A 230,686-nucleotide genomic window follows, 5' to 3' on the forward strand; every position below is an offset into this window, starting at 1 on the left:
CAATACGTTGTTTATACCTAGAAATAAGGTTTACTCGCTACCTTTTATCGTCAATATAACACCTGAATATTTCTCGTGGTCTTTACCGATATAGAGCAGATCGACTTTTTTTGTCGCAGCATCCTCGAGCTGTTTTTTCAATAGATTTAAATCCATTTTTTCCGTTTTTTCCTGCCATTCATCGGTCGATTGGGGCCTGAACGAAGCAATGTTCTTCATGTCAAAAAGTGCCGAATTTGTGTCGAGCTGCTTTGAACGATGTATAAAAATAGTGTCGCCCAGTATTTTATCTATTTTTATCCAACCTGCAGGAAGTCCATTTATACTGTTACCGTCCTGATCGGTAAAAAAAGTAGCGCCATAAAGTTGACCTGCCTTTAGTTGCTTCAAATTATCAACCATCTGAGCAACTTCTTTTTCCCGTTGTTGATTGCCCAATTTATTCTTTACCCCATAAATGACTGCCCAGATAAGGATTGCCGCAGTGACAATTAGAAATCCTTTCCATAACTGAAAATAGGGGATGCTATACTGACTTTTGAACGCTTTGATCTCTGCTTTTAATTCATCTGAATAATTCCGCGCGTGAATCAATTTTCCTTGTTCGTCGTAAAGTCTGGAAAGTTTAACAAATCCACCGCCAAAAGGTAGGCCTATAAACCGACGGGCTGGCGTAATAATCTGTAAGGTGAAATTTCGTGGCGCGTTTTCTTTTTTTAAGGTTGCGGTTACCGTTTTTTCTGCTAATACAAAGTCGTAGATACTGAAAATAAAAAACATAGTCTGTCGTGATTTTTTAATGAAGAACTGAGGGAAGGATTCCGGATCAGTTCGACTTCATGAGAAATGAAGCATAAAAGCAAAATTAAAAGAAATAAATAAAAATCAATAAAAACACCCGGGCATTGCAAGAAAATTTCGATTTTTGAAGGGTACATTTTTGAAAAGCAATAAGATCAAATTGATTTAATACGCTGTGCCTTTCAGTAGGCTGACAATATAAACCGAAATGTGCGGTATAAAATATGATAAACCTAAAACTGAGTTTTATTTTGATCTGTGTAACAAGTGCTGTTATGGGACAAAAAATGGATAAATCAAAATTGGATAGCACCATTGCAGGCTATTACAAGGACCCGGCAGCTCCGGGGATTAGTTGTGCAGTTAGCCAAAATGGTCGTCTTATTTATCGTTATGCAATTGGACGTGCAGATTTGAAGGAAAAACGTGCAATCACATCCAGCTCACATTTTCGCCTGGCATCGGTAAGCAAACAGGTGACTGCACAGGCGATATATACCTTAGTGATTCAAAAGCGTTTAAAACTAGACGACCCATTGTCCCTTTTTTTTAAAGATCTGCCAGTCGCGCTGAAAGGTATTACTGTAGCACAGCTTCTGCAACATACATCCGGAATCTGGGACTATGAAGAGCTTATACCGAAAGAAAGGAAAGATCAGGTATCGGATAAGGATGTGCTGAAGTATATCCGGCAGACTGATCGTTTATATTTCCCTTCGGGAAGTCAATTTCGCTATAGCAATACAGGCTATTGTCTTTTATCGCTGATTGTCGAGCATGTTGCAAAAAAATCCTTTGCTTCCTTTGTCAAAAATCACTTGTTTGAACCCATAGGCATTAGCAAGGGATTGGTATATGAACCGGGCACGACGGTTGATGAACGAGTCTACGGTTATCATCCGACAGAAGGCTCCTACCTGTTTGCCGATCAGAGTGTGACAAGTGCGACACAGGGGGATGGGGGTGTTTATCTATCTGCGGATGAATATCATACATGGGCCAATTTTTTGGTAAAAGATCGGTTAATACAGCCGGGACTGGAGCAATTGTTCGATCAAATGGCCTACCCGGTAAAGGATGGAATAGCGTATCATTTCGGATGGTTTATTCAAAAAAATGCAGGCCATAAAATCCTGTTTCATTCAGGTGAATCTACCGGGTTTCATCATATCGTATATATCGATGTACAGAAAGACCTTGTGGTTTCACTTTTTAGCAATCGTGATGATTTGATGATCGGTGAAGCATTTGATGCCATCCTTAAAACAATGGGTATCAGCAAACCGGTATTGAATGGACAGCATCGTTCAACTTTTGCATGGTTGAACGGAGTATATGCGAATGAGTGAAAGAAGGAAGCGGATTGAAATAAGCATAAACACTAAATCGTCACCGCTCCACCTGCGACGATTTAGTGTTTATGAAGAGACCTACTTTAAAAAGTCGGGCGATTGATAGGCCGGATTGGGATAGGTATAGAACCCTTCCCCAGTAGCGACGCCCAATTTGTTTTTGTCTATAAAATGCTCTTTGAGATAGGCCACTGTTTTGATCTTTAAGGGATCATTTGTTGCATCGGCGCTCATTTTATTGATATTATAAGCTGTTGTGATGCCAACGATATCGAGTATGCCGAAGGGGCCTGTTGGCGCCCCAGTGGCAACCATCCAGGTTTTGTCGATCGTTTGGGCATCCGCCACTTCGTTGACCAAAAGATCTGTTGCCGCCGAAAGTAATGGGACAAGTAAGGAGTTTACAATATAGCCAGGCTGCTCCTTGTGCAGCGGGAGGGCAACCATGCCAATGGATTTTGCAAAGTTTACAACCTGCTCAAATACAGTTTTGTCTGTACCCGGATGGCCCATAATTTCTGCTGTATTGTGCTTCCAGATTTCATTGGCAAAATGTAGCGCCAGGAACTTCTCTGGACGGCCGGTTTCTTGGGCAAATTGACTTGGTAGCAAGGTTGAGGAGTTTGTGGCAAAAATGGTTTTCTCCGGAGCCACTTTCGCTAACTCCTGATAGAAGCCAATTTTAATGGCTGGGTTTTCGGGAACGGCTTCGATAAGAAGATCTGCGTTTGCTACCGCCGCGGCCAGATCTGAACTATAGCTGAGCCTGTCAAAGGTTGAAGCCAGTTGTTCTTTACTCGCATGAAGATCTTTCTCGAATGCCTGCGCCAAAATATCAAATTTTGCTGCTGCTTTTTTTAATACATCGTCGTTGATGTCGTATACAGTGACATGATAGCCATGAAATGCTGTTTGGAAAGCGATTTGATAGCCTAAAACCCCACTGCCAGCTATCGTTATATTTTTAAAGTCCATGATGTTATTGTTTTTTCAATTCGTAAAAATCTGCGCCACGGAATCATGGCGCAGGTTGTGATCCCTATCCTTTAATTCCTTTTAACCAATCTTTGAATTTGGTGATCTGCTCTGTCAGGAAAGATTCATGGTCTTCTTGTTCCTCAGAACCGATAGGCAGGATATGTTCAAAATAAGTGCCTTTTAGCATTTTACGTAGTAAGCCTTCGCCCACAAATGGTTTGTCATCATTTAATGTTTTGGCTGCTTTCAAAAGATGGCGGATGTCGTATTGTAGGGGATTAATATCCGGAACCTGCTTGTTTAAGTTCAGCAGTTCGTATACCGCAATACGTGCGGTACGTACCGAGCTTTCCATGGTAAAGACAACGTCATTGTTGGTTTCGACAAACTGACCGATCAAGCCCAGGTTTTTACATCCTTCAGGTACGACTCTCGGACGGTCGCCTTTTGCTCTTGGCATAAACATCGAGGTGATGTAAGGCATAAATGTCGTACGTACAATCGTATTTTTGATAACATCGTCCAGTTGATCAATAATGCCCAAATGGTGACATAGTTCGGCTAAAATTTCATCTCCAGTACATTGTGGCATTGGCTTTTTGATGTAATTTCCTTCTTTATCCATAAATAAGGCATATACCCATAAGACAAGAACATCATCCGGTTGGCCAGGGAAATGTGGCTGTCTATTACAGGTGAAACTCATCAGCCAATCAGAATCGGTAATGGTAATAATACCGCCAGTGACTGTTTTGCCGGAATAAGGGTCATTGACAGAATATTCTTTTAGTTTTTCGACTAAAGCCGAAGGTTTACATGTCAGGGTCGCAGACTCCCATGCTGATTTTTCGATGTTACTGCAGAACTTTTCGGGTTTACCAAAGATGGCGGATTTGGCAGCCAGATTTTTCCAGAGTTTCCAGCCTGCACTTTGACCGCTGCTGCTGTTGTCGATAGCGATGATCGGTGCATTTTTGTTGTCGCCGTAGAAGGTATCTTCTGTCATTGATCCAGTTGTCACAATGACGAAGTCGTCTTTTCCGATTGGAATTTTTACCTCTTTACCGTCTTGTTCTGTAATCAGGGCCTCCACAACTTTTCCATCGGTATTGCTTTGGATATCCAAGTCTTTGACCAATACATTGAATCGGATGTTTACACCTTTGCTTTGAAGTACTTTACGCAAAGGGGTCACAAAGGTGTCGTATTGATTGTATTTCGGGAATACGAGTGATGAAAGATCATTCAATCCGTCTATCGCATGTAAAAAGCGGTGCATGTACAATTTCAGCTCAAGTAAACTATGCCAGTTTTCGAAAGCGAACATGGTACGCCAGAAGGTCCAGAAATTGCTGGATAAAAATGACTCGCTGAAGTAGTCTTCGATGGTTAAGTCATCTAAATCTTCTTTATTTTTGAGGAGCAATCGAATGATGGCCAGCTGATCCATTTTGCCCAATCCAAACTTGCTGAAGTCTTTTATCTCACCAAGTTTATGAATAAGCCTTGCTTTGGAGTAGTTGGAGTCGTTGTCATTGATCAAACGGTACTCGTCCAGAACACTGTAGGGGGCAGGCATTTCCAATGCAGGAATGTCCTGAAACATATCCCAAAGATTTTCGTAGGTCATATCCATTTCCCTACCACCGCGGATGACATAGCCGTCGGTTGCATTACCGGCGCCATCTAACGAGCCGCCTTCCACATGGAGCTGTTCAAGGAATGTGATGTTTTCAGCAGGAACATGACCATCTCGGATAAAATAGTAGGCTGCAGACATCCCTGCTATACCGCTTCCGACGATGTAAATTTTACTGTCTTTATATGATTTTGGTGGAATACCTTTATTGCGTTGATAATTTCCGATCTGATCAGAAAAGGGCATCGATTTTTTCGGTGTGTTACGTTGTTGTTCTTTGCTTGAATCGGGTTCATGATTTACATTTCCATATTCAGCAGATGCATTTAATACTTTGTCGAATTTTGAGGTGATTTCTTTCATGATTCTTATGTTTTTTTAATTGTTGAGTAAAGTTACAAAGACCACCTTAATCATTTGTGCCCTCAAATTCGCTATTGTTCTACCGAATTTCCTCTTTCTACATATTTTGTCGCTTTCGGTACTCTGATGGCGATAAGGTGGAGTATTTTTTGAAAAAACGACCAAATGCTGAGATGGAATTAAATCCGATTTCATAAGAAATTTCTGAGATAGTCTTTTCGGGATTCCCGAGCAGCACATAGGCTTCTTTAAGCACACGCTCATCAATAATTTCATGTGGTGTTTTACCTGATGCTCTTTTAACAATCTGAATGAGGTATTTGTTTGAAATAAATAACTGGTCGGCGTAATATTGTACTTCTTTGTATTGATTGCTATGTCGCTGAACCAGGTCTGTAAACTTATAGAACAGGTTGTTGGTCTCTTGTACACTTTCCGTTGTATTATGGTCTTTAGAGACCAATTCGTCGGCGATCTCTAACAGGAGATTAAAGATGATCGTGCGGATGATATCTGCTGTAAAATGTGTTGTTCTTAAGGTAACTTCTTTGAAGTAGTCCATTAATTTTAACAGCTTGTCAATTTGTTTATCTTGGGAGCTGACAATGGTAAAGGTCGAATTTTTAAAAAGCCCCAGTTGTTCGATAAAGAATGGATTGACAATATGTTTAAGCAGGAATGCTTTGTCAAAAAAGAGTAGCTTCATTCTAAAGTCGGCGCTGACCTGCGAAAACCGGATAATTGTTGTTGGGGCGGATATGAGGATATGGTTTGTCGAGATATGGTATTCCTGATTGTCTACCTGAATATTTATATCGCCCGCTGTACAGATACAGATGGCATAATAATCAATACGAAAAGCATTGCTTGGGTATTCAAAAATCGGATTTCCAGAAGAAATATAATAGGGGCGGTGGCAATTTACGCCAAAGAATGATAAGGTATCTTGAAGACTTTCGTGTGTATTATAAGTTGTTTTTACCTTAAACTTCATTGACTTTTTGTTCGGCTTGGGCATATACAGTTCCTATTGTTTTTAATATTCGAATGGGCTTTGTTTATTCGGATGCTGTCCGTTTGAGCATCAGTTTTTCTGTGGCAATATCGTCTTCTATCCCAACGAAGAAACTTTTGAATCCGAATTTGCTCAGTAGTCGTCTCGATGCGGTGTTATCGGGATCAATAATACCAATCACATCTTTACCTGGATTTAATGTTGTGGCAAGGGTTAGCATCGACTCGCAAATCTGTGTTCCCAGCCCCTTTCCCCAATGTTCTTTGCGCAGCAAATAACCAATTTCGAATACACTTGGATCTTTTTTATAATTAACAAGCTTACAGTCCCCCAAAAGCTTTAGCGTATCCGCTTCGATTACTTTAAAATAACCTAAATCAGGATCCTGGTTGATCTCGAGAATCGAATCGAACTTTTTCCGGGCCTGTTCTTTGGACAATCCTTTACCAGTAATGTATTTCATGACATCATCCCCTTTAACCAAGTCGTGGAAAGCGTCAAAATCTTCCGGGAGATATTTTTTAAATAGAAGTGTGTTGTACATGGCTAATGCGTTTATTTACAAGATAAGGTTGTTTTCTCTGAAATCAAATTATCGGAACCTAAATCATCATCTTTCTGTCTTATTTAACTTTTTCATGATTTTAGTTCTCCAATTTAACTTACATTGCCTTTCTGTAAAGCGGAAGGGAAGCTTTTATAAGAATGCCATTCCGTAGCGATACGGTGTAAATAAGAATTTTTAGAGGGAGATAATCGTTATGGAAATAAGAGCGGCAAGTGAAGCCGACTATGCGGCAATCCTGCGCATTTGGGAAAATTCGGTTCGGGCAACACATGATTTTTTGAAAGAGGAGGATCTTCAGTTATATAAGAGACTGATCCCAACCGAGTATTTACCACAATTAAAGGTATATGTCATCGATGATGAGGGACAGCCTACTGCTTTTTTCGCTGTCTCCGATGATAATCTAGAAATGTTATTTGTGGATTCAGCCTACAGGGGAAAAGGTATTGGGACTGTGGCACTACAGTATGTACTGGATAAGCTCCAGGTGTATAAAGTTGATGTCAATGAGCAAAATCAGCAGGCTGTTGATTTTTATCTGAAAAAAGGATATCAGCTTATCGGACGCTCAGCTGTAGATGGTATGGGCAAATCCTATCCGATCTTGCATTTACATCACGAGCGCGCTATCAATGGATTGAAATAATTTTAAAATGAAATAACTTATGATACAAGGTTTATACGAAACGCATATTCAGGTGCGTGATTTAGCTAAATCGGTCGCATTTTATACGGAGGTATTGGGATTACGTGTGGCACATCGCGATCCGACACGTCCTATTGTTTTTTTATGGATTGGAACCGGCAAAGACTATATGTTGGGCCTGTGGCAGGAAGAAACAAACTTTCAACCGAGACATTTTGCTTTTAGAGCGGATAAAGAGGATATCTTGAACTATGCCGTGGACTATCTGAAAACACGTGACCTGACACCTTATAATTTTTTAAAGGATGGGATCGAAGCACCGATGGTCTTTGCATGGATGCCGGCATTGGCCATTTACTTTAATGATCCGGATGGCAACCAATTGGAGTTTATCGCAGTTTTGGAAGGGGAGGGCAGGCCCGAACTGGGCGTGCTGTCTTATGCCGATTGGATCAATCGTACGACACAATAAGTCGCGAAGAGACGACTTATTGTGTTGAATCCCATTCTTCGGCAAGGATTGCAAAGACCACATCATCTTCCCATTGACCGTTATGGAAATAGCTTTTTACAAAATGAGCTTCCTTTCGGAATCCCAAACTTGTTAAAAGCTGCATGGATGCCTTGTTTTCCGGAGCTACCGAGGCCATGATCCGATGTTTATGATACTGACGGAACAGGGCCTCTATAACTGTTTTCAGTCCTTCTTTGGCATAACCCTGTTGCTGGAATTCTTTTTTTATCGTACAGCCCAATTCCACCTGCAGGTGTTCAGCACCAAAAAAATGAACGCCAATATCGCCGATTACAGCCTTTGCTATTTTGTCGGTCATAACGAGCTGAAACCAGGACTCTGGAAGATTGAATATGCTCGGATTCTTTGCAATAAATGCATCGACTTCTGCCAAAGAACCTGGAATCCAACCTTGGTATTTATTCGTTTCTTTATCTGAACGATACCCGAATATTGCCCGACTGTCTTCCGGCATGATGGGCCGAATCGCTAATCTTTCTGAATCAATGCGCATGGTTTAACGTTTTGAAAACCTGGCTATCGCTTCTTCACGCGTACCTACAAAATTGATTTTTTTTGATTTATTGCTTTCGTAGATAAAATCGTTTAAACTTTTGCTGTTGTATTTGGAGAAATCGCCAACGATGGCAATGTCAAAGCCATACTGCGTATATTTTTGAAGTATTTCACCGGCAAGTTTTGTTTTAAGTTCGAAGAAATCGTCTGTGATGTTCTCTTGATAAATAATTGCTTTGTATGCTTCTTGCGCGCCACAGTCGACCATAATCTGTAGACCATCATCGAGATTATGGATAAAGACGCCTGAACCTTTAACTTCAGCAATGTTTTCGTCACCTAGCTGAATAATAGTGATTTCCATTTTTTTTGTTGTGTAGTTTTAAAAATAAATTTGTGGGACCATATTCCATGACGAAGTGCACTTCGTTGGGATATCCTGTTGGAAATGATCCGAGATAGTGGGTATACGGCTTTTAACCTGCAAATTCTTTCAGCATATTGATTGTTGGGCAGAAGAACAGGGAGCCGGTATGGGCCGTACTAAAGTCCAGTATTCTATCATAATTCCCCTCGGGTTCACCAATAAACATTCTGTTCAGCATCAATTGTACGGTACTGAATGTGCTGGCGTAAGCGATAAAGTAGGTTCCCATTTCATTTGTTGCGATTTGCCCAAAAGGCATATTGTCGCGAACAATTTTCAAATCGTCACCGACATTGGCTAGGGCCGAATGTGAATTAGTCGGTTTTTCATCGTCGCCCATCTCAATATCGTTTGCTTTGCTTCTGCCGATGACCTTCTCCTGTTCAGCGACGGGTAAAGAACGCCAGGCGTTCATGTCGTGAATATATTTTTGTACAAATAAATAGCTTCCACCCGTATAGGCTGCATCCTCATCACCAACGATACCAAAGAAAGCACGATCCTCACCAAGGGGATTTTCCGTTCCGTCGACAAAACCCAAGATACTTCGGCCATCCCAATATCTGAACCCATGAATTTCCTCCTTGCAATCGGCAACGGGACTTAATAAGGCTGCTATTTCGGTCGCCATGTCAATGCAATAGCTTTTCTCATAAGCGCGAATATGGAAATGTAAATCTCCAGGTGTAGCCACAGCCACATGTTTTTGACCAATGATAGGTTCGAAAGGAACCAATTCCTTTGGCATAGGTTCGTTGAGTTCCAGCTTTTTCCAGGCATGGTGGCTTATGCCCAATACCACGCTGGCTTTTACAAGATTTGAACGTACCTGCGCCGAATTATTGAGATTGACAACCAATGCGCATAAGCGTTGGAAGACATCTTTAATGACCACATTTTCGTGGAAATTCCATACCATAAACACCGTATTGTTGCTCGGTGTATCGATGACATTTTGGGCCTGATGATCCATAAGATAAGTTGTTGTGTGTTGTACAGCCTTGCTAAGCTACAAATAAAATCGGTTGTACGGATAGACTTTTTGATTACTCGAATGCGGTTTTTTGATATAATTTGACGATTTCATCCATGACCAGATCCGGTTCGTCATAAAAAACATGATGCTCCGCATTTTGAGCCAAAAGATAACGTCTATTGTTTTTTTGATCTGCAAATTTTTTAAGGGCAGCAATAAATAAACTGCGATCGGGTTCTTCAAAAGGCGATTTTCCTGAACCAATGACAGTCATGGGGACATTGATTTTTCCAGCAACCTCATGTAAAACAGCCGTTGATGCTTCGTAGTTTAAAACGAGATGATAGAACCCTAAGCTTTCTTTTTTGATGTTATCAAGCTCACTGGCATATTCGCTCTTCAATGATTTGGATCGCTCCATGGTCATAAAATAAGGGGATACAATATCGATCATTACTGTGCCAACAACCTGAGCGGGATTGGAACCATCATTTCCCGCTCCAGATTCAAAGACAATGGGGATACCTTTTCCTTCCATTACAGTAAAATGAAGGCTATGGTTGCCTACATTGATCATGGTATCCCTGAGCTGTGCTTTTACGGCCAGCCCGGGGAGTATCAGTAGGAGGAAAACGGATAAAAGGAGATTATACTTTAGCCCGTACATCGTTCATTTTAAGTGTCATGCTTGTCGCTTCTGTCTCGATCCATTGGCTGTATTCTGCGATAGCCTGTAAGCGAAGTTCGTCGGAGATATACCCTTCCGTAACCATTTGTCGCGATTGGGCGACTTTGTTCCAGATGGCCAGATTGGTATCAAAGTTAGCTTCTCCTTTTTTATAGGTCTGATCGGCATGGATAACCTGAACCGAATGGAAGCCTGCTTCCTGGAGCAGTGCAGCGACCTCATCAGCAACACAATTGTTCATACCTGCATCTGCTCTCCATTTCAGAAAAGTATGGTAAAATGTGAGCATGCTTTCCGGAGGGGCGGGGTTTCATTCAATGGAGGTGTGATTGTAGTCTAAAATAGAGATTTGTCCTCCGGGCTTTAACCAGGATTTAAATAAGCCCAATGCCCTGGGAATATCACTTAACCATTGCATGGTGCGCGCCGTTATAATCAGGTCGAACGGATGTGGAGGCTGATAATCAAAAATATTGTTGCAGACAAGGTTCAGATTTTGGGTGCTACCATAGTGCTCATTGCCACTGTCGATAAAAGACGGTGTATTATCGAGCCCGGTTATCGTTCCGTCGCCAATATAAGTTGCTACCTCATTCGTGAGCGTTCCGGTACCGCAGCCCACGTCCAAGATTTCCATGCCAGGAGATAGTAGGGGGATAATCGTTCTATAATCGGAGGATAATGTCCTTCTTTCAAATATCTTATTGGCTTGTTGATCTTTTCTGTCGATAGATTTCTCTTTCATTGGATTTGGTTTAGTTGACTGTAAATATAGCTTTTGCTTTCCGGTTAAAAAAACTTCTATTCGTTTAACCGTTTTTGTTACGCTAATCAGACCAACAGTTGAGTTTATTCCTTGATTTGTTTATGGTTACTATCAGTCGAATATCCTATTCTCCATTAAGAAGGATATCGTAGTCTTTTTACAAGGTATTAACAGGGGGTTAACTGGGAAGCTACCCCTGCTAACCCCCTGTTATCCCCCTGTTAACCCCTTGCAATATCCCTGTTATTAGGGAAACTGGTGTAAAGCAATTTAAAACCTGTAACGGGCGATAAAAGAGGGGCATTTACTGCTTTATGGCGATCATGTACTATTTTGATAGAAACAGCGATACTTTGCGATTAATACGCTAATTAGAAAATTATTTCAGGTCGTTTCGCTGTTTTTTTAATAATAGTTTTTTATATTGTTATCAATAGTACTTGTGCCGTTGCAATTACACTAAGATATCCTGATATTATGCGAAAAGTATTTAAAATTCACATGCTAATGTATTGTGCTGTTTTTCTTTCAGCCTGTTCTTCCAACTATCTCATGACATTCAATGGGGAGAATGTAAAAAAAGATGAAGACAAGGGAACGTTTTCATTTAATAATGATACAGTACAAATTGATTATTCCTTTGCCGACAGGGATGGTCGAATTTACCTTCGAATAGAAAATAAAATCGATAAACCGATCTTATGGGATCTTAAAAATTCGGCCATGGTTATTAATGGTAAAACGCAAGGCTATTCTGCTGAACAAGCTGCTTTTAATGGAAAGATGAATGTTTCGGTTTCCGATATAAACGCTAGTAAATCCACTATATTCAATGATGCTTGGGTGAACGGTTCTATCACAGGATCGGTAAGTTTGCCTAAAGATGTGGTACTTATCCCACCACATGCCTATGTAGATGGGCATTATTTTGATTTTAAAAACGATGTTAAATCCATTGTACGATCATCCCAAAAAGAAAAAGTGTATATGTATGATATGAGTGGCGAGAGTTTTGCGGTAAAACTTGCTCGATTTGAAGGCGCCGATTCACCTTACAGTTTACGTAGTTATTTAAGTTATTCGATTTTAGAAGATGGTAAAGCTATTGTTAAAACTACGGAACAAAAATTTTATGCGGCACAGCTCTGGCAGACCGGTTCAGTAGCCCTTAATAATATTATTGAACTGTATAATAAGCGCGGAGACGTGCTGGCTGTTAAGGAAAAAAAGGGGCAGGGGGCAATGCTTGTAGGAGGTGCCTTGGCGTTAACTGCGGCGGCAGCAGCGATAGACCCAAAAGCGGCTGAATAATGCTTGTCAAAAAGGCAATTTAAATACGCTGTTAAAGGCTGTCCAACCCTTTAAATTTAGGGGCATTTAAATTAGAAAGACCGACCCCATTACAACTGGGGTCGGTCTTTCTTTTGTTTAGGAATTAGTAGAAGTCCTATTTGACTGATGTTCCGTCTATAATCTCTTCATCCGCTTTGCTGACCAATTTAGTATCTTGTTTTACGTCACCAAATATTTCAATCTGACCATCGATGCTGCGCCCTTTCTGTACGGGGATGCGTTGGATTTTGCCAGCAACGACAGCAATCACAAAGCTTCCTTCGCCCGAAGTAAATACCGCTGATTTTGGCACAACGAAAGTACTGTCTTGCGATGTTAAAGGTAATTCGACCTCTGCGACCATGCCGGGCAATAGCTTGTTGTCGATATTGTTAATATCAATTTCTACCCGTTCGGATCTTAATCTACTGTCCAAGGCACCCGATTTACGTGCGATCTTACCCGAGAAGGTTTGCTCAGGCAATGATTTGACAGTAAATTGTAAGGGCTGGTTTTCGGTGAGGCAACTCGAATATTGTTCAGGAACAGCAACGGCTAACCTCAGTTTGCGTTGTTGTTGAATGGTCATGATGGGCATTTCCGAGCCACGGCCAGCAGGACCAACATAGGCGCCCTGATTGACATTTCTTGTTGCGATTACACCGTCGAAGGGTGCCCTGATTTCCAAATAATTCAACAGGTTTTGTACCTCTGCGTAGGCCGATTTAGCGGCTTGGTACTGTGCAAAATCCGCATTCTTTTTTGACTCAGCAACCTCAAGATCCAATCTAGCCACCGTTCCCTCGACCTTGCTGGTTTCAAAGAGTCTGTCGTAAGTGCTTTTTGTAGCCATATAGACCGCCTCCTGTGATTTGAGCCGCGATTTGGCTGCTGACAGCTGTGAACTCAATTCGGGAGCTTCCAAGACAGCCAACAACTGGCCTGCATGCACTTTACTGCCGATGTCCACATTGAGGCTTTTGACATAGCTACTGACCTTGGCGTAAATTTCGACCTGCTGGAATCCCGTGATTTCCCCGGGGATCTGCATTTTATTGGTTAATTTCTGTTTGGAAGGTACAAATGTCTCCATTGCCGGAGCTGCAGCTTCGGGACTTTCTTTTTTGACATTTTCCTCGGCAGCCGAATGGCATCCTGTTAAGGATGCGATCAGGCCGGCGATTGCTAATATTTTGAACAAATTATTTTTCATGTTTTATAGATTATACTGCTTTTACGATAAAGGTTTTAATGCGGCAATATAGTGTTTACTTTCTTTGTCTTCAGGATCTAATGAGATCGATTGTGTACTGCTTTTTTCTTGCGCCCAAGCAAATATGAGCGGTAAGATGACGAGTACGGCAAATGTTGAAAATAGTAATCCGCCAATGACGGCTCTACCGAGTGGTGAAACTTGTTCACCACCTTCACCATGGCCAATGGCCATAGGGAGCATGCCTACAATCATGGCTAAACTGGTCATGATAATGGGTCTAAGCCGTAAGGATGCTGCCTCACGAGCGGCAGCCAGCGCATCTCCATGATGCCGACGGATATGTTCGGCATTGGTGATGAGGAGAACAGCGTTCGCAATGGATACACCCACCGACATGATAATCCCCATGTAGGATTGTAAGTTGAGGGTAGATCCGGTTAACAACAATAGAAGTAATGACCCCAGCACCACCGCAGGAACTGTGGTGAGTACAACCATAGAAACTTTGAACGATTGGAAATTGGCTGATAGCATCAGGAATATAACGATAATGGCAACAGCCAAACCAGATTCAAGGCTGCTCATGGTTTCTTCCAATACTTTTCCGAGGCCTATTTGCTCCATGGATAATCCACGCGGGAGTTCACCAAGGGCTTTGATACTACGTTTTACATCTTTGGAGGCTGTTTTCAAATCGGTATGATCGATATTTGCTGTAACTGATACATAAGGCATTGCACCTAAATTGTCGTTTTCGCCATAGGTGAAGGACGGTGTGATCGTTGCAACGTCGCTCAGTATTGGTCGCGCTGAATTTTTTAATAAGGGGATTTCACCGATTTCTTTCTCATCTTTCATTTTATCGATGGGAACCTGAACTTGGACGTTGTATGAAAGTCCAGCTTTTTCATCGATCCAGGTGTTTTTTTCGGTATAACGCGAAGAAGAGGTGGAAGCGATCAGCGATCGTGTTACTTCGCTGAGATCGATACCCAGTTGTGCAGCTCTGATGCGGTCTATCTTAATATCGTACGAAGGGTATTTAATGGATTGTGCTAATTGCACATCTCTAAAATAAGGGATGGCTTTTAGTTCCTCAATCAATTTACCGGCGTACTTCTCGTTGTTCTTTTTGTTTTTTCCTGCTATCCGAACTTCAATGGGAGTGGGCGATCCCTGACTTAATACTTTATCTGTAAGTTCGATCGGTTCAAAGGATACCTGTACATCTGGAACTGCCGCTTTCAGGCGTTTTCGGTATTCATCACGGAAACTGTCCATATCGTGATGGTAGTCTTTCAGTGCAATTTGGAAAACAGCTTCATGTGGACCAGCCATGAAAAGATAGATCGGCGATACTGAAAACTGTCCGGGGTGTTGACCGATATAGACAGAAGATATGCTAATATGTTCTTTGCCAACCAGTTTTTCCAGTTCGGCCAGCGCCAGTTTTGCTTTTTCTTCGGTGCGTTCGATACGTGTACCTTCAGCTGCACGAAGGCGCATTTGGAACTGACTGGAGTTAACTTTCGGAAATACATCCTGTCCGATTGTGGAAAGTAAAATGACAACAAGACTTATTGCTCCAAGGAGATAAACTACCGTGATGGTTTTCTTCCTTTTGAACAAATGGTCGATCATTTTCATGAATCTGTTTCTGAACCGTTCAAAAATACTGATCTTTCCATCGTTGTTAAAGTCTTCCCGTTCCACCAATAGTTTCTTCTGATTCAAGGTATCCTGTTCGGATTCTACGGTCAGTCCAGATGCTGCAAACTGGGCTTCATCTGCATTTAAACCCTCGGATTTGGTCGCATGTGGAGCCTTATGGGCATGATCTTTCATAAACCAGTTTGCCATGATGGGAACGAATGTCTGCGAAAGAAGAAAGGATACGATCATCGAAAATCCAATGGACAGGGCCAAGGGAAGAAATAGCGAGCCCGGAATTCCCGTCATGGTAAATGCAGGTGCAAATACGGCTAATATACAGAGCAGGATCAATAATTTTGGTAAGGCGATCTCCTTACAGGCATCCCAGATAGCCAAGGCTTTGGGTTTACCCATATCCAGATGCTGGTGTATATTCTCGATCGTTACCGTACTTTCGTCGACCAGGATACCAATAGCTAAGGCTAGTCCACTGAGGGACATGAGGTTGATGGTCTGCCCGAAGAGTTTCAGAAAGAGCACTCCGGATATCACGGATATCGGTATGGTCAGGATAACGATCAGCGCGGCTCTTCGATCACCTAAAAATAGGAGCACCATAAGTCCGGTCAGGATAGCACCGATTGCACCTTCGGTAATCAAACTCTTTACGGAATTGATGACATAGACGGACTGGTCAAATTCATAAGATAACTTGACGTCGTCGGGTAAATTCTCCTGAATTTTTGGTAAGGCTGCTTTTAAATTCTGGACAACCTCCCAGGTTGAGGCATCGCCGGCTTTGGCGATACTGACGTACACGGAACGTTTGCCGTTGACCAAAGCATAGCCTGCGGTAACGTCGGCACCATCTTTTACGGTAGCAATATCGCCAAGGTAAAGATTTTGTACTCCACCTTTAAATAGCGGGATTTTTTCAAAATCTTTGACATCCTTGATGGTGTTGTTCGTTGGTGTAATGTAGTTTTTATCCTGAATGCGTACGTTTCCTGCAGGGGCGGTTTGATTGTTCAGTCTTAGCGCTTCTACAACCTGATCGGGCGTCATATTGTGGCTCCGCATTAAATCGGGATCAACGTTGACCTCAATTGTACGTGGACTTCCCCCAAAAGGAGGGGGCGACAGTAGACCAGGGATTGTCGTAAACGATGCCCGGACATAGACGTTGGCCAGATCTTGCAGTTCATTATTGGACCGTTTGCTACTACTCAATACCAGTTGACCCACAGGAAGGGAGGAGGCATCAAAACGAATGATGAACGGTGGTTGTGAGCCTGGAGGAAAGGAGGCCTGGATCCGATTGGCCAGGGCACTTAGCTCGGCTGCAGCCTGGGCCATGTTGGTGTCTTCGTAATACGATACTTTCATTAAGGTCAGACCTTGAATATTCTTGGTCTCAATGGACTTGACCCCATTGGCAAAAAGAAGGATATTAACGTAGTTTTTGGCAAAGTAAGATTCCATTTGATCCGGCGAATAGCCACCAAATGGATGGGCAATATAAATAACCGGAAGGTTCATTTTTGGCAGGATATCCACCTTGATCGATCGAACGGCACCTATGCCAAAGACAATAAGTCCCAATACGAGTACGAGGATGGATATCGGCTTGCGTAAGGCAAAACGTATTAAATTCATGTAATGTTATTTATAGTTCTTTGTTGAAAATATCAAAATCTCCCGCAGCGGCGGCTTTTAGTAAAAGCGACTGCCAAAGATTGATGTGGACGATCTCTCGATCGGTTTCGGCTCTATTTAATGTGTAAAAGGTCTGCGTCACGTCGACAAGTGTCGCTAGGCCGTTTTTATACATCGTCATTTTTTGATTGTAAGCTTGCTGAGCTGCCGACACTTGTCGGGGAGCTTCTAGATCACTTTTTCGGGCCAATTGAATTTTAACATCAGCAGCATCCAGCTGTGCTGCCAATTGGGCTTCGGCGGTTTGGTATTCTTCTCTTAGGGCATCATTCGTAAAGCGCTGTGCACTGATTTTTTTATTAATGCGTGCAATAGAAGTCAGATTCCAGTTTATGCCCAATCCCAAGAGATAATTTTGCCTACTGGGACGAACTCCTTGCCAATAATTTGTGCTATAAGCTTGTAGATCCGTAATGTAGTCGCTCTTAAAACCTGATCCTCTTGTCTGAAAAACACCAAAGGCGCTTACAGTGGGAAAATATTCTTTGGTTGATAATTTTAATTGTTGTTCACCCAATTCAATTTTACTTTTATAAAATTGCAGAATAGGATTACTTTCAATCAAGTTGTCTGAAAGGGGAGTTAGCTGTACTGGTGTTTTCTGGACGAGCAAGGTATCTATTTGCAGGTTTTTTGCTGGTATTCCCATCAGTACTGTTAATTTGTTGTTTTGCTCTTTAACATTTTCGCTGGCTTGGTTGAGGCTGATCTTTGCGCGTGAGACTTCGGCAGAAGCTAGCGTTGAATCTACGCCGGGCAATATGCCGTTTTTTACTTTCGTGGCAGCGATATTTAAAAATACCAGTGCACGGTCGAGGTTCATCTGTTGATTTTTTTCCAAGCGCTGACTCGCCAATAAATTGAGGTAAGCTGCAGCAATCTTGACTTTATGCTGGAACTGTTCCTGGCCGAGATCGGCCTGTAGTCGTTTGGTATCAGATTTGGCCAATTCGATCCGTTCTTTTTTTCGTCCAAAGGTGTAAATGTCCCAATTGACGTTGGCTAAGTAAAGCGCACCAAATGCGGCATTCCAATTTTGTTCGGGAAGAGCGGCTCCTGAAGAAGCTACCCCTAGTCCGCCGAATCCATACAGTGGACCATTTTGTCCGTTGACTGTTCCAAAGTCCTGTTGGGCTACGATGTTCAGATTGGGCCAAAAGTCGCGTTTGACTTGTTCATTGGTCTGCAGGGAGGACTGGAGATAATATTCCTTTGCCTTGATATTTCCATAATTTGCAATACCCTGTTCTACGGCATCGCGAAGCGTAAGCTTCTGAGCGAAGGAAGAGGAGGTCGCAAGTGATACAGCCAATGACAGCACTAAATTCAATTTCAGCATAGGTTATCTATCATTTTATGGACACGAAGATAGCGATGAGATGAATTGCGATGTCCCTTTAAAATGATCTATAGCGTTTAAAAGTGACCAATTTAATTCGTCATTTATTTTTCTACTGTTATAAACTTAAAACTTTTACTTTGTAACAGATTTTTAACAAAAATAGGATTATGAGAAAGGTTTTGGAGAACAAGGTGATACAGGAGATCGTGCTATTGATCTTTTCGTTTATCCTCTTTACTTTGAACGATTGGATTTTGATCCTGAGCTGGAAGGGATTTTTGATGGGGGTGCTCTATTTCTTGATCCTTTATGCGCATGCGCAATTGAATCGCTTTTTCCTGTTGCCATTGCTACTGAAGAAGAATAAAACGCTGTTGTATATTTTGGCGTCGGTGGCAACACTACTGGTTTTTGCACTCATATTAAAAGAGCTAACGGATAACGTGATCTACAAGAATTGTTTTCTTTACAAGAATCTTGTTCAGAAAACGTTCCATTATCAATTTGGTGTATTATTGGGATCCTTGATCTGTATATTGGGTAGTATCCAATTTATAGAGTTTTATCGCTTCCAACGGGTGAAGACCCGACGTGAACTGCTTTCCAATCAGACGCAATTATCGCATTTAAAAAAACAGCTCAATCCACATTTTTTATTCAATACATTGAATACCATTTATGGTATTAATTTAAAATACCCAGAACGTACGTCCGAATTGATCATCAAAGTTTCTCAGCTTCTCCGTTATCAGATGGAATGCAGCGATCGGGAATTTGTCGGTATGGATGATGAGATCGATTTTATCTCAAGTTATATCGAACTGGAGCGCGAACGATTAGGCTATCGCACGAAAATTGAATTTGATTATCAAAAAGAAGAAGATATCAATTATCAGATAGCGCCGATGCTTTTGATTACTTTCGTAGAAAATGCTTTTAAACACGGAACCTGCAGTATTGAAGATTGTTTTGTACATATTTCGATCAAGATTGAAAAAGGGAACTTATATTTGCATGTACGGAATTCTGTTCCCGTTAAGAAAAGGAATGTTTTTTCGGCGAAAATAGGTCTGGAAAATACAATAGCGCGGTTAAAGCTTTTGTATCCTAATCGGTATACATTAACGACAAATTCCCAAAAAGAGGAGTATGAGGTGTCATTGGTTATAAATCTTTAAACAATGAATAAAAATAGCTGTATCGTGGTTGATGACGAACCTGCGGCGCATTATGTACTGGTAAATTATATTGAAAGAAGTACTGATCTGCAGTTGGTCGCTCAGTGTTATAATGCTTTTGAGGCATTGGAGTTTATTCGGGAGAACAAAGTAGATTTAATCTTCCTGGATATTGAAATGCCCGAAATTAATGGGATGGAGTTTCTGAAGATGCTGGATAACCCACCCAAAACGATTTTGACAACAGCATATTCTGAATACGCATTGGAGAGTTATGATTACGGCGTTGTTGATTATCTGTTAAAACCTATTTCATTTCCTCGTTTTTTTAAGGCTGTTCAACGTTTTTTATCCTATAACATGGCTGTTTCGCCCCAGGAAGAAGAACCCAAATCAATTAGTATACGCATGGATGGCCGTATTATTGACGTTAAATTATCGCAGATCGATTTTATCCAGAGCTTTGGCAATTACGTGAAAATTGTCACTCCTAGTCAGACATTTTTGACCGCAAGCACCACCCAGCAAATTCTCACACAGGTGCCGGCATCAAAGTTTATCCGTATCCACAAATCTTACATTGCTTCGATCAATAAGGTGATCAAATATGAGCATGGAATGGTGCAGATCAATAATACGTCCCTACCGGTCGGTATTACTTTCCGTCGGGAGTTACAGGAGCGGCTAGCCAATAAATAGCGCTAAGCTATGTCGTAATTCGATTAGGTATCACCGTTCTTGTCAATTCACAGCATATCATGTGACAGCATATCATGTGAAGAAGAAAGTTCATTCATTTAGCTGGATGTGCTGATGCTGACGTTGGGTTTATGCAAGACCGGAAAGTTTACTGAATTGGCAATAAAACAATATTCACTTGCTTTTTGGTGTAATTCAATGGCTTGTGCAATCATCGTAGAATCTTTTACCCGGACTGAAGGATTTAGCGTAACTTCTTTAAAATAGCCCTTTCCACTTTCTTCTTCAAGCATGATCGCCGTTGCGTGGTCTACATATTCTTCTACAATAATTTTATTGACCGAGCAGAAATGCAGGTACCATAACATATGGCAGGAGGACAGGGAGGCAAGCATAGCTCTTCGGGATTGTATTTGTTGGGGTCTCCCAGGAACGCTGGATCCGAAGAACCTTCAATCTCAGCTTTGCCGTCAATGCTAATGCGATGGCTTCTTTCGTAGTTTTTATAATGATCGGTTCCGCTGCCGCGATTTCCTGTCTACGTAATTGTGGCGATGTAATTATGCTGTTTCATTTGAAAATAATCGTTTGACGCTGTTGGTGCTAATCTGGAAGCAAGTTAAAAAATATCCCTTTATCCTAAACATAAGCACAATCTCTTCTGCGTAGAATTGACTTTCATATTATTTTTTTTGATCTATTTTTTTATTAATAATATACCTATTGGTATTTTATTTGTAGGTTTGCGCTGATTTTAATGAAATTAAATATTTATGAATAATACGGTGTATTCTATTTTTTTAAATATACCTTTTGGTATTTTATTTTTTATTATGATTGCCGTATGTATTGAAATTTTTATCGTAGCCTTTTGGATGGTAGCTATGCGGGGGGTACTTGTAAGACCTGTTCTGGTTGTGAATAATTCTGTTAACTAAAAATAGTTCGTATATGGAACAATATGATTTGGTTGTCATTGGGTCTGGCCCAGGCGGCTATGTTGCGGCGATTCGCAGTGCCCAATTGGGGTATAAAACCGCACTTGTAGAGAAATATGATACATTGGGTGGTACCTGTACCAATGTGGGCTGTATTCCCACAAAGGCAATTTTGGATAGTACGCATCACTATCATGAAGCACAGCATCATTTTGCTGCACACGGGATTCAGGTATCGGGGCTATCGGTGGACTTTGATCGGTTGTATGCGCGTAAAGATAAAGTGGTGTTGCAAAAAACGTATTTCTTTTAGAAGAGTTAAGCGTATTCCCTTCGTAGAAAAGGCGCTGCTTGTCTATTTTTTTGGATACAAACATCAATTTATCTATGTTTGTTCTATATCATCCTTTAATTTATGGACAAACAGCTATTGTTGGACAGTATTCAGAAAGAGATCGACCTCACGGAAGATGAAATCGTACGCCTATTGGCTGTTGTGAAATCCAAAAAAGTGAAGAAGAAACAATATTTGCTGTTGGAGGGCGATCTGAGCAGGTATGCTCTTTTTGTCGCTTCGGGTTGTCTACGAAGTTATTGCGTGGATGAAAACGGCTTTCAGTATATTCAACAGTTTGCTCCCGAAGGCTGGTGGATCGGCGATATGTATAGTTTGGTAACCGGAAAACCGGGCAACTTATACATTGATGCGGTATTTGAATCTGAGGTATGGATGATTTCCAAAGTAGACCTGCATCGGCTCTATCAGGAGATTCCGAGACTGAATGTCTATTTTCGGATACTTGCCGAAAATGCATTGGTTTATTATCAAAGTCGATCGATGGAGAATCTCCGTCTAGCTGCCAAAGAACGTTACGAAAAGTTCTGTACACGTTATCCTACATTGATCGACTGTCTTCCGCAGAAACAAGTTGCGGCATATATTGGCGTTACGCCCGAATTTTTAAGTAAAATGCTGCATCAATAGCGGAAATCGGACTATCGGCAAGAAATTGCCCGGTGATCTACCATTTCTCTTTTAACAGCGTTTCCAATTGACCGATTTCTTCCTGATACATGGTTTTCTTTCTCGTTCCAAAGTAAAGTATATTCTCCACGGGAGAAGTCCCTTCCCAGATTAGTTTTATTTTTCCGGATGCAAGTGCTTCGGCACAAAGAAAGTCGGGAACAATGGAAAAACCAGTATTGTTGCTCAAGCAGCGTATGATTGAGCTGATATTTGGGACGATATAATTGGGACTGAAGTCTGGATGTTCGCCAAAGTGTGTCGACCAATAGTTTTTTAAATGATCCATATCGGCAGCCGTGCTATACCACAATTGTTTTTTCAGGAGTTGAGCTGCTTCCTTAATTTTATTGTCGCTCAGTAGTGACTCGAGTGTGGATGTGTCGGTCTGACAACCTGCAATCAAGACAATGCGCTCTTTTGAGAAAGCTTCATATTGTAGATTCTGCTGGTTTCCTTTTTGAGGTGTAATAATAAGATCCAATAAACCATTATCAAGATCCTGCTGCATCTGAGGATATTCTCCAAATTTGATAATTAAATTAAAGGGGAGCTGCGCGATATGTTCTTCCAGCGTGTATTGAAAGGTCTCAAAACACATTCCGATACTGATTGTGACACGTTCGTCCAATGCACGCTTGTGAAAATGCTGTTCACCGGTTTCTAGTTTTTTAAGCGGGTCAATAACATAGTTGTACAAGATTTTCCCCTTTTCAGTCGGCACCATTCTTCGCGCAGATCGATCAAAAAGCTTGTGCCCGGTAAAGGCTTCCAGGGAATTCAGATGTAGACTGACACCAGGTTGAGAAATAAACAATTCCTGTGCAGCTGCAGATAATGTTCCGGTTTCATAGATTGCCTTAAATGTACGAAGCCATTCTAAGTTCCATTTCATAGTTATTATTTTTATGATACAAATATACAATTTAAATTATTTGTATGATTTAAAAATATGATAGAAATTTGTGTTATCAATAAGAAAAATTATAGAAATGAAAATATTTATTATCAATGGCGGACAGAAATTCGCACACTCGGGAGGTTCTTTTAATACTACGATAACAAATTGGACCGTTGAAACATTGGCTGAAAATGGATTTGAAACAAGGGTTACCAATATCAATGATGATTTTGATCCAATGGTTGAAGTTGAAAATTTTAAATGGGCAGACATTATCGTTTACCATTTTCCTGTATGGTGGTTTCAGGTTCCGAATCGTCTGAAACTTTATATCGATGAAGTCTTTACGGCCGGTCACAACAACGGTATCTATAAAAATGATGGTCGATCGCGTAAGAATCCGGCAATTAATTACGGCACCGGAGGTTTGATGCAAGGTAAAAAATACATGGTGACTTCGAGCTGGAATGCCCCTGAGACAGCATTTACAATGGAAAATGAGTTTTTTGATCAGCATTCAGTTGATGCCGGTGTTTTATTCGGTTTTCATAAGATGAATCAGTTTGCAGGATTGGAACACCTGGGAAGTTTCCATTTTCATGATATGGAAAAGGGGGCATCTCAAGAACGTGTCGACAATTACGAAAAGGAATATAAACAATATTTGGAAGAGGTCTTCCATTTAGAAACTACGTTGAACTAAAAATTTATTGATCGATAAATCGCTTTATCCATGGCGTTATTGCGATGAAAAGAGTAAATTACCAAAATAAAATCAATAACATGAAGGTATATTTAACCGCAATTTTAAAGGCAGTTCCCGCACATCGGGAAGAAGTATTGGCATTATTGTTAGAAATGGTCGAAGCAAGTAGAAAGGAAGCAGCCTGTATACAGTATGATCTGCACCAGGTAAACAGTGATGAAAATCAATTTATATTTTATGAAATCTGGGAAGATCAAGCGGGCTTGGATGCGCATAATCAACAACCTTATATTGTGGCATTTGGAAAAGTGGCTGGTGAAAAATTACAGGAAACGCCTCAAATTATAGCAATGAATAAGATTGCTTAATTTACCATGTGGTCTGTCCGGACCTTATTGAGAAGATGATTTGTGTGGGCCTAGGATATGAACTATAATTGAAGTAACTATAATTGAAGTATTGGTGGTGCCAAAATCATTTGTGTTGCCTAGATAGAGCGTGCTCTATTCTGATTTGGTGACGCGAATGATTTTGTTGGTACCTTGCTGAACAGCGACGTCGACTTTATTTCGTTGCGTGTAGCTCTGTTGCAGGAGATTCAATTTTTTGGCCAGTTGACCATCCTGATTGTCCAGCCAGAAGGTCGCAGCCATAATACCAATTTGAACTCTATAACTGGAATCAGTTTCCGGAACAAGCTGCTCGATAACCTGATGTTGATACCAAGTCAGATTTTTGTTTTCTTTTTGGGAAACACAGGCGTGTAGGAAAATTGCCAGAAGGGCTAGATAGCCCATTTTTAAAAGTTGACTGCGTCTTAGGTTCATCAATAGTTTTTTTGTGTTACACCAAATCTACTATTTTTTATCCAACGAATGAATTACCTTTGTAAATTTTTACACTCCCGTTTAGACAGATACCCTTCATTTACTTATTAGACTTCTCGTGTATGCACATTCAAGTAAATCTAAAAATGTATGAAGTTTGCTGTTCATTTCGCTGTAATCATAAGCCTGAATTTCGTCAGGTGATTGGACAAATTGGAACGATTGGCTTTGAAGAAAGAGATCTTCTTCTGCAGCTATCAAAAGCCGGACGACTTCAGGTGTGAGTTCCATATGGCATTGAAATCCGTAGACGAGATTTGTATAGCGAACAATTTGTCGAGGGCAACCGACGCTGCTTGCTAAGATTTTACTTTCTGGGGTAAGTCCAGGCATATCGTTGTGCCAATGTCCGACCGGTAATGGGCTGCCAAAATGTGCTATTTTGCTGTCGTTTATTCCTTCTTCTGTGAGCGTGATGGGGAGAACTCCAATTTCTTTTTGCGGACTATGTCTGTACGTTGCCGACAGCGCTTCGCCAATCAATTGTGCGCCCAGACATATACCAACAACCGCCTTGCCAGCATCAATACATCGGCGGATAAAAGCGATTTCGGCCTTAGCGTCAAAATAAGGGTATTCTGACGGGGATGAATCTGGACTTTGAGGTCCGCCCATAATGATCAATACATCGATGGAATCGATTTCTTCCGGCAGACGGTCCTGTTGATAGACCTGGGAAAAGGTGAGCTCATGCTGTTGTTTTTCCGCCCAGGTTAAATAGGCCCCGGGTGCTTCAAAAACTTCGTGTTGTATAAAATGTATCCGCATTGGTTTTTATGTTATAGGTTCTCATTCCAGTAATAACTATCTGGTGTAGGACGTTGTCCAAAAATTGCCGTGCCTACCCTGACAATCGTAGCGCCCTCTGCTATCGCTATCGCTAGATCTCCGCTCATGCCCATCGACAATTCTTGCATCGATACACCGGGAATAGCTAGGGCTAGAATCTGTTGTTGAATTTGTTTGAGCAATTTAAAACAGGCACGTACCTGTTCGGCCTCGGTACTCAATATACCAATAGTCATCAGTCCTTTAATCTTTAATGTGCTTAGTGTTGCTATTTGCTGAACCAGGCCGATCACTTCCCCTGGAGCAGCGCCGTACTTACTCTCTTCGAAGGAAGTATTTACCTGGATGAGTACTTCCATGGTTTTGTCTTCTTTTAAAAGTCGCTGATGCAATTTTTCGGCGAGATCTATACGATCGATCGAATGGATGCAGGATACGTTGCATTTGAGCAGATCCTTGATCTTATTGGTTTGAAGATGACCAATAAAATGATTGACATGGGGAACAGCGTTTAAATACTCAAATTTGTCTTTCAGTTCCTGCACTTTATTTTCAGCAATTAGGGTTTGACCAGCTTGCAGCGCGATTTCTATACGTTCGGCAGGTACGGTTTTAGTGGCCAGCAATAATTTTACCTCGCGGGGATCGCGACGATTTGTTTTGCAGGCTTCGTCTATACGTTGTTGTATGACCTGTATATTTTCTGCTATAAACTCACGCATGGTGCGGTTGTACTGTTTTTTTCATCATGATATCTATTTGTTTATCGTCACCCAGTTGAAAAATATGCTGGTCGAATGCGACAAAACCATTTTTCTGATAGAAATTGATTGCCCGCAAGTTTTTTTCCCAAACACCAAGCCAGATAAATGAAGCTGCTTTTATTTGAGCTAAGGCTAATGCTTTTTCAAACAATAACTGTCCCACTTTTCTACCCTGAAATTCCTGTAATACATATATGCGCTCGATTTCTAATGCCTGCGGGCACTGTTGTTCGGTCTGGGCCTGGCCGGTATTTACTTTTAGGTAGCCAATAACATCATTTTTCAAGACAGCGAAGTAAAATTCAGATTCGTTATCGCAGAGCTCGGACAATAATTTTTCCTTTGAAAACCCTTCGGCCAGATAGGTCTTCATATTTTCTTCGGTATTCGTGTCTGAAAAGGTCTGAATAAATGTTGCTTTTCCTATTTGCTGCAGCAGGTCAATATCTGTTAGTTTTACCTGTGTGATTGCTATGTCAGTGTGTGTGTTCATTTTTTTTTGTTACTTATTGATCCATTTTTCATTGCTGCGGCAATATTTCTTTCGAGCTCATTGTCGCTATTTTTTAGAAAATCACGGATACGCTGTTTTTCTGTTTCACTTTTATTTTGACTTAATTTTTTTTGGCCCTGTAAATCTGTAACGACAAGTTCGAAAGCGACGATACCCTGCATCATACCACTTTTAAAACGATCGGAAAGGCTTTCCCATTGTGTTAAATAGGTTTCTTCGTAACTCAGGATCATCTGTTCTAAGGCTTTACTTTTTGCTTTTTCGTCTGTAAGGATGGATGCAAGGCCATAGGCATGTACAGCGATGTAATCCCAGGTTGGCACACTTTCTTCCTTGTCATAGTGTTGTGGTGAGATATAAGCATGTGGTTCGGAGAAAATAACCAATGACGGCGTATTTTCGATATAATTGGCTTGTTCGTTTGCGCGAGCGAAGTGTGATGTTAAAAGCAGCTGATCTTTATCTGTACGGATGTGGAAGGGGAGCTGTGTGGCTATTGGAATCCCCTCTTTAATCGATACAATGGTCGCAAAACTATATTGTTGCATAAATTCGACCTTTTCTGCGTAATCTTCGAACTGGAAATGTTTGGGTACATACATGCAAATAGCTATTTCTTGATTTTATCCAAAATTACAGCCAATAGATGCAAATGAGCTAGTCCAATTTGAATAATGTCGCTGGTCCAGTGTTCATTTATTGCGCGGGCTGACTGGTGTTCACGCAATCCAGGGATGTCGTTTGGCCTGACAGAGTCGAAGCCGAAGAGCTAATCTATGTTTTACATCTTTAGTTAACAAGCTCACAACAGTGGATGAATTCAACAGGATATGCATACCGGGTCAAAACGCCTCACATATTCTTTGCAGTAATCAGCTAAAAATTGTGCTTTCAGATCAGTTATTGTACGAGCTGTTGGGCATTTTTGGATTATATTGTTGTACATGGTCAACGTTAGCAAATATGTGTGGGCCATTCATTTCAATTCCTGCGGCTAGAAAGTCATCTAAGATCGATTGAAAAATTTCAGACTTTGCCAGTTCAATTTCACCAGATTTAGCGATGTATACATTCAGTTCATAGAGGACATAGAAGTCGTCTAATTTTTTTTGTAAGACGAATGGCGCGGGGTTAAGGTTGACTCTTTTTATTCGGGGTGGGATGTTCAGGAGCAATTCGTGTATACGTTGCCAAGGTTCTTCATAACCGACTGTCAATTCCACCTGAAAGCAGATTCCATCTTCTGAGAAGGTTGAATAATTGACGGTATTTCCGGAAAGTACCGAGGAATTGGGGATGGTAATTTCTTCATTTTTTATCGTTCGAAGCCTTGTTACCAGTGGTGATTTTTCGATAACGACGCCTGTTTTGTCGGCGATGGTAATACGGTCTCCAATGCGGAAAGGACGCATATAGGTGATTACAAGTCCCGCTATGATATTGGAAATTGCAGAAGATGATCCTAAAGAAAATAGGACACCTATAAATACGGATATTCCTTTAAAGATATCTGAATTTGCACCGGGTAAATACGGGAATATGAGCACCAGTGTGAAGGCTTGGAGCAGAAAGCGAACAATCGTAAAGGTACACGTTCCGTTGTGATTGAATCCTGAATTCTTTTTAGGTAGTTTGCCGCAATCTCTTCTTTGCTTTTTCCTTCAAGAAGAGCATCGAGTTCTGTGACGGAAGTTATGACGAGATCTTTATAAACGATGTCAGCACTGATTTCGTTGTTTTCGATTTTAAAGGAATCTACTTTCACAAAATCGTCTTCATATAGATTACGGATTCTGCTGACCACATTGTAAGCTCGGTCTTTGGCTAATGATGATCCAAGTTTATTATAGATATAGAAGAGGGTATCCTGAAATGGCGCGACTGCATATCTTTTGGTGTTTTTTTTGATGGAGTCTACTTTAACTTTCAGCTGCTGCTTCCGAAGGTTATTTTCTTCGTCAAACTCATTCAGCTGCTGTTTTAAATTTTCCTTTTTGGGGCTATTTTGACTTTTAAGATCGGCAATTTCATGCTGAAGCTTTACCCGTTCAAGAGAATCATTAATTTGCTGTTGTCTAATTCCGTTCAGTAAGGAACTCAGATCCAATTCTTTTTTATTGACCGAATCTGTTTCTTGTGCATAAAGCTGTGTGCTCGTTGAAAAAAGACAAGATATGGTCATTAAGAAATAAACGTAAATACTTCTCATCGTGTTGTTGGTAAAATTGAATGCCGATGTTTATTAGGTCATTTTGCACATAACGATCGGACGGGTTCTCAAAGATAATAATTATCTTGATTAGATGGCAGCATGTCAAATATGATATAAATTGAAGGTAAAATGATACGATGCGACAGCTGAATTTAAATTATTCCAACTTTCTTTGTTAAAACGATTGGGCATAAGTCCAATGCGGAAAACTATGTAGCTAATTTATCCAAAAAATATGATTAAACCTTTTCAAAAATCTATTTATGCAATGAACAAACTCGGGAAGATAGGTCTCTGTTTTGTTTTGACCTATGCTTCTACTGTTTTAGATGGACAAGCCCAAGAACGCAAAGCTCCGGCTTATCCATTGATTACGCACAACCCCAATTTTAGTATATGGTCCATGACGGATCAGCTTCATGCGTCGACAACGAAACACTGGACAGACGCTGATCATTCGCTGTTGGGCTTAATTGATGTTGATGGTAATATTTATCGTTTTCTTGGCAAAGAAGAGCCTAGTTATGCGGTTATTCTACCGACTTCGGAAGATAAATCGTATACGGTACAATATACTGAATCAAAACCTCAAGGCAGCTGGGAGTCTTCCGCTTATAATACGAATACGTGGAAATCAGGACTTGCACCCATCGGTGATGATGCGCAACAGGTAAAGACGCTTTGGAAATCGGACGATATCTGGGTGAGACGTGAGTTTTCCGTAACGGATCCGAAGAGCATCAATGAGCTGTTTTTAAAACTCAATCATGATGATAATATAGACGTATTTTTGAATGGGAAAAAGGTTTACGAAAAGGTAGGTTGGACTAACAGCTTTCACTATTTACCGATTGACAAGGCGAATTTGAAGGCCGGGCAAAATCATATTGCCATCCATTTGAAGAATAGTGCTGGCGGTCGTTACCTGGATTTTGGCTTGGTCGACAGGCTTAAAGAGCGTGGACCGAAAATTCAGGAAGTCGTGCAAAAAGATGTCGAAATAACAGCGACGCGCACGGTCTATAATTTTCAGGCCGGTAAGGTGGATCTGAAACTAAGCTTTACGTCGCCTTTGCTTATGGATGATCTGAATTTATTGGCTCGACCGGTAAGCTATATCACGTATAACGTAAAAGCAAACGATGGCAAGCAGCATGCGGTTAAGGTTTTTCTAAGTGCATCCACAAATATTGCGGTGTATAAGCCTTCACAGGAAGTAACCGCCGATAAATATGAAACGGCAAAATTGTCGGTACTAAAAGCGGGAACGGTCGAACAGCCTATTTTGCAGAAAGGTGCCGATGATATGCGGATAGACTGGGGGTATTTTTATGTTGCTTCGCCAAAGCAGGATAAAACGCAACAGTTTATTAGTCCGAGGGGCGCAGCCGTCGACGCCTTTAGAAAGGGAACAGCGACCGCTCCAAAAAAAACTGTTAAGGGTACCTCACTTGCGCTGAACACGGTCATTCCGTTTGGTAATGTGGGGGCGAAAGCGGAGGAGCGTTTTGTTGAGGTAGGCTACGATGAAATTTATGCGATTCAGTATTTCAAAAATAACCTGCGACCATGGTGGAACAATTCTGGCAAAGAAACGATGGAAAATCAGCTGACTTTGGCTGCAGATGAGTATCGTAATGTGCTCGATAAGTGCGTGGCATTCGACAAAGCGGTTTATGCGGATGCGCTAAAATCGGGTGGAAAAGAATATGCACATCTTAGTGTACTAGCTTATCGCCAAAGTATAGCAGCGCATACCTTGGTGAAAAGTCCACAAAATGAACTGCTATGGCTTTCCAAAGAAAATAATAGTGGTGGTTTTATCAATACGGTGGATGTTACTTATCCTTCAGCACCATTGTATTTGATCTATAATCCGGAGTTGTTGAAAGGGATGTTAACTGGAATATTTTATTTTAGCGAGAGCGGTAAATACCCGTATCCTTGGGCGGCTCACGATTTGGGTACGTATCCATTGGCCAATGGTCAAACCTATGGCGAGCCTATGCCTGTGGAGGAATCGGGCAATATGATTATTTTAACTGCAGCAATCGCGAAAGTGCAAGGGAATGGGGACTATGCGAGGAAGCATTGGAAAACATTGACAACTTGGGTAGATTATCTCGTTAAAGATGGCTTTGACCCTAAAACGCAGCTCTGCACAGACGATTTTGCTGGTCATCTTGCACGAAATGCCAATTTATCTGTTAAAGCTATTGTGGGTATTGCCTGTTATGCGCAGCTAGCGGAGGCCATTGGTGAAACTGCAATCGCAAAAAAATACCGTGTAATTGCCGAGGAAATGGTCCCGAAATGGATGGAAATGGCAGATGCGGGCGACCATTACGCGCTGACATTTGACGATAAAAATACCTGGAGTCAAAAATATAATTTGATCTGGGACAAAGTGTTGGGATTGAATCTGTTTCCGCAAAAAGTGTATGATACGGAAATTAAGTATTACCTGACCAAGCAAAATAGATTCGGCATACCATTGGATAGCCGTAAGGCCTACACCAAAAATGACTGGATTCTTTGGACAGCATCATTTGCTCCGTCAAAAGAAGCATTTGAAGCTTTGGTGAAACCGGTCTATAATCATGCGATTCAAACGGAATCCCGTGTCCCATTAAATGATTTTTATGATTCGACTACGGGGATCCGTGAAAACTTTAAGGCGCGTAGTGTTGTTGGAGGTTTTTACATGAAACTTTTAGTGGATATAATGAAACAAAAATAAATAATGTCAATGAGCAGGGGGAGAACCTGAAATGAAATTTAGTTTGTGTTTAGTTAATAAGACGGCGGGCAATTATAGGATTGCTCGCCGTTTGTTTATCGGGTTATGCGTTTCAATGCTTCGCATGATATTTTCACAATATCCTCATGTTTGATGCGATGTTTTTTTTCTAGAAATTTTCCATGTACAGTAATTGCCTGCATAGTGATGAGTCGGTCAAGCTGCTTGGATGATAGTTTTAAACAGTTACGAATGACGGTGGATAGTTTGAGCTGAAAGCTGGATGCATAGATGACTTTGAAGAATAAGGTGTCTTCGTTTGTGCTGTGCAAATTTTCAATGAACAGCTGTTCATACTGTATTTCATATTTGATGGTATCGAAATCTGCTTCAACATTGTTCTTTTTTCTGATTTCTGTTGAAAAAGCGTATTGTCATGCTAGCTCCCTGTTGTTTTCCTGAAATCTATGAAACAGTTCCTTATTGATGGATTCGGGGCTTGTATTTTTTTCTGTGCATTCATTCTGAACTTTTCACTGCAGTAGAACCTATCACTATCACAATGGCTGCAGGATCTTTTGAGAAGGGGAGTGTTGTGTGCTTCGATCTCCCAGATATATTCTTTTCGCATGAGTTGTAGTCGCGCTTAATATTCTTTATTTGATTTTTGATGTTATCGACGATATTGGAAAGGATGGGATACGGTATTTTAAATACTGAAATAGCATAAAAATACTCTCCTGAGCTAACAATACCGAGAATAATAGGGTGAAATGAAAACCTGTTCGGATAGGAGTTACCCGAATAAAAGAATAATTAGCCTGTGGTTTGTGAGGCTAAATTATGCGACTATAAATTTGAAAATTGTGTTCAAAACGCTATTTCGTTGGTTTATAAACGAATTTAATTAATTTAATTGATTTTCCATGGATAACGAATGAAATTGCGCTACAATTTATATCCTATCTTGATATTAGATGACAAGTTGAATGCGCTGCAGTTTGTTTAAATAATATAAATCGTTAATAGGTAATTGGAATAAGAAGTGTGACCTTAGTGCCAGCAGTTGGGTCTTTGGTGGTCTGAACACTCGCTTTTTTTCCTAACAATTGCATACGTTCGCGACTGATTGTTCCAGAGAGTGAACGATGTGTAATTTCAGGAATGTCTGGATTGACTTTACCGCTATCTTTAATCGTCACCCGTAGGATATCTGCAGACAACGCAAACTGGATGTCAATACTACCATCGCCCGTTTCGAGGTTTATACCGTGCAGAATTGCATTTTCAACATAGGGTTGTATCAGCATTGGCGGTAGCATGACTGCACTTAAATCTTGATCTTCAGGTTGTGTGATGTGGTAATGAAAAGCATCTTCAAAACGCATTTGCTGTAAGATCAAATAGTTTTCTAGGGTTTCAAGTTCCTCATTTAATGGAACGAGGTTTTCACGGCTTAATTCGAGATTGCTACGTAATAGTCGGCTGAAACGGTTCAAATATTTGATGGCATTTTCTTTTTTATCCAGGCGCATGAAGCTCTGTACAGCGGAAAGGGTATTGAAAATAAAGTGCGGTTCCATCTGTGTGCGCAACAACTGCTGCTGCAATAAAACCTTTTCTTTCTCTTGCCTGGAGCGTCGCTGGCGAAAACTGTAATATAGGAAGAAAAGTATGATGATCAATAGAATAACCGCCAAGGAGGAAATGATCAGTCCTAAACGATTTTGTTGTAGCTGAAGTTTATTGATCTTGATATTTTCGTTCAGTATACGAATAGACTGATCTTTCGCCTGGAGTTGATATAGGGCATTCATTTCTGCGATCGCTTGTGTATTCTCCGATTGGTAAATACCCCTTTGTAATTGCACAAGGTGATTTAGTACGTCTATAGCTGCTTTATCTTTTCCTTGCAGGCGATAGACGGCTGCGAGACTGTTTTGAAATGTAATTTCGTTGTTGGGAAAGATCAATTTGGGAAACTGCGCTTTAAGTTTGCTGGCTTTTTGGATGAATTTTTCTCCCAATGCCGGTTTATTTAATGAAACATAGATTGCGGCTACATTACTGTAATCTACAAATAAATTGTTCATCAGTATAGAGGACGCTGTCTGTTGGTGCAAGCGTTCATCTATTGCTATTTTTAGCAACTCGTAATGTAAAATGGAATCTGGTTTCTTAGCCGTTTCATAGTATTGGATCTTCGAATCGTAAAGAAAACTAATGTTGTATTTGTCTGGATTTTTAGTGTGTAATTCTTCGAGTTGATGAAGGAAGGGGGCAATATCTTCTGCTGGCCGTTGTAAGGTGTTCAGCGTCTGTATCATTTGTACCAATACGCGTTGTCGGTTAATATGTCCTTCCGGTAGTGAATCAATTAGGGGGAGTACCGAACGATTCATTTTTTCGGCAAGGTTATACTGGAAGGAGCTCAAGTTGTTTTGGGCAGCGGACAATAATATCGCTGATTTTGCTTCGGTTGACAGTCCTGCAGCGGTATCCGACAAAACAATCGTGGCGGCTTTGTTATAATAATAGCCCGCTTCGCGTTGTTTTGCTTCTATGCTACGGATGTTTCCTATGCCATTGTAAATAAGTGCTTTGTATTTTGCGTTTCCAGTGGTGGGTTCTATGAGTTCAAGCGCCTGTTGAACAAAAAAAAGAGCCGAATCTTGACCGCTCATAGCATAGAGTCGTGCCAGGTAATATTTTACACGGGCAGCGAGTACCGTGTCTTTTTTTACGATGGAATTTTGGTCTAAAGTTAACCAGGCCTGTTTGATGGAATCTCCATTTGCTGCAGTTAATTTTTGGTCTTCGAGCGTTTTAATCTGTGCAGCAATAGCATCATGGTCGGGCAATAATCCGTCTTTCTTTCGAGCGCAAGCGATAAAAAACAAAGGCAGTAGTAGCCAAGGGAAAATGCGGTTCAGTGCGCTCATTTTTCTGGGAAAAGCTGATTTAAGATCGAATTTTTTCTGCGTGATGAAATTGGAATTTCCTCTTTGTTCTTTAAGACAATATACTCGGAACGATTGACACCAGAAATATGCGACCTGTTGACAAGATAAGATTGATGGGTGCGTAAGAAATAAGGCTGTGGCAATAACTCTTCATAATATTTGAGGGGTTTAGAGATTAACTCTTTGGTACCATCATTTAAAAAGAAAAAAGTATAGGGACCGTCTCCTTTGCAGTATACGATGTTGTGAACAGGGACGATACGTACATGCTGTATGGAAGACAAAGCAATGCTTTCGGGAAGTTCGTTGGCATGTAAAGCTTCTTGTGCCATTGATAAACGTCGCATCCATTGGGGATTGTTTTCGCTTTTACGCCGGTAACGTTCTAAGGCTTCGTTTAGTTCGGTTTGATCGACCGGTTTCAAGAGATAATCCAAAGCACCGTATTTGATGGCTTTGATTGCAAAATGATTGTAGGCCGTAATGAAAATAATATTCTGTGGAATAACGGTTAGCTTTTTTAGGATGTCAAATGCTGTACCATCACGGAGCTGAATATCCATGAGTATAACGTCTGGTTGTTTCTCTTCAATCAATTTTACAGCATTTGTCACCGTATCGCTCCAGCCAACAAGTTCAACGTCAGTTTCCTGTTGGACCAAATAGCTGATTTCTTTGCGTACGGCGGGTTCATCCTCGATAATGGCTACTTTGATCATTTATCAATACTTTATAGTCTATAAAAATAATAATTGTAAGTAAGGAAACTGAATCCATTTACAATTCGTTGCAATTATTTACAATCTGGACTCCGGGTTCGAACAACGGTGAATTGGATTTGATCATTTAAAATTCCAAATAGCAGTTGAAATTTTTATATTTAGTATTGTATAGACCACTCGTAATATGGAAGCTCAAAAGTCATTAAAATCGGTTTTTGCTGGTAGCATTGGTTTGATTACCTTGTTTGCAGTCGTTGGGCAATTTGTATTAAGTGCTCTTGTCTCGAAGCTCGGTCGCGTGGAATATATAGTTCAGTTTTTTAGTTATTTTACAATTCTAGGTAATGTAATGGTTCTGCTATGCTGTTTTTTTACTGTTTTCTGGTCAAAAAGTCGAATAGGCCTATTTTTTACTAAACCCGAAAGCATTACTGCCGTAACATTATACATTCTTATTGTCGGCATTATCTATAATACCCTTCTCCGCTTTCTGTCGCATCCACAGGGTTTGTCAATGGTGGTTGACGAGTTATTACATGTGGTCACTCCTTTGAGTTTTTTCCTCTTTTGGTGGCGTTTTTTGAGCAAGGAAACAATCCGTTGGAGTCATCTTTTTTATTGGTTGATCTTTCCATTAACCTATCTTTTTTATACGTTGTGGCATGGTTCGTTTTCTGGATTTTATCCGTATCCTTTTGTCAATGTTTCCGAATTGGGGATGGACAGGGTTATTTTGAACAGCTTTGGAGTAACCTTGGTTTTTGTCGTCATTGGTGCATTATTGATTATTTTGGGCAAGTGGCAAAACAGGCAGAGGTCTAAACGGATTAAAAAATAAGAAAACTCAAAGCTCTTCGATATTGTTATATCACAAAACGGCGTTTATTTTTTACTTTAAATGAATTGAAATGGTTATACGATTTTCTATCTGTGTCTCTTTGGTATTATGTACGATATGTTGTTTTGGTCAAGTTGATGTTGATAAAATGCGAGCCGAGTACGCTACTGCTGTTAAAAACAAGAAACTCTGTGAAGCGAATCTGAAACTACTGGAAAGAGCTGCCAATTCAGCAACGGAGAAGGGATACCTCGCTGCTTATGAAATATTATGGGCGAAACATATGGGCAATCCCTTTACAAAATTAGGTCAATTCAAGAAAGGGAAAAAGCTTCTGGAGGAAATGATCATGAAATATCCCGATAATATCGATTTACGTTTTATTCGTTGGAGTGTACAGACACATGCGCCCTCTTTTTTAAGCTATGGTAAAGATCGATTGCGGGACAAGGAATATTTGGTGCGCAACTTACATAAATTGCCCAATCCTAAGGGGCGAGAGGTGATCTATACGTATTTAAAAGAAGCAAATAGTTATCTCAAAGGCGAGCATGTCTTTTCACAAGCCGAATTGAATGAGCTCGCTAAGTAACAAGCGATCCATATAATGAGCGATCCATATAAGGTATGGTCATTCCGTTGCTTATTCATTGATGCTGCATAAAAATCTTCGCATAGGTCAAGTTTTTTTTGGATGAAAATTTTCAACTTTGCATGATCAATAGCAATTAAACTTTAAAATGATGAAACAGATATTTATTAATCTCGTCGTAGCCGATGTGAATAAGTCAATGGATTTTTATACACAATTGGGCTTTACGAATAATCCTCAGTTTTCCGACGAACAAGGCAAATGTATGGTTTGGAGTGAGCATATTTTTGTGATGCTTTTATCTCCGGATAAATTTAAAACATTTACAGAAAAACCGCTTGCAGATACAAAAAAACAGATTGCAGCACTACTTTCACTTTCTGTTTCTGGTTTGGATCGTGTGAACGAAATTGTTGATAATGGATTGAAAGCCGGAGGCATTGAACCAACGCCAATGAAAGACTACGGTTTTATGCAACAGCGAAGTATTGAAGATTTTGACGGTCATACCTGGGAGATATTTTATATGGATATGAGCAAATTTCCAGCGGCATAGAAATCATATCGGAATAATCGGTTATCGTAAAATCCCTTGAAGTCATGTAAGGGACTTTTTATTTTGTTGTTAAGGGTAGCGAAGTAGCTGAATGCCGACCATTGCTGATGCCGATTTTTTTAGCGGTGCCACGAATATTAAACCATCGGATGCGAATTATAGTTGTGCCTTGCGAAAAGCTGGGCTAGGGCTTACATTTGACAACATATCCGTTTGCTGTTTAGATAAACGGATTGAAATGATAAAACGGACTCTGACATAGCGTAATTAATGCTGTCTTAATGATTATTTCTAATACTATAATGCGAAATTATGTATTATTATTTATACTTCAAATGTGGTATTGCATTCATTCCAAATTGCTGATTCCCGATGACTATGACGCGACAACTATGACGATACATGCCTGCAATTGAGTAAGCCACAATTGTATTAAAGCAACACATGATCCTATTCATTTCAATGTGGCCTTATGCGCAAGTAGGGTATCAAAATATAAGTTTCGCGAGTAGCATTTCCGTAATGGTGCTTAAAATATAAGAATAGAACTACAGTAGTTCAGCTATTCTATTTTCTAAATCTTCTAGATCAAAAGGCTTGGCGAGATAGCTGTCTGCTCCAGCTTGTTGGGCTAGTGTTTCGATATCGGTGTTTGCGGAGAGGTAGATAACAGGGATGTCTCGATATAAAGGATGTTTTTTGAGCAGACGAGTGGCCTCTACACCACCTATTTTTGGAATCCAATTGTCCATCAAGATTAAATCTGGACGTACCTCTTCAACCTTTTCGATGATATCGTGAGAGGTTTCTGAAACGGCCATATTATAGCCGTTTGTTTCAAGGATTATTGTGCATATTTCAAGGACATGTTTATCATCGTCCAACATCAGTATTGTTTTATTTGGCATGTTTTCGTTTAAAAAAAAGGTGGAGCTAAATTAACTAAAAAGCCTTAGGGGAAGCATGGGTAAAATACCGATTCTAATAAGTAGAAATCCCCATTTTTAGGCTCAATGGAAGATAGTTTTGTGATGAGACGAATCGTCCGAGTTTGAACTTTCAAAATTAATATTATCTTTATGGTATAATCAATAACCAATTCATCTTATTGCTCATGAAAAAGAATGCCTTTAACCTATATAGACCTTTCATCTTAGTTTTATTGCTTGTCGCTGTAGGAAGTTATGCCGCTGCATTTGAAAAAGTAAATCAGGACTATTTTCAATTGAAAGTATATCATTATGAGACTGATGAGCAGGAGAAAGTCATTGACCAGTATCTTGAGTCGGCTTATTTACCGGCATTGCATAAATTGGGATTTAAAGAAATCGGCGTATTTAAACCCTTAGAAAATGCAGTTGGCCAAGATAGATTGGTTTACGTGTTCATCAGTGCTGCTGATCTCAGTTTGCTGGTTAATTTGGATCAGCGGCTGGCCAAAGATCAAAAATACCTGGAGGCTGGAAAGATTTATATTGGGGCAGATTATAGTAATCCTCCTTTCAAAAGGTTGGAGACAATATGGATGAAAGCATTTGAAGGAATGCCCAAATCAGCGCTTCCTAAATTATCTGCTGAAAAAAATAAACGCATTTATGAACTACGCAGTTATGAGGCCGCAACTGACCAACTGTCTACGAATAAGATAGACATGTTTAACAACGGTGAAATCGACATTTTTAAAAAACTGAATTTTAATGCTGTTTTCTATGGACAAGTAATTGCCGGTAGCACGATGCCCAACTTGATGTATCTTACAGCATTTGAAAGCATGGAAGATCGGAATATACATTGGAAAGATTTTGGACCCTTATACAAACCAATGCAGGATTTACCGCAATACCAGAATAACGTATCTAAAAGTATAAAGGTGCTACTGTTTCCTACGACATATTCCGATATTTAGAATTCGATTTAATTTATTTTTTTCTAACAAATAAATTGAATCTTTTGCACCAGTCAAAGAAGGTTGACAAAGCCTGTGTATCTAATTTTTCAAAATTGTAAATCTTATGCGGATAAGGCAGAGCATTGGTATAGATGCCTGTATTTGCTAAAACAAGCATGGGGCCATCGCTGTCAATTTGGTCAAAATATTTGCTGATGATTTTATAATGTGTATTAAAAAGTGATTCTACAGCTTCATTGTTCGGAACGAGGGAGATGGTATAGTCGTAATCTGCATGTTGCATCTTTTGGCAATTGCAGATAATATTTTCGCCAAGGGAAACCTCATTTCCACTATCCCAAAGAAAATTGGCGACTTCAAAAAATAAATCGTTTTTAACTTGCCCGACAGGCTCGGCGATGAAATATCTCATTAGCTTTCTCTTTTATTAGCTTTACCTTTTAGAATTCAGTTGATTACAATAGTTTTATTCCAGCGAAAATCTGCAATTCCTCAAAAAGGATTTTTGTGCCTTTTGATATTGATGAATTAAGGAACGGGGTTCACTCTATTTTATATTACAAAGAAATATCAATTCAGTGGGGTTTAAAAGAGATAAAAGGTGGTAAGTATTGGACTATTCGAGGTTTCTCTTTCGAAAGGTAAGAGCCAACAATTGCATGTCTCAAAAAGATAGTGCTTGTTAAATAATTGTTATTGCTAAAAAGCTTCCTCTCTGTCAACGCCGATAAGTTGATTGGAAAGCATCGTCAAATTTAAACATTTGTCAAGATAGTGAGTATGTTTTTCCTATATTCGGGGTCTTTTTCCCGGAGTTCTAAGATCTTGTTTTTTAAATCCACATTGACATACCATTCGGCGTAAAGGTTCTTTTCATTTGCATCGTCGAAGAAAACTTTAGCTTTAATATAATCTTCATCAAAATGCTCTGGTCGTCCGCTGACAATAAATGCGGTGGAACCGACGCTATCTTGCATGTTACCTAGCGTACCATCTATTTGAAATAGGCTATGTAAGGCCTTGGTAAAATTGTCGCTTACTTTACCTATCGAATAGAAGTTAACTCCCTCACGGTAAAATCTTTTTTTATCAACCTCAGTGTCTACAATTCCCAATTTCATATCGGGGCGAAAGGCAATTGCTAGGCCTACTGTCTCTCTACCCCAAAGCCCCTTTGCCTGAACGATATGATGCTCGTCGTCGTCCTTCCAATATTTTGTTACTGTCAATTGTAAATCCACAAAATCATCGTCTTCGCTAACATCAATTTGCTTCAGATTACCCTGTCCCTTCAAAAAATTCAAAAATCGCATAAATATCCTATTAATATGGTGTTAAGCTCCCTGTAGTCGCTATGGTGCTGACGGTATATGACGAGCATGACGAAGATGAAAGCTTTGGCTAAGTATATTAAAGATAATAAATATTTCAGATAAAAGAAGCGCCCAGTTAACCTTAAAAGCGTAAAAAATAACTAACTTATAAAGGAAGATTTTTTTCTCTTTTTTCTGATTCTACTTCATTTGAGACTCGTTCATTGATATTAATTTTAGCATTGATAAAAGAGAAGATCGTTGTTCCATGTTCCCGGGCATAGCTATTTGTAATGGAGTCTGCTGCCATTGATCGTGTAAAGAAGGGACTGGTTGTTTTTAGTTCAGTTTCACGCTCCCAACGGTTCTTGACACGGATCAAATTGCGGTATTTTTTACTCAGATCAAACCAATTGATATAATCGGCATTGAAAGAAACAGCCCTAATCCCCAGTTTGGAATAGTAATTTATAGCACCTGCCTGTCCATAATTGTCGCAAAGAACGAGTGTATTTTGAGGTTGGGGGATCTGACGATACGCTATCTACTTTGTGGGCAAGTTCTTTCCAACCTAACATATCGGCAAAGTCTTGTGGAAGTGGGTGTTCTTCACCATCTTCCCAAGTTAACATGCCATATTTACGGTATTTTTCAGGATGTTCTACAAAGTACGATGGATTGTGATTGGGAAAGGCAATGTTGTAGATCGGTAGAAACAAGATGCCTGTTAAAACGATGAAGATAGGCTTAAGAATTTTACCAGTTTTGTTTTCCAGTAGTGATGCAATATAAACCGCTCCGAAGGCAAAATAAATGGGATAAATACCTATCGCATAATAATCCTTGGCTCTTAACAATAAGAAAATACCAATGGTAATAAAAAATGACCAGAAGAATAGGCGATAAGGTTTAAATGGGGGATATTTCAACAAGGCATATAAACCGAAAATTATAACAGGAAAAGTCCCGAAGAAAAACAAAAACTGAGAACGGAAAAAGCTCCACCGATTGACGTGGACGAGTTGCGTTGCCTGAAGCTCTTTAAAATGAGAGAATACCGGAAAATTATTTTGATACTGCCATATTAAATTCGGCAAGATGATAAGTATGGCGATGAGTAAACTACCATATAATTTTCGTTCTGTAAACACCTTCCGTTCGGGCACGATTGCAAGCGCAGGAACTAAACCCAAGATCAAAAAGATGACGTTATATTTATTCAAAAAACCGATAGCAAATACAACAGCAATATAAATTAGCCACTTCGATTGTTGGCTGTTCAAATATCGTATAATGAGGTAGTATATGGAAGTCCAGCACAATACATCCAAAGAATTTGGCTGATATAAGCCATTCAGACGGAAGAGAACGGAAAACATGATGCAGCAACTGCCAAATACAAGTGCAAAAAGGTTTCCTTTCAACGCTTCTATAGTTTTCCAGACAATTAGAATTGTTAAGGCTCCGTACAATGCGGGGAAAAATTTGATCCAGAATTCGGAATTTCCGGTTATTTTGATCAGATAGGAGGTCCAGGAGGTCAGAGGGGGAACCGAGAGGTAGCCCCAGGCCAAATGATTCGCCTGATCGAGATGTAGAAATTCGTCACGCTGCAATTCGTAAATCGGACTAATCAACTGAAATTGAATGATGAATTTTAGCAGGATGAGACCAATTAGGATAAATCGATGTTTAAGTGCCATCTTAATCTTTATTTAGGGATGTCAAGTAACAATTTACGATAAAAATAAATTCAAATTAAGTTATTTTAATAATCATCTATTGCTGCGGATCTATGGGGATCGGAGATTTCTGTGAAGAAATCAAATGCTGGCCCATTCTAAAATGTTATTTTCGTATAAAAAAGAGATTATGAGCATAGCTTTGCTGCTGAATACTGCTAGGGCAGAAGAATGGAAGGTCGAGATCACTAAACATTTACCTGATGTTAAGGTGGAGATATATCCTGAAATAGAAAATTATGATGCGGTAGAATTTGCACTTTGTTGGAAGCCTGATGCTAATTACTTTACTCATTTTCCTAATTTAAAAGTTATTCAGTCGGGAGGAGCGGGGATAGATCATTTATTCCCAAATAAGATTCCTTCAACGCTCCATATCTGTAGGATAATAGATCCAATGCTGAAAAGCGATATGTTTGAGCATATTTTGACCTGTTTGATGCATGCAATGAAGAATTTTTCGATGTATGCTACAGCGAAGGAACAACAGCATTGGCAACCACTAGTATATAAATCCATTGGTGAAACCAGTGTAACAATTTTAGGCTTAGGTGAGATTGGAGGCTAAGTTGCCGAGAGGCTGGTTCAGTTGGGGTTTCTAGTAAAAGGATGGTCCAATTCCCCTAAAGCGCTTCCAGGGGTAGTTTCTTTCTCGGGACAGGAAGGACTTAGGGCGGCTGTGGAAAATAGTGATTTTGTTGTCAATATTTTACCCCTGACCGATGCCACAAGAGGAATTCTGGATCGTAATCTTTTTGAATTGTGTACGAATGAAACTGTCCTCATAAACGTTGGCAGAGGTGGGCATCTCGTTGAAAATGAGCTACTGGAGGCTATTGACAAAGGGCAGATTGCCCAAGCTTACCTCGATGTCTTTCACCTGGAACCGCTGCCAAAAGATCATCCATTTTGGTCCTGTTCTTCTATTTTTATAACACCGCATGTCGCAAGTCGAACCAATATCAGTTCGTCGGTTTTACAGGTAGTAGACAATTATAAACGAATGATTCGGGGGGAGGCTTTACTGAATGAAGTTTCTTTGGAAAAAGGTTATTAATGATAATATCCCCTTTAAGGGGCTAATGATAATGTACTTTGATGTGTAAATTGGGTATGTTTTTTTGTTTTTGATTTTTTGTAAACTTATAGGCAAATGGATTTTATTTTTTAGATTTATATAGTCAATTATCCTTGCTTTATTAACGGTTTATGAACGTACAAGTATCTACAAACTTTAGAAAACACGCGCGTAAAACAATTTTATCTATTGTTGTTTTTGCGGTTACTTATGTTATTCTGCTACTCTTGGCAATAGGTATTACTGTTGGTTTTACTTTATTGGGACTATTGATGTTCACTGCCAAGCCCATGTTTTTAACCGCAGTATTATGTTTGGGCCTACTCGCTACAGGTCTGACTATACTATTCTTTTTATTAAAATTTGTTTTTGCGTCAACAAAAGTTGATACGGGGCATCTTACACAGATATATGAGAGCGACGAACCACAGTTATTCGCACTTATTCATGAGGTGGTAAAGGAAGTTGACACAAGCTTTCCAAAGAAAATTTTTCTATCGCATGATGTCAATGCATCTGTATTCTATGACTCTAGTTTTTGGAGCATGTTTTTACCCATTAAGAAAAATCTTCAGATTGGTGTGGGGATGGTGAATGCAGGTACTCAACAGGAACTAAAGGCTATTCTTGCACACGAGTTTGGCCACTTCTCACAAAAAAGCATGAAAGTGGGTAGCTATGTTTACCATGTTAATCAGATTATCTACAATATGCTGTATAAGAATGAATCGCTGGATAATATGTTTGGTAAATGGGGTAACATCAGTGGGTACTCTGCTATTTTTATTGGTATATCGATGTTTATTATTCAACAGATTCAGCATATTTTGAAGCATCTTTATGAATATGTAAATCTCAATTATTTGGCGTTATCAAGAGAGATGGAATTTCATGCGGATGAAATTGCGGCACATGTTGCTGGTTCCCAGGCTTTGGCTGACTCGCTCTTACGTTTGGGGTTTGCAAACCATGCACTAAATAATGTACTTACTTTCTATGATAACAAATTTTCTTAAAATATCCGTAGTCGTAATATTTATCCAGAGCATCCTTGTGTCATGCTCTTGTTTGCGGAACGCAATAGATATCAAGTGCGAAATGGCTTTCCCCAGATCGAATTGGCGACTTTAAAAAAATATGATAAATCGAAGTTAAATCTTGAAGATCAATGGTCGTCTCATCCATCGGATGAAGATCGGGTAAAAGCATTACAGAAACTTAATATTGTCAAGCAAGAAGCCAACAACGCACCTGCTATTGAATTACTAGCTAATCGTGCTGCCGTAGCAAACCAAATTTCGGATAAGTTGTTTGCGCAGGTACAGTATCAACAGCCCCCATCACTGTTAGAAATAACGTCTTTCAGTGATGATTTTGAAAGTCGAATGAACAAGTATGCTGTTGATCAAAGATTCAATGATTTCTATGACTACAATCATCCTGTGCGAAAAGGTGAAACTCCAATTTTTCAGGGACAGTCAAAGCCGACTTTTGATGAGTTGTTTGCCGATAGTAGAGTTGATACACTGTATGAACTTAATAGTCTAAAAAATGACAAATATGTCGTTGAAGCAATCAGCAAAGGAGAATTAAAATTAAAGTCCTTTGACTATGACGGTATAAAATATCGAGCTGCAGACGCTATCGAATTACTAAAAAAAATTGAAGACACTATTGCAACTACGGAGCATAAAATTACCGACTACAACCAGCAGATCCATTATTATTTTGCACACTTGGCTGATACGCAGGGGATGTGTGAAGAGTTTGAACGAAGATATGATGATTTTGCTTTTTTCGACAAGAATTATGAGGAGGCACAAGAACTTTATGCTCACATGACGGAGAATACCCGGTTTATATTTCAGACTTTGCCCTTCGCTGATATTGAGGCAAGGTTGCAAGACGTCAAACGTAGGGAAGGAGAATTAAAAAAGAAACTGGCAACGCTTTTGGCACTTCCCGGAAGCAAGGATGAATTGGATGATACGTTGCTTACTTCATTGGACACGTATATCAACAGGGATTTAATATATTTTAATGTAGATCATTATAACGAGGATAATCTTCAAATCCTTTTTAATGCGATATCGGCCTATAAAAAGTTATTGGATGACCAGCATTTCGCGAAGAAAAAGCACTATTTGAATTTTATGCTTACCCTTGAGGAAGGTAAAGGACAGAAAAAAGAACTGTCGTAAATGCCCTTGTATATTGACGGTTTGTCCCCGCTGTACGTCGATTGAAATGGTTTATTTTTGATAGACAGTAACCCAGTTTTGAATTGGATTTGTTTTATTAAATATTAAACTTTTTGTTATGCGGAAATTAATAATGAAAATGTCTGTTTCCATCGATGGATTTGTTGCGGGCATCCACGGTGAACTTGATTGGATGTTTAAAAGCGGCGATGATCATTCTAGCGCATGGGTTTTAAATATTTAAGACCGTTGCAAAAGTATTTGGTTTTTATTTTATTGATATTCAATTTTTTAATTTGTTTCTTGTTGATTTTCGTTATATTTAAGGTATGGAAAAGACAGAAAAAGTTAGCTTTGTTGATTACATGGTTCAAAGACGGAAAATCAAGCAGGAATTCTTCGATCAGATCAATACATTGGTAAATTGGCGTCCGATTTCAAATATTATCAACAAGCATTACCACAAAGGGGAAAGCAAAATGGGACGCCCTAGTTATTCTGGTCTTGTCCTCTTCAAAATGACACTTCTACAGACCTGGTATGGTCTGAGTGACTACGAAGTAGAAGACCGTATAAACGACAGTATCTCCTTTAGTCGCTTTGTTGGCATCAGTTTGGACGATTCGGTTCCCGATCACAGTGTTATTAGCCGTTTTCGCAGCTCGCTGACAGAAAAGGGTGTTTATGAGAATCTATTCAAGGAGCTGAACAAGCAGTTGAATAAACATAAAATATTGGTAAAACGTGGAGCTATCGTTGATGCCAGTATTGTTGATTCTCCGCTAAAACCAAAAGGCAAAGTTATTTACGAGATCGAAAGTGACCGTAGTGAACATCCTCGCGAAGATTCTGAGCTGGATAAAGAGAATAGTGAACAGTTATTGATCCAACAAGAGAGCCCGGGTGTGACCATGAAGCTCGTTGGATAAAGAAGGCTGGGAAAACACGTTATGGCTATAAAAAGCATTATGTCACCGATACAGAAGGCCTGGTTCTGGGCGTGGTAACCACTCCAGCAAATGTAAATGAAATTGCCAATCTTCAACAGGTAATATCTTCGGCTGACCTTCCAAAGGGCATCCATATCTATGCTGACAAGGGATATCGTTCCTCTAAAAATGAGGAATTGATCAAATCAGGAAAGCTAAAAAGCAGGATCTTGCATAAGGCAAAGAAAGGAACAGCGTTAACCGAAAGAGAGAAGTTAAGAAACAAACTGATCGGCAAGATCAGGTTCAAAGTTGAACGGACCTTCGGGAGCATCCGGCGATGGTTCAACTCAAGCTGTGCAAGGTATAAGGGGATCGCCAAAATGCATACACAAAATCTAATGGAAGCCATGGCGTACAATCTTTACAGATCACCTGGGATACTTGTGTCCAATGCAATAAAAAACACAAATTAAGCAGTTGAAAAGGCCTCAAAAAGAGGATTTTTCAAGAAAACGCAACTAGATTTCCGAATCCAAATCGGAAAAAACTGCAAAAAAAAAGCAAAAATAACCGATCAGAAAATATCAACATTATTTTGCAACGGTCTTGTATCTATAAAAATTACCAAAAGCAAAAAAGCTGGGATGGCAATCCTTTGCGGATTGATCTGTATGATTTTACGCCAAAGTTAGATTTTCAGGAGAGGGTATGGACCCTGGAGGATATCAAGGCAAACGTAGAACGTACTTTCCAAGAGACGATGCAAAATAGCACGGGACTTGCGCAATTTGCTACGGTGAAGAAAGGAAAAAAAGACGCTATTTTTAAATTGAATTTAACTCTGGGCAGTGATGTTGCACAGAAAGGCATTCGACCTGCATTGATCTTTATTGAACCGACGAATGTCGAGGAGAGAATGTATTTTCGGCTGTTTTACGGTGGTCATCGAAGTTTTGGAGATCTTCCGGTCGGCGATGTTACTTTGCATATTGTAAAGGATGATTCGACTTCTTTTAGTTTGCCAATTAAATTCAAAGCCAATGGGATGAATTATCTCAGACTGGATTCTATTCAATGGAGCAATGCATCCCAAGCGGCAAGATTGGCTTACAAACTTGTACGCGATGAAATTATTGTGCGTACCGTGGAAAATCCATTGCGGGATTCTATAAGACATGGGCAAGAGATTGATCCGCAGCTCAAAAAAATAGACCGAGAAGATTTTAGAGCGAAAAGAAAGAATAATAAGGTCGCAAGGATTTTGGTTTACGATGGTGATACGCCATTAATTGGGGCTAAGGTGAGTGTTTCGGATACCAAAAAACGATATTTCACAAGCTTTGACGGTAGTGTGGAACTTGAGCTCTCCGATGACAAAAATGCGGTACTTGAGATTGTTGCTTTAGGGTACAATACAGCTACAGTCAAAGTCTCCAGTGGCAAAGATTATTTCGTGGAGTTAAAGCCAAGCGAAAATCAATTGGATGAAGTGGTTGTTGTGGGGTATGGCGTCCAAAAAAGGCAATCATTGACTGCGGCAGTGAAATCGATCAATGCTAGGATGGATGGGGTGACTACGGCTATGCTGCAGGGGGCTGTAGCAGGGATTCGCATTCGTGGCGCTGCTAGTCCGGCCCCAAATGAAAAACCATTGATTTTAGTAGACGGAGTCCCCTTTGAAGGTGATATTTCAAGTCTTGATCCATCGACTATCGCGTCATTGAATGTGATTAAAGATCAATCTATGCTTGGATTGTATGGTGCTCGGGCCGCCAACGGCGTAGTGATGGTTCAGATGAAAGCTGGAGCATCTGCGGCATCGACAGGTGCTGTGGATATGCCCTATTTGGAATCTGGAAATACGATGCGTGTGCACTTCCGTGATGATGCATTCTGGCAGCCAAAGCTAACTACCGATGCTCAGGGAAAAGCTAATTTTGAAGCGACATATCCGGATGATATTACCAATTGGCGAACATTCTTTATTGCTAAAGGAAGTAAAAATTTCGCCGACATAAAAGAGCTAAATATCAAATCTTTTAAAGCTGTTTCGGCACATTTGGCGACTCCCCGATTTGCCATCAGAGGTGATCAGTTTACAGCCATGGGACGGGTAGTCAATTATCTTAGCGATAGCTTACAGCTCTTGCGTACCATCAACAATGGGCTGACAACGCAGGAGGCAACGTTGAAAATTGCAAAGTCCTATCGGGATCCTATATCGGTTATTGCCGATAAGGGGGACAGCATCCAACTTGCTTATTCGATCGGATTGTCAAATGGATATTTTGATGGTGAAAAACGTAGCATTCCGATTTTTGAAAAGGGGCTTGAACAACATGAAGGAGATTTTAAAGTGCTCAACAGTACCGCAGAGTATTTGCTAAAAACTTCTCCTGCGCTAGGCGAAATCACCTTGCATGCCGAAGCAAATTCGCTGGAATTTTTACAACGGGAAATCGAGTCGATCGATCGTTACAAATTTCTATGCAATGAACAGATGGCTTCCAAATTGAGCGCATTACTTTCTAAAAAAGAGCTGACAAAATTGATCGGAAAACCCTTTACAGAGGATAAGAAAATAAGGGATCTCTTGAAAGAGTTACAGAAAAACAAAAATTCCAATCAGGGCTGGGGATGGTGGAACAAGAGTGAAACTGTGAGCTGGATCAGTAACTATGTGATCGGGGTACTGTTGGATGCCCGAGAAGCCGGCTACCAGGTTGAGATCGATACGGAGATTTATGCAGAACGTGAAAAGACCATGTTGAAAAGCAGCTTGGCTTCGCTGGATGTTCTATTGGATAAAGATAAGCTTCACGGGGCCAAGGAGAATTTATTTAGCTCCTTGATATATCTACTCCGGTTGGATCCTAAAGCTGATTACAAAGATTATTTCTTCGAAATCGACACAAAACTGAAAAGTAAAACCATCAAGGATAAACTGTTGAAATATCTGTTGATTTCAAAACTGGGTCTTAAGGATTTACATGCTGCAGATACCGTTCTTAAATACGCGTCAAAGGCTGTCTTAGGTGGGCTCTATTGGACTTCTGGAACTACAACAGATCAGAAAGGCGGATTTTTTATGCGCCCAACGGAAACCAATACCGAGAATACATTGTTGGCTTATGGTGTCTTAAAATCAATTGGTGGTCATGATTCAGATTTAGAAAATATCCGTAATTACTTTTTCGCGCAGCGGCAGCAAAACCAATGGTATAATATCTACGAATCTTCCCGTATCATACGAAGTATTCTTCCTGATGTACTGAAAGAGGGTGAATCTTTCCAGGCACTGGTAATGGTCATCAATGGCAAACGCGTCACTGCATTTCCGTATACGCAAAGCTTTAAGTCGGATGAGCAGATTAAAGTGAGGAAAGAAGGGACGGGGCCGGCTTTTGTGACGGCTTATCAAAATTTTTGGAATCCCAATCCAGCTGTAGAAAAAGAAAAGGGCCTTGCCGTGGCAACGCGATTTAAGGACAATGGTGCTACGGTAGCGGCGCTAAAGGAAGGGAAGCCTGTAAAACTTGAAGCAAGCGTAACGTTAACTGGTGAAGCTGAGTATGTGCAGATCGAAGTTCCGATACCGGCGGGATGTTCTTATGAAACCAAAACCAATGGATACTATAGAATCGAGGCGCACCGAGAGCATTTCAAAGATCGTGTCGTCATTTTTTGCAACAAACTGGGGAAAGGTACACATACCTTTGAGATCGAACTTTTACCTCGTTATACCGGGACTTATACTGTCAACCCCGCGAAGGCTGAATTAATGTATTTCCCGACATACTATGGAAACGAGAAAATGAAAGAAATCGTGGTGGAGTAAATATGCTTTTACAAAAAAAGGGACTTATCACATGATAAGTCCCCAACATATAAAAACTAAAATTAAATTGTGTTATTGATGATCCCATCCACCACCTAGGGATCTGTATATCGCTACGCTTGCTTTGAGTTGGTTGACCTTTTTCTCAACGAGCTCAAATTTGGATTCCAGGGCATCGCGTTGTGTCAGCAGAACCTCCATATAATCTGCGCGGGCGTATTTAAAGAGGTCGTTGGAAATACCGATAGACTCATTTAGTGCATCGACTTCCTTGGTCTTAATTTGTAGGCCATTCTCCAGATTTTTAATTTTGGAGAGCTGGTTTGCAACTTCAATATAAGCAGCCAATATAGTCTGTTCATAATGGTAAACAGCCTGAACCTGTCGTGCATTTGCACTATAATACGCGGCTTTAATTGCCCGTTTGTTGATCAAAGGGGCGGTGAGTTCACCAACGAGGGAAGAGAGAAAGGCTTCCGGTTTGATGAGGTAAGTCGGATCAAAAGCTTGAAAACCTACTCCCGCCGCAATGTCCAAAGAAGGGTAAAAGCGGGCTTTGGCCGATTTGATGTCCAGTTTGGACGCTGCAAGTTCATATTCAGCCTGCTTTATATCAGGTCTATTTTCCAGGAGGTCGGCCGGGATGCCGGCATAAACGGTTTGCGGAACAAGCTTATCAAATGATTGTTGATCCCTTTGAACCGGCTGCGGGAATCTTCCAACAAGATAGTTTATTCTATTTTCTGTTTCTGTGATCTTCTGCTTGATATCATATTGCATACCTTGGGTTTTCAATATCTGGGCTTCAAATCTTTTGACGGCAAGTTTATTGGATCGCGCATTTTTCTTCAAATCATTTACCACGACCAGTGCATCGTTTTGAATCTTTACATTCTCATTGATAACCAGAAGTTCGTTGTCCAGTGCCAGGAGTTCATAATAAGAATCTGCAATTTCAGCGATCAGGTGAGTTACCATAAAGTTTTTGCCTTCCACGCTGGCAAAATACCGTTGCAGCTGCGCTTTGGTCGCATTGTGGAGTTTACCCCAGATATCTGTTTCCCATTGTGCCTGTATACCAACTCCAAAATCAAATAGCGGCTCGGGCATTTCGCGTCCGGGTTCGATTTCTGTATTCTTTTCCATCGCTCCAATGTTTGTATAGCGACTAACTTTGTCGACCCCCGCGCCAACTTTTACACCTACGGAAGGTAGATACTCACCTTTTTTGGCGCTTACCTCATTTTTGGCTATTTCAATTTCCTGAAGCATAATATGTAGCTCCTGGTTGTTTGCTAGTGCCTGACCGATCAGTCCTTGTAGATTGGGATCGCTGAAATAGCTGTTCCATTTGATTTTTCCTGTATTCGCGGTGTCGCTGTCGGCATCGCTATATTTTCCGGGAACGGTTCTATTTTCGGCACGTTGTTTTATTTCCAGTGGTTTGCAGGCTGCAAGACTAAGCAAGAAAAGTGCGAAACCTGTATAGTGATATAATCTGTTCTTATTCATAATGTATCATGTCTTCGCTTAATGGTGATTCGTCTTCGGCTTGGATCATTTTTCTTCCGTCAGCCAATTTTGCAAAAATGTAGTAGAGTCCGGGAATGACAATAACGCCAAAGATAGTTCCGACGAGCATACCTCCCAGCGCTGAGGCACCTATGGTATGGTTACCGATAGCTCCGGCACCACTGGCAAAGACAAGTGGTACAAGTCCAGCGATAAATGCAAATGAGGTCATGAGGATAGGTCTGAAACGTGCTCGTGAGCCCTCAATAGCTGCTTCTAATATGCTATCGCCAGCTTGGCGCCTTTTCACGGCAAATTCTACGATAAGCACCGCATTTTTCCCCAATAAACCAATAATCATGATCAGTCCGACCTGTGCATAGATGTCATTTTCCAGTCCCATAGCTTTTAATAGGAAGAATGATCCAAATACACCAACTGGTAGCGACAACAATACCGCAAACGGAATGATAAAGCTTTCGTACTGTGCAGCAAGTACAAGATATACGAAGACTAAGACGACTAAAAAGACATAAACGGCTTCGTTTCCACGTTGGGCCTCATCATAGGACAAGCCCTCCCAGGCAACTTTATAGCCGTGTGGTAATGTTTGAAGTGCAGTTTCGTTGATTGCCTGAATAGCGTCAGCCGTTGTATACCCATTTGCCGGAAGTCCACGGATGGCGGCCGAATTGTACATGTTGTAGCGCGTGATTTCGTTTGGTCCCTGTGTTTTTTTTAAGGTCATAAAGGCCGAATAAGGAACCATTTGGTCATGATCGTTTTTGACGTAAAGGTTCATGATATCGGAAGGTAGCCTTCTAAATTCTGGTGAAGATTGTACATAGACTTTGAAGAACTGACCGAAACGGATAAAACCCTGCTCATAGGTACTACCGATAAGGATATTGAGGTTGTCCATGGCTTTACCAATGGAAACGCCTTTTTGCATGGCGGCGTTATTGTCAAATACCAATTCGTATTGTGGGTAATTGGCGGCAAAGAATGTAAAGACTCCGGTGAGTTCCTTACGTTTCTTTAGATTAGCGATAAATGCTTTATTTACTTTATCGAAATCTTGGTAATCGGTGGTCCTATTGAGGTCCAGCAGGCGCATGGAGAAACCTCCTGAAGAACCAAACCCTGGAACAGCGGGAGGTTCGAAGAATTCAACCGTTGCACCTAGATTTTTTGATTTTTCTTCAAGTTCTTCCATGATCTCTTTAACGGAGTGTTCACGTTCACCCCAGGTTTTGAGGTTGATAAGACAGGTTCCGGCATTCGATCCACGGCCTTCGGTCATGATTTCATAACCCGCCAGTGATGAGACAGATTCTACGCCATCTACCCCTTGACAGATCTTTTGGAGCTCTCTGGAAAGCTTATTGGTCTGTTCCAATGTTGATCCCGGAGGAGTCTGAATAATGGCATATATTGTACCTTGGTCCTCGCTCGGTATAAAACCTCCTGGAAGCGTTTTGTTAATGACGAAAATTCCGACACAGAATGCTATTAAGATACCCCATGTAATTACTCTTCGGCTGGCAATTTTACGAAGTAAGGAGGCATATTTGCCCGTTATTTTATCAAAAGTACGGTTAAAAAGGTCGAGCGATTTAATGAATACATTTGATTTTTTTGGTTTACCATGGTTATTTTTCAGGAGCATCGCGGCAAGCACAGGAGTAAGGGTTAATGCGACTACTGCAGATATCACGATGGAACTCGCCATGGTAATTGAAAACTGACGATAAAATGTTCCGACAGGGCCTGTCATAAATGAAATGGGGATAAAAACGGCCACCATAACAGCTGTAATAGCGATAATAGCACCTGCGATTTCGCCCATGACTTCTTTTACAGCGCTGTATGGCGATATGGCACTTTCTTCCATTTTGGCATGTACTGCTTCAATGACCACAATGGCATTGTCCACGACAATCCCGATAGCAAGCACCAATGCAAACAAGGTCACTAAGTTGATCGACATACCGAACCATTGGATGACGAAGAATGTACCTATCAGCGAAACGGGCACGGCGATGATCGGAATCAAAGTCGAACGCCAATCGCCCAGGAAAATAAACACAACAATAGCCACTAAAATAAAAGCATCGCGTAGGGTATGCATCACCTGCTCGATAGAAGCATCCAAGAATTGGGATACGTCATAACTGATTTTATAGTCTATACCTGGAGGAAAGTTACCTTTCATCTCAGCAAGTTTTGCCTTCACATCTTTAATAACGTCATTGGCATTACTACCATAATTCTGTTTCAACACAATTGAAGCCGAGGGATGCCCGTCTAAATTGGAATAGATGTCAAAGAATTCACTTCCTAGTTCGACTTTAGCTACGTCTTTTAACTTGATGTTTTCACCGTCGCCGTTTGCGCGAACGATAATATTGTCGTATTCTTCAGGTGTATTGTATTGCCCTTTATAAGTTAGGACATATTCGAGGGATTGCGCTGCAATACCCGAGCTTTGTCCCAGTCGACCGGGACGGCCGATGATACTTTGTTCTCCTATCGCTTTCATCACTTCATCAACTGACAAGCTATAGGCGCGCATACGATCGGGATTTAACCAGACGCGCATGGCATATCTACGGCTACCTAAGATTTGTGATTTGGCTATCCCATGAATACGATTGATTTCAGGAATGATATTTACCGTTGCATAGTTGTACAAGAACTTTTCATCCATGCTTTTATTTGTACTGTAAAGATTCACGTACATCAGCATACTGGGCTGAATTGGATTGACGACGACTCCTTCCTTTTGAACAAGTTCAGGCAATAGTGGCATGACTTGATCCACCCGGGTTTTGACCAGTACTACGGCATCGTTAGGATCTGTTCCAGGATCAAATACGACGTTTACGGTTGCTTCACCGGCACTGGTCGCATCGGTTGCGATATAGCGCATTCCCTGTACACCGTTGATTGCATTCTCCAGTGTAATCAATGAGGATTTTACAAGTACATCGGCACTTGCACCAGGATAGGCAATGGAGACCGCCACTGTAGTCGGCGCGATTTTTGGAAATTGCTCAGTAGGAAGTTGCTTTATGGCCAAACCTCCGATAAATAGGATTACAACCGATATGACAATAGCAAATACCGGTCGATGTATTACTTTTTTAAACATAATGCTGCTTTTTTAATTACTCTGCATATAAATCTAAGTTTGACATGACTTTCTCCGGAGTCTGATATTTGGATTCAATAGTCTGGTTTTCCTGTACCATGCGAAGTCCATTCAGCAGAATCTTTTCGTCCTTGCCCAATCCGGAAGAAACAACATAGATATGCGGCAGTTCGGCAGCAACTTTTATTTCTCTTGCTTTTACTTTATTATCTTTTGTAATAACGTAAACATATTTTTTTTCAAGCTCCTCGAATGTAGCTTTCTGAGGTATCATAAGCGCGTTATTATAGGGCGATGTAATGACGATATTGCCTGTCTCGCCATAACGCAATAATCCCTTTGGATTTGGAAAAGTCGCTCTGTAGGCAATATTTCCAGTTTCATTATTGAAGTCTGATTCAATTGTTTCAACAATACCCTCATGACCGAATTCTTTTCCATTGGCCATGTTTAACCGTACATGCAGCGGGTTATTGTCTTGTTTTGCGTCCATTTGATTGAGGTATTCAACTTCGGGTACATTGAAGTAAACCCACATTTTACTGTTATCAGACAGCTCTGTGATCAACTCACCTTCATCGACAAGACTTCCTTTACGGACATGAAGCTTACCAACGATTCCTGAAAACGGTGCTACGATATCAGTAAATTTGAGATGGGTATTCATAGCGGCTAACTCAGCTTTGGCTTTTTCATATTTCGCTTTTGCCATTTCAGTTTCCTGCGGAGCGACAATATCTTTTTCGGACAGATTTTTGGTGTTCTGATATTCGATTTCAGCATATTTTACCTCTGCTTTAGCACGATTAACATCGGACTCATAGAGGTTGGGCATGATTTTAAAGAGGGGTTGTCCTTTTTGTACAAATTGACCTTCATCGACAAATATCGATTGAATGTAGCCTTTTTCCTGTGCGCGCAATTCAATATGGTTGATCGAACGGATTTGGGCGACATAATCTTTATTGACAATTGTATCTTTGACCAAAGGAGTAGTGACATTGAAAACTGCAGCTTCTTTTTTGTCTTTTTTTTCTGACTGACAGCTTGTCGATAGAATAATAAGGCACAGGCTTATATACATAAAGCTTCTCATGACCATGATAATAGTTTTTTAATTATTTTCGAAAAATTGAACAATAGTGTGACCTGCTTCCAAATGGTTTTGAAAGCTATTTTGATGTTTTTTTAAGAAATTATTAAAAAATCACAGCCTGAATACACTGTAATGGATATATAGGGCGTTTTTTCGTGAAGTAAGCTGGTTGGAATTTGCAAGCGAAACTGCTGTGCGTGTATTGTGAAATTCGGGATGGATATAAGAGACTAGATTTCCAAAACCATCTCCTTTAAGTGCGAATAAGTTAGGGCTATTGGAATCGCTTCCCGTGTCGTCGTTTTCATTATCATTTTCTGAAAAATAAGCCCTTAATTTTTCATGTCGAGGACGTTTAGTTTTGCGAATAACTTTGGTGTCATAATCTTCGCTTTTTACTTGCTTGTTGAAGTGATTGACAGCGTGAAGATTGCAGGAGGGAATATTATTTGGTGTTGGCACATGATACCAGCCAAAACTGATAAGTATTGCGCAAACTACGCCGAACAGATATTGATGGAATTTTCCTTGCATCCTTGAAAGCAAATGTAATTAAACTTTAAAAATGATACAAGTGATTTAGGTATGGAAATTTTAAAGTTTATGTAATATTGTTACAAAGTGTTTAAACTGACGGTGTTTTAGTGGTTAATTGTGTAAAAATTACTCAAATTCCGTTTTTGAAATTGCGTCTAGGAGATATTTTTAAAAAATATGACCTAAATAGCTTTAGTTTTCTTTAATTGGTTGTGTTTTTAGGTGTTTTTCGGGTTGATTTTTGTTGTTTTTTTTAGTTTGGCTTAATCTATTCTTCCAATTGAGTAAGAATGGCTTGCAGTATTTTTTGATAAGTAACCACCTTAATATCCAATTGGGCTATTCTAAACGGTTTTTAACGTTTTCTGATTATTTCGTAGCATTTGTATTGCTTTTTCAGCTCTTGTTTTTCGGGTTTGTTCCTGTTTTGCTGATCCAACCCAATCACAATAGCCTTGTTTGTATGATTTGGAAAGTGTTTCAAAAAAAGCATTGGCTTTTTCGTCCGTATCCAACAATTGTTGGAGTTCCATAGGAACGCCTTCAATATGTTCACCTTTTTTTTAGCATGTATTTTTATCATTTGATTCCCGATAAAAATACATAAATATCTTCGAGTTGCCGGCCTTTATTGCATGAATACTTTTGACTTGCCCGTTAGGTAATACGATCAGGGGATTGCAATACTTTTTCTTGGAATAAGACTTACATGTTGCCGCTGTCTTCATATGCGTTGAAACATATATCGTTCTTATTTGTAGTTCTATTAGTCAACAAAAAATTTTCAATATGAAAGCAGTACGTTTTTTCGGGCATAAAGATGTCCGCGTTGTGAATGATCTTGTGAAGCCCGTTCCTAAGGGCGATGAAGTATTACTAAAAATTGGTGGTGCAGGTGTTTGTCATTCTGATCTTCACATTATAGATGAGGGGACCGTTGTAGGTACGGTGTTTACCTTGGGACACGAAAATGCGGGCTGGATTGAAGAAGTTGGATCTGATGTAAAAGACTATAAAAAAGGTGATGCGGTATTGGTCTATGGTCCTTGGGGCTGTGGGCACTGTAAACCCTGTCAGCAATCAAAAGAAAATTATTGTGATCACCAGTCTGAAATGGCTTATGGTGGTGGGCTAGGCCTAGATGGCGGGATGGCGGAATATATGCTTGTCCCTTCTTCGCGCTTACTGGTCCCAATTTATGACTTAGATCCAGTCATTGCTGCGCCATTAACGGATGCGGCACTTACTCCTTATTCGGCGATAAAACGTTCGATAGGCAAATTGACAGCAGATGAGTATGTGGTTGTGATCGGAGTTGGAGGTTTGGGCCATGTTGCCTTACAAATACTAAATGAAGTAAGCGCGAGTTCAATTATCGCCTGTGATGTCACCGAAGAAAAACTAGCCTTTGCTAAAGAACTCGGCGCAGCCTATGTGGTTAATTCGAAAGATGCAAATGCAGCCGAACAAATAAATAAGATTACGGGCATAAAAAAAGCTAAAGTAGTGATTGATTTTGTCGGCGCAACATCGACTATAGATCTAGGAACAAAGGTTGTTGGTTTGGATGGTGACCTGACAATTGTTGGATTAGGTGGGGGACACTACCAGTACAATATGTCGGGGCTTCCTTTTGGTGTGAGTATGACAAACCCATATTGGGGCTCGCGGGTTGAGCTTATGGAAGTTGTAGGTTTGGCTAGGCAAAGGAAGATTCATATTGAAATTGAGCAGTTTAAGCTTGATCAGGCTAACGAAGTTTATGATCGAATGCGCAACGGTAAGATCAAAGGAAGGGCTGTACTGATTCCTTCGTAAAAAAAAAGTCTATCTTTTTAGTAGTTTATTTTGGTTTTTATCTTTTTGATGCTTATCTTTGTTGTATCATAATTTAGGTTTATAATTGGTTATTTAAGGTTTTCATTCTCCCCGTTTGAAAACCTTTTTTTTAAGTTTCTCTTTTGATTGATTATTAAAAACCTTCTGTCTTCTTTACTGTTGTAATACTAATAATCCGCGCTGATTTATCTGCAAAATATTTATGGACAAAACAATTCTCGTACTCACCGATTTTTCTGAAAACTCATGGACTGCTGTTCAATATGCGGCGAATCTGGCTAAAAAATTTAATTGGACAGTAGAACTTCTGCATACTTATACCATCCCAATAAAAGACAGTGTCCATGCGAAAATGGAGAATATGTTTTTGAAGCCTCAGAAGGAAGAGGCTGAAAGCATGCTCAAGGACTGGCAGATACGTATCGACGATGAATTTTCTGATCTCCGCTGTAAAACCGTAAGTTTGGCCGGCGACTTGGAAAAAACGGTACTAAACTTACTACAAGAAAAGGAATACCATTTTATCGTCATGGGAGCTAAAGGTAAAGGTATGATACAAAAAGCTGTCTTGGGAAGCAATACCTTCGCCCTGATAAAAAAGAGTCCAGTCGGTGTCTTGGCAGTACCCATCACTTTCCAAAAATTTAGGTTAAAAAATATCGGATTACTGAGCAATTTTAAAGCGTCCGAATATGATCTACTCGACAGTTTCATCTTACGTGTACCGGAGAAATTTAATCTCAGCCTGTTGCACGTAACACAAAAGTATATCTCTCCAAAACAAGAAGATATTGAAAACTGGAAACAAAAGCTATCCGCCCAATTTTCGTTTAATAAAATTGATTATGTGGAAAAAAATGCGGTCAATCGTTTAGATTACAATATGCCTATACCACGTTGTATCGACTACATGGTGGAAATCGAAGCTATTGATCTTTTACTTGTGTCGTACAGTCCTAAAAGTTTTTTCAAAAGTATATTTTCCCGAAATCTTACGAAAGCAATTTATCGCAACCTGACGGTACCTACTTTTTTTAAGCGTAATTTATATTAATTGCGGGTAATCTCCTCCTGTTTATCACTTTCCATTGGTTGATCGTACACGGTTTAGTAAAGGGAAAATGATTAAACTAAAGTTAGTAGCCGCGATTTTATGATTACTAACTGAGCTTTAAATTGCGTCTCCGATGTGAGGTAATCTATTCATATTTTTCATTAGCTTTATCAATAATTGTATAAAATATAAACATAATGAGCCTTTGGATACTTTCTTTGATCGCAATACTTTCTGCAAGTCCCGATAGTACACATGTAGGAGAATATAAGTTTGCTGAAATGCCCAGTTGGAGTGATGAGTTTGATTACAATGGTCTTCCGGACGCAAAAAAATGGGGATATGATGTAGGCTCCTTGCATAATGGTTGGGGAAATCATGAACTTCAATACTATACAGATGCAAACAGGAAAAATGCAAGTGTGGCAAATGGTGTTTTACGTATTACTGCAATAAAAGAACAATATGAGGGGTTGAACTATACTTCTGCCAGGCTGGTGAGTAAAAACAAGGGCGATTTTCTATATGGTCGATTTGTAGTCCGAGCCAAGGTGCCGAAAGGGAAAGGTACGTGGGCAGCTGCTTGGATGTTGCCGACAGATTGGGGTTACGGAGGATGGCCACATTCGGGAGAAATAGATATCATGGAGCATGTCGGTTATGACGAGAATGCAATACATATTACCGTTCATACAAAGGATTATAATCATTCTATCGGAACTCAAAAAGGAGTGATGAAACGAATTGATCAGGCAACATCGGAGTTTCATAATTATCGGATAGACTGGACCCCTGAGTATATTCGTGGTTTCGTGGATGATGTACAGATCTACAGTTTTCCAAATGAAGGAAAAGGCAATGGCGTGTGGCCATTTGATAAAAGATTTCATTTACTATTGAATCTGGCCGTTGGTGGAGATTGGGGCGGTATGCAAGGCGTCGATAGTAGCGCATTTCCTGCAGAGATGGAGGTGGATTATGTCAGGGTATATGATTTACTGAAACCTTAAATGAATCTTGTTTTCATCTATTTTCTCTAATTTATAAAGATTAATTCAAATGTTTAGGCATCAAGGGAGAGGAAGGAATTATATTCATAATTTAAAGTTAGCCTCTATTTTATCTTGTGTTGCGGGTTTGGTCAATATTACAGGTGTTCTTGCCGTTAGCACTTTAACAACGAATGTCACAGGTCACTTCGCATTTTTTTCAGAACAGTTGATTTTAATGAATTACAAGATGGCTTTGATTTATCTGTTATACATTGCTTTCTTTTTAATGGGAGCGTCTGTTTCAGGTTTTATCGTAGAATTAGCCTCAAAAAAGAAATCACATAACGCCTATATTATTCCAATTTGTATCGAGTCTATTATCTTAATTAACGTTGGATTGTTTCCAGCTTTCGTTAATGCAGAACCAATGTTTCCAGCAATAATTTCATTTGCCCTTCTTTTTGCTATGGGACTTCAGAATGCCCTGGTAACGAAGGTGTCACAATCAGTTGTCAGAACGACGCATTTGACCGGATTGTTTACTGATCTTGGTATTGAAATTTCACAGTTGCTTTTTTATAGAGAAATTGCTGAGAAAGTGAAATTACACAAAAGTATTTTTCTTAAGTTGATGATTATTGGTGGTTTTTTTTTCGGGGGAATTATAGGCGGTTTTATGTTTCAATATTTTAAACTGAAAACATTATTGTTACCCGCTACTATGCTTTTGTTTGCCTTATGGTATGACCATATTCTGCTTAAGTTTTATCATTTGAAGCGAAGCTTAAGACCGGATGAATAGGTTCGATTAAATTCATATATTAGCTTAATAACATGAACTATTCCCATATCCTGTTTGAAAAATTAGTATTATCTGCCGGTAGATTCAACATTAGTGAACCATTGTACTGCATTCTTTTATTTGAGAAAGCGACGAGTTTTTCGGTTGATTTGGTGACATACCATGCGGATCCTAAAAGTGTTGTGTTTTTGTCTCCCTATCAGTTGTTTACGATGGATGTGGTGCTGAAAAGTACTTTTAGTGTGCTAAAATTTCACGGCGATTTTTATTGTATAGAATATCATAAAGATGAAGTTGCCTGTAATGGAATTCTATTCAACAACATCTACCAGCAACCTCATGTGTTGCTCTCAGCAGCTATTTATCATGAGATATCAACTATCATGGAAAAAATAGATCAGCTCAAAATGTCGTCGGAATCCTATGATCAGTCATTGAGCAGAACCTATTTACAGCTGATTTTAGCGCTAGCGAGTAGACAAAAGCTACTTTTTAACGACGTACAAAAACCGTCTTGGGCTCATAGAGATATTATTGATGACTTTGAGCAGTTTTTGGAAAAGAATTATAAAGCGCATAAAGAAGTTACCTTTTATGCAGCGAACTACGGTTTAAGTCCAGCCGTTTTTACGAAAAAAATAAAATTGAAATGGGGAAAATCCCCATCAAAGTTGATCCAGGAACGCCTCGTATTGGAAAGTAAAAGACAGCTCCATTTGACGGCCAAAAGTATTAAAGAAATAGCAGCCAATTTGCAGTACAAAGATGAGTTTTATTTCAGTAGATTTTTTAAGAAGATGGTAGGCGTATCTCCTAAGGTATTTCGGAAGCGGGTGGGTTTATCAATTGTTGCCGAAAAGTCTATGTTATAGATCTATTTGTCCATGTTGTGGATTTAAGCCATTGTTTAGTTTTGCATGGTATTAAACAAACTACGTTATGGAGAAAATAATAAAGCTATTGGCAAAGTCACAATATATCTTTACAAACTTTGCTAGAATTTCAATTTTTATTGTGATGGCATGGATTGGAGGATTAAAAGCATTTCAATATGAAGCTGATGGTATAGTTCCTTTTGTTATTAATAGTCCGGCAATGTGTTTTTTTTATCATAATACGGAAAAACGGGTGTTGGATAAAAACGGAGAGCTAATACCGGAATACCAGTTGTTTAAAAACCCGGAGGGTCGTGTCGTAAAGAAAAATATTGCATGGCACCAAGAAAATGGAACTTATATTTTTTCTTATATACTTGGCTTTGTAATTGTTTCAATTGGTCTGATGATATTTTTAGGTATCTGGTATCCTAAAATCGGAATTTTTGGAGCATTGTGTACAGTGCTTATGTCATTGGTTACACTTTCTTTCTTGATAACAACTCCAGAAGCGTTTGTGCCAAAGCTAGATGGGGATTTCCCGTCACCTAATTATGGTTTTCCTTATTTATCCGCGGCAGGTAGATTAGTCCTGAAAGATGTAATTATGCTTGCAGCAGCATTGATCATTGCAGCAGAAAGTGCCAGCCGTCTGATAAAAAAAACGAATATAAAATAGAGACAAGTAGTTTTTGTATGTGAATTAGCAGAAGGTTGTTTGCTGGAGGCGATAACTACTCAGGGTAAATCCACCAACTTTTGGAAGGTATCTTTGATGCCAGCTGTATTTTGGCAGCATCTTTGTATCTCGTCGTTAAACTATATTGAGTTATACCACGAACGATATGAAAATAATACGAACGACCCTTCCATTTCTTCTGTTTAGTTTCATCCTTTTAGTTGGATGCAACAATAATCAACAGATCAGGATGATTGATAAAGATGGGAACACACATTTGTTGACAAGAGAAGGTGATCGAAAAGGAGAATTGGGACTGCAGCGTATCATCGCTCGTGGCAATGATACAGTAATAACGATTGATGGTGCAGGTCATAAAATGATATGGACAGCTTCAGATGTGACCAATATTGATACAACAAAGATTCAATATTATCTCAAAAAAAGAAATGGAAGCAGTGTTCATATTTATACACCCGTCGATGTAAATCAAAATTTTATAGATGTCGAGGATAGTCAAAATGTTTTGTCAGATCCTTATGATGGTACAGACAAGAAAAAATCCCTACTGTAGATTGCCGCATGAAAAAGCATAATTTGGGCTAAAGAGAAAATCCTAGCAAGTTTACTTGCTAGGATTTTTTGGGGGTACTTTGGCACCTTCTTTTTGGGCTTCGGAGAGGCCGATAGCAATCGCCTGTTTTCGTGATGTTACCTTTTTTCCGCTACCAGATTTTAATTTTCCCGCTTTCATTTCGTGCATCGTCTTTTCAACTTTCTCAGATGCTTTTTCTGAATATTTTGCCATAATAGTGTTACATCTTGATCTGTTATTAAACACTTCTGCAAAAAGAACAGCTGTTTCAGTTGAATCGTTTGAAAATTCTTTGAGAGCGAAATAGCGAACATCTGTATTCGCTAATTCAATTCATTTCCAGCTTTAATCACGGCTTGGTTGACGGCTTTTATTCTTTCAAGAACCATTTTTTGTATTTTACGGTCGTAAGTCAATAGACCATTGACTTCATGTTCCACATCGGTAGTTTGCGTATAAATAGCAACACTCAGTCCTTTGTATCGGAGCAATTGTTCGACATTATCCATTAGGAATATATAACGGTCTGTGAGTGCCTCTATAGTGGGTTCGTAGGCATAGGCATTGTTTTCGACAGGCCACATGTGACCGCGGACAAATAAGCCTACGCCACCAAACTCTCCAAGGGAAGCTGCCCGTTTCGAATCCGGTTCTGAGGCACCCTTGGGGCCAACATAGATATGGGTGTCAACAAAATCTCCATTTCCGGGATCACCATAAGCTTTTTGGTAAGATGGATTGTTGTTAAATCCCGAATTACCGTTCACTAAACGTGAAGGGTCATATTGTTTGGTCCAGTCGGTAATATTGCGTACATCGAAAGCGCCCCAGTTTTCGTTAAAAGGAACCCAGGCGATAATGGATGGGGAGTTGTAGTGGTCGTCAATGATGGCCTTGTATTCATCACGAAATGCTTTTCGATAAATCGTAGTGTCTTCATCGGGATACCAAAGGCAGGGCATATCTTGCCACACGAGCAGTCCCATTTTATCTGCCCAATAATAGAACCGTTGGGGTTCGGTTTTCATATGCTTACGAATAAGGTTATAGCCAGCTTTTTTGGTAAACTCGATGTCATATTTGAGAGCTTCTTCCGTAGGTGCTGTTAGAATACCATCGGGCCAGTACCCCTGATCCAGAAGACCGAGCTGCATCACAAATTTATCATTCAATAGCGGCCTTACAATTCCGTTTACCTTACCAAGTTTAATATCACGCATACCAAAATAACTCTTAACCTCGTCGATGATTTCTCCATTCTTCCCATGTATACTTAATTTTAAATCGTATAAAAAGGGGGAGTCAGGAGACCAAAGTTTTGGATTTTCTACCGGGATATTAAATTCCATGCCCGACTGAATTACCGTTTTTGAAATTTCTTTTCCTTCTGAAGAAACGATGGCCGTAACTTTTGCCTTCGCTGTGCTAGTGACCTGTATTTTTAGTTGTTTTTCTGCTACTTGAGGTAACAATTTGATGCCCTGTATATGGTTTTTGCTTACTGGTTCCATCCACACAGTTTGCCATATGCCAGAAGAAAATGTATAGTCGCCTCGAGGTCCATTTTTACCCGAAGGATACTTACCGTCGTTCTTGTCATGCGCTGCAACGACAATGTTATTTGGACCGGCCTTTAAAAACTCAGTGATGTTGATCCAGAAGGAGTCGTAGCCACCTGAATGAGTACCAGCTTTTTTCCCATTTACAAATATGGTCGCGTCGTGATCCACTGCACCAAAATGGAGTATAATATCTTTCCCTTTCCAATGATTAGGTAGCTCGAAATTTTTACGATACCACAGATTAATTTCTTGTTTGCGTTGTATTCCGGATAAATAGGACTCTGGACAATAGGGGACAAGAATGCTTTCTCGGTTGTGGTCAAAGGAAATGGGGACAGCAGGATTTAGTGCATTCGGAGCATCCTTTCCACCTATATAATCCCATTTACCGTTGAGACATAGCCATTCATTCCTTTCCATTTGGGGACGTGGATATTCGGAAAGTGGGATTTCTGTTTGCTTGGCTATTGCTGTCCATGGGGTTGAAAGCTGTGGCTGTTGTGCCAAAGCATTAAGCCAACCGAAGAGCGATAGTGCCAGCACAAAAATTGAGGTTTTGGTTTTTATCATGGTATACTTCTTGGTTTTTCAGAATATGAATATAAGTATACTAAAAAGATTTAGTGAATTATAAACGAAATGTTACTACTGGGGCTTTCGATATTGGGCTTGGTTGGTTGGTTGGTTGGTTGGTTGGTTGGTTGGTTGGTTGGTTGGTTGGTTGGTTGGTTGGTTGGTTGGTTGGTTGGTTGGTTGGTTGGTGCACAAAAGAAATAGATGTTGGATTAAAGAAAATTACAGGAGCTGCCTTTTTTGAGACAGCTCCTGTAAAATGCTTATTACCAGATTTTGATTCTTTCTTCCGGTGACTTGTACAGTTTGTCTCCTTGTTTAACATCGAAAGCTTTATAAAAAGCGTCAACATTGATCAATGGACCAAAACTTCTGAAATATCCTGGAGAGTGTGGATCAGTTTTAACTTGGTTGACCATATATTTTTCACTGGATAGGGTTCTCCATACAGTTGCCCAGCTTAGGAAAAAGCGTTGATCTTGCGTGTATCCACTTATTTCACCTGGGTTTCCCTTATCTTTTAAATATAGTTGAAGTGCATCGTAAGCAATGTTTACACCTCCTAAATCCGCGATATTTTCACCGTTTGTAAATGTTCCGTTGACGAAAGTGCCTTTTACAGGTTCATATTTATCGTATTGAGCTGCGAGTGTTTTTGTTGCTTTTTCAAAATTGGCTTTATCTTCTGGTGTCCACCAGTCTACCAAGTTTCCGTCCGCATCAAATTGTGCGCCCGAATCGTCAAATCCGTGGCTCATTTCGTGGCCAATTACCGCACCTATACCACCGAAATTGACAGCTGCGTCGGCTTGTGGGTTGAAAAATGGCGGTTGAAGAATAGCTGCCGGAAACACGATCTCATTGTTTACGGGATTGTAATAGGCATTTACTGTTTGTGGAGTCATTCCCCATTCTGATTTGTCAACAGCCTTACCAATTTTAGCCAGATCCTTTTCATATCGCCATGTGGTGATATTTTGGAGGTTAGCATACAGATTGCCGCCTTTATTTTCAGATAGAATACTCAATTTAGAATAATCTTTCCATTTGTCCGGATAGGCAACTTTTACAGTAAATTTGTTTAATTTTTCAAGCGCTTTTCCTTTTGTAGCCGAAGACATCCAGCTTAAATCGTTGATATGGACTGCAAAACTTTTCTTTAAATAGTCGATCAATTCGACCATTTGTGCTTTAGCCTCAGCTGGAAAATATTTTTCGACATATAATTTTCCGAAAGCTTCACCTAATGTGGAATTGATCAGTTCAAATCCTCTTTTATTTAATGCTCTTTGTTCTTGTTGACCTCTTAAATACTTACCATAAAAAGCAAATCGCATGTCTCCTAATTTTTCGCTTAAATAAGAGGCACTACCGTTGATCATATGGAATTTTAAGTAATCTTTAATAACAGGAAGGTTTTGTGCACTGACCAATTTATCGAAGTTCTTGTAATAACCTAATTCCCCAATGATTACTTTTTCTGTATTGACACCTACTTTTTTAAGGTACTCAGGTAGATTTACATTTTTAACCAAGGCGGTTAACTCTGCCATGGTCTGTGGATTGTACTGTAACGTATTATCACGGCTTTGTTCATTGGTCAAGTAGGTCTTCGCAATGCTTTTTTCGTAGTCAACGATTCCTTTTGCGGCAGCATCAGCATTTTTATAGCCCAATTCTGTTAACATGGAAGCTACATATTTTTGATACTCGGCAATAGCTTCGGTATTTTTTTCATTTTCTTTCTGATAATAATCTCTTCCTAGCCCTAAGGAGGCATCTCCTAAGTAGACCGCGTTCATTTTTGAATCTTTTAAATCAGCGTAGACACCCCAGCCATAGAAATTATTCTCACCTTCTTTTGTTACGGAAGTTAAATAATTCTGAAGATCTTTTAGGTTTTTAATCGCGTCGATTTTGTTTAAATTTCCCTGAATCGGCTTAATACCGTCTGCATTTCTTTTCTGTAAGTTCATGTAAGAAGCATACAGGTCCTGTATTTTTTTGCCCTCACTTCCTTCAGGAAATTTATCTTTTAAAAGTGAGTTCAGAATTTTCATCGAATTGTTGTCCGTATCTTCTGCCAATTTATTGAAGCTTCCCCAAGTGGGTTTGTCGGAAGGAATTTTAGCCGTTTTCATCCAGGTTCCGCTTACGTAGTTGTAAAAGTCATCCTGTGGACGTACAGATTTGTCCATTAAGCTCAGATCAAGTCCTTTGTCGGGTCCTGTACCTGCTGTCTGTGCTTCCGCATGCTGTGTGTAGACTCCAGCCAAGAAAATTAGGGCGAGTGTTAATTTTTTCATTGTTGTTTTAATGTTGTATGATTTTCAATAATTCAATCTGGGAGTACGCACAAATTACGGATAAAATAGGTTATGTTATTTGCTCCGTGTAATTCGATTTGTAGCAGCCATGTCAATAATTAGCTGTGATTTTTTTAAAGCTAAAAAAATCATTTACACAAATGACGGAAAATTCTAATTCAGCAACAAGTAAATTTGATCATTATCTGTCATTTTATTAAACTAATCGGGTAAATTAACATGTTATTCGTTTGTTAACGAATAACATGGATATACTTTTTAAAGTACATCCTTTGATGTGTTGGTGAACGCTCCGCTATCTGACTTAGCTAAGCTATTTTAGGACAAAAAGAAATACTAAACTTAATATGGAAATACTAAACTTAATATGAATTTAGTTTAGTATTAATAAACGATGTTTAATATTACTTACATTTTCATCTATAAGTAAGCGATTATGTTCAAACTATCCTATTCAATTTCACCTAAAGTTACTGGCCTAACATTGTCATTGGCCATGCTGGCTGCACAGGGGTTTAGCCAGACCCGATCGTTCCAGGGGAGACTGGTCGATTCATTGAGTCAAGGCGCTATTCATGGCGCAACAATTCGTAATTCTCATTTAGCTAAGCTTGTTTCATCGGATCATTCCGGTAAGTTTGTGATCGATGCACATATCGGTGATACGCTAAGAATTGGCTACATGGGGTATCTTCCCAAGGTTTTCATTGTTGGTAATCAACCTTCATCCGTTATTTCGCTTATACCGAACCAACAATCCCTCAATGAGGTGGTTGTAACTGCGCTTGGTATCAAAAAAGAAAAGCAGGCTATTGGCTATTCAGTGCAGGAAGTAAAAGGTAAAGACATGGTTAAAGCTCGGGAACCAAATGCTATTTCTGGTTTAGCTGGACGCGTGTCTGGCTTAACAATTACACCGAGTACAAACTTATTTGGAGACCCGGGTATCACGTTACGTGGTCGGAGCAATATTCTTATTGTGGTCGATGGCATGCCGATTAATACCGATTCATGGAATCTTAGTCCGGATGATATCGAATCCTATTCTGTCTTAAAAGGGGCAAATGCTGCGGCATTATATGGGAACAGAGGTCAAAATGGAGCGATTGTGATAACGACAAAACGAGCAAAATCACAGGATAAAGGTTTCCAGGTTGAATTTAACTCAAGTACACAATTGCAGACGGGGTATAATGCGATACCAAAAATTCAAACCGAATATGGCCCGGGTTCAAATTATCAATATGCTTTTAAAGATGGTCGTGGGGGTGGAATCAATGACAACGATTACAATATTTGGGGACCCCGATTTGAAGGACAGCTTATTCCGCAATATAACAGTCCGATAGATCCCAAAACAGGACAGCTTATTCCCTTACCTTGGGAGGCCAGAGGAAAAGATAATTTGAAGAAATTTCTTCAGAATGGTCTTTTGAGTACAAACAATATTGCTATATCGACCAAAAATGATCATGGTGATCTACGCTTATCTGCGTCTCAGATGTTTCAACGGGGAACTACGCCTAACACTAAATTGGGAAGCACCAATATAAATCTTACCGGAGGCATTAACGCTGGTAGTAAGCTCCGTTTCGATGCGAGCATAAATTACAATAAGCAGTATTCACCAAATTATCCAAATATTGCTTATGGACCAAATAGTCCTATATACATTCTTACATTGTGGGGAGCGGCAGATTATGATATTGATGATCTTCGCAACTATTGGCAGCCTGGGAAAGAAAATGTACAGCAGTACAATCGTGAATACACCATTTATGACAATCCTTGGATGACGGCTTATGAAAATTTGAGGACTTATGATAAGGATGATATCTACGGTTACGTGTCGGCTAATTACAAGCTTAATGATAAATTGTCATTAAATGCACGTACAAGTGCTAGTACCTGGAATAGGAATAGAACGATTAAAATTCCAATTTCTGCCAACTTATATAATTATAATATCGGTGGAAGCCGTGTTGGAGGTTATCAGGAAACCTATGATACTTTTTGGGAAAATAATACAGAGGTCTCCTTAAAATACCAAAATCGTATCGCCGAGGACATAGGCTTCTCAGGCTCAGTTTTTGGTAATTTAAGAACCGTCAGTGTCAAATCGCTGTTTGCACGTACAGATCGTGGATTGACTGTGCCCGGTGTTTATGACTTAAGCAATTCGATCATGCCCACGGTGTCTACTAACGATCGCGCCCTGCGCCAGGTCGGAAGTGTTTATGGATTCATGGATATAGACTATAAAAGCATGTTATTCTTAAATCTAACGGGGCGATTTGATAAATCTTCGACGATGCCGGTAAAGAATAACACCTACTTCTACCCATCGGCTTCACTAAGCGCTGTGATTTCACAGATGGTCACTTTGCCTAAGGTTATTTCCGCATTAAAAATCCGTGGAGCATACGCTAACGTTGCGAGTGATTTCGTCAATGAATCGGCCCAGTACGATATTTATAAACTTTTGCCGGCATACAGTAATTATGGTCGTTGGGCCAATTCAATGACCGGCGTAACATATACTGATGTATTACCTAACCCGGATCTCGTGGCAGAGCGTGTGAAGACGGCGGAAATAGGTTTGGAAACTCGTTTATTTAACAACCGTCTGGGTTTCGATTTTGCTTTTTTTAGAAACCTGGAAGGTCCCAGGATTATCGAATTGGCTACGTCGGTTACTTCGGGTGTAAGAGCCAGACAAACCAATGGGTTGACTTTATTGCGTAAAGGTATCGAGCTGAGTATCGATGGGACTTTGATTCAACAGAAAGATTTTAGCTGGAATGTAATGGTCAATGCATCAACAAATCATGCCTGGCTACATGACATCGATGGGCATCAAACGCGTTCTGGGAATGTTCGTGTTGGTGAGCGATGGGACGGATATTACGTGAATGATTTTCAGCGTGATGAAAAAGGAATGCCAATTGTGGGTACAAACGGTTTACCAGCTTACAATCCTTATGTGAGCAGAATAGGTTATAGCGATAATAAATTTACGGCCAGTATCAGCAATAGTTTCCGATACCGTGATTTCAGTTTTAGTTTTCTTGTCGATGGCCGCTTTGGTGGTTTAATAAAAAATGTGCAGGATGCCAAACAAGGGGGATCAGGAACACATCCCGAATCAGCAAATGAATATCGTCTAAAGGACTGGGAAAATAGGGATGTCAAAGATTATAAAGGAACTGTCATGACCAATGGTTTAAAAATAGTCAAGGGGCAGCTCAATACAGATCAGGATGGTAAGATAATCTCCGATACAAGAGAATTTGCCCCAAATGATATTTCTGTGTTGTGGCAAAATTGGGCCACTAATTACTATCGGTCGGGACCAATTACAGCCAAAAGCCGAACCTTTGTCAAATTGCGGGAGATCGTTTTCAGTTATAATGTACCTGCCAACTTGCTGAAAAATTCCAGATTCTTCCGCAGTGCAAGTGTTTCAGTGGTCGGTAGGAATTTGCTGTATTTCACTGGAAAAGGTACCCAAAATATGGATTTGGACCAATTCACCAGTGCTAGCTCAGACTACCAGACACCATCAGTAAAGAGCTTTGGTCTAAATCTTAACGCAACCTTCTAAAAACTTAGTCAAAATTTTTAAAAATGAAGTACTTTAAATCCACTCTCATTCTTCTCCTGTTCGGGTGCTCTTTCAGTTCCTGTAAAAAGATAACGGATCTACAAAAAGACCCTGCGGCAGTATATAATCCTGCTCCAAAACTTTTGTTTACAGGAATACTCATGCGTTCCTATGATGCGCCATGGAGTGAAGATCATCGACATAATCAGTACATGACACAAAATGAGGCCTATTATGCGGGGCAGCCTTATGGATGGACTACAGGATCTTTCGAAACGCCCTATGGTATATTGCGTGATGTGTACCGTATGGAAATCGAAGCTGCAAAAACTCCTGAATTGAGTGCTGCTTATATGACCATGGCCAAATTTTTCAAGGCTTATTTCTTTGCCCGAACGACGGAAATGTTTGGTGATATTCCATTGACAGAGGCTCTGCAAGGTGAATCAGCGGGCAATTTTGCGCCCAAATACAATACCCAGTTGGAGGTATACCAGCAGGTGCTTAGCTGGCTTGAGGAGGCGAATAATGAACTGGCAAATCTAAAAGAAAAAGGCAATACATTAGATGGCGATTTCTTTTACAATGGCAAGCCTGAGCAGTGGCAGAAACTGGTCAACTCATTTAAGCTACGTGTTTTAATTAGCCTCAGCAAACGTGCCGATGATAGTCCCGCATTGCGGGTGAAGGAACGCTTTGCTGAAGTTTTGGCGAATCCAACCAAATACCCACTGATTCTTGAAAATCGGGATAATTTTCAACTCCTTTACAATAATATTAACACCTATCCGCTGTGGCCAACAGACGGTGTGATTATAAAAAAGGATGTGCGCAACACATTGGGAGCAACCTACCTGAATATTTTAAAGACTTTACAGGACCCAAGATTGTTGATTCAGGCACTGCCGGCTTCGGCGATGCCTTCTGATCCTACGCGCCCCTTCGACGCATACAATGGCGGGAAAACAGGCGACCTACAGAGTACCTTGCTAAAACAAGCTGCGGATGGACAGCTATCTATGATCAATTTCGATTATTGGCTCGCTTCGCCGTCTGGGGTTCCGTCTATTCAACTTGGTGCCTCCGAAGTCCAATTTGCCCTGGCAGAAGGTATCAATCGCGGTTGGGCTAGCGGAGATGCTGCGGTAAGATTTCAGTCAGGGATAAGTCAGTCGATGCTGTTCTACGGAATTTCTCAAGACAAGATCAATTTGTTCTTACAGGCAAATCCTTACAAAGGGAACAATGCGGAAGGGTTAAAGCAGATCTTAACACAAAAGTATGTGGCATTTTTTGAAAACTCAGGAAAACAGGCATTTTTTGAGCAGCGCCGGACAGGAGTGCCAGTTTTTGATATAGGACCTTCGAATGCCAATAATAACCAGATACCGAAACGGTGGGCATACCCTAAGACCGAATACAGTACCAACGAAACTTACTTGAAAGAAGCTTTGCAACGTCAGTTTAATGGATCAGATACCCAAAATGACATTATTTGGCTTATTAAATAAAATACAAAGTAAGCGTAATTAGTTATGGAAAGACCTCTTGGATTTGTGTCCGAGAGGTCTTTTTACGTAGACAATTGTTTCTATAAATCGTTTATTGCTTCTCTTTGATGGTCAACATACGTATCAGGAGATCTTGTATGGAGAGACTATCAAGCTCTTTTCCAATAAATACCAGTGTATTCATTTTTCTTTCATCCTTTTTCCAATGGTTACCATAGTCCATATCGACACGTGAACCGACGGTCTGTATAATGATTTTTTTGTTTTCATCTTTTTTATAACCAATTCCCTTCATTCGGTAAATTTTGTTTGGATATTTGCCGACGAGTTTGCTCAAACCGAGAAATAGGTTTACGAAATTAAATTCTTCAGCAAAAGTATAGACGCGCGTTGCAATATCGCTCAGATGTTGTTTTGCCAGACTTGATTTGCCAAGTATCAGTGAACTGCTTAGATTAACGTTCTTCAGAAAAGAAAAGGCTTCTATTTTTTTTGTGTACTTTATTTCCTCAATTATTTCGAAAGGAAACCCCTCCGTTACTGTTGACTGGAGAGTTTTCGCTAATGGGTTTACATGTGCTAAGTAGTTGCTTAAATAGCTCAAATATGCTGAATGTACCGCTTCGGTTTTGTTGATGACAATGACGTCGGCAGCTGTGATTTGCCGTAACACTTCATCCCTTTCCTTGATCTGATCTTCAATAAGTGCAGCATCAACCAAGCAAATAATCTTTTTTAATGGGAAGTAGCTCTTAAACACTGGATGCCTTGTAAAAGGTTCTGTTATAGCATCGGGTATGGCAAGACCTGTACATTCAATAACGAGTTCATCAAAGCTGTCTTGTTTTTGATAGAGCGATTCGAGTGCGGTGTAAAGTTCATCGTTCAGCGTACAACAGATGCACCCCTCTTGGAGCGCTACCAATTGTCCATAGTTTTCATTGAGCAAGGAACTATCTATATTTAGTTGTCCTATCTCATTTTCAATGATAGCAAAACGTTTTTTCGGATAGGATTTCATTAAGGCATTTAGAAAAGTCGTTTTTCCTGCACCTAAAAAGCCAGTTAAAATGGTTACTGGGCGAGCATGGGCTGTATTCATTTGCGATGATTATACATTTAATCTGCTTCTGGTATCATCCCAACGAAAGTCGGGGAAAGGCAGATCTTATTTCAATAAATTGAAAAATTCGTTTCGTTTACTTTCTGATAAGAATATACCGCTGTATTCCAGCGTTGTTGTACAGCTGCTGGTGTCTTTGACACCCCGGGCGGAGACACAGAGATGATCGGCATCAATCATAACAATGATATCATCTGTTGCTAAGGTGGATCTGAGCTCATTGTAAATCTGTAAAGTAAGGCGTTCCTGCACCTGTGGTCGATGCGCATAGTAGTCTACAATACGGTTTATTTTTGACAGTCCTATTACGCGGTCTTTGGGGATATAGCCTATATGTGCCCGCCCTACGATTGGTAAAAAATGATGTTCACAGGCTGAATTTACCCGTATGTCTTTTTCCATCAATAGCTTATTGTAGCCATAGCGATTTTCGAAGGTGGACAGCTTGGGCTTGTTAACCGGGTTAAGGCCATAGAACAATTCGTTGATATACATTTTTGCTACACGATGGGGCGTTCCGCTCAGACTGTCATCTTGGAGGTCGAGGCCAAGTTCATACATGATGTCCTTAAAAAGTTGAGATATCTTGCTGATTTTTTCTTCGTCTGTTCGATCAAATGCATCGGGTCGCAGGGGAGTATCCATTGAAGTCATCATGTGTTGGTCTCCTAAATCTTCCGGATTGGATGCTGTATCTTTTTTTAATAATGTGTTCATAAATTAATTTTTATCAAATCGTACTGATTATACCTCTTGTCTATTGTCAAATGGAGTTGCCATTTCATAGCGCTATTCGCGTTATAAATATAGTTAAAAAACATCAAATGCAATATAGTTGCTTTTACTGTTTTTTAACTATATTTGATAGGTAAATCTTTAATGCGTTATGTTTAAGCAATTTATTCTAGTTTTTTTGTTTGTTGTTGCAGGAAGTAAAACTAATCCAGTTTTTTCTCAAGGGGTAACGGAATCACAACATTTGATAGAGCATAAGCCTTTGATGAATGAGGTTTGGAAAACCTTTGACACCATGCTCTATAAAGTTAACAAGGTTAATGGCAAGACGGTTTACACCCCCTATTTTCCGAGTAAGCTGTCGAAACTGGATGGAACAAGTGTAGAGTTGCAAGGCTATATGGTACCGTTAAAGGCCGGCCTTCGCCATAATAGGTTCCTTTTGTCGGTTTTGCCAGTGCAGCAGTGTATGTTTTGTGGACAAAATGGTATTCCACCCATGGTGGAGGTTACGCTGAGCGACAACAATAAAGTGTGGTTAAAAGAGAATCCTGTTATTGTAAAAGGCTATGTCAAATTAAATGAGAAAGATCGGAGCAGGGTTGAAATCTTTATCAGAGATGCAGCTCTTTTAAAACAGTAGGGATTATCAAAAGCTAACGATTCCGCCAGGTCCACCAAAGAATGATTCCATAGATAAGAACAGCGACCGCAAGCAGTAAAAATAGTTCGAAACTTGTCTCCGGAAAACTAGTCGATTGTGAAAGAAAGGCGGATATTAATAAAATGCCGAGTATGCCTGAGGTTATGCTCACAATGAGTTTTTGAGCTTTGTTTAACGCGGGTTTTGTTTGTTGTGCTACTTTCTTCTCGAGGATCTCATGTACAGGTTCGGTTTCCTTCAATAGTGCAATATCGAGATCAAGCTGCACTGCCATTAAATTGAGGGTATAAGCCCTTGGTAGAACTTCAGCTTTTTCGATGCGCTGTACAGATCGAAGATTCAGTTTGACAAGATCAGCAAGTTGCTGTTGGGAATATCCTTTACTGATACGGGCATTTTTGATCAAAAGCGCTATTTTCTCTTTGCTGGATTTATTGGTCATTTTATGACATTTTGCGGCGTATTCAAATGTCGTGAAATTAAATGATTTAAGGCTATAGCTTTGTGTAAAAAAAATCATGATCGCTATTGCTCTGGAATTGGTCATCTCCCAGTTTTTGCTGGGTTATTTTTGCAAGCGGAACCTCCAGGTTCTGGGGTTTTCCTCAAAGGTCGGATCTTTCCTCTTTTGTCTGTTTGGTCCCATAATATATGTTACTGCTCTCTATTTGAGTATTGCTTATTTAGTCGGAAACCCGTATCAACTAAATCCGAATTATACGGTATCTGATTTTTTTGGTAGTTTTTATTATGTATCAAAAGCAGTGGTATTTGAGGAATTGATCTTTAGGGGAGCCGTATTATATATTCTTATGAGACGCTGTGGTCAGGGGAAAGCTGCATTGATCACGGCGCTGGCTTTTGGCATTTATCACTGGTTTTCGTACGGTATCGTGGGGCAGATTTTTAATATGCTGGAAGTTCTTGTATCGACCGGTATAGTGGGGTATTTATTTGCACGAATTTGTATTAAAACAGGTAAAATAGTGCATCCGATCGTTTTACATTTTGGTTATAATTTTGCAACGATGATTCTATTTTCGAAAGAAAAAAATATCGGACTGCAGCTCCTGATAAAAACGTATGCGGTAGACCCAGTCAAACCCGAGGGGATTTTGCCTTTGTTCGTCCTCGTTAGTTATTATATCGGTTTTCCGCTGTTGTGCTATATTTTTCTTAAACAACTATAAGCTGCAAATAATTTGTCCTGACTGCCTGCTAGTACCTATCATTTGCTCGCTTTATTACTTGCATATTGCGGAACGGGTTTCTTTTTTTGTGATTTATTTACATTGATTATCATCTAAATGCGTTTATTGTTTTGTTTTAATCATTTGATTAAAACAGTTGTTTGTTTTTAATTCTTTTTTCTATATTTGCATAATACAAGGAAGTTTAATCGGGATGAAAGAGAAGAAAATAGATCTGTCGACGGAAACGAAAATTAAGGAAGCGGCGAGGGTTGTATTCTATAAAAAAGGTTTCTCAGCAACCAGGACAAGGGATATTGCCGAAGAAGCAGGGATCAATCTTGCTTTGCTCAATTATTATTTTCGGAGCAAAGAGAAGCTTTTTGAAATTATTATGTTTGAAACCTTTTCGGCTTTCGTACAGAGTATGGCTGTTATCCTTAATGATGAAACAACCAATCTTGAAAGTAAAGTTGAATTGATAGCCAATAGATATATCGATTTTATCATCAGAGAACCGGAGGTGCCTACTTTTTTGATTTCGGAAATCAGAAACAATCCTCAGGAACTCCTCGAAAAGTTGCCAATCAAACAATTGCTAAACAATTCTGTTTTTTTTAAACAGCATCATGAAGCCGTAACACAGGGCTTTATTATGGAGCCACATCCTTTACATTTTTTAATGAATTTATTGGGGTTGGTTGTGTTTCCTTTTATCACAAAGCCTTTGATTATGGGGGTACAAGATCTCGATATCGAACAGTTTAATGCACTTATGATTGAGCGTAAGAAGCTTATACCGATATGGATAGGAGCGATGATGACAGCAAAATAATTTTTTTGTCCCAAACTTAATCAAATGATTAAATCTAAAGATTAAAAAATAATGCCACAATATATGAACAACGCAGTTATGAAGTATTGTTATTTAACGCATGTTATTCTTTTATTGATCCTGTTGCATTTTGCAAATAGGGCAACTGCACAAGGAGAAGCGCTTACTTTGGAGCGTTGTTATACGCTTGCCAAAGCAAATTATCCAGCAATTAAAAAAATGGATCTGATAACCAAAACGGGTGAGTATACCATCCAAAATGCCAATAAAAGGTTTCTCCCCCAAATCAGCTTCTCAGGTCAGGCAACCTATCAATCCCAAACAGTAAGTTTTGCGGATGCTGTAGGTTCATTGCCGGGTATTTCCCTACCTTCTATCAGTAAAGATCAGTATAAAATACAGGGTGAAATTAGTCAGCTCATTTACGATGCTGGCAATACAAAAATGCAGAAGGATTTAATCGCTGCAAATACGGCATTGGAGGAGCAGACCTTAGTATCCAGTCTCTATGGGATTAATCAACGTATCAATAGTCTTTATTTTGCTATTTTATTAATCGATGCCCAATTGAAGCAGAACGAGTTAAACAAGGCTAACTTACAGACTCAGGTACAAAAAGCTGAGGCTGCTTTTGACAATGGGGTAGCATTTCGTAGTAATGTGGAAGAGCTGAAAGCTGAAGTATTGAATATAGAAATGCAGACCACAGAATATACATCTAATCGTACAGCATATTTAAATATGCTTTCGCTCTTTATAGGAAAGAAGTTGCCCGAATCCATGCTATTGAAATTGCCTACCGCTCAGTATACGCTTTCCGCGATTAACAGACCTGAATTAAAAGCTTTTGATTTACAAAAAAACATCGTTGACCAACAGGAGAAACAATTGAAGTCCGATTATCTTCCACAGGTAAGTGGTTTTTTTCAAGGGGCATACGGAAGGCCAACCCTCAATATCATTGAAAATAAATTTGGTCCCTGGTACGTTACAGGGCTGCGTTTTTCTTGGTCGCTAAGTAGCTTTTATTCGCTGTCCAACAAACGAAATATCCTTCAGCTCAATCGTCAGTCTATTGATGCCGATAAGGAAACATTTTTGCTGAATGCCAAAGTTGACCTGAGCCAACAGGATGAGCAGGTCAATAAATATACCATCTTGATTCGACAGGATGATGCTGCGATTGCCTTGCGGACATCGGTAACTCAATCTGCTGAGGCGCAGTTGAGCAATGGAGTGATCACGACCCACGAGTATATTCAAAAATTAAATGCAGAACACTTGGCCAAGCAGCTCAAAATATTGCATGAGATCCAATTGTTACAAGCGATCTATAATTTAAAATTTATAGCCGGGAATTAACTGTAAACATCAAAAAATGAAAAGATTAATTGTATTTATTACTGCGCTCTCTTTGCTTAGTGGTTGTAAGCAACATAATGAATATGACGCTTCCGGGAACTTTGAGGCTGATGAAGTGATTGTCTCTGCGCAGCAAAACGGAATATTGATGCAATATGCTGTTGAAGAAGGAAAGCAATTGAAACCTGGAGATACTGTCGGAAAAATAGATGTCCGTACTGCTGAATTGCAAAAAGAACAAGTGCAGGCAAGTATCGAAGCTTTAGCTCAAAAGATGGTGAATCCTAAGGATCAGGTTGAACTGGTGCGGCGCCAACTGGTCGTTCAGGAAGCGCAATTAAAACAACAGCTGTACGAAAGGACCCGGATGGAAAATCTGGTAAAATCAGATGCCGCAACACGTAAACAGCTCGATGACATCAATGCGGCAATCGATCAATTGCGGAAACAAATAGCCGTGACCAAGCAACAACTCACCCTCAATACATACAATACAAATACCCAAAATCGGAGTATCCTAAGCGAGAAAAATCCGTTAGAGAAATCTGCTGCACAGATTCAGGAACAGATCAATAAGGGACAGGTGATTAATCCTATTGGTGGGACAGTTTTGGTAAACTATGCACTACAGGGTGAATTGCAGGTCGTAGGTAAGCCTTTATATAAAATTGCCAACACGGCGAAGCTTTATTTGAGGGCTTATATTACCGGAATTCAGTTGCCACAGATAAAAGTCGGACAGGCGGTGACTGTGCGCATTGATGATGGCAAGGAGAATTATAAGGAATATCCCGCAACAATTACATGGATTTCAGATAAATCTGAGTTTTCACCAAAGACAATTCAGACTAAGGATGAGCGCGCTAATCTTGTTTATGCGATCAAAGTAAGTGTGAAAAATGATGGTTATTTAAAAATAGGGATGTATGGTGAGGTCCTTTGGTCAAAGTAAGTTATTATGATCGCTGTCAGTGTAAAAAATATGGTCAAAACCTACGGTAATGTTAGAGCCGTAGATGACGTTTCTTTTGAGGTAAAGAAAGGTGAGTTGTTTGGGCTTATAGGGCCTGATGGCGCCGGTAAAACATCAATTTTCCGAATACTAACCACTTTACTGCTTGCGGATAGTGGTACTGCTGCTGTAGAGGGATTCGATGTTGTCAAAGAATATCAACAGATACGCAATCGGGTAGGGTATATGCCAGGACGTTTTTCATTATACCAGGACCTGACGGTAAAGGAGAATCTTACTTTCTTTGCGACAGTTTTTGGTACAACCATTCAGGAAAATTATCCACTTATCAAAGATATTTATGATCAGATACAACCCTTCAACGATCGTAGAGCAGGGAAATTGTCTGGCGGAATGAAGCAAAAGCTGGCCTTATGCTGTGCGCTGATCCATAAGCCCGACGTGCTTTTTCTGGATGAACCGACAACAGGTGTCGATGTTGTATCCAGAAAGGAATTTTGGGAAATGTTGACCAAACTCAAGGAACAGCAGATCACGATCGTGGTATCCACACCCTATATGGATGAAGCTCGACTGTGTGATCGTATTGCATTAATGCAGGGCGGAAGGATTATGTCAATCGATGAACCGTCAGGTATTATAAAAAGTTTTCCAAAGCCACTATATGCGGTTAAAGCGGATAATATATATAAACTGCTCCAGGATCTCCGTTCGGATCAGGCGGTAGAAAGCTGTTATGCATTTGGCGAATATTTGCACCTTACCCCAAAATCAGAAGTGGATGGTAGGGAAGGCATTATTGCCCTGGCAAATAAGTATAACCCACAACATCTCGTGGTTGAAAAAATAACTGCAACGATCGAAGATAGTTTTATCCGCCTGATGCAGGATCAAAATGGTATGGACGAATTCAAACAAGTCACAGATGGAGAATAAGGCAATAGTCTGTAAGGATCTGACCAAGCAATTTGGAGATTTTAAGGCCGTAGATAAAATTACGTTCGATGTTGACCAAGGCGAAATTTTTGGTTTTCTTGGTGCCAATGGTGCGGGGAAGACCACGGCCATGCGTATTCTTTGTGGTTTGTCCTACCCGACATCGGGTGAAGCAACTGTCGCTGGCTTCAATGTGTATAAAGAACAGGAGCAGATCAAAAAGAATATCGGTTATATGAGTCAGAAGTTCTCGTTGTACGATAACCTCACTATTTTGGAAAATATTGAGTTTTATGGAGGTGTGTATGGTGTTTCAAGGGCAGACATAAAGTCGCGAAGCAGTGATTTGGTCCACACCTTAGGTTTAGAGAAAGAAGCAAAAAAACTCGTGGGGGAATTACCTTTGGGCTGGAAACAGAAGTTGGCATTTTCTGTAGCGATTTTCCATCGACCTAAAATTGTTTTTTTGGACGAGCCAACAGGAGGCGTTGATCCGATTACCCGACGGCAGTTTTGGGATATGATTTATGAGGCTGCTGCCAATAACATAACGGTGTTTGTGACAACACACTATATGGATGAAGCCGAATACTGCAACCGTATCAGTATTATGGTAGATGGGAAAGTCGAAGCAATGGACAGTCCCACAAATCTGAAACAGCGGTTCGAAACCCATTCCATGGACGACGTATTTTATCAACTGGCACGTGGAGCTAAAAGATCGGGAGATTGATATGAAACAGTTGTTCGCTTTTATTCGCAAGGAGTTTTATCATGTTTTTAGGGATCGTAGAACACTGCTTATCCTTTTTGGGTTTCCCGTCGTTCAGATTCTCCTTTTTGGCTATGCATTGAGTAGCGAAGTTAAAAATATTGGAATTGCGATTCAGGATAATGCACGTGATGTCAACTCCAGTGAAATCGTAAACCGTATTAAAACAAGTTCATATTTTCAGGTGAAAGACGAAATTGTAAATTATAAAGATGTAGAAAGCCGATTTAAAGATGGAAGCATCAAATGTGCAATAATCTTTCCTGCCAATTTCGGGGAGGATCTATATCGAAAGGATGGTGCTCAAATTCAGCTATTAGTTGATGCTTCCGACCCGAATACTGCCACAATAGTCACCAATTATCTGACCGCTATAATTAAGGCATACCAGCAGGACCTAAATCCCGGAACAGCGTTATCCTATCAGATAGTGCCCCAACTGCGACAATTGTATAATGAAGAGCAGAACGGTTCCCTTAATTTTATCCCTGGAGTGATCGCATTGATTTTTATGATCGTTAGCACGGCACTGACCTCCGTGGCAGTTGTGCGCGAAAAAGAGCTGGGGACTATGGAAATTCTATTGGTATCGCCTTTCAAACCCATTATGGTTCTCATCGCCAAAGCGATTCCATATCTCGTGCTTTCACTCGTCAATTTTATCATTATTCTTCTACTTTCGGTGTTTGTACTTGATGTTGAGATCAGGGGAAGTCTGGTGTTGATTTTCGCGGAGAGTATTTTATTTATTATCACCTGTCTTTCTTTAGGCTTGTTGATTTCTAATGTCACCGATTCCCAGCAAACGGCCATGTTAATAGCGATGATGGGCATGATGCTGCCGACCTTATTATTGACTGGCTTTATGTTTCCTTTGGAAAATATGCCCTGGATATTTCAGGTTATTTCGCATATCGTGCCATCCCGCTATTACTATGCAATTATTAAAGCTGTCATGCTCAAAGGAATGGGCTTTAGTTATGTTTGGAAAGAAACATTGATTCTCGCCGGGATGTCAGTTGTGTTGTTGTCAATTGCATTGAAAAGATTTAAAATCAGGTTGTAATGGAGGTATTAAGATTCATATTACAGAAAGAGTTTCGGCAGATATTCAGAGACAAAATTATCTTGGCCATGATGTTTGTCATGCCGACAGTTCAACTGATCATCATGCCATTTGCAGCCAATTTTGAAGTGCAGAATATCAATATTGCTTATGTTGACAACGACCACAGTTCTTATTCAAGAACCTTAATCAATAAAATTGCATCTTCAGGATACTTTAAAATCGTAAGTAGTCCACTATCTTATAAAGTTGGATTGGAAATGATCGAAAAGGGAGACGCTGATCTTGTATTGGAGATACCGACAGGTTTTGAGCGCAATCTGGTGCGGGAAGGTACGCAGCAAGTCAATATCGCAGTGGATGCCATCAATGGTACAAAATCGTCCTTGGGTGGAGCTTATTTAACCAGTGTAATTACTGATTTTAACGGCGGTTTGGATGTAAATATCAAAGCCGCTAAAACAGGTATTTCAGAGCAGGTCGCAACCGTCAAAATAGCGAATTCCAATTGGTATAATCCCAAGGCTGAATACAAATACTATATGGTGCCGGGTATTTTGGTTTTGTTGCTTACGATGATTGGCGGATTTATTACAGCGCTCAATATTGTCAAAGAGAAGGAAATCGGAACAATCGAGCAGATCAATGTGACGCCCATCAAAAAATGGCAGTTTATCCTAGGGAAACTAATTCCATTTTGGATTGTGGGCATGATTGTTTTTACCGTTGGTATGATTGTAATGTATATTGTTTATGGTATTTTTCCGCAGGGAAGTTTACTGCTTTTATATCTCTTTGCTGCAGTGTACCTCATTGCACTATTGGGGTTGGGATTGTTTATTTCTACCCTTGCAGACACACAATTGCAGGCCATGTTCATCGCATATTTCTTTATGATGGTTTTTATGCTGATGAGTGGCTTTTTTACCAGCACAGATAGTATGCCGGCTTGGGCAAGAGCGATTTCGCAATGCACACCAGTTACCCATTTTATCAGTGTTGTACGGCTAATTGTCTTAAAAGGGAGTGGATTTCAGGAAGTGAAGAAAGAGCTTGTTTATCTTATTGGATTTGCTTTTTTGTTGAATGGTTTAGCCATCTATAATTATAGAAAGACCGTGTGAAAACATGGCGTAGTCATTCGTTCTTTGCTAATTGAACATAGCTCTTACGCTTGTTTAAACCGTCAGATCGTCGGCATAGAACGAGCTGACTCAAGTCTATTTACGTATAATTTCCACACTATCTTTCGGAAAATGATTTTGTAGCCATTGTTGTAGCTTTTCCTGTTGTGTTTGAGGTAGCGGAGTTTTGGTAGAATAAATAAATGCGACAAGGTTGGCTAAGCTATCTTTTTTGCTGTAATGTTGTTGTATACCAATGCTATAGGAGCTTAGCTCGGGAAACAATACCAAGATATCCCGATCGAGTTGTGGATTAGCCAATTGGTATTTGGTAAGTTCATTATTGAGAGCTCTTATGGTAAGGTCTTTTTCACTTACAGCAGCGGTACGCTTATCGATTTCGCTAAGAATACTTGATTTTAGGTCTAAACTGTCCTGATGAATAACCAGCGCGGTATTGGTAATCCCAAATGCTTCCATGCTGTGTTGTAGAGACTCAACTTCTTTTTTGCTGAATTTTTTTGATAAGAAAGCCAGTTCTAATTTCTTTGGATTACCATTCATCTCCAGTTTTTCATAAATGACCGTATAACCTTTATTGCTCAATTCCTGTTGAACGAACTGATTTACTTTGTTTGTGTATTTTTTTTCTTGCAGGAGATTGTAGGCAAAATATACGCTCGGCAATACAAGTATAATTGTGATGATGGTAATACTTTGTGTAATTCTTTTTTCCCGTTGCTGATCGACATAATGTGTTTTGGGGTATCGTAAATATTTGACAATCACAAAGGTCGAAATGCAGATAAAAACACAGTTTATTATATACAGGAATAATGCGCCGGCGAAAAAGCTGAAATTGCCTATTGCGAGTCCATAGCCCGCGGTACAGAGCGGAGGCATCAGGGCTGTTGCAATTGCTACTCCAGGAATTGGATTGCCCTTATCCACTCTTGTAATAGCAATGACACCGACCAGACCACCGAAGATTGCAATCATGACATCGTAAATATTCGGTGATGTGCGTGCTAGTAACTCAGATTGTGCCTCTTTAAAGGGGCTTAAAAGAAAATAGATAAACGATACGACCAAGCTGATCAATGTGGCGATCAGTAGATTTTTTAGCGATTTTTTTAATAACGGAAAGTCAAAAGTCCCTAAGGCGAATCCAGCTCCTACTATTGGCCCCATTAACGGAGATATCAGCATTGCTCCTATAATGACGGCAGTAGAATTTACGTTCAATCCAACAGACGCCACTACAATCGCGCAGGCTAGAATCCAGGCATTAGCTCCGCGAAAAGAAATATTACTGACAACATTTTCCAGAACAGCTTCCTTTTTTTCTTCACCTTGGTGTAGATCAAAAAATCGTAATATTTTATTCATAAATTTATTGTTGTACTAAAAAATATAAATATAGGGCCTAAACTATTCTTAACGTGCTAAAACTATGCCGCCTTTGGTAATTTGTTGTGCCTAGGCGATAAAATAAAGTAGCGATGCCGGATGGATCCAACTTTGATCGGATTGCCCGTGATCATAAATAGCGTTCCCTACAGATATAAAATGGCAAGAAGATTTTGTCGACTGCTCATAAAATATTATCTTTTAGTAATTTTAGAACTAAGAAACAAGAAATAGAAATGTCGTTAATAGATTTATCAAGACGCGTAGCGTTGGGAATAGATATCGGAGGGACCAATACGAAATTTGGGGTGGTCAATCATCGCGGTGAAGTACTTGAAAAGGAAAGCATAAAAACAGATGATTATGAGACAGTAGAGGATTTTATCGATGCGTTGTATGAAAAAGCATCTCCTTTAATTGAAAATTTTGGAGGTAAAGATAGCTTTGATGGAATTGGTGTTGGTGCTCCGGATGCGAATTATTATACTGGAACCATAGACCATGCGCCCAATCTTCCTTGGAAGGGTGTCATTCGATTCAGTGACTTAATGACCGCTAAGTTTAACATTCCCTGTACCATAACCAACGATGCTAATGCTGCAGCCTATGGTGAAATGCTTTTTGGTGCAGCGCGGGGAATGAAAGATTTTATTATGATTACCCTAGGGACAGGTGTCGGCAGCGGTATCGTCGCCGGCGGAAAGCTTATCTATGGTCATGACGGATTTGCTGGAGAATTAGGCCATACCATTGTTAAACCTGGAGGAAGGAAGCATTGGAGCACAGGTTCTGAAGGAAGTTTAGAAGCCTATGCGTCAGCGACAGGAATAACGATCACGGCAAAGAAAATGAGAGCTGAGTTTCCTGAGTCGATGCTAAATCAGTATCCAGAAGATGCTATAAATTCGAAGACTGTTCATGAGTGTGCTTTGAAAGGGGATGCAATTGCCATCGAAGTATTTAGATATACGGGGCAGAAGCTGGGTGAGGCCTTGGCCAATTTTGTGATGTTTTCATCTCCTGAAGCAATTCTCCTATTTGGTGGGGTAATTAAAGCTGGTGATTTTATCTTAAAACCTGCGAAGCTGCATATGGAAAGAAATCTTTTTCCTTTGTTTAGGAATAAAGTGAAACTTGTCTTTAGTGAATTGGAAGAAGCTGATGCTGCTATTCTTGGCGCAAGTGCATTGGTTTGGGAAAAATAAAATATTAATTTGTTCTCAAGATACTAACACCATCTATTAGGGATACCGTTTGTATCTTGAGAACAGGTTTTTTAAGTTGTTAATTTATAAATTTATGAGGTCTTTCTGTTAGGGTAAATCCAATACGCTGCCCAGAATTGGCAAAGAAATAACCGACTATTTCATACCTAAGGAAAGCTGTTGTTATTTTTCGTGTATCTAAAGGCATAGTCTTTGCTGATGAATTCTTTTAAACTTAAAACTATTTGTATGAAAAAGACCGTTTTTCTTCTTTTGTTGCTATGCACAGCCTTATTCTCAAAAGCCGACCAACTACAGGCCCTAACACAAAAACAAGCGGAAACCGCAGTAGCATATCTTAAGAAAGAGCCCATTGTTATTTTATGGTGTAGCTGCTGCGACAATCAAGCACCGAAAAAGATTACTGTAAACGAAGTATTTTTCAAGCAATATCCTGACGGGAAATATTATTCTGTTATCGTAAAAGGTAGAGATGAAAGCGGAGTGGAAGTTGAAGAATATGTAGATTTAGCGTATGTATTTGTGAAAAAAGGGAAAAAAGCCAAAAGTCTAGGCAAGGTTTTAAAATTTGAATGTGATCCTTGTACAAAACCATTTGACTGGTCGGTTTAAATCGTGTAGCTAAGAACTAATTTCTAAAAAAAACTCCCGAACTTATGAGCTCGGGAGTTTTTTTGTGCGGAAGAAGGGACTCGAACCCCCACGCCTCGCGGCGCCAGATCCTAAGTCTGGTGCGGCTACCAATTACGCCACTTCCGCATTAGGATTTCTTATGATGTCGCAAATATATAAACCAAAGTGATATCTTGCAAGTCGATAAGCTAGATTCCTTCTTTTAAATACGGATCATCCTGTTTATGAATGGAATATTTTTAATTAGGATACTTGTCTCTTTGATCACATGATCTACAGGCAGCTTGTTTACCCGATTTTTTGATGAAATGCTTGCTGTCCTAATCAAGTTTTGTTAGGGCCTTTGAATTGCGTAACAAAAATACATATTGAAAAAAGTCAGTTGTATGAGTCGTCTCAGCGGGTATGATATTTTCGCCAAAAAGCCGTGATTTTACAGTTATTAAATTTTGAGAAGTAGCATAGGGTGAATGTGCTGCATTGAGTTTAAACAATGATATACTATTTGGTCGACTTAATTCTTTTAGATCCTGAATGCCTTTCACGAGCATAAGTGGGCCATCTGCATTTACCCAATCTACTTTTTCATCTTCAGGGGTTGGAAATTGAGGATTCTTTGGAAGATACATTTCACTAGCAATGGTATAACTAACAAAGCTAGATACTTTATATCCTTTATTTTTCAAGCGTGTAGCAAAAGGATCATTGGTTGCATCCTTTCCTTTTTGTAAAACATGAAAAAAACCAAATAGTCCATATAGTTTTTGACCATCAATGTGGTGATTTTTAATATAATTTTCCAAATTTAACAGCATAGCTGAATCCCTGGATACGTCAGATTTATCCGCTGTAAAGCTTTTGTCTATGCCAATAACAGTGATTTTTGCCGAATCGGCAAGGTTGCGGTTATAATCATAAATTTCACCCCATTTTTGATATAGCTCTAAACTAGACTGTTGCGGAATACGTTTACGAATGGAGCTGACCACATCTTTCAGTAAGGTGTTATCTTTTAGGGGTTTGGATAAAAAGCTATTTAGTTTATTTGCATTTGTACTATCCATCTCAGCAATGTAATATTTAACACCGAGCTTTTTGTTCAAATAGAATAACAGCTCTTTGTCCAACTTTTGATTGTCTGCGTAGCCATGAATTTCCCCAAGTAAAAAAATATCCGAATTATAGAAGCTATTATCGAATAGAGAATCTACAATACGATCCTTAATCTCCGTTTTATGGAGCTTGAGATACGCTATATTTTCCGCATTGGTATTTCCTATAAATATCCGATTGGAAATGAAAAAATAGAGGAATAATAGCCCAATAATGGCCAGTATAGAAAAAAATGTGATCTTAATAAATTTAAAAAAAATTTTCATAAATGAGGTTTTGGCAAAGGTATTATTTTTCAAGGAATGAACCAATAAGTATCCAAGCATATAATTAAAATATATGTATTGGTATTTTAAAAAATTGAGTCATTCTTCAATAGAATTGGGTCATTCTTCAATGACAATTGCCATAGGACGATTGCTAGCGAACCGCTGCGGGCTTATTTTACAGTTTTTTGTACGATAACAGAGATTTTGTAGTTACCCCGTAGCGTTTGTGTCCCTTGTTCCTTGTTCGGATAAGGAGCGATATCTTGTAATGAAATGGTATATCCGTTGGTATTGGCAGTTCTTTGATAGCCTCTATCCTGTAAATCTATTGTAGCGAGCTTTATGATCGTGGGTTTGGTTGCTTTTTCTGCGATCTCAATTTCTGCTACTGCAACTCCAGACCAAATACAGTTGACGCCTTCAGGGCAACGGCTATCTTCTGAAATACCTTTAAATTTGATCTTGATCGGATATGCTCGCAATGATTTTCTTTGTCCCTCAGCTAAGGATACACTTTCTGTCTCTTTTTTATTTGCAATACTTTCCTTTTTCGTTGCACAACTTGCTAGTGAGCAAATTCCTAGTCCAATAATAATCGTTATATAATTCCTCATCTTTGCCGAAATAAAACTAGTGTATATGTTATCCGGTTATTACTACCAAAATTAAGCCATATTTAAGAGGTCACGCTAGTATTAATTGCCGTTTATACCACTGTTTGTTACGCTTAATAGTGCTAAAATCCTATTTGGATCATTGCTGTGGCTTTTGGGCAATTATTGCTGTGATCCATTTTCATAATGATATGATTTTTCAGGTTCGTCACAGCTCGTAAAGAATAAGCTGGTTTTAGCTAGTTTTGATTTATCGAATCTTTCATCTTGCAGAAAGGACAGACCCTGCCGGATGTACTTATTTAAATACCGATCGTCTTGCTCAGGATTTCCTGCAAAAAAAGCTTCATTGTCTGATGCAAACTTGCTGATATATCTTTTGGTGACAGGATCTAAAATGTACTGTTCGAGGTCAGGGTAAAATATTGTGTAATGTGCATTGCTAAATATTTCCGTGGGGTCGATATAGTTTGTCTGATCATAATCCTTCTTCATGGTCAATATTTCGTTCCAATGCTCTTGATTTGAACCGTCTTGATTTTCTCTTAAAAAACCTCTTTCACCACCATAATTGGAGAGCCTGATGGCTAATTTATTACCTTCAGCCAAATATAGGTAAGCGCTGAAATTTTGACGTGCACGTTGGGGCTTGTTATAAGCAGCTATAAAATCATTGAATTTTCCTTCATTGGTATACTGAAAGACTTGATAAGTGCTATCATCTTCCATATACTGACTTTGTACAATAAATTTAAGCGATTGAACTGGTTTGGATTCCTGATGAACAAAAGGGGGGCTGAAACAGTTTGCCTTGTCATTGAAAACCCGATGTGTACTGTCATTATCAAATTGTACATAGGTTTTCCCGCTTTCAAAACCTGCCAGATTGAAACAAGTACTGTCTTTGTAGTTAGCATTGTGACGCCCATACAGTTGAAATAAAGGGGCTTCATCCGGATAGAAAAGCAGGTAATCTTTTTCAAAAACATAGGACCCGAAAACAGATGTAGCATAACCATATAAGAGAAATTTGCCATCTTCAAAAAGACAAATTCCGCTATTACCACCATACTGTCCACTGATTGTCTTTGCCTTATCTTTTCCGCTTGGAAAATAGTGCGTGACTTGCTGTGCTTTACTATTTGTTACCATAAGGATAAGACTAATTAAGCCTAGAATTTTTTTAATGAATGACGTGCTTTTACTTTCTTTCCGCATATCTTTTGTTGTTTATCAAATTTAAACCATTGCAACACTGGTTCAATGGTGGTATTTACAATCCGTGCAGGCATTTTACGATTCGCCGAAACCTGTTGTTGTTTATCAAATTTAAACCATTGCAACACTGGTTCAATGGTGTTATTTACAATCCGTGCAGGGATTTTACGATTCGCCGAAACCTGCAAGGGGGCAAACTAACGCATATCCTTTCGCTTGGTAAATTAGTGGTTTTATCCGTCGTATTTTCAACCTACATTAACATTTTTTTCCACCTATTAGAACAAAATATACCCCCACTTAGACCGCTGGTTCGAATATCTTTGATTCTCGTCTGATGAACACTTCGCCTACTTTGAATGTTCATGGAAATTTATGACGATTTTATTATAGCCAATAAGATAAATAGATGTCAACACTAACCCGTATAAATGCATATGTGCATCTCAAAAAACATATTCGAATGAATGTAATTGCAGATCTTGATATGAGTATTTTCTATTTTAAGAAAAGACCTTTCATCGTGATGGATTTGTCAAATGAAAAGATATATTTCAATGATAGTGGATTAGAATGGTTGCGTTCAGAAAAACAAATAGAACAGCCCGTTCAATGGACCCGAAGTAAATATCTTCCCTCAAAAAATTGGGTGGGACTAGCTGTTAATAACGAAAGAGATGATTTGATTATCCAGCTAATTGATGAATTTTATCTGGCAACATGTGATATGCTGTTGATAAATCCAATTTCCAAGGGGAATTCTTCTTGTAAATTAAGCTATTAGATAAATTTTAGTAAATCTAACTGTGTATACCAGGTTAGCCGAAAATGAAAACTACAAGCTGATTATCTGGCCTAATTAAGTTAAATTGATCCCGTTCTAGTGGGACTACTAGTGGAATTAAATAACCAAAAACAGGAATTGAGCAATGTAAAACATTAGTAACAAATGCTATCCGCATAAATGCTATGGTATAGTAGGTATTTTAACCTGTTTTATAGGTACTTTAACTTATTTTATTTTAGTTGCTTTTTTTTCTGATTTTTAATATCCATCTTTAGATCATTATAAACGTGAAATTTGAGTCCATTACACAATCTTTCTGAAGAAACATTGATTCTTTTGTTGAAAAAGAAGAATCAGCAGGCTTTTAGTTATCTTTACGATCACTATGCCAATGCGCTCTTTGGTGTGGTTTGTCGTATAGTGGCTTCAACTGAGCATGCGGAAGAAGTCATACAAGACGTATTTGTCAAAATTTGGAGACACATCGATGTTTTCGATGCTGAAAAAGGCCGTCTTTATACCTGGATGATCAACATTGCCCGTAATACAGCCCTCGATCATCGAAAATCAAAAGCGATCGTAAACGAACAGAAAAACCAACCGCTTTCAAATATCGTAAATAGGGAGGAAGAACAAGATCAAAGTCAGGACGAACTACATACGAAAGCAGATTTTATTGGATTCAGAAATATTTTAGATAAATTGAAGCCTGAATGGCGTATCTTGATTGAGATGGCCTACTATGAAGGATATACACAACAAGAAATAGCTGAACAACTTGATGTCCCGCTGGGAACGGTAAAAACTCGTACCAGAGCGGCATTTATACAGTTACAACAATTACTAAAGGAGTATCGTTAATTTTGGATATTAGAGCATACATATCGTCGGGGATTATTGAATCGTACGTTTTGGGGCTGGCTTCTGAAGAGGAAGTGAGCATCTTGAATTGTATTCGAAAAAATAATGTCGAAGTGGAACAAGCCATCATCGAAGCAGAAATTGCACTCGAAGAGTTGGCTGATAGCCAAGCGATGGAGATGCCTATGCAGTTCAAACAAGAGATATGGAATAAACTCATAGCGGAAAATCTTGTGCCAAGCGAAGATCAGGAAGTCAACGAAGTACTCGCGCCCGCTTCGACAGGCGATAGCGAAGTAATTGCTATCGGTGCCGACAAGAAAACGCTCGGTGCTCGGTCTTATACGTGGACGGTTGCAGCGAGTCTATTGTTAGCTGTTAGTATTGGTGCTAATATTTTCTTATATCAACGCAAACAGGATACAGCAAATAAGTTAAATCAGACGACGTCCTTACTTGATGCTGAACAAGAAAAAGTAGCGACATTACAGAACAAATGGGCACTCGTTCAAAACCCAGCGATCAAAACAATCCCTCTTAAGGGCGTAGAAAGTAAACCCGATTACCGTGCCTTGGTATTTTGGGATCAGGCATCAAAGGCAGTTTATCTAAGCATTGAGCACATGCCAGTTGCACCTAAAGGAAAGCAATATCAGTTGTGGGCGATGGTTGACGGTAAACCTGTTAATGCAGGTGTTTTTCCATTGGATTCAAAAGGAGACACGGCAAGTAAGATGCTCGATATTCCCCAAGCTCAGGCTTTTGCCATTACACTGGAAGATGAAGGCGGAAAAGATGCGCCAACGCTCAGTGCATTATGTGTGATGGGGAGTATATAATATATAAAAAAATGCCCTGATGGGATAAACCGATCAGGACACGCTAAAACAGGTAAACTACGTCTTTTGTTAGGATTTTATAAATAAACCTGCAATATTAAGTACAGCTTCTGCAGTTAGAGGTTCGTCGAATGACTGGGTTGCCGCATTGGTCGAAATTTTCCCCGAGGCGCCTGGCAAAGTCGTAATATCCACTCCCGCTTGTGTCACATTATTTTCGCCTGCATATACCGGATCGACAACTGCTCCTATACCACTGTCATTGCCTCCCGTAATCCAAGGTTTTTGATTGGCGGCTCCACCTCCGCGGGCACGGCGCATTTGACGGATATGGGAGGCATGTCTTGCCTCAACCGAATGGATCTGCAGCGCAGCAGTCAGTACAACGCGATTGCCAAGTAAAATTCCCGCCTGGCCTTTATAAGCTCTTACACCAGTATCTTCAAATGCTTGTGCGACAGCTAAAAATGTATCATAGTCACTAAAAACATTGCCAAAAGTGCCACCAGCAGTAAAATCAAAGGTTGGTTTTGAAACAGCTTTACTTCCCAGTACCTGTTTAAGAAAATTCACATGTGCAACTTCATGGTCACGAATGGTGGTTATCGCACCAAGTGGTTTACCTGTGGGGATAAGACCTGCTTTGGCAACACCCATTGTATAATATTCTGCTTCGAGATATTCCAATGTCAAGGCATAGTTGAGTACTCCATTTACATCTGTGGGCGCAGTGGCACCGTAGGCTTTTTTAAAGAGTTCACCTATCATAAAGGGCAGGGCAGCCAAGGTTACTTTTTTACTCATGGAAGCCAAACTTTTGATTGCTTCACGGCGAGGGCTGATACGATCGCTGAATTCAGGATCTACAGCATTTATTTGTTCAAAAACGTTTAAGAGATTCATGATAATCAGATTTTGGGTGAATTAATAGGTTGGTAGGTCACTAACATCAATCTTGGACTTAATAAATGGTGCAGCGGCACTAAGCACCACGCTTGGACTCTTTGCGAGATCAAGACCATTTGAATCCACTACTTCTTGATTGGCAAAACTGCCGTTGTCGATCATATCCCTGACCCAAGCAGCATGTCGTGCTTCAACGGAAACAATCTTACCTGCCAATAGTAAATAATTGACATCTTTGATTAGCCAACCAGCACCATTGTAGGCCGAAACACCAAGGTCTTCAAATGTTTTTGCTGTTGCCAGTACTGTTTCACGGCTACTGAAATTGACGCCAGCTAGGTTAAATTCTAGACTTGAAATGGCTTTTGCACCCAAGGCCACTTTGAAAAACTCACGGTGTGCAATTTCATGATCACGGATATCGGTGAAAAAAGATTTTTCCATATCCGTCATACCGCTATAGGGATTATTGACTAACTGGATGTAGAATGCGGCTTCAAGTTGTTCAAGTGCATAGGCATAATTTAGGATAGCAATGTCGCCGCTGCCAAAATACATGCCCTTGCCGCCGTTATCCATACCATCGTCGTGGTCTTTTTTACAGCTCGACATACCGAGTATGGCTAATGTCGCTGCGCTGGCTCCTGCATATTTTAAAAAGTCTCTTCGTCTGAGATCTCTTTTGTCCATGTCACTATTGGAGTTCAATAGTGTTTCGTTGTGGGAGGTTATCTTTTCCATAACAAAAGTCTTTTAGTTTATAATTTTTTCTCTGTACTTATACCCATTTACGACTTTTGGGAAAGCTTGGATTTCACAAGTTCAATTTTTTTTAAAATATTTTTTTCGCATTGAAAAACTGATATAATCTTCTCCTTTATGGGCGCCAAAGACAGAACAATCCTAAAAGATTTCGATGATTTCTATTTTCAATCGACTCAGGTATATATTATTCGTTACATTTATTGCATGTTCGTTTCAGATGGCGTGTTATTAGGAAAGGATAACAGTTGGCTTTGGATAATTTTAAGCGCAAAAGGTAGGCGGGAGTGGAGTACTTATTGTTGGTAGACTTTTAATCTAATAGTTTGTTTTTTTATTTAAAACTATTTTAACGTAGTGGTGTTCATGTTTATATTTATCATGCTATTAGCGCTGGTTTTCGATGTTTTACTATAGAATCAGGAGTGTTAATACAAAATATATTTTAGTTGGGCGTGGGAATGATTAAATCAATTGTTGGAAGATTAGTGAAATATTATTTATACGCTAGAGCAAGCTAGATATTAGAACCTATAAAGATTTCGAAGATAAAACTAACAACGAATACAGGCTTTTGTATGAATGCTAAATTGTCGCCTACAAATGAATCGGATCGAATACGCGTGTTGCATGAGTACGAAATTTTAAATACTGCAACAGAGGAAGAATTCGATCGCATTACAAAAATTGCATCGCTTGTATGTGGTACACCTATTTCATTGATCTCGTTGGTGGATAAAGACAGGCAGTGGTTTAAGTCGCGCGTTGGTTTGGAGACTGAAGAAACCAGACGGGATGTATCTTTCTGCCAGTATACCCTGGAAGAAGATCAACTGATGGAAGTTGAAGATGCTGAAAAAGACGAACGTTTCAAATCCAATGAACTCGTTACCCGAGAACCAAATATCCGTTATTATGCTGGTTTACCATTAATCGATCCCAATGGCTATGCCTTAGGTGCGCTATGTGTTATCGATCGTGTTCCAAGGCAACTCGACCAGCATCAAAAAGAAATTCTAACCCTTCTCCGGGATGAAGTTGTTACGCTTATTGTCAACAGAAAGGAGAAAGAAAAATACAGGGAAAGTGAACAAAAGCTGAAAGCATTTTTCGATAATTCTCAAGGGCTTATGTGTACCCACGATCTGAAAGGAAATTTCATCACCGTCAATGATGCTGGAGCCAGGATCTTAGGCTATACGAGAGATGAGATTCAGGTATTATCACTTTTTGATATTGTTCCATCGGAGGGGCACAAGAATTTACAAAACTACCTGGATGCGATTGTTCGGCATGGAACAATCAAAGGAGAAATGCGTACCATGACTCGTTCGGGTGACATGCGTATCTGGATGTTTAACAATATTCTCCAGGCCAGTGAAAAAAAAATACCTTATGTGATTGGTAATGCAGTAGATATTACAGAAGAACATTTTCTAGAAAAGAAACTTAAGCACGCACAGGCCACATTGATACGGACCGGCAGGGTAGCTAGAATTGGGGGCTGGGAATATACACCTGCTGATGGGAAGATAGTATGGTCCGAAATTACGAGAGAGATTCATGAAGCACCTGAAGACTATGAACCAGACCTGACAACTGCATTACAGTTCTATAAAGAGGGATCAAGTAGAAAAAAAATACAGACTGCAATTGAACACGCACTCGCTACGGGAGAAGCTTGGGATTTAGAACTTGAGATTGTCACCTTCGCTGGTCATGAACTGTGGATACGTGCCTTGGGAAATGCCGATTTTGAAAATGGTCATTGTGTCCGTTTATATGGTACTTTTCAGGATATTGATAAGCGTAAACGTATCGAAGCAGAGTCTTCCAATTCAAAAAAATTACTTGCAGAAGTGTTGGAAGCAACCTCTGCTGTCGGTATTATTGCGACCGACAATGCTGGTGTAATTACATTGTTTAACACAGGGGCCGAAAACCTCTTGGGATACCGTAGTGAAGAAGTAATTGGTAAATTTGGTCTTGCACACTTTCATCTAGAAGAGGAGCTTGTTTTGAGGGCGAAAGAACTGGAGGTCGAATTGGGACATTCAGTTGATAAACTTCGGCTCTTTGTAGATATGGCAGAGCTGCACGGCGCTGAGCAGCGCGAGTGGACCTATTGTCGAAAAGATGGATCTCAATTATATGTTTCCTTAGCAGTTACTCATATTAGGGATGTTAACGATAATGACATCGGTTATCTTGCGATTGCGACAGATATTAGTCGGATTATTCATCAACGCGAGGAGCTGGAAAAGGCAAAATTAGTAGCCGAGCAGGCAAATGCAGCAAAATCACAATTTTTGGCAAATATGAGCCACGAACTTCGTACACCGCTGAATGGAATTGTTGGCTTTACCGATCTATTGCTTGGAACAGCATTGGAGGATACGCAAAAGGAATACCTTACGATCGTTGATCAATCCGCTAATTTATTGCTTGGCATCGTAAATGACATTTTGGACTTCTCTAAAATTGAAGCCGGCAAATTAGAACTGGAGATTGAACAGACCGATCTCTACGACTTGGTTATTCAGCTGACGAACTTTCTTAATCTGCAGATCAAAACCAAAAATCTAGCGTTTTATCTGAATATCGCTGCCGATGTACCGCATTATATCTGGGTTGACGCCCTCCGTATCAAGCAAGTATTGATGAATTTATTGAGCAACGCCACAAAATTTACCGAGAAAGGAACCATTGAACTAGGCATTACGGTAGAATCACATGATACAGACCAGGCTGTTCTGTGCTTTAGTGTCAAAGACACAGGCATAGGTATCAAAGAAGACAAATTGGAGCGGATATTTGATGCATTTACGCAAGAAGATAACTCGATGACTAAACGTTATGGCGGCACTGGTTTAGGACTGACGATATCGAATAAACTGCTTAAAATGATGGACAGTGAATTGAAGTTGGAGAGTACTTTTGGTGTAGGCAGCCGTTTCTTTTTCAACATTCATGTGCGTTCTATCTGGGAAATAAATGAGTGGCAGGAATTGAAAAAAATAAAGGATGTACTCGTTGTAGCCGAGGAAGAATCTGAACGAAATGCCTTGGCTCGGATGTTATCTTTAAAGAATATTGATAGCGTACAGGCAAAAACTGGATTTGAAGTATTACAGATGTTAAAAGGGGGGCGCTGTTTTGACGCTATCTTGATCGACAATCAATTGCCTATTATCAGTGGTATCGAAACAATAAAGAATGTTCGCGAAAAAAAATTTAATAACAATTTTGAGCAGAACATCATTCCCATTTTTAGTGCTGAAGAGCAAGACATAGAACCGCTTTGTCATTCTCTGGCTATAAATTATTGGTTAATCAAACCTGTTAAACCTGAGGACCTGTACACTGCCTTGATAAAGGTGACTACTTCTTAGTTTGAGTTAATCCATTGGTTTATGGATCGATATTTCCGAATTTATTGTCCTGGTCTAAAGTTATCCCTATATAAACCTGCAATATTATTTCTAGATAGCGCAATGTTTCAATCATTGTGAATTCAAGAAGGCATGTAAACATTATCGCAAGTTTCGGATTTTATAAGATGATCTTTCAGTATAGTTTTGTGTTAAATAATGAAAAAACACGATGCAAATTTTTAAAGACAAAGTCATTTTGGTTACAGGAACCAATAGAGGGATAGGCAAATCACTGGTAACTGCATTGCTCAACAACGGAGCAGGGAAGATATATGCAAGCTGTAGGGATTTAAAAAAGATGCCAGTATTTGCTGATGATCGGATAGTACCTTTACAGCTAGACATCACAGATATTAAACAAGTAGCAAGGATTGCAGTCGCTGCATCAGATACTGAAATTCTGATCAATAACGCAGGAACCTTAAGCCCAGGGAATATTTTACAAGGAGAGCTATCAGGGATGGAAAAAGATCTGGAGGTAAATTATTTTGGAACAATAAAGATGATGCGTGCATTTGCGCCAATTCTTATACAGAATAGACCATCTATGATGATCAACATTGTTTCGATAGCAGCCTATTCTCCTTTACCTTCGATTGCTGGGTATGCCGCCTCCAAAGCAGCTCTTTATTCCGCTACGCAATCTGTTCGGATCGAACTGGCTAAAAATGATGTGAAGGTTTTCGCTGTCAACCCCGGGGCGATTGCTGCCGATATGAATAAGGGAAGTGACTGGGACATGCCAGCCCCAGATAGTATAGCTATAAAGATTTTAGAAAGTATAGCTGCCGGAAAACTTGATATTGTCCCGGATGAAATGGGACAAGGTATGTATGCCGCATGGCGAGAAGAACCTGCGAATCTGTCAAAAATATTTGCTGATCTCTATCATGCAGAAAAATAAAGGTCTATGTATTATTCGGCGTTCTCTATGGTGATAAGAAACGCCGAACATTTTGCTTAAGTTCAAAAAAAAATCACTATTTACCATAGATATTTAACAATCTTCGCTTTCTCTGTAGAAATAGTAACGCTAGAAAATTGTCAAAAAATTAAAATATAAAATAGCGCGTCAAAAGAATACTGGAGTATATGATTGTCGATATTGATTGCTATTCCTTAGATTTTAGGTAGGGGATACGATATTGTTCATCAAATCTTTTCTTGTCATCCCGATAACTACTGACTGCACCGAGTTTATGCATCATTTTGATATAACACCAAGCGAGATCAATCTGATAAGGTTTAAAACCACTCCGTGCACTCTTAGGATATAAATGATGGTTGTTGTGCCATTCACCCGCTACAATGCCGGGCCATAACTGATTTATAGATTTGTCTTTCTCATTGAAATCAATACCTTCACGTTGCTTGTCTTCACCTTTTGCATGGCCTTCATAGTTGAATGTCCGTACACCGATTGCCCAGAAACCGGCCGCACCAAAGAGTGTACAGGCAAGCGCGTGGCCACCGATCAAATAGAAAATGGCATACCAAAAAGCCCAGTTTAGTATCCAGGATCCGATAGCATGAGAAGGATTTACGTACGACCCCCATTTTCGATATTGTGCATAACTATTGGCGGTTACACCAGTGTGTCGCATCAGTAATTTGACACGGTTATATGAATTTTCTGTAAGGTCCTTAGCAATAGGCTGATGATTTACATCGGCTAAAAAACAGTATAGAAAGCCAGCCTGTGCATTATAAGGGTCACCAGGGGTGTCAGATTTTGCGTGATGAACATGATGTGAAATCACATATATTTCTTCTGGAATTACATTAATAGTCAGATTCTGTGTGAATAAACGCCAGAATCCGTTCCGGAATTTAAATGCGCCGTGTGTTGCAAATCGATGGTGCCATATCGTACCATGAGTCCCCATAACGATCATACTGTAGATAAATGCTGCCAAGACAGTCCACCAACTGAAGTGGTACAGCAAAAAGATGATAAAAAAGGGGATGAGGCAAGCTACTTTTAGCCAGCTAAAAAAGGGTAACCAATTTCTTTTATCTTTAAAAATATTGAGGCGTTTGAAGAATTCTTTGAAAATTTCTTTTTTGCTTGGCTTAACGAGGTTTCCATCGTTGTCTTTCCATCCGTAGGTAGGAACTTGCAGAACATGGTCTAAAAAGGGCATTTGTGGTTGATGTAAATTATAATATTTGCTAAAGTTACCATTTAACATCGTTAAAAAGTGTTAATACGAAAAGTTTAACATATCCTTAAGATGTATCAGGCTATTTGGAAAAATAAAATACTGTAGGGAAAGCGAATCCCATACGCGGTAAGTTTAATCTTATATAGTTTTCGATATTCACTCATACAATCGACGTTTTTTCCTCGGAACTTAATCGCTATTTATTCGCTCCCAACCGAAGAAGCACCGAACAAGTTCCGAACAAGCACCGAACAAGCACCGAGTAATCTCCGAAGATGATAGCTATTCATTAGCTCTACAATTTCCATCATCCTGGTTGGTATAGAGTTCTAAATTTCTTCTAAATTGTTTTTGAATTTTATGAAATCATTAATAAAAAAGAACATGAAAAGATTAATTTTTATTTTGGCTCTGATGGTAAGTGTATCATTGGTCAAAGCTCAAGAAGTCTCATATAAGAAAGTTCCATCAGTAATTAGGCTTGCGTTTCAACAGAAATACCCGAATGTAAAGTCTGTAAAAAGGGAAAAAGAAAAGGGAAATTATGAAGCTGGATTTAAGGATGGGAAAATTAATAATTCCGTTCTTATAAATGCCGCAGGAGATATCATTGAAACCGAGGTTGGAATTCCCGCCGGAGAGCTTCCCGCAGAGGCTAAAGCTTATGTAATCAAAAACTATTCCCATCAAAATATCAAAGAAGCAGCCAAAATTACTGATGCTAGAAATAATGTTAGCTATGAGGCTGAAGTCGATGGTAGGGACTTAATTTTTGGTGATAAGGGTAAATTTCTAAAGGAGGTTAGGGATTAGATTATGGTTCAATTACGGTTATTTTTTATTTTTATTTTAGTCATAGTTTCTTCGGTTGTTTCTGCACAGGTATCGTCTGTTACCCTTTCAGGTATTATAAAAAATAAGACGGATAAATTGGCTATTCAATACGTTAATGTTGTGGTCAAATCTGATAAAGACGGCGCTTTTATCGCCGGAACGATGACAAACGATGAAGGCCGGTTTACCATTTCCAAAATTAAGCCAGGAAATTACCAATTAAACATTTCATTTACAGGGTTTGAGGATAAGAAGCACCCCCTATTTGTTGGTAGTCTTTCGGAGTTTTTGGATATCCCAACGATCGAGTTGGAGGAGCATTCCATCGCATTGGAAGGGGTTACCGTGACTGCTCAGGCAGGTAATATAAGTAATAAACTGGATAAGAAAATCTATTCCGTTGCCGATAATATAAGTCAGACCGGCGGTTCTGTTTTGCAGACGATGCAAAATTTGCCCGGAATTACAGTTCAGGATGGCAAAGTTCAGCTGAGAGGCAATGACAAAGTCACCGTGCTGATTGATGGAAAACAAACCGCCTTGACAGGTTTTGGTAGCCAATCTGGGTTGGATAATATTCCGTCATCAGCGATAGATAAAATAGAGATCATCAATAATCCTTCTTCGAAGTATGATGCCAACGGGAATGCAGGTATTATTAATATCATTATGAAGAAAAGTAATCAAAATGGATTTAATGGTAAAGTAGGTTTCAGTTCTGGATTGGGCTCATTATGGATACGGAAGGAAAATCTACCAACTATAAGACCACAATATAGTGCTACATTTTCTTGATTAGGGGCCTCCACAATTAACATACCATCCTTTTCTATAAAGGCAAGTTTAAATGTGGGAGCTGTCTCAGCCGCATAGGTACCCAAATAGCTATCGAGATCTTCGATGGAATGTTTTTTTTCCTGATATGGTTCTATAGCGGTAATATTTTCCATATTTTCCAAACGGGCCATTAATCCCCAGCCATAAAAATCATTGGATACCCCTACGAGTAATTGGTTTTCACCTTTTTTAAGCTTTAATCGAGCATTTCCATTCTGTACAGCTATTCTTCCGTCAGGATATTTTTTCATATTCTGACGGAAGATATTTTTGTCAGTGTAGGTGATCTGATCATTTAGATAAAGCCATATTTCATCCGAGAATCCAAGCTGGAGATTGACGAATGTAGGCTCCTTCACGGTAATAACGGCTTTTAGCCAAACTATCCTGCGTTTTTCTGTAGCCCCAAAGCGTCTAGTCAGGTTTATCAATCCATATCGCTCAGCGGCTATTTTTTCTGTAAAGGCTTCGTCTTTCGGTAGGTCACGAAAAGTAGTTGGCTCCCTTCCTTCTTCCAAAGTCGTGGGCTGGGTTATAGACCAATTTCGGATATAATTTGCTTCATGGCGGGTCAGGTCTACACCTTCAACCTGTGGTAATTCTTCCGTTTCGTTGGGTTTGATCTCGATATTGCTGATGTAGGAGTCGCCATCAAATGCAATGTATCCGCTATGTTCGCGCCCCTCAAGTTTTGGTACCGTCAATCTGAGGCTATTGTTGACAAAAACCTGCATTTGCATTCCGGAAATGACGAGTTTAATATGGTTCCATTCATCTGCTTTGGCCGCTGCAGCAGTCTGATATTGGGGATACATGTCCCACATGTTGACACCGTGTAAGATAGGACAGTACTGAATACCTTCATTGGCAAAAGGGTCGGTCATTTTAGGCACTCGCAGATAGACAATCTCTTGTTCTCTTTCATCTTTTCGATGGAAATAAATGGCGCTGGCAAATTCTGTTTTCGCAGGTATCACATCATACTCGATGGTTCCATCTTTGAAAATCAAGTCTTTAATCATTACCGGACCAGATGCTGGAGCGATTTTTATTGCTCTACGACCCTTAAAATTTAGAAAATCGACTTTTCCGTTCTGAAAGACCCATTTTTCTGTGCTTAGTGTAATATTTGTGCCTGCTGATGTCTTAATTTTCTTTTCTTGAGCATCACTTTGGAATAAAGCGACCAATATTAAGACTAGTATCAAGAATGTTTTTTTCATGTTAATAAAGTTTTTGATAAATTTAGCGTGTAGGCATTATTTTAACGCGTTCAACCTTGCATCAAGTTTATTCAAGTTTGTTCAAGATGATTGTTTGTTTTTAAAATTTTGATATGTAATAACTTATGGTTAAATCGACTCATCCTGAATTGTTTCAGCATCTTAAGAATTCCATTGAAAATAAACTTGAATGGGGTGAAACTTCCAATTGGAGTACTGCCGATTTTGAAAAACTTTCGGAAAAGATTCAGGAGAAAACGGGAGTTATACTTAGCATTTCTACATTGAAGCGGATTTTTGGTAGGATTGATTACCAAAGTAAACCTGCTCTGACGACATTAAATACATTGGCACAGTATCTTGGTTATGAAGACTGGCGAGCTTTCCGCAATGCTTATGTACAGAAAGAGATATCGCAGAAGCAGGGATTTAGTAAATCCACTTTTGAGCCACAAGTGAGCGTACAAAAAAAGTATGGTTCTGTATTTATTATAGCTATTTCATCTGTCATTATCCTTGTTGTAGTCCTACTTTTTGGTAATAGGTTTGTCCAAAAAAAGAAGTATTTTAATAGTAGCGCTTTCCACTTTTCGTCCAAGACAATGCTGACACAGGGTTTGCCCAATTCAGTTGTATTTGATTATGACGCTTCGGCAGCAAGTGAAGACGATTCGGTATTCATTGCACAAAGTTGGGATACTAGCCGCAAGACGCAGGTGGATAGAAACGACAAACATCACTCCGCTATTTATTACTATCCAGGTTATTTCAGGGCCAAGCTGATTATTGGGGACAAAATTGTTCGAGAACATGATATACAGATTAAAACAGATGGCTGGTTAGGATTGGTAGAAGCAGCGTGGGGAAAAGAACCGTTATATTTCAAAAAGACTGAAATCACATTACCACATGAAATTGCCGTTACCCAGGAACTGCTGAAAAGTTATAATGTCGACCTCCTCCCTGAACCTCCACCGGTTAGATTTTACAATCAAAAGAATATGACAGGAGTTATGACCAATAATTTTAGTTTTGAAACAGACATAAAAACAGGGATAGTCAATAGTGGTAATATTTGCCAACGTGTGGAAGTACTCTTACAGTCTAAAAACGATATATTTATTATACCCTTAGTAAATACAGCCTGTATCGGTGACATAGCCCTTACAGCTGGTGGTTTTTATACGGATAGTAAACAAGATGACCTCAGTGGATTTGGCTGTGATCTTTCCGAATGGACTAAGCTTAAAATAGTCTGTAAAAATAAGCAGATTAGATTTTGGATTAATGATAAACCTGTATATGCAACTACGATTAAAAATGCACCAACTGAAATAGTCGGTCTTCAATATCGTTTTAAGGGGGCGGGTTTTGTTAGAAATACTCGCTTAAGTGGATCGGAGATGAAGGATATTATTTTTTGATAAGAAAACTAATACGCATATGATGATAGTAAAAAAAATATTTCTTTTTTTATTTTTCTTACCTCTTGCTTGCCTAGCTCAGCAAAAAAAAGGAAAGCTTTTCGAAATTCAATTTGATCTTTCAGGATTTTCTAATGGTTCAAAGTTTGAACTGAGCAGCTTTCAGAATGACAGTCAGTCTTATTCAGGTGTACTTACGGATGGGAAATGTACGATAAAAGGAACTTTGCTGGAACCAACCTTATATAGTCGTTCCTTAACAAAACCCACTATTTAATTTATATTTAAAAACAGGATTAGAAAACAGCATAATTTGTATCTTATAAAATAAGAAAATAATTTTCTGTTTCAGTAGTTCCATCATTTTCTTCATGTTCCAAGCGGTTGCAGCTAGTAATGCATTGATTTGTGGTCCCGTTTCTCCCATGAAGTAATTTTTTGCCAGCCTAAAATCGGTTTTTAAATGTCCGATGATAGGTTCTATTGCCGCTCTGGTTCTAAATTTTTTGCGCTTTGTCTGCTTTTGATAAGCAGTGTCTTTTTTTCTTGGAGTGCTTGGGATGGAGATTTTCACGCCCTTTATTTCTGATTTTCCTCTGCCACCTCTATCGTAAAGGAGTTCTTTTGGGAGCTTTTGACCACCGGTTTCCATCTGTTCCAAAAGTGGTTCTATGGTGTGACCATCGTAAGGAGTTTGCAAAAATGCTTTAATCCCGAGAATGATTTTCTTGCCTTTGTTGGCGGTGGTTATCAAACCTACCTTATTCCCAAATTCATACTGACTATGCGCTTTTCCTTTGGCAATACATCGGGTAAAAGGCTTGTGAATGCTGTAAATTTTATCGGCATCGTTTCTTTTTTGTGTGACAACCTTGGTGTACAATGTCATTAAATCTTTATAAAATTCTTGCTGTTCTGAATTAAAATTCCGTTGCAATTCACGAATCAGTCTCATGGCGATGGTTTTGAGCTGTCTTTGAGATTTCCTTGCCGCTTTTGCCCGCTTGGGATGTTTTCCGTTGTAGGTGTTGCGCACCATTTGTTTGCTGACTTTTGTGTAGCGTTGTCTTTGTTTTATGCCTTCATTTCCGGCTATTTTGTTGCAATAATCAATCACTTTTTTGCACAATTTTGCATCGGTAGGAAAAGAGGTATTATTCTCCTGAACGGTAGTATCGGACAAAACAAAATTTGAGGTGTTCGTCTTGGCATCGTGCATTCTTACGCTGTAGGCAAAGATTTTTTCGATACCTTTTTCGCCAATTCTTTTTCGGAAATGAACAAAATTACTCGGGTCACAAGGAAATTCGTGTTCAAAGAAAACCCTGCCACAAAAATGCTGCATATAAGGATTCATGATCCAGGCTTTTTCCAACGTCTCATCGCCCAAATTATACAAATGTTTCAGTAGCAAACAACCCACCATAAACCGAATCGGATGGCTCGGATTGCCCACTTTGGAATACAAGGGCGAAAATTCTTTCTCAAAATAATTCCAATCTATTTTTTCTGAAAGTAGAACAAGTTCATGCTCGTGGTCAATAAAATCCACCAACATTGGGCGAAATAATTCTGGCTTCTTTTCTGGATTTTTCCCCAACATATTTGCAAGGTTTTAAAGCTCTAAGATACAAATTCTTGCAATAAAAAACAAGCTATTTTAAACCCAAAATACTAATAATCAGTAAATTATAGGTGGTTTAAGGAGAGACTATATATACTAACTGCAAAACCCAATTTGAGGACCGTGATTTGGATTGAGCCTGCACGTATGAAGATTTTGGGCGATAGCCTGAGTTTTTCAAATATCGAAGTGCTGAATTCTAGATCACAAGCTGAGGCCATTCCGATGAATAAACAGCTGGATCCCATGTGGAAAAAAGCCGCTGCACTAGATAAGGAGATAGAGGTTTAAACTGATTCAGTTAAACAGACTGAGTTGAGAATTGCATCGGATCACTATTATCGGTCCATAAGACAATTAAGAATCGATAATATTTTTAATAAACAACCTTCTTATCCGCTTATGCAGGAACTCTATTTCCTAAGAACATCATTAACAAGAGATTCCTTACAGTTAGCTTATGGTAGATTTCCGGAGAATATTAAAAATAGTAGGACTGGACGCTTTTTAAATGAATTTATTCAAGCAAAAGAACTTAGAAAGGGGGACCTGGCACCATCCTTTATTGCACAAGACCTTAATAATAATGATCTAAAATTAGTTGATTTTAGAGGAAAGATTGTTGTGCTCGATTTTTGGGCTGCCTGGTGCGTTCCATGCAGACAAAGTAACAAAAAGCTACCGATGCTGTATGCTAAATATAAAAAACTAGGATTAGAGATTATATCCTTTAATCTAGATACGAATAGGGAGATCTGGAAAAAAGCTGCCGTTGAAGATAACATATCCTGGATTAATGTTGGCGATCAGCAAGCACTACACAGTAAAACCGCCATCACCTATCGGGTACAGGGGTTACCAAAAGTTTATATCATTGACCGAAATGGGATTATCCTTGAAACTGGAGGATCTGGAGTTGACCTTGAACGTGTCTTAAAAGAAAACCTAGCACCTTCTCTTTAAGCTCCTGAGTAGAATAAAGTTTGCGAAATGTTGAAAGGTAATGGTTAAAAGGGATAACCACAATTGAAAAAAATCAGGATGGCATTGTAGGTAATTTGATAGGTTGTTGACTTACAGTGATATCAGTGTAGCTTTAAATAAATATAATTGCTAAATTTAAGTATCTTTCACAAACACATACTGATATGCACCATCCATTAGAAAAACACTATGTCAACCGGGTTGGGTGGCTTCGCGCTGCTGTGTTAGGTGCCAACGATGGCTTATTATCGACGACGAGTATTGTGATTGGAGTTGCAGCGGCGAGCCCTGAACGCAATACCATTGTCTTGGCAGCATTAGCGGGCATGATTGCGGGAGCAATGTCTATGGCAGCAGGAGAATATGTTTCCGTAAGCTCGCAGGAAGATACCGAAAAGGCCGATCTCCTACGTGAGAAAAAGGAACTTGAAGAAATGCCTGAAATCGAGCTACAGGAATTAGCCAAAGTTTATGAAAGAAGAGGCGTCAGTCAAGAAACCGCCTTACAGGTTGCACGTGAACTAACGGCACATGATGCATTGGGCGCCCATGCACATGACGAATTGGGTATCAACGAGATTACACAAGCTAAACCTCTACAAGCTGCACTGGCATCTCTAGGCTCATTTGCCCTTGGAGCGCTACTGCCATTTGGCGTTTCTTTGCTTGCACCAATTAAGCAGATGGTCTATCTGCAGTATGGTTTTACGATTATTTTTTTAATGGTTCTTGGAGCGATTGCGGCCAAGACTGGAGGCTCGAGTATCGGAGTTGCAGTAGGCAGAATATGTTTCTGGGGGACAATAGCAATGGGAGTGACCGCGTTAATAGGACACTTCTTTGGTGTTACGGTTGCTTAAATTTCTGAAATAATACGCATTTCATAACTGAACCAATGAAAAGGAAAGCATTTTCATTAATTCAGGATATCGGGTTCATCCTATTTCTTGTCGTATTTCCACATGCTGTGCCATTACCTTTTTATTCCTATGCAGTCGTTTGTTTTCTAGCAATTTTTCTTGTTTTAAGAAGAAAAGGCAAGACATTGAGGGATTTGGGAATAGATAAGAAAAACCTTTCTTCGCATGCTATTCTTTTAGGAATTCTCTCTGCATTAGCCTGTGTAATATTTATGCAGATAATATATATTCCAGTTATCAAACATTTATTTAATGTTCCCGATTATACGGAGTATAATTTTATCCGGAGTAGTATAGCAAGATTGATCATGACAATTTTTGCAGCTTGGATTATTGGTGGATTTTATGAGGAAGTTGTGTTTCGGGGCTATATCCAGAATATACTCGAAAAAAGATTGTTTAGAGGAAAGGGACGTTGGTTGCCTATCGTGATAACCAGTATTCTTTTCGGTCTCTATCATCTGCAGCAAGATATATTTGCTGTTATAGCTGCTTGTTTGGGAGGATTGTACTGGGGTATTTTATATAAAAAATGGAATAATAATCTTTGGGTTTCAATCATTTCACATGCGCTATTCGATATGATTACCCTTATCCTAATCTATACTGGGAAATTTGGAAAACTTATATAGATTTTGTTGTTTTTTGAGACTTGTTTCATATGCTTTGTAAGCTCAGACAAGAATCTGGCGGTAGAAAAACAGCCGACTAAATATGGCAAAAGTATTACCCTTATTTATTGATAGTGGACGAATATTAAGGAGATCAAAGCGATAATTATATTATGTGGGAGATTCCTTTTGCTTTTAACTATTTTGGTGTATTAAATCAATTTTTTATAATTAGTATGAAAATCAATCTATCACAGCGTACACTCATTTTTTATGGTATCTTGGCGCCCTTTATTATTTTCGGATCACTCTATAATCTTTTGGGAATTATCTCAGGTACAAGTACGGTTATTTCTTTTGGGGCCTTTGCTCTCTTTGGATTTGTTCTTTTACCCGCCTTACTTGTTTCCACCTATCGGCAAAACCGTTGTACGCTATTCAGTGACCGGATAAGCATTGGAAAAAAAGAATATGTTTTCGATAGTTACGCAGTTTCTATTGTTGAAAAGTATCTACCGCTAAAGGAAAGGCCACTTTTTTCATTATTTAGAACACAATATGCTAATTTAATTATTCGGGAAAAATCAAGTGGACAAATCGTGCTCAACAAAGATTTAGCTATTTCCTTGCAAGCAATAAATAAAATGAAGGCGTTTTTATCGGTGTAGATCAATAACTAAAGTGCCGTCTTGCTGTTTTATGGAAGTTGATTGAGAAGAAATTCGAAAGTATACTGCGGAGTGTAACCAAGTAATATCATAAATATCAAGAGGTTGGGCTATAAGTTCCTCTGTAACCCACACCGCTTTTTCCGCATCAACAAGTGCATTGCCATATATGGAGGTTGTAGAGGTAAAAAGAAAACGCTTTATTCCGTTCTTTACACAGGCATTTTACAGATTTAATGTGCCTGTTATATTGGTATCTATAAAACTTTGCCGGCTATAATTCAAATCCATATGTCTACCATGCAGCGCTGCAGCATGGATAATGGCTTCATAACCACGTGTGAATTCAGTAACTGACTCGGCTCGTTTTACATCTAATAATTGGTCAGTGGTATCGCTTTCCAATAAATCAACTCCCGTAACATCATGTCCAGCCCGACGTAGATTCTGAACTGTTACACTTCCCAATTTTCCCGAAGATCCTGTTACCAATATGCGCATGTATACAAAATAAAGGAAAATTTAAGATCTAGGTATTTATATGCAAATTTTATATGGTATTGACATAAGGTAATAAGGCAACCGAACCAGTAAAGACGATCACACAGTAATTGTACACGACAGGGACATGTAGAGAAAAATGATACAGATTGTACAGCAATTGATACGCCTTGTCAATAAATACAAACGCGTATGTAGTAACTTTCATATGGATATTTATAAACTAATTATGAAGCTTTGGTTAGGTGGCTAGTTATGCCTATGCTGGTGTAAAGGAAAAAACTAGAAACAAGTCTATCCTGACGGTATCGGATAATTGAAATAAATCAACTATGAAAAGAAGAACATTTATTCAGGCGCTGAATTTTGGCATTGCCTCAGCTACGTTGTATAAAGGTTATGCAAATGAAATTTTATTTTCCTCTGATGCTGAACTAGGAAACAAGGAACTGTCGTATCACAAGATAAAAGATATCAGATTTTCTACCGTAAAGATGAATTATCCGAGGCTTGTGGGCAAAAATGCTCGTCTCGACCTACATGGTTATGGACCTGATGTGGAAATAGGTGTTATAAGGACAGATCAGGAGCAATGGGCTGGGCCTCACTCCGTGGCTCAAGACGTGAAGCTGAACAAATTTCGGGAGAATTAATAGGCAAGAAAATGTCAGCTCTTTTTTCTCCCAAAGTCGGTACACTGCTGCAGACACATATTCCCTTTGATATGGCTCTTCATGATCTCGCAGGAGTCATTTTAAATAAACCTGTTTATGAAATACTTGGACGAAAAGATCCGATCATAACAGATTATTATAGTGGTATGATTTATTTCGATGACTTAGAACCAGCAGATAGGCCATCAGGAATTGAACGTATTCTTGAGGAATGCCAATATGATTATGAAGTGGGGTACAGGCAATTCAAGTTAAAAATTGGAAGGGGGCATAAATGGATGCCTTTTTCCAAAGGACTTCAACGGGATATTGAGGTTACAAAAGCAGTGGCAGAGGCATTTCCCGACTGCAGAATTTTAGTTGATGGAAATAACGGTTTTACATCAGACCAATTTATTCAGTATTTAAAAGGTATCCCAATGGTAAATCTCTTTTGGATAGAAGAACCTTTTCATGAAACGGTGATGGATTATCAAAAGCTAAGGGACTTTTTAAAATCGGAAGGCATAAATACCTTGCTGGCGGATGGTGAAGCAGATCCTGATCAGAACTTGCTGAGAACCTTATTTGAAAAGAAACTGCTGGATGTTCACCTTACGGATATTGAAGGCCTTGGATTTACGAATTGGAGAAACTTAATGCCAAAGTTAATACAACTCGGAGCCCAAGCATCTCCACATGCTTGGGGATCGCTTCTCAAGAGCTACTATACAGCGCATTTAGCCGGAGGGCTCGGAAATACCGTAACCATTGAAGGGGTTACAAGTACATCTGATGATGTGGATTTGTCGGGATATCTGGTCAAAGATGGGAAACTTATTCCTTCCTCATCTGCGGGGTTCGGTATGCCATTAATAAAAAAGATCTGAAAGAAGAGACATTAAAATATTTTTCAAACTTTTCAACGTTCTACAGCGTTTAATGAAGAACAAACAAAATGATTTCTTAACCTTAAAAAATTGACTAACCTGTGAACGAAATGAGCTAAAGCATAGTCACAGCTGTAAAAAGTTGTTTAAGGGCAAGGAATGGGTTTTATAATTCTTTTAACGTAGTTGTTGATCAAAATTATTTCGAATGTCTAAAAATGCTCCACAAAAGGTAAATGACCATCTTGCTAATGAACGAACTTTCCTTGCTTGGATACGGACAAGCCTAGGGATTATGGGATTCGGTTTTGTGGTTGTTAAGTTTTCACTATTTATTCGTCAGATTGAGCTCATTTTAAAAAAAGATGTAGTTGCAGGTTCCCAGCATGAACATTCTGGTGCTGTTGGCGTTTCCATTGTGGTCATTGGTGCATTGACGGTTATTGTCGCTTTCTTTAAATATCGTAAAACGAACAAACAAATCGAAGAAGAAAACTTTACTCAAACTTCAAATAGCATCACAATTGTGGCCGTATTAATTTTTGTCATAGGTATTATTCTGAGTTGGTATCTTATCGATGGTCTTTAAGGAGAAAGCGTTAGATCTAGTTCGCGCTGGAATGATTATCCAAGCTAACTAGATCTAAATTGTCGTGCATTGGCTATTTATAATACTGGCAAAATATATTATTGCTGTGTACACTGTACCACGGTGATTTGATTTGTTGTGCTACGTTTTTCTAAAAACTGTCGTAGGGCGATCATCAGAAAGGCGAGAACCTGAATATCAACGCATGTTTGATGTATTGCGCCTAAAATCTGACTAGCTGTATTTAAATAATTTGCAAGTTGAAAATTTCAATCGATAAGTTCCCCTGGACAAGCTTTTTTTGAATACAAAAAGTAGGTTTAGCTGTCAAAAGAAAGCTGATTAGATTTTATTTCCTGTAAGACCGCTGAATTTATTGCCTCGATTGTCTTTATAAAAATCACCGTCCTTCTTAAAACTATGCGCATCTACTCCTTCAAGCAGCTGTTTTTGATAAAAGACATTTTTTGCATCTTTTCCGAAATCGTGACCTAAAGGTATAAACGTTTTCATATCGGCATTTGGAATTATTTCCTGATTATAATACACATTATTCTTGTCTTTTGAATAGGAGTTGCTTCCATACACATCATTCTTTTCATCAATCGGGAATAACGCAAAGGAAGGAGCATCTACCTGTTCATATCTGAAGCTTTTTCCCCTAAATAGGATCGTTTTGTTGTCAACACTAATATGATCCTGATCAAGTACACGAATTTTATCAATGGTCTTAAAGGACCTCGTTATGACATCTGATCCCTGCTGAAATGGTGGGTAATAAATTGTATTGCCAATTCTTATGTAATATTTGTTTATGGCTTCAATGTTTCCGGAGTTAGCAACAACTGCTTTAAAGGCACCTATATTCGGAGAGACATAAACTGAATCTTTATCCATTAAAAAATAGTCATTGACGAACGAAAAGGTTTTCCGATCTGTCTTTATCATGTCATTACTGTAGAAGTAATGGTCCTTGTCGCGTGCCCAGTTTATATGATCCTTTACGAGCTCATATGTTTTTGGATCTGCTCCCTGGATGATATTAAAGCCTAGGGCTTGATCGATATAATAGACATGAAAACGATCTTTTGGAATCTGATTGTCGACATAAAAGGAATTCTTGTCCACGAGTTTTTGAGTCGTGCCACGAAAATATACCGCATTTTTGTCTTTAGCTATATCTTCTGACAAAACCTCAAATGATTTTGCATCAGCCTGCATTTGTGAAATGCCCAAGCTAAACCAATTTCCATTCTGACAATAAGCTATCTGCCCTTTTGAATCGATGAAGTAAGAACCGGATTTTTGTTTATCAACAGGTTTGCCAATATTTCGACAAGAAATAAAAAAGCAAAGTAAAATACAAGCCAGAAAAAAAGTGTATTTTTTCATTTTTGCATTGCATATAATCCTAGATTTATTATTTATTATACCCATCTATATAAATTTACAACGACAAAATTAAAAAAACGAATTTTCCGTTTTCCGTTCCCTTATTAAGGCAATTGCATAAAACTGGCACCAATGACTTTTAGTGTGTTGTCAATGCGTTTCCATACCCTAAAATATCTAAATTTTCCTTCTAATGGTGTTCCCATTACCTTGCCTTTTGCGACAAACCAATCATTGATGTCCTTTCCGTCAAACAAGGATTTCCAGCCATTATTATCGCCCTGACCTTTCATTCCTGCGCATCCTGTAAAAATAAGACCGATAGCTACTATTGAATAGATAATTCTTCGCATTGAAGTGATATTTGGTTTAAAATTGGATAGCAAGATACGATATATTCCATTAAACTTTACAGTCTAAGAAATATCGTGGACAGCCGTAGCTCATTGCCGTTAAGCGCTGGCTAGATCATAATAAGACAATTTAAACGACGAATCAGTATATATTAAGCAAGTTTCGCTTCTCTTGTTAATTTACTTTTGTCAAGGTATAGTTCACTACTGAACAGGTCTGTCAATACTTTTTCAATCTCGATTTTATTGCATGTGGTAGGGTTTCGTCTCGATTTTAAATAATTTTCCGCTGTCATTTTTTTTGCCAGTTGTCCTACCGTCTGCAAGTCAAGCACCTTACCGGTTTTGTGTGCAATCCAAAGCGAAGTATGCGAAAACACCAGGCCCGTTAGTCCAATTGGCCAATTAAAGTAAATACCAGCTAAGGAAGCAACATAAAAAATCGCGAGTATTAGCGTTAGCCAGAAAGGGGGGCGTAGGATGTCAAGTTTAAAGCCTAAATGTCTTTCGAGTTTTTTTACCCTTAACCGCCGACTATGTTTTGGGAAAATGTCCGTAAGTACAGTGTTTACCGTGATCGTTTTAGAATCGATTTGAGCTGTCGAAGCTATTGCTTCACGTAGCTTATAAAAAGCCTGTTGATTTGTACAGTCGCTTGAATGATCAAGTTGGATCTTATTTGTGATATGATCGCATAGCTCACCAAAAGTTGAGACATGCATAAGTTCTGTGCCCCTAAACTTAATGTCAAATGATTTTTCGACTTTAACGAGTACATCGCCAATATCGTCTGGGTCTATATTTTGAAGTTCACAGTCTGTCATCGCATTCATAGTATGAATTCGTTAAGTTATACGAATATACTTAAATGTTCATTTGCATAGTCATGGTATCTGCCTGAAAAAAAATAAAACCCTGTTTATGAATATAAAACGTTCAGTTGGAATGTCTACTCATTAAACTTTAGTTGATTTGGAATAATCTGTTATTCCAAGTTTGTTTCCGAATGGATCATTAAATTCAACCGCTAAACCCGTCATGATCTCAAATGGCTCGCTTAGAAATACGACTCCCTTTTCCTTTAAATATTCACATGTAGTTTTCACATCGTCAACAGTAAACCAAATAGTCGGTTTGGTATGTTGTACTGTACTAAGAATGATTGCAGGTTCATTTTTGCCTATTTTGAACGCAATCATTCCCTTATCCGAAAAATCGAATTTAGTTTCAAGACCAAGTTGATTTCCATAAAATTCCTTGGCGCTCTCCAGGTCCTCTGCTGGTAGAAAGAAATTGTCGTAATCTAAGAGTAAGTTCATGATGGTTACGCTTTAATTTGTGATAAGTCAACACCAAATGCTGTCAATTGGGATTCTCCGAGTTCGGTAATATAGAGGTCTTTATCGCTGGGATCTTTTTTTGCTAGCCAGCCTTTTGCTATTAACGCCTCCAATAAGAGTTGGCCGAGTTTTCCGCCGATATGTTCGTAACATAATTTTGCGGACTTTACTTTATCGTAGTTTTTCATTTTTGTTTTTTTTACGTTGGGCTTAACTTTTGATTTATAATTCCTTGGCTATAAAATTATGAAAATGAAAAGGGCTGCAAAATGATCAAAATCATCTAATCAAGTGGCTATCTGACACAATGTAGCGTGTTATTCTTTCAGTTTAAAAAAACAAAATGTAGCTAAATTTGGTATCTAAATTAGGGATTTTATGATTTATGAAAAAAGAACAGGATAAAGAGCAGCAGGTAAGCAGTTTGTTTATACGATATAAAACTCAATTGGAAGACTCGTCTTATGTAAGCGTCGATTTTTTGGTTCTACTAGTGGATATCATTCGTCCCAAGCATACCAATCTGCTCTATAAGATCGATATTCAATTTTTGCTGGACTATCTCCATGCCGCACCTAAGGAGCTGGAAAGCTTTCAGCTTTATTTAAAAAGAATTCTGGCTAGTAAAGATTTTGATCAATTGATTTCAGATACAGGAATTATCAGCTATGCGGATTTTTTTTACGAACTTAAAAAAAGGATCGCCGAGCGATACTTACCTTTTCAGCCATCCAAGTCTACTTTGCAATATATATTAAATCAGGTTTTTTATAAACCTCGTGATGCTGATTGGATTGCTACGGTTTCGCAAGAGCAGGTCGATGAACTCTTTCGTTTATGTGGATTCGAAACAATTTATGATGATGAAACTGGTTTTGGAATGATCGAAATATTGTATGGGTTGGAACTGTTGGTTCAACGCATTACGGGGCGTGCAATGGAAACGGATGTAAATAAGATGGTACCTGAGTTTCAAAATTTTGATAGTCCATTTATAGCCATTATGCGGGAATTCACCGAATTGAATGATCGTATTTTGCAGTCGGACAATAAGTTTATCTCTTCGGATGATCTGACTTATAAACAAATTTTGGTACTTCATAAGCAATGCGAATCGTATATTGAAACTGCCTTCGATAATTCACATCGTTTCGGAATTTCCATAAAGGTTAATCAATCACTTTTGCGCATGCGGCAACAACTTGAAAGGATCCGAGAAATCTTGCTTTTTTTAGTGATTGATCATCCGGAAGAAAAAAAGGAAAAGACGATTGCACTGGCAATGACACTTATTGGATACAATTCCCGAAAAAGCAATATTCGCAAATTGGTTGGGCAGAGTACACAGCTTTTAGCCTACGAGATTACGCATCATACTGCACAAACTGGAGAACATTATATTACTTCAAGTTGGCAGGAATATTGGAAAATGTTCCGTTCTGCCTGCGGTGGCGGCCTCATTGTGGGCGTAATGTGCATCGTTAAATTATTATTAGGTAAGGTACACAGCAGTGAGTTTGGTCATGCATTTTTATATAGCCTGAATTATGCTGTTGGCTTTACGTTAATTTATCTCTTTGGTGCTACCTTAGCCACCAAACAACCTGCAATGACAGCTTCAGCATTGGTCAACGCAATTGAGCAGAGGATTGCCGAACAGGGGACCAACAAGCATCGGTATTGGATATTTGCTGAATTATTTGCACGATTATTTCGGTCTCAGTTTATTGCTTTTGTTGGTAATGTTTTGATGGCTTTTCCGATGAGTCTTTTTCTTGTTTGGGCGATTCAACAATTGTTTCAGGTCAATATTGCGAGTGCCAAGTGGTTGCATCTGGTCAATGACCTCAATCCGATAAAGACGCCCTTGATCTTGCATGCCTCTATTGCAGGTGTTTTTTTATTTCTTTCTGGAATTATTGCCGGCAGTATTTCAAATCGGGACAAGCATAACTCGGTATATTATCGTATTCAGGAACACCCCATGTTGAAAAAAATATTTGGACAAGCAAAAACAAACAAGATAGCTTCGTTTTATGAAAAAAAATGGGCAGGAATTGTGTCTAACGTGTGGTTCGGGATCTTTATGGGTTCAACAGCTTCCATTGGACTTTTTTTAGGTTTAAATCTTGATATTAGGCATATTACATTTGCTAGTGGAAATTTGGCCCTGGGCTTATTCGGTCATGGGATGGAGCTCTCTACCGACATATGGGTTTGGGGCATTCTAGGAATTGGAATTATAGGGTTCTTTAATTTTATGGTCAGCTTTTCGCTATCCTTGATGTTAGCCTTCCGGTCGCGAAATTTATCGTCAAAAGAATTGATTAAAATGGGAAAGGCTGTTTGGATCTATTTTAAAATAAATCCAAAACTGTTTTTCTTCCCACCTCGAAAAGGTTAAGGGACTTAATATTATGGTTGCCCGCGATGTTTCGATGCCGAGAGGTATATGCCCCCACGGAAACGCCCCACGTAAAGATATAGGGTCATTTTGCTATGATCTAAACATTGATGTCACCAGAAAGGTCGGGTTTGTCTTTGTCATCTTTTTCTTTCTGTTCGGCCTGTGCTTCCTCCTTGTTATGGGTGCGATCGTCTTTGAGACCAGATAGATTGGTGTTACGGCCCTCTTCTTCTTCTTCTTTAGATGCCTTCTCTTCCTCTGACTCGGACAAGTCTGGGCTTGGCTCACGTGGATCCGGATTTGGGATAGCAGTCATGAGAAGAACCACCATACCTAGTTTATTATTTATGTTTTTTGATCTGTTCATTTTAACGCGTTTTTTAAAAGAGAACATTTTTCGAACCATTATCGTTGGCTGAAATCGTATCTTATTTATTGCCTGTGATAATTTCAACTATACCATGCAGCAAGGTAAGCTTCAATTGTTGGCCAAAGTAACTCTTGCGCTCATCATCGATGTGTATTTCTTTGCCTTCCCATTCCATTGCTAATCGACTCGTCCGGATAGGTATTATTTTAAATTCGACGTTTGTTCCATTCAATAGTCCATCGATATAGTTTATAAGTTCCTGACGTTGATCGACAGTGACAATGATGATATCAAACTGTCCATCACCAGGATCAGCATCAGCAGCAAGCACTAGCCTCGGTCCGATGCTTGGTATATTCATGATCTCAACCAGTATGCACTCTTTTTCATAGTTATTTCCAGCTACTGTAAGTCTCAGTGTGGTAGCGGGAAATGTTTCCACCAGTTTGCGGAGCTGTCTTAGTGCAGTTTTGATTTCATCTTCTGCACTAAGATCTTCCGTTTTTTTTTTATCCATTTTTTTTATTAGTGTAGGAAATACCCCAAAACCGATAGATTCAATAAAATATAGAGGTTTTTTTTCTAATCCTATGACCATCCCTACATCGAATTTTTTAAGTAGAGCGTCTCTCCAAAGACCAATAGCTTTTTCACAGTCGAGAGGAATACCGAGAGAAATAGCAATATTGTTTGCAGTGCCTTGTGGTAATATGGCGATCGGCCTCTTAAATCTTAGTTTTTTTTCCAATAGCCCCATAATGGTCATTCTTATGGTGCCATCACCGCCGGCCAAGGCGATGATATCCGTCTGTGGGTCGATCTTTTTGACAGCATCTTTTTTTGTTACTACGGTGCAATTGTGGCCAAGATCTTCAATCAATTGACATAGTTGGTCTTTGTCTCCATTCGAGTCATCTCCAGCAGCAGGATTGTGTACTAACCTGATATTTTTGCCCTGTTCTTTCATAACAGCAGAACAAAGCATGCTTGAGATTGGTTTTCATAGAAAAGGACAGTTATGAATATACTTATCACCAATGACGATGGTATCTATTCACCGGGGATTGCGGCACTGGCACAGACGGCGAGAGAGTTTGGAACGGTAAAGATTGTGGCACCCGATGTTGAGCAGTCGTCAATGGGTCACGCTATAACGCATTCCCGGCCCTTAAGCTATCGGCGTGCGCCTGTTACTTTTGCAAATATTGATGCCTTTAGGGTCAATGGAACGCCGGCAGATTGTGTGGCCTTGGGTTTACATATGTTTCCAGATACGCAGGTTGTGCTTTCAGGTATTAATATGGGACCAAACCTAGGCAATTCAATATGGCACTCAGGAACATTGGCTGCGGCAAAGCAGGCAACATTGCTCGGGATTACGGGTATTGCATTGAGTACACCTGTTGGAAAGACAGAACCTGATTTTGAAGGGCTATCTCGGTGGACAATCGAGGTGCTCAAGATATTACTGAAAAATAAGGGCCCTGCTCTTTATAATGTGAATTTTCCGCCTAAACCTCAAGGGCTTTCCTGGACAAGACAATCAGTACGTTTATATGATGGCCGTGTGGTGCCTGGAGAGGATCCTATGGCAAGGAAAAACTATTGGATCACAGTAGTGCCATTAGAACCTGCTGAAAAGGGTACTGATCGCTGGGCAGTAGAACACAATTTGGTTTCTATTACCCCCTTACGTCTTGACCTGACTGCACATGATGAACTTGCGGCCAGGCAGACAAGCGAACATAAATAATAGCGAGTAATAAAACACTATAAGATGGTAACAACCGAAAATTTAATACAAAAGAAAAGATTCCGTCCCGCCAACAAAGCTGGATTTGGCGGAGTGGCATTGGGAAATGGATTTCAGCACAACTCAGATGTCGAATGCTTAAAGGCAGTCGAAGCCGCCTGGAATGCAGGGATACGATTGTTTGACACCTCGCCATGGTATGGTTTGGGTATCAGCGAACGTAGGATGGGCTTATTTTTAAAAGATCAGCCTCGAGAAAGTTTTACGCTGTCAACAAAAGTAGGCCGATTAATGTTGCCACGGGAGGATTTTAAAATGGAGCAATCGTTATGGAAAGGAAAATTAAATTTTGCTTACCAATATGATTATAGCGCTTCAGGAGTGAGAAGAAGTATCGAAGATAGTCTACAGCGCTTGGGATTATCTTACATTGATGTGGTATTTATTCATGATCTTTCACCTGACAATGGAGATATGAAAGACAGCTATACACATTATTTTGAGCAAGCTATTCACGGAGCAATGCCCGAATTGACTAAGATGCGAGAAGAGGGAGTTATTAAAGGTTGGGGACTGGGAGTTAATACCATTGCGCCTATCTTACAGACATTGGAAGTTGCCGATCCAGATATTTTTCTCTCAGCCTGCCAGTATTCATTGATTAAACATGACGATGAACTGAATCAGATTTTCCCGAAAGTTGCTGAAAGAGATATTTCCATTATTGTAGGAGCGCCATTATGTGCTGGATTTTTATCGGGTAAAGATCGTTATCTCTATGATGGGAAGTTTCCTGCCGGTGTTAAAGAAAAGCTAAATGCTTTGCAACAGGTCGCGAAAAATCATGCTGTGGATCTCCGTACAGCAGCATTGCAATTTGCAGCCGCTCCCGAAACAGTGTCCGGTGTTATACCCGGAGCACATACCGCTGAGCAGGCCGTGCAAAATGCACATTCCTTTGAGGCCAAGATTCCCGCCGACTTTTGGAAAGAGTTAAAACATGATAAACTTATTGAAGAACACGCACCGGTACCCAATACCTAAGATACCTGATAAGATTAAGGGTGTGATTAGCGCACCCTTTTTCTCTTGAATAAAGTATCTCAGCGAAAACTAATGCTCGTTGAAATCATTGTCCATACTTTATTATTGAACAACTGTAGTTGAATTTATGGGGATCATTAGTTTAAACGTAATTTTATTGTCTTTTAAATTTACGACTATTTTTCCCTTATGAATTTTTACTATTTCACTCACAATAAATAATCCTAATCCGAGCCCATTACTATTGACTCCTTTTACGAAAGGCTTAAATAGATCTGTAAGATCTGAATATTGAGGATAGGCGACCTCATTTGTAACACTAAAAATGAAATTTTCTTTTTGAATGCATGCATTTATTTCGATATTTTCATGAGGATTACCATGTTTTATAGCATTTCCAATTAAATTAGCGAAAGCCCGCCCCATTTTCTGATGATCACAAGGTACATCAACTGGAAGGTTGATGTTGGCGATTAGTGCCCTATTGTGTAATACTTCAAATTCCGATAAGATTTGCTTAATCAATGAATCCATGCGGTAATGATCATTAATTCTAATTAGCCTGTCTTGAAGACGGATACTACTGAAATCTAAAATATCATCTATCACACCTTTTACCCGTGATGAAGCCTCTTCTATTTTCTTTATTAATTTTTTTTGACTTTCATCTTTAATGTTTGCGCCAAGATATTGCGAAATCACTTTTACGATGCTGACAGGATTATTTAAGTCATGGGCCAAAGACGATAAAACGAGTTCTCTGTTTTTGGAATAACTAAGTTCCTGTTCTAATTTTTTTCTCGTATTTCTACGTTCAATTGCAGTTTTAAAATCTATTGCAATCAAATCACTGCAAACAGGGAGCAACGTCTCCAATTTAATTGGGTCGAAGTGTACGGGTTCCGCATTCATGAAACTCAAGTGTCCAACAATAGAATTATTTTTGTTAATAATCGGATAAGAGATATAGCTTTTTAAACCGAATTCATGAAGAACTTGTGTCCATTCGTCGACAGAACATTGCTCGCTATCGTCAATGTAAATAGGTGAGAAACCTTTCCTTATTTCCTGATATATTTTAACGTAGTTTTCACTGTTTTTATTGACGATCTTCTGAGAGTGATAGTCATAAACGCACCAATTCCCCCATTTACGGCCAATTTTCCTACGTATCATGCCATACCTCATTTTCGTGTGGCCACATAAAGCCTCCAAAATTCTTTGACAGGAGTCGAAGTCGCTCTTCTTCGTATACCTATCGTACCATTGATTTTGATTTAATTGGTTTGGGATTGTCATTTTTATTGCCGGTCTATTTGTTTACGAATAGCTTTGACTTATTGTTGAGGTTGGTGCACTTTAGAATTACTAATACCCTTTATTGCGCGAAATATAAATGCTATAGCTGCAATGATTAAAAGAATATGAATAAAATCTTCTGTTATGAATCCGCCCACAAAAGTAACTGCCCAAACAATCATTACGCTAATAGCTACCGAATATAATAGGTCTTCCATATAATATTATTCTTTATTGAAGAACAATATCTAAATAGAATCGTTTCGTAATTTTGTAACTTGATAAGAAAACTTATAAAAAAAGCCGTTTTACATTAGTATAACGGCTTTTTATTCAATTTCTACGACTTAGGACGTTGATTCCCTTGGGAAAATGGTAAAAGTGATGAAAAACACATGTTATGCTGTTTTTTTTTAACGACATTTGAACATGGCCCTATTAATAACTTTGGATAATGTCTATCAATTGTATAATCTTGACCTTTCAAAAAAGACGGAAGGCATAGTTATTCTTAGTCAACGACATGGCCCTGGGAAGAAGTATACAAGTCATAGCCGCATATTTGATGGTTTATTATTAGGTTTTATGGTACAGGGATCTATGAAATCTCAAATCCATTTCTTAGAATATGAAGTAAACAAAGGGGACATTGCTATTTTGCAGCCACAAGTGATGATCGACACAAAATCATTGAGTGAAGATGCTGAAATTATAACAATCGGTCTTTCATTGGATTTCATTACAGAATTTCCTGTTCTACGGGAGTTTGTCATGAACAATCAAATAAGATGGCAGCCAGTTATTAGACTTCAATCGGAAGAAATTAAACTCCAAAATGAATTATTGACCCTTATACAAAACTTCTACCATAAAAAAGCAAGTCCCAATAAGACACAAATGCTACGGCATCTCGTCATGGTGCTTGTTAGTATGATTTCTGAAGTCTATTCTAAATTACCAAATAACAAAAATTTGGTGAAAAGCCGTACGCATGAGATTATCGATGAATTTTATCTGCTTGTTTCAACGTATGCCGGGCAACAAAGAAGTGTTGTATTTTACGCTGAAAAACTACATTTAACACCTCAATATCTTTCAACTTTCCTCAAACAGAAAACTGGAAGATCTGCATTACAATGGATTGATCATATCACAATTCTACATGCTAAAACATTATTAAAATCTTCTAATTTATCAATCAAAGAAATCAGTAATGAACTTCATTTTGAAGAAACAAGCGTCTTTTGCAGATACTTCAAACGAATTGTTGGTTTGTCACCAACAACTTATCGAAACGTGTGATAGATGGTATTCGTTTAACTATCGAAGGCATTTACAGATTTTCAAGTAGAATTAGCTTTCAAATGGTACGTAAACACCATTAAATTGTCAATAGCTCCTTTTCCCGTCTGTTTAATTTTACGGCATGAAAAATACAGGAAAAAAAGCAGCTATCGGGTTTATATTTATTACCCTGTTGATTGATATTACAGGTTGGGGCATTATTCTTCCAGTTGTTCCTAAACTCATTGCAGAACTTATTCATGGAGACCTTAGCGAAGCAGCAAAATATGGAGGATGGCTCGGCTTTGCTTATGCTGTTACACAATTTATATGTGCGCCTATAGTGGGCAATCTCAGTGATAAATATGGTAGACGCCCAATTATCTTAATTTCTCTTTTTGGATTTGCCATCGACTATATATTATTAGCATTGGCGCCATCTATCAGTTGGCTCTTTTTGGGAAGAATCATTGCTGGGCTGACTGGGGCTAGTATTTCAACCGCTAGTGCATACATCGCTGATATATCCACGGATGAAGATAGAACCAAAAATTTTGGTTTAATAGGCGCAGCTTTTGGTATGGGGTTTATCTTGGGCCCGGTAATCGGTGGTTTACTTGGATATTACGGCGCTCGAGTACCCTTTTATGCCGCCGCTTTATTATGCCTAGTAAATTTTCTCTATGGGTGGTTTTTCCTGCCGGAAAGTTTAGATAAGGATAAACGACGACCATTTGATTGGAAACGTGCGAATCCTATTGGAACATTTAATTTTCTGAAAAAACAATCGAAAATAGCGCGCCTTGTTGTTGCCTTGATTTTGGTCTATATCGCTCTTCACGCCGTGCAGAGTAATTGGTATTTCTTTACCATGTATAAGTTTAGTTGGACAGAACGGACGGTTGGCTTATCACTTGGGTTGCTCGGATTATTGCTTGGATTAGTACAGGGGTTTTTAATAAGATGGGTAAACCCTAAATTAGGCGACGAGAAAAGTGTATATTTTGGATTACTCTTTTATGCGATCGGTCTTATGCTATTCGCATTCGCTAGTGAAGGATGGATGATGTTTGTTTTCCTTATCCCATATTCTTTCGGCGGAATCTGTGGACCCGCACTGCAATCCATTATTAGCAAGAGTATTCCTTTAAATGAACAAGGTGAACTTCAGGGAGTGTTGGCAAGTTTGGTAAGTGCAACATCTATTATTGGACCTCCTGTAATGACAAACTCATTCTACTATTTTACACAGGATAAAGCGCTATTTCAATTTTCGGGAGTGCCATTTTTTCTGGGATCCATTTTAATTTGCATGAGTGGAATCATTATATATTTTGTTTTTCAACGAAATAGTAAACATTAAGAAATGGGGATAACGCTTGCGAGTTGTAATCGAGAAATTGTTTCTTGTGTCGATAATGGGCTCATATTCTAAATTTTTAGCTTTAAGTATTTCCTAACTTTACTATATTTGCTGTTAATGATAATTAGTCTAAATAGTAATTATATCTTTTTCAGAACATGCTTTCCCAGATAGAAAGGTTTGGAAATAGACAGATATCAATATGCGGACAGGACGAGTGATTTTTTTAATACCTTCAACACGTGAAAACAACAACAGATCTTGGTTTATTACCCAAAAAACAACATTGGCGAGCAGTCTATTGGTTTTAAGTTTTTCCATAATTCCAGCAATAAGTTTTTCAAGGGAAAGACCGATTGCTGTTAAGAAAAATGGTAATGATCAAGAATCGGGGACAATTAAGGGCAAGGTGAAAAATTCAGAAGGGAAAGGTTTGTCCAATGTGTATATCAATATTGACGGTATAAATAGCACCAAGACTGATCATGAAGGGAATTTTATTTTTTCAAAGATTCCTAAAGGAATTCACTCCATGACCGTAAAGCATATTGGTTTTCAAGAAATCAAATCGCAGATCGCACTGGAACGGGAAACCCTGGAGCTTCCAGACTTTGTCATGGAGCAAACAAGTAATCATTTGAATGAAGTTGTCGTAACGGCGAGCCGACTGGCTGAAAGTATTGACGAAGTGCCATCATCAATTACCTATATCGGAGGTAAGACCTTAGAAGATCAACGTCTGATAAATGACAACCTACCCAATATTTTAATGCAGAAAGTGCCCAGTATCTCTCCCAGTGAGGAAAGCCAAAACAATTTTATTGCTAAAATACGTGGTCGGAATTTTTTGGTACTTATTGATGGAATTCCTCAATCGACTCCATTAAGAAATGGTGGAAGAGATATGAAGACGATAGACGCTAGCGCAATTGACCATATTGAGGTCATCAATGGTGCTTCTGCAATGTATGGAAATGGCGCGGCTGGTGGTATAATTAATTACATAACAAAAAAGCCAAAGACAGATAGGAGTTTTCATTCTTCAACCTCTTTAAATAATTCCCTAAGCTTGGTCAGACCAGATGAAACATACGGGTATAATTTGGCACAAGTATTTTCTGGATCGAAAGACAAGTTTGATTATGTTGTGCAAGGAAAGATTGCGCGAACAGGTGTCGTACGTAGCTCCGATGGTACCATTGTAAGTCCATTCTATGGCCTGGGCGAGACAAAAAGTTATAATGCCTTAGCGAAGATTGGTTATCAGATTAACGATAATCATCGTATCGAACTTATGGGGAACTATTATAGAAGTGTTCAGGATAGTAAATATGTTGGCACTAAGGGGGAGTTTGGCAGTAAACCTGCTATAGGGATACCTTCAGATAGAGTGATTAACGGTGGGACACCTTACAATAAAGCTTTTCATGTAAAGTATGATGGTAACTTTGGTAGAACCTCAGCAAATATGAGTCTGTATTATGAAGATATGAACACGGTATTTGAAAGCTACAACCAAACATATTCTGATCATAAGGGAGCCAGACTAAATTTTAGTACGCCCTTTAATCTATCCAACAGCAATAAGGTAACTTTAATTTATGGAGTAGATCTTTTAAAGGATCACACGGTTCAAAAAACGTTGAGCGATGGATTAGTGACACCCGATATGAACATGAAAAGTGGTGCCTTATACCTTCAAAGTAAGTTTAACCTGGCTGAATATTGGATCTTAAAAGGTGGTGTGCGATACGAAAACTTGGATTTCAAGGTAGGAGATCTAACAAAAGCAGGGAAAGTCACTCCTGGAGATAAGAGCAACTCAAACGCATTTGTATTCAACTTGGCAGGAAGGTATAATAAATTAAAATACCTGCAGCCCTTTGTATCATTTTCACAAGGGTATTCTATCGGCGATGTAGGACTTGTATTACGGAATGGAGTACCTTTGAGTCAAATTGATCCGAAGCCTGTAGTTGTCAATAATTTTGAGTTGGGGCTAAATGGAACCTATGCTATGTTAAGTTACCAATTGACAGGGTACTATAGCTCTTCCAAGAAAGGCAATACTTTCGCAGAAACTTCAACGCCAGGTAATTATGAACTGATTCAGGTGCCTCAACGTATTTATGGTTTGGAATTTGTAGTCGATGTAACCCCTGTTGAATGGTTGAAGTTTGGTACTATACTCGGGTATATGGATGGTAGACAAGATTTGAAAAATGAGGGAAAATATAAGGATAAATTGGATAATTCCATTATTTCACCTTTTAAAGTAAATATCAATGCAGATTTCAAATTGACAGATCGGTGGAATGTCTATCTGCAGTATTTACATTTGGGGAAACGGGATGTGTTTCAACCTTCTGAATATAATTATGGCAAATATCCGATTTCGGGCTATGGTCTGATGGATTTCCAGACACGCTATAAATTAAAGAATCTAGCTTTCATTTTTTCAGTTAATAATATCCTAAATAATGATTACTTCCCGCTGCACGCGGAGGTGAGAGGAGCCACCAATGAAGGCCGTTATTATGTAAAAGGAAGCGGGACAATAGCAAATTTAGGTATTCAATTGGATCTGTAATTATTTATCGTAATTTCTATATTGCAACTGGAATAAAATTCAAAAAATAGAATTGATTCGAAGGTATTATAAGCTGCTCCCATTAGACGTATAAGAATTGGATTCATCTGTGTTAGATGATGTGTATGAGTTTTCAGTTTTTGTTACTAGATTAGCATAACTGAATCATCGATTCGATATTAATATTAATTTCTCTGACCATTTGCCACATGAAAGGGTGTTTTTCAAGGATTATATACCATGGATTTTTTAACTATATTTTAGCGATTTGTTTCGCGCTTCTTTTTACGGACACATGGGGAAACGGACTGAGAATAAAAGGAAACGCATATCCGATTAACAATCGATCAGCTGCAGCGATATCTTTCGGCCAAATCAAAGGATTGGAATCATTTAATAAAGGGACTTTTCAGCTGTCTTTTAACCTGGCGCTTGATGAAAAATCAAATCAAGGTGGAATATTTAAATTGAATTTTGTCAATTCAGAACAGGCCATTTCAATGAATCTCCGAAGTATTCGTGGCGATAAGATTGAATTTAGCCTTAATTTGGAAGGTTCAAGTAGCTTGGGACACCTTGTCTTTGATAAAAGTCAGCTTAAAATTCAACAGTGGTTTTCAGTAAACTTGCATATCGACCTGTCTAGGAAAAAATTATTGTGGAAAGTGTTGGATCAAAGCATCGTCCTCTCTGAAATCACGGGTTTGAAAGCCAATGCGGCTCCCCTCCAGCTAATCTTTGGAAAGAATGGTTATGCGATCGATGTAGCCGATTATACCATTAAAGATATTTATTTATCTGGTGGAGATGTACATTGCAGTATCCCATTGAAGGAACGGCAGGGAGATATTATTCATGATAGCCGTGGCAATGCCATTGGAAAGGTGTTGAATCCGAATTGGATGGCAACGGAATCCTTTTTCTGGGAAAAATGGAAGACGATAAAACTCAAATCTATTGGAGGTTATCAAATTGATCAGCGTGGTGGCCGGCTAATTGTTTTTTCACAGGACAGCCTTCGCACTATTGACCTGTATTCTGGCAAGGAATCAGTCCATCCAATGCCGCATAATCTTCCACTTCGGATTCAGTTAGGAAATAGCTTCCTTCACGGTAATAAGCTTTACATCTATGAAGTCAATAATTTGCCTCAAGATAGCTGTTCCATTGTACGCATAGATCTGGATAACCCACAGCTTGTTTGCATAAGCAAAAGGCAGTTACCGATGCAGCTCCATCACCATACGGGGCAGCTCCTGTCGCAAAAAGATTACCTTATTTTTGGAGGTTTTGGAAACGAACGTTATAATGGAAATTTTCTAAAGTTAAATATCCAAAATGGAACATGGGACACGCTGTCGGTTAAAGGTGATAAAATTCATCCCCGCTATTTTACTTCTTCTTTTCTCGATAGTTCCGATCATTTATACATTTTTGGCGGAATGGGAAATCCACAAGGAGATAACAATCTTGGGCGTAGCTATTATTATGATCTGTATCAATTTGATGTCAACCAGCAGTCGGTTAAAAAAATCTGGCAGCTTCAATGGGAAGAGAGAAACAAGATCCCTGTACGACAACTGGTTTATGATGGCAAACGGAACTTCTACAGCCTGATGTATTCCGAATACGAATCCAGTTCTTCTCTCCAGTTGTACCAATTTTCATTGGATAAACCAGCCTATCAGCCTTTGGGCGATTCTATTCCGATAAGGTCCGATAAAATAAAAACCAATGCAAACCTTTTTCAATTTGAACCATTGAATAGATTTTACGCTGTGACTGAGGTCTATGATAATGAAGAAGTGAGGTCAGAGATCACAATCTATAGATTAAGACTTCCTGTTTTAACAGCGAGTGATTGGAATAGTGAACAAGAATCAAAACGGATATCCTTTCTCCCTTGGATAATAGGTTGTGTGATTCTTATTCTAGGAGGATTATATTGGAAGTGGAAGAGAAAAATAGGTAATAAGGCTGTTTTAACACCCTTGTCATCCTATCAAATACCCATTGACCGTCCAGCCAATAAACCGCCTTCAGCCGAATTGCTTTTGACCAATGATTTTCTGTTTCCATCAGTAAATTGCATCCATCTCTTTGGCGATTTTCAGGTTATTGATGCGAAAGGAGTGGATATTACACATCTTTTCAAAGGAAAAATAAAGCATTTATTGATATTGCTCCTTTTACACAACCCCCAAAAAGGAATCAAATCTGAACTATTGAGCAGCTTGCTTTGGCCTGAGAAGGAACATGGTGCTGCCAAAAATATTCGAGGCGTTACGCTAAACCACCTTCGCAAATCTTTAGAATATCTGAATGGAATTAAATTGGTATATGCTAAATCCTATTATAAAGTAGAATTAGACGGAACTTATATCGATAGTTATCACTTTAAATCCATTATGGAGAGCAATTCAATAAGCAATGAATTGTGGACAATCTTGAGCCGTGGACAATTTCTGTCCAAGGAAAGTGCTGATGGATTAGATATGCTTAAATCTCAAATGGAACAAGATATTTGCGATTTTCTTATGCGTCAGATTCAACATGCCATTGTTATAAATGAATTGAGGATGGCGTTGCAGCTCATCCATTTCCTTTATGAAACGGATCCAACTTCCACTGAAGCACTGAAGATCGAAATTAACATTTGGAAGAGAATCGGGGATATGGGCAAAGCTAAAAAGGCATATCAAAAATTTCAAAAGAGATATCATAAATGGATGGAGGTTAATTACAGTATATCTTTCGAATCCCTTTTAGATCAGGATTAGTGCGTTTTTCTAATGATTAACCCTTTGATTAACCCCTAAATTAATCAGCTTGCATTAATATTGTTTTCGAATAAAGCCAATTAAGCTAAATCCAGTAAATCAATTTAGCAATGTGCATATTCTAATGATATTAAAATAACCAATCTGATTATGAAATGGATTAAAAACAAACTGCTTCTTATTTTTTGCGGTACGTTATTGTTTACCGCCTGTGTTCAGGAAAAGCAGGGGCCAATGGAGCTTGATCTTTCCTGCCTGAACAATTATCTGGATACCATGCAAATTCTTTTGGATACGGCCAAAATAGGTGAAGTCGATGGAACTTATCCTAAAGCGAACGCCATTGAATTAGAACAGGCATTAGGCCATCTCAAAGAGGGGATTTCCAAAGCAAAGGCCGGCTATTTTGTATTACCTTTTGAGGTGAATAGCTTTTGTATCGACGCTAGTAAAGCCATTCAAACATTTCGAAATTCCTATCAGGAAACATTATCGTCTGGTACTGTTGGTGAATTACAGGTATTTGGGATTGATAAAAAGGGATACATCGATTTTGGTGAGTCTAATTTGTTCAGCTCTTCCAGACAATTTACCGTAGAATCCTGGATCAAATATGACCCTGGTTTTTTTGAGTTTGCCATTGGAGATTTTGTCGCCACTTTTAGTCATGATGGTAAAGGTGTAAAACAAGGTTGGATGGTTAATTTTATGGGAAGTAACCTCCGTATGACGCTTGGAATGGGACCTCAGCAAGACCGTGTATTGGAGTGGGGCGCAGCCTATCCAACCAATTATGGGCAATGGAATCATCTTGTAGCTGTTTATGACGAATCCTTGGCCTCGGATCAGTTAAAGATGTATATCAATGGTAAATTATTATTCTCCAAATCTAACGATATCAAGGATCCAGCGGGTGTATTACAAAAATATCAGCCGAATAGCCGCAATCTTAAGATGTGGGCTTTTGTAGAGCCCGAGGACAATAATCGTGGTATGACGGGATATATAAAGAAATTTCGATTATGGAGTAGCGCTAAATCAGCTGTAGAAATAGACCAGTTGATGACTGCTGAAGTGTCTGGAACTGAATCGGATTTGATATGTGCTTGGGACTTCGTGAAGGTACCCGAAAACAGCCAATCGATCCCAGATAAAACCAATAAGTTCCATGCAAAAATCGTGGGCCAGCACAAATGGCACAAAATCAAATAACGAGATAATAATAGTATCAATTTATAAAAGATAAGGATGAAAATTTACTATAAATCTATTTTCACTATGGCGTTGCTTATGCTGTTTTCCATTGTTGTTATTGGACAGCAGCGTCAAGTGAAAGGTCGGGTGAAAGACAAGTCTGGAACTCCTTTGACAGGAGTATCTATTTCAGTTAATTCAAGATCGCTGGCTTCAAGTAAGTCTGATGGAACCTTTGATTTGAACCTTCAAGTGGGCAATTTGTTGACCTTTAGTTTATTGGGCTACGAATCGGTTACTACGACTGTTCCTGCTAGTGGAAGTCTGGAAGTAACGATGACGAGTAAGGACGAAAACCTCGATGAAGTTATTGTTTATGGTTATGGAAAAGTGCAAAAAAAGGATTTGACAGGTTCGATTGCCAATATTCAGAATTCAGAATTGGTTCAAGCTCAAGCGACCAATGTAACCGAAGCGCTGAATGGTAGGGTGAGTGGGGTTTTGGTTACCAAAACCAACAATAGACCTGGAGCCGATATGAGTGTTCAAATCAGGGGAACGAATTCATTCAATTATTCCAATGAGCCCCTTTATGTCATTGATGGTATTCCATCCTATTCAGGGATGAGACACCTAAATGCCGCAGATATTGAGTCTATCGATATCTTAAAGGATGCATCTTCATCTGCCATTTACGGTTCCAGAGGAGCTAATGGAGTGGTGATTATTACGACGAAGGCAGCGGGAAAAAAACAGGGTTTTCAATTAGAATACGCGGGCTCGCTCAATCTTAAAACACCAGCTCGTATTCCTGATATGATCGGCAATATGGGGAACGGACTTGAATACGTAAATTATAAAATTGCGCTTTGGAAAAAGAAATATGGTGAAAGCTCATTAGGCCGCTCTGATTTCCTAACCACGGATGAAAAACGTCGTATTAAATATGGTGAATATTATGATTGGCTACGCGAAGTGACCTCAAATAGCTTAGGAAATACACAATACCTCAGTGCCAACGGACAATCCGAAAAGAGCAATTATGCTTTTTCTGCAGGGTATAATAATGACGTTGGACTTGTCGGTAATGAAAATTTTAAGCGTTACACGGTCAATATGGGGCTACAGCATCGTATTTCAGAACGCTTTAAAGTCGGGATGAACAACTATTTTTCTTTTAATAGAACCAATCATGGGGCTGACGACGCACTTATCAATGCTTATTTCATCCCGCCGATTGCAAGTCCGTATGGCAAAGATGGAAACTATGCATTCGAAGTACAGCCCACATCAAGTAAAATAAACCCCTTTGTTCAAATTGAGAACAATAAGAAAGTTACAGAAGCTAACTTTATCAATCTAGCTGGATTTACGGAATTCAAACCTTTACAGGAGCTGACATTTAAGTCGCAATTTGCGATCCAGCTGGATAATGATATATATGGGGAATGGATTGGTCGATATACGCAGGCCAAAAGCGGTGTCAATGCACCGGATGCCTTCCGTCGGGAAAGCAAAAATCTAAATTATGTTTGGGATAATACCTTAACCTATGATAAAAACTGGGCTGATATACATAAAATTAACGTCGTCGGTTTATTTAGTATGCAGAAAGAAACTCATCAGGGATCACAGATGCGTGGTGTAGGTATGCCTTTTGATTCAGATTGGCATGCAATCCAATCAGCAGACGAAATTACCGATGTTTCAAGCTACTATTGGGAGGCAGCCATGTTATCCTATATGATGCGCTTTAATTACGGGTATAAAGATCGTTACCTCTTGACACTGACAGGGCGTAGGGATGGAACCTCACGGTTAGCACCGCAGAATAGGTGGGGATTTATGCCTTCTGCGGCGATAGCTTGGCGTATATCCAATGAAGAGTTTATGAAAGAACAACACCTTTTTAACGATCTAAAATTACGGCTGAGCTGGGGTAAGAGTGGCAACAATAATATGGACTACAATGTGGTCAATAGCGTATTGGATCTTTCTAAATATGTGATCAATGGCAAAGGACAAAATGGTTATGGCATCGGCGGCACAAAAGGTAATCCGGCCCTCACCTGGGAGATGACTTCAGAATGGAATCTTGGACTGGATTTTGCGTTGCTGAACAATCGTCTATCTGGGACAATAGATATCTATGACCGGACGACCAAAGATTTGATTTTCAGACAATCTGTGGCCGGTCTCAACGGTTTTACTTCTATACTCCGTAATGTCGGAACAACTGGTAACAGGGGAATAGAGCTCAATCTGAAAAGTGTCAACATTCAACATGCCAATTTCTCATGGAAAACAAATGTTGTCTTTTCGCTTAATCGGAACCGTATCAAAGATATTTTTGGCGATGGAAAAGATGACCTGGCTAATAGGTGGTTTATTGGTCAACCTATTCGGGTTATTTACGATTTCGAACGTTTGGGAATCTGGCAAGACGAAGAGAAAGAAATGGCAACCAAATACGGGCAGGCCCCAGGGCATATCAAAGTTGCGGATCGCAATGGAGACGGTGTTCTGGACGAGCGTGACTACAAGGTACTCGGCACACCTTCCCCTGACTATACCTTTGGCTTGACCAATACCTTTAGCTACAAGAGTTTTGATCTTACAGCCTATGTGTATGGACGAATTGGAGGTTTATACAACGATGATTTCACCTATACGTTCACCGCTTGGGACAACGAGCACTGGAATAAATTGAATGTTGCCTATTGGACACCGGAAAACAGAAGTAATAGCTATCCACAGATCGGGGCACAGTCCTATTATACCCAAGTATTGGGAAAAGTGAGCGGAACTTTTGTAAAAGTACAGAATATTACCCTAGGGTATACACTGCCGGCCGCATTGACTAAACGGCTAAAAAGTAAATCCTTTAGGGCTTATGCATCCGTTATCAATCCATTTACATTTACAAAGTACCTGGGGCCCGATCCAGAGATTATTGGCGAAAACCTTTACACTCAACTTTCCATCTACCCTCGCATATTTAATGTTGGGGTGAATGTTTCATTTTAATTTTTACGATATGAAGAATATATTCAAAAATCAAATAAGCCTTTTCGTGCTGGGCGTTTCGCTGTTTTCTGGTATGACCGGTTGCTCCAGCTTTCTCGATGTCGATTCACCTTCGGTAGTAACCGATAAATTTTACGATAGCAAAGAAGGTCAGCAAAAGTTGCTCGTCGATTTATATGTAAAGAGTAGAGCTGTATTTAATACTGGTGAAATGCAATATTTTGGAACGGATCTCTATATGGCAATTACTGAAAGTGAATCGGAGCGGATGTTCAACGGTTATGATAAGACCTTCAATGGAACAGCGCCAGTTATAGGCGGATATTGGAACAATTTATATAAGATTGTACAAGAGTCCAATATTCTGCTAACCCGAATAACGGCAGACATTGCTGGAATAGACTATCCAAAAATGGTAGCAAAAGGTAAATTCTTCCGTGCCCTTGCATATTATTATTTAGTGGAAACATTCGGGGACGTCCCACTTTATCTGGAAGAACAGAAAGAGGTGCTGAAAAGTGTGCACCGTGCCTCCGAAACGCAGATCTATAAACAATTGATTGAAGATCTGGAAAGTGCAAAAGGGACCCTTCCATTCGGAAATGCTGAGCTAGGAGAAGTAAATGACGCTGCAATTCGATTTTTGTTGGGGAAGCTTTATCTAACGCGGGCATATAAATCTTATGCGGTGACGACAGATTTTAAAGATGCAGCACAAAATTTTATGAGTATCAGCCAATCGGGTCAATATCGCTTATTGGGATCATATGCGAGTGTGTATGACGAAAATAATCAAAATAATAGCGAAGTAATCTGGGCGATGCAATATGGCACGGACAAGAACTATGTCGGTGGGGGGAATCCACAGCAGCAGCTATTTGGCTTTAACATAACTGCATTGGAGCCTGACCTTTTTGTTCGTAATCAAGCTGACTATAGCGCTATGAGTAGGCAATATTGGGTTATACCGCGTGTTCATGAATATTTTGACAATCCCGATGTGGATACACGTTACGACGTAACCTTCAAACGTTCATTTATAGTGAATAATCCAGCAAGCAAAGATTTTGGCAAATTGGGGATCTATTTTCCACGCTGGAATGACCATTCGGGGAATGTTGTTGGAGCGTTACGTTTTTACCCCTTTAAAAATGGAAATGACTACAATTGGTATCCGCAGTCTACTGCATTGCCTGTACTGACCAATGCGATAGACCGGATGCCCATTATCCAAAAATTCAAAGATACCAAAATGCCTTGGGGTGGGGCAGGTACACGAGAAGATGTTATATACCGTCTATCGGATGCATATTTATTAGCAGCAGAGGCCTATTTGGGCATGCATCAAAATCAAGAAGCGCTCAATCTTGTCAATGAGCTCCGCAAACGCGCTGCGCTATCCGAGACTGCTTTCAACGATCAGCTCAAACTGTCGGCTCTTAGCTTGGATGTACTGCTCGATGAAAGAGCACGCGAACTTATGGGTGAGCACGATCGCTGGTTTGATCTAAAACGAACCGGTAAACTTATTGTGCGAGCGAAGGCTAACAATCCATTGGTTCAAAAATACAACAACCTAAACCCCATTCACCTATTGAGGCCTATTCCACAGGATGAAATCAATAAAACTGAAGGATTGACCCAAAATAATGGTTATAATTAAATCGAATGCTTTATGAAACACGCTATGATTACTGGAATAACGCTTGCCTTATGCAGTCTATTTGTGAGCTGCTCGAAATATAAAAGTCCCGATATCAATCAAGGTATAAATGATACCGTGCCACAACTATATGAAGAGCTTTATGAGCCCATTAAAGATAACGGGCAGTATAATTTATTAGAGATGACGGTAAAACCCAAACGATATTGGTCTGTCGTGGAGGTTCTTAACGTTGGTTCTAGAAACAATATTGGTGAAAGCAATGAAATACGAGGCTTACAGTACCATTTACTGGCGCAATCTCTTGCTGGGTTAACGAACCGTGCTGTACAGCAAGGAAAGAGCCAGATCGCTGTCTGGTTGCATGATCATGCGGGGCGGGAATCCTATACGCTGTCCAAGCAGGCGTTGGGTGATCTTGGGATTAGCGAACAAGGGATGCAGAGTGCCATTGAGCTGGCACGCAATAATTATGGACCGTCTGATGGGATCAAGTTGCAGCTAAAAGATCTATTCGATGGTTATGTACTCACCGATGTGACAAATAATCCAGAAAGCAATATTGTGGCCTCTGTGGCTTCTTCGGTGTACAACGCGTTGATTGTTGATGTCCGTGACAAGGCTAAATATGATGCGGCAGGATATACGATGAAATATGATGCGCGTAATAAATCCACGGCAGATGCCTGGAAAGAATTTAAGATGAAAGTAAGCAACAAAGCGTTGGTGGTTATGCCTGTGCAGACTGGAGAATTACGCGACTTTGCAATTGCCAACAACCTATTTGTCCTTAACATTAATAAGCAAAAAGAGAACGCATCTGCCGGCCAGAATTTACAGGTGTATGAGGAAATCTTATCGTGGCTGGCTCCTGGCGCGCCGATCTATGGATGGGAGCAAGGTGTGGATGAGTCGGTATTCGTAAGCAGGGCATCTGCAAAGGGCCATGTTTGGGTCCCCAGCGATTGGACATATAATATTCCGTTGACTTCATTGACATACAAACAGCGTCAGAAAGGGGTGTTGGCCAAGGTTGTCAACCCACAGTTTATCGACTGGTCGAAAGATAAGAAATTCGTTGCTTATTATCTTTCGGATGGTGACAATGTACAGTGGATGATGAACGATTTTGTTTCTGATTACTATCAAAACAGCGATGCCGCGAACATGAAAATGGGGTTTGGTATTTCTGCGAGCAATCTTTTGCAAATGGCACCAAGTCAATTTAATAACGTCTTTAATAAGCAGCATCGTGATTATACTTTGATTGAAGCCCTTGGAGGTGGTTATCAATATGTTGATAATTTTGGGATCGAAGATAACCGTACCACACGTCTGGGCAATTTGGCCAAAGATGTTGCACAGCATATGCGGCAACATCGCATTAAAGTGCTTGGACTGATGGCTAAAGATGTGAAGTCGGCAGCTGCCAAAGAAGGGTATCAAGCATTTATTGATGCTAATGATCAGCTCGAGGGACTTGTTGTCTTACAATACAGTCCTTATGCAGGCGGAAAGGGAGATATTATTTGGTTGAAAAATAAACAAGGGTATGAGATTCCGGTCATTAGCATTCGTTATACGCTTTGGAATTTTGGAAATGTTAATCATGAACGGGAGGGAACCCCAGCTTATATTGCCCAGAAACTTACAGCAGATAGCGAAAATAAGTTCTCTGTAATTGGAGTGCACGCATGGAGCAAGTTTAGAAATATAGGCAAAGGAACAGATCCTATCACGGAAAATACGGATGGTGACTTGGACGGAGCATCAGCTGCAAAACTTATGCGAAACCATTTGGGAATAGATTTCGAGACCGTCAACGTCCAGGAATTGATTTGGCGCATACGTATGAGCCACAATAAAGAGGAAACAGAACGATACCTGAAATCCTATTACTAAGCAGGGATTTAACATACAGTCGATAAAACAATACATCTTCCGTTGAGTCATTCTGCCATTGCATGGGCTCGCGGCGGATGTATTGGAAGTCTGCACGATGATAGGTGGCCTTTGAGATAAGCTTGCGCTCGCTATGATTTGTATTCAACGTTTTCAAATGCTTAATATGTATCCGGAATGAAATTCGCTATTAGACCTATTCAACATTTTTTCAAAGTCGCGATGCTAGCCGGTCGGTAGGCGTGTAACCAAAATGCTTTTTAAACGCATAGGAGAAATGTGAAAGATTTTCGAATCCTACCGCGTAACAAACTTCGATTGGTTTCATTCTTTTTTCAACAAATTGATAGTGTGCTAGCTCCAATCGTTTTTTTGTTAACCATCGCTGCGGTGTGAGGTTGAAAATCTTGCTAAAATCCCTTTTGAAGGTGGTTAAACTTCGTCCTGTCAGATAACCGAATTTTTCCAGCGATAAATTGAACATAAAGTTCTTTTCCATATAGCCTGCTGCTCGGTTAATTTTGCCATTTAAAATATCAACCGAATTGCTCATTCAGTTTATTCGTCGAGCCTTTGGACAATGAGGGGATTTAAATTTTTTCTTTTTGTTATTCCATTATACCGCTCATAATACTCATCTATCAATTTTTTGAGTGTATTGAAATCAAGCGACAATTGATCTGCCGAAACGGCTATTCCATTTTCGAGTACATGTTGTTGTACTTGTGGAGAGAACTGCTGCATATAATTTTCGGGATGGTGTAGCTTCAAAAAAACAAAATGGACACCATGGGCCATTCCTGTCGAGACAGATTGAATAGCAGTCCATTTTACAGTCCCAGCCTTTATTCCTACTGGCGTACCATGATATCGAATGCCATTTGCGTTCAATATTAGGCCAGTCCGATCTTTAACAAATAGGCTTTTTACTCCGCCAATTAGACAATAACATCCTAAGCCCCCTAAGGTCAACATCAATGCTTCAGGGAAAATTCTTATTTTTTCAGCGACAAAGAAAATATAGTAAGCAAATGCCAAAGCCGCTATCGTCAACAGTAAGCCAAATAGCGCCAATTTCAGACGTTTTTTGTTATCGAATTCTATGATAGTCTCATTCATAATTAACGTTCTCTTTCACATTTTTATCAGACTAAGTTAAAACAACGCTTTTCAAATTTTCATGCGAATTTCAATTCGTATGGATTCGTTTTAAATTCGCAGTATTTTGAGGTCTATCTGTATTTAAGCTATTTTCTAAACTCAATTATATCCAGCGCTATGCTTCCAAGAATCATCTTTGACGATTAACGTATTGATGGGTTAATCTATCCTCGAATCTTTTTCCAGCTTTTTGGTCTGTTTTGCGGAGAAGGTTTTTCCGAAATTGTAACTGAAACTCAATTTTGCATAGCGAGACTTCAATTTATTCACTGTTTCAATGCTAATCACATTGCCTAAACTGGAAATAGGTGCTTTTTGTAAGTTGAAAATATCCTCAATCGTCAGGGATATGTTTAACTTGTCCCGAAGCACTTTTTGTTGTAAACCCGTCGTGATATATCCTGTTCCCCCATATTGCATTTGAAAACTATTTCTTTTCAGCATAAAAGCCGAGTATTTGAACAGTAGTCTTTGGCAGAATATTAATAAAGGTGTTGATCGACCCACTAAAGTTGACAATCCCAGGTAACAAAATATCTGCTGTATTATTCGATCTGAAAGTCGGTCGTTGGGCCGATAAATATGTACTGATATTCACGCTGCTTCCAAATTTGTTTTGCGACATGACATAAGCTCCAATCTGGTTTAGATTATAATCATTATAGTAGTTAAACTCTGGACTTCCAACCTCCGCATTATATCTTGAGATATAGGTGAACATATTCTTCGAGGAGTTTCCATATAAAGAAAATATCAGTGAGTGGTTGCTATTCCACTTGTGCGAATATTGCAGATCTAGCCTATTTGCAAAATATGGCTTCAAATGTGTGTTACCGTTGGTAAAATAGATAGGATTATTGGTCACCGCAAATGGATTGAGCATGTTATAACCTGGGCGTTCGATTCTTCTGTTCCCCGATAAAGCAATGCTGTTTTTAAGGTCCTCGAAATCATAACGTATATTAAAATTGGGAAATAAATTAAGATAGTTGTTTTTAATCTGTTCGTCAGTTAAAACGGATAGTAATTTATAATCGAATGATTCTAGTCGCAAGCCTACATCAAAGGAGAAATGTTTATATTTACCATTAAGAGAAGAATAAGCAGCAAGTATATTTTCGTTATATTGAACCTTATTTTCACTATTTACTTCTCCTCCGACGGTATTTCCATCTGTGGCTAGATTCTTAAAGAAACTTTCTGTATTTGCACGGGCATATTTTACACCGAATTTTAGATCAGTACCCTTTCCGATGTTAGTTTTGAAGTCTGTATTGAATGTCCAGATTTCATATGGTCTGGTAATAATAAAATTTCTGCTACCATTTTCTGAAGAATTTATTTCCGTGTTAGAGAAATCATATGCCTTTCTCCAGAATGAAGTGTTATTTTCATTTGAGTATTTCGCGTAATTCAGGCCGATTGAAAGCTTGCTTTTCTTTTTGAAATCTTTATCATAAATTAAATCGACGATATGGAAATTATTATCCAAAAACATGAGGTCCAGCTGTTTAAGCTGCCTTTGGAATTCATCCTTCCGATTATAGATCGTGGCGTCTCGTTCATTTGGAAATTTACCATTAAAGCTGGCGTACCAATAATTAAAAGAGAGCGTACTCGTCGAATCAATATTATAGAGGGTATTGGTTTTCATGGAATGTGTCCTTTGGGACCTTTCGCTAACCTGTTCTTGTCTATAGCGATAACTGGAATCAGGTAAGTAATAGTTTTTTATTAGATCGTTTCGTTTATGCAGGTTTTCACCGTATGAAAAATTATAACCTAATGAAATTTCAAACTTACTTTTTTTAAGATTTAAATTGAGCGATTGGTCCGTTCCCCAAAGGGTAGAAACAGCTGTACTTGCCGACCCAAAGAATCCCAAATTGGAATTTTTCTTAAGTCTGATATCGAGGATACCTCCATCTCCGGCGGAATCATAGGCCGCACCCGGACTGGTAAGTACATTAACAGACAAGACCTCGTTGCTCGGTAGAGATTTCAGGTAGTTCAATAGATCCTGACCACCCAAATTGACTTTCCGCCCATTTATCAATACAGTAGCTCCCTTTCCAAGCAACTGTAATTTACCTTCTATTTCATCAACGGTCAATCCCGGTACCTGCTTGAGCAGTTCTGCTATATTTGTACTATTGCCTAATATATTGTTTTCCGCATTAAATCTATACCCACCGGTAATTAGCTCCAAGGTAGGTCTCTTGGAGGAAACTGTAACCTCCTCAAGATTATTGTCAATCTTATAAAGTTCTATAGTACCGATATCTATATTGGAACCGTTCGGCGTTTCGATTCTTTTTATCTGAGACTGAAAGCCCATGTGATTGATTTTTAGGTAAAATGAACGCTGACTGTGGGTGAATTGAAAGTCCCCACTTTCATTTGTAACCACTGTTTTGACAGGATGGCTGCCCCTTTGATGGTCCAGTAAGTAAATTGAAACCAAATGAACGGGTTCTTTTGTAAGCGAATCGACTATTTTGCCTGTAACAGTAAAGGTTGAATCGATGCGCGAAAGGATAATTCTATTAGATGAACCATGAGCTATGGCGAAAAGAAGCAGGCATGGGAAGACTAGGGCAATTTTTTTTAAGACTTTCATGTAATTAAGGTTCTTGTGCAAAGTTTGATGACCATTGTTTGCAGTTAGTGACTATAGGTTAGTCGAGCTCAGGAAAAAAATGTTGCACGATTAATAATAAAAGCGATTACCAATTGGCACAAAAGTCTTTTTATAAGTAAAAGCAAGTCTCTACCCGATATGAGTTGCAGTTGGTCAAAATTAAGAGTAGATAAGATGTATGGTCTATATTTATTCTAAAAAAAATCTTTATTAAAAAAATCAAAACAAATATAGTATATTTATGTTCTAAATAAAGTGTATGAAATATCAACTTTTAAAAGAAATCATTGTATTAGTAGAGGAGTTTGAACAGGAGAACGTAGATGGAATCTACAGTACCGACGCGGATGGATTTAAACGTTGGGTAGTGGCAAAAGAAACCGATGTTCTGGTCGAACCTGAATGGGACGGTAAGGAAAATGGGCGTAGTCCAGAGAGTGTGATCAGCACATTAATAGTGCATATGAATAGGTTTGCAAAAAGTTATTCAAAGGCAGCTATTTGGGAATCTGATTTTTCTACACAAGAGGAGTTTATATACCTTATAACCTTAAGGTCGTTTGGCGAGATGACAAAAATGGAATTGATCAGGCGGAATATTCATGAAAAGCCAGCCGGCATGGCGATTATAAATCGTTTGATCAAACAAGGATGGATCGGTCAGCAAGATTCAGAGCAAGACCGACGAAGTAAGGTGCTTTATATCACAGAAAATGGCTTATCGGCGTTGGATCGACAAATGGGAAAAATACGTCATGCCACTCAGATTGTTTCAGGTGATTTGACCTACAATGAAAAAATAACACTGATAAGTCTATTGGATAAATTGAGCAAATTTCATCAATTAATCTATGATAGAAATATTGCACCTGATAAATTGCTGGAACAAGTGAAGTTATAATTCAGTCCGAAGTGTAATAGGAATAGCTGGCTTTTTGTTGTCTTTTACACTTTTTGAAAAAGTCGCCTCCGAAATCTGATGATTAATAGGCAGATCAAATTATGGATATAATAAGATACTTTAATGCACACATTGTCCATTGCGGTAATGGAAGGTCCATCTGGATGTTGCCCTTGCATAGGGAGTTAAAATAAACAAAAATGAAAAAGAAGGTAGCAGTTATTGGTGCAGGTTTTTCGGGTCTTTCAGCGGCGGCCTATCTTGCGCAGGCAGGATACGATGTGCATGTTTTTGAGAAACATACGCAGCCCGGTGGAAGGGCGAGACAGTTTAGTACGACAGAAGGATTTAGATTTGATATGGGACCGAGCTGGTACTGGATGCCTGACATCATTGAATCATTTTTTTCAGATTTTGGGTGTTGTACTGCTGATTTTTTTGAACTTGTATCACTCAATCCTCAATTTGAAATGATATTTAACTCTGGACAGATTCGTGTACCTGAATCCTATCAGGAGTTAAAACAATTATTTGAACAGATCGAACCTGGGGCTGGTACGCAGTTGGATAGCTTTATGGAAGCTGCAAAATTTAAGTATGAAGTGGGCATGCGGGATTTTGTGAATAAACCCTGTCACAATTGGGGCGAATTTCTCTCTCCAAAAATTGCACTTAGTGCTTTTAAGCTAGATTTGCTTTCTAATTTTAGATCCTATGTTGCCAAATATTTTAAGGACCAAAGATTGCGGACATTGATGGAATTCCCCGTTATATTTTTGGGCGCTTCACCCAAGGATATTCCGGCATTATATAGCCTGATGAACTACGGCGGTTATGCGCTTGGAACACATTATCCCAAAGGGGGCTTTTTTCAGTTAGTACTGGCGATGCAGCAAGTAGCGGAGAGACAAGGTGTCACTTTCCATTTTGATCATAATGTTGATACGTTAAATATTGAAAAGAATAAGATCACATCATTAGTTGTTAATGGTGTGAATCATCCATTTGATCTCGTGGTTGCATCGGCCGATTACCACCATATCGAAACACTACTTGCCAAGGAGTTGAGAAACTACGATGACGATTATTGGAAGAGCAGGACCTTTGCACCCTCAAGTTTGATCTATTACCTAGGGATGAAATCGTCCATTCCAAATCTAACTCATCACACACTGTTCTTTGAGCACCCGTTGGATGATCATATCGACTGTATCTATGGTGAAAAAAAATGGCCTCAAAATCCGCTGTTCTATGTATGTTGTCCATCCAAAACGGATCCGCATGTTGCTCCTGCAGACAGTGAGAATCTCTTCTTATTAATGCCCTTGGCGACCGCTATCCCGGATGATGATGAAACACGTGAAAAATATCTAATTAAGATGTTAAAGCGTTTGGAAAAGCATACCGGTACAAAAAACTTATATGAACAGATTGCATACAAGAGGAGTTACTGTGTGAGCGAATTTATCAGCGATTATAATGCTTACGGGGGAAATGCTTATGGACTAGCAAATACATTGAAACAGACAGCAGTATGGAAACCCAAGATCAGAAATAAGAAAGTCCATAATCTTTTTTATTCAGGTCAGCTAACGGTTCCTGGTCCCGGTGTGCCTCCCTCCATTTTATCAGGGAAAATTGTTGCCAAAGAAGCCATTGAATTATATCGTAAAACATAAGACCATGAAAAAGCTATTTGATGAACTCGCTTATGAAGTAAGCAAAAAAACAACTGAAAAATATAGTACAAGTTTCTCGCTCGGTATTTTGGCGCTCAAGCCCTCCATTAGGGCTAGTATATATGCGATTTATGGCTATGTACGATTAGCCGATGAAATCGTGGACAGTTTTCATGGATATGATAAGAAGCGGCTGTTGGCGCGGTTATATCTCGAGACAAACTGTGCTTTAGAGGAAGGTATCTCATTAAATCCGATATTACAATCTTTTCAGGAGACGGTACATAAGTATGCTATTGATGTCGAGCTAATCCGTCAATTTCTACACAGCATGGAAATGGACCTGAATAAAGTCGACTATAATTCTGAACGCTATAAAGAATATATTTATGGCTCGGCTGAAGTGGTGGGATTGATGTGTTTACAGGTTTTTACAGAAGGTAATAGACAGCGCTATGAGGAGTTAAAACCTTACGCTATGAAACTAGGCTCCGCATTTCAGAAAATAAACTTCTTGCGGGATCTTAAAGACGATTACCATGTTCTTGGGCGTACCTATTTTCCGAATTTGGATCTGGCTGTCTTTGATAATGCCCTCAAAAGCCAGATTGAGGATGAGATACACAGCGAATTTAAGGAAGCGCTTTTGGGAATTAAAAAATTGCCTGCATCGGCAAAATTTGGCGTTTATCTGGCTTACAAATATTATCTTTCCCTGTTTTCGAAGATTCGAAAAAAATCCCCAAAGGAGATTTTGGAAAGCAGGGTGAGGATACCAAATGCACAAAAAGCCTATGTTGCTTTAAAAAGTTATCTGCGTTACAAAGCTGCTTACTTATAAAATAAAGCTATGAATTTTATTACTGTATTGGTCACTTTTATTGCTATGGAGGGCGCAACCTGGCTTATCCATAAGTATATTATGCACGGCTTTCTCTGGGTATTACATCGCGATCATCATGATCATAGCAATGCGGGCTTTTTGGAAAAGAATGATTACTTTTTTATCATTTTTGCCCTTCCTACCATCGCGTTGATGTATTTTGGTTCGTTAAGGGGATACAATTATCTGTTTTATATTGGATTAGGGATTATGCTTTATGGTATGGCATATTTCTTTGTACATGATATATTTATCCATCAACGCTTCAAATGGTTGAGTAAAACAAATAACCGTTACTTTTTGGCGCTTCGGCGTGCTCATAAACAACATCATAAACATTTGGGTAAAGAGGAGGGCGAATGTTTTGGCTTTTTATATGTTCCGATGAAATACTTTAAAATGTATACTAACAATGAAAAAATATGATGCCATATACTTACTCGCTTATCTTATTTTTTACGGTCATAATCTGTTTTGTCGCATCCTTCGACAAGCGGCTTCGATTCGATCGTGAGTTTGTTCCATTCTTAAAGTCAGCGGCACTTGTTGCTGTATTTTTTATAGCTTGGGATGTCTGGTTTACCAGTAAGGGAGTGTGGTGGTTTGACACAAGGTACACCCTAGGCCTGGTTATAGCAGGCTTACCATTGGAAGAATGGTTATTCTTTATTTTCATCCCTTTTTCTTGTATTTTCACCTATTTCTGCATTGATAAATTTTTTAGATTACAATCGCTATCGGCCTTCAATAATATTGTTGTCTTTGTAAGTGTCATTATATGTGCTGTTGTTGCTCTTCGATATGCTGACAGAATCTATACCGTAGTTACCGCTGCTGTGACTATGGTGACATTGGTGCTTTTTCACTTTGTATTTCGGATACAATGGATTACGCAGGCCTCTTTAGTCTTCACTTTGCTGATGCTGGGCTTTTTACCTGTCAACGGCATACTAACCGGAACAGGATTGGAGTCCCCTATTGTCAATTACAATCCAATGGAATTTATGGGGATCAGGGTACTTACTATTCCGGTTGAAGATGCAGTGTACGGATACACTCAGTTTTTGTGGGTTCTTTACTTTTTCAAAAAGTTTCAAAGTAGGCCCCTAAAATCCAGTCTGTAAAGTGGATGCATTTGAACAGCTCAAATAAGCTCAGAAATCCGCTGCTTGATTTTTTGGAAAGTAAATCCATGTTTGTAATGGATTTACTTTATCGACTCTCACTTTGAATTAAAAATACCTTAATTAAATTTTTTGCTTATTGTTTTACCCAGTAAAAAGTTTTTGAAAAGATGCCACTTGCGTCCTAAACGTTTAAAAAGTGGCGGTGTTTGGATATAGCAAAGTTGCTATATTTAAATTGCAAAATTATAACACACCGCCATGATAAATTTAAATGTTTTTAGTCAGATTTTATCTCTTGTTGACCGTGAATTATTCAAAGATTTGGTTGCAAAGCACAAAAGTGATAAACACCAGAAAGGGATCAACAGCTGGACGCATCTAGTCAGTATGCTTTTCTGTCATTTTTCCTCGGCAGATTCGGTCCGGGATATTAGTAACGGTCTGCGCAGTACCACTGGTAATCTGAACCACTTAGGTGTAGTAAGAGCTCCAAGTAAGTCTAATATATCCTATATCAACACACACCGTACCCATGAACTTTTCAAAGATCTTTACTATTCTGTTTTGGATAGGCTTTGGCAAAAGGACACCCATTTTCGCAAAGATCTTGGTCAGCTAAAGCGTAAAGTATATCTGATGGATGCAAGCATCATCCCCTTATGTCTATCTGTATTTGACTGGGCAAAGTTTCGTAGCACCAAAGGTGCCGTAAAGCTGCACACTGTCTTGGATTATGATGGCTGCCTACCTGTTTTTATGCAGATTACCGATGGAAAAGTACATGAGAGCCAGCGAGCCGGTAGTTACAGTTTTTCCAAGGGAAGCGTGCTGGTAGTGGACCGTGGCTACGTGGATTACAGCTGGCTTGGGGATTTGGACAGCAGGGGGTGTTACTTCGTTACCAGGAGTAAAGTTAATATGAAGTACAAGGTTATCAAGTCCTATCAGAGTGAAGCACTCATGGAAAAGGGGATCCTTAAGGATGAGCTCATTGAGCTATCCGGTGCTGCCTGCAATAAATACAACGGCAAGCCGCTACGCCTAGTCCACTTTTGGGACAGCACCACTGGCAATGAGTACCACTTTTTGACCAATAATACGAAGTGGAAGGCTTCTTTGGTGGCAAACATCTATAAACAACGCTGGCATATCGAAGTCTTCTTCAAGCATCTAAAGCAGCGCTTAAAAGTATCGACATTCATAGGGACTTCTGAAAATGCAGTGATGATCCAGATCTGGACTTCACTCATTGGCATATTACTGTTAAAATACTTGTAAAAAAAGGCCAAATATGACTGAAACCTGTCCAATCTGGTCGCATTCATCAGAATGAATATCTTCGTGAAAATAAACATCTGGCAATGGATAGATGATCCCTTTCTCAGGCCGCCTATAAAAGGAAAAAAGGGACAGCTAAAGATCTTCGCAGATTGAAAAATAGGGGTCAATATCGAAATGATGAAAAAAGCTATGCTTGTACCACAGAAATCGAATCCTAAAATTTATTTAGGACACATATGAAAAGATGCCTTTATGGGCCACAATTTTCAACTTTTTTCCCTGCAGGTACATTTCGCAATTGCCCTTTTGGCCGGTATCATGGTTTTGCACAGTCCCCTTCCATTCATTTTTTTCAAAACGTACATTGTAGAGGGTTGGACGTCCTTTGGGATCGAGACCAGAAAATTTTCCGTTGCTGTAAGTGATGGTGATAATGAAGCCTTCCTCGGTTTTCCATTTACCTGCAAAATTATCATTGGAGGATTGAGCAACACTCATTATTGCCATGAAGATGATGACAAGGGATGACAGTATTTTTTTCATATGTAATGATTTCATACTGCAAAGCAAATTAAAATAATCTGCAGTGTTTTTAATATATCAAGACCGTTGCAAAATAATGTTGATATTTTCTGATCGGTTATTTTTGCTTTTTTTTTGCAGTTTTTTCCGATTTGGATTCGGAAATCTAGTTGCGTTTTCTTGAAAAATCCTCTTTTTGAGGCCTTTTCAACTGCTTAATTTGTGTTTTTTATTGCATTGGACACAAGTATCCCAGGTGATCTGTAAAGATTGTACGCCATGGCTTCCATTAGATTTTGTGTATGCATTTTGGCGATCCCCTTATACCTTGCACAGCTTGAGTTGAACCATCGCCGGATGCTCCCGAAGGTCCGTTCAACTTTGAACCTGATCTTGCCGATCAGTTTGTTTCTTAACTTCTCTCTTTCGGTTAACGCTGTTCCTTTCTTTGCCTTATGCAAGATCCTGCTTTTTAGCTTTCCTGATTTGATCAATTCCTCATTTTTAGAGGAACGATATCCCTTGTCAGCATAGATATGGATGCCCTTTGGAAGGTCAGCCGAAGATATTACCTGTTGAAGATTGGCAATTTCATTTACATTTGCTGGAGTGGTTACCACGCCCAGAACCAGGCCTTCTGTATCGGTGACATAATGCTTTTTATAGCCATAACGTGTTTTCCCAGCCTTCTTTATCCAACGAGCTTCATGGTCAACACCCGGGCTCTCTTGTTGGATCAATAACTGTTCACTATTCTCTTTATCCAGCTCAGAATCTTCGCGAGGATGTTCACTACGGTCACTTTCGATCTCGTAAATAACTTTGCCTTTTGGTTTTAGCGGAGAATCAACAATACTGGCATCAACGATAGCTCCACGTTTTACCAATATTTTATGTTTATTCAACTGCTTGTTCAGCTCCTTGAATAGATTCTCATAAACACCCTTTTCTGTCAGCGAGCTGCGAAAACGGCTAATAACACTGTGATCGGGAACCGAATCGTCCAAACTGATGCCAACAAAGCGACTAAAGGAGATACTGTCGTTTATACGGTCTTCTACTTCGTAGTCACTCAGACCATACCAGGTCTGTAGAAGTGTCATTTTGAAGAGGACAAGACCAGAATAACTAGGGCGTCCCATTTTGCTTTCCCCTTTGTGGTAATGCTTGTTGATAATATTTGAAATCGGACGCCAATTTACCAATGTATTGATCTGATCGAAGAATTCCTGCTTGATTTTCCGTCTTTGAACCATGTAATCAACAAAGCTAACTTTTTCTGTCTTTTCCATACCTTAAATATAACGAAAATCAACAAGAAACAAATTAAAAACCTGAATATCAATAAAATAAAAACCAAACACTTTTGCAACGGTCTTATATCTTAAAAAATGAAATCGTCTACCTGCACGCGCGTATCACGCTTAGTGTTTGTTGGGTAATACCCAGATAGGAGGCAATATGTCCCAAGGAGGCTCTTAGCAATATGCCAGGAAATTTGTCGAGCATATTTTTATAGCGTTGCTCGGCAGTTTGAAGTTGTAATGCAAGAGTTTTTTCGGATAGCATACTAATCACTTGCAGCGATACCTGCAGCCGGAAGTCCTTAAAAGCAGGGATGCTATTACAAAGTTCGTCGAGTTTGCTATAGGGGATAACACGCAAACAAGCTTCTTCCAATACCTGTTTACCATAGGGGTGGGGGCGGTCAAAAAAAACACTTTCAAATTTACATTTAATTTTCCGATTACACACAAGCGGATAAAAATTGGCGAGAGCTATCGCAATCAAATCAAGTCCCGCTGCTTATCTTTATGTTGAAAAAAAAAGTTATATGAAAACAGCAGGACTTGACGTGCATAAAGATAGTATTTTTTGTGCGGTATTTAATGGGAAGCATTATTCGGATGTGGAGGTTTTCGAAACCTTCAGTACGGGCATTCGACAGTTGGGAGCCTACTTGAAGGCTGCGGGTGTTCTCCGAGTAGCGATGGAGAGTACCAGTATTTACTGGATCCCGGTCTGGAATATTCTCTCTGAAATGGGCTTTGATCTGATGCTGGTGAATCCCTTTTTAATCAAACAGCTGCCCGGCCGCAAAAGCGATGTAAAGGATGCACAGTGGATTGCCCAGCTACTTCACAAAGATATGCTTCGCGGGAGTTTTGTGCCCGGTGAGCGAATACAGGAACTCAGGAGCTACACCCGTTCCTATAGCAAGTTGCAGCAGCGGATAGTCCGTATGCTTACCAAAATGGACAATATCCTCGTACAGGCCGGAATCCGTTTGGGTAGTCTTGTGACCGATATCGGAGGGAAAAGTATGCTGAGTGTCATTGATGCCCTGATAGCCGGGGAGCGTGATGCCGTACGTTTAAGCAAACTGGTCTATGCCAGTAAGAAGAACAAAGAAAACGGAAAGCTGGCAGCAGCACTAACCGGCTGCATGAAGGAGCACCACCGCTTCAACCTGCAGATGGCAAAAGCTGAATACGACCTGTTGATCAAGCAGTCTGCTGAGTATATAGAAAAGATTGAAGCTATCTGCCTGCGTGATTTTCCACGGCAGAGTGCCTTGCTAAAGACGATTCCCGGCGTTAGCCGTATCAGTTCCGCTGTGATCATCGCCGAGACCGGCGCAGACATGAAAGTTTTTGAAAACAGCGGTAAACTGAGCGGATGGGTCGGATTACGACCAAAGAATGATGAAAGCGCAGGGAAATATAAAAGTACAGCAATCACTAAAGGAAACAGATATCTCAAGCCAATACTGGTACAGGTTGCCTGGGCGGCAAGCCGCTGTAAAGGCTCCTATTTTAAAGACAAATTCAACCGTCTAAGTATAAGAAAATCCTCGAAAAAGGCCCTGATCGCTATCGCACGAAAAATATCCGTTGTTGTATGGAATATCCTAAAAGACTTAACCCCTTATAATCCGGCACTACAGGTGATCTACGAACCAGCCAAACTAGATGCCAGGATACGGTATCACCAAAAAGAAATGGAACGCATAGCGAAACTTAAACCATAACAATTTTTTGCGTAAAGGCCGGGTATCTTTATGGTGGCTAAAAGACCCCGTTTTTAAATTGGCCAATGCAAATGCCTGAAAAGGCTATAAGTACACAAGCATGAGTTAATGCCAGCCTTACGGCTGACCAAACTCGAAGAGGAAAATCGCAAAACCCAATGCGCAAGGGGACTGTATTATAGTTAATTTATAGAGGAAAGATACGGAATTACCCGCGCCCATGCAACCAAAAGCCACTTTTAAGGCAAAGAAAAACGTCTTTTCTGAATGCTTTTTACAACTTGTATACCCTCCACCATCAGAACCAGGTCACTCCAGGATAGTTCACCGTTTTTCACCCCTGGTGCCAGAAAAGTTCCGCTCTCCAAACGTTTATAATACAACACAAAGCCACCCTTCTCCCAATGCAATAGCTTAACATACGTACGACTACGGTTCAGGAAAACGAACACTTCACCACTGGTGGCCTGTCGTTGCATACCCGAACTGATCAGTCCGCAGAGTCCGTCAAATGATTTTCGCATGTCGCAAAAGCCGTCATAAAGGTAAAAACGGTGCGATGAACCAAGCGCAAACATCAGTATAGACGGATCAGCTGTGACACAAGGGCAACATCGTTTTCGATCTTGATACGCACACCATTGGGATAAATAATCTCAACATCGCTCTTTCCCCGCGCCTTATCAATTGTTATAAAGTTTCCGAGGCCTGTTGTGTCATTTTCTTTACTGCGCGAAAACCAATAATAAAAGGTCGCTTCGTTGATCCCATTTTCCGCGCAGTAAGCTTTCTTGCTTTTACCGCTCTGTTGCCAGTCTGCTATAAGCGACAGCATACGCTCACGTTTTTCTTCTAAGTTGTTCATACAGCAAAGCTAAAGCCTAATGCGATCTAAGGCAATATGTACTTCATAGCACGGATACGATACACTGATATTAAGATTGAAATAGCTATATAATACAAGGCCAAACCGATGAAAGATTCAAAGAGAATTATTGAACAATAGTACTGCCCGCAAGGAGTGATGAAAGACCAAGATTTGTTTATCAAGGAGTTGATTCAATTGTTTCCGAGTTTAAAAGAAAAACTTTTAGATGAAGATTGCTAGCGCGAGGGATGTTGGAAATTATTCAGTAGGATTTATCAATATCTAGGTCATTAATCTGGGATAGATATGTTTAGGCAAAAAACTTTTATGCATAAAAAATAGAAGCATGAAAACGATTATTAAGGTTATTGTGATTATCGTTATATTACTATTGGCGTTTGATCAATCTAGAAGGCCTTATTAATTATAGAAATGGATAAGACATTTAGGGATTCATTTCCGTTTGGATCCGAAAAATCCTCCCTATGATCTCATCAATTGCCTTTATTTTTTGATTGGGACAATCGAAACAGCATAACCACCGCCTGCGGCACAATGTTGAACGATAGTATCCTTTTTCGTTACTCTTGTAGTTTTTATTGTATACGCTTGTGGTTTTGTCTTATAGTTTGCGTCTGATGCATCAGCATAAATAGTTGCCAAATAGGTCATTCCTTCATCCAGAAAATCAAATTTTATCTTCGATGTTCTGCTGGAATTTCCATTTACACTTCCTAAAAACCATTTTTCTGTATTTTTTTCTTTACGGGCAACGGTAATATATTGACCAGGTTCAGCCTCTAAATATTTACTGTCATCCCAATCCAGCCCGACATCTTTAATAAATTGAAAAGCATCTGGAAAACGATCATAATTTTCCGGAAAATCTGCTGCCATCTGCAAAGGGCTATACATCGTTACATATAGCGCCAATTGGTTGGCCAACGTACTATTCACATGGGCACCATTGGCGAGGTTCATTTCAAAAATACCAGGGGTATAATCCATTGGACCGCCAATAAGTCTTGTAAAAGGCAAGATAGTTACATGATTAGGCTTTATGCCACCAAATGCATGGTATTCTGTACCTCTAGCAGATTCATTGCCTATCAAATTTGGCCAGGTACGTGCTACACCCGTCGGACGTACAGCTTCGTGCTGATTAACCATAATTTGGTAGGAAGCTGCTTTTTCTACAGCATACTGAAAATGGTTATTTGTCCATTGGCTATAGTGGTGTTCACCCAATGGAAGAATATTTCCTACATACCCACTTTTTACAGCATCATAACCCAATTGGTTCATCAGCCTATAGGCTGTATCGATATGTCGCTCATAGTTGCGGATAGATCCGGATGTCTCATGATGCATAATCAGTTTCACACCTTTGGCGTGTGCATAATCGTTTAATCCTTTGAGATCAAAATCAGGATAAGGCGTGACAAAATCAAAGACATAATCTTTATCATTGCCAAACCAATCTTCCCATCCGATATTCCATCCTTCAACCAAAACACCCTCAAAACCATGCTTCGCAGCAAAATCTATATACTTTTTAACGTTTGCTGTTGTCGCGCCATGGGTACCATTTGGTTTTGCCATACTGAAATCTGTTATTCCCAACTGGACAGACGGAAATTCATTTGTATAGGACCAACTACTCTTACCGGAAATCATTTCCCACCACACGCCTACATATTTTGTAGGCTTTATCCAGGAAGTATTTTGTATTTTGCTTGGCTCATTCAAATTATAGGTCATCTTAGACGCCAATATATCTCTTGCATCATCACTTACGATAATTGTTCTCCAAGGTGAGGTAGCGGGTGCTTGCATTTTACCCTTATCGCCATGTGAATCTGGCGTAAGCCAAGATTCAAAAACAAAATTTTTGTCATCCAAATTGAGGTGCATCGTCGAGTAATTCAGACAGCTTGCTTCATGTAAATTGATGTAAACACCTTCATTGGTTTTTAGCATCAACGAGGTCTGTACCCCCGTTGGCGAGAAGGAGGTTTGAGAGACGTTGCCGCCTTCGTAAGCGCTTCCCATCAAACCCCTTATTTCAGATAGTTTAGATGTGGTATAATTATATTCCTGGGTGTCATAATCGCCAGGAATCCAATAAGCGGTATGGTCACCAGTCATGGCAAACTGGCTACGTTCCTCTTTAATAGTGAAGTAATTTAGGTTTTTCTGCAGTGGAAATTCATACCGAAAACCGAGACCATCATCAAATAAACGAAAACGGATAATAATTTGGCGCTCTGTTTGTTTTTGGTTTAATGTGACAGCGAGTTCATTATAATGGTTTCTTACATTTTTAGTTTCTCCCCATACCGGTTGCCATGTTTCATCGAAAGTGCTGGTCTTTGAATCGGAGATTTCAAAATTGCTATAAAGCGAGCTCTTCTTTTTTATCTGGGTTTCACCATCCGTTTGTCCCTTTAAGTTTAATTCTTCATCCGGTTTGAGCTTGAGTTCCAATCCCAGATTGCTGGTCTTGATTACCACGTTGTTTTTAAACTTTAATTCGTAGGTTGGCGTACCTTCTTTTGTCAATCCAAAGGCCAGTTCAAATCTTCCATTGGGCGATTTTATCTGTTGCCCCCGTGCTACGATCCCGTTACAGCAAAAGACGACAAATAAAAGAAAAATTGATTTTTTCATCATTTCTATTTTAGCATATATATTAAAATTCAGTATTGTTATGAGCTTTGGATTACTTCGTTAATCGCAAAACTGTTACACCATGTGGTGGAATATTCTCAAAATAGGAACTCATTGTCCCCAGGTCTTCATGTTTCCATAAATCCCTTACCCGCCAATGGCTGCCAGATAAATCTGTAAAATTCAATCCTCTGGTTTGATAGTTACTCTCTCTATTAAAAAGGGCTATGACCCAATCACCATTGGTCAACTGACCTTTCCAGATCTGGCTTTTTGGATCTTTCGGATCGTTGGTTAAGGGTTTTCCGACAAATCCATCTTCTCTTAAAGCAAGTAGTTCCCTATTTTGGTAAAGCCAAAGATTTTTACCGATGGAATTATAACGGTCTCCAATTGTGACAGCGCCGCCAGAAATAAAGCAGGCTGAGATGACACTCTTCTTTTCATGATCATTGGAAAAAGTATTAATCCGAAGAAAATCAGCATCCAGTATCATCTTTCCTCTGCCTGAAATGTTAGACCAATAGGTCAGACCATCCATGCCATTTGCATATTGTGACCATCCAACACGTTTGATTCCACGTTCATTGTCGCTCCATCGCCACCATTTGCCATCTCCAACATCGTCGTTGACGCGGATCATGTGTCCGTATTTTTGCTCTACCTGCGCATCATTATAGAGATGTGGCATCACCAGACTTAAGAAAATTCCATTTTTATCGCAGGCTTCACGCATCCACCGAAGAGCTTTCTCGTAGTACGCCGCCGGACGTACTGGACCTACTGTCCCCATATTCCTATCTTTTCCATCTTCAAACCAGGAAAGAAAATCTACGCGTAGATAGCGCACACCCATATCCGCATAGTATTGAATATATCCTTTGACATATTCTTCGGCTCCCGGTTTGTCAACTTGTACCCACTTAAACCAGGTGGCCTGTTCATCTTCTTTCATGATGCTGGAAAGGGGAATATTCGTTCCTTTAATTTTTACACCAGCATCAGCGGCCAATTTGATTACCCATAGGGGGTTGTTGTATATTCCCAAAGTCATCCCTCTACCTTTCAGGTTATCGGACCACCAGGCGTAGTCGTGCTTCCATTTGGACGAGTGGGTAGTACGATAACCATCGGCGTTGTATTTAAAGTCGTCGCCCCAGCCGTCGATACAGACCATCTTGTAACCTAAAGATTTTAGGTTGTTGTCAATCCAGTTGATATTCTTTTCCCATTCATCTTCAGGAATATAACCATCCGTTTCGAAGTTATATTCGTAAGGGCTCCAATATAGTGGGCCGACGAACGGATTTTGCAAACTGTCTGGATGAATTATCTTTGTGGTTATATCATTTGAAGGAGTTTTTGAACATGCTGTCATAAACAGCATGTTCAAAAATACAAATGGTGTAGCGAGTTGATGAAATCGTGTCATATGGCCTAATTTTTGACAATTGAAATTGTTTCGTAAAGCTGGTTGAAGGTAATTTTATACGTTCCAGCTTCGGTAATTTTCCATTTGTTGTCGATTTTACCCTCAGCGATAATTATTGCATCTTTTCCTGTTGTTCCTTCTCCATTGGTTGGTGGCATGAAGAAATCTCCGTCCCAGCTTCCGGTTGCGGTTGGGATCTTAAATTCGCCTACTTTTAATGAGCCTGTATAAGTAAACTCATAAGGGTTTCCTGCTGTAGGCACCATTGGTGTTGGATTATCTATTGTCCAGCCAGAAGGCACGGCGTCCCCTACGAGCCATATCTGCTTGTAGGGGGTAAAAGGTTTGATCGTTATAAATGGGGTTGCACTGATATTAAGCAGAATCTTGTAAGCGCCAGCAGCTGCGATGTTCCATTTATAATCAGGGTTTCCACCCGGAACCAGCTGAACACCAGTTTCCGAAAGTTTTGGATGGTTTGCTAAAGGCATAAAGAAATCTGTCCCCCAATTTCCTGTCGCTACAGGGATTTTAAAGTCACCAGCATTCGATACTTCATTAAACTTAAACTGAAAGGCGTTGGTCGGATCTTTCTTCATTGCATTTGGGTTCTCAATATTCCAGCCATTTGGCGTAGCATCGCCCACCACCCATAGGGATGCATACGCCGCACCGACCGGACCAGGAACAACCTGTATGCTGATTGTTTTCGATGTAGTGGACAGCGTTTTTGACGGAATTAGTCCGAGCACCGTAATATCCAATTTGGACTCTACATTGACCGTCATCTTCAATTTTTCAACTAGTATAGCGTTCAATTCACCCTGGGTAAACCGTTTGCTTATCGCTCCAGAGGCGACTGCTACACTATCCCGTTGCTCACCGTTAGCCAGGATTATTTTATAAGAGATCATTGAGTTTGAAAATGCCGGCCACGAAACCGTAAGCGCATCCTCAGACGGCTTACTCGGATTAATGACCACTTTATCGGCAGATGCTGTAATATCCGTAATTTCGAATGGCAGTGGGTTAGGTGCATCCAGTTCTTTCGAACAGGACTGCACCATTATTAAACATACGCCCCATAGCAGGATATTTCCAAGATGCTTTGAAGCCGACAATCTTATTTTCCAATTAAATTTCATAACTTTCAAAAGGTTTTATACTTACTAAAACTGATTAGTATCCGGGATTCTGTTGCAATGACGGAGTTAGTGTGAAAACACTCTGACCAATAGGATAAATTTTAGTATGATCACTATTATCAGGTTCTTTATCCCACCATTTTCCAGAATTGAATTTACCCCAACGAATTAAATCGGTTCGGCGTCTTCCTTCGACCAAGAACTCGCGACCCCATTCATCGATCATTTCCTGATCGCTCAATTGCTGTCCCGACTCCAGGTACAGGCTGTTTGAGCCAGTTGGATAGTTACGCTTACGCACCGCATTCAACAATTTTGCGGCGGATCCTTTATCGCCGGTTCTATATTTACATTCAGCTAGTGAATAATAAATTTCAGCAAGTCTAATCTCTGCAAATGCCGAAGAAATGGTATTTGGATCCTTAGAAGGATATATCGGATATTTCGCAACCCATAAGCCAGAGTTGTCATCTGCATGGTTCATATTGGATTCTTTATCTGCGATCTTTGTTCCCGGAGGGGTATCTTTAAACCATCCCACCTGATCACGGGCAAAGATGGTATATCCTCGGTTGCTTTTGACCAATTTTGTCGGATCGCTATAATAGGGGAGGTAACCGAACAAAAACATACCTTCTCTTTTACTATTGCCAAGATTTTTATATTTCTTTAATCGAAGATCATCTGGATAGCGCTGAAATTTGATAAAGGGCTTACCGAGGGCAAAATTATACTCGACACTGTCCACATCCCGTCCTGGCTGAAGGGCATAGCGGGTATTCATATTTCCGAAATCGGTAAAGCCGAAGAAATTTTGAGCCTGATGCGGTGCCATCCACCAATACATATCCGAACTATAATGCCAGTGTGTGCGGGCCAAAGTTGCAGGGAATCCGTAGATAACTTCACTGGAATTTGCGTTATCGTAATCAAAAGGTTTTGACCATATCGTTTCCAATTGGTAATTGCCATATTTTCCGTCTATGATATCCTGACATACCGCAGCACATTCAGCATATTTGCTTTGACCCGTATAAACTTCAGCATTCAGATAAAGTCTGGCCAATAAGGCTGCGGCTCCGCCTTTTGTCCATCTACCAATACCCGTTGTGCCAAGATCCTGACGGAGTGGCAATCCGGGAATAGCATCTTTCAGTTCTTTTTCAATAAAGGCGAAGGTTTCAGCAGGTGTCGCTTGCGGCGGAGTTGCAGTTTCACCCTTTACTTTTGTTACCAGTGGAATATTCCGGTATAAATCAAAAGCCCGTAGGTTGAACCAGGCCCGGAGTGTCTTCAGCTCAGCCACAAAGTCGGCCTTTTCCGCTTCAGTGATCTGAACTTTTTGGATATCCACCTTTTCGATATCCTCAAGCGAGTTTGTCGCTAAACTGATACCCTGAAAAAGAGCTTTCCACATATCACTGGTATAATCATCCTGAACTGTCCAGGTATGGTAATGAGCCCGTTGGTATTTGCCTCCATCAAACCAGTCGCCATCCCTATTTGGGGTCATCAATTGGTCGGCAGGGAGTTCCTGCGCGTAAAATAGACCACCACCCTGAATCGACCAAAAGGCATGTTCAAACGGTCTCAAAAAATCACGGATTACATCTTCTCTTTTCTGTAAGAAATTGTCAGAAGTAATTTTATCATATAAGGTTTCGTCAAGCTTGGTACAGCTTGCGCTTCCCAAAATTAGGGTGCTAATGGAAAGGGGAATTATATAACGTAATGAAAATTTCATCTCTTTGTTGTGTTTAATCGTTAGAATTTAACCTGTAAGCCTGCTAGGAATTGTGCCGTCGATGGATAGTAAGACAAGGAAGTATTTATACCGGGTGTTAGTCCATTAACGGATATTGCTTCAGGATCACCTGTTGTAAACTTGGTGAAAGTATATAGATTCCGTGCTACGGCATACACCCGGATCGAACTGATTTGCTTGACAGGAGGTTTGATATTATAACCAATCGTAATATTGTCGATTTTTACAAAATCACCTTTCTCCAAGAAGTAATCCGAAAGAGTAGAATAGGTCTCTGCATTGGTCAACGCAGCATATTTGCCATTTCCATAAGCCGATTTGAGCACGTTCGCACCAGATTGCGTAACTGGGGTTCCCAGATAAAAAGCGGTCGTGTTAAAGAGGTCGTATTTAAATGAACCTCGTAAAAATACCGAAAGATCGAAGTTTTTGTAGGTAAAGTTCTGTCCCAAACTGGCGGTAAACAATGGTAATCCATTGCCTACAAAACGTTTATCCTCTTCCTTTGCTGTATTTCCGGGTATAATATTGTTGTCCTTATCATACACCATCAAACGTCCAGTGGCGTCGATACCGGCAGATTCGTACATATAGAAACTGCCGATTCTCCGTCCTTCTTCCAGACGTTGAGCTGGTCCGGGAGACCCCGGCGAAGGCATATAGGACATGAATTGAAAGTTTTGCCCCTTATAAATGTCATTTGAAAAGGAAACGAATTTATTGCTATTTGATGCTCCAGCGAAACTTACCGAATATGAAAAATCTTTCTGGGTGAGGATTTTAGCATTTAATTGCACCTCCAGGCCCGAATTTTTCATAGTACCTACATTGGCAAAGGTTGTTGTTAACACGAATGGTGGAACCGGAACGTTATAAGAGCCTAGCAGATCTTTATTGGTACGTACATAATAATTGATACTACCACTTATTTTTCGTTGGAAAAGATCAAAATCGACACCGAAATTTAAGTTCTGTGCTTTTTCCCAACGAAGGTCATAGTTGGTATTCTGACTGGGACCCCAAACTTGGTATGATGCCCCGTTAAACGCAAAATAACCATAACCTTGATAAGTATCTAACGAAAGGTAACTGCCAAAGTCCTGATTACCGGTCTCACCGTAATCTGCTCGAAGTTTCAGGTCGTTGATCCAAGAAGCTTTCGGAAAGAAATCCTCCTCCATAATTCGCCAGCCTAACGAGAGAGCGGGGAAATAACCCCATTTGTTCAGTCTTCCAAATTTAGAAGAACCTTCATAGCGCAAACTTGCCGATGCATAATATTTATTTGCCAAATCATAATTTACCCTTCCAAAAAAAGCGATCAGTTTCGCATCATTTTTATATGAACCAACCGATCTGAACGTGTAATCACCAGGCTGTGGATTGGTAGGAATAGGGACGTCATATTGACCTGAGCCCAGATTGTTATACGTCAGTACATCGGATGGGAAATTTTGGTTACCTGCATTCATTCCTGAATACAGAAAATAATTATATGCATATCCTCCTAATACGTTAATATTATGTCTTCCGAAACTTTGTTTGTAGTTTCCTGTCCATTCAAATACATACTGGTCACTTTTTTTATAATTTCTTCCCGCTGAATTTCTACCACTATTTCCATTAATTGCGCCTGTATTGTAGGACGGTGTAAAATTGAAATCAAAAAAATCAGAAGATTGTTGTGCCAACGTTACCTGTGTAGACAAGTTTTCCAAAATGTTAAGTTTAAAAGCTGCATTCCAGTCCAGGTACTTTCCCTCGGTTCCATCCAATACCGTGCGAAGCTCTTCAACAGGATTATAAGCTCCAGAAAAACCCGTATTGATATAATTGAATAAGTTTGGATTTTTTGCATCCATCACCGGCAATGTTGGATTTAGTGTCAAACTTTGATTGAATGCATTATAACTGGCATTATTTGCTTTAAGGAATCTGGGCGCAATGGTTACAGTGGCTGTATACAGGTTATTGGCCGAGGTATGGGACAGATTCAACCGCGCCCCGTATTCTTTCTTGTCTGAACGTAAGTCCAATCCATGAGCATTGCGCAGGTCAAATGAGACGATATAATTGGTTTGTCTGTTTCCACCAGCTAACTGAAGCGTGTTTTTTTGATTAAAGGCGAATTTGCGCGATACTTCGTTAAACCAATTGGTATTTCCTCCAAAATCCCTTCCTCGGTTGTGTTTTAAAAAATCTTCGGCACTGAGAACCTGGATACGGTTATTCGGTAAGTCAAAACTCGCATATCCATCATAAAATGCGTAAGGCTCAGATGTGCCTTTTTTTGTTGTGATAATAATTACGCCATTGCTCCCACGTGTTCCATAGATAGCAGAAGCTGCACCTCCTTTGAGTATATCGATTGATTCAATATCGTTTTGATTTAAGTTGTCAACATTTCCCCCAGGAACACCATTAACCACATAAAGCGGTCCAAGTCCGGCGTTGCGGGAAGACACACCACGTAGTTGCAGACTGGGAGAGGAATTCGGATCTGACTGGCCAGTGTTTACTACACTGAGTCCCGCTACCTTGCCAGCAAGAGCATTAAGTACGCCATTTCCACCAAATACGTTGAGATCCTTACCGTTTAGATGTGTAATGGCGCTGGTTACTTCTTTTTTATCTAGGGTTCCGTAGCCAACTACTACAACGTCCGCTAATCTTTCTTCATTTGTTTCAAGCGTTAGATTATAGACAGTGGCGTTATCAATATTCTTTTCCAATTTTTTATAGCCTAGAAAACTTATCTGTAATTTATCCCCGACATTTACTGCGGATAGTGCAAATCTTCCTTCGTCATCTGTTTTAGTAGCTTTTGGTTTTCCGGATACGGTAATAGAAACACCGGCCATTGGTTTACCTGTCACATCAAGAATTTTCCCTTGAATGTTTTTTTCTTGAGCTTGTGCCCATGTCATTATCAGTATCCACATAAACACAGTTAATAGATACTTTAAAGACGAGCACTGTCTTAAATAGATTACCCTCATAAATTGGTTGTTTAAAATTTTTAAATTATCCCTTTTTTGCTGCTTAGGTATTTTCTAAAACAGCCATTGGTTACAGTTCCAAATCTAGAGAAACCAAATCCCAGGAAAAAGATCGTAAACGCAAAATATAAGTCTGGAGAATGTTTAAGTATTTGATTATTAGGTGTTATATCTATATTTTTCCAAAGAAAAATATAGATATAACGGCAGTAAATTAGGTAGGGAAATTGCGTTTAGCGTACCGAATAATCTAAATTTAGCACGCAGTACGATATGTAATACAGCGAATCAAAGCTGTATAGATGGGTATTTAAAAGTATCGGGTGTCTTGTTTCTAAATACTTTTAATCGTTCCGATCTGCATGATGTTTTTATCAAATTCATCCTTATCTATGATAGCTTTGCTTTTAATTTTTGCACGATAAGTATAAATTGTGTTTAAGGAACAATGGAGAAATCCAGCAATTTTGGATGAATCATTGACACCGAGTCTGATTAGGGCGAAGATGCGTAATTCGGTATTCAAGAGCTCATTCGTTTTAAGCATTATCTTTCCATCTTCGGTAAGCAACGAGTTTAAATCGTCTACAAAACTGGGAAAGAGATGAAGAAAAATATGATCAAAGGTATTAAACAGTTCCTTTTTCTCTTTGTCTATTCTCTCGTTAGATTTGACCAGGTTAAGGAGCTCCGAAATTTTGTCTCCCATGATCATTTTCTTTATTAAGGTCTGAAATTTCTCCAATTTCGTGATGTACATTGATCTGATGGAAATAATTGAAGATAGACACGCTAAGGCCTCGACAATAATTGCCAGTCAGTTACCTGTGGCCAGCTGGTATGATGTAATCGGTGAAGATACAATTGCAGACGCAATACTCGATAGACTGATCCATGGATCTTACAGAATCGAACTTAAAGGCTATGACAACAATATGGATATGTAAAGTCCATTGAAAGGTACATTGATTCACAGAGCATTGCGTTACGGCTTTACATTTGGACTTTACATAATCGTTATTTCTTACCCAGCCCTTTCAGCCAAGTTATCAAGTTACTGTTATCGATCCATTCTCCGGTAACCTGGTTAGGTGTAAGGCATTCCGATGCCTGTTCTATAGCCTCTCTTTTCTGTTTTGAGTCGGCCCTTGCATATATCTCTGTGGTCTGGACCGAGGTATGCCCCAAAAGATCCCTTATCCAAACCAGATTTACACCAGATTGCAACAGGTGGATTGCGCGACTATGCCTTAACTGATGGCAACTGGTAACCTCGGGAATAAGATTAGAATCGTATATACGGGCCATATCTGCATATTTCTTTAAGATATAGGTTATACCGGCTCTGGTGAGTTTATTCCCCGCGCTATTACAAAAGATCGGTCTTTTTATATCAATCTCGTAGTCAACATTGTACCTTTCCATATACTTCTTGAGTATTACGACGACATGCTCAGAAAGCGGTACTATTCTCACTTTTCTTCCTTTTCCATATACCTTGATCGAGTATGGCTGATACTGTATTCGCATTGACTCTACCGTCAGGTCAGCCAGTTCCTGTACCCGACAACCTGTATCATACATCAAAGCAAGGACCGTAAGGTGTCTCAGCCCTTGATAAGATGCACTATCCGGTTGTTCAAGTAGAAGCTTTATTCCTTCTTTTGTAAAGTATACCGGGGTAGGATGTGCTTTTTTCAGATTTCCAATCTTCAGGACTTTTTGCCACTGATCCAGGTATTCGATGCTATCATACTGAAGATATGCTACAAAGGAATGTATCGCTGCCAATCTATTATTGCGCGTCGCAATACTGTTTCCCTGCCGCTCAATCAGCCATCGTAGATATTCAACCACATTATCCCTATTAATATCTGACAAAATCGCATTTTCAATCTTTATCTGTTTCTCATCCCTCAAGAAGGAAAAAAAGGAGACAAAACCATCGCGGTACGCGGATATGGTATTGGGGCTGACGTTTCGCTCGTGCGGAAGATACACACCAAGGAAACCTGTGATATATTTTGCTATGTTATTCGTTGCCATCTTTTTGGGGATATATAAATTCATTGAGGGAAATACACATTTCCAATAGTTCGGGATATTCGTTGCAGGTGAGTCTCACATATTCTTCGGTGGATGTAAGAGACTTGTGTCCCAGACAAGCAGCCAGTAATGGAAGGGCAGTGTACACATCAAGCCCTTTTCTTATCATTTTTGCAAGAGAATGCGTTGCCATGGTGTGTCTTATATCATGCACCCGAGGACCAAAGCATTCACCTTTATATGCAATTCCACATTTCGTATATACCTTTTTGAACCAGTTGTATGCGTTGGCGGAAGACACGGCTGTACCATTCAATTTAATGAAGAATGGACGTTCGCTATCAGTAACGCCTTTTACGGGGAGCATGCTCCTGTAATGTAAATATTTCAGAAGGGCCTCCTTTAAAGAGCTGCATATGGGAACCAGGCGTTCTTCTCCATTTTTAGTATTGCCCCAAGTGCCAACCCTTAATACATTCCTGTCGGGATCCACATCCTTGTTTCGCAGCGAGGTTGCTTCTGTGATTCTTAGGCCTGTACTATATAAAAGTCGAAAAAGACAGGGTAGGGATATAATTGGGTCATCTTTTCGATGGCTTCCTCGCTGAAGCCCGTCAGATTCCCGGAATATGGCCAGCATCTGCTCTTCAGTGAAGATATAGGGTACAAAACCACGATCGTTCGTACATTTTGGCAAAGGCATGATATATGATTTAACCCCGTGCTCATTCATGTATTTCGCCAGTTGGGCCAGACGGGAGCATTTTCCATAGAATGTTCTACTACAATCATTTTCCCTGGACTTTGCCCAGGCACCTATCAGATCTTTCGTGATAACTGGATTTGATAAACCATATATTATGGTGAACTCGTCAAACTCTTTGTAAGTCCATTTGGTTGATAGCACGGTGGACCCACAGGATTCTTTGATCCGGATCAGGGCTTTCATATAAGGAGCCAATACTCCCCGATAGTCAAATGGATCAGTCATAGAACCACCCTCCTCTCTGCGTATAAAAGCAATCGCTGGATTCCGGAACATCTAGTACGCATCCCAGCATATGTGACAGGTCTATCCGGACATAGGTTCTTGTTGTATCTGCTTCGGAGTGACCCAGTGTTTCCGATATAATTGAGATTGGCGTGGATTTGTCCAGCATTCTTTGCGCCAGACTGAATCTCAATGCATGCCCTCCATGATGCCTGTTCCCGAATTCGATTCCAGAAGACTTAAAAACAATTAAGATGGCTCCATGAACCGCTCCTCCATTAAGTGCCCCATATGGAGGACGACAACTTAAAAACACTTTGTCTGACATGGATTTTGGGCGTGCATACCGAACATAGTCGATAATGGCATTACCAACTATAGGTAAAAGTGGAAGTGTCAATGGATTTCCGGTCTTATATTGCACAAGCGTTATTTTATTGGTTTCCCAATTTATGTCGCTAAAACTCAAATTGGCTATATCCGAGACGCGCAGCCCTAGACGGGAGCATAATAATAGCATAGCATAGTTGCGTTTTCCAATATTGCTTGAACGGGAAATCGATGTCTCTATCTTCTGTACTTCATCTGGAGCATAGAACGAAGGGGCCTTTACACGCTTGATTTTTTTACCAAGTGATTTTAGCATATAGGAATAGTCCTTTGCAATTATATTTTCGCGGAAGAGAAATAATAGAAAGCGGCGCGTAGTATCAATATACTCCTTCTGTTGATATTCGCGACTCTCAACATACCTCACTATAGCTTCTTCGGTTATTCCCGAACGATTGTCTATTCCCAGTTCGAGTAGATATTCTATAAAGTTGCTCATTGTTTTTCTGTAACGCTGAAGTGTCTTCTTCTCATTTAAGCCCAGGGATTTCAAGTATTCAAGATACTGAATAGCGGCGGCGCCGATGTCACCCCGTAAGGGATGTTGTACCACATGCTGTCTTCTCCCTCCCAGATTGCTATCCAACAAAACATGGGTCAACACTTCAATACTTTTAATAAGGTCGCGATGATGGAATGTAACGTTGAAACCATCACGGCACGTCAGCATATATTCGTTGCCGACGTTTTCGTCGTAGTCAACCAAGCCTCTTGAGTGCATATAAACAAGGATGCCTTTCTTCCACAACCAATTATAGGTGTAGATACGACTGCCTGAATATCTGGCCTCTTTTAAAAGTTGGTTAGTACGTTCAATAAGATTTTGAATTTCCATAACTTTTACTATTTATGTTGATATATTGTAATATGCAACACTAACGTTATGGAAAGCAATTATGTGTAGTCGTATTAATAATTGGCTATAAATGAATTTTGAGAAGAGATCTGATAATGGACTTTACATATCCATATTGTTGTCATAGCCTTTATTATGGAAAGCTTTCCATAATAAAGGCGAAAGTCTAAGAAAAAAGAAGTAATATTGTCAGGTCATCAGTTGGACTGAAAAAAGCCTTGTTAGAGGGGTCAGTATGTCCAGCGGAGGGGTCAACTTCAACATTATATCCACAATAGAGTTATAGATATTGAATTGAAAGATTTTCCTCTCCTTTTGCTGTAATTTTCCCAACTTTTTATGTATGTTTGTCCGGCTAGGCCCATAGTCGTCATCAGAAAAAATCAAACTATTTTTGTGTTTTCAGATTAAAACATGAAGGCTTAAATTTTGTTAATAGGTCAAAATAATTTTTAAAAGTTTTCTAGATGAATCAAGTTTGCGAATTGAATATAGATTCCAAGATTGTTAAAGAAATAGCAAAAGCTTATAGTACATTGGACTATGTGCCGAAGTTGCGAAATCTTTTGAATCTTGTTTATCCAGAAAAGAAAACGAACAAATTTTGTAAACTCGATTTGCATAAAGAGATTAACAATCTTTTGTTGAATAGTTATGAAGGAGAACCTATTTTAAAGTATAAATTGTTCAAGGCTTTTGTTAATAGGGATGTTGTAGCGGCTTATGAGATCAAAGTTAAGAATAGCCGAGTAGATTTCCTTACTGTAGATGATGCTACAACGAGTTTTGAGATCAAATCAAGCCTCGATAATTTAACCAAGCTTTCAAAACAATCAAGCGATTACGTAAGTGCGTTTGACTTTAATAATATTGTCATTCATGAGCGACACTTGACCAAGTGCCTGGAAATTGTGCCAAAAAGTTTTGGAATTATTACGGTAGACCAACACGGATACGAAATTGTTCGTAAGCCAACTTTCAATAGAAGTACAGATCCATCTGAACAGTTAAATCTGCTAACGAAAAAAGAGCTGTTGAAGAATTTCGGTACAATAGATGCCAATGATATTTTGAGCAACCTTGACAATATTGAAATTAATAAAATCTTCAAAGTGACGCTAAAAGAACGTTATAAGATACGTTGGAATTTTATCGTCAAGAATTCTGCTGATATTCTTCCGATAGATCTCCAGTTTTTCTTTAAAACTAATGTAGAGCCGGCTCTTATCTATAATTAGGTTATTATATTCGCTTTTATTTTTTTATCAATACAATACAGGTAATGTAGCATGGCTATACGTTTAAATTTTGCTTGACTTTTATGGGGTTCTATTTCAGCCCACATATCTTTAATCAATTTCCAGCCCGGATTTAAGTTATCAATATATTGAATGGGGGAGGTGCTCATCCTTGTGACTTGGTCCGACTTTAAGACATCCCTGATTATTATACTTCTTAAATCGTCCAAATCAGCTTCCTTGCCATTTCTACCTTTATAACCATAGAATGAGTTCTCGACAGCATCATAAAAGATGAATCCAGGACTGATTCCACCACCGTCTTCCAACAAGTCCTTTTTGATACCCACATAGTCTCCAAAGCCCATAGCTCCATAAGATCTAAAAGTGGATTGTAATAAATTGTCCGCTTTATCGATTCGCATACCATGATCTAATCCAGAGTTAGTTGTACTATGATGAATCGGACTGTTTAAAATAATGACAGGACATGTTTTGAAATTTGCAATATAATCCAGCATAAAATCAATAGAATACAAGTCGTCTTCACTTGCAAGAGAGTATTCTTCTAGATCAATGAAAAGATAGTCTTTTTCAGTTATTACTTTAGCAATCTGTTGCATATCATTTGTAAATGTTAGTGAAGAAGTTCTAAATGCTAGATTATCAAATACTAATCTCAAATCTCCTTCTTGTAACAGAATAGAATTTGGTTCTCCTGTTCTTTGCCAATATGTACTAATAACAGGAATAACCTTCTTGCTTAAAAGACTTAAACTCATTAGATGAGCAGTTCTCTCGGTTCTGTTACCTATTACCCTTGATTGGAACTCAAGAACTTCCTTCTTCATCCTACTAGATGGCTTTAACTGGATAGGTAGATCTATAAACACCTTTTCACTTTTAATTGTTCTTAATATTGGAAGGTATATTTCATGAAACTTTGGCTCAGCTTTTTTCTTTGAAGTATGCTTTCGTTCAAGTTTCTTGAATATTTCGATATATGGATATATCCTATCCCCAAAATCGAAGCTTGACAAAACTTTTTTCTCTTCTTGACGATATCTAAATACTGGCGTATAAATAGGTGTACCCATGGCTAATGAGTTTAATGTTTTATAAAATAATCTAAATTGATTTTTACCTTCAAATTTCCTCCAAAATGAAACGGTACCCGGTTTAAATTTTGAAGACGCCCTAATACTATGGCGGGATGAGTATTATATGCTCTCGCCACTTTTCTAATTGTACCTTCTGTTATTGTATCTGTTATTGTATCTGTTATTGTATCTTCAATGGTTTCTAGGAAAGAATCTGGGAGAAGCCAGTCTCTAGCAAAATCATTAGCTTCTTGTTCTTTATCCTTATCATTCTCTACCTCGTCAAAATCTTCAATAAATACGTCCTTTTTACCATGAAGTAAAATATGTCCGGCTTCATGATAGAAGGTAAACCAAAAATGGTCATTTGTCTTATAGCGATCCGTTATTTGGATTAATGGTGTACCAGCAATCCACCTTGTCGCTCCACTAATAGGCGCTTTTGAAAGACTCTTCGAATAAATGACTGCTACTCCAACCTCTTTGCATTTTAATTCAAGCTGTTCTGCAAAATCTTCTGGTTGCTGTTCTACGAGGACTTTAATGTCCACCAAAATAGATTTAAATGCATCTTTGTTGTAATCTGGTAATTCTAATTTATGTAATCTCAGTTCTCCAATTCTTAGCCAAGCAGCCATATTACTTAAGTGTGCATTCAGCTTATCGCTCTTTCTAAAGTTTGTGCCCACATAATTATTTATATATAATTGCTGCCATTGAATAGGGGAAGCAACGCCATAAAATTTTAAACATTCTTCTGCTAATTCGCTACTAGCTTTTTTTGAAGATAGGAACCCGTATTCATGTAATTCTTTGAGAGGTTGCTCTTTAAGCCAATCAATACATTGTTCCAAAAATTCCTCCTGCTCTATTCGGGCCAATTTCTCACGATAATTAGCTTCTCTATTTAACCAGAACTGTGTATCGATACCTAATACTTTTTCAAGCTGAAGCGCGGTGTTCACCGTAATGGGTGCCTTACCCGAAATTAAATCATTTACCTTTCCTGGTGTCTTGCCAATTCGCTCTGCAAATTCTGCTTGGGTCATTTTTAGAAATTCCAAGGTTTCTAAAATTGTGTCACCAGGTTTTGATAATAATTCTCTCTCTATTTCTAAGTTCTTGCTCATATCTATATTTCGATTAGAATTAATGATAGTCTGTCGTATCAATAATTCGAATGTCGGTCACTCTTATTCTATCTATCTCACCTGTTGGTGTGAGCGGAATTGGGTCGTTGTCTATTTCAAAAATCAGTCTGTGATTAGGAGAAATATTTACGGCCCATTCACCATCCCGATTTCCTGAAAGCGCATGGCAATTGGCAGCGGGTATTTGCATTAAAACATTGAGGTTGGGTGATGCCTCAATATCATCTAATCTTGCTTGTACTTTTTTTGCCATTGTGCCAAATGCTTTCTTGATCTCAGCAGCTGATGAGAACTTCTTTTTAATTTTATTAGAATAAGTGATCTTCATTCTTTAAAATTTTTATTACCTAAAAAAGGTAATAATTTTTACAAATATAAATAAGATTTTATAAACTCCAAAAAGTTAAGTAGTTATTGGCTGAGAATTTGTAGTTTACTAACTACTATACTTTTCTAAAGCGTCTCTATAAAGATTTTCACTCTCGTCTTTAAATCTTGTCTTGTTTGCTATCAGTTCCTTAAATTTCTCGTTGATATTTTTATATATTATCTGATGTGCTTTGTTCTGTAAGATGTCCTCATTGTATTCATCCATGATAAACTCTTCAGTTATAGCACTATTTAGAAGTTGAATTAAATCATCTTTTCCAATTTGATCTATTAATATCCATTCAGGCTCTTTTCCTTCTGTTTTTCTTAGAAAAAACCCTTTGTTATCATTAATTTTTAAGTGTTTCATAAGTTTTTATTCTTCTTTCTTCATAAGCATCATTACCAGCTTCTAGGCACTTTAGCAAAATATCATAGTTTTCTATCTCTTTTCCGTTTTGATCTTTTAATGTCTTTTGAGACGGATGTCCACTGAATACTTGGTAACTTATTTCTTGATCTACTATAGTTTTCTTTGTGTAAAGTATATAATCGGGTTGTATTGATGCGCCAACGGTATTGTTGTGTGTGACGACTACAACTGGAATATGCTGGGATATTGACTTTAGAAGTTCATTAACCTCATTTTTAAGGAATAAATTGTCAAATGAAGATTCCGGTTCGTCAATGAGAAGCATGTCATATTGAAGGGCATCATTTATCTCATGTAAAAGATTGAATTCAGATCTTTCCCCTCCTGAGACAGGGACATTATGCTTATTCAATGTTTGATAACAAATGTCAATAAAAAATTTATGATACTCCGTTTCAGGAAGTCCAGTTGTTTTCAATGAATTTAAAAAGCTGTACGGGTTATCATATCTTGAAAATGCATCACTAAATACAAGCATCTTACCACTCTTATTTTTCATTTCTTGCGCACCACAATAGGTTTTTGTTTTAGCTATGACTTTAAAACCTCTGATTTCCTTTCTATCTATTTCTCTTTCTTTTTTTAATTCCTCGACGATAGAATTAAATCTTCTTACTTTTTCATTTTCAATAAGAATTTGATAAAGGTCAATATCATCAGGGGGTGTAGAAGTTGATTTAAGCCGTAGTTCACTTTTTATTTTTTGTATAACATCGTTCAGCCACCTTTTTTTTAGATTATCTTCATGAAGCTCTATGTGTTTGATAATAAGATCTCTTAATAGGTTTTTAAGATTCTCGATAATCAAATGCTTACTGATAATATCTTTATACTCGGTATTTTCTATCAAAGTTTCCGTTGCTTTGATAAGGTTTTCTAACGATTTCAGTTCAATCTCCGTAAGTAGTGATTCACTAAAGAGTATCGTTTTAGAGTAAGTGTCGAATTTATCGCTTTCAGATGCAAATTTTAATAAACTTGATATATATTTTTCAAGATCTAATTTGTTCGATCTAAGGTCAATATTTTTGACCTCATCTACCACGTCTTTGAATTCTTTGAAAAATTTCTCATTGACAGTACTATGTCTCGTTGTGAGTAATTTTTCAAACTTTTCTTCGTCATTTTGTAATAAGGCAAACTGCTTTATGTATTTCACTTCTTCCTGTGATTCCATAATGCGGCCTAATGTATGTGTTTTACCAGAAGAACGTTCCCCCAGAACAACATTGAGACCGGTCGATAGATAGAGACCATCATCTGTAACTTGAAAAAACTTATTACCATCACTTTTTGTCATACTCACTTTGGATTTGTCACTTAGGCAATATTTTATTCCTCCCAAAGTTATTTCTTCTAAATCAATGAATGTTTGTCGGGTTGGATATGTTTTTAGTCCACTTTTGATTCTAATATCACTAAATATGACAGGTGTAAGTTTTTCATTATCTTTTATGCAAGTCGTAAATTTTTTTGCACTAGTCACTTCGCCAGCCAATATATGAGGAGAAAGCTTGGCCAAAGTGTCTGCGGTTATATTTGGACTTTTGTCATAATGTGGAATTAGAAGATACTTTGTGAGGTCAGGAAAAATTTTATTTAGTGTTTCAACATCAATATAGTCTTCTTTTGTATTTATCAAGCCTTTTACCTCATTACATTTAGTTGCAAAATCTGTCAATTCTTTGTTTTCTGAAATAAGGAGTAAATGTCCTTTTTCGAGATCAATTTCTATCCCTGGAAGAACCCTAATTCCTAATTCTTGGGTTATTACTTCAAATTGCTTAAGGTCAAAAAGGTTATGGTTTGTAATAGCAATACAATCTAATTCAAGTTTGGTAACATATTCTTTTAATGTATCAAGGCAAAAGTCAAAGGGCGAGTCGCTAATAGAAGCTACAGTATGAATATGTAGGTCGATCTTTTTCAATTCAAAAATATTAGTTAATAAATAGCTGTCTAATTATAAATATAACATATATTATTATATTTTAAAATTTCAGTTGCAAGTAATTTCAACCAATTGGATGCGTTCTTTTAACTTAAAGAACCATTAGGAATTAATTGAGTATTTAGAGGAACTTATACTCTTCAAATGGTAATTCTGTCATAATTTTCGTAAATTTACCCTATGAACCAACTATCCCATTTACCGCAACGCAAACAGGACGAATTAACTGAAATCGTGAAGGTCATCTGTGAAGTAGCAAATCCGGTTAAGGTTATCTTATTTGGCAGTCACACGACTGATAAGTGGGTAGAGGATGAATACGAGGAGAGGGGAGCGAAGTATTCTTACATCAGCGACTACGATATTCTGGTGGTGATACCTGATGGCGACAAGGATAAAGAGCATGATATTGCTAGCAAGATAGAAAACAGAACGCTAAAATATAAGAATGATGTAAGTCCTATTGTACATAGCTTTAACTATGTAAATAAAGGGTTAGAGATGGGGCAGTACTTCTTTAGGGATATCATCAAAGAGGGGATTGTTCTTTTTGATTCAGGAGAATTTATCTTTTCAAAATCTAAATCATTGAGCAAACAGCAGGAAAGGGAATTTGCAATACAGAATTTTGAGACTTGGATTAAGGCAGGCAGTTCATTTTTTGATGGTACTAAAGCACTGTTGGAAAATGCATTAGATAAAGGGCTAAACTTTAGACAAGTTATTTTTAACCTTAATCAAACTGCTGAAAAGTTCTACGGTGGAATTCTTCTGATATTTTTTGGGTACAAGCCAAAGACACATCGACTAAAAGTTTATCGGAAATATTCTAAAAATATATCTGATAAGCTCAATCAAATTTTTAATTATCCGATTGGTGATAGTGAAGAGTATCGATTATTTGATATTTTAAATAAGAGCTATTTGGAAGCTCGATACCAAGACGATTATTATATTGATATTGAGGATCTGAAAAAGTTAATATCCAAAGTCGAGATATTGGAGGAAATTTCAATATCTCTATGTGAAGAGAAAATAAAAAGCTTAAACTAACCTAAAATATTTCAATTTTAGACTAATACCCAACTACCATTTTTTTGAAAAAATAAAATCATTATCTAGAAGATCTTGAGGTTGCTTACCTAGTCCTTTCGCATACTCTAAGAAAGTAGTGAAATTAAAATCCTTTTTACCATTTTCGATATTGCTAATATTACTTTTAGTCAAATCGCAGCGCGTAGCAAGTTGATCTTGACTAAGTCCAGCCTTTTCCCTTAGTTGTCTAAGAAAAGCTCCTACTTCAATTAATCTTGGTAAATCACGTTCTTCATTCATTGAAGGCAATTAACTATTACTGGGAAAATAATTTGTTATAAGATCTTGTAACAAATAGATTGGTTTTATATATTTGTATAGTCATTCATTGGCAACAGCGTGAGAAACTGAAAACCAAAGATGAATGAGAATTATAAACTTTAAAAAATACAAAAAATTCGTAGAGAGGGCCTCCCTTATTTATTTAAGGATAAGGTCGCGTAGTTTCTCACGCTCAACCTTTGAGCAAGGGAGGTTTCTCTTCTATTTGTATATAGGGACGTTAGCTTTTAAGAATCCTTTGGATCTTAAAAAATGTCCTCCAGAATAGTTTGTAGTAATTATTCCTTGTCGAATTCAGGTTCGGAAAGGAATAAATCAGTCTACAAAAAGTCTGAACTTCTTAAACTGATGCGGTATCGTTTTTATTAATCTCCGTGTAATTGTTTTATAACCGCATTTGAGACGCCATTTTATTTACAACACGTAACTTTTTTCAAAGGGACCATCATATGCGTTAATTCAACGTAATGGGATCATTTTGTTTAAAGTTATGACCTAAAAACTTAAAAAATGAAACCCAAATGCAATTACTTTCTCGCGTTAGAAAGAACGCTTTATCACGTTCATCAATCTGATTATTACCCATTAAAAGACATTGAAGCTTTTTGGAAGCAATATCCAATTGGTCTAATCAGAGACAATCTTATTGAACTCCAGTCAAAAGTAAATTCAGAACAACTTTCTGCATTCTCACTAGACTTATTGAAAGCTCTTGTTGCTTATCTGACAGCACATTTAAACAATTTGGATTTGACTCCACTATCTCTTTCGGAGGGTTTCGAAGCGAGCAAAGAAGAGTTAAAGGCAACTAAGGAAATCTCGGATTTCTTTGATCGTGTATCTCCATCAAATACCAATTCCTAAAATGATGAAAAAATTAAAACTACAATCCAATAGCAGTGCACTGCTATATATTCAACTACTAAAGATCACGGTACTTGTGATCTTATACTTCTTAGTTTCTATGTTTAGTTTATCAGCTCAGACGCCCCGCAAGAACAACGGGGCCGATGGGCTACTTTCAAGATCAGCAATTAAAAAACTGAATCTTTTAATTGCTTTATGTTCATTGTGCTTTCCAACTATGCTAAAGGCACAATTTTATACGCCAGATTCGAGTTCTTTATATGTAGGCGATAAAGTGCCGGAACACTTTTATACTAAAAAGTATAAGTTATTTGACCTTAAATCTAAAGCTGAATCAATCGGTGATCTGAGTGCCGATCGTGACAAGTTAATCGTATTGGACTTTTGGGCCAACTGGTGTAAGCCTTGTCTCTACTACCTGATGAAAATGGATTCCATCTCCAAAGAATTGGATCCGTCCAAAGTAAAGATTATCCCTGTTACTTATCAGTCTAGTAAAGATCTGATCAAAATAGCCGAGCGTTTTGCTTGGAACTATCGGTCCATTACCGAAGATACGGTATTGGCCAAAATGTTTCCGCACCAAAGCCTACCGCATATGATCTGGATCTACAGAGGTAAGGTGGTCGCAAAACCTAAGTCAGACTATGTCTCCAAGGAGAATATTGCATCGATCCTACATGAAGATATGCCCAAGATGGTGCAGAACAATGCTATTAAAGCTATAGATCCAAACAGGTCCTTGTTTACAGCTGATAATGGCAGAGCAGATCTTTTGGTAGAGCAAAAGGGCTTTAAGATGGCTGGTTTTGTGGATCAATATTTTACGGTTCCCCTGACTATCCATCGTGGCAGGGATAGTATGTTGATCTATTCAATCAATAATCCATTGGACCAGCTTATTTATCAGGCTTTTCGTCAGGATGTCTTCCAGCTATTTGATATTACATCGGCCTTTCAGTGGAATGTATCGCCATCTATCCTGCAAAAACAATCTTTTCATGAGCCTGTACCAAGCTATCAAGGCGATTATGCGCAGGACCTGAAAGTAAGGGATTGGATGTTGCACAATTATTATAGCTATGCTCTAAAACTACCTGCATCGTATACTGATGCTGACGTCAGGCATCTCTTACAGCAAAGGCTGCAAAAGGCAATACTTGCTCATTTTGGGTTAAAAGTAGAGCTTATTCGAGGCCCCCGAAAGCGGTATGCTGCACTGCAAAGAATTCGGCCATTATCGGCCGTAAAAAAGCTATTGCAGCAGCCCTTATCTGCAAAGCAATCTGCCGATACTGTACAGGCAGAGGTTGCCTTTTTTGATCAGCCACATTTTCAGCTATTTGTTTCTGCACCGCTCAGAAATATGAAACAGCTCAAGCTAGATGAAAATGCTGTCATTAACGAAACGGATATACCAAACGATTTCATGGCATCTTTTGCATTCCCTAAATCTATGCGACAGGCAACGGAGCTACAATCTGTACAACAGGAACTGAAACGCTACGGTATGAAAATCGTTATCATGGATCGAAAAGTACCTATGCTACGCGTTTCGCAAGTCAAAAAAATCAATCGTTAACCCTTAATCTTTGCTAGAAAATGAAACGTATCATTTTATTCTATATCTATCTCTTCCCAGCACTATTATGGGCGCAAAATCGGGTCACCGGGATAGTGTCCGATAGTATCGGAAATCCCTTAGAAAAGGCGTCAATTGTGTTATTGCCCCAGGGGTTACAGCAATCGAGCGCAAAGGATGGTTCCTTTGCTTTCCTCCTGGGCAGTAACTCCCGTATCCAATTTAGTATGGTTGGGTATGAGCGCAAGGTAATAGAACTGGAACAGGGGCGGGACCAGCATATTAACGTTGTACTATCCGCTAGTCAACAAAAATTGGACGAGGTATTGGTTAATACGGGTTATTACAAGGTGGACAAAAGTCGTGTAGCGGGTTCGTTCAATACCATTGACAATAAACAGCTGCAGTTTAATCCCAATGGTAGCATCATTGAACGACTTGAAGGGATTACCCCAAGTCTCCAGTTCGACCGGAAACTGAACATCAATGAAAACGTGGGCGAACCTGCTTTACGACTTCGGGGGCTGAGTTCCATTCAGTCCAGCACTGAGCCATTGATTATCCTCGATAATTTTCCATACAAAGGAAGTATCAATACGATCAATCCTGATGACATTGAAAGTATCACGATATTAAAAGATGCCGCTGCCGCCAGTATATGGGGGGCACGTGCCGGTAACGGAGTGATTGTGCTTACAACAAAAAAAGGACGGGCGAACGATGCCATAAAGGTAAGCTTCGGTACTCAGCTTGTCCAGTCCGATCGGCCCGACCTTTTTTACAATCCCAATTTTCTGGATTCCAAAAGCATGATGGAGGTCGAAAAAACATTGTTCGACCGTGGCTATTATAAGAAAGCCAATCAGACAATGCTGCCCGACTATGTCTCGCTCTTGTTCAAATTGAAGGAAAATAAGATCGATCAGACCAAGTTTGACCAGATCAAAAACCGTATGGAAATGCAGGATATTCGGAAGGAAGCCAAAGGGGAGCTTTACCGAAAGGCAGTAACGCAGCGTTACAACTTGATGCTTTCCGGTGGTTCTACCAAAAACCGTTTTGTGCTTTCGGGTAGCTTCAATAAGGATCTACTGAATGTAATTGGCAATAAAGCACAGCGGTACACGCTGCGTGGAGCCAATGAGCTTAAATTAACATCCCAGCTAACACTGAATACCGAAGTGCAGGTTGCAAGGTTAGACAATGTCAATAATGGTTATAACCTGACGAATCTGAACGGAACAAGAACCTTATCTCCATATACTTTTCTGCGTAATGTGGATGGCACTGCGGCTTCAACTAACTATAAATATCTACGGGAATATGTAGAACAGGCTGAAAGCACAGGCTTGCTCAATTGGGATTTTAAGCCATTGGAAGACCGTGAGCTCTTAAATAAATCAAACCAAAGCAAGAATCTGTTGCTCGCGGCGGGATTAAATTATAGGTTGCTTGAGGGCCTATCCTTGGATCTCAAATATCAATACCAGAATATAAGCAACAGCTCGCAGAATTGGTACGATAAGGACAGTTATTATGTACGTAACCTTGTCAACCAATACACGCAGACGGATATGACGCGGATCATCCCATACGGTGGTATATTGGAAGGTGGTACCAACCGTAATATTGTTAATCATAATTTTCGTTTGCAAGGAAATTATCAGAAAAAGTTTGCTACTAATTATGAACTCAGCGCATTGGCTGGAGCGGAGATCAGTGCCAACCTGACGAAAGATCTGCCTGGATTTCGTTTATTTGATTACAACAGGGATATTTTAACCAATCAGATTGCTTTCGATTATACTAATCTGTACAAATTGCGACCAAACGGTTCGGCCCGTGTTCCTGTCCCGCCCAATAATATGCAGGATATTACCGAGCGATTTTTGTCCTATTTTGCAAATGCTTCATTAACCATACAAGACCGACATAGTTTCAGCGGCAGCGTACGTTGGGATGCCTCGAATATCTTTGGTGTAAAGACCAATCAAAAAGGTGTACCGTTATGGTCTTTGGGTGCCAAGGAAAAGCTAATTGCCTTTGACTTCCTTAAAAATAATTGGCTTTCGCAACTGGATGTTAGGGCTACCTATGGAGTCAATGGAAATATCAATGCCGCATTGAGTGCCCTGCCCTCGGCCTTCTTTAATAATTATGATCTGATGACCGGTTTGCCTTATAGTCAGCTCCGCAGTGCGGGCAACCCGAATCTTCGTTGGGAAAAAATAAAGATCTTAAATCTTGGACTAGACTTTGGCTTTTTGAAACAGCGACTAACTGGTTCGGTCGAGTACTTCCATAAAAAAGGAACAGATCTCATCGGGCAGAAATTGTATGATCCCACCACAGGAATTAGTCCTGTAGACGGTACTTATTACATCGATAACTCAGTGAATTATGCCAACATGATCACCAAAGGTCTTGATTTCAATTTACGTGCTTTGCTATTACAGGGTGATTTTAAATGGTCAGTCAATACACTATTGAGCTATACAAGCAATAAGGTGACGGATTACATGGCTGCTTCTCGGGTCTCGACTTCAAGCTATGTAACTAGTCCTGTTCCGACAGTAGGAAAGTCTCTTGATCAGCTTTACGCATGGAAATTTGGGGGGCTAAGTGCCGAAAATGGAATGATCTTGACGCCGAACGGTGATCAGGATTACCTGAAGTATATAAACAATGCAAAGATTGAGGATCTTGAGTATGTAGGGCTGAAATTCCCGCCCTGGCAGGGCAGTTTGATGCAGAACTTTAATTATAAGGGCTTCGAACTAAATGCAAATATCGAGTTTAAACTGGGATTTTACCTGAGAAGAGAATCAATTGATTACAGCAAACTTTTTGCGAATGGTATAGGCAATCGTGACTATGAACGACGTTGGCAGAAAATAGGGGATGAGCAGTTTACGACGGTGCCTGCTATGCCAACAAACGTGGATAATAGAAGGGACGCGCTTTATGCAAACTCGATGGCATTGATTGAGAAAGGTGATTTTGTACGGCTTTCCAATATACAAATGGCTTATACCTTCAAATGGAGGAATGTAAAATCTGTTCAAACCCGGGTATTTGGCGCTATTAATAATTTAGGCATGCTGTATAGAGCGAATAAATCAGGATTGGATCCCGATTTTTATCAGGCTAATTATCCTAAACCAAGAACTTACACAATAGGCTTTCAACTTGATTTTTAAGAGCTAATAAGATGAAAACATTTCTATTATTTTTATGCAGCATGTTTCTGCTGGCATGTAATCCGGATTATCTGGATCTAAAACGGGACAAAAGTCAAACCGTCCCCACAACCTTGGATGATTTTGATGGGTTGCTAGGCAATTCAATGACAATGAACCAGTCTTCAAGTCATACATTAGGAATGATTAGTGGCGATGAGTACGAAGTTCATGATGCCTCCGTAGGTCTCGTGTCAAGAGATTTCGAAAGGGCTGCCTTTTTATGGCAACCTGATATATTTGGAAACGCAGAAAGCGAAGACTGGAACGGTGCATATCGTCGGATATTGTATTGTAATATTATTTTGGAAGGACTGCAAAAAGTTGCAAGAAATGAGACAAATAAAGTACGTTATGATCGTATTAAAGGTGAATGCTTGTTTCAACGATCTTTAATGTTTTTTAATTTGGCGATGCAATTTGCTGCATTACCCGCAGATAAGCAACGATCTATCTATGGAATTCCGCTGCGTACAGAAAGTGACCCTGAGCAAAAAAATGCAAGAAATACTGTTCAGGAAACTTATGATAGGATAATAGCAGATCTGTTGGAGGCAGAATCGCTTTTGCCACAGGAAGGACTTTCGATTTATAGAGCTGATAAAGTTGCCGTACAGGCCTTGCTTGCCAGAGTTTATCTCGTTCTTGAAGATTACAATAGTGCTTCTGCCTATTCCATGAAGACGATTCAGGCTGATCATACCTTATTAAATTACAATAGCCTTGACCCGAATTTGAATTTTCCATTTCCATCCTATGGATCAGGAAATACGGAAATATTATTTTATGATATGCCAGACTATGCCGAACTGATAAGCGAAACGCATGCAAAAATTCCGGATGTCTTTTATAATTCCTTTGATCAAAATGATCTGAGAAAAATCCTATTTTTTAGATCGGAGGATCCGGAGAAAATAACGTTCAGAGGTACATATGGTGGAAATTACGTGGATTTTTCGGGATTATCCCTTGATGAGTCTTACCTCACACTGGCCGAATGTTTAGTCAGACAAGGGGAGATAAATCAGGGCATTTCATACTTGAAAAAGCTACTGACTAGTAGGTTTAAGCGAGAAAGTACTGTGTATATTCCAGTATTGAACCAGCAGGAGGCATTAAAATTTGTGCTTAATGAACGCAAAAAGGAGCTGCTTTTTAGAGGAGTTAGGTGGATGGATCTTCGGAGATTAAATCTATCGGAGGAAACGGCAATTGTATTACATAGGAACTATGAGGGAAAGGAACTTGTCCTTAATCCAAATGATGTACGATATATTTTCCCAATTCCGCAGAGTGTGTTGCTAAATTCAGATGTGATACAGATACCGCGTTAAACTTAAAAGGCCCTGCGTATTGCAAGGCCTTTTTTTGTTTTTCATTAGGGTCTATAGGCTTTCTTTGCTATAGATACGCCAGACTGCTGCAATGCTTCCTCGACGGTCATGTCTGTAAGATCATGATCGTTTGGATTGTTGAATTGGACAGCACAACGTTGGGGTTTAACTGTCAAAACACAAGGACCACTACCTGTTGTCGGATCTGAAATCTCATCGCCCAATTGATCTTGATTGGGATCGGATGAAGAGTTAGTTGTTACTTCGATCCATGGAGTTGAGCTTTTCTTGCTCAATCCTGCTGAGGTCAATGTAACCCCAGTTACACCTGCAACGGCCAAAGCTACTAAGGCCATTACATTAATTTTGAATTTTCTCATATGCATAGCATATCGATGTTTAGTGTTTAAAAATTGTATTAGTTGTTCTCTTTTTGATCGGCAAGTGAAGCTTATCAAGGGCGAGAAGCCCTATGTCTTTTGGCAGACGTACCCTTCCGCCGAACCAGCCTAGGGTTCAGCTTCCGCTGTAACAGCTATTGCTAATTTTTTTATGAACCTAACCTCGTCATCAATTTCCTCTGATGCGAAATCCTTATCTTGCTATCAAGCAGTAGGCCTATAGTACATGCAATTGTGATCAGGCAGTTGACCCAAAGATGGGCTTTCCAGCTGATCGGAAACTCGAGTATACAATCACAGGGGATACTGCCCCAAGTATCGCGTAGGGCAAGAATCACATAGCCTGAAAAAACAAACATCAGTATAAGCGTTGCCCAAAATCCCAATCTTTTTGTCCCTTCAAAAATAAAGAGGATGCCTGTGGCTAATTCCACGGCTGGCAGGATATACGACAGTACAATGCCATATTGATCGGCAAAAGGCTGTCTGATCATGGATGCGCGAAATTCGGTGTAGGTGAATACTTTTTTCGATCCGACATAGATCCAGAGGCAGAGCAAAGCAAAAGTCAATACCTGCAAGACAAACTCCTGGGGATGCTTCCTGATGTACGAAACCACCCCAGTGAATTTGCGCCCTAACCAGCTACGTGACCTCACGTTTTGAACTGTATTCGCTGCTGCAGCCCCATCATACTGTATATATTTTCCGTTTTGTTCCATTGCCGTTTTTGTTGATCGCTTACTAAGTTTTACAATGCTAAATTACAGCGATAAAAGGGCGAGCGTTAAGCAGAAAACAAGCGATCGATTGGCAGAAAACAGGATTGGTTAGGAAGGCGGTTCTTGAGCACCTCGGGCAGATAAGGGGGCATTGCTAGCATTTTCCTGCTGTTGCTTAAAAGATCCCGGAGTAAGTCCTGTCTGGTTTTTGATAAATTTGTTGAGTTCAATAACACTGCTAAATCCACACTCTTCGGCCGTAGTAGCCAATTTCTCATTGCCCACGATAGTGGAAGCAATATGATGCAATAGCAGCTGATTCCGATAATCATGAAATGTGCACTTATACTTTTTTTTATGTTCTTCGTTGATATAATCTCTGGACTTCCTCAGTACTCCAGCTATATCAGATAACCGAACCTGCGCCCCCTGGTGCAAAATCATTATCTGCAGTAAATTCCGCGCCTGCTCAATCAGTTCTTCCTTGCCATCGTCTTGTATCTTAAAACGGCTCAGCTGGATCAGAAAGATCAGCTGCTTTAAGAGCATATGCTCATTGTCGAGGATATTGGGGTTGATCTTGCTGAAAAGCAATTGTAGCTGCTGCTTGGTGACATCGCCCACACGGAAGGTAACACTCTTGTCCGACTGCGGTGACTGATTCTTCTTGGCCTGTACCAGATGCTCCAAAAAACGGAAGTGCCGGTTGGCAGGCGGCCGAAAAAGTCCGGCATCCAAAATAAAGCCCACCAGGATGTGACGACCTTTTGGAATGGTTAATCGGTATTCGCCTTTGGCAAGATAAAGATAAGCACCCCGCCCTTTGGCAAATTCAATAGCAAAATCCTGTGTGTAATGGCTTTGCCTTAAGGGGGAGTCACTTAGCAAAGGGTAGGTAAGATGTAGGTCGCCCATTGAGGTATAGATTGGGATGGTTTCTTCATGTTCCATCCAAAATTCATAATAATAGAGATAGCCATAGCGGCCATCAAAAGTCTGCTCGCAGATGCAGTTATGTACCGATTGCCAATGCTGTACCTGGGCATTGCGAATAGGATAAGTCAGACGCTGTATCGGAGAGGTAACAGGCTCATATTCCTGTGGCAGGACAAAGTCATAACTTCTTTCCATAAAGATCAACTTTAGCTAATAATGGCTGGTTTAACTACTTGATTTATTGATTTTAATCTGTCGAAAAATGTATTCTAATAAAACGGAGCGAGGTTATCAAAAAAAAGTGTGCATAGGTCTGGGGAGATGGCGAACAGGTCTAGAAGTAGGGTGAATTTTAACGGGCTAAAAAATTAGCGATTCACCCTGATCCACAACCGATGTACCCAAAAATGAAGCTGATGTCTTGCATTTCTGCCAAATTCGCCACCGTGATCACCTCGCTTTCCTGGCCCGAAAGCAAAGTGACCAAACTGGGCAAGTTTGGTGCTGGACGGATACAAAAAAGATGAAATCAATATGGAACAGCTTTTTATAGAATTGCAGCTTTTGGCTAACCAGGCACTTTGTACCTTTTCCAATGCGGAAACAGCAGAGCTCTTGGGCGATGCTGAGGAGGAAAAATGTGATATCTACTACTTCTAAGCACAAATAGTAAACTGATGGGTGATCCGGACACCCTTTTTTGATAACCAATTAGTCGAACAAGTATGAACAATATACCTCAAAATATGGGGCATAACTCCGATTTAATGACAGATACATTAGCCCTGAATAGCCACAGCTGGTACAGATCGCTCAAAGCTGTAGCCCTCTTATACCATTGGCAATTGATTCGGGATGCAGGGGGGCTTATCCGTTCCCTGCGGATACATCAGGAATGGTCCAATCAGCAGCATTATCAGGTAGATGACAATTTATTAGCGCAGCTGATCAAAGCCTGGCCTGGGAACGATCCGGGGCCTCGCATCTGGGCCTGCTTACATATTGGTCCATATGGCCTGATCGCAAGGGCATTGATGCTGCTGGGGCATAAGCTGGCCATATTATTGCGTTCCGATGTCTTTGAAGCGCAGGGACAGATTTACAGGAAGCAGTTCCGGCTCTCCTTTGGCCGGGAAGCGACCGAGAATGAATTAATCTTCATTCGTGCTGATCAGGGCAATCCGCTCTTAAAGCTCAGGGAAGTGCTTCGGAAAAACTACCACCTGATTTTCTTTATCGATGGGCAGCTTAGTGCTGGTCAGGCCTCAAAGGGATGGGTACCGGTCAGACTGCATAAATCGGAGCTGCTTTTACGTGAGGGGATCGCTGCGTTAAGCTTTTGGACTAAGGTACCAATCAGAGCTGCCATCATGACAATGGTAGATGGGCAAATTACCCTTCGGTTTGGAGAGGAAGGACGATATGTGAACAATAGGTCCGACTACCAACCTGCAACGCAGTATATCCTTGATCTTGTGGGGGAGCTTGCTGCCGAAGAATTGATCCAATGGGAATGCCTGCCGGCAGTCTTTGATCATGAGCTGCTGATAAAGCAGGAGCAGATGCCTTTACAACACCTTTGGCTACCGTTTGTTGTGCAGGAAAAAAGAATGCTCTTTGATCTGGCGACTGGTCGTTCGGTGGTTATTGGAACCAAGGAATTTGAAATAGCCTGTCAAAAATTTAGAAAGATATGGTTGAATGTTTAAACGTGTTTTTTTGACTGAGGTTGTATAAATCTTCTTTAATTGATAAATTGTCTCTTCAAATAATTTATTTATTAAAATAAGGATTTGTTTTTTCTTATTACCTAAACCAATTATGATCAAGGACAGTATTCTTAAACCATTATCAGCGCGATTTCACTTTATTTTTTGGGGTGGCTATTTTGCCTGGATTAGCCTAGTTAATATCTATAAATTCGGCTGGTGGCATGTATGTGTTATCATACTAATGATTCCCTTTATGTTGGGCATTAGCTATACCAATCGAGCTTGGTTGCGACGTGCGCTATTTAGGCGTTTTACCTTGCAACGGATGGGCATCATGATCGGTTATTTTTTGCTGACAGCCCTGGCAGTTTTTCTGCTGCTATATCAATTTCCGACAGAGCTTAGCCGGAAAGTACTCAAAAACCCCAAATTGTTCAGAGCGGTAGACTTTGGAATCGACGTATTTACTTTCTATGTGACTTTTGTGCTCAAAGGCATTTTAATTCTGGCTATTGAGATCATTTACAATCTCAGTGCAGGTCTTTTCAGGCATTTGGGATGGAAAAGAATACATTCTCTAGAAAGTCTGAAAGCAAGGCTTTTTCGTAACTGGGCCGTTCATTTCATGGGCAATCTGACACAGAGCTTTACCCGTCTGGTACGAAAGCGACCTGCAGTTCTGACCCGAATAGAACTGTTCTTTGGTCTGGAAGCCTATGCTATGCGAACGATGAACTTTAGACAGCATATATCGGGAAAATTGGAAGATGAGCTCTTTTATCTGAAGCAGCTGATGCGCCTGTATGGTGAGCATCACATTCATCTGCAGTCGGATATTCAGGACTGGAACCATCCGATTATTCCCATGATGCTATTGAGCCTGTATAAAAATATGGTCAAACACGGCGATTATAGCGACAGCTCTTTTGAAAGTATTATTTATGTGTTTAGTGATATGGAGAGGGTATCAATAAGTTGTACCAATAAGGTTTCATCACAGTCTGCCTGGATATTTGAAGAAGGAGGCACTGGTTTAGAACAATTGACAAAATTGCTCCGTCTGGAATACGGCGAAGCATTTTCCTTGATAAAACAAATGGCTGACGGCATATTTTACTTGAACTTGGATATAAATTTTTAACATGGATACAATAAAAAAAATATTAAAGCAGGAGGGACGGCTCCAAAAAATCTGTGTGGGTATTGTGGATGATGATCCTGATGTTGTAGATGATCTTAAAAGATACGTAGACTTGACAGATGGTGTCGAATGTGTGTATGCGACGACCAATCCCAAGGAAGCCTTAGTGGCCTTGCGTCGCTTAAAACTGGATATTCTATTTCTTGATATTGAGATGCCCATCGTTGGGGGACTGGATATTTTGGGGCAGCTGGAAAGTCTCAAGCGGGGCAACACGGGTATTGCAAATCTTCAGGTGATTGTTTGCAGTACGAATAGAGAAGTAGGCGACAAAATGTTTCACTACGAGGTAACCGATTATTTTCTCAAGCCCTTCGAACAGGAACGTTTTTATAAAGCTATGGACAGAGCAAAAAAGAGAATTCAGCATTATGGTTTAAATAACTTGAATGATGATAATAAGTGCTTTTTCTATGGGGAACGGGGGGCTGTAAAAAAGAGGCTAAACTATGATGAGATCTGTTATATTGAAGCAAAAAATAATCAGACCAGAATATGGATGAATGATAAAACTTTCGTTGAAGTCAACGAATCGTTCGGTAATATGCTCGCCCTGTTACCCAAGGCGAGTTTTGCACAGGTACACCGAAGTGTTGCGGTTTCTCTCAAGCACGTGCTGGGGGTGACTGCCCATCATGTATTCCTTCCTGATATAGAAATAAACCGCGGCGAAAAGGGAAAATACCAATATTTTGACCAGTGGATTGAGCAAAATTCCATTAGTGGTAAGTTTCAGATACATGGTATCGTCAGAGAGGGAAAAGAGATGACGAACACGAGTCAAAGGATGTAATGTTAATACTGATTTTATGAAGATAATTTTGAATAAAACACGAAAAAATACACATAAAGGGAATGATGCTACTATATTGTTTGCCCTCCATATGCTGTACAGCAAATTGCAAAAAATGCAAATCAAGAATGAAATCCCTGATGAAGGCGCTGCGGTCTGGTGGGATGCGGCTTACGTACAGGAATTTGTCGGTATCAGCGAGAGAACCTTATACCGATACCAGCATAAGGGGATGCTCGGAACGGTACGTAAGGAAAATGGCAAACGCCTGTTTTTGCAGACCAGCGTAGAACGGTTTAAACGTGCCTACTGGAATCTGTAAATCCAGGATGGATTGAGATTATTTTTGGGGTCTTTCGTTTTCGGAGGACCTTTTTATTTTGTCTTTCGGAGCAATACCTGACCAACACCTTCCCATCTTCAACCTTTCGCCTACCTTTGTTCGACCGTTCCTTGGGTTTTCTTCGGGTGGCCATCGGGATCTGTTCGGGTGTGACTCGAAGCGGACCGCATGAAAACTGCTGGAAAGCCCGAGCAGGGCCGGGACTTGCTTGGGTGTTGGTCGGGTGCAAGTGTATAAAGAGGATGGTATATGGGGGCTGTCCTGCCAGCTCCCTGCCTAATTACCGAACTGCTCCTGCCAATGTTCTGTCAGTCTTTTTGTTGCTGTATGTTTTTGTTTTTTAAGTTTTTACGTTTGTGGTGTCAGGCTTAAATACCGGTATGTCTTAGCCACTGACAAGGGTTTAATTTTTAAAAAACAGAAAAATGGGAACAATAGTAAATGGAATAAACGGAGGTATAAGCGGTAAGACCGGCTCCGTGATAGGCTCCAGCTGGAAGAGTATCAACTACCTCAAAGGGCTTTATAAAAAGAGTAATAAACCGGCTAGTCAGGAGCAGCTGATCACGCAGGCAAAGTTCAAATTGCTGATGCGTTTTTTAATGCCCATCAATTCGTACCTGCAGGTCGGATTCGGACAGAAAAAAGCCGATCGGCAGACACCCCTCAATGCTGCGTTTCAGTTTAATCTGCCTTTGGCTATCCAGGGTACTTATCCGGGTTTTACACTGGACTATAGTAAAATCCGAATTGCCGACGGAGCTTTTTTTCTGGGGCCGCCCCAAGGTGCGTCTTTCGCCGATGAAGAGATGACGGTCACCTGGGATTCGAACAACAATGACATCTACGGCTCAGCAGACGATGACGGTGTGTACATCATCGGGTATCATCCCGAACAGGATGAGTTTTTGGCACCCTCTATCGTGCCAACCCGCCAGGTAGGTACCACGACTTTTGTAGTGCCTGCACATTTGCTCGGTGGCTCGGCGCATCTGTGGATCTTTATGGCCGACCGCAAGAAAAAGCGCGTATCCAAAAGTAGTTATTTGGGGCTGATACAGCTCATTTAGTTATTCATAGGGAATATCGTCCGCTATGGATGATATTCCCCTCTATTTTTTTCTATTATGAAGAAAAAATCAAATAAGAAACGGTCTGCTGCCCAACTTGACCAGCAGAAACGTTTTGCGCTGGCAATGAGTTTTTTGTCACCGCTGAAATCGATTCTGGCTGATGGATATAAATTTCTAGCCAAACGAAAAAAAAGACTCGTATATCCCTTTAACCTCGCCCTTTCACATGTGCTTAACATGGCCATTGCTGAAGAGGAAGAGGGGCCTTTTGTGGATCCCGAAAAAGTATGGCTCAGCGACGGTACGTTGCCTGGGGTGTTGGTCTCAGATATAGTCGAGGAAACTGGGCGGATACTGGTCAGTTACGATAGTTTTTCCTCCTTTTGTGCCTGGGATGATCATGTCAAACTGATCGCATATCAGGTGAAAGAAGGTGTGGCGATACGAAGTCAGCGCCTAGCCTTGCGCAGCGAGAAACAGGTCGCCTTGGATATCCCTCCTTCACTGCTCGGAAAAGAGCTCTTGCTTTATATTGTCTGCTGCGAAAGAGATGGTATAAAGTATGCACGGAGCCAGTATCTAGGGACTTATCTGATTAAATAATTTTTTAAAAAAGTAAAATGGAATATGTACAAAAACAAATGGTCTCCGATATCGAAGATATCTATTGGCCTTTAACGGGAAGGCAGCTGCTTGGCATCGTACTGGCCTGTCTTCTTTTATTTTTTATTTTATCGGGATTCTTGCTACAAGCAATCGATCCGACAGCTGGGGTATTGGATCTTGGTACCCTCTCCGTGCTGCTCTTTGGTATACTTGCTGGTCTAGCGGCTATTTATTGCTGCTTTTGGCTTCAGGAAATGCTTTGGCAGCCTTTTAAGTTTTTCCGTCAGGAATTTAGTCTTCACTTTAATCAATTGACCTCATGGCAACAATGCATTATCTATTTTTCGGTATTCTTTCTATCGCTATTCTCTTTCCTGGCCGTGCTCGCAATGCTGCTGTAATGGAGCGGAAATTGTCGGGAAATTATGCTGAGCTCCAACGCAGTAGTCCTGTTGCAGCGTATGTTGATGGCCTAGCAGCGGATTATCACGCCGCATGGAGTATACGTCAACGCATTGTTGATACCGCTTTACAGGAGATTGGCGTACAGGAAGCCACAGGCAACAACGATGGTGTGCAGGTTGAAGCCTATCTTCGCTACGTGGGCCTTGGAAAAGGATACGCCTGGTGTGCGGCTTTTGTATCCTGGTGTTATGGTCGAGCGGGACTTGCAGCACCACGCAATGCCTGGAGCCCGGCACTTTTTCCAATGACGCGCCGCTGTACGGCTGCGCAGATCGCGCAGGGTAGCATCCAACAGGCAGATCTCTTTGCGATCTATAGCTCCAGTCTCCAGCGTATCAATCATGTAGGGATTGTGCGCAAAAAGGAGGGTAATTGGATCCTGACTGTGGAAGGAAATGTGGATAATCGTGTATTGTGCAAGCGGCGTCCCTTGACTACTATTTATGCGTTTTCAAATTGGCTGGACTGAAAGGAGGAAGGATGAACACAAGGCTATGCCAGATGATATTTTATGGGGGACTCTTATTCTTGCTGGGCTCCTGCAAGGTCTACGAAAGTAAAAAATATCAGAAACAACAAGAAACGGATGCGCACCGGCAGTATACCGAGCAGCTCCGAACGTTATATTCTGACCATCAGGATACGCTTTCCCGCCTTTGGTACTTTTGGACGGACAGTGCTTTTCGTTTCTATCCCGATAGTGGTCTGTCTGCCCGGTCGGGAGGTTTAGTATTGCATGAGTCAGCCAAAAGAGTCAGTAAACAGGTACTGGAGCTGGCTGAAAAAAGGCAACAGGAAAAACAAAAGCAGGTCAGCCATGAAAAAAGCGGCATCCAAATGCGCTCTGCCCAGCAGGTTTGGATCATGGGCTTCGCCTTGCTCCTGTTTCTTCTTTGGCGATGGGGCCGATCTCACCTATTGCCCTAGTAAGCGTGGGAAGGAGGTCTGAAGAAAAGCTTCGACAGGTACTGTTGGGCTATGAAGGAGACACGAAGTAAAATCGTAGTCTCCTTTTTATGTGCCGGATGAATTCCTGCTATGCATGTTTGAGAAAAATCAAAATTTGTTAATCGTTTTAAATTTTTATTAAAAAAAGCAAAACCGTTTTAGTTTTATTATATTTGTTCGTAACCAGATTAAGGGAGTAATCCACAAATTACTAGACACAGTGCGTGAAAGACCAACTTATAAAATATTCCTGCATCATGTAATTGTTTTTTGTGACGCTTATTAGCTTGTAAGCAAATGTTAAGATTGGAGATCAATAACCGGATATTATAAACAAATAGCAATCTTTGCTAGTAATGAAAGGGTAAAACGTGACAATGTACGCACAAAAATACGACGATACTGAAGAGAAGTCTGTCTTGATCTCCCTGCGTTCTGGCTGCCAGCGTGCTTTTCGGCAGGTCTACAGTAGGTATAGCGGGCGTATTTATCTCAACATCCGTAAGATGGTCAAGTCCGAAGAAGACGCAGTCGAACTATTACAAGAAGTATTTATTAAAGTATGGGATAAACGGGAGTTGATTGATCCCGAGCAGTCTTTTCGATCTTATCTATTCCAGATCGCCAAATATACTGTCTATAATTTTATCCGGCGAAATAACCTCGAAAAACAAGTTCAGGCATATCTTAGCCTTCACAATACAGCCTTATACAGTCACGTCGAAGAAGAACTCTATGAAAAGCAATATGAAGAATGGTTGTCTCAGACCATTGACCAGCTGCCGCCACAACGCAAATTGATCTACAAACTTTGTAAAATTGAGGGCAAAACCTACGCCGAAGTAAGCGACTTATTGAGTATATCGACATCCACCATCAACGACCACATCGTAAAAGCTACAAAATATATCAAAGAGAAGCATGGGATCCTGGATAAATCCACATTGCTCATTATTTCTTTTATACTTCTCCAACAGCATTAACGCATCTAATTTTCATTGCACAGAAAAAAAGTAAAATAAATTTGCAGGTAGAGCAGATGACGTTTACCGCTGAAGTGTATTAGCTGAAAAGAGGATAACCAATTGTGGAAAAGAAAACACTTCGATATACGTTAAGGCGATATATACAGGGAAAACTTAGCGAAGAAAATTCCCGTGCGTTTTTGTCCTATGTAAAATCAGGCAGGGATAAAATATTACTTCAAGAACTCATCCAGGAGGTTTTGGACGATCCCGCCGATCAACATCTGTTGGACGATCCAACTTTATTGGCCGTACTGGATAATACCTGGGACCAATTGCATCTCCAGATCAATAAACCAAAAACAAAATCGCTATGGACTTGGAAACGTATTGGCGCAAGCGCAGCTGCTGTTATCGGACTATTATTTATTGGTCGCTGGTTTCTTACCATTGAAACTAAAAACGTATCTCCGCAAGCTGCACAACATGTGATATCACCCGGAAAACAATCGGCGACCTTAACGCTGGCCAACGGCAAGCAGATTCATCTACATGAAACACAAAACGGTCGGATTGCGGAAGAATCGGGTATAAGAATCTCTAAAACAACAGATGGCCAATTGATTTACGAAGTCAGCGATAATTCGCAGGGCGAAATCGAGCAAAATACCTTATCGACAACCAAAGGAGAAACCTATCGGATTAAGCTACCTGACGGTACACAAGTATGGCTCAATGCGGCTTCTTCGCTCAGCTATCCGGTTCGTTTTGCAAATCAAAAAAACAGAACTGTCACACTGACCGGTGAAGCTTATTTTGAAGTAGCGAAGGATTCCAAACACCCCTTTATTGTGCAGGCAGCAGATCAGCAGGTCGAAGTGCTCGGTACCCATTTCAATGTAAATAGTTATGCCGACGAATCGGCGGTACAGACCACCCTACTGGAAGGTCGTGTACAGGTCAGTTCCCACAGTCAAAAATTGTTATTAGCACCGGGTCAGCAGTCGAGCCTTACAGCTCATGGGGTGCTAAAATCCCGTCCAATAGATACTGCGCCGGTTATTGCCTGGACAAACAACGAATTTATGTTCGAGCGAGATGATATCGAAAGTGTCATGCGCAAGGTGGCACGCTGGTATAATGTGGAGGTCATCTATCAAGGTAAAAAAACGACCGAGAAATTTGGTGGCGGAATATCGCGTTTTGATGATGTTCAAAAAGTCTTAAGCCTGCTCGAAAAAACGGGTGCCGTTCATTTCAGAATCGACGGAAAAAAAATACATGTACTGCCGTAATAATCCGCTAAATAATTAATGACACAATAACCTAAATAAACGAACCGATGAACAAAAAACGACAAAACGAATAGCCACGAAGGGGGGTATAAAAAAGCAACCAAGATCCTGAAGGAGCTCGGTTGCCGTTTGGGACAATTAAATTTTAACTATCCAATCTGCAGTATGTTTCTGTTTTGGACGACTCGAATACACTGCAAATAAACCTTACAAATGTATCAAAATTATATCAGAAAAAAGGAGATAGCGTATCTGCTATTCCGTAAACTATGGCTTATTATGCGATTGACAACCATAATTATCTTAGTTACTTTTATGCAGGTTAGCGCTACCACCTTTGCACAAAAGGTAACATTAGAATACTCCAACATGAGCCTTAAGAAAATATTTAGGGAACTCAAATCTCAGACGGGATACAATTTTCTGTACACTGAACGGCAGATGGTAAACGCGAAGCCTGTTGACATAAAAGTTAGGGACCGTCAATTGTCGGATGTATTAGACCAGATCTTTAAAGATCAGCCCTTGTCCTACCAGTTGGATAATAAGACTGTGGTCATTTATGATAAGCCAAAAGCTTCCATAACGTCCGTACCGATGGAGTTTACGATTACCCCAAATCAAGTCCCCGTAAAAGGACGTGTGACCAATGAACGTGGCGAACCGCTCGCAAATGTCTCTGTGCGGGTCAAAGGAAATGAATCTATAGGTACTACCACCAATAGTGATGGTCTATTTACCCTCACAAATCTTTCACCCAAAGCAACCTTGGTATTCTCCTCTGTTGGTTATGATGCATTGAGCGGAGAACTGTCTTCCCTGCGGACCGATGGATCGGGGCAGCTCAATGTGATCATGAAAAATAGCAACAGTCAGCTCGAAGAAGTTATCGTAATCGGCTATGGTACCACGACACGTCAGCGTGTTGTTGGGGCCGTTGACCAGATCAGTGCGAAGACTTTCGAAAACCGACCTGTAGGCAATGTAACGCAAGCCCTTCAAGGAGCCTCACCCAGTTTGACCATCCAACAGAAAAGCATGGACCCCAATGATAATTCGATGAATATCAATATTCGTGGAATATCTACCATAAACAGTAATGCGCCGCTGGTGGTGATCGATGGAATTATTACAGAAGGCGGAACACTCAATAAGATCAATCCGGATGACATCGAAACGGTGTCGGTATTGAAAGACGCCGGTTCTACGGCTATATACGGTTCGAGGTCTGCAAATGGCGTTATTTTGGTAACCACCAAAAGAGGACGCCAAAATCAGCGGCCTGCGGTGACTGTCGGCACCCAGTGGGGCGTGCAAGAACCTAAGATTTTATTTTCACCTGTTGCAGGATATGAAAATGCGACCCTTCGTAATCTTGCACTGACCAACTCAGGAATGGATCCGCAGTTTTCACCAGAGGCTATTGCAGACTTATATGCCCATCAGGATATCGAGCGGTGGAACTTGCCGGAAATCATGAAAAACTCTTTCCAGCAAAAATATAATATCAGTGTGGCCGGGGGTGGAGATAAAAGTTCCTATTTATTTTCCGGCGGCTTTTACAATCAGCCCAGCAACTTTGTCGGACAGGACTTTGGCATTAAGCGGTACAATTTGCGGAGCAACCTCAGTACAGAGATCGGACGTTTTAAATTGACCTCAATCTTAGCCTATACCCGCAACAACAACATGAGCAACACGGCCGGAAGTGCCATTATCAATGCTTCCAGACTTCCGCCTTATTACTACTATCGCATGCAGGCTGATAATGGAAAATATCTTGTCAACAATGCACTTACAGATCAAAATCCTCTGGCCGAACTGAATGAAGGCGGCTATATTAAAAATGATAACGACTATTTTAATATCAACCTGAATCTCGAAGCAAAACTGTTCGAAGGTTTAAAACTGCGTGGTATCTTCGGAGCGGACATCTATGCCGATCACCGTTCTATCCGTAGAATCCAGGTGCCATTATATTCCAGTCCAGATGCCACGCAACCTCAGGTCTACGTCAATTCAGACCGCAATACCGAAGATTTTAACGAAAAAGCCTCGTTGTTAAACTTTCAACTCCTTCTGGATTATGACCGAAATTTTGGCAGCCATCATGTATCAGGTCTGTTTGGAGCATCCAACGAATCCTATACACGCCGACAAAACGAACTGAAAATGAAATTTACTGATCCTGTCCTCGGCACACCTACGACAGGGACAGTTATCGATCCCGTGAGTGCCCGTGTGACACCAAATGGGACACTGCAAAATAGTATCAATTCGATCTTCGGTCGTGCCGGATACGACTTTGCAAGTAAGTATTTTGCCGAATTTAGCTTTCGCTACGATGGATCTTCTAAGTTCTCGAAAGCTAATCGCTGGGGCTTCTTTCCTTCGGGATCCCTCGGATGGCGGGCATCCGACGAAGTATTTATGAATTGGTATAAACAACATGTCGGTAGCCTAAAAATCAGATCTACCTATGGTGTTCTTGGCAATCAGGCCGTAGACGACTATGCGTATTATTTTACCTATGAATCCTATCAGAACAGTTATGGATTTAACAACAAACCTGTTTCTGCTGCGGGATTTAATTATGCCAGCCTGGATCTACGCTGGGAGAAAACCTATAATTTCAATGTTGGGTTGGACGCCACCTTCTTTCATGATAAATTAACGGCCAGTTTCGATTATTTTAAAAAGCGTACAGTTGATATCTTGATGTCGCCTCAAATACCTTCCACATTCGGAACCTCCCTAAAAAATCAGAATTTAGGTGAAATGAACAATGAGGGCTGGGAAATCAACCTTAGCTACCGGGCTACAACAGGCGATTTCCACCATACGATCAATGCGAATATGGGCGATAGTCACAATAAGATTATTGCGATGCCCGGCGATGACCGTATTTCGACAGTCGATAACATTACTAAATTAACGCGTGTTGGGCTACCCTATAATTCCTATTATGGGTACAAGATGGCCAGATTCTTTCAAAATATATCGGATATTGAAACTTCGGCCTTGCCGAGCGGTATTACGGCAGCAGATCTGCGCCCCGGCGATGTAAAGTATGTCGACCGCAATAACGATGGAATTATCGATGCACGCGACCGCTTTGTGTTGGGCAATGGATTCCCCCGGTTTACATTTGGTCTTACCTATAACCTGAATTATAAAGATTTTGATTTTAGTATGTTCTGGCAAGGGGTAGGCAAGCGCGATATGATGATCCGGGGAGAATTGATCGAACCCTTTCATCAGAATTATTCCTATACCATTTATCAGCATCAACTCGATTACTGGACGCCGACCAATATTGATGGACGCTGGCCCCGACTGACTGCAAATGGATCAACAGCATCGACCAACAACTTTGGGAAAGATTCTGATCTCTATCTTTTCAATGGGAAATATGCTCGATTGAAAAATATACAGGTAGGTTATTCGTTACCCAAAGAAGTCGTGTCGAAATTGGGATTGCAGCGTGTTCGCTTTTTCATCAATGCCCAAAACCTGCTGACTTTGAGCAAAAACTCCTGGATAGATCCCGAATCCTCCGAATTTGATTCTAACATGGGTGGTTCGGCAAATAGTGCCCGCAATTATCCGACGTTGAAATACTATGGCGGTGGATTAAATATTCAATTCTAACCTTTTATGTAATGAAACTATATAAGATACTTATTGGAGGCTTGAGTTTAATGGCAATTCTCCAATTAACATCCTGTAATAAGTTGGATACGCTGCCAACAGATCGCTTTACCGATGAAAATTTTTGGGACTATCCAGACAACGCCGAAAAAATGGTCAATATGGCCTATAATCAGCTGTATTCAGCAGATCGTATGTGGAATGATGAAGCCCTGAGTGATAATATTTTTGAGGGGCGCTCAAACACAGACCAGCGCGCAATTCGTAATGGAACCGCCGATCCAACACTGGGCCGCTTTGGGGCAGAGTGGTCCGATCTTTACGGTGGTATTAAGACCTGCCATGTCTATCTAGAGAATGTAGAGCGTGTACCCGGAATGGATGCGGCACTCAAAAAACGCCGTACCGCCGAGGTACGCTTTATCCGTGCATTTCTCTATTTTAGACTTGTTAATTTCTATGGCGCTGTGCCTTTCTTCACGAAAGATATCTCATTGGAAGAGTCTAAGACTCTTCCTCGGACAGAAAAAGCGACTATTATGGCATTTATCCATCAGGAGTTGGATCAATGCATGGCCGATCTACCGAACAAAGATGCTTTACCGGCAGACGACCGCGGCCGGATTACCAAGGGCGCCGCTTCAGCCTTTCAAGCCCGGGCCTACCTGTATGAAAGCAACTGGAATAAAGTAGTGGAGTACTGTGAAAATCTGATGAAAAAACAAACGGAATTTGGAACTTATTCATTATTCCGCAGTTATCCGGAGCTGTTTACTGCAGCCAATGAATACAATTCAGAAGTTATTCTGGATTATGCCTATGTACCTCTTTTAAAAACCTGGAATAAGTTATATGATGCAGCACCGATCTCTGCACAGGCACGTTTAAACGGATATGCACCATTGCAAAGTCTGGTTGATAATTATTTGACACTGGGCGGAAATACCATTGCAACGGATCCGCAATATAACGATAGTAATCCCTATGTGAACCGCGATCCACGCATGGCCGCAACCATCGTTTTCCATGGCGGACAATGGACAGATTTTGACGGTACAACACGCAAGATTTTTATTAAACCCGGCTCGGGTACAAGCGATAAGGAACGGCTCGACGAATATCAGGGTGCAAGTGCCAACGCTTCTGCCACAGGGTATTACGTAAAGAAATACTACGATGTAACAGCAACGGTAAAATACGATGCAGGATTGAACATCATCATGTTTCGGTACGCCGATATCTTATTGATGTATGCAGAAGCAAAAGAAGCACTGGGACAACTCAATGCAGCAGTGTGGGATATGACGATCAGACCTATTCGTCAGCGGGCTGGTTTTGAAGCATCAAAAGCGTTAGACTTTCCGACTACCGGGGATCTGAAAACAATTGTCCGAAATGAGCGGCGAAGCGAGCTCGCACTTGAGGGATTGCGTTACTATGATATCATGCGCTGGAAGGCCGGTAAAACTTATTTGGACGGCCAGGTATTGGGTGCTAAATATGGTAGTAACAATAGCAATATCAAACTGGATATCCGTCGATTTGATGAAAGTAGAGACTATCTTTGGTCGATACCACGAACCCAGATCGATCTAAATAAAAATTTATTGCCTAACAATCAGGGCTACTCAAACTAAACTTAATTAAAAAAATTAGCGCAAACGTCGCATTAAAAAAATGTACGTTTCGAACCATAAATTTAGGATAAAGACATGAAATGGTATTTTAAAGTTATAGCAATGGTCGCATTGGCTGCGAGCATCGTTTCCTGTAAAAAAGACGATATGAAATACGCTGACGCAGAGGTGTCTGCTGTTGAGAACCTATATGCCCCTGCAGATGGAAAAGCTGTCAAATTATTAAGTTCCAGCTCCGCCGCGCTGTATTTTGAATGGGAGTCGGCCTTGGTTGCCGACGGTGGGGCAGCTCAATATGAAGTTGTCTTTGACAAGCTCGACGGCGATTTTAGCAAGCCTCTTTATACAGTTACGTCGGATAATAATGGAAACTCAAACGGCGCCAATATCAGTCACAAAATATTGAATCAGGTCGCGACGAAAGCGGGGATTAACCCTGGTGAGAGCGGCGATGTAATCTGGTCAGTCTACGCTATCCGTGGAATGAAACGGGTGTTGAGCAAAGCTAAGAAGGTATTGAACATCAAAACACTGGAAGGCTTTGCGGAAATCCCCGATGAATTATTTATCACTGGAGAGGCAACTGAGGGTGGGACGGATGTTGCCTCATCTTTACCTTTTAAATTGGTAGGGAACGGTGAATATGAGATCTTTACAAAATTGGAAGCCGGTAAAAAATATATTTTTACGGATCGCAAGTCTGCTGAGGGACGTGTTTTCTATTCGGAAGATCAAACCAAAATAAAAGAAGGTGAAACCGGAAGTAACAGCATTGCTAAGACCGCAGTATATCGTATTCGAATAGATTTCAATGTTGCAGCAGTTACCTACACAGAGATCAAAAACATGGGCGTTTATTTCTCGCCATCCGGAGCTGTAGTGTTGGATCTACCTTATCAAGGGAAGGGAATTTGGGCTGCAACGGGTATCATCAATTTTAAACAGGAAAGTTGGGGCCGCGACCAACGTTATAAGTTCCAAATGGAAACCGTTAAGGCCGGAAAGGCTGAAACCTTACAGCTGGGAACTCAAAACGGGACGGACAGTCCGCCCAATAGTTCATCAGCTCCTTCTTATTATTTCGTTCGCATATTGTCCAATCTTTCGCAATGGGATGATAAATGGAAATTTGTAGATGCAGTAGACGGCCATCCAACAAAAATAGCGATGATTTTACAAGGCGACAAAGACTATACGCATACTGTCGTACCAAATTAAAGGAGGAGACCCGATGAATAAAATGATTATACTGTCATCCATATTGTTTCTACTCTTTGGATGCACCAAGATTGAGGACAGCTACCCGTATGAAGACACCGTCGAGGAAAGCTGGACAGCTATTGCAACACAGGTTTCCGATAAGATGATTGCCGGGTTCTGGAATGAGTCCGGGTATTTTAACAATGCGATCAATCAATCCGATCTGGGATTTCAATATTGGCCCAATGCACATGCCATGGATGTTGTTATCGATGCCTATCTACGAACGAAGGACAGCAGATATAGTGCCTATTTCAGCAAATGGTTTGAAGGTGTGAGGATCAAAAATGGCAATACCTATTATAACGTATTCTATGATGATATGGAATGGAATGCACTGACCATATTGCGCTTATATGAAATTACCAAGGAGCAAAAATACCTCGACACCGTATTACTTTTATGGAAAGATATTATTGGTGCGTGGGATGAGCAATATGCAGGCGGCGGATTGGCTTGGAAGAAAGATATGCGCTATAGTAAAAATGCCTGCTCGAATGGGCCAGCTAGCATTCTGGCAGCTAGATTATATCGTTTGACAAAAGATGAAAACTACCTGACCTGGGCCAAGAAGATCTACGAATGGCAAAAGGCAACCTTGTATAATCCGTCAACAGGCGCTGTTTATGATAATATTAATGGTCAGACAGGTAATGTGGATATGACGACGCTTACTTATAATCAGGGGACGTTCCTTGGTACCGCAGTGGAGCTTTTTAAGATTACTAAAGATCAGCTTTATCTGGTTGATGCGCAAAAAATTAGTTATTACACAATCACACGTTGTATCGATGGCGGGAATAATATTTTGCGCGACGAGGGAAGCGGCGACGGCGCATTGTTTAAAGGGATATTTATACGATATTTTGTAGACTATTTAAATCAGGAAGGAATTGATGCAGCCTACCGCAGTAAGTTTGAGAAATTTCTGGTCAATAATGGTAAAATTGCCTGGACCAAGGGAACAAGTCTACCGACGCTGTTCTTTGGTCCGTCCTGGGCGCAACCCCCTATTGGCAATAGTGAAATTACTGCCTATGCAAGTGCTGCGATGCTTTTTGAAGGATTAGCAAGCTATGAAAATAAATTAAAATAATGGAATGAATACAAAGAAGTCTTCCTGACCCAAAAGGTTCCGGGGGCTTCTTAAAGTACATATGCTGATGAAACTAATCATTAAGATAACGACGACCGTGCTGCTGTCGGGTTTATGCTATTTAACAGGCTATGGTCAACTCAATAAGGGACAGTCTGCCGAACGTGCCCAAAGAACGTTAGCTATTATTTACGCTAAGTATGGAAATACCAAAAACCAGCTGTTGACTGAGAAATATCCTTTCGACGCGAGCTTTAAAGCGGACTATCTGGATAATTCCGAACAGGCGGCCGGGCAAAAGAAATATGCCTACCTATGGCCATTCTCGGGGAGCTTTTCCGCTGTAAATACATTGATGGAGCTCCCAAAGAACAAAGCCCTTTATCAAAAGATCCTTGACCAGCGCGTGCTACTAGGATTAATGGAATATAGGGATCATTCCAGGGAGCCCGTTGGTTATGCTTCCTATATCAATTCTGCTCTGGCATCAGACCGGTTTTATGATGATAACGTCTGGTTGGGTATTGACTTTACCGATAGTTATCTGCAGACAAAAAAGGTCGATTATCTCAAGCATGCGAAAGAGATCTGGGCTTTTGTAAAAAGCGGTGCGGACGACAAGCTCGGTGGTGGAATCTATTGGTGTGAACAGAAAAAGGAATCTAAAAATACCTGTTCCAATGCTCCTGCGGCAGTGTTTGCACTAAAGCTATTTGAAGCTACTCAGGAGAAAGACTATCTGAATGAAGCGCGACATTTATATGAGTGGACAAAGGCAGGACTGCAAGATCCTGCGGACAAGCTGTATTGGGATAATATTCAGCTCAATGGAAATATTGGTAAAGCCAAGTATTCCTATAATGTTGGACAGATGTTGCAAGCAGCAGCGTTGCTTTACAAATTTACCAAGGAAAAAAAATATCTGGTCGATGCCCAAGAGCTGGCAAAAGCTTGTCTAGCGTATTTTTTTCAGTCCATGGACCAAGATACTTTTCCAGTGTTAAAGAATAGTAATGTATGGTTTCATGCTGTAATGATGAGAGGATATATCAGTTTATTTGAACAGGATGGAAATAGAAAGTATCTGGACATTTTTGCGAAAAACCTAGACCGCGCATGGTATAAAATGAGGGATCAGGACGGGCTGTTTGATGTCGACTGGACTTTGGAGAAAAAGCAAAAATCCAAGTGGCTGTTAGATCAATGCGCTTTTGTGGAGATGTACGGACGTTTGGCGCGAATAGGATATTAAATTTCGAAAAATTTTTAAAACATTCTTGCGCTGACAGTGGTTTTTTTGGATAACTTAGGCAAGTTAGATTATTGTATTTATATAGGCTAGGGATTGGTTCCCTAGCCTATTTTTTTTCTTACTATTTTTGCATTGACTCATTGATGCAGAAAAATCTAGATCCCGCACAGAATTTTAATGTTTTCATGGGCTTCCCGCTGCTGGCTCAGCTGAATCTGGATCAAGTTTTTGGCCCCGATAGACAGCTTGTTTTCCTCCGCCAGCGCTTTTTCGTAAACCTCTCGGAACGCTGCCTCGCCGCGCTCACAATGCTCCAATAAATCTTGCATATTACCGCCCGATAATTTTGATTTGATCACCATCCACAGCCGAAAAAGCTCACCGCTTAATTTTGTCCGGTCAGTCGCGTATTGGCCAGCAAGCTCAACCAGTGGACTGAGTTCGGCAATAAACTTTTCAGACTGCCCGATCATCTTTCTGAACACAGCTTCCCGGGCACCTTCGCCCTGCTCGTTGGCCAGATCAATAGCCAGCTCGTATCCTTCGATGCGGTCATTGTTGATTTTAATAAGGTCATTTAATATATTCGGGTCGTTCTGATTACTTTTCATCTTTTCGTTATACTATTTTTTAATCTTGTATGCTGTTTAAATTTTATATGCTGTTTGTAGAGGAACAAGGAAGATTAATCATTAGTTTGCTTTATTTCTTTTATGATAATTTGTGGCGGCTTACTGCCTGATTTTGAGCGGACTTATTTCGTGTTTCCTCGCATAGGCTATGCTACTATGCAGGCAGAAAATGTATAACGCGAACTATATTTTCCTAAAAAAAACAAACGTTCTGGCCTATTTAAGAGTTTCTTTCTTATAAGACAAGACAGAATTTGAAAAATAAAGATTAAAAACACGACAGCAATGGATGTAAAAAAGGAAAAGACAAGCAAGCTACAGACCTATTGGACCATACTGAAAAATACGGTATCGGGATTTATCAATGAAGACTCCATGAAATACAGCGCTTCATTATCGTATTATACCGTTTTTTCCATTGGTCCAATATTGGTTTTAATGATCGCATTGGCCGGAATATTTTATGGTGCCGAAGCCATTCAGGGAAAGGTTTTTACCGAACTGAACGGTTTAGTGGGCAATAGCGCCGCCAAACAGATTGAAGAGGTTATTCAGAACCTTCAGCTGTCGGGCAAATCCAATATGGCGCTGGTGATCAGTATAGTGACCCTGATTATCGGGGCAACCACGGTTTTTGGCGATATGCAAAACTCCATCAATAAAATATGGCATGTACGCCCAAAACCAAAAAAGGGTTGGTTAAAACTAATTCAGGACCGATTGCTATCGTCTTCGCTCGTAATCGGCCTGGGCTTTCTGTTGGTGGTTACCTTGATCGTCAACGGCATTATTTTGGCCCTAACCGGGCAGCTGCAGCGCTATTTTCCGGAAATAACGGTCGTGCTGATGAACGTCATCAATTTTGTCATTTCCTTTGTGGTTATTGTCATCCTTTTTAGCGTGATCTTTAAAACCTTGCCCGATGTCAATATTCAATGGAAGACTGTTCGTGCCGGTGCCCTGTTTACGGCTATATTATTTGTTATCGGTCGTTACCTGATAGGCATCTACCTCGAACGTTCGGCCACGCAGGATACCTACGGGGCGGCAGGTTCATTTGTACTTATTTTGCTTTGGGTATATTATACTGCAGCGATTCTTTATTTCGGTGCGATTTTTACACGGGAGTATGCTACGGAAATGGAAATACCAATTGAACCGTCTGAATTCGCAGTCCATGTGGAAACGCAGGAAATCGAGCGGAATGTCGATGAAATACCGCCGGCACCACTGGATCCCGAAGAAACGACCATTGATACAACGGAGTAAAACAGGGGCGGATATATTTTAACATTTGATAACATTTTTTTTTAAACGATTCCAGCTGCAGGCTGTTCTATCTATAAAAAACGAAAGGAAAAAATATTATGAGCGAATTAACATGGAAAGGTCGTTGGAACGAAATTAAAGGTAAGGTAAAACAGCAATACGCAGACCTTACGGATGATGATTTACTATATGCAGAAGGCAAAGAAGATGAGTTGGTAGGTAAACTTCAAAAGAAAACAGGTAAAACACAAGATGAGGTGAATAGCTGGTTGAACGGTTTGTAGAATAGTGTTTTCAGGTTAAAGGCGGATAGCAGCAATGTTATCCGCCTTTTTTTATTCCTTTTTTCTGTAAATCAGATAGCTGCCCAGCAGACACAGGTTTACGAGAACAGCAAAGCTGTTTGAATAGATAATGGGCGCCTCACTTTTCATTACGCCATACCACACCCATAGGGCAATTCCTATGATTAAGGTTAACAGCATAACAGGAGAAAGGTCATCCACATTTTTTTCTTTCAATACCTTGATCAGCTGCGGCAGCATCGAAATGGAGGTCAAGATCCCCGCGATAATTCCCAATAAGTTTTCATTGATCATAAGAGAAATAGCTGTTGAATTGTATCATACATTTTGCTCAGATTGACTAAAATGGATAACCGATCGCAAGATTAAACATCAAATTGTCTTTCCGCCATCTTGAACTTCCAAAGTCGATATCTTTCAGTACCCATCGCTCGCCTTCCGGCAAATAAGGAATGCGGAATGGAATAGAAAAGTCGGTACGCAGGATCAGAAAGGTAAAGTCAAAGCGTAGGCCCAGGCCACCGCCCACGGCAAGCTCCTTGAGGAAATCCTTGCTGAATTTGCCTCCGGGCTTATTCTCATCCTCACGTTGCAGCCACACATTACCGGCATCAATAAAGGCAGCCCAATGGACGGGACCGGCTATTTTGGCTCGGTACTCGGTATTCAGCTCCAGCTTGATATCGCCTGTTTGATCGGCATAAAAAAGTCCATTTCCAAGGCGCTCGGGTGCCACCGTACCCGGCCCGATCGCCCGCGCGCCAAAGGCACGGATGCTATTCGGTCCACCTACATAGTATTGCTTCAGGTAGGGTAGGGAACGCGAATTGCCGTACGAGTAGCTCATCCCGATGCTTACCCGGGAAGCAAGTTGTGAATTTTCGCTGAGCTTGAAATAATGCCTGCCGTCAACACTGGCTTTGATATACTGTGAGAAGTAGGCGTCAAAGAGTTTAAACGTTTTCCCCTTGTTAAAATCTGCACCTTTGATCAGTCCCAGAATATTGCCCGACAGGTCCAGATTGCCCTTAAAATAAAAGGTGTTCTGCAGGTGCTTTTTCATGGTATTCTGAAAGGTGAAATTATAATTGGGCCCAATCGTAAATTGGGGATCAATTACATGCCGCAACGCCGGAATGGTATCCATCTGCATTTTGTAGCTTTCCGAAATGCCTCTTGGCTGTACATAGGTGATTTCCATCAACGCCAGGTCATGCTGTTTCTCTTCGTTCTCTTGCCAGCTGTAACCGTAGCTCAGCGCCATGGAATTGAGGGTATAGGCTTTTCGCCGGTTTAAAAATTCATAGCGTGCCTTGATATAGGTGTTCGGAATAAATTGGCGCGAAGGATTGATGGTACCAAATGGCGTCAATATCCTCGGAAAGGTTAAGGTGGCCTCGGTACCATACCGGAAATAGCTGGAGTTCAGGTCGGCATTGCCTCCCGTCTGCAGTTCGTAGCCGCCAAATACATTGATATTGAGCTTTTCGGCTCCTTTAAAAGCATTCCGTAAGGTCCAGTTGACATTGACCTCGGTCCCGTTGTAGACGGAAGCCATCTTGCCCAGCAGCTCTACCCGAATGGATTTCTTGGGCAGGGGCGTAAGGTAATAGTACACATCCAGCGCGTTGGGCACTTCCTTGCTGTCCACAAAGTTATTTTTAACAAATTTCCAGCTGTTCAGGTTCACCAAATGGCTGATGGTCCGGTTGTGGGCATCGCGGTTGTACAGGTCGCCCTGCTTGAAAAAGATGTGATTGGCAATAACAGGTTTGCGAAAGCTGTGTTTTGGATCGATAAAATAATAACTGCTATCAAAGGGTTCGGCATTCCGGGCCGACCGCTGGTAGCCTGCCCCGGTCTCCGTATAGTTGGGGTAGATATAAATCTTGTTGATTTTGGACGGTACCCGGGCCTGCTCAGGGGCTTCTTTTTTTACCGTGACATATAGATTGACCTTATGGTTGCCGATGGTGCTATCGACCTGCACCAGGATATAGTCGGGGCTAAAATAATAGTAGCCCTTATTTTTAAGGACATTGTCTATCCGGTCCCTTTCGTTGAGTACCACATCCAGGCTATAGTTGTTGTTTGGCCGTAGCAGGCTCTCGCCGGAAGTCCCCTGAATATCGCGGCCGAGTTGGGTCGAGCTGTCCACATCAAAGGTGACTGATTTAATGCGGTAGATCAGATTGGGCTTAGCGGTATAGTCTACCGTTGCTTTCTTGTTTTCAACGGTGGTATCGGAGGTCACTTCGGCATTGAAAAATCCGATATTCTCCAGCCGGTTGCGCAGCAGATTTTCATTGTACTCCCGGTTTACATCGCTCAGTAGTACAGGTTCCTCGCCAATTTTTTTGAGGAAACGTTTTATAAAGTTGCTGTTGGCGGTATCGCCCGCCATATTGTTAAAATAAAGCTTATAGGGCATGCCCAGCACCCGCTTATTGGGTTTGGGCCGCAGCGATTCGGCCAGGTAGGTCGCCAGTTTCTCCTTGTTTTTCTTCGAAATGGTATCGGATGCGATGTTCACGTTTCCTTTCACGTAAAGGCTCTCGTCTTCGGGTAGGTTTTTGGTCGACGAACAGGCCGCAATGATGCCGCTTATTATAAATAGGCCAATCAGCCCCTGTAGTTTAATTTGCATGGTAAGCCCTTTCTTCGTCTTCATTTTTAATTGCTGTGGTTTTGATCGTGTCTAATTGCTTCGGAGCATTATTTTTCCCTTTGCTGTTTGCTGTGCTGTCCACCTGCTGGCGGCGCTGCTGTTCTTTTTCCTGTTCTTCCATGCGTTTGCGGTATTCGGGGCTATGGAGCATCAGGCTGTCGCGGATGACGGTGCGGACGCTGTCCCGATAAGCCGAATCCTGTTCCATACGCTCTACATCAAAACGTTTCCTAAACTTCTTACTGCCTGTATTGTAATATTCCTTGAGTCTTTTGGAGCGCATAAAGATCTCCTTAAATCGGTTGTAATCCATGGTAATGATAAAACCGATACCCGTTTCAACAAACTGTCCCTGCAAAGTGACCTGGTATTGGTTTTTGCGGTAGAATCGCGCAAAGTAGCGCCCATCTTGGGAAAGCTGATAATCCAGCTGTATATCACCGGCAATATTATTGGCCGCCTCACCAGGACGTGAATTTCCCTCTACTTCAAAATTGGATCCGATATTGACTTTCAGGCGGTCGTTGAGCAGCATTTTGGACACACCGATGTTCAGGTCGGTACGCGTCTGGGCAGTTCCGGTGCTGTAATCGTCTGCTGAGGTCAGGTTGAAATCAAGTTCAACTCCCGTAATTAAATCGGAGGCCAGGCGGTTGAGCTGCGAACTCAAAAACGAACTGACGCTATTGCGTACCAGGGCTTCTGTACCACCGCCACCAGAAAGGCTTTCAAATGGATTGGCCGACATAAAACGCCCCAGCACTATCAGTGAAAAGACTTGTTTATTGAGGTCGGAAGGATTATCGCGTAAAGTCGTCAGGGCATTGTCTACCTTACTGATCACATCCTGCGATACGATGGCATTGTTGGCATTCAGGTCGATATCAAAATTGAGCTGTGGCTGAAACAGTTGGTCTGAAATTTTCAGCAACACGTCAAAAGGTATCTTTTGCTTATATAGGTTAGCGTTCTGTGTTCCAAGCTGTGGCGCTACCAGTTCTAGCGTAGGGGCTTTTAAGGTATATACTGCCGTAATATTTAACTGCGCGTCCAATGGATCGCCATTCCAGGTAATTGTACTTCCTTTCTGAAATTTGAAGTCTCTGCTGACGGGTCCAAAACTGAACGAATAACTTCCCCGCTCCACGGTAAAAGTGCCCGACATGGTTATTTTACCGCTGGCATCTACGCCCGCATTTAATTCGGCCTCGCCCTGAATATTTAGGGCATCCTGCGAGCCTGCATCAAGCAGAATCTTAAACTTGGCATCCTTATCGGTCTGCAGGTTCAGGTCGACATCTATGCCCGTCAGTTTGGTGACGGTCATGGAATCTAATCGGGCAAGGGCATTTGCGGTGGCCGTATCGCGTTTGTCTACAAATTCGACTACACCCTTCCGATCGGCCATACCGGGATCATTGTTGGGCATTACCATGGTAAAATCGGTACTGTCGAGTACTTTGATGGTACCGTCCACAACAGGTTTGTCTAGATTTCCACCGATCTGCAGATCGGTGCCCAGAAACATTTTTCCATAAAATAGATCGTTGTCTGCTTGAGTGGAATTTAGGACTTCAAAATTGTCCATGGCGATGCCGAGGTCAAATTCAAAATCGGTGTAGGCCTGTGTCTTGATAGAACCGCTGACCTGGGCAAAATTGCCTTTGCTGTCTTCGAGTTCAAATTTGGGGAATGATATTCCATTTTGATCAAAACGGATCTGTTCGTCTTTTGCTTTGAACAGGGCATTGAGCATGGCTACATTAAATTCGGCTTTCCTGAAATTGAGGTCGCCCCTGATCTGTGGTTTCGAGGGTGATCCCTTTATTTTTAGCTGACCTTCGAGGTTGCCCTTCGCGTCTTTGAGGTTGCCCATGCTGAAAGCCTGTACCGTCTTCATCGTCAGTGGTGCAATATCGAGTGTGAAGTCAAGTGTTGCATCGCCTTGCGGCGGATTGATGAAATCACCGCTCAGGACGAGGTTATTTCCGTTTTCGGTAATGCTCACGTTGGCATTGTAGGTGTTTTCGCGTTCATTATTGACTTTGATATTGACATTGCCCACGGTATCTTTTCCGAAGTAAAACTTGTCGACGACAAGATCGGCAACAAAAACAGGACTGCTTTCCAAGCGGGAGAGCGTGGTTTGTCCGTTGATGCCGCCGCCGACATCCAGGCTGTCACTCATGACCATCTTGCTCAGTGTCTCGATACGGAAATTTTTAAACGCCACATCAATTGGTGAGTTCAGGATGCTGTCCTGTGACGCAATGCGCAGTTCCTGTCCCTTGTTGCTCAGGACAAAATTGTTGGCCAGCAGTCCTGCGCTGCCAAATTTTAAGCGGTTGTTGGACGCTACCTCCCACTTATCGTAGTTGAGCATGAGGCCGTCCTGTAGGAGGCTGAATTCAAATAGGCCATTTTTGGCCTCCATGTTGGCGCCCAGGTGGTATTGTTCTTTGTCCTGTTTATCCTTGATCCAAAGCCCCATGTTGACGATGTTCTGAGCAACCTTACCACTAAAAACCGTATTGGTCAGCTCAATGCTGTTCATTTTAACTTTGTAGATTAAGGCCGAATAATAGAGCGCACTATCCAGACTGTTGATATCCAGGGTCACATTGTCAATCGCTGTACCCGCATACACAATGCGTGGAGCATCCAGTTTGGCAGAGAGATTTTTGGAGGTACTATTGAAGAGACCGTCCAAGCTAATAGCTTTCATTTCTGTCAGCTGCGGCAGAAAATCCTGAATCAGTCTATTGCGGGTCAGCTGTGCCGAAAATTCGATGATCTGCGGTGAGTAGGCCGGAATCTTGACCGGCTTTTCGGGTTTGTAATAAACTTGAAGCAAATCTTTGACGGCACTTTGCAGCTCCAGAATTTTGTATTTGCCGACCAGGTGGGCATTCAGAAAATCAGAACGCAGCACCAGCTGATTGCGGCTGGTATCGGCCTTGGCCAAGAGTGAGACAGTATCCAGTGCGTAACGATCGGAGTTGTATCGGATCAACGAATTGGTAATATGCGCTTCACCATTCAAAAAGTTTGGATCTGCTGTGCTGAAGTTACCGCTCAGTTTACCCCGGTAGCTGAGCGCATCCTGCATCAAGTGTAACTTTTGCAGGTTGATGCTGTCGACCAGCAGTTCAAAAGCTACCTTGGGATAAGTCGATTTCATATTGGCGCTGGCACTCAGCTTAAGTTTGATGTTCGGATCGGGGCTCAGAATGGATGCCTTCATCGCGCCTTTATCGGCCGATACATCCATGTCGATATCATGGTAACGGTAGCCCATGGCATCCAGTCGGTTCACTTTACCGTCAAAATTGGCCATCAGTTTTTTAGGATCGGTACCCTTGCCTTTGATTTTTCCTTCGAAAGAAAGGATGCCCAGGGTACTGTCCATTTTCATGATTTGACCAATATTGAGGTCACGAACGCTGACTGCCGCATTGTATAGGGTATCGCGCTTGGTCATTTGGACCGTTCCATCGACTTTGGCAGTGCCTTTTTCGGTTACCAATGCAAGTTTCGTATTGAAGGCAGTCATTCCACCTTTAAAAGTTCCGCTCAGACCGATGGTATTGGGTAATTCGATTCCGGCAGGCAGCATCGATTTGGAAACCAGTTTTTCGATATCCGAACGGCCTGTCGTCAGTTTTTTCAGGTTGAGGTCTACCGACAATTTATTCATATCGGGTAGTCCTTTCAGATGCAGGCTGGCAATCAATCGGGTATTGGAAAGTGTCCTGAAGTCGATATTCGGAATATACAGGTCATCGACACGGCCGGTCACGCGGGTGTCGATATAAAATTTCTTGTCCAATAGGGGCTTCATCACCTGCATGGTGTCCAGAAAGGGCGCTAGAAATCGGATATCGCGCATATCGATATGGCTTTTTGTGATGTTGGCATTAACCGTGATCAGTTCTGGTTTTTTGGCGATGATATCCAGGGAAGGATAACTTAGCTTAACGTAATCGCGGATCAGGGTGCGAGGAGTTTCGGCATAGAGATTTTTGATTTCGGCACCGGTATTGGTATACTTAAAATCGGCCTTTAATTGCTTGATGACAAAGCCGGAGTGGTCGGCTGCCACGAGTTCTTTCAAGGATCCGCTCATGGAGTCGGCGCTGTAGTACAGATCGGTTAACCTGGTTTTAAGACCGGGCATTTGGATATTAAAATAATCGAAACCTTTGATGCGCGGCTGATTGTCGTCTTTAAAACGGATACTGGTATTGTTGATGATGATGTCTTTGGCTGAGACGACCCAATTCATTTTTGTGGCCGAACTGGTATCTGTTTTTGCAGTGTCATTCTTTTCTCCCTGGGTGTTTGATTTCTCAGTTTTTGCTTCCTTGTTTTTTGCGTTGGTTGTTGCCGCATCCACTGCTGCTGTGTTCGCTGTCGTTGCGTTGATTTTTGTCGCCTTGGCAGTAGTCTGTTGAATTTTTCCGAGCAGGACATTGTTGTCCGAGCCGTCGAGATCGAGCTTATTGATGTCGACAACCTGTTTGTTCAGATCGATCTTATTGATGTCGGCATGGAATTTTTTTAGGACAAACTGCGACTTCAGTGCACTGGACTGGTCCTCGTAGCGGACCAAAATATTATTGAGGTCGGCCACCTGTATACCCACGTCAGGAAGGAGCGAAGTCGTCTGTGCCGTTTTATCGGTGATACCAAAATCTTCTACCGATGGGCCTGCGCCTTCTATGGCGGGCTTCCACTGCTTGACCGTGGCATTTAGTCCGTCGATGTTGATTTTAGGTAGCTCAAAGGCCATGTTTTTGGTCAGGTCAAATTTCTTTATGTTCGTATTTAAACGACCAAGATAGACGTCGGCACTGGTGCCGATAACCTCGTCGGCATAGACCACATGTATTTTTGAAAACTTAACCTTATCCAGGTTAAACAGCAGTGCTGAAGTCGTGTCTGCGGTAGGCTCACTTTCCTTTTCAGAAGCAAAGGCCTTAACAATATAATCAAAGTTAAAGGCACTGTCTGGCAAGGTGCGACGTATTTTGGCGGTAATTCCATCGGCTTCCAGGCTTTGGATTTCCACAGTATTCTTTAATAGTTTCAGCATATTGATATCGACCGCAATGCTTTTACCAGCAACTAAGGTATCCTTACTTTGATCTTCGAGATAGATATCTTCCAAAACCAATTTTTTAGGAAAATCGATATTGATGTAACCAATTTTGACGGGGGTGCCGATCTTTCCTTCGACATAATGTGTCACTTTACCAGCGATATAATTCTGTATGGAAGGTAGGCGAAGCAGGAAAACGATAAGAATAAAAAGCGTAATTATTCCTCCAATAATCCACAATATTGTTTTTAAAGCAATTCGTGTAAATCTGTTCAAGGTGTTGTTGATTTAAGTTTACAGATAGAACAATACAGAACTGCAAATGGTTTGGATATAGTGAATTGATATCTCTGCCGATGTATGTTTAGCTTACCATAACAACCAAGTTAGAATCGCTAGAAAGCCGCCACGGATGAGTAATTCCTGTGTGAGCTCCTCGCGGTCCAGTTTATACCAGCTATATTTTTCATAATACTTTCGGATTATCTGTCTATTCTTTTGGTTGACGATTTTATATGTTGCTTTCATAAGCGATTTGTATTGATTTTCTACAAATCATGCAATTTTAATGCAGTTTTTATGGTTGAAAAGGGATTTCAGTAGTAATTTGGTACGATAGGTTATAAAATACTGACGGTTTGGGTATTTACACGATTAAATTCAAGAAATACGGCATTTAGGGTTTGTCTATGCACGCTATAGTTGCAGTTATTTATAAATAAGCGGCTTAAATAACGCATATTATCTAAGCCGCTCAAAGTAGTTGTTCGTGATTATACTAAAGTTCACTATTGTTGTCGAGTGTACCCGGCTCGTGCCCCGTCCCTTGCTCATGTCGTGCAGCCACTCTACGGGTGCGCTGTGTCTGATCTGTCGGAAGACTTTCGGTTCTTTTCCCGCCGATATAGAACGTATCTTCGCTAAAGTGATAATGATCGTAGAATGCAGTCGGGTCATAGCTGTTAGAGCTTACGACGAAACCTACATCGCCAGTGCCTTCAAATACATGACGTGTACTTAACTCTGTTTCGGGCGTGACTTTATCCTGTTGGTAAGCAGGCAGTCGAATTAACTGATCTTCACTGACGGATATGACCACCACTTCGCCATCGTCGGCAGGATTATACAGATAATCTGTTGCTGGTTCTTCCGTCGGAATTTCGTCTACCGTAAGGATCACGCTAGGATCGATGGGCTCGACAGGTGGAACCAGCGTGGTTTCCTCATTGCTGGCCTGAATTTGTGTACCATCATAAAGCGATGCTAATCCAATGGGGGCCAATACTTTCTTGTCTTCGTCAATAACAAAATCGGCGTCATGGAGATCAACGATGATATAACGGACTTGTAGGCTTTCAGGATCAAAGAGTAGATCATCCACCTTGCCGATCAATTGACCAGCTTCATTTTTCACTTTCCAGCCTCGGATATCTGGTTCGCCGTCGACAATTTCATAATCGCTTCCACCGAGTTCAATCAAATGATTATAGTTGTTTTCTTCTAATGCCATGTCTTTAATTTTATTGGTTATCAATTTTTATTTATTCCGAAAAACGACAATCTCCACATTGCGGTTCTGATTTCTGCCACTTGCAGTTTCATTGTTGGCGACTGGCGCTTTTTCACCACGAGAATGTATACTGATTTTTTCCTGAGCAATGTTGCCACGCTTGACGAGCCAGTCTTTGACAGCGGTTGCTCTTTCTACACCAAGCTGCTTATTGTGGGAAACTGTACCTGTGCTATCCGTATTGCCGAAAACGCCAACATAGGCTCCTTTAAAATTTTTATTTAAAGCTGCTGAAATCTGGTTGAGCTTCGCTTCAGCTGTACTTTCTAAGGTATTTTTATCGGTTGCGAACAAGATGTTTTCCCCTAACGAATAGATGGTATAAGCATCGCTCGAACGTACACGGATATCCCTATCCGTAATGTTTGGATCGGAAGATTCAGCACTGTTGAAATCAATTGAATTCCATTCTGGAACGGTGGTCGCAAGTGTGTCTCCTTGTGGCGCGCTTGAATTAACGGTCGTATCGGAGCTGGTTTCATTTAACCTAGCGCCACTGTTAGAACGATTGATGAAATAGAGGACCAATCCCAATGCGATCAGTGAAAGAAGGAGCCATAACCACCAAGGTGCTCCATTTTTAGGTTTTACTTCTAAATGTGCCATATATACTTTTTTCAAACAGAACAACATTTATTGAGCTTCGTTTGAAAAAGTTTTGTTTAGGAAGGATTGCTGGTTAAATCACACCGCCTGGAAAACGGTACAAAAGTCAGAATCGTACCTTCAGCGTACATGACCTGTTCCGGATCTTTGGGCTTTTAAAAATCTTTGCCGATAATTTCATAGTTTTACAGGCATGGGGTTTTATCGCTATTGTTTATATTTTATTTTGTTACTGCTCACTTCATGTGCAGCAGATACAAAACAGGCAAATTTTGCTACTGTTACAGAATCCTATTTCCGCTTGAGAAGATTGATTGGATAAGTGCTATTCCATTTGAAATAATTAAGTTTGTGGTATAGCGCTTATAAAAAATGCAATCTCTTTATTTCTATTGGTTACTTGTCTGTTCCTTCGTGGGTACGGCTGTTTTCGGGCAATCGCTGGATTATCCCTCTTTTCGCAATATTTCCTTGGGAACGAATGCAAATACAGTTCACTCTTTTGCACAGGATAGCTTGGGGATGCTTTGGCTGGGAAGTAACAATGGGTTATTTAATTATGATGGCTATGCGCTGCAGCCGCTCATGGGGACCAAATCTCCTTTTCAGACTTTCGTTTACTGTATTGCACTGATCGATAATAAACATTTCGCATTGGGGACAGGGCAGGGAGTGCTGCTCTATAACTATCAGTTCGACCGATTCGAATCTTTTCCGGCAGGGGGACCTGGAGATGTCAGGTCTTTGCTCCTTGTTGGCGATACCTTGTGGATCGGTTCAATAAGTGGTTTGTATTGCTATAATACCAAGACACGTAAACTTATCGATTATCAGAATTCATTTCCAAAGAACAAATCAAAAACCGCCGTGTATGCACTGGAAAAGGTGGGCGATAGAATCTTAATCGGTACATATAATGGACTTTTTGAATTAAATCCATCAAAAAAAGATATTGTGCCTCTACCGCTCCCAGATTATAGGCCGGGTAGTAATCAATTTGTGAATTCTATATTCTCTATTCCGGAATCGGCAAGTACCTATGTGGGGACAGAATACGGCCTGTATCGCTATAATACGAAGAGCTATACGCTTCAGAAGACTCCGGTACTACAAAACCATCCCATCAAAGCGATGGCTTCCAAAGATTCCAACACCTTGCTTGTCGGTACGGATGATGGTCTTTTTACGTATCAGCTGGATCAGCAGTTGGTCAAACGGATCAAACATGATTCCCGCAATAGAAACTCGCTGGCCAATAACATCGTGTGGAGTATCTTTAAGGATCGGTCGGAAAATATCTGGCTGGGTACCGATCTGGGATTTTCCTTATGGTCTAACCGCAAGGTGGAAAAAATACTGCCGATCTATCAATTGACAGCGAGCAGCGATGGCAACCGTTTTTATAAAATTAACAAGGATCGCAATGGCTGGTATTGGTTGGGAGGCGATAATGGTTTAATCCGTGTACGTGGGCTGGACGACAAGAATACGGAAAGCAGCTGGTACCGTATGGATGCCAAGACCTATCGTCTGGCACACAACCGTATCCGGGATATATTTGAGGATCATACGGGATTGGTGTGGATAGCCTCAGACGGTGGCGTCAATGTGTTTGATGCACATACGAAACAGTTTAAAACCTTTACAATTGTCGATGCCAGTGGAAGACGAAATGCGAAATGGTCGTACGACATCTTGCAAGATGGACAGGATAATCTCTGGGTGGCCTCCTATATGGGGGGAATATTTTTCGTCAACCGAAGCCGTTTATTGGAGGCGACGGGCCCGGTCATAGCAAGCCGTAATTTCAGTAAAGCTGACGGTCTTCTGGAAGATTTTGCCAATCAGATCGTTGACAATGGAAGGGGGAAGATCTTAGCGCTGTTCTATAATAAGGGGATCAGTAGCATTGATGTGGCCACAGGGAAAATAACGGAGCTCAAAGACAGCGCTGGGCATGCATTGGATCAGGCGACCTTTATGCTGAAGGATGGACAGCATACGGTGTGGGTAGGGGAACATGGCGAATTGAGGCGTATTGCTCCGGACGGGAAAAATACATTGGTTCGTTTTGATCCTGTTGGTAAAGGAGAAGTAACTGCCATGGCCGAGGTCAAAGAAAACATCTGGCTGGCAACGAGTACTGGAGTGTGGCAGGTTAATAAGCAGAGTTTAAAAACGGAACTATTAAGATACGGGCAAAGGATATCCTCGATGTATTACGATAAAGAGCGGGAGGAAGTGGTGCTGGGCGGAATTGATGAGCTGGTCCTGTTGCCCGCGCAAAATGAGCAAGCGGATCTGGATGGTTCCAAAAAGATTGTGCTCACCGCAATGTATGTCAATAATGAACGTTTCGGTAATTACGACTATGGTTTACGGTATAAAAACGAGATTGCTTTGGCGCATGATCAGAATAACCTTCGGCTTGAATTTTCCGATTTGGATTATGGAAATTATTTAGGCTATCGCCTAGCTTATGCTTTTAAAGGAAAAAATGAAACCTGGATTCCGATGGAACGGGGTGATAACAAAGTGCTCCTGTCCAACTTAAGTTCGGGTAACTACGACCTTCAGTTGGCTAAAGTGGATGTCGCCGGTCATGTTGTGTCGAAGATTTATACCTACCATATTCAGATCCGTTATCCATGGTACGCAAGCTATTGGGCCAAAACTGCTTACGCCCTCATTGTTATTTTCCTGCTATTTTGGGTCGTCAATTTTTTCAGGGTTCGCAGTACGCTAAAATGGGAAAGGCGCGAACGGAGGAAGGTACTTGAGCTCACAAAGATGAAAATGGACTTCCTGACAGCTGTGTCGCATGAGCTTAAAACCCCGCTAAGTCTGATTTTGGCTCCTGTCAGCCAAATGATGCGGCAGACAAAAAACAGTGACAAAAAGAAGCAGTTGGACGGTGTTCATCGAAATGCCTTAAAAATAAGCCATCTCATTCAGGAATTAATGACTTTTGATCAGGTCGAGCAGCAGCAGACGCCCTTGCAGGGCTTGCTTACCTCTCAGGTGGATCTGGTCGCTTATAGCAGGCAAATTATCACTGACTGGCAGCAGGTACCTGAGTACAGTACCGTCCATATTGACTTTGTTGCCGATGTAGAGAGCTTTTTTATACAGACCGATGTAGCCAAATTGGGGTCGATTCTCAACAACCTCATTGCTAATGCCTGTAAGTATAATCGTCCGGAGGGTGGCGTGGAACTGCGGCTGAAAGTAATTGGTCCGGATGTCAAGCTTGTCGTTCGGGATACGGGAATTGGTATAGCACCTGAAGACCTACCTTATGTCTTCAGCAAATTCTATCGTTCTTCCCTGAAAGAAGTGAGTGCTGTACAGGGCACGGGCGTTGGTCTGTACCTGGTCAAAAGTTATTGTGAGCAGTTGGGCTGGAGCGTTGATATAGCGAGCGATCAAAAGGGCACAGCCGTAACGCTTAGTTGGAAACATGACCATGTAAACGATAAGGATGCGACCGATAGCATATCGGTAGGGGCTAAACGAAAGCTACTGATCGTCGAAGATAATGCCGAACTCGCTGATTTTTTACGAAATGCCATGCAGTCGCATTACGATTGCCGCATTGTGAGTGATGGTAGCGAGGGCTTTCGCTTGATCGACGGACATAGTTTTGTGCCCGACATTATTCTCACGGATGCTATGATGCCCAATATGGGGGGAATTGAAATGGTGAAAAAACTACGACAAAATATCGTGACGGCAACTATTCCGATCATTTTGCTGACAGCACAAGACGATGAGCTGATCAGACGCGAGTGGGTTGCCGTCGGCATAGATGCTTATATGGCGAAACCTTTTGATCTGGACTTGCTCCAGATACAGCTATTGCAGCTCTTGGATAGGAAAGATAAGATTGTCGCTCAGTTGCGTATCGACGAAATCAGTAAACCCACAGAAGCAATAGCTGTAAATTCACCGGATGAAAAATTCCTGACCAATGTGACACAGCTGATCGAAGAAAATTTGGACGATTCGGAATTTTCGGTACAGCGGCTCAGTGAGCTCACGGATGTCGCCGCCAGACAACTCTATCGTAAAATTAAGCAACTAACAGGCTATACACCGGTGGAGTATATACGCAGCATTCGTATCAAAAAAGCAGCGCTGTTATTACAGCAAAAAAAGTTTACAGTTTCCGAGGTGATGTATATGGTCGGATTCTCCAATGCTTCTTATTTCTCAAAATGCTTTCAATCGGAATTTGGGATGTCACCAAAGGTGTATATGGAGGGTTATTTGTAAATAACTGATTTTTAGTACTGTTTGTTGTGTTGGGTGGTTGAGGATGTCCAATTTGTGTTGTTCTTTGTCCGATATGTGGCCTTAAAAAATAATCACGTTTGATAGGTTTGTAAGAGTAATAACCAAAAAATTATAAATCGATACAATCCATGCGTGTAATTATTTTATGCTGCTTTGCTCTTTTGGGCTATGTCAATTCTTACGCTCAATCGAAGGCGATTAAAAAGATCCCTACAGTTTTTGTCGACCGTGAAGGTGTCATGCGCTGGTCCGACTCCAACGCTGAAGCTTCATTTTATGGCGTCAATTATACCGTTCCTTTTGCCCATGCCTTTCGGGCTTTGCACGATAAAGGCTTCGATCGAAAGCAGGCTATTGATCGCGACGTTTACCACTTCGCCCGTTTGGGATATAATGCTTATCGTATCCATATTTGGGATGTAGAAATCTCCGATAAAAATGGTAACCTGATCAACAATGAACACCTTGATCTATTGGACTATCTGTTCTTTAAACTTCAGGAAAGAGGAATTAGGATCCTGATTACGGGAATGACCAATTTTGGTAATGGTTATCCAGAAAGAAATATAAATACAGATGCATTTACGTATCATTATGACAAGTGTGCAGTTCATGCTAATCCACAGGCGATAGTTGCACAGGAAAAATACATTACCCAATTACTTCATCATGTCAACCCCTATACCGGAAATGCTTATCAGACGGATCCTTATATCATAGGCTTTGAAATAAATAATGAACCTTGCCATACAGGTGCCATTCAGACAACGTCGGACTATATCGGTCAAATGGTGAAGGCCATGAAGAAAAGTGGGAACAAAAAACCGATTTTCTACAATGTAAGTCATAATATGGAACATGTTAAGGCTTATTTTGATGCTGATATCCAAGGGACAACCTATCAATGGTATCCTGTGGGACTGGTTGCTGGACGGGAGCGCCAGGGGAATTTTCTTCCTTACATTGATCAGTACGATATCCCTTTTTCAAACTTGAAAGGCTTTGCCAACAAAGCGAAGGCGGTTTACGAATATGATCCTGCTGATAATCTCTACAGCTACATGCATCCCGCAATGAGCCGCACATTTCGTTCGGCGGGATTTCAGTGGATCACTCAGTTTGCTTACGATCCGATGGATATTGCAGCCTACAATACCGAATATCAGACACATTATCTCAATTTGGCTTATACCCCGGCAAAAGCACTGAGTACCATGATCGCTGCGGAGGTAGCTTATACGATACCAAGAAATAAAAAATTTGAACAGTATCCTCAAGACACCCTATTTGGCGATTTTAGCGTCAGTTATGAGCAGGATCTCTCCTTGATGAATGCGCAGGATAAGTATTTTTACACCAATAATACGACAGTAAGGCCTTTAAATCCAACGAAATTGCAACATATTGCCGGTCATGGTTCATCACCTGTGGTGGAGTACGGTGGATCCGGTGCTTATTTTTTAGATCGTCTGGAAGATGGTCTATGGCGTTTGGAGGTTATGCCGGATGCAGAAAAAATCGCTGATCCTTTTGCTAAGCCATCGCTCGATCGGGAGGTGGTACATATCCTGTATCGGTCACAGACGATCGATATTCGGATTCCTGATCTAGGTGACCTGTTTACCGTCCGGTCACTGGTAGGGAAAAATGACACCGATGAAGCTATTTCAGTCGCTAAAACAAGTTTTAGCGTTAATCCTGGAGTATATCTGTTAAAACGTAAGAATCTCCAGCTGAAAAATAGCTGGCTAGCTTCCTCGCCCTGGAAAAATGGCTATTTGGGCGAATATTACGCGCCAAAAACTGAAGCGCTGAAGCAGCCTTTATTGATACACCAGCAGCCCGAAATATTGGAAAAAGGGCGCTCTACCAAATTGCAGTTCCGTTATGTTTTTGAAAAACAGCCCGATTCCATTATTCTACAAACGGACCAGGTTTCGTTTTGGAAAGATCATAATCCCTACATCAAGTTGATCTCCAAAGATAACTGTACCTATGAAGCGGACATGCCGGCATCCTTATTAGTGGGCAATGAATTGAAATATACAGCTACTGTGTTTGTGGGTGGTGAAAAAATCACCTACCCAGACAATCAGAAGGGAGCCCCGCTGGATTGGAATTATCGTGTCAATAGTTATTGGACGGTGGGTTTAAATGAGCATCGTGCATCTATAGCGCTTTTTGAGTCCTTGTCCAAAGTGTCTTCTTTGGAAACTTTCGCTATTCCAGAAACGGCTTACATAACTGCGCAACGGGAGCATCATGATCTCAGTAAAGTTCCTTTTTGGACCTATACTTTTCATGCCAAGGATTCGGGGGTACAGTATTTTTGGGTAAAAGATATCAAATCGACAATTGCTGAACGGCCTGCGGGTATCGCTGCTGCCACAAAGCTCTGTATACTCTTGAAACATGAGGGTGGAAATCCGCTGCTGAATGCTGGGTTTGTGACAAAAAAAGGGTATACCTATGTGGATAATATAGCTATTGGGGCATCCGGCGAAACAGTGGTCCGTATGGATCTAGCCGACTTAAAACTCGTGCCTACGGCTTTGCTACCTGCTCCTTACCCTGTATTTCTTGAGCGGTTTTTTAAGCCCACGGTTCAGGTTCAATTTGACAAAAGGGATATCGAAAAACTAATCGTTTCAGGCGAAAAGATGGAGGGGGTGGCACTATCTATAGCTGCGATATGGCTCGAATAGCGATGCAGCTGCATAATTCCACGGATCATTAGGCCATGGATAATAATCCGTCAGGCTATAAAGATCAAGATTTGGAGCAGGATGACGACCTGAAAAAACGACGGCGTTTTTTAGGGGAATGCTTAATAAAGCGGTAAGGAATACAAAAAATATAATAAAGGGAAAGAAAACAATTATAAACACATCTAAATTTTAAACAATGAAGGGTTTTGCATTTAAAACAAGTTTATTGGGCTTGTCCTTGCTATCCTGTCTTGGGGAAACGCAGCTTTATGCTGCAACGAAAGGGGAAAGCAAGTGGATCAGGTCGATGCAACAACAGGATGTCCGTGGAGTGGTCCGCAACGAGCAAGGGCAGGTGATGGCAGGTGTTACAGTATTGGTGGCCGGAACTACGGTGGGCACTTCAACAGCGAGTGATGGCTCGTACCGTATCTCATTGCCCAAGGGTAAATCCCAACTTCTATTTTCTGTTGTAGGCTACAGTAGCCAAACCTTGACGGTGGTAGGGGGAACATCCGTGGATGTCAGTATGGTGCCTGCGGGAAATGTGCTGGAAGAGCTCGTCATCGTAGGTTACGGTAGCACAACAAAAAAGGATCTAACCGGTGCCGTAAATACGGTTGGAAGCAAGGATTTTAACAGTGGACTTGTCGGCTCTCCCGAACAGCTGATCAATGGAAAAACAGCTGGTGTGCAGGTGATGTCCAACAGCGGTTCTCCTTCTTCCGGGAGTACGATACGTATCCGTGGGGGAGCCTCCTTGAGTGCCAGCAACGATCCATTGATCGTATTGGATGGGGTACCGCTAGAGACTGGTGGTATTAGTGGCAATAGTGGCAATTTTCTAAGTCTGATCAACCCGAATGATATCGAAAGCATGACGGTGCTCAAAGATGCGTCATCGACAGCAATATATGGATCCCGAGCATCAAACGGGGTATTATTGATAACAACAAAGAAGGGTAAAGGAGATGCTTTACGGCTTTCTTTCTCTTCAATCGTGTCCATGCAGCAGGCTATGGGAGTGGCTGATATGATGTCGCGCGATGAATTTGCCTCGCTCATCAATACCAAAGGGAGCACTGCCCAAAAGGCATTATTGGGCAATGCCTCAACAGATTGGCTGTCTGAGGTTTTTCAGGATGCCATCGGGACGGATAATAACTTAAGTCTACAGGGAAAGATCGGTAAAACCTTGCCTTTTCGTACATCGGTGGGCTATTATAATCAGCAAGGGACTTTGCGTACCGACAAAACGGAGCGCGTGACGGGCGCTTTGGTATTAAATCCCACTTTTTTTAATAAACACCTGACCGTAAATTTAAATGTTAAAGGTGCCCATAACAACAACGGTTTTGCCAATACCGACGCGATATGGTCTGCTGTAGCGTTTAATCCTACGCAACCGATTTATTCTGGGGCAGATGCGTATGGTGGCTATTACGAGAGTTTGGATAATGCCGGTCTTCCGGCAACAGGTGCAAACCTCAATCCACTGGGATTGCTCAAGCAGGAAAAACACCGTAGTACAGTCAATAGAGCCGTGGGTAACCTTGACCTCGATTATAAATTCCATCTGCTGCCTGAATTGAAAGCGCACGTAACACTCGGATATGACTATGCCAAAGGGAATGGATCGAATCTTATTCCGGCAAGTGCGGCCAATAATTTTACGATCGGAGGCGCTTTTGACCGTTATGAACAGACGCTTAAAAATAAATTGTTTACAGGCTATCTAAACTATAATAAGTTCTTCCCGGAAATTAAAAGTACAATTGACGTGACAGCAGGCCACGATTATCAATATTGGAGTGCCCGACGGCCACCTATCGTATACTATAACGAAGCTGGTGATATACGCTCGACTGCTATTGCATCTGACGAAAGACATACCCTGATTTCCTGGTACGGACGGATCAACTACAATTACGATAGCCGTTATTTATTAACCGCTACGGTCCGTATGGATGGAACTTCCCGATTCAGCCCCGAAAATCGTTGGGGAACATTTCCGTCAGTCGCCTTGGCCTGGCGTCTTTCGCAGGAGTCTTTCATGAAAGGAATCTCTTTCCTGGACGATCTAAAGCTCCGTGCGAGTTACGGTGTTACAGGGCAGCAGGAAGGAATCGGAAATTACGAATATTTGCCGGTATACAATTTGGGAACAGCCTATGCACAGTATCGTTTCGGCGATCAGTACCATCTGGTGTATAGACCATCGGTTTACAATAGGGACTTACGCTGGGAAACGACCAAAGCATTTAACTACGGCCTGGATTTCGCTTTCTGGAAAAACAGGCTGTCTGGTGCAATTGACTATTACACAAGAAAAACACATGATCTATTGGCCAATGTGCCTGTAGCCGCAGGAACCAATTTTGATCAGAACGCGACTATCAACGTAGGTAATGTCGAAAGTAGTGGCTTCGAATTTCAACTGAATACCGTACCCATACAAAAGGATAATTTGCGCTGGGAAGTCAATTTCAATGCGACTAATCAGCATACAAAAGTAACCAATATAGCTTTGGTGCAGGATGCCAATGCCGTGGGAACTTATGTGGGACCGAATGTCAGTGGCCGTGGTATACAGATTCTGACAACGGGGCATCAGCCTTACATGTTTTATGTCTACAAACAGTTGTACAATGAGGCTGGCAAGCCGCTAGAAGGTGTATATGCGGATCTGAATGGTGATGGAGCGATCAACGAAAAAGACTTATACCGCTATCAATCGCCCGCGGCAAAATGGCTCTTTGGTTTCAATACGCAGTTAACTTACAAAAAATGGACAGCAGCAACGACACTACGCGCAAATTTGGGTAACTACGTATTCAATAATACCAAAATGAATCTTAGTGCTTGGGAAACAGTTCAATATGTGGATGCGTCGATCAACAACTTACATCGGGATTACTTGAATACCCAATTCCAGACCAGACAGTATTATTCGGATTATTACGTCGAAAATGCTTCCTTCCTTCGGATGGAAAACCTGTCGGTGAACTATAATTTTGGTCAGGTGGGTAAGATCTCCAATCTACGTGTGGGTGCGGTAGCTCAGAATGTTTTTATTGTGAGCAAATATAGCGGCATGGACCCTGAGGTTCCGAGTGGCTTCGACAGTTCGTTCTACCCACGCTCAAGAACTTTCTCCTTGAGTCTCAATATGGATTTTTAATGGCTCCCTCAAAAAAGAAAACTTATATAGCGATGAAAAATATAAAAAGATATTGTTTTGGATTGTTGAGTATAATCGCATTGCTACAATCCTGTACAAAAGACTTAAACCAGTATCCCACTGTAGAAACTACTTCGGAGTCGGTATACACCTCTGTGGATGGTTACCGGGCAGTACTTGCTAAATTGTATGCCTCATTTGCCGTTGCGGGCAATGGACGTGGTGATGCCGATCCGGATATGGCGGGCAGCACGGCCTCTTGGGGTTACCTTCGGGTGTACTTTAACTTGCAGGAGGTACCGACTGATGAAGTGATCTATACATGGGCCGGAGGCGACAATATGACCGATATCCAGTATATGACCTGGGGAGCTTCCGATACCTGGGTCAATGCCATGTATTATCGGATCTATTATACGGTAGCCATCTGTAATGAATTTCTACGGAATGCAACAACAGAGAAGCTGGCGACTTTTAGTTCGGCCGAGCAGACACAAATTTTGGAGTTTGCAGCCGAAGCGCGTTTTCTGCGTGCATTGGCCTATAGTCATGCCATGGACCTTTATGGGAACGTTCCTTTTGTGACTGAAAAGGACCCGGTTGCTGCATTTTTTCCACCACGGATGACAAGAGCTGATCTCTTTGCATTTATTGAAAAAGAATTGACTGAGATCGAGACGATCTTACCGGAAGCACGTCAAAATGAGTATGGCCGGGTAAGCCGTGCTGCGGCCTGGTCCCTATTGGCCAAAAATTATCTGAATGCGCAGGTCTATACGGGTACAGCACGAAATGCGGAATGTCTGAATTATGCTAAAAAAGTGATTGATGCTGGATATTCCTTAAATGCGAACTATAAGCAGGTATTTAATGCTGATAATGATAAACGGACCAATGAAATTATTTTCCCGATAGAGGCCGATGTAGCGCATACAACGACATGGGGTGCGACAACGTATCTTGTCAACGGCCCTATTGTTGGAAGCATGAAATCATCGGATTACGGTGTGCTTTCCGGCTGGAATAGTTTTCGTACACTTCGCGAATTTGTGGCACTCTTTCAGGTGGAAGACAAAAGAGGTGATTTTTGGAAAAACGGCCAGTCCCTAGATGTCGAAGACCCCGCTGCCTCGAGCCAGGGATATGGGCTTGTTAAGTTTACAAATTTGAAAGATGATGGCAGCTATACCACAGATGAAGGTTTGGTAAGTACTGATTTCCCGATGATCCGCTTGGCCGACGTGTATCTAATGTATGCTGAGGCTGTACTGCGCGGTGGCGGAGGAAGTATACAGGAAGCGATCAGGTTGGTAAACAGTATCCGTCAGCGGGGGTATGGTAATTCGGCCGGAGCCATTGACCAGGCGCAGCTAACACTGGATTTTATCCTAGCAGAACGCGGGCGTGAACTGTTTTGGGAGTGTACGCGTCGCACAGACCTGATTCGATTTGGGAAATTTAACGGTAGCGATTACCTCTGGCAATGGAAAGGCGGTGACATGAACGGCCGCTCTGTGGATGCAAAATTCAATCTGTATCCGATTCCAACCACTGATATGAGTGCTAACCCGAATTTGATCCAAAATCCTGGCTACTAGCGCTGGCTGGCATTAATAACTAAATCTATGGGGATATACGGCTATTTGAGCACACATGCTGCGGAGGGTATCCAGGTATTCCCAGATGGACTTTTAAAGATAATGATACCTATGAAACAATTAACACTCTATATCCTGGTGTTGCTTTTCGTTGCCTGTAAAAAGGAGGGCGGGACACCGGCTGTCAGTGGGATAAAACCTGCGGTATTGTACAGCAGTACAACAGAACTGGTCTTAAAATCTACTGACCGCAAGGCCGTGGCCCTGCAGCTTGTCTGGGATGAGGCGATTTTGGCCAGCGATGAACCAATGGCGCAGTCGGCTTTAAAAAATAAAATAGAAATTGCTGCTGATCCATCTTTTTCTGCTGTCACCAAAAGTATCGAGCAGGTAGCAAGCTCGCTCAGCTATACGCATGAACAATTGAATAACCTTGTCACGGGAATGGGATTTTTGCCCGATGAAAAGAACGTGTTTTATGTCCGTATTGCTTCACGATTGGGAACCAATACAGATTGGCTCTACAGTAATGTGATCGCCCTGACTGTGACCGCTTATCAGCCCGTGGAGGATGCTGCCTATCTCTACCTATCTAATAAAGAGTTTACGCAATTTCCATGGAAACTGTGTTCGAGAAAGGAAGATGGTTTTTATGACGGTTTTGTGCGTCTCGACCAATGGTACAACTTCTATTTAACCAATGCGGAAAGCGCGAGTGCACCGATCATCTATGGTTCTTATCCCCTGGATGGTAGCCAATATATTTTGTATAGTGGAGCTGATCGCTGGAATTGCTGGACGAGTAAAGGTGGATACTTATACTTGACAGCCGATGTCAATAAGTTGGCCTGGAAAGAAACTTCCGTAGAATCCTTGACGGTAACGGGCGATTTTAATGGTTGGAGTGCAACAGCAACACCAATGGTATATGACCAGACGACGAAGGTTTGGAAAGCAACCATCACGACAACGGCAGCCGAACAATGGGGAATTAAGGTATTGATCAATGGCAGCTGGACTTGGTTTTTTGGCGCAGCAGAGGGCGATGGAAACTGTGCTTTGTATACGGCCGATGGAACTGGCTTCGCTTATAATAAGATCGGTACACATACCTTGATTCTTGATCTAAGCGATCCAAAACAATTCAAATATCATGTGGAATAATATAGATAGGGACGGGGTCTTAAATGAAATAATCGGATGAAAAAAATAAAAATAATGTTGGCCCTGATAAGCTTGTGTTTGGGCTTATCTGGCTGCAACGACAAAGATAATCTTCAGGTGGATGTACCTAAAACACATTTGGCAAAAGGTGCGGACGTGAGCTGGATTACTGAAATGGAAGCCTCAGGTGTGCAATTTTTTAATGCAGGAGGCAGCGCAGTGGATGGGCTGAAAATCTTGCGTGGACTGGGCATGGATGCGGTACGATTGCGTGTTTGGGTAGATCCCCAACAAGGCTGGTGCAACAAGAATGACGTACTGGTGAAAGCTCGTCGGGCGCATCATCTGGGCATGCGTATTATGGTGGATTTTCATTACAGTGACACCTGGGCGGATCCGGGACAGCAGACAAAGCCTGCCGCATGGAAGAGCTTATCGTTTGATGGGTTAAAGAAGGCTGTTAGTGATCATACAACGGAGGTTCTTCAATTGCTAAAAGATAGCGGTATCTCACCTGAATGGGTGCAGGTCGGTAATGAAACGGGCAATGGGATGCTTTGGGAAGATGGAAAAGCCTCTGTCAGTATGGCTAATTATGCCACATTGAATAATGCCGGCTATGATGCGGTAAAAGCGGTGTTTCCGGAAGCAAAAGTGATCGTACATCTGCATAATGGATTTGACAATGACTTGTTTCGTTGGATGTTCGACGGTCTGAAAAACAACGGTGGGAAATGGGATGTAATTGGCATGTCACTTTATCCGACCCCAGAAAACTGGGAAGAGCGCAATGCGGCCTGCATCAGTAACATCAAAGATATGGTTGCTCGATACAATTCGGAAGTGATGATCTGCGAGGTGGGGATGAGCTGGGATGAAGCAGATAGTGCTGAAATATGGTTAAAGGATCTTTTCAACGCTGTCAATAGCGTGCCCGATCAGAAAGTACTGGGTATATTCTATTGGGAGCCTTTGGCGTATGGTGGGTGGAATGGCTATACCCTAGGCGCATTTGACAATAATGGGCGCCCAACAAAAGCATTGAATGCTTTTAAATAAAGTATATTTAAGCCGCTGAATGACAATGAAAAAAATGAACTGTAGACTATAAACACATGAATTGATGATGAGATTATTACTGCGTACAACTTATTTTTTGTTTCTTTTATTCCTACTTGTTCCGGGCAATTCGCACGGACAGTCAGCACGCCAATCCTTCCTGTTGGAGAAAAACTGGCGTTTTTTTCAGGGTGAGGTTGTTCATGGGGAATCAGTAGCATTGGATGATAAGGCCTGGAAAAAGGTCACTGTACCCCATGATTGGGCTATTTTTGGGCCTTTTGACCGGTCACACGATCTGCAGGATGTTGCCTTGATCGTTTAGGCAGGGGAAGAAAATCGGGAAGAATTCAGATAAAGGGGAAATGCAAAGATTTAAAAGAGGGGGTATTAACTGTACAGACTGTAAATTCTAAAACGTTTTGACCGTAGCTTTTGTTTAAATGATACCTTAAGTAAGTTAGTGAGTTGATTGTATTTTAACAGAAAGGCTAGATCGATATCGATCTAGCCTTTCTTGTGCATTATTTTCTCCTAATCTGTAGCTTGACACCTAGGCCGAGGCCAATATAATCATCAAATTGAAGATACTTTTTCTGTACGGCGCTAACGAGGTAATATCGCTGGTATGAAGATCATAATAGAATTTTACGCCTTCAAAATAAGAGTTGCTGGATTTTATTTTATAACTGAAGTCCTGTCCTACAAAGATATTGATGCGTAGCCTGGTCGAAAACCGATAATAGCTATTCGGGTATTTGTCAGGTTCTTTATACCAAAATTGTTTACCCAATGTCGTATTGAGATAAGCACCGGTACGCAAGGGATGATAAGTAAACTGTTTATTGAGTTTAATTTTCCACGGTGTATACGATTGACGCAGCGTTAAGGTAAGTTTAGCCCGGTCTGTATCATATTTCGGTACATAGCCAAGCAGGAAATCTGTCGACTGGAATCTCTGTTCGGGAGAAATGGAAGCAATCAGCAAAGGCGGCGCTACATTCTTGGCTAAGATGAGTCAATGATGAAGTCTAAATATAAAAAAATACCGAAGCAATATACACTTCGGTATTTTTCGTGAAAAAGAAAAATTACTATTTCAATCTTAGAGGGTTTTGCTATCGCGCAGCATTTTAATGATATTATGCGCTTCAAGCTGTTTGCTGAGCTGTGTATTGATTAAGCTATGAACATTTTGCGAAAGTTCTTCCGATCCTTCAGCCAAAGCTGTTTGATAAGTTGATTTGAAGGCATCTTCTCCCTGCTCACAGGTTTCGAGCAGGCTTCTTTCGTCATCTCCCGTAATATTCACTTTTATCCCCATCCAGGCGCGGAAAAGCTTGCCGCTCAGCATGGTGCTATCCGTCGCCTCTTTGCCTTCAAGCTCAACATAAGGTGTCAACTCGGCAATAAATTCTTCCGATTGTCCGATAAATTTTTGAAATGTTGGTATAAGTTTATCTAAACCATGACTTGTCGCCAGATCAATAGCTTTTTTATAACCCTCGATGCGGTCGTTGTTGATCTTAATAATGTCATTGATGATCTCCGGATTGTTGATGTTGTTTTCCATAATATTGTTATTTGTTATCATTTTAAGACCGTTGCAAAAGTGTTTGGTTTTTATTTTATTGATATTCAAGTTTTTAATTTGTTTCTTGTTGATTTTCGTTATATTTAAGGTATGGAAAAGACAGAAAAAGTTAGCTTTGTTGATTACATGGTTCAAAGACGGAAAATCAAGCAGGAATTCTTCGATCAGATCAATACATTGGTAAATTGGCATCCGATTTCAAATATTATCAACAAGCATTACCACAAAGGGGAAAGCAAAATGGGACGCCCTAGTTATTCTGGTCTTGTCCTCTTCAAAATGACACTTCTACAGACCTGGTATGGTCTGAGTGACTACGAAGTAGAAGACCGTATAAACGACAGTATCTCCTTTAGTCGCTTTGTTGGCATCAGTTTGGACGATTCGGTTCCCGATCACAGTGTTATTAGCCGTTTTCGCAGCTCGCTGACAGAAAAGGGTGTTTATGAGAATCTATTCAAGGAGCTGAACAAGCAGTTGAATAAACATAAAATATTGGTAAAACGTGGAGCTATCGTTGATGCCAGTATTGTTGATTCTCCGCTAAAACCAAAAGGCAAAGTTATTTACGAGATCGAAAGTGACCGTAGTGAACATCCTCGCGAAGATTCTGAGCTGGATAAAGAGAATAGTGAACAGTTATTGATCCAACAAGAGAGCCCGGGTGTTGACCATGAAGCTCGTTGGATAAAGAAGGCTGGGAAAACACGTTATGGCTATAAAAAGCATTATGTCACCGATACAGAAGGCCTGGTTCTGGGCGTGGTAACCACTCCAGCAAATGTAAATGAAATTGCCAATCTTCAACAGGTAATATCTTCGGCTGACCTTCCAAAGGGCATCCATATCTATGCTGACAAGGGATATCGTTCCTCTAAAAATGAGGAATTGATCAAATCAGGAAAGCTAAAAAGCAGGATCTTGCATAAGGCAAAGAAAGGAACAGCGTTAACCGAAAGAGAGAAGTTAAGAAACAAACTGATCGGCAAGATCAGGTTCAAAGTTGAACGGACCTTCGGGAGCATCCGGCGATGGTTCAACTCAAGCTGTGCAAGGTATAAGGGGATCGCCAAAATGCATACACAAAATCTAATGGAAGCCATGGCGTACAATCTTTACAGATCACCTGGGATACTTGTGTCCAATGCAATAAAAAACACAAATTAAGCAGTTGAAAAGGCCTCAAAAAGAGGATTTTTCAAGAAAACGCAACTAGATTTCCGAATCCAAATCGAAAAAAACTGCAAAAAAAAGCAAAAATAACCGATCAGAAAATATCAACATTATTTTGCAACGGTCTTATTTTGTTTATTCGAAAAACAGCAGGCATTGCATGATCGTTTGCAGAATCCGAGATTCAGGTATTTAAATCGTGGCCCGTATTTATCCCGTTTTTTATTGTCCGGGAATAAATGGGCCTAAAACTTTCTGCAATTTACCCTTGTTCTTAGAACCGAATACTGTCCTTTAGGCAGCGCAACGAAAACTATGCAACAAAACATTCATGTAGCCATTATCGGGGGTGGACCCAGTGGCCTGTTTATGTACAAGAGATTGGTAGAAAAGAATATAGCCGGTCTCAAAGTATCTATTTTCGAGTCCCGCAAGCAATTGGGGGCAGGGATGCCTTATAGCTACGAAGGTGCTACACCTGAGCATCTAACTAATGTCTCGGATCATGAAATTCCCGCACTGGTCTCCACGATTGAGGATTATGTTCAATCCTTATCGGAAACCACGCTTCGAAGCTATGGAATC

General features: G+C 40.2%; 206 protein-coding genes, 1 tRNA gene and 4 pseudogenes (1 of these 211 running past the window's edge). 113 read left to right on the forward strand and 98 right to left on the reverse strand.

The genetic code is table 11. The features are described from left to right. Window positions 1-30: 30 nt before the first annotated feature. Window positions 31-780 (reverse strand): hypothetical protein, encoded by a 750-nt coding sequence (locus AACH28_RS22170; RefSeq protein WP_341831525.1) that lies wholly within the window; start codon window positions 778-780, stop codon window positions 31-33. Between the two features lie 245 nt (window positions 781-1,025). On the opposite strand from AACH28_RS22170, the gene AACH28_RS22175 reads away from it, so the two are divergent. Continuing rightward, on the forward strand, window positions 1,026-2,150 hold the full coding sequence (locus tag AACH28_RS22175; protein WP_341831526.1) for a serine hydrolase domain-containing protein: 1,125 nt from the start codon (window positions 1,026-1,028) through the stop codon (window positions 2,148-2,150). A gap of 81 nt (window positions 2,151-2,231) precedes the next feature. Here the strand turns inward: AACH28_RS22175 and AACH28_RS22180 are convergent, their stop codons facing one another. The 4 genes from AACH28_RS22180 to AACH28_RS22195 form a co-directional block, all read right to left on the reverse strand. Further along, complete coding sequence (locus tag AACH28_RS22180; RefSeq protein ID WP_115050007.1) at window positions 2,232-3,128, reverse strand: 3-hydroxyacyl-CoA dehydrogenase; 897 nt, start codon at window positions 3,126-3,128, stop codon at window positions 2,232-2,234. Window positions 3,129-3,192: 64 nt separating this feature from the next. Further along, window positions 3,193-5,133 carry an oleate hydratase gene (locus AACH28_RS22185; protein WP_115050009.1) on the reverse strand — a complete coding sequence of 647 codons (1,941 nt, stop codon included), beginning with the start codon at window positions 5,131-5,133 and terminating at the stop codon, window positions 3,193-3,195. Between the two features lie 97 nt (window positions 5,134-5,230). Then, on the reverse strand, window positions 5,231-6,127 hold the full coding sequence (locus AACH28_RS22190; RefSeq protein ID WP_115050774.1) for an AraC family transcriptional regulator: 897 nt from the start codon (window positions 6,125-6,127) through the stop codon (window positions 5,231-5,233). A 64-nt stretch (window positions 6,128-6,191) separates the two neighbouring features. Continuing rightward, window positions 6,192-6,692, reverse strand: coding sequence for a GNAT family N-acetyltransferase (locus AACH28_RS22195; RefSeq protein WP_341831527.1), 501 nt, complete (start codon window positions 6,690-6,692; stop codon window positions 6,192-6,194). A gap of 217 nt (window positions 6,693-6,909) precedes the next feature. Between AACH28_RS22195 and AACH28_RS22200 the strand changes: the two genes are divergently transcribed. Further along, window positions 6,910-7,362 (forward strand): GNAT family N-acetyltransferase, encoded by a 453-nt coding sequence (locus AACH28_RS22200; protein ID WP_286735368.1) that lies wholly within the window; start codon window positions 6,910-6,912, stop codon window positions 7,360-7,362. Window positions 7,363-7,381: 19 nt separating this feature from the next. Continuing rightward, window positions 7,382-7,834, forward strand: a complete 453-nt coding sequence (locus tag AACH28_RS22205; RefSeq protein WP_075993850.1) for a VOC family protein — start codon at window positions 7,382-7,384, stop codon at window positions 7,832-7,834. 16 nt (window positions 7,835-7,850) lie between these two features. On the opposite strand, the gene AACH28_RS22210 is transcribed toward AACH28_RS22205, so the two are convergent. The 6 genes from AACH28_RS22210 to AACH28_RS22235 all read right to left on the reverse strand — a co-directional run bounded on the left by AACH28_RS22210 (window position 7,851) and on the right by AACH28_RS22235 (window position 11,228). Further along, window positions 7,851-8,390, reverse strand: a complete 540-nt coding sequence (locus AACH28_RS22210) for a GNAT family protein (RefSeq protein WP_341831528.1) — start codon at window positions 8,388-8,390, stop codon at window positions 7,851-7,853. Between the two features lie 3 nt (window positions 8,391-8,393). Next, entirely contained in the window at window positions 8,394-8,756 is a 363-nt protein-coding gene (locus AACH28_RS22215; RefSeq protein ID WP_046675035.1) for a DUF4180 domain-containing protein, read from the reverse strand. Between the two features lie 112 nt (window positions 8,757-8,868). Further along, window positions 8,869-9,792 carry a Dyp-type peroxidase gene (locus AACH28_RS22220; protein ID WP_341831529.1) on the reverse strand — a complete coding sequence of 308 codons (924 nt, stop codon included), beginning with the start codon at window positions 9,790-9,792 and terminating at the stop codon, window positions 8,869-8,871. Window positions 9,793-9,865: 73 nt separating this feature from the next. Further along, a complete protein-coding gene (locus tag AACH28_RS22225; RefSeq protein WP_341831530.1) occupies window positions 9,866-10,462 on the reverse strand; it encodes a hypothetical protein in 597 nt (198 codons plus the stop codon). After that, complete coding sequence (locus AACH28_RS22230; protein WP_341831531.1) at window positions 10,443-10,772, reverse strand: hypothetical protein; 330 nt, start codon at window positions 10,770-10,772, stop codon at window positions 10,443-10,445. The genes AACH28_RS22225 and AACH28_RS22230 overlap by 20 nt, the downstream gene beginning before the upstream one ends. A gap of 21 nt (window positions 10,773-10,793) precedes the next feature. Next, the gene (locus tag AACH28_RS22235; RefSeq protein ID WP_341831532.1) at window positions 10,794-11,228 is read right to left on the reverse strand and encodes a class I SAM-dependent methyltransferase; all 435 of its coding nucleotides are present in this window, start codon (window positions 11,226-11,228) and stop codon (window positions 10,794-10,796) included. Between the two features lie 498 nt (window positions 11,229-11,726). Between AACH28_RS22235 and AACH28_RS22240 the strand changes: the two genes are divergently transcribed. Further along, on the forward strand, window positions 11,727-12,560 hold the full coding sequence (locus AACH28_RS22240; RefSeq protein ID WP_341831533.1) for a hypothetical protein: 834 nt from the start codon (window positions 11,727-11,729) through the stop codon (window positions 12,558-12,560). Between the two features lie 136 nt (window positions 12,561-12,696). On the opposite strand, the gene AACH28_RS22245 is transcribed toward AACH28_RS22240, so the two are convergent. Genes AACH28_RS22245 through AACH28_RS22255 form a run of 3 tightly spaced genes read right to left on the reverse strand, consistent with a single transcriptional unit; the run spans window position 12,697 to window position 18,505 of the window. Then, complete coding sequence (locus tag AACH28_RS22245) at window positions 12,697-13,794, reverse strand: efflux RND transporter periplasmic adaptor subunit (protein WP_341831534.1); 1,098 nt, start codon at window positions 13,792-13,794, stop codon at window positions 12,697-12,699. A gap of 21 nt (window positions 13,795-13,815) precedes the next feature. After that, window positions 13,816-17,106 carry an efflux RND transporter permease subunit gene (locus AACH28_RS22250; RefSeq protein ID WP_341831535.1) on the reverse strand — a complete coding sequence of 1,097 codons (3,291 nt, stop codon included), beginning with the start codon at window positions 17,104-17,106 and terminating at the stop codon, window positions 13,816-13,818. A gap of 10 nt (window positions 17,107-17,116) precedes the next feature. Further along, window positions 17,117-18,505, reverse strand: coding sequence for a TolC family protein (locus tag AACH28_RS22255; protein ID WP_341831536.1), 1,389 nt, complete (start codon window positions 18,503-18,505; stop codon window positions 17,117-17,119). Between the two features lie 170 nt (window positions 18,506-18,675). Here AACH28_RS22255 and AACH28_RS22260 point away from each other — a divergent pair, with 170 nt between their 5' ends. After that, window positions 18,676-19,686, forward strand: a complete 1,011-nt coding sequence (locus tag AACH28_RS22260) for a histidine kinase (RefSeq protein WP_341831537.1) — start codon at window positions 18,676-18,678, stop codon at window positions 19,684-19,686. Window positions 19,687-19,689: 3 nt separating this feature from the next. After that, window positions 19,690-20,385 (forward strand): LytTR family DNA-binding domain-containing protein, encoded by a 696-nt coding sequence (locus AACH28_RS22265; protein ID WP_341831538.1) that lies wholly within the window; start codon window positions 19,690-19,692, stop codon window positions 20,383-20,385. Between the two features lie 98 nt (window positions 20,386-20,483). On the opposite strand, the gene AACH28_RS22270 is transcribed toward AACH28_RS22265, so the two are convergent. Further along, window positions 20,484-20,753, reverse strand: a complete 270-nt coding sequence (locus tag AACH28_RS22270; RefSeq protein ID WP_341831539.1) for a hypothetical protein — start codon at window positions 20,751-20,753, stop codon at window positions 20,484-20,486. 583 nt (window positions 20,754-21,336) lie between these two features. Here AACH28_RS22270 and AACH28_RS22275 point away from each other — a divergent pair. After that, window positions 21,337-21,624 (forward strand): annotated as a pseudogene (locus AACH28_RS22275) (FAD-dependent oxidoreductase); the annotation flags it as partial. Window positions 21,625-21,738: 114 nt separating this feature from the next. Beyond that, window positions 21,739-22,308 (forward strand): Crp/Fnr family transcriptional regulator, encoded by a 570-nt coding sequence (locus tag AACH28_RS22280; protein ID WP_341831540.1) that lies wholly within the window; start codon window positions 21,739-21,741, stop codon window positions 22,306-22,308. Between the two features lie 37 nt (window positions 22,309-22,345). Here AACH28_RS22280 and AACH28_RS22285 read toward each other — a convergent pair whose 3' ends face one another. Then, window positions 22,346-23,242 carry a LysR family transcriptional regulator gene (locus tag AACH28_RS22285; RefSeq protein ID WP_075993836.1) on the reverse strand — a complete coding sequence of 299 codons (897 nt, stop codon included), beginning with the start codon at window positions 23,240-23,242 and terminating at the stop codon, window positions 22,346-22,348. 97 nt (window positions 23,243-23,339) lie between these two features. Between AACH28_RS22285 and AACH28_RS22290 the strand changes: the two genes are divergently transcribed. Next, window positions 23,340-23,951, forward strand: a complete 612-nt coding sequence (locus AACH28_RS22290) for an NAD(P)H-dependent oxidoreductase (protein WP_286753337.1) — start codon at window positions 23,340-23,342, stop codon at window positions 23,949-23,951. A gap of 80 nt (window positions 23,952-24,031) precedes the next feature. Beyond that, window positions 24,032-24,322: a putative quinol monooxygenase gene (locus AACH28_RS22295; protein WP_341831541.1), complete on the forward strand. Its 291-nt coding sequence runs from the start codon at window positions 24,032-24,034 to the stop codon at window positions 24,320-24,322. Between the two features lie 135 nt (window positions 24,323-24,457). On the opposite strand, the gene AACH28_RS22300 is transcribed toward AACH28_RS22295, so the two are convergent. The 7 genes from AACH28_RS22300 to AACH28_RS22330 all read right to left on the reverse strand — a co-directional run bounded on the left by AACH28_RS22300 (window position 24,458) and on the right by AACH28_RS22330 (window position 29,117). Further along, window positions 24,458-24,781: a hypothetical protein gene (locus AACH28_RS22300; protein WP_075993833.1), complete on the reverse strand. Its 324-nt coding sequence runs from the start codon at window positions 24,779-24,781 to the stop codon at window positions 24,458-24,460. 96 nt (window positions 24,782-24,877) lie between these two features. Further along, window positions 24,878-25,609 carry a type 1 glutamine amidotransferase gene (locus tag AACH28_RS22305; protein WP_341831542.1) on the reverse strand — a complete coding sequence of 244 codons (732 nt, stop codon included), beginning with the start codon at window positions 25,607-25,609 and terminating at the stop codon, window positions 24,878-24,880. Between the two features lie 11 nt (window positions 25,610-25,620). Next, on the reverse strand, window positions 25,621-26,352 hold the full coding sequence (locus tag AACH28_RS22310; RefSeq protein WP_341831543.1) for a YggS family pyridoxal phosphate-dependent enzyme: 732 nt from the start codon (window positions 26,350-26,352) through the stop codon (window positions 25,621-25,623). Continuing rightward, a complete protein-coding gene (locus tag AACH28_RS22315; RefSeq protein WP_341831544.1) occupies window positions 26,345-26,887 on the reverse strand; it encodes a GNAT family N-acetyltransferase in 543 nt (180 codons plus the stop codon). The genes AACH28_RS22310 and AACH28_RS22315 overlap by 8 nt, the downstream gene beginning before the upstream one ends. Then, window positions 26,884-27,510, reverse strand: coding sequence for an FMN-binding negative transcriptional regulator (locus tag AACH28_RS22320; protein ID WP_341831545.1), 627 nt, complete (start codon window positions 27,508-27,510; stop codon window positions 26,884-26,886). Before AACH28_RS22320 ends, AACH28_RS22315 begins: the two co-directional genes overlap by 4 nt. 294 nt (window positions 27,511-27,804) lie before the next feature. After that, window positions 27,805-28,455, reverse strand: coding sequence for a mechanosensitive ion channel domain-containing protein (locus AACH28_RS22325; RefSeq protein WP_341831546.1), 651 nt, complete (start codon window positions 28,453-28,455; stop codon window positions 27,805-27,807). Continuing rightward, the gene (locus AACH28_RS22330; protein WP_341831547.1) at window positions 28,389-29,117 is read right to left on the reverse strand and encodes a hypothetical protein; all 729 of its coding nucleotides are present in this window, start codon (window positions 29,115-29,117) and stop codon (window positions 28,389-28,391) included. Before AACH28_RS22330 ends, AACH28_RS22325 begins: the two co-directional genes overlap by 67 nt. Before the next feature lie 271 nt (window positions 29,118-29,388). Between AACH28_RS22330 and AACH28_RS22335 the strand changes: the two genes are divergently transcribed. Then, window positions 29,389-31,860, forward strand: a complete 2,472-nt coding sequence (locus AACH28_RS22335) for a glutaminase domain-containing protein (RefSeq protein ID WP_407073650.1) — start codon at window positions 29,389-29,391, stop codon at window positions 31,858-31,860. A 95-nt stretch (window positions 31,861-31,955) separates the two neighbouring features. Here the strand turns inward: AACH28_RS22335 and AACH28_RS25575 are convergent. From AACH28_RS25575 to AACH28_RS22345, 3 genes and pseudogenes are all read right to left on the reverse strand, one after another. After that, window positions 31,956-32,282, reverse strand: a pseudogene (locus tag AACH28_RS25575) (DUF1062 domain-containing protein); the annotation flags it as partial. A gap of 600 nt (window positions 32,283-32,882) precedes the next feature. Beyond that, window positions 32,883-34,802: a histidine kinase gene (locus AACH28_RS22340; RefSeq protein WP_341831549.1), complete on the reverse strand. Its 1,920-nt coding sequence runs from the start codon at window positions 34,800-34,802 to the stop codon at window positions 32,883-32,885. Continuing rightward, window positions 34,799-35,542: a LytTR family DNA-binding domain-containing protein gene (locus AACH28_RS22345; protein WP_341831550.1), complete on the reverse strand. Its 744-nt coding sequence runs from the start codon at window positions 35,540-35,542 to the stop codon at window positions 34,799-34,801. The genes AACH28_RS22340 and AACH28_RS22345 overlap by 4 nt, the downstream gene beginning before the upstream one ends. A gap of 187 nt (window positions 35,543-35,729) precedes the next feature. On the opposite strand from AACH28_RS22345, the gene AACH28_RS22350 reads away from it, so the two are divergent. The 3 genes from AACH28_RS22350 to AACH28_RS22360 all read left to right on the forward strand — a co-directional run bounded on the left by AACH28_RS22350 (window position 35,730) and on the right by AACH28_RS22360 (window position 37,531). Beyond that, window positions 35,730-36,383, forward strand: a complete 654-nt coding sequence (locus tag AACH28_RS22350; RefSeq protein ID WP_341831551.1) for a Pr6Pr family membrane protein — start codon at window positions 35,730-35,732, stop codon at window positions 36,381-36,383. A gap of 70 nt (window positions 36,384-36,453) precedes the next feature. Then, window positions 36,454-36,975, forward strand: coding sequence for a hypothetical protein (locus AACH28_RS22355; RefSeq protein ID WP_341831552.1), 522 nt, complete (start codon window positions 36,454-36,456; stop codon window positions 36,973-36,975). Window positions 36,976-37,123: 148 nt separating this feature from the next. After that, complete coding sequence (locus AACH28_RS22360; RefSeq protein ID WP_075993825.1) at window positions 37,124-37,531, forward strand: VOC family protein; 408 nt, start codon at window positions 37,124-37,126, stop codon at window positions 37,529-37,531. A 548-nt stretch (window positions 37,532-38,079) separates the two neighbouring features. Here AACH28_RS22360 and AACH28_RS22365 read toward each other — a convergent pair. Beyond that, on the reverse strand, window positions 38,080-38,439 hold the full coding sequence (locus AACH28_RS22365; protein WP_088162542.1) for a response regulator: 360 nt from the start codon (window positions 38,437-38,439) through the stop codon (window positions 38,080-38,082). A gap of 206 nt (window positions 38,440-38,645) precedes the next feature. Here AACH28_RS22365 and AACH28_RS22370 point away from each other — a divergent pair, with 206 nt between their 5' ends. Further along, entirely contained in the window at window positions 38,646-39,437 is a 792-nt protein-coding gene (locus tag AACH28_RS22370; protein ID WP_341831553.1) for an NIPSNAP family protein, read from the forward strand. 13 nt (window positions 39,438-39,450) lie between these two features. On the opposite strand, the gene AACH28_RS22375 is transcribed toward AACH28_RS22370, so the two are convergent. The 4 genes from AACH28_RS22375 to AACH28_RS22390 form a co-directional block, all read right to left on the reverse strand. Beyond that, complete coding sequence (locus AACH28_RS22375) at window positions 39,451-39,852, reverse strand: hypothetical protein (RefSeq protein WP_341831554.1); 402 nt, start codon at window positions 39,850-39,852, stop codon at window positions 39,451-39,453. A gap of 343 nt (window positions 39,853-40,195) precedes the next feature. Beyond that, window positions 40,196-40,753, reverse strand: coding sequence for a hypothetical protein (locus AACH28_RS22380; protein ID WP_341831555.1), 558 nt, complete (start codon window positions 40,751-40,753; stop codon window positions 40,196-40,198). A 166-nt stretch (window positions 40,754-40,919) separates the two neighbouring features. After that, window positions 40,920-41,063, reverse strand: a complete 144-nt coding sequence (locus AACH28_RS22385) for a hypothetical protein (protein ID WP_341831556.1) — start codon at window positions 41,061-41,063, stop codon at window positions 40,920-40,922. A 133-nt stretch (window positions 41,064-41,196) separates the two neighbouring features. Next, window positions 41,197-42,456, reverse strand: a complete 1,260-nt coding sequence (locus tag AACH28_RS22390) for a glycosyltransferase family 39 protein (protein WP_341831557.1) — start codon at window positions 42,454-42,456, stop codon at window positions 41,197-41,199. A 169-nt stretch (window positions 42,457-42,625) separates the two neighbouring features. Between AACH28_RS22390 and AACH28_RS22395 the strand changes: the two genes are divergently transcribed. The 7 genes and pseudogenes from AACH28_RS22395 (at window position 42,626) to AACH28_RS22425 (ending at window position 50,544) form a co-directional block, all read left to right on the forward strand. Continuing rightward, on the forward strand, window positions 42,626-43,063 hold the full coding sequence (locus tag AACH28_RS22395; protein ID WP_341831558.1) for a hypothetical protein: 438 nt from the start codon (window positions 42,626-42,628) through the stop codon (window positions 43,061-43,063). Window positions 43,064-43,075: 12 nt separating this feature from the next. Continuing rightward, on the forward strand, window positions 43,076-43,552 hold the full coding sequence (locus AACH28_RS22400) for an NAD(P)-dependent oxidoreductase (protein ID WP_341833137.1): 477 nt from the start codon (window positions 43,076-43,078) through the stop codon (window positions 43,550-43,552). Window positions 43,553-43,704: 152 nt separating this feature from the next. Further along, a complete protein-coding gene (locus AACH28_RS22405) occupies window positions 43,705-44,589 on the forward strand; it encodes a M48 family metallopeptidase (RefSeq protein ID WP_341831559.1) in 885 nt (294 codons plus the stop codon). 42 nt (window positions 44,590-44,631) lie between these two features. Next, the gene (locus AACH28_RS22410) at window positions 44,632-45,774 is read left to right on the forward strand and encodes a hypothetical protein (protein ID WP_341831560.1); all 1,143 of its coding nucleotides are present in this window, start codon (window positions 44,632-44,634) and stop codon (window positions 45,772-45,774) included. 118 nt (window positions 45,775-45,892) lie between these two features. Then, window positions 45,893-46,018, forward strand: a complete 126-nt coding sequence (locus AACH28_RS22415) for a hypothetical protein (RefSeq protein WP_341831561.1) — start codon at window positions 45,893-45,895, stop codon at window positions 46,016-46,018. Between the two features lie 121 nt (window positions 46,019-46,139). Then, window positions 46,140-47,179, forward strand: a pseudogene (locus tag AACH28_RS22420) (IS5 family transposase). Between the two features lie 122 nt (window positions 47,180-47,301). Further along, window positions 47,302-50,544: an alpha-2-macroglobulin family protein gene (locus tag AACH28_RS22425; RefSeq protein ID WP_341831562.1), complete on the forward strand. Its 3,243-nt coding sequence runs from the start codon at window positions 47,302-47,304 to the stop codon at window positions 50,542-50,544. A 72-nt stretch (window positions 50,545-50,616) separates the two neighbouring features. Here the strand turns inward: AACH28_RS22425 and AACH28_RS22430 are convergent, their stop codons facing one another. The 5 genes from AACH28_RS22430 to AACH28_RS22450 all read right to left on the reverse strand — a co-directional run bounded on the left by AACH28_RS22430 (window position 50,617) and on the right by AACH28_RS22450 (window position 57,376). Then, on the reverse strand, window positions 50,617-52,056 hold the full coding sequence (locus tag AACH28_RS22430) for a TolC family protein (protein ID WP_286710383.1): 1,440 nt from the start codon (window positions 52,054-52,056) through the stop codon (window positions 50,617-50,619). Beyond that, window positions 52,049-55,210: an efflux RND transporter permease subunit gene (locus AACH28_RS22435; protein ID WP_286710382.1), complete on the reverse strand. Its 3,162-nt coding sequence runs from the start codon at window positions 55,208-55,210 to the stop codon at window positions 52,049-52,051. The genes AACH28_RS22430 and AACH28_RS22435 overlap by 8 nt, the downstream gene beginning before the upstream one ends. A gap of 16 nt (window positions 55,211-55,226) precedes the next feature. Continuing rightward, complete coding sequence (locus tag AACH28_RS22440) at window positions 55,227-56,312, reverse strand: efflux RND transporter periplasmic adaptor subunit (RefSeq protein ID WP_145330755.1); 1,086 nt, start codon at window positions 56,310-56,312, stop codon at window positions 55,227-55,229. A 105-nt stretch (window positions 56,313-56,417) separates the two neighbouring features. Beyond that, a complete protein-coding gene (locus AACH28_RS22445; protein WP_070566908.1) occupies window positions 56,418-56,840 on the reverse strand; it encodes a hypothetical protein in 423 nt (140 codons plus the stop codon). Window positions 56,841-57,187: 347 nt separating this feature from the next. Next, window positions 57,188-57,376, reverse strand: coding sequence for a YdeI family protein (locus AACH28_RS22450; RefSeq protein WP_286710381.1), 189 nt, complete (start codon window positions 57,374-57,376; stop codon window positions 57,188-57,190). Between the two features lie 256 nt (window positions 57,377-57,632). Between AACH28_RS22450 and AACH28_RS22455 the strand changes: the two genes are divergently transcribed. The 7 genes from AACH28_RS22455 to AACH28_RS22485 all read left to right on the forward strand — a co-directional run bounded on the left by AACH28_RS22455 (window position 57,633) and on the right by AACH28_RS22485 (window position 63,658). Beyond that, complete coding sequence (locus AACH28_RS22455) at window positions 57,633-58,661, forward strand: NAD(P)-dependent alcohol dehydrogenase (RefSeq protein ID WP_286710380.1); 1,029 nt, start codon at window positions 57,633-57,635, stop codon at window positions 58,659-58,661. Window positions 58,662-58,884: 223 nt separating this feature from the next. Further along, the gene (locus tag AACH28_RS22460; RefSeq protein ID WP_286710379.1) at window positions 58,885-59,736 is read left to right on the forward strand and encodes a universal stress protein; all 852 of its coding nucleotides are present in this window, start codon (window positions 58,885-58,887) and stop codon (window positions 59,734-59,736) included. Window positions 59,737-59,933: 197 nt separating this feature from the next. Beyond that, window positions 59,934-60,746, forward strand: a complete 813-nt coding sequence (locus tag AACH28_RS22465; protein ID WP_286710378.1) for a glycoside hydrolase family 16 protein — start codon at window positions 59,934-59,936, stop codon at window positions 60,744-60,746. 49 nt (window positions 60,747-60,795) lie between these two features. Continuing rightward, a complete protein-coding gene (locus AACH28_RS22470) occupies window positions 60,796-61,530 on the forward strand; it encodes a YoaK family protein (protein ID WP_286710377.1) in 735 nt (244 codons plus the stop codon). Between the two features lie 32 nt (window positions 61,531-61,562). Then, window positions 61,563-62,402, forward strand: a complete 840-nt coding sequence (locus AACH28_RS22475; protein ID WP_286710376.1) for a helix-turn-helix domain-containing protein — start codon at window positions 61,563-61,565, stop codon at window positions 62,400-62,402. A 67-nt stretch (window positions 62,403-62,469) separates the two neighbouring features. Then, window positions 62,470-63,084, forward strand: a complete 615-nt coding sequence (locus AACH28_RS22480; RefSeq protein ID WP_286710375.1) for a DUF417 family protein — start codon at window positions 62,470-62,472, stop codon at window positions 63,082-63,084. A 166-nt stretch (window positions 63,085-63,250) separates the two neighbouring features. Next, window positions 63,251-63,658 (forward strand): hypothetical protein, encoded by a 408-nt coding sequence (locus AACH28_RS22485; RefSeq protein WP_139145018.1) that lies wholly within the window; start codon window positions 63,251-63,253, stop codon window positions 63,656-63,658. A gap of 51 nt (window positions 63,659-63,709) precedes the next feature. Here AACH28_RS22485 and AACH28_RS22490 read toward each other — a convergent pair whose 3' ends face one another. Both AACH28_RS22490 and AACH28_RS22495 read right to left on the reverse strand, forming a co-directional pair. Further along, window positions 63,710-63,892 (reverse strand): DUF6496 domain-containing protein, encoded by a 183-nt coding sequence (locus AACH28_RS22490; RefSeq protein WP_286710374.1) that lies wholly within the window; start codon window positions 63,890-63,892, stop codon window positions 63,710-63,712. A 110-nt stretch (window positions 63,893-64,002) separates the two neighbouring features. After that, entirely contained in the window at window positions 64,003-65,811 is a 1,809-nt protein-coding gene (locus AACH28_RS22495; RefSeq protein ID WP_145330739.1) for a glycoside hydrolase family 2 protein, read from the reverse strand. Between the two features lie 53 nt (window positions 65,812-65,864). On the opposite strand from AACH28_RS22495, the gene AACH28_RS22500 reads away from it, so the two are divergent. Further along, window positions 65,865-66,110 carry a hypothetical protein gene (locus tag AACH28_RS22500; RefSeq protein WP_341831563.1) on the forward strand — a complete coding sequence of 82 codons (246 nt, stop codon included), beginning with the start codon at window positions 65,865-65,867 and terminating at the stop codon, window positions 66,108-66,110. Here the strand turns inward: AACH28_RS22500 and AACH28_RS22505 are convergent. Then, window positions 66,081-68,120 carry a M13 family metallopeptidase gene (locus AACH28_RS22505; RefSeq protein WP_286710373.1) on the reverse strand — a complete coding sequence of 680 codons (2,040 nt, stop codon included), beginning with the start codon at window positions 68,118-68,120 and terminating at the stop codon, window positions 66,081-66,083. The two genes, AACH28_RS22500 and AACH28_RS22505, sit on opposite strands and share 30 nt — an antisense overlap. A 457-nt stretch (window positions 68,121-68,577) precedes the next feature. On the opposite strand from AACH28_RS22505, the gene AACH28_RS22510 reads away from it, so the two are divergent. Then, window positions 68,578-71,745, forward strand: coding sequence for a SusC/RagA family TonB-linked outer membrane protein (locus tag AACH28_RS22510; RefSeq protein ID WP_341831564.1), 3,168 nt, complete (start codon window positions 68,578-68,580; stop codon window positions 71,743-71,745). 23 nt (window positions 71,746-71,768) lie between these two features. Then, on the forward strand, window positions 71,769-73,256 hold the full coding sequence (locus AACH28_RS22515) for a SusD/RagB family nutrient-binding outer membrane lipoprotein (protein WP_341831565.1): 1,488 nt from the start codon (window positions 71,769-71,771) through the stop codon (window positions 73,254-73,256). 91 nt (window positions 73,257-73,347) lie between these two features. Here AACH28_RS22515 and AACH28_RS22520 read toward each other — a convergent pair whose 3' ends face one another. Both AACH28_RS22520 and folE read right to left on the reverse strand, forming a co-directional pair. Continuing rightward, complete coding sequence (locus AACH28_RS22520; RefSeq protein ID WP_145330449.1) at window positions 73,348-74,358, reverse strand: GTP-binding protein; 1,011 nt, start codon at window positions 74,356-74,358, stop codon at window positions 73,348-73,350. 66 nt (window positions 74,359-74,424) lie between these two features. Beyond that, window positions 74,425-75,096 (reverse strand): GTP cyclohydrolase I FolE, encoded by a 672-nt coding sequence (gene folE / locus AACH28_RS22525; protein WP_286710370.1) that lies wholly within the window; start codon window positions 75,094-75,096, stop codon window positions 74,425-74,427. A gap of 169 nt (window positions 75,097-75,265) precedes the next feature. Between folE and AACH28_RS22530 the strand changes: the two genes are divergently transcribed. Beyond that, window positions 75,266-75,757: a hypothetical protein gene (locus AACH28_RS22530; protein WP_088162517.1), complete on the forward strand. Its 492-nt coding sequence runs from the start codon at window positions 75,266-75,268 to the stop codon at window positions 75,755-75,757. A gap of 13 nt (window positions 75,758-75,770) precedes the next feature. Here AACH28_RS22530 and AACH28_RS22535 read toward each other — a convergent pair whose 3' ends face one another. Further along, window positions 75,771-76,325 (reverse strand): helix-turn-helix domain-containing protein, encoded by a 555-nt coding sequence (locus AACH28_RS22535; RefSeq protein ID WP_088163717.1) that lies wholly within the window; start codon window positions 76,323-76,325, stop codon window positions 75,771-75,773. A 121-nt stretch (window positions 76,326-76,446) separates the two neighbouring features. Here AACH28_RS22535 and AACH28_RS22540 point away from each other — a divergent pair, with 121 nt between their 5' ends. The 8 genes from AACH28_RS22540 (at window position 76,447) to AACH28_RS22575 (ending at window position 84,036) form a co-directional block, all read left to right on the forward strand. Next, entirely contained in the window at window positions 76,447-76,968 is a 522-nt protein-coding gene (locus tag AACH28_RS22540; RefSeq protein WP_341831566.1) for a CPBP family intramembrane glutamic endopeptidase, read from the forward strand. 214 nt (window positions 76,969-77,182) lie between these two features. Then, window positions 77,183-77,803: a TetR/AcrR family transcriptional regulator gene (locus AACH28_RS22545; protein ID WP_145330455.1), complete on the forward strand. Its 621-nt coding sequence runs from the start codon at window positions 77,183-77,185 to the stop codon at window positions 77,801-77,803. A gap of 63 nt (window positions 77,804-77,866) precedes the next feature. Further along, window positions 77,867-79,165, forward strand: coding sequence for a TolC family protein (locus tag AACH28_RS22550; protein ID WP_208734366.1), 1,299 nt, complete (start codon window positions 77,867-77,869; stop codon window positions 79,163-79,165). A 16-nt stretch (window positions 79,166-79,181) separates the two neighbouring features. Continuing rightward, complete coding sequence (locus tag AACH28_RS22555; protein WP_341831567.1) at window positions 79,182-80,117, forward strand: HlyD family efflux transporter periplasmic adaptor subunit; 936 nt, start codon at window positions 79,182-79,184, stop codon at window positions 80,115-80,117. A gap of 6 nt (window positions 80,118-80,123) precedes the next feature. Then, on the forward strand, window positions 80,124-81,074 hold the full coding sequence (locus AACH28_RS22560; protein ID WP_341831568.1) for an ABC transporter ATP-binding protein: 951 nt from the start codon (window positions 80,124-80,126) through the stop codon (window positions 81,072-81,074). Next, on the forward strand, window positions 81,064-81,807 hold the full coding sequence (locus tag AACH28_RS22565; protein ID WP_088163713.1) for an ABC transporter ATP-binding protein: 744 nt from the start codon (window positions 81,064-81,066) through the stop codon (window positions 81,805-81,807). The genes AACH28_RS22560 and AACH28_RS22565 overlap by 11 nt, the downstream gene beginning before the upstream one ends. A 1-nt stretch (window position 81,808) precedes the next feature. Next, a complete protein-coding gene (locus AACH28_RS22570) occupies window positions 81,809-82,912 on the forward strand; it encodes an ABC transporter permease (RefSeq protein ID WP_341831569.1) in 1,104 nt (367 codons plus the stop codon). Continuing rightward, window positions 82,912-84,036, forward strand: a complete 1,125-nt coding sequence (locus AACH28_RS22575) for an ABC transporter permease (protein WP_088162511.1) — start codon at window positions 82,912-82,914, stop codon at window positions 84,034-84,036. Before AACH28_RS22570 ends, AACH28_RS22575 begins: the two co-directional genes overlap by 1 nt. 96 nt (window positions 84,037-84,132) lie before the next feature. Here the strand turns inward: AACH28_RS22575 and AACH28_RS22580 are convergent, their stop codons facing one another. After that, window positions 84,133-85,425: a TIGR00341 family protein gene (locus AACH28_RS22580; protein ID WP_145330462.1), complete on the reverse strand. Its 1,293-nt coding sequence runs from the start codon at window positions 85,423-85,425 to the stop codon at window positions 84,133-84,135. 257 nt (window positions 85,426-85,682) lie between these two features. On the opposite strand from AACH28_RS22580, the gene AACH28_RS22585 reads away from it, so the two are divergent. Together AACH28_RS22585 and AACH28_RS22590 are read left to right on the forward strand one after the other, a co-directional pair. Continuing rightward, window positions 85,683-86,651, forward strand: coding sequence for an ROK family protein (locus AACH28_RS22585; RefSeq protein ID WP_145330464.1), 969 nt, complete (start codon window positions 85,683-85,685; stop codon window positions 86,649-86,651). Window positions 86,652-86,900: 249 nt separating this feature from the next. Then, entirely contained in the window at window positions 86,901-87,284 is a 384-nt protein-coding gene (locus AACH28_RS22590; RefSeq protein WP_145330466.1) for a hypothetical protein, read from the forward strand. A 65-nt stretch (window positions 87,285-87,349) separates the two neighbouring features. On the opposite strand, the gene AACH28_RS22595 is transcribed toward AACH28_RS22590, so the two are convergent. The 4 genes from AACH28_RS22595 to AACH28_RS22610 all read right to left on the reverse strand — a co-directional run bounded on the left by AACH28_RS22595 (window position 87,350) and on the right by AACH28_RS22610 (window position 90,453). After that, a tRNA-Leu gene (locus tag AACH28_RS22595) sits at window positions 87,350-87,431 on the reverse strand. A gap of 194 nt (window positions 87,432-87,625) precedes the next feature. After that, window positions 87,626-88,684, reverse strand: a complete 1,059-nt coding sequence (locus AACH28_RS22600) for a hypothetical protein (RefSeq protein WP_145330468.1) — start codon at window positions 88,682-88,684, stop codon at window positions 87,626-87,628. A gap of 173 nt (window positions 88,685-88,857) precedes the next feature. Next, window positions 88,858-89,301, reverse strand: coding sequence for a hypothetical protein (locus AACH28_RS22605; RefSeq protein ID WP_145330470.1), 444 nt, complete (start codon window positions 89,299-89,301; stop codon window positions 88,858-88,860). A gap of 162 nt (window positions 89,302-89,463) precedes the next feature. Continuing rightward, on the reverse strand, window positions 89,464-90,453 hold the full coding sequence (locus tag AACH28_RS22610) for a preprotein translocase subunit SecD (RefSeq protein WP_158638963.1): 990 nt from the start codon (window positions 90,451-90,453) through the stop codon (window positions 89,464-89,466). 529 nt (window positions 90,454-90,982) lie between these two features. Here AACH28_RS22610 and AACH28_RS22615 point away from each other — a divergent pair. The 3 genes from AACH28_RS22615 to AACH28_RS22625 all read left to right on the forward strand — a co-directional run bounded on the left by AACH28_RS22615 (window position 90,983) and on the right by AACH28_RS22625 (window position 93,006). Continuing rightward, window positions 90,983-91,303, forward strand: a complete 321-nt coding sequence (locus tag AACH28_RS22615; protein ID WP_158638964.1) for a hypothetical protein — start codon at window positions 90,983-90,985, stop codon at window positions 91,301-91,303. A gap of 297 nt (window positions 91,304-91,600) precedes the next feature. Continuing rightward, window positions 91,601-92,167, forward strand: a complete 567-nt coding sequence (locus tag AACH28_RS22620; RefSeq protein ID WP_075993773.1) for an RNA polymerase sigma factor — start codon at window positions 91,601-91,603, stop codon at window positions 92,165-92,167. A gap of 2 nt (window positions 92,168-92,169) precedes the next feature. Then, a complete protein-coding gene (locus AACH28_RS22625; protein ID WP_075993772.1) occupies window positions 92,170-93,006 on the forward strand; it encodes an anti-sigma factor domain-containing protein in 837 nt (278 codons plus the stop codon). Window positions 93,007-93,075: 69 nt separating this feature from the next. Here AACH28_RS22625 and AACH28_RS22630 read toward each other — a convergent pair whose 3' ends face one another. After that, window positions 93,076-93,909 (reverse strand): ferritin-like domain-containing protein, encoded by an 834-nt coding sequence (locus AACH28_RS22630; protein ID WP_075993771.1) that lies wholly within the window; start codon window positions 93,907-93,909, stop codon window positions 93,076-93,078. Window positions 93,910-93,930: 21 nt separating this feature from the next. Next, entirely contained in the window at window positions 93,931-94,653 is a 723-nt protein-coding gene (locus AACH28_RS22635; RefSeq protein ID WP_075993770.1) for a ferritin-like domain-containing protein, read from the reverse strand. Window positions 94,654-95,252: 599 nt separating this feature from the next. Here AACH28_RS22635 and AACH28_RS22640 point away from each other — a divergent pair. Together AACH28_RS22640 and AACH28_RS22645 are read left to right on the forward strand one after the other, a co-directional pair. Further along, window positions 95,253-98,066: a PAS domain S-box protein gene (locus AACH28_RS22640; protein WP_341831570.1), complete on the forward strand. Its 2,814-nt coding sequence runs from the start codon at window positions 95,253-95,255 to the stop codon at window positions 98,064-98,066. A 211-nt stretch (window positions 98,067-98,277) separates the two neighbouring features. Beyond that, window positions 98,278-99,012, forward strand: a complete 735-nt coding sequence (locus AACH28_RS22645) for an SDR family NAD(P)-dependent oxidoreductase (RefSeq protein WP_341831571.1) — start codon at window positions 98,278-98,280, stop codon at window positions 99,010-99,012. A 208-nt stretch (window positions 99,013-99,220) separates the two neighbouring features. Here the strand turns inward: AACH28_RS22645 and AACH28_RS22650 are convergent, their stop codons facing one another. Then, complete coding sequence (locus tag AACH28_RS22650) at window positions 99,221-100,300, reverse strand: fatty acid desaturase (RefSeq protein WP_341831572.1); 1,080 nt, start codon at window positions 100,298-100,300, stop codon at window positions 99,221-99,223. A 357-nt stretch (window positions 100,301-100,657) separates the two neighbouring features. Here AACH28_RS22650 and AACH28_RS22655 point away from each other — a divergent pair, with 357 nt between their 5' ends. Together AACH28_RS22655 and AACH28_RS22660 are read left to right on the forward strand one after the other, a co-directional pair. Further along, window positions 100,658-101,086, forward strand: coding sequence for a PepSY-like domain-containing protein (locus tag AACH28_RS22655; RefSeq protein ID WP_341831573.1), 429 nt, complete (start codon window positions 100,658-100,660; stop codon window positions 101,084-101,086). Window positions 101,087-101,089: 3 nt separating this feature from the next. Further along, window positions 101,090-101,902, forward strand: coding sequence for a carboxypeptidase regulatory-like domain-containing protein (locus AACH28_RS22660; RefSeq protein ID WP_341831574.1), 813 nt, complete (start codon window positions 101,090-101,092; stop codon window positions 101,900-101,902). On the opposite strand, the gene AACH28_RS22665 is transcribed toward AACH28_RS22660, so the two are convergent. Next, a complete protein-coding gene (locus AACH28_RS22665) occupies window positions 101,791-103,167 on the reverse strand; it encodes a hypothetical protein (protein WP_341831575.1) in 1,377 nt (458 codons plus the stop codon). The two genes, AACH28_RS22660 and AACH28_RS22665, sit on opposite strands and share 112 nt — an antisense overlap. Before the next feature lie 125 nt (window positions 103,168-103,292). Here AACH28_RS22665 and AACH28_RS22670 point away from each other — a divergent pair, with 125 nt between their 5' ends. Beyond that, a complete protein-coding gene (locus AACH28_RS22670; RefSeq protein ID WP_341831576.1) occupies window positions 103,293-104,591 on the forward strand; it encodes a hypothetical protein in 1,299 nt (432 codons plus the stop codon). A gap of 19 nt (window positions 104,592-104,610) precedes the next feature. Then, window positions 104,611-104,868, forward strand: coding sequence for a hypothetical protein (locus tag AACH28_RS22675; RefSeq protein ID WP_341831577.1), 258 nt, complete (start codon window positions 104,611-104,613; stop codon window positions 104,866-104,868). Here AACH28_RS22675 and AACH28_RS22680 read toward each other — a convergent pair. Next, window positions 104,848-106,194 carry an IS5 family transposase gene (locus tag AACH28_RS22680; protein ID WP_341831578.1) on the reverse strand — a complete coding sequence of 449 codons (1,347 nt, stop codon included), beginning with the start codon at window positions 106,192-106,194 and terminating at the stop codon, window positions 104,848-104,850. The two genes, AACH28_RS22675 and AACH28_RS22680, sit on opposite strands and share 21 nt — an antisense overlap. 144 nt (window positions 106,195-106,338) lie before the next feature. Between AACH28_RS22680 and AACH28_RS22685 the strand changes: the two genes are divergently transcribed. From AACH28_RS22685 to AACH28_RS22705, 5 genes are all read left to right on the forward strand, one after another. Continuing rightward, a complete protein-coding gene (locus tag AACH28_RS22685; protein WP_341831579.1) occupies window positions 106,339-106,506 on the forward strand; it encodes a hypothetical protein in 168 nt (55 codons plus the stop codon). 24 nt (window positions 106,507-106,530) lie between these two features. Beyond that, the gene (locus tag AACH28_RS22690; protein WP_341831580.1) at window positions 106,531-107,178 is read left to right on the forward strand and encodes a TlpA family protein disulfide reductase; all 648 of its coding nucleotides are present in this window, start codon (window positions 106,531-106,533) and stop codon (window positions 107,176-107,178) included. Between the two features lie 185 nt (window positions 107,179-107,363). After that, a complete protein-coding gene (locus AACH28_RS22695) occupies window positions 107,364-108,059 on the forward strand; it encodes a VIT family protein (RefSeq protein WP_341831581.1) in 696 nt (231 codons plus the stop codon). A gap of 35 nt (window positions 108,060-108,094) precedes the next feature. After that, a complete protein-coding gene (locus AACH28_RS22700; RefSeq protein ID WP_341831582.1) occupies window positions 108,095-108,751 on the forward strand; it encodes a type II CAAX endopeptidase family protein in 657 nt (218 codons plus the stop codon). A 215-nt stretch (window positions 108,752-108,966) separates the two neighbouring features. After that, complete coding sequence (locus AACH28_RS22705) at window positions 108,967-109,398, forward strand: hypothetical protein (protein ID WP_341831583.1); 432 nt, start codon at window positions 108,967-108,969, stop codon at window positions 109,396-109,398. Window positions 109,399-109,623: 225 nt separating this feature from the next. On the opposite strand, the gene AACH28_RS22710 is transcribed toward AACH28_RS22705, so the two are convergent. Beyond that, window positions 109,624-109,899: an NAD(P)-dependent oxidoreductase gene (locus tag AACH28_RS22710; protein ID WP_341831584.1), complete on the reverse strand. Its 276-nt coding sequence runs from the start codon at window positions 109,897-109,899 to the stop codon at window positions 109,624-109,626. A gap of 49 nt (window positions 109,900-109,948) precedes the next feature. Then, window positions 109,949-110,107, reverse strand: coding sequence for a hypothetical protein (locus AACH28_RS22715; RefSeq protein WP_341831585.1), 159 nt, complete (start codon window positions 110,105-110,107; stop codon window positions 109,949-109,951). A gap of 124 nt (window positions 110,108-110,231) precedes the next feature. On the opposite strand from AACH28_RS22715, the gene AACH28_RS22720 reads away from it, so the two are divergent. The 3 genes from AACH28_RS22720 (at window position 110,232) to AACH28_RS22730 (ending at window position 112,031) form a co-directional block, all read left to right on the forward strand. Further along, window positions 110,232-110,552 (forward strand): hypothetical protein, encoded by a 321-nt coding sequence (locus AACH28_RS22720; RefSeq protein ID WP_341831586.1) that lies wholly within the window; start codon window positions 110,232-110,234, stop codon window positions 110,550-110,552. 11 nt (window positions 110,553-110,563) lie between these two features. Further along, a complete protein-coding gene (locus AACH28_RS22725; protein ID WP_341831587.1) occupies window positions 110,564-111,442 on the forward strand; it encodes an enolase C-terminal domain-like protein in 879 nt (292 codons plus the stop codon). Between the two features lie 208 nt (window positions 111,443-111,650). Beyond that, window positions 111,651-112,031, forward strand: coding sequence for a YidH family protein (locus AACH28_RS22730; protein WP_153846473.1), 381 nt, complete (start codon window positions 111,651-111,653; stop codon window positions 112,029-112,031). Between the two features lie 342 nt (window positions 112,032-112,373). On the opposite strand, the gene AACH28_RS22735 is transcribed toward AACH28_RS22730, so the two are convergent. From AACH28_RS22735 to AACH28_RS22755, 5 genes are all read right to left on the reverse strand, one after another. Next, window positions 112,374-113,423, reverse strand: a complete 1,050-nt coding sequence (locus tag AACH28_RS22735) for a DKNYY domain-containing protein (protein ID WP_341831588.1) — start codon at window positions 113,421-113,423, stop codon at window positions 112,374-112,376. A 104-nt stretch (window positions 113,424-113,527) separates the two neighbouring features. Continuing rightward, on the reverse strand, window positions 113,528-113,776 hold the full coding sequence (locus tag AACH28_RS22740; protein WP_341831589.1) for a hypothetical protein: 249 nt from the start codon (window positions 113,774-113,776) through the stop codon (window positions 113,528-113,530). A 152-nt stretch (window positions 113,777-113,928) separates the two neighbouring features. After that, complete coding sequence (locus AACH28_RS22745) at window positions 113,929-114,609, reverse strand: hypothetical protein (RefSeq protein WP_341831590.1); 681 nt, start codon at window positions 114,607-114,609, stop codon at window positions 113,929-113,931. A gap of 123 nt (window positions 114,610-114,732) precedes the next feature. After that, window positions 114,733-115,095: a VOC family protein gene (locus AACH28_RS22750; protein ID WP_205400694.1), complete on the reverse strand. Its 363-nt coding sequence runs from the start codon at window positions 115,093-115,095 to the stop codon at window positions 114,733-114,735. A gap of 5 nt (window positions 115,096-115,100) precedes the next feature. Beyond that, window positions 115,101-115,304 (reverse strand): ArsR family transcriptional regulator, encoded by a 204-nt coding sequence (locus tag AACH28_RS22755; protein WP_075993744.1) that lies wholly within the window; start codon window positions 115,302-115,304, stop codon window positions 115,101-115,103. 197 nt (window positions 115,305-115,501) lie between these two features. Between AACH28_RS22755 and AACH28_RS22760 the strand changes: the two genes are divergently transcribed. Continuing rightward, entirely contained in the window at window positions 115,502-117,520 is a 2,019-nt protein-coding gene (locus AACH28_RS22760) for a hypothetical protein (RefSeq protein WP_341831591.1), read from the forward strand. A 100-nt stretch (window positions 117,521-117,620) separates the two neighbouring features. Here the strand turns inward: AACH28_RS22760 and AACH28_RS22765 are convergent, their stop codons facing one another. Both AACH28_RS22765 and AACH28_RS22770 read right to left on the reverse strand, forming a co-directional pair. Then, entirely contained in the window at window positions 117,621-117,890 is a 270-nt protein-coding gene (locus tag AACH28_RS22765) for a hypothetical protein (protein WP_341831592.1), read from the reverse strand. 61 nt (window positions 117,891-117,951) lie between these two features. Continuing rightward, window positions 117,952-118,878 (reverse strand): diacylglycerol kinase family protein, encoded by a 927-nt coding sequence (locus AACH28_RS22770; protein WP_341831593.1) that lies wholly within the window; start codon window positions 118,876-118,878, stop codon window positions 117,952-117,954. A gap of 33 nt (window positions 118,879-118,911) precedes the next feature. On the opposite strand from AACH28_RS22770, the gene surE reads away from it, so the two are divergent. Together surE and AACH28_RS22780 are read left to right on the forward strand one after the other, a co-directional pair. Beyond that, a complete protein-coding gene (surE, locus tag AACH28_RS22775) occupies window positions 118,912-119,646 on the forward strand; it encodes a 5'/3'-nucleotidase SurE (protein ID WP_341831594.1) in 735 nt (244 codons plus the stop codon). Between the two features lie 24 nt (window positions 119,647-119,670). Beyond that, window positions 119,671-120,690 (forward strand): aldo/keto reductase, encoded by a 1,020-nt coding sequence (locus AACH28_RS22780; RefSeq protein WP_341831595.1) that lies wholly within the window; start codon window positions 119,671-119,673, stop codon window positions 120,688-120,690. 102 nt (window positions 120,691-120,792) lie between these two features. Here AACH28_RS22780 and AACH28_RS22785 read toward each other — a convergent pair whose 3' ends face one another. Both AACH28_RS22785 and AACH28_RS22790 read right to left on the reverse strand, forming a co-directional pair. Then, window positions 120,793-121,989: a GAF domain-containing sensor histidine kinase gene (locus AACH28_RS22785; RefSeq protein WP_341831596.1), complete on the reverse strand. Its 1,197-nt coding sequence runs from the start codon at window positions 121,987-121,989 to the stop codon at window positions 120,793-120,795. Between the two features lie 38 nt (window positions 121,990-122,027). Further along, entirely contained in the window at window positions 122,028-122,207 is a 180-nt protein-coding gene (locus tag AACH28_RS22790) for a lmo0937 family membrane protein (RefSeq protein WP_075993737.1), read from the reverse strand. Between the two features lie 211 nt (window positions 122,208-122,418). On the opposite strand from AACH28_RS22790, the gene AACH28_RS22795 reads away from it, so the two are divergent. The 8 genes from AACH28_RS22795 to AACH28_RS22830 all read left to right on the forward strand — a co-directional run bounded on the left by AACH28_RS22795 (window position 122,419) and on the right by AACH28_RS22830 (window position 137,792). After that, entirely contained in the window at window positions 122,419-123,291 is an 873-nt protein-coding gene (locus AACH28_RS22795; RefSeq protein ID WP_341831597.1) for a helix-turn-helix domain-containing protein, read from the forward strand. 124 nt (window positions 123,292-123,415) lie between these two features. Beyond that, entirely contained in the window at window positions 123,416-124,636 is a 1,221-nt protein-coding gene (locus AACH28_RS22800) for a TCR/Tet family MFS transporter (RefSeq protein WP_341831598.1), read from the forward strand. A gap of 202 nt (window positions 124,637-124,838) precedes the next feature. After that, window positions 124,839-127,226 (forward strand): TonB-dependent receptor, encoded by a 2,388-nt coding sequence (locus AACH28_RS22805; RefSeq protein ID WP_341831599.1) that lies wholly within the window; start codon window positions 124,839-124,841, stop codon window positions 127,224-127,226. Window positions 127,227-127,609: 383 nt separating this feature from the next. Further along, window positions 127,610-130,006, forward strand: coding sequence for a hypothetical protein (locus AACH28_RS22810; protein WP_341831600.1), 2,397 nt, complete (start codon window positions 127,610-127,612; stop codon window positions 130,004-130,006). Between the two features lie 150 nt (window positions 130,007-130,156). Continuing rightward, entirely contained in the window at window positions 130,157-131,218 is a 1,062-nt protein-coding gene (locus tag AACH28_RS22815; RefSeq protein WP_341831601.1) for a LamG domain-containing protein, read from the forward strand. Between the two features lie 36 nt (window positions 131,219-131,254). Continuing rightward, window positions 131,255-134,227 carry a TonB-dependent receptor gene (locus AACH28_RS22820; RefSeq protein WP_341831602.1) on the forward strand — a complete coding sequence of 991 codons (2,973 nt, stop codon included), beginning with the start codon at window positions 131,255-131,257 and terminating at the stop codon, window positions 134,225-134,227. Window positions 134,228-134,237: 10 nt separating this feature from the next. Then, window positions 134,238-135,890 (forward strand): RagB/SusD family nutrient uptake outer membrane protein, encoded by a 1,653-nt coding sequence (locus AACH28_RS22825; RefSeq protein ID WP_341831603.1) that lies wholly within the window; start codon window positions 134,238-134,240, stop codon window positions 135,888-135,890. Window positions 135,891-135,902: 12 nt separating this feature from the next. Then, window positions 135,903-137,792, forward strand: a complete 1,890-nt coding sequence (locus AACH28_RS22830) for a hypothetical protein (RefSeq protein WP_341831604.1) — start codon at window positions 135,903-135,905, stop codon at window positions 137,790-137,792. A 211-nt stretch (window positions 137,793-138,003) separates the two neighbouring features. Here AACH28_RS22830 and AACH28_RS22835 read toward each other — a convergent pair whose 3' ends face one another. From AACH28_RS22835 to AACH28_RS22850, 3 genes and pseudogenes are all read right to left on the reverse strand, one after another. Next, complete coding sequence (locus tag AACH28_RS22835; protein WP_341831605.1) at window positions 138,004-138,345, reverse strand: AraC family transcriptional regulator; 342 nt, start codon at window positions 138,343-138,345, stop codon at window positions 138,004-138,006. Between the two features lie 5 nt (window positions 138,346-138,350). After that, on the reverse strand, window positions 138,351-138,911 hold the full coding sequence (locus tag AACH28_RS22840; RefSeq protein ID WP_341831606.1) for an STM3941 family protein: 561 nt from the start codon (window positions 138,909-138,911) through the stop codon (window positions 138,351-138,353). Between the two features lie 201 nt (window positions 138,912-139,112). Continuing rightward, window positions 139,113-141,573, reverse strand: a pseudogene (locus AACH28_RS22850) (outer membrane beta-barrel protein). A gap of 280 nt (window positions 141,574-141,853) precedes the next feature. Between AACH28_RS22850 and AACH28_RS22855 the strand changes: the two are divergent. From AACH28_RS22855 to AACH28_RS22880, 6 genes are all read left to right on the forward strand, one after another. Further along, entirely contained in the window at window positions 141,854-142,495 is a 642-nt protein-coding gene (locus AACH28_RS22855) for a MarR family winged helix-turn-helix transcriptional regulator (RefSeq protein ID WP_120336419.1), read from the forward strand. 200 nt (window positions 142,496-142,695) lie between these two features. Then, entirely contained in the window at window positions 142,696-144,174 is a 1,479-nt protein-coding gene (locus AACH28_RS22860) for a phytoene desaturase family protein (protein ID WP_341831609.1), read from the forward strand. 4 nt (window positions 144,175-144,178) lie between these two features. Beyond that, window positions 144,179-145,015, forward strand: coding sequence for a phytoene/squalene synthase family protein (locus AACH28_RS22865; RefSeq protein ID WP_341831610.1), 837 nt, complete (start codon window positions 144,179-144,181; stop codon window positions 145,013-145,015). 9 nt (window positions 145,016-145,024) lie between these two features. After that, window positions 145,025-145,483, forward strand: coding sequence for a sterol desaturase family protein (locus tag AACH28_RS22870; protein WP_120336422.1), 459 nt, complete (start codon window positions 145,025-145,027; stop codon window positions 145,481-145,483). Continuing rightward, window positions 145,480-146,181: a lycopene cyclase domain-containing protein gene (locus tag AACH28_RS22875; protein ID WP_341831611.1), complete on the forward strand. Its 702-nt coding sequence runs from the start codon at window positions 145,480-145,482 to the stop codon at window positions 146,179-146,181. Before AACH28_RS22870 ends, AACH28_RS22875 begins: the two co-directional genes overlap by 4 nt. 261 nt (window positions 146,182-146,442) lie before the next feature. Beyond that, on the forward strand, window positions 146,443-147,462 hold the full coding sequence (locus AACH28_RS22880) for an IS4 family transposase (RefSeq protein WP_341831612.1): 1,020 nt from the start codon (window positions 146,443-146,445) through the stop codon (window positions 147,460-147,462). A 228-nt stretch (window positions 147,463-147,690) separates the two neighbouring features. Here AACH28_RS22880 and AACH28_RS22885 read toward each other — a convergent pair whose 3' ends face one another. The 3 genes from AACH28_RS22885 to AACH28_RS22895 form a co-directional block, all read right to left on the reverse strand. After that, complete coding sequence (locus tag AACH28_RS22885; RefSeq protein ID WP_341831613.1) at window positions 147,691-148,008, reverse strand: hypothetical protein; 318 nt, start codon at window positions 148,006-148,008, stop codon at window positions 147,691-147,693. Between the two features lie 194 nt (window positions 148,009-148,202). Further along, window positions 148,203-149,225: an IS5 family transposase gene (locus AACH28_RS22890; RefSeq protein ID WP_112374319.1), complete on the reverse strand. Its 1,023-nt coding sequence runs from the start codon at window positions 149,223-149,225 to the stop codon at window positions 148,203-148,205. A gap of 163 nt (window positions 149,226-149,388) precedes the next feature. Continuing rightward, complete coding sequence (locus AACH28_RS22895; protein WP_341831614.1) at window positions 149,389-149,778, reverse strand: hypothetical protein; 390 nt, start codon at window positions 149,776-149,778, stop codon at window positions 149,389-149,391. Between the two features lie 43 nt (window positions 149,779-149,821). Between AACH28_RS22895 and AACH28_RS22900 the strand changes: the two genes are divergently transcribed. After that, window positions 149,822-151,018 (forward strand): IS110 family transposase, encoded by a 1,197-nt coding sequence (locus AACH28_RS22900; RefSeq protein ID WP_341831097.1) that lies wholly within the window; start codon window positions 149,822-149,824, stop codon window positions 151,016-151,018. 239 nt (window positions 151,019-151,257) lie between these two features. Here AACH28_RS22900 and tnpB read toward each other — a convergent pair whose 3' ends face one another. The 8 genes from tnpB to AACH28_RS22940 form a co-directional block, all read right to left on the reverse strand. Next, a complete protein-coding gene (gene tnpB / locus AACH28_RS22905) occupies window positions 151,258-151,596 on the reverse strand; it encodes an IS66 family insertion sequence element accessory protein TnpB (RefSeq protein ID WP_341831615.1) in 339 nt (112 codons plus the stop codon). After that, entirely contained in the window at window positions 151,596-151,883 is a 288-nt protein-coding gene (tnpA, locus tag AACH28_RS22910; RefSeq protein ID WP_341831616.1) for an IS66 family insertion sequence element accessory protein TnpA, read from the reverse strand. Before tnpA ends, tnpB begins: the two co-directional genes overlap by 1 nt. Window positions 151,884-152,390: 507 nt before the next feature. Beyond that, window positions 152,391-154,559 carry a glycoside hydrolase family 97 protein gene (locus tag AACH28_RS22915; protein ID WP_236560254.1) on the reverse strand — a complete coding sequence of 723 codons (2,169 nt, stop codon included), beginning with the start codon at window positions 154,557-154,559 and terminating at the stop codon, window positions 152,391-152,393. 49 nt (window positions 154,560-154,608) lie between these two features. Next, a complete protein-coding gene (locus tag AACH28_RS22920; RefSeq protein ID WP_341831617.1) occupies window positions 154,609-155,988 on the reverse strand; it encodes a hypothetical protein in 1,380 nt (459 codons plus the stop codon). 5 nt (window positions 155,989-155,993) lie between these two features. Then, a complete protein-coding gene (locus AACH28_RS22925) occupies window positions 155,994-157,133 on the reverse strand; it encodes a SusF/SusE family outer membrane protein (protein WP_341831618.1) in 1,140 nt (379 codons plus the stop codon). Between the two features lie 34 nt (window positions 157,134-157,167). Next, window positions 157,168-158,877: a RagB/SusD family nutrient uptake outer membrane protein gene (locus AACH28_RS22930; protein WP_070566764.1), complete on the reverse strand. Its 1,710-nt coding sequence runs from the start codon at window positions 158,875-158,877 to the stop codon at window positions 157,168-157,170. 20 nt (window positions 158,878-158,897) lie between these two features. Beyond that, on the reverse strand, window positions 158,898-161,840 hold the full coding sequence (locus AACH28_RS22935; RefSeq protein WP_341831619.1) for a SusC/RagA family TonB-linked outer membrane protein: 2,943 nt from the start codon (window positions 161,838-161,840) through the stop codon (window positions 158,898-158,900). Window positions 161,841-162,231: 391 nt separating this feature from the next. Further along, entirely contained in the window at window positions 162,232-162,657 is a 426-nt protein-coding gene (locus tag AACH28_RS22940) for a DUF6377 domain-containing protein (RefSeq protein WP_341831620.1), read from the reverse strand. 7 nt (window positions 162,658-162,664) lie between these two features. Here AACH28_RS22940 and AACH28_RS22945 point away from each other — a divergent pair, with 7 nt between their 5' ends. Beyond that, on the forward strand, window positions 162,665-162,844 hold the full coding sequence (locus AACH28_RS22945) for an ATP-binding protein (protein WP_341831621.1): 180 nt from the start codon (window positions 162,665-162,667) through the stop codon (window positions 162,842-162,844). 70 nt (window positions 162,845-162,914) lie between these two features. On the opposite strand, the gene AACH28_RS22950 is transcribed toward AACH28_RS22945, so the two are convergent. From AACH28_RS22950 to AACH28_RS22960, 3 genes are read right to left on the reverse strand one after another with little or no spacing between them, the layout of a single operon-like run. Next, entirely contained in the window at window positions 162,915-163,943 is a 1,029-nt protein-coding gene (locus tag AACH28_RS22950) for a tyrosine-type recombinase/integrase (RefSeq protein ID WP_070568781.1), read from the reverse strand. Further along, a complete protein-coding gene (locus AACH28_RS22955) occupies window positions 163,930-164,934 on the reverse strand; it encodes a tyrosine-type recombinase/integrase (protein WP_070568342.1) in 1,005 nt (334 codons plus the stop codon). The genes AACH28_RS22950 and AACH28_RS22955 overlap by 14 nt, the downstream gene beginning before the upstream one ends. After that, window positions 164,927-166,159, reverse strand: a complete 1,233-nt coding sequence (locus AACH28_RS22960) for a tyrosine-type recombinase/integrase (RefSeq protein WP_312339883.1) — start codon at window positions 166,157-166,159, stop codon at window positions 164,927-164,929. The genes AACH28_RS22955 and AACH28_RS22960 overlap by 8 nt, the downstream gene beginning before the upstream one ends. A 488-nt stretch (window positions 166,160-166,647) precedes the next feature. On the opposite strand from AACH28_RS22960, the gene AACH28_RS22965 reads away from it, so the two are divergent. After that, a complete protein-coding gene (locus tag AACH28_RS22965; RefSeq protein WP_341831622.1) occupies window positions 166,648-167,418 on the forward strand; it encodes a sce7726 family protein in 771 nt (256 codons plus the stop codon). On the opposite strand, the gene AACH28_RS22970 is transcribed toward AACH28_RS22965, so the two are convergent. The 5 genes from AACH28_RS22970 to AACH28_RS22990 all read right to left on the reverse strand — a co-directional run bounded on the left by AACH28_RS22970 (window position 167,415) and on the right by AACH28_RS22990 (window position 172,401). Then, on the reverse strand, window positions 167,415-168,515 hold the full coding sequence (locus AACH28_RS22970) for a beta family protein (RefSeq protein ID WP_341831623.1): 1,101 nt from the start codon (window positions 168,513-168,515) through the stop codon (window positions 167,415-167,417). The genes AACH28_RS22965 and AACH28_RS22970 overlap by 4 nt on opposite strands. An 11-nt stretch (window positions 168,516-168,526) precedes the next feature. After that, on the reverse strand, window positions 168,527-169,648 hold the full coding sequence (locus AACH28_RS22975) for a HigA family addiction module antitoxin (RefSeq protein WP_341831624.1): 1,122 nt from the start codon (window positions 169,646-169,648) through the stop codon (window positions 168,527-168,529). Between the two features lie 19 nt (window positions 169,649-169,667). Then, on the reverse strand, window positions 169,668-169,997 hold the full coding sequence (locus tag AACH28_RS22980) for a type II toxin-antitoxin system RelE/ParE family toxin (RefSeq protein ID WP_341831625.1): 330 nt from the start codon (window positions 169,995-169,997) through the stop codon (window positions 169,668-169,670). A 108-nt stretch (window positions 169,998-170,105) separates the two neighbouring features. Further along, window positions 170,106-170,408 carry a hypothetical protein gene (locus AACH28_RS22985; protein WP_341831626.1) on the reverse strand — a complete coding sequence of 101 codons (303 nt, stop codon included), beginning with the start codon at window positions 170,406-170,408 and terminating at the stop codon, window positions 170,106-170,108. Continuing rightward, window positions 170,389-172,401 (reverse strand): PHP domain-containing protein, encoded by a 2,013-nt coding sequence (locus AACH28_RS22990; protein WP_341831627.1) that lies wholly within the window; start codon window positions 172,399-172,401, stop codon window positions 170,389-170,391. Before AACH28_RS22990 ends, AACH28_RS22985 begins: the two co-directional genes overlap by 20 nt. Window positions 172,402-172,602: 201 nt before the next feature. Between AACH28_RS22990 and AACH28_RS22995 the strand changes: the two genes are divergently transcribed. Further along, window positions 172,603-173,475 (forward strand): HEPN domain-containing protein, encoded by an 873-nt coding sequence (locus AACH28_RS22995; RefSeq protein WP_341831628.1) that lies wholly within the window; start codon window positions 172,603-172,605, stop codon window positions 173,473-173,475. Between the two features lie 33 nt (window positions 173,476-173,508). Here AACH28_RS22995 and AACH28_RS23000 read toward each other — a convergent pair whose 3' ends face one another. Then, complete coding sequence (locus AACH28_RS23000) at window positions 173,509-173,757, reverse strand: helix-turn-helix domain-containing protein (protein WP_248932147.1); 249 nt, start codon at window positions 173,755-173,757, stop codon at window positions 173,509-173,511. Between the two features lie 552 nt (window positions 173,758-174,309). Between AACH28_RS23000 and AACH28_RS23005 the strand changes: the two genes are divergently transcribed. From AACH28_RS23005 to AACH28_RS23020, 4 genes are read left to right on the forward strand one after another with little or no spacing between them, the layout of a single operon-like run. Next, the gene (locus tag AACH28_RS23005) at window positions 174,310-174,663 is read left to right on the forward strand and encodes a hypothetical protein (protein ID WP_341831629.1); all 354 of its coding nucleotides are present in this window, start codon (window positions 174,310-174,312) and stop codon (window positions 174,661-174,663) included. Window position 174,664: 1 nt separating this feature from the next. Continuing rightward, on the forward strand, window positions 174,665-176,248 hold the full coding sequence (locus AACH28_RS23010) for a redoxin domain-containing protein (RefSeq protein ID WP_341831630.1): 1,584 nt from the start codon (window positions 174,665-174,667) through the stop codon (window positions 176,246-176,248). A 20-nt stretch (window positions 176,249-176,268) separates the two neighbouring features. Continuing rightward, the gene (locus tag AACH28_RS23015; protein ID WP_341831631.1) at window positions 176,269-179,448 is read left to right on the forward strand and encodes a SusC/RagA family TonB-linked outer membrane protein; all 3,180 of its coding nucleotides are present in this window, start codon (window positions 176,269-176,271) and stop codon (window positions 179,446-179,448) included. Between the two features lie 11 nt (window positions 179,449-179,459). Continuing rightward, on the forward strand, window positions 179,460-180,821 hold the full coding sequence (locus AACH28_RS23020) for a RagB/SusD family nutrient uptake outer membrane protein (RefSeq protein WP_341831632.1): 1,362 nt from the start codon (window positions 179,460-179,462) through the stop codon (window positions 180,819-180,821). Between the two features lie 44 nt (window positions 180,822-180,865). Here AACH28_RS23020 and AACH28_RS23025 read toward each other — a convergent pair whose 3' ends face one another. The 3 genes from AACH28_RS23025 to AACH28_RS23035 form a co-directional block, all read right to left on the reverse strand. After that, window positions 180,866-181,201, reverse strand: coding sequence for a hypothetical protein (locus AACH28_RS23025; protein WP_286841901.1), 336 nt, complete (start codon window positions 181,199-181,201; stop codon window positions 180,866-180,868). A gap of 170 nt (window positions 181,202-181,371) precedes the next feature. Then, window positions 181,372-181,944, reverse strand: coding sequence for a MauE/DoxX family redox-associated membrane protein (locus AACH28_RS23030; protein WP_341831633.1), 573 nt, complete (start codon window positions 181,942-181,944; stop codon window positions 181,372-181,374). Window positions 181,945-182,052: 108 nt separating this feature from the next. Further along, entirely contained in the window at window positions 182,053-183,075 is a 1,023-nt protein-coding gene (locus AACH28_RS23035; RefSeq protein WP_341831634.1) for an AraC family transcriptional regulator, read from the reverse strand. Window positions 183,076-183,414: 339 nt separating this feature from the next. On the opposite strand from AACH28_RS23035, the gene AACH28_RS23040 reads away from it, so the two are divergent. The 17 genes from AACH28_RS23040 (at window position 183,415) to AACH28_RS23120 (ending at window position 201,177) form a co-directional block, all read left to right on the forward strand. Continuing rightward, window positions 183,415-183,540 carry a hypothetical protein gene (locus AACH28_RS23040; protein WP_262507962.1) on the forward strand — a complete coding sequence of 42 codons (126 nt, stop codon included), beginning with the start codon at window positions 183,415-183,417 and terminating at the stop codon, window positions 183,538-183,540. A gap of 65 nt (window positions 183,541-183,605) precedes the next feature. Next, a complete protein-coding gene (locus AACH28_RS23045) occupies window positions 183,606-184,589 on the forward strand; it encodes a hypothetical protein (protein ID WP_341831635.1) in 984 nt (327 codons plus the stop codon). Between the two features lie 112 nt (window positions 184,590-184,701). Continuing rightward, window positions 184,702-185,733, forward strand: a complete 1,032-nt coding sequence (locus tag AACH28_RS23050) for a hypothetical protein (RefSeq protein ID WP_341831636.1) — start codon at window positions 184,702-184,704, stop codon at window positions 185,731-185,733. Between the two features lies 1 nt (window position 185,734). Next, window positions 185,735-186,586 carry a LytTR family DNA-binding domain-containing protein gene (locus tag AACH28_RS23055; RefSeq protein WP_070568219.1) on the forward strand — a complete coding sequence of 284 codons (852 nt, stop codon included), beginning with the start codon at window positions 185,735-185,737 and terminating at the stop codon, window positions 186,584-186,586. A gap of 16 nt (window positions 186,587-186,602) precedes the next feature. Continuing rightward, the gene (locus AACH28_RS23060; protein WP_157698533.1) at window positions 186,603-186,908 is read left to right on the forward strand and encodes a hypothetical protein; all 306 of its coding nucleotides are present in this window, start codon (window positions 186,603-186,605) and stop codon (window positions 186,906-186,908) included. Between the two features lie 446 nt (window positions 186,909-187,354). Then, window positions 187,355-187,999: a DUF6266 family protein gene (locus tag AACH28_RS23065; protein ID WP_070568213.1), complete on the forward strand. Its 645-nt coding sequence runs from the start codon at window positions 187,355-187,357 to the stop codon at window positions 187,997-187,999. Window positions 188,000-188,056: 57 nt separating this feature from the next. Continuing rightward, complete coding sequence (locus AACH28_RS23070) at window positions 188,057-188,605, forward strand: DUF6266 family protein (RefSeq protein ID WP_070568210.1); 549 nt, start codon at window positions 188,057-188,059, stop codon at window positions 188,603-188,605. A 17-nt stretch (window positions 188,606-188,622) separates the two neighbouring features. Further along, complete coding sequence (locus AACH28_RS23075) at window positions 188,623-189,009, forward strand: hypothetical protein (protein WP_159333194.1); 387 nt, start codon at window positions 188,623-188,625, stop codon at window positions 189,007-189,009. Beyond that, on the forward strand, window positions 188,928-189,542 hold the full coding sequence (locus AACH28_RS23080) for a CHAP domain-containing protein (RefSeq protein ID WP_341831637.1): 615 nt from the start codon (window positions 188,928-188,930) through the stop codon (window positions 189,540-189,542). The genes AACH28_RS23075 and AACH28_RS23080 overlap by 82 nt, the downstream gene beginning before the upstream one ends. An 11-nt stretch (window positions 189,543-189,553) precedes the next feature. Continuing rightward, window positions 189,554-190,000: a hypothetical protein gene (locus tag AACH28_RS23085; RefSeq protein ID WP_159333193.1), complete on the forward strand. Its 447-nt coding sequence runs from the start codon at window positions 189,554-189,556 to the stop codon at window positions 189,998-190,000. Between the two features lie 398 nt (window positions 190,001-190,398). Continuing rightward, a complete protein-coding gene (locus tag AACH28_RS23090; RefSeq protein ID WP_159333192.1) occupies window positions 190,399-191,004 on the forward strand; it encodes an RNA polymerase sigma factor in 606 nt (201 codons plus the stop codon). A 104-nt stretch (window positions 191,005-191,108) separates the two neighbouring features. Then, complete coding sequence (locus AACH28_RS23095; RefSeq protein WP_341831638.1) at window positions 191,109-192,281, forward strand: FecR domain-containing protein; 1,173 nt, start codon at window positions 191,109-191,111, stop codon at window positions 192,279-192,281. A 369-nt stretch (window positions 192,282-192,650) separates the two neighbouring features. After that, the gene (locus AACH28_RS23100) at window positions 192,651-195,932 is read left to right on the forward strand and encodes a TonB-dependent receptor (protein ID WP_341831639.1); all 3,282 of its coding nucleotides are present in this window, start codon (window positions 192,651-192,653) and stop codon (window positions 195,930-195,932) included. An 11-nt stretch (window positions 195,933-195,943) separates the two neighbouring features. Continuing rightward, window positions 195,944-197,569: a RagB/SusD family nutrient uptake outer membrane protein gene (locus tag AACH28_RS23105; RefSeq protein WP_286766664.1), complete on the forward strand. Its 1,626-nt coding sequence runs from the start codon at window positions 195,944-195,946 to the stop codon at window positions 197,567-197,569. Between the two features lie 75 nt (window positions 197,570-197,644). Further along, complete coding sequence (locus AACH28_RS23110; protein WP_286766663.1) at window positions 197,645-198,787, forward strand: SusE domain-containing protein; 1,143 nt, start codon at window positions 197,645-197,647, stop codon at window positions 198,785-198,787. Window positions 198,788-198,800: 13 nt separating this feature from the next. Beyond that, complete coding sequence (locus AACH28_RS23115; RefSeq protein WP_341831640.1) at window positions 198,801-199,925, forward strand: glycoside hydrolase family 76 protein; 1,125 nt, start codon at window positions 198,801-198,803, stop codon at window positions 199,923-199,925. 67 nt (window positions 199,926-199,992) lie between these two features. After that, window positions 199,993-201,177 carry a glycoside hydrolase family 76 protein gene (locus AACH28_RS23120; protein WP_341831641.1) on the forward strand — a complete coding sequence of 395 codons (1,185 nt, stop codon included), beginning with the start codon at window positions 199,993-199,995 and terminating at the stop codon, window positions 201,175-201,177. Between the two features lie 155 nt (window positions 201,178-201,332). On the opposite strand, the gene AACH28_RS23125 is transcribed toward AACH28_RS23120, so the two are convergent. Then, on the reverse strand, window positions 201,333-201,788 hold the full coding sequence (locus AACH28_RS23125; RefSeq protein ID WP_159333186.1) for a PA2169 family four-helix-bundle protein: 456 nt from the start codon (window positions 201,786-201,788) through the stop codon (window positions 201,333-201,335). Between the two features lie 306 nt (window positions 201,789-202,094). On the opposite strand from AACH28_RS23125, the gene AACH28_RS23130 reads away from it, so the two are divergent. Then, window positions 202,095-203,078, forward strand: coding sequence for a YihY/virulence factor BrkB family protein (locus tag AACH28_RS23130; RefSeq protein ID WP_312740992.1), 984 nt, complete (start codon window positions 202,095-202,097; stop codon window positions 203,076-203,078). 98 nt (window positions 203,079-203,176) lie between these two features. Beyond that, window positions 203,177-203,362, forward strand: coding sequence for a CsbD family protein (locus AACH28_RS23135; protein ID WP_046675215.1), 186 nt, complete (start codon window positions 203,177-203,179; stop codon window positions 203,360-203,362). Window positions 203,363-203,413: 51 nt separating this feature from the next. Here AACH28_RS23135 and AACH28_RS23140 read toward each other — a convergent pair whose 3' ends face one another. The 6 genes from AACH28_RS23140 to AACH28_RS23165 all read right to left on the reverse strand — a co-directional run bounded on the left by AACH28_RS23140 (window position 203,414) and on the right by AACH28_RS23165 (window position 213,328). Continuing rightward, the gene (locus AACH28_RS23140; RefSeq protein WP_313418666.1) at window positions 203,414-203,677 is read right to left on the reverse strand and encodes a SemiSWEET transporter; all 264 of its coding nucleotides are present in this window, start codon (window positions 203,675-203,677) and stop codon (window positions 203,414-203,416) included. 46 nt (window positions 203,678-203,723) lie between these two features. Continuing rightward, the gene (locus tag AACH28_RS23145) at window positions 203,724-206,054 is read right to left on the reverse strand and encodes a BamA/TamA family outer membrane protein (RefSeq protein WP_313418663.1); all 2,331 of its coding nucleotides are present in this window, start codon (window positions 206,052-206,054) and stop codon (window positions 203,724-203,726) included. Continuing rightward, window positions 206,020-211,428: a translocation/assembly module TamB domain-containing protein gene (locus tag AACH28_RS23150; RefSeq protein ID WP_341831642.1), complete on the reverse strand. Its 5,409-nt coding sequence runs from the start codon at window positions 211,426-211,428 to the stop codon at window positions 206,020-206,022. The genes AACH28_RS23145 and AACH28_RS23150 overlap by 35 nt, the downstream gene beginning before the upstream one ends. Window positions 211,429-211,521: 93 nt before the next feature. Continuing rightward, complete coding sequence (locus AACH28_RS23155) at window positions 211,522-211,680, reverse strand: hypothetical protein (protein WP_172462486.1); 159 nt, start codon at window positions 211,678-211,680, stop codon at window positions 211,522-211,524. 250 nt (window positions 211,681-211,930) lie between these two features. Further along, complete coding sequence (locus AACH28_RS23160; RefSeq protein ID WP_341831643.1) at window positions 211,931-212,662, reverse strand: PRC-barrel domain-containing protein; 732 nt, start codon at window positions 212,660-212,662, stop codon at window positions 211,931-211,933. A gap of 27 nt (window positions 212,663-212,689) precedes the next feature. Next, entirely contained in the window at window positions 212,690-213,328 is a 639-nt protein-coding gene (locus AACH28_RS23165) for an OmpA family protein (RefSeq protein WP_341831644.1), read from the reverse strand. Window positions 213,329-213,700: 372 nt separating this feature from the next. On the opposite strand from AACH28_RS23165, the gene AACH28_RS23170 reads away from it, so the two are divergent. The 7 genes from AACH28_RS23170 to AACH28_RS23200 all read left to right on the forward strand — a co-directional run bounded on the left by AACH28_RS23170 (window position 213,701) and on the right by AACH28_RS23200 (window position 227,659). Then, window positions 213,701-217,603, forward strand: a complete 3,903-nt coding sequence (locus AACH28_RS23170) for an ATP-binding protein (RefSeq protein WP_341831645.1) — start codon at window positions 213,701-213,703, stop codon at window positions 217,601-217,603. Window positions 217,604-217,752: 149 nt separating this feature from the next. Continuing rightward, window positions 217,753-220,329 (forward strand): hypothetical protein, encoded by a 2,577-nt coding sequence (locus AACH28_RS23175; RefSeq protein WP_341831646.1) that lies wholly within the window; start codon window positions 217,753-217,755, stop codon window positions 220,327-220,329. A 199-nt stretch (window positions 220,330-220,528) separates the two neighbouring features. Beyond that, window positions 220,529-223,513, forward strand: a complete 2,985-nt coding sequence (locus AACH28_RS23180; protein ID WP_341831647.1) for a SusC/RagA family TonB-linked outer membrane protein — start codon at window positions 220,529-220,531, stop codon at window positions 223,511-223,513. 32 nt (window positions 223,514-223,545) lie between these two features. Further along, complete coding sequence (locus tag AACH28_RS23185) at window positions 223,546-225,111, forward strand: RagB/SusD family nutrient uptake outer membrane protein (RefSeq protein WP_341831648.1); 1,566 nt, start codon at window positions 223,546-223,548, stop codon at window positions 225,109-225,111. A gap of 111 nt (window positions 225,112-225,222) precedes the next feature. Beyond that, window positions 225,223-226,275 (forward strand): DUF5111 domain-containing protein, encoded by a 1,053-nt coding sequence (locus tag AACH28_RS23190; RefSeq protein WP_341831649.1) that lies wholly within the window; start codon window positions 225,223-225,225, stop codon window positions 226,273-226,275. A 36-nt stretch (window positions 226,276-226,311) separates the two neighbouring features. Beyond that, a complete protein-coding gene (locus tag AACH28_RS23195) occupies window positions 226,312-227,334 on the forward strand; it encodes a glycosyl hydrolase 53 family protein (RefSeq protein ID WP_075993599.1) in 1,023 nt (340 codons plus the stop codon). A gap of 64 nt (window positions 227,335-227,398) precedes the next feature. After that, window positions 227,399-227,659 (forward strand): hypothetical protein, encoded by a 261-nt coding sequence (locus AACH28_RS23200; RefSeq protein WP_341831650.1) that lies wholly within the window; start codon window positions 227,399-227,401, stop codon window positions 227,657-227,659. Window positions 227,660-227,887: 228 nt separating this feature from the next. On the opposite strand, the gene AACH28_RS23205 is transcribed toward AACH28_RS23200, so the two are convergent. Together AACH28_RS23205 and AACH28_RS23210 are read right to left on the reverse strand one after the other, a co-directional pair. Beyond that, complete coding sequence (locus AACH28_RS23205; RefSeq protein ID WP_341831651.1) at window positions 227,888-228,322, reverse strand: hypothetical protein; 435 nt, start codon at window positions 228,320-228,322, stop codon at window positions 227,888-227,890. Between the two features lie 117 nt (window positions 228,323-228,439). Then, entirely contained in the window at window positions 228,440-228,907 is a 468-nt protein-coding gene (locus tag AACH28_RS23210; protein ID WP_075994905.1) for a PA2169 family four-helix-bundle protein, read from the reverse strand. Window positions 228,908-229,072: 165 nt separating this feature from the next. Between AACH28_RS23210 and AACH28_RS23215 the strand changes: the two genes are divergently transcribed. Together AACH28_RS23215 and AACH28_RS23220 are read left to right on the forward strand one after the other, a co-directional pair. Continuing rightward, window positions 229,073-230,095, forward strand: coding sequence for an IS5 family transposase (locus tag AACH28_RS23215; RefSeq protein WP_157698597.1), 1,023 nt, complete (start codon window positions 229,073-229,075; stop codon window positions 230,093-230,095). A 321-nt stretch (window positions 230,096-230,416) separates the two neighbouring features. Next, a protein-coding gene (locus tag AACH28_RS23220) for an FAD/NAD(P)-binding protein (RefSeq protein WP_341831652.1) crosses the window boundary here: on the forward strand, window positions 230,417-230,686 show its 5' end (the start). It continues 1,446 nt past the right edge of the window; 270 of the gene's 1,716 nt are visible here — the first part of the coding sequence; the start codon lies at window positions 230,417-230,419; the stop codon falls past the right edge of the window.

This window comes from Sphingobacterium thalpophilum, assembly GCF_038396785.1.
Taxonomy (GTDB): domain Bacteria; phylum Bacteroidota; class Bacteroidia; order Sphingobacteriales; family Sphingobacteriaceae; genus Sphingobacterium; species Sphingobacterium thalpophilum_A.

Bases quoted from the DNA above. Each gene is read 5' to 3' on its own strand.
- AACH28_RS22835 (WP_341831605.1), bottom strand. From the start codon at position 138,345: ATGAGCAATTCGGTTGATATTTTAAATGGCAAAATTAACCGAGCAGCA.
- AACH28_RS22570 (WP_341831569.1), top strand. From the start codon at position 81,809: ATGAAACAGTTGTTCGCTTTTATTCGCAAGGAGTTTTATCATGTTTTT.
- AACH28_RS22220 (WP_341831529.1), bottom strand. From the start codon at position 9,792: ATGGATCATCAGGCCCAAAATGTCATCGATACACCGAGCAACAATACG.
- AACH28_RS22415 (WP_341831561.1), top strand. From the start codon at position 45,893: ATGCGGAAATTAATAATGAAAATGTCTGTTTCCATCGATGGATTTGTT.
- AACH28_RS23010 (WP_341831630.1), top strand. From the start codon at position 174,665: ATGATGAAAAAATTAAAACTACAATCCAATAGCAGTGCACTGCTATAT.
- AACH28_RS22205 (WP_075993850.1), top strand. From the start codon at position 7,382: ATGATACAAGGTTTATACGAAACGCATATTCAGGTGCGTGATTTAGCT.
- AACH28_RS22920 (WP_341831617.1), bottom strand. From the start codon at position 155,988: ATGACACGATTTCATCAACTCGCTACACCATTTGTATTTTTGAACATG.
- AACH28_RS22490 (WP_286710374.1), bottom strand. From the start codon at position 63,892: ATGGCAAAATATTCAGAAAAAGCATCTGAGAAAGTTGAAAAGACGATG.
- AACH28_RS22605 (WP_145330470.1), bottom strand. From the start codon at position 89,301: ATGAGGAATTATATAACGATTATTATTGGACTAGGAATTTGCTCACTA.
- AACH28_RS23175 (WP_341831646.1), top strand. From the start codon at position 217,753: ATGCGTGTAATTATTTTATGCTGCTTTGCTCTTTTGGGCTATGTCAAT.
- AACH28_RS23145 (WP_313418663.1), bottom strand. From the start codon at position 206,054: ATGAAGACGAAGAAAGGGCTTACCATGCAAATTAAACTACAGGGGCTG.
- AACH28_RS23140 (WP_313418666.1), bottom strand. From the start codon at position 203,677: ATGATCAATGAAAACTTATTGGGAATTATCGCGGGGATCTTGACCTCC.
- AACH28_RS22665 (WP_341831575.1), bottom strand. From the start codon at position 103,167: ATGAAAAAAACATTCTTGATACTAGTCTTAATATTGGTCGCTTTATTC.
- AACH28_RS22580 (WP_145330462.1), bottom strand. From the start codon at position 85,425: ATGAATAAAATATTACGATTTTTTGATCTACACCAAGGTGAAGAAAAA.
- AACH28_RS23185 (WP_341831648.1), top strand. From the start codon at position 223,546: ATGAAAAATATAAAAAGATATTGTTTTGGATTGTTGAGTATAATCGCA.
- AACH28_RS22195 (WP_341831527.1), bottom strand. From the start codon at position 6,692: ATGTACAACACACTTCTATTTAAAAAATATCTCCCGGAAGATTTTGAC.
- AACH28_RS22315 (WP_341831544.1), bottom strand. From the start codon at position 26,887: ATGAACACACACACTGACATAGCAATCACACAGGTAAAACTAACAGAT.
- AACH28_RS23060 (WP_157698533.1), top strand. From the start codon at position 186,603: ATGAAGATAATTTTGAATAAAACACGAAAAAATACACATAAAGGGAAT.
- AACH28_RS22715 (WP_341831585.1), bottom strand. From the start codon at position 110,107: ATGAAAGTTACTACATACGCGTTTGTATTTATTGACAAGGCGTATCAA.
- AACH28_RS22915 (WP_236560254.1), bottom strand. From the start codon at position 154,559: ATGATGAAAAAATCAATTTTTCTTTTATTTGTCGTCTTTTGCTGTAAC.
- AACH28_RS22385 (WP_341831556.1), bottom strand. From the start codon at position 41,063: ATGGCAGCAGACTCCATTACAAATAGCTATGCCCGGGAACATGGAACA.
- AACH28_RS22660 (WP_341831574.1), top strand. From the start codon at position 101,090: ATGGTTCAATTACGGTTATTTTTTATTTTTATTTTAGTCATAGTTTCT.
- AACH28_RS22700 (WP_341831582.1), top strand. From the start codon at position 108,095: ATGAAAAGGAAAGCATTTTCATTAATTCAGGATATCGGGTTCATCCTA.
- AACH28_RS22980 (WP_341831625.1), bottom strand. From the start codon at position 169,997: ATGAAGATCACTTATTCTAATAAAATTAAAAAGAAGTTCTCATCAGCT.
- AACH28_RS22305 (WP_341831542.1), bottom strand. From the start codon at position 25,609: ATGCGGATACATTTTATACAACACGAAGTTTTTGAAGCACCCGGGGCC.
- AACH28_RS23085 (WP_159333193.1), top strand. From the start codon at position 189,554: ATGAACACAAGGCTATGCCAGATGATATTTTATGGGGGACTCTTATTC.
- AACH28_RS22410 (WP_341831560.1), top strand. From the start codon at position 44,632: ATGCTCTTGTTTGCGGAACGCAATAGATATCAAGTGCGAAATGGCTTT.
- AACH28_RS22240 (WP_341831533.1), top strand. From the start codon at position 11,727: ATGCGAAAAGTATTTAAAATTCACATGCTAATGTATTGTGCTGTTTTT.
- AACH28_RS22365 (WP_088162542.1), bottom strand. From the start codon at position 38,439: ATGCCAAATAAAACAATACTGATGTTGGACGATGATAAACATGTCCTT.
- AACH28_RS22285 (WP_075993836.1), bottom strand. From the start codon at position 23,242: ATGAAATGGAACTTAGAATGGCTTCGTACATTTAAGGCAATCTATGAA.
- AACH28_RS22940 (WP_341831620.1), bottom strand. From the start codon at position 162,657: ATGTACATCACGAAATTGGAGAAATTTCAGACCTTAATAAAGAAAATG.
- AACH28_RS22530 (WP_088162517.1), top strand. From the start codon at position 75,266: ATGTTTAAGCAATTTATTCTAGTTTTTTTGTTTGTTGTTGCAGGAAGT.
- AACH28_RS22670 (WP_341831576.1), top strand. From the start codon at position 103,293: ATGGTTAAATCGACTCATCCTGAATTGTTTCAGCATCTTAAGAATTCC.
- AACH28_RS22560 (WP_341831568.1), top strand. From the start codon at position 80,124: ATGATCGCTGTCAGTGTAAAAAATATGGTCAAAACCTACGGTAATGTT.
- AACH28_RS22900 (WP_341831097.1), top strand. From the start codon at position 149,822: ATGAAAACAGCAGGACTTGACGTGCATAAAGATAGTATTTTTTGTGCG.
- AACH28_RS22515 (WP_341831565.1), top strand. From the start codon at position 71,769: ATGAAGTACTTTAAATCCACTCTCATTCTTCTCCTGTTCGGGTGCTCT.
- AACH28_RS22750 (WP_205400694.1), bottom strand. From the start codon at position 115,095: ATGAACTTACTCTTAGATTACGACAATTTCTTTCTACCAGCAGAGGAC.
- AACH28_RS22870 (WP_120336422.1), top strand. From the start codon at position 145,025: ATGAATTTTATTACTGTATTGGTCACTTTTATTGCTATGGAGGGCGCA.
- AACH28_RS22535 (WP_088163717.1), bottom strand. From the start codon at position 76,325: ATGACCAATTCCAGAGCAATAGCGATCATGATTTTTTTTACACAAAGC.
- AACH28_RS22355 (WP_341831552.1), top strand. From the start codon at position 36,454: ATGGTTATACGATTTTCTATCTGTGTCTCTTTGGTATTATGTACGATA.
- AACH28_RS22760 (WP_341831591.1), top strand. From the start codon at position 115,502: ATGAAAAAAGAACAGGATAAAGAGCAGCAGGTAAGCAGTTTGTTTATA.
- AACH28_RS22465 (WP_286710378.1), top strand. From the start codon at position 59,934: ATGAGCCTTTGGATACTTTCTTTGATCGCAATACTTTCTGCAAGTCCC.
- AACH28_RS22210 (WP_341831528.1), bottom strand. From the start codon at position 8,390: ATGCGCATTGATTCAGAAAGATTAGCGATTCGGCCCATCATGCCGGAA.
- AACH28_RS22460 (WP_286710379.1), top strand. From the start codon at position 58,885: ATGGACAAAACAATTCTCGTACTCACCGATTTTTCTGAAAACTCATGG.
- AACH28_RS22550 (WP_208734366.1), top strand. From the start codon at position 77,867: ATGAACAACGCAGTTATGAAGTATTGTTATTTAACGCATGTTATTCTT.
- AACH28_RS23035 (WP_341831634.1), bottom strand. From the start codon at position 183,075: ATGGAAAGAAGTTATGACTTTGTCCTGCCACAGGAATATGAGCCTGTT.
- AACH28_RS23055 (WP_070568219.1), top strand. From the start codon at position 185,735: ATGGATACAATAAAAAAAATATTAAAGCAGGAGGGACGGCTCCAAAAA.
- AACH28_RS22970 (WP_341831623.1), bottom strand. From the start codon at position 168,515: ATGGGTACACCTATTTATACGCCAGTATTTAGATATCGTCAAGAAGAG.
- AACH28_RS23115 (WP_341831640.1), top strand. From the start codon at position 198,801: ATGAATAAAATGATTATACTGTCATCCATATTGTTTCTACTCTTTGGA.
- AACH28_RS22470 (WP_286710377.1), top strand. From the start codon at position 60,796: ATGTTTAGGCATCAAGGGAGAGGAAGGAATTATATTCATAATTTAAAG.
- AACH28_RS23120 (WP_341831641.1), top strand. From the start codon at position 199,993: ATGAAACTAATCATTAAGATAACGACGACCGTGCTGCTGTCGGGTTTA.
- AACH28_RS22800 (WP_341831598.1), top strand. From the start codon at position 123,416: ATGAAAAATACAGGAAAAAAAGCAGCTATCGGGTTTATATTTATTACC.
- AACH28_RS22505 (WP_286710373.1), bottom strand. From the start codon at position 68,120: ATGAAAAAATTAACACTCGCCCTAATTTTCTTGGCTGGAGTCTACACA.
- AACH28_RS22860 (WP_341831609.1), top strand. From the start codon at position 142,696: ATGAAAAAGAAGGTAGCAGTTATTGGTGCAGGTTTTTCGGGTCTTTCA.
- AACH28_RS22615 (WP_158638964.1), top strand. From the start codon at position 90,983: ATGAATGTAATTGCAGATCTTGATATGAGTATTTTCTATTTTAAGAAA.
- AACH28_RS22880 (WP_341831612.1), top strand. From the start codon at position 146,443: ATGATAAATTTAAATGTTTTTAGTCAGATTTTATCTCTTGTTGACCGT.
- AACH28_RS23130 (WP_312740992.1), top strand. From the start codon at position 202,095: ATGGATGTAAAAAAGGAAAAGACAAGCAAGCTACAGACCTATTGGACC.
- AACH28_RS23045 (WP_341831635.1), top strand. From the start codon at position 183,606: ATGAACAATATACCTCAAAATATGGGGCATAACTCCGATTTAATGACA.
- AACH28_RS22790 (WP_075993737.1), bottom strand. From the start codon at position 122,207: ATGGAAGACCTATTATATTCGGTAGCTATTAGCGTAATGATTGTTTGG.
- AACH28_RS22260 (WP_341831537.1), top strand. From the start codon at position 18,676: ATGAGAAAGGTTTTGGAGAACAAGGTGATACAGGAGATCGTGCTATTG.
- AACH28_RS23105 (WP_286766664.1), top strand. From the start codon at position 195,944: ATGAAACTATATAAGATACTTATTGGAGGCTTGAGTTTAATGGCAATT.
- AACH28_RS23020 (WP_341831632.1), top strand. From the start codon at position 179,460: ATGAAAACATTTCTATTATTTTTATGCAGCATGTTTCTGCTGGCATGT.
- AACH28_RS22640 (WP_341831570.1), top strand. From the start codon at position 95,253: ATGAATGCTAAATTGTCGCCTACAAATGAATCGGATCGAATACGCGTG.
- AACH28_RS22545 (WP_145330455.1), top strand. From the start codon at position 77,183: ATGAAAGAGAAGAAAATAGATCTGTCGACGGAAACGAAAATTAAGGAA.
- AACH28_RS22170 (WP_341831525.1), bottom strand. From the start codon at position 780: ATGTTTTTTATTTTCAGTATCTACGACTTTGTATTAGCAGAAAAAACG.
- AACH28_RS23200 (WP_341831650.1), top strand. From the start codon at position 227,399: ATGATGAGATTATTACTGCGTACAACTTATTTTTTGTTTCTTTTATTC.
- AACH28_RS22610 (WP_158638963.1), bottom strand. From the start codon at position 90,453: ATGGTAACAAATAGTAAAGCACAGCAAGTCACGCACTATTTTCCAAGC.
- AACH28_RS22650 (WP_341831572.1), bottom strand. From the start codon at position 100,300: ATGTTAAATGGTAACTTTAGCAAATATTATAATTTACATCAACCACAA.
- AACH28_RS22455 (WP_286710380.1), top strand. From the start codon at position 57,633: ATGAAAGCAGTACGTTTTTTCGGGCATAAAGATGTCCGCGTTGTGAAT.
- AACH28_RS22280 (WP_341831540.1), top strand. From the start codon at position 21,739: ATGGACAAACAGCTATTGTTGGACAGTATTCAGAAAGAGATCGACCTC.
- AACH28_RS22855 (WP_120336419.1), top strand. From the start codon at position 141,854: ATGAAATATCAACTTTTAAAAGAAATCATTGTATTAGTAGAGGAGTTT.
- AACH28_RS22555 (WP_341831567.1), top strand. From the start codon at position 79,182: ATGAAAAGATTAATTGTATTTATTACTGCGCTCTCTTTGCTTAGTGGT.
- AACH28_RS22480 (WP_286710375.1), top strand. From the start codon at position 62,470: ATGGAGAAAATAATAAAGCTATTGGCAAAGTCACAATATATCTTTACA.
- AACH28_RS22680 (WP_341831578.1), bottom strand. From the start codon at position 106,194: ATGTTGGGGAAAAATCCAGAAAAGAAGCCAGAATTATTTCGCCCAATG.
- AACH28_RS22395 (WP_341831558.1), top strand. From the start codon at position 42,626: ATGAGCATAGCTTTGCTGCTGAATACTGCTAGGGCAGAAGAATGGAAG.
- AACH28_RS23210 (WP_075994905.1), bottom strand. From the start codon at position 228,907: ATGGAAAACAACATCAACAATCCGGAGATCATCAATGACATTATTAAG.
- AACH28_RS22270 (WP_341831539.1), bottom strand. From the start codon at position 20,753: ATGTTATGGTACCTGCATTTCTGCTCGGTCAATAAAATTATTGTAGAA.
- AACH28_RS22330 (WP_341831547.1), bottom strand. From the start codon at position 29,117: ATGAGAAGTATTTACGTTTATTTCTTAATGACCATATCTTGTCTTTTT.
- AACH28_RS22720 (WP_341831586.1), top strand. From the start codon at position 110,232: ATGAAAAGAAGAACATTTATTCAGGCGCTGAATTTTGGCATTGCCTCA.
- AACH28_RS22955 (WP_070568342.1), bottom strand. From the start codon at position 164,934: ATGACTGATCCATTTGACTATCGGGGAGTATTGGCTCCTTATATGAAA.
- AACH28_RS22175 (WP_341831526.1), top strand. From the start codon at position 1,026: ATGATAAACCTAAAACTGAGTTTTATTTTGATCTGTGTAACAAGTGCT.
- tnpB (WP_341831615.1), bottom strand. From the start codon at position 151,596: ATGTTTGCGCTTGGTTCATCGCACCGTTTTTACCTTTATGACGGCTTT.
- AACH28_RS23040 (WP_262507962.1), top strand. From the start codon at position 183,415: ATGGAACAGCTTTTTATAGAATTGCAGCTTTTGGCTAACCAGGCACTT.
- AACH28_RS22740 (WP_341831589.1), bottom strand. From the start codon at position 113,776: ATGCGAAGAATTATCTATTCAATAGTAGCTATCGGTCTTATTTTTACA.
- AACH28_RS22745 (WP_341831590.1), bottom strand. From the start codon at position 114,609: ATGAATGCGATGACAGACTGTGAACTTCAAAATATAGACCCAGACGAT.
- AACH28_RS22300 (WP_075993833.1), bottom strand. From the start codon at position 24,781: ATGAACCTAAGACGCAGTCAACTTTTAAAAATGGGCTATCTAGCCCTT.
- AACH28_RS22815 (WP_341831601.1), top strand. From the start codon at position 130,157: ATGAAATGGATTAAAAACAAACTGCTTCTTATTTTTTGCGGTACGTTA.
- AACH28_RS23030 (WP_341831633.1), bottom strand. From the start codon at position 181,944: ATGGAACAAAACGGAAAATATATACAGTATGATGGGGCTGCAGCAGCG.
- AACH28_RS22215 (WP_046675035.1), bottom strand. From the start codon at position 8,756: ATGGAAATCACTATTATTCAGCTAGGTGACGAAAACATTGCTGAAGTT.
- AACH28_RS22245 (WP_341831534.1), bottom strand. From the start codon at position 13,794: ATGAAAAATAATTTGTTCAAAATATTAGCAATCGCCGGCCTGATCGCA.
- AACH28_RS22770 (WP_341831593.1), bottom strand. From the start codon at position 118,878: ATGCTTTGTTCTGCTGTTATGAAAGAACAGGGCAAAAATATCAGGTTA.
- AACH28_RS23025 (WP_286841901.1), bottom strand. From the start codon at position 181,201: ATGAGAAAATTCAAAATTAATGTAATGGCCTTAGTAGCTTTGGCCGTT.
- AACH28_RS22820 (WP_341831602.1), top strand. From the start codon at position 131,255: ATGAAAATTTACTATAAATCTATTTTCACTATGGCGTTGCTTATGCTG.
- AACH28_RS22320 (WP_341831545.1), bottom strand. From the start codon at position 27,510: ATGTATGTACCCAAACATTTCCAGTTCGAAGATTACGCAGAAAAGGTC.
- AACH28_RS22600 (WP_145330468.1), bottom strand. From the start codon at position 88,684: ATGAAAATTTTTTTTAAATTTATTAAGATCACATTTTTTTCTATACTG.
- AACH28_RS23100 (WP_341831639.1), top strand. From the start codon at position 192,651: ATGAGCCTTAAGAAAATATTTAGGGAACTCAAATCTCAGACGGGATAC.
- AACH28_RS22865 (WP_341831610.1), top strand. From the start codon at position 144,179: ATGAAAAAGCTATTTGATGAACTCGCTTATGAAGTAAGCAAAAAAACA.
- AACH28_RS22430 (WP_286710383.1), bottom strand. From the start codon at position 52,056: ATGAATAAGAACAGATTATATCACTATACAGGTTTCGCACTTTTCTTG.
- AACH28_RS22200 (WP_286735368.1), top strand. From the start codon at position 6,910: ATGGAAATAAGAGCGGCAAGTGAAGCCGACTATGCGGCAATCCTGCGC.
- tnpA (WP_341831616.1), bottom strand. From the start codon at position 151,883: ATGAACAACTTAGAAGAAAAACGTGAGCGTATGCTGTCGCTTATAGCA.
- AACH28_RS22380 (WP_341831555.1), bottom strand. From the start codon at position 40,753: ATGCGATTTTTGAATTTTTTGAAGGGACAGGGTAATCTGAAGCAAATT.
- AACH28_RS22495 (WP_145330739.1), bottom strand. From the start codon at position 65,811: ATGATAAAAACCAAAACCTCAATTTTTGTGCTGGCACTATCGCTCTTC.
- AACH28_RS22485 (WP_139145018.1), top strand. From the start codon at position 63,251: ATGAAAATAATACGAACGACCCTTCCATTTCTTCTGTTTAGTTTCATC.
- AACH28_RS22795 (WP_341831597.1), top strand. From the start codon at position 122,419: ATGGCCCTATTAATAACTTTGGATAATGTCTATCAATTGTATAATCTT.
- AACH28_RS23155 (WP_172462486.1), bottom strand. From the start codon at position 211,680: ATGAAAGCAACATATAAAATCGTCAACCAAAAGAATAGACAGATAATC.
- AACH28_RS22840 (WP_341831606.1), bottom strand. From the start codon at position 138,911: ATGAATGAGACTATCATAGAATTCGATAACAAAAAACGTCTGAAATTG.
- AACH28_RS22340 (WP_341831549.1), bottom strand. From the start codon at position 34,802: ATGAGCGCACTGAACCGCATTTTCCCTTGGCTACTACTGCCTTTGTTT.
- AACH28_RS23180 (WP_341831647.1), top strand. From the start codon at position 220,529: ATGAAGGGTTTTGCATTTAAAACAAGTTTATTGGGCTTGTCCTTGCTA.
- AACH28_RS22575 (WP_088162511.1), top strand. From the start codon at position 82,912: ATGGAGGTATTAAGATTCATATTACAGAAAGAGTTTCGGCAGATATTC.
- AACH28_RS22510 (WP_341831564.1), top strand. From the start codon at position 68,578: ATGTTCAAACTATCCTATTCAATTTCACCTAAAGTTACTGGCCTAACA.
- AACH28_RS22825 (WP_341831603.1), top strand. From the start codon at position 134,238: ATGAAGAATATATTCAAAAATCAAATAAGCCTTTTCGTGCTGGGCGTT.
- AACH28_RS22590 (WP_145330466.1), top strand. From the start codon at position 86,901: ATGAAAAAGACCGTTTTTCTTCTTTTGTTGCTATGCACAGCCTTATTC.
- folE (WP_286710370.1), bottom strand. From the start codon at position 75,096: ATGAACACATTATTAAAAAAAGATACAGCATCCAATCCGGAAGATTTA.
- AACH28_RS22265 (WP_341831538.1), top strand. From the start codon at position 19,690: ATGAATAAAAATAGCTGTATCGTGGTTGATGACGAACCTGCGGCGCAT.
- AACH28_RS22875 (WP_341831611.1), top strand. From the start codon at position 145,480: ATGATGCCATATACTTACTCGCTTATCTTATTTTTTACGGTCATAATC.
- AACH28_RS22225 (WP_341831530.1), bottom strand. From the start codon at position 10,462: ATGTACGGGCTAAAGTATAATCTCCTTTTATCCGTTTTCCTCCTACTG.
- AACH28_RS22350 (WP_341831551.1), top strand. From the start codon at position 35,730: ATGGAAGCTCAAAAGTCATTAAAATCGGTTTTTGCTGGTAGCATTGGT.
- AACH28_RS22985 (WP_341831626.1), bottom strand. From the start codon at position 170,408: ATGAAACACTTAAAAATTAATGATAACAAAGGGTTTTTTCTAAGAAAA.
- AACH28_RS22635 (WP_075993770.1), bottom strand. From the start codon at position 94,653: ATGGAAAAGATAACCTCCCACAACGAAACACTATTGAACTCCAATAGT.
- AACH28_RS22450 (WP_286710381.1), bottom strand. From the start codon at position 57,376: ATGGAACTCCAACAATTGTTGGATACGGACGAAAAAGCCAATGCTTTT.
- AACH28_RS22565 (WP_088163713.1), top strand. From the start codon at position 81,064: ATGGAGAATAAGGCAATAGTCTGTAAGGATCTGACCAAGCAATTTGGA.
- AACH28_RS23005 (WP_341831629.1), top strand. From the start codon at position 174,310: ATGAAACCCAAATGCAATTACTTTCTCGCGTTAGAAAGAACGCTTTAT.
- AACH28_RS22710 (WP_341831584.1), bottom strand. From the start codon at position 109,899: ATGCGCATATTGGTAACAGGATCTTCGGGAAAATTGGGAAGTGTAACA.
- AACH28_RS22755 (WP_075993744.1), bottom strand. From the start codon at position 115,304: ATGAAAAACTACGATAAAGTAAAGTCCGCAAAATTATGTTACGAACAT.
- AACH28_RS22805 (WP_341831599.1), top strand. From the start codon at position 124,839: ATGCGGACAGGACGAGTGATTTTTTTAATACCTTCAACACGTGAAAAC.
- AACH28_RS22935 (WP_341831619.1), bottom strand. From the start codon at position 161,840: ATGTGGATACTGATAATGACATGGGCACAAGCTCAAGAAAAAAACATT.
- AACH28_RS22310 (WP_341831543.1), bottom strand. From the start codon at position 26,352: ATGCGTGAGTTTATAGCAGAAAATATACAGGTCATACAACAACGTATA.
- AACH28_RS22645 (WP_341831571.1), top strand. From the start codon at position 98,278: ATGCAAATTTTTAAAGACAAAGTCATTTTGGTTACAGGAACCAATAGA.
- AACH28_RS22735 (WP_341831588.1), bottom strand. From the start codon at position 113,423: ATGAAAAAATACACTTTTTTTCTGGCTTGTATTTTACTTTGCTTTTTT.
- AACH28_RS22995 (WP_341831628.1), top strand. From the start codon at position 172,603: ATGAACCAACTATCCCATTTACCGCAACGCAAACAGGACGAATTAACT.
- AACH28_RS22695 (WP_341831581.1), top strand. From the start codon at position 107,364: ATGCACCATCCATTAGAAAAACACTATGTCAACCGGGTTGGGTGGCTT.
- AACH28_RS23080 (WP_341831637.1), top strand. From the start codon at position 188,928: ATGGCAACAATGCATTATCTATTTTTCGGTATTCTTTCTATCGCTATT.
- AACH28_RS23090 (WP_159333192.1), top strand. From the start codon at position 190,399: ATGTACGCACAAAAATACGACGATACTGAAGAGAAGTCTGTCTTGATC.
- AACH28_RS23160 (WP_341831643.1), bottom strand. From the start codon at position 212,662: ATGGCATTAGAAGAAAACAACTATAATCATTTGATTGAACTCGGTGGA.
- AACH28_RS23125 (WP_159333186.1), bottom strand. From the start codon at position 201,788: ATGAAAAGTAATCAGAACGACCCGAATATATTAAATGACCTTATTAAA.
- AACH28_RS22190 (WP_115050774.1), bottom strand. From the start codon at position 6,127: ATGAAGTTTAAGGTAAAAACAACTTATAATACACACGAAAGTCTTCAA.
- AACH28_RS22945 (WP_341831621.1), top strand. From the start codon at position 162,665: ATGGAAATAATTGAAGATAGACACGCTAAGGCCTCGACAATAATTGCC.
- AACH28_RS23170 (WP_341831645.1), top strand. From the start codon at position 213,701: ATGCAATCTCTTTATTTCTATTGGTTACTTGTCTGTTCCTTCGTGGGT.
- AACH28_RS22255 (WP_341831536.1), bottom strand. From the start codon at position 18,505: ATGCTGAAATTGAATTTAGTGCTGTCATTGGCTGTATCACTTGCGACC.
- AACH28_RS22930 (WP_070566764.1), bottom strand. From the start codon at position 158,877: ATGAAATTTTCATTACGTTATATAATTCCCCTTTCCATTAGCACCCTA.
- AACH28_RS22295 (WP_341831541.1), top strand. From the start codon at position 24,032: ATGAAGGTATATTTAACCGCAATTTTAAAGGCAGTTCCCGCACATCGG.
- AACH28_RS22785 (WP_341831596.1), bottom strand. From the start codon at position 121,989: ATGACAATCCCAAACCAATTAAATCAAAATCAATGGTACGATAGGTAT.
- AACH28_RS22435 (WP_286710382.1), bottom strand. From the start codon at position 55,210: ATGTTTAAAAAAGTAATACATCGACCGGTATTTGCTATTGTCATATCG.
- AACH28_RS22335 (WP_407073650.1), top strand. From the start codon at position 29,389: ATGAACAAACTCGGGAAGATAGGTCTCTGTTTTGTTTTGACCTATGCT.
- AACH28_RS22765 (WP_341831592.1), bottom strand. From the start codon at position 117,890: ATGAACAGATCAAAAAACATAAATAATAAACTAGGTATGGTGGTTCTT.
- AACH28_RS23050 (WP_341831636.1), top strand. From the start codon at position 184,702: ATGATCAAGGACAGTATTCTTAAACCATTATCAGCGCGATTTCACTTT.
- AACH28_RS22675 (WP_341831577.1), top strand. From the start codon at position 104,611: ATGATGATAGTAAAAAAAATATTTCTTTTTTTATTTTTCTTACCTCTT.
- AACH28_RS22370 (WP_341831553.1), top strand. From the start codon at position 38,646: ATGAAAAAGAATGCCTTTAACCTATATAGACCTTTCATCTTAGTTTTA.
- AACH28_RS22725 (WP_341831587.1), top strand. From the start codon at position 110,564: ATGTCAGCTCTTTTTTCTCCCAAAGTCGGTACACTGCTGCAGACACAT.
- AACH28_RS23135 (WP_046675215.1), top strand. From the start codon at position 203,177: ATGAGCGAATTAACATGGAAAGGTCGTTGGAACGAAATTAAAGGTAAG.
- AACH28_RS22975 (WP_341831624.1), bottom strand. From the start codon at position 169,648: ATGAGCAAGAACTTAGAAATAGAGAGAGAATTATTATCAAAACCTGGT.
- AACH28_RS22520 (WP_145330449.1), bottom strand. From the start codon at position 74,358: ATGAATACAGCCCATGCTCGCCCAGTAACCATTTTAACTGGCTTTTTA.
- AACH28_RS22290 (WP_286753337.1), top strand. From the start codon at position 23,340: ATGAAAATATTTATTATCAATGGCGGACAGAAATTCGCACACTCGGGA.
- AACH28_RS23000 (WP_248932147.1), bottom strand. From the start codon at position 173,757: ATGAATGAAGAACGTGATTTACCAAGATTAATTGAAGTAGGAGCTTTT.
- AACH28_RS22360 (WP_075993825.1), top strand. From the start codon at position 37,124: ATGATGAAACAGATATTTATTAATCTCGTCGTAGCCGATGTGAATAAG.
- AACH28_RS22705 (WP_341831583.1), top strand. From the start codon at position 108,967: ATGAAAATCAATCTATCACAGCGTACACTCATTTTTTATGGTATCTTG.
- AACH28_RS22440 (WP_145330755.1), bottom strand. From the start codon at position 56,312: ATGGTCATGAGAAGCTTTATGTATATAAGCCTGTGCCTTATTATTCTA.
- AACH28_RS22585 (WP_145330464.1), top strand. From the start codon at position 85,683: ATGTCGTTAATAGATTTATCAAGACGCGTAGCGTTGGGAATAGATATC.
- AACH28_RS22630 (WP_075993771.1), bottom strand. From the start codon at position 93,909: ATGAATCTCTTAAACGTTTTTGAACAAATAAATGCTGTAGATCCTGAA.
- AACH28_RS22960 (WP_312339883.1), bottom strand. From the start codon at position 166,159: ATGGAAATTCAAAATCTTATTGAACGTACTAACCAACTTTTAAAAGAG.
- AACH28_RS22250 (WP_341831535.1), bottom strand. From the start codon at position 17,106: ATGAATTTAATACGTTTTGCCTTACGCAAGCCGATATCCATCCTCGTA.
- AACH28_RS22445 (WP_070566908.1), bottom strand. From the start codon at position 56,840: ATGCAAGGAAAATTCCATCAATATCTGTTCGGCGTAGTTTGCGCAATA.
- AACH28_RS22185 (WP_115050009.1), bottom strand. From the start codon at position 5,133: ATGAAAGAAATCACCTCAAAATTCGACAAAGTATTAAATGCATCTGCT.
- AACH28_RS22345 (WP_341831550.1), bottom strand. From the start codon at position 35,542: ATGATCAAAGTAGCCATTATCGAGGATGAACCCGCCGTACGCAAAGAA.
- AACH28_RS22235 (WP_341831532.1), bottom strand. From the start codon at position 11,228: ATGAAAGAGAAATCTATCGACAGAAAAGATCAACAAGCCAATAAGATA.
- AACH28_RS23070 (WP_070568210.1), top strand. From the start codon at position 188,057: ATGAAGAAAAAATCAAATAAGAAACGGTCTGCTGCCCAACTTGACCAG.
- AACH28_RS22405 (WP_341831559.1), top strand. From the start codon at position 43,705: ATGAACGTACAAGTATCTACAAACTTTAGAAAACACGCGCGTAAAACA.
- AACH28_RS23015 (WP_341831631.1), top strand. From the start codon at position 176,269: ATGAAACGTATCATTTTATTCTATATCTATCTCTTCCCAGCACTATTA.
- AACH28_RS22375 (WP_341831554.1), bottom strand. From the start codon at position 39,852: ATGAGATATTTCATCGCCGAGCCTGTCGGGCAAGTTAAAAACGATTTA.
- AACH28_RS22475 (WP_286710376.1), top strand. From the start codon at position 61,563: ATGAACTATTCCCATATCCTGTTTGAAAAATTAGTATTATCTGCCGGT.
- AACH28_RS22230 (WP_341831531.1), bottom strand. From the start codon at position 10,772: ATGCTCACATTTTACCATACTTTTCTGAAATGGAGAGCAGATGCAGGT.
- AACH28_RS23195 (WP_075993599.1), top strand. From the start codon at position 226,312: ATGAAAAAAATAAAAATAATGTTGGCCCTGATAAGCTTGTGTTTGGGC.
- AACH28_RS22655 (WP_341831573.1), top strand. From the start codon at position 100,658: ATGAAAAGATTAATTTTTATTTTGGCTCTGATGGTAAGTGTATCATTG.
- AACH28_RS23165 (WP_341831644.1), bottom strand. From the start codon at position 213,328: ATGGCACATTTAGAAGTAAAACCTAAAAATGGAGCACCTTGGTGGTTA.
- AACH28_RS22965 (WP_341831622.1), top strand. From the start codon at position 166,648: ATGAATCAAGTTTGCGAATTGAATATAGATTCCAAGATTGTTAAAGAA.
- AACH28_RS22180 (WP_115050007.1), bottom strand. From the start codon at position 3,128: ATGGACTTTAAAAATATAACGATAGCTGGCAGTGGGGTTTTAGGCTAT.
- AACH28_RS23075 (WP_159333194.1), top strand. From the start codon at position 188,623: ATGGAATATGTACAAAAACAAATGGTCTCCGATATCGAAGATATCTAT.
- AACH28_RS23190 (WP_341831649.1), top strand. From the start codon at position 225,223: ATGAAACAATTAACACTCTATATCCTGGTGTTGCTTTTCGTTGCCTGT.
- AACH28_RS22885 (WP_341831613.1), bottom strand. From the start codon at position 148,008: ATGAAAAAAATACTGTCATCCCTTGTCATCATCTTCATGGCAATAATG.
- AACH28_RS22950 (WP_070568781.1), bottom strand. From the start codon at position 163,943: ATGGCAACGAATAACATAGCAAAATATATCACAGGTTTCCTTGGTGTG.
- AACH28_RS22730 (WP_153846473.1), top strand. From the start codon at position 111,651: ATGTCTAAAAATGCTCCACAAAAGGTAAATGACCATCTTGCTAATGAA.
- AACH28_RS22925 (WP_341831618.1), bottom strand. From the start codon at position 157,133: ATGAAATTTAATTGGAAAATAAGATTGTCGGCTTCAAAGCATCTTGGA.
- AACH28_RS22390 (WP_341831557.1), bottom strand. From the start codon at position 42,456: ATGGCACTTAAACATCGATTTATCCTAATTGGTCTCATCCTGCTAAAA.
- AACH28_RS22780 (WP_341831595.1), top strand. From the start codon at position 119,671: ATGGTAACAACCGAAAATTTAATACAAAAGAAAAGATTCCGTCCCGCC.
- AACH28_RS22830 (WP_341831604.1), top strand. From the start codon at position 135,903: ATGAAACACGCTATGATTACTGGAATAACGCTTGCCTTATGCAGTCTA.
- AACH28_RS23110 (WP_286766663.1), top strand. From the start codon at position 197,645: ATGAAATGGTATTTTAAAGTTATAGCAATGGTCGCATTGGCTGCGAGC.
- surE (WP_341831594.1), top strand. From the start codon at position 118,912: ATGAATATACTTATCACCAATGACGATGGTATCTATTCACCGGGGATT.
- AACH28_RS23065 (WP_070568213.1), top strand. From the start codon at position 187,355: ATGGGAACAATAGTAAATGGAATAAACGGAGGTATAAGCGGTAAGACC.